General features: G+C 69.1%; 190 protein-coding genes, 2 tRNA genes and 1 pseudogene (2 of these 193 only partly in view). 136 read left to right on the forward strand and 57 right to left on the reverse strand.

The features are described 5' to 3' along the window. The 5 genes in view from FU260_RS09375 to FU260_RS09395 are tightly spaced (at most 32 nt apart) and all read left to right on the forward strand, a layout consistent with a single transcriptional unit that may run on beyond the window. Positions 1–454, forward strand: partial view of an SUMF1/EgtB/PvdO family nonheme iron enzyme gene (locus FU260_RS09375; protein ID WP_147916814.1) — the final stretch only. The gene continues 1580 nt to the left of window position 1, outside the view; 454 of the gene's 2034 nt are visible here — the last part of the coding sequence; its start codon lies beyond the left edge, outside the window; it ends in the stop codon at positions 452–454. Next, positions 451–1638, forward strand: coding sequence for a CaiB/BaiF CoA transferase family protein (locus FU260_RS09380; protein ID WP_147916815.1), 1188 nt, complete (start codon positions 451–453; stop codon positions 1636–1638). The genes FU260_RS09375 and FU260_RS09380 overlap by 4 nt, the downstream gene beginning before the upstream one ends. Beyond that, positions 1632–2465 carry an HpcH/HpaI aldolase/citrate lyase family protein gene (locus FU260_RS09385; RefSeq protein WP_147916816.1) on the forward strand — a complete coding sequence of 278 codons (834 nt, stop codon included), beginning with the start codon at positions 1632–1634 and terminating at the stop codon, positions 2463–2465. The genes FU260_RS09380 and FU260_RS09385 overlap by 7 nt, the downstream gene beginning before the upstream one ends. Positions 2466–2497: 32 nt before the next feature. Then, on the forward strand, positions 2498–2767 hold the full coding sequence (locus FU260_RS09390; protein ID WP_147916817.1) for a type II toxin-antitoxin system Phd/YefM family antitoxin: 270 nt from the start codon (positions 2498–2500) through the stop codon (positions 2765–2767). After that, positions 2757–3179 (forward strand): type II toxin-antitoxin system VapC family toxin, encoded by a 423-nt coding sequence (locus FU260_RS09395; protein ID WP_147916818.1) that lies wholly within the window; start codon positions 2757–2759, stop codon positions 3177–3179. The genes FU260_RS09390 and FU260_RS09395 overlap by 11 nt, the downstream gene beginning before the upstream one ends. Before the next feature lie 44 nt (positions 3180–3223). On the opposite strand, the gene FU260_RS09400 is transcribed toward FU260_RS09395, so the two are convergent. Together FU260_RS09400 and FU260_RS09405 are read right to left on the reverse strand one after the other, a co-directional pair. Further along, a complete protein-coding gene (locus tag FU260_RS09400; protein WP_147916819.1) occupies positions 3224–3484 on the reverse strand; it encodes a hypothetical protein in 261 nt (86 codons plus the stop codon). A gap of 27 nt (positions 3485–3511) precedes the next feature. Beyond that, positions 3512–4705: a glycosyltransferase gene (locus FU260_RS09405; protein WP_168211715.1), complete on the reverse strand. Its 1194-nt coding sequence runs from the start codon at positions 4703–4705 to the stop codon at positions 3512–3514. A gap of 93 nt (positions 4706–4798) precedes the next feature. Here FU260_RS09405 and FU260_RS09410 point away from each other — a divergent pair, with 93 nt between their 5' ends. The 23 genes from FU260_RS09410 to FU260_RS09520 all read left to right on the forward strand — a co-directional run bounded on the left by FU260_RS09410 (position 4799) and on the right by FU260_RS09520 (position 34766). Next, positions 4799–5518: a FadR/GntR family transcriptional regulator gene (locus tag FU260_RS09410; RefSeq protein ID WP_147916821.1), complete on the forward strand. Its 720-nt coding sequence runs from the start codon at positions 4799–4801 to the stop codon at positions 5516–5518. Further along, a complete protein-coding gene (locus FU260_RS09415; protein WP_147916822.1) occupies positions 5515–6408 on the forward strand; it encodes a dihydrodipicolinate synthase family protein in 894 nt (297 codons plus the stop codon). Before FU260_RS09410 ends, FU260_RS09415 begins: the two co-directional genes overlap by 4 nt. Further along, positions 6405–7808, forward strand: a complete 1404-nt coding sequence (locus tag FU260_RS09420) for a hypothetical protein (protein WP_147916823.1) — start codon at positions 6405–6407, stop codon at positions 7806–7808. Before FU260_RS09415 ends, FU260_RS09420 begins: the two co-directional genes overlap by 4 nt. 9 nt (positions 7809–7817) lie before the next feature. Next, positions 7818–8741: a carbohydrate ABC transporter permease gene (locus tag FU260_RS09425; RefSeq protein ID WP_147916824.1), complete on the forward strand. Its 924-nt coding sequence runs from the start codon at positions 7818–7820 to the stop codon at positions 8739–8741. Positions 8742–8743: 2 nt separating this feature from the next. Further along, positions 8744–9643 carry a carbohydrate ABC transporter permease gene (locus FU260_RS09430; protein ID WP_147916825.1) on the forward strand — a complete coding sequence of 300 codons (900 nt, stop codon included), beginning with the start codon at positions 8744–8746 and terminating at the stop codon, positions 9641–9643. A gap of 56 nt (positions 9644–9699) precedes the next feature. After that, positions 9700–11043 carry an ABC transporter substrate-binding protein gene (locus tag FU260_RS09435; RefSeq protein ID WP_147916826.1) on the forward strand — a complete coding sequence of 448 codons (1344 nt, stop codon included), beginning with the start codon at positions 9700–9702 and terminating at the stop codon, positions 11041–11043. A 29-nt stretch (positions 11044–11072) separates the two neighbouring features. Then, positions 11073–13298, forward strand: coding sequence for a sialidase family protein (locus FU260_RS09440; protein ID WP_210418233.1), 2226 nt, complete (start codon positions 11073–11075; stop codon positions 13296–13298). A gap of 230 nt (positions 13299–13528) precedes the next feature. Further along, positions 13529–14485, forward strand: coding sequence for an NAD-dependent epimerase/dehydratase family protein (locus tag FU260_RS09445; RefSeq protein WP_147916828.1), 957 nt, complete (start codon positions 13529–13531; stop codon positions 14483–14485). Next, on the forward strand, positions 14478–15251 hold the full coding sequence (locus FU260_RS09450) for an MBL fold metallo-hydrolase (protein ID WP_147916829.1): 774 nt from the start codon (positions 14478–14480) through the stop codon (positions 15249–15251). The genes FU260_RS09445 and FU260_RS09450 overlap by 8 nt, the downstream gene beginning before the upstream one ends. Continuing rightward, a complete protein-coding gene (locus tag FU260_RS09455) occupies positions 15248–16507 on the forward strand; it encodes a F390 synthetase-related protein (RefSeq protein WP_147916830.1) in 1260 nt (419 codons plus the stop codon). Before FU260_RS09450 ends, FU260_RS09455 begins: the two co-directional genes overlap by 4 nt. Continuing rightward, positions 16494–17438 carry a 3-oxoacyl-[acyl-carrier-protein] synthase III C-terminal domain-containing protein gene (locus FU260_RS09460; RefSeq protein WP_147916831.1) on the forward strand — a complete coding sequence of 315 codons (945 nt, stop codon included), beginning with the start codon at positions 16494–16496 and terminating at the stop codon, positions 17436–17438. The genes FU260_RS09455 and FU260_RS09460 overlap by 14 nt, the downstream gene beginning before the upstream one ends. Before the next feature lie 287 nt (positions 17439–17725). After that, on the forward strand, positions 17726–21601 hold the full coding sequence (locus tag FU260_RS09465) for a PQQ-dependent sugar dehydrogenase (RefSeq protein ID WP_210418234.1): 3876 nt from the start codon (positions 17726–17728) through the stop codon (positions 21599–21601). An 87-nt stretch (positions 21602–21688) separates the two neighbouring features. Beyond that, positions 21689–22882 (forward strand): MFS transporter, encoded by a 1194-nt coding sequence (locus FU260_RS09470; RefSeq protein WP_147916832.1) that lies wholly within the window; start codon positions 21689–21691, stop codon positions 22880–22882. 71 nt (positions 22883–22953) lie between these two features. Beyond that, positions 22954–23595 (forward strand): DUF6318 family protein, encoded by a 642-nt coding sequence (locus tag FU260_RS09475; RefSeq protein WP_147916833.1) that lies wholly within the window; start codon positions 22954–22956, stop codon positions 23593–23595. 47 nt (positions 23596–23642) lie between these two features. Beyond that, positions 23643–24446, forward strand: a complete 804-nt coding sequence (locus FU260_RS09480) for a hypothetical protein (protein ID WP_147916834.1) — start codon at positions 23643–23645, stop codon at positions 24444–24446. A gap of 41 nt (positions 24447–24487) precedes the next feature. Then, on the forward strand, positions 24488–26221 hold the full coding sequence (locus FU260_RS09485) for a LuxR family transcriptional regulator (RefSeq protein WP_147916835.1): 1734 nt from the start codon (positions 24488–24490) through the stop codon (positions 26219–26221). A gap of 105 nt (positions 26222–26326) precedes the next feature. Then, on the forward strand, positions 26327–27175 hold the full coding sequence (locus tag FU260_RS09490; RefSeq protein ID WP_147916836.1) for a class I SAM-dependent methyltransferase: 849 nt from the start codon (positions 26327–26329) through the stop codon (positions 27173–27175). A gap of 242 nt (positions 27176–27417) precedes the next feature. After that, positions 27418–28464 carry an iron-siderophore ABC transporter substrate-binding protein gene (locus FU260_RS09495; RefSeq protein WP_147916837.1) on the forward strand — a complete coding sequence of 349 codons (1047 nt, stop codon included), beginning with the start codon at positions 27418–27420 and terminating at the stop codon, positions 28462–28464. An 82-nt stretch (positions 28465–28546) separates the two neighbouring features. Then, positions 28547–29530 (forward strand): FecCD family ABC transporter permease, encoded by a 984-nt coding sequence (locus FU260_RS09500; RefSeq protein WP_328592989.1) that lies wholly within the window; start codon positions 28547–28549, stop codon positions 29528–29530. Continuing rightward, entirely contained in the window at positions 29527–30606 is a 1080-nt protein-coding gene (locus tag FU260_RS09505) for a FecCD family ABC transporter permease (protein WP_210418235.1), read from the forward strand. Before FU260_RS09500 ends, FU260_RS09505 begins: the two co-directional genes overlap by 4 nt. Then, positions 30603–31418 (forward strand): ABC transporter ATP-binding protein, encoded by an 816-nt coding sequence (locus tag FU260_RS09510; protein WP_147916839.1) that lies wholly within the window; start codon positions 30603–30605, stop codon positions 31416–31418. Before FU260_RS09505 ends, FU260_RS09510 begins: the two co-directional genes overlap by 4 nt. A 145-nt stretch (positions 31419–31563) precedes the next feature. Beyond that, complete coding sequence (locus FU260_RS09515; RefSeq protein ID WP_147916840.1) at positions 31564–33390, forward strand: glycoside hydrolase family 15 protein; 1827 nt, start codon at positions 31564–31566, stop codon at positions 33388–33390. Next, complete coding sequence (locus FU260_RS09520; protein ID WP_147916841.1) at positions 33387–34766, forward strand: glucose-6-phosphate dehydrogenase; 1380 nt, start codon at positions 33387–33389, stop codon at positions 34764–34766. The genes FU260_RS09515 and FU260_RS09520 overlap by 4 nt, the downstream gene beginning before the upstream one ends. Before the next feature lie 6 nt (positions 34767–34772). Here the strand turns inward: FU260_RS09520 and FU260_RS09525 are convergent, their stop codons facing one another. Beyond that, positions 34773–35387 carry a DUF2249 domain-containing protein gene (locus tag FU260_RS09525; protein WP_147916842.1) on the reverse strand — a complete coding sequence of 205 codons (615 nt, stop codon included), beginning with the start codon at positions 35385–35387 and terminating at the stop codon, positions 34773–34775. Positions 35388–35468: 81 nt separating this feature from the next. On the opposite strand from FU260_RS09525, the gene fdxA reads away from it, so the two are divergent. From fdxA to FU260_RS09575, 10 genes are all read left to right on the forward strand, one after another. Further along, positions 35469–35822: a ferredoxin gene (fdxA, locus tag FU260_RS09530; RefSeq protein ID WP_147916843.1), complete on the forward strand. Its 354-nt coding sequence runs from the start codon at positions 35469–35471 to the stop codon at positions 35820–35822. A gap of 82 nt (positions 35823–35904) precedes the next feature. Continuing rightward, complete coding sequence (locus FU260_RS09535; RefSeq protein WP_147916844.1) at positions 35905–36714, forward strand: helix-turn-helix transcriptional regulator; 810 nt, start codon at positions 35905–35907, stop codon at positions 36712–36714. Next, complete coding sequence (locus tag FU260_RS09540) at positions 36711–37046, forward strand: cupin domain-containing protein (RefSeq protein WP_328592990.1); 336 nt, start codon at positions 36711–36713, stop codon at positions 37044–37046. The genes FU260_RS09535 and FU260_RS09540 overlap by 4 nt, the downstream gene beginning before the upstream one ends. Beyond that, complete coding sequence (locus FU260_RS09545) at positions 37043–37555, forward strand: hypothetical protein (protein ID WP_210418236.1); 513 nt, start codon at positions 37043–37045, stop codon at positions 37553–37555. The genes FU260_RS09540 and FU260_RS09545 overlap by 4 nt, the downstream gene beginning before the upstream one ends. A 135-nt stretch (positions 37556–37690) precedes the next feature. After that, positions 37691–39331, forward strand: a complete 1641-nt coding sequence (locus FU260_RS09550) for an acyl CoA:acetate/3-ketoacid CoA transferase (protein WP_147916845.1) — start codon at positions 37691–37693, stop codon at positions 39329–39331. Positions 39332–39343: 12 nt separating this feature from the next. Then, positions 39344–40144: an enoyl-CoA hydratase/isomerase family protein gene (locus FU260_RS09555; protein WP_147916846.1), complete on the forward strand. Its 801-nt coding sequence runs from the start codon at positions 39344–39346 to the stop codon at positions 40142–40144. Between the two features lie 88 nt (positions 40145–40232). Continuing rightward, the gene (locus FU260_RS09560) at positions 40233–41006 is read left to right on the forward strand and encodes an IclR family transcriptional regulator (RefSeq protein ID WP_147916847.1); all 774 of its coding nucleotides are present in this window, start codon (positions 40233–40235) and stop codon (positions 41004–41006) included. A 113-nt stretch (positions 41007–41119) separates the two neighbouring features. After that, complete coding sequence (locus tag FU260_RS09565) at positions 41120–42127, forward strand: thiamine pyrophosphate-dependent dehydrogenase E1 component subunit alpha (RefSeq protein WP_147916848.1); 1008 nt, start codon at positions 41120–41122, stop codon at positions 42125–42127. Further along, positions 42124–43170, forward strand: a complete 1047-nt coding sequence (locus tag FU260_RS09570) for an alpha-ketoacid dehydrogenase subunit beta (RefSeq protein WP_147916849.1) — start codon at positions 42124–42126, stop codon at positions 43168–43170. The genes FU260_RS09565 and FU260_RS09570 overlap by 4 nt, the downstream gene beginning before the upstream one ends. Further along, positions 43170–43400, forward strand: coding sequence for a biotin/lipoyl-containing protein (locus FU260_RS09575; RefSeq protein ID WP_147916850.1), 231 nt, complete (start codon positions 43170–43172; stop codon positions 43398–43400). Before FU260_RS09570 ends, FU260_RS09575 begins: the two co-directional genes overlap by 1 nt. A 12-nt stretch (positions 43401–43412) precedes the next feature. On the opposite strand, the gene FU260_RS09580 is transcribed toward FU260_RS09575, so the two are convergent. Both FU260_RS09580 and FU260_RS09585 read right to left on the reverse strand, forming a co-directional pair. Next, positions 43413–44651: a CynX/NimT family MFS transporter gene (locus FU260_RS09580; RefSeq protein WP_147916851.1), complete on the reverse strand. Its 1239-nt coding sequence runs from the start codon at positions 44649–44651 to the stop codon at positions 43413–43415. An 8-nt stretch (positions 44652–44659) separates the two neighbouring features. Then, positions 44660–45172 (reverse strand): nucleoside deaminase, encoded by a 513-nt coding sequence (locus FU260_RS09585; RefSeq protein WP_147916852.1) that lies wholly within the window; start codon positions 45170–45172, stop codon positions 44660–44662. Between the two features lie 23 nt (positions 45173–45195). Between FU260_RS09585 and FU260_RS09590 the strand changes: the two genes are divergently transcribed. From FU260_RS09590 to FU260_RS09600, 3 genes are read left to right on the forward strand one after another with little or no spacing between them, the layout of a single operon-like run. Next, a complete protein-coding gene (locus FU260_RS09590; protein WP_147916853.1) occupies positions 45196–46425 on the forward strand; it encodes an MFS transporter in 1230 nt (409 codons plus the stop codon). Between the two features lie 10 nt (positions 46426–46435). Continuing rightward, entirely contained in the window at positions 46436–46780 is a 345-nt protein-coding gene (locus FU260_RS09595; RefSeq protein ID WP_147916854.1) for a DUF488 domain-containing protein, read from the forward strand. A gap of 7 nt (positions 46781–46787) precedes the next feature. Beyond that, positions 46788–47906, forward strand: coding sequence for a pirin family protein (locus tag FU260_RS09600; protein ID WP_147916855.1), 1119 nt, complete (start codon positions 46788–46790; stop codon positions 47904–47906). Positions 47907–47934: 28 nt separating this feature from the next. On the opposite strand, the gene FU260_RS09605 is transcribed toward FU260_RS09600, so the two are convergent. Further along, entirely contained in the window at positions 47935–48534 is a 600-nt protein-coding gene (locus tag FU260_RS09605) for a YbjQ family protein (protein ID WP_147916856.1), read from the reverse strand. 207 nt (positions 48535–48741) lie between these two features. Here FU260_RS09605 and FU260_RS09610 point away from each other — a divergent pair, with 207 nt between their 5' ends. Continuing rightward, the gene (locus FU260_RS09610) at positions 48742–49854 is read left to right on the forward strand and encodes a Gfo/Idh/MocA family protein (RefSeq protein ID WP_235912179.1); all 1113 of its coding nucleotides are present in this window, start codon (positions 48742–48744) and stop codon (positions 49852–49854) included. Here the strand turns inward: FU260_RS09610 and FU260_RS09615 are convergent. Genes FU260_RS09615 through FU260_RS09645 form a run of 7 tightly spaced genes read right to left on the reverse strand, consistent with a single transcriptional unit; the run spans position 49815 to position 58061 of the window. Continuing rightward, complete coding sequence (locus FU260_RS09615) at positions 49815–50942, reverse strand: Gfo/Idh/MocA family protein (protein WP_168211717.1); 1128 nt, start codon at positions 50940–50942, stop codon at positions 49815–49817. The genes FU260_RS09610 and FU260_RS09615 overlap by 40 nt on opposite strands. Next, entirely contained in the window at positions 50936–51895 is a 960-nt protein-coding gene (locus FU260_RS09620) for an aldo/keto reductase (protein WP_147916859.1), read from the reverse strand. The genes FU260_RS09615 and FU260_RS09620 overlap by 7 nt, the downstream gene beginning before the upstream one ends. A 28-nt stretch (positions 51896–51923) precedes the next feature. Then, a complete protein-coding gene (locus tag FU260_RS09625) occupies positions 51924–53114 on the reverse strand; it encodes a mandelate racemase/muconate lactonizing enzyme family protein (RefSeq protein ID WP_147916860.1) in 1191 nt (396 codons plus the stop codon). 7 nt (positions 53115–53121) lie between these two features. After that, positions 53122–55089, reverse strand: a complete 1968-nt coding sequence (locus FU260_RS09630) for a glycoside hydrolase 5 family protein (RefSeq protein ID WP_147916861.1) — start codon at positions 55087–55089, stop codon at positions 53122–53124. 48 nt (positions 55090–55137) lie between these two features. Next, positions 55138–55998 carry a carbohydrate ABC transporter permease gene (locus tag FU260_RS09635; protein ID WP_147916862.1) on the reverse strand — a complete coding sequence of 287 codons (861 nt, stop codon included), beginning with the start codon at positions 55996–55998 and terminating at the stop codon, positions 55138–55140. Next, positions 55998–56846, reverse strand: a complete 849-nt coding sequence (locus FU260_RS09640; RefSeq protein ID WP_147916863.1) for a carbohydrate ABC transporter permease — start codon at positions 56844–56846, stop codon at positions 55998–56000. Before FU260_RS09640 ends, FU260_RS09635 begins: the two co-directional genes overlap by 1 nt. 3 nt (positions 56847–56849) lie before the next feature. Beyond that, positions 56850–58061, reverse strand: a complete 1212-nt coding sequence (locus FU260_RS09645; RefSeq protein WP_168211718.1) for an ABC transporter substrate-binding protein — start codon at positions 58059–58061, stop codon at positions 56850–56852. Positions 58062–58250: 189 nt separating this feature from the next. Between FU260_RS09645 and FU260_RS09650 the strand changes: the two genes are divergently transcribed. Then, the gene (locus FU260_RS09650) at positions 58251–59150 is read left to right on the forward strand and encodes a Gfo/Idh/MocA family protein (RefSeq protein WP_168211719.1); all 900 of its coding nucleotides are present in this window, start codon (positions 58251–58253) and stop codon (positions 59148–59150) included. 33 nt (positions 59151–59183) lie between these two features. Here FU260_RS09650 and FU260_RS09655 read toward each other — a convergent pair whose 3' ends face one another. Further along, positions 59184–60245, reverse strand: coding sequence for a LacI family DNA-binding transcriptional regulator (locus FU260_RS09655; protein WP_168211720.1), 1062 nt, complete (start codon positions 60243–60245; stop codon positions 59184–59186). 265 nt (positions 60246–60510) lie between these two features. On the opposite strand from FU260_RS09655, the gene FU260_RS09660 reads away from it, so the two are divergent. From FU260_RS09660 to FU260_RS09670, 3 genes are read left to right on the forward strand one after another with little or no spacing between them, the layout of a single operon-like run. Further along, entirely contained in the window at positions 60511–61122 is a 612-nt protein-coding gene (locus tag FU260_RS09660; RefSeq protein WP_147916867.1) for a PadR family transcriptional regulator, read from the forward strand. Further along, positions 61119–61877 carry an ABC transporter ATP-binding protein gene (locus FU260_RS09665; RefSeq protein ID WP_147916868.1) on the forward strand — a complete coding sequence of 253 codons (759 nt, stop codon included), beginning with the start codon at positions 61119–61121 and terminating at the stop codon, positions 61875–61877. The genes FU260_RS09660 and FU260_RS09665 overlap by 4 nt, the downstream gene beginning before the upstream one ends. Continuing rightward, positions 61874–64597 (forward strand): ABC transporter permease, encoded by a 2724-nt coding sequence (locus FU260_RS09670; RefSeq protein ID WP_147916869.1) that lies wholly within the window; start codon positions 61874–61876, stop codon positions 64595–64597. The genes FU260_RS09665 and FU260_RS09670 overlap by 4 nt, the downstream gene beginning before the upstream one ends. Before the next feature lie 104 nt (positions 64598–64701). Here FU260_RS09670 and FU260_RS09675 read toward each other — a convergent pair whose 3' ends face one another. After that, complete coding sequence (locus FU260_RS09675; RefSeq protein ID WP_328592991.1) at positions 64702–64830, reverse strand: hypothetical protein; 129 nt, start codon at positions 64828–64830, stop codon at positions 64702–64704. A 12-nt stretch (positions 64831–64842) separates the two neighbouring features. Between FU260_RS09675 and FU260_RS09680 the strand changes: the two genes are divergently transcribed. The 3 genes from FU260_RS09680 to FU260_RS09690 all read left to right on the forward strand — a co-directional run bounded on the left by FU260_RS09680 (position 64843) and on the right by FU260_RS09690 (position 67065). After that, complete coding sequence (locus tag FU260_RS09680; RefSeq protein ID WP_268957769.1) at positions 64843–65139, forward strand: TetR-like C-terminal domain-containing protein; 297 nt, start codon at positions 64843–64845, stop codon at positions 65137–65139. A 22-nt stretch (positions 65140–65161) separates the two neighbouring features. Continuing rightward, on the forward strand, positions 65162–66547 hold the full coding sequence (locus tag FU260_RS09685; protein ID WP_147916871.1) for a dihydrolipoyl dehydrogenase family protein: 1386 nt from the start codon (positions 65162–65164) through the stop codon (positions 66545–66547). Positions 66548–66657: 110 nt separating this feature from the next. Further along, a complete protein-coding gene (locus tag FU260_RS09690) occupies positions 66658–67065 on the forward strand; it encodes a QcrA and Rieske domain-containing protein (RefSeq protein ID WP_147916872.1) in 408 nt (135 codons plus the stop codon). A gap of 73 nt (positions 67066–67138) precedes the next feature. Here the strand turns inward: FU260_RS09690 and FU260_RS09695 are convergent, their stop codons facing one another. Then, on the reverse strand, positions 67139–68593 hold the full coding sequence (locus tag FU260_RS09695; RefSeq protein WP_147916873.1) for a helix-turn-helix domain-containing protein: 1455 nt from the start codon (positions 68591–68593) through the stop codon (positions 67139–67141). Positions 68594–68942: 349 nt separating this feature from the next. Between FU260_RS09695 and FU260_RS09700 the strand changes: the two genes are divergently transcribed. Next, complete coding sequence (locus FU260_RS09700) at positions 68943–70736, forward strand: phosphoenolpyruvate carboxykinase (GTP) (protein WP_147919417.1); 1794 nt, start codon at positions 68943–68945, stop codon at positions 70734–70736. Positions 70737–70801: 65 nt separating this feature from the next. On the opposite strand, the gene FU260_RS09705 is transcribed toward FU260_RS09700, so the two are convergent. Next, on the reverse strand, positions 70802–71461 hold the full coding sequence (locus FU260_RS09705) for a DsbA family oxidoreductase (RefSeq protein WP_147916874.1): 660 nt from the start codon (positions 71459–71461) through the stop codon (positions 70802–70804). A gap of 133 nt (positions 71462–71594) precedes the next feature. Then, positions 71595–73739 (reverse strand): DUF222 domain-containing protein, encoded by a 2145-nt coding sequence (locus FU260_RS09710; protein ID WP_147916875.1) that lies wholly within the window; start codon positions 73737–73739, stop codon positions 71595–71597. 657 nt (positions 73740–74396) lie between these two features. On the opposite strand from FU260_RS09710, the gene FU260_RS09715 reads away from it, so the two are divergent. Beyond that, positions 74397–74861, forward strand: a complete 465-nt coding sequence (locus tag FU260_RS09715) for a hypothetical protein (RefSeq protein WP_147916876.1) — start codon at positions 74397–74399, stop codon at positions 74859–74861. Positions 74862–75073: 212 nt separating this feature from the next. Here the strand turns inward: FU260_RS09715 and FU260_RS09720 are convergent, their stop codons facing one another. Then, the gene (locus tag FU260_RS09720; protein ID WP_147916877.1) at positions 75074–75913 is read right to left on the reverse strand and encodes a LysR substrate-binding domain-containing protein; all 840 of its coding nucleotides are present in this window, start codon (positions 75911–75913) and stop codon (positions 75074–75076) included. 720 nt (positions 75914–76633) lie between these two features. On the opposite strand from FU260_RS09720, the gene FU260_RS09725 reads away from it, so the two are divergent. Continuing rightward, on the forward strand, positions 76634–77875 hold the full coding sequence (locus tag FU260_RS09725; protein WP_235912181.1) for an MFS transporter: 1242 nt from the start codon (positions 76634–76636) through the stop codon (positions 77873–77875). On the opposite strand, the gene FU260_RS09730 is transcribed toward FU260_RS09725, so the two are convergent. Further along, positions 77844–80408, reverse strand: coding sequence for an ATP-dependent DNA ligase (locus FU260_RS09730; protein WP_147916879.1), 2565 nt, complete (start codon positions 80406–80408; stop codon positions 77844–77846). The genes FU260_RS09725 and FU260_RS09730 overlap by 32 nt on opposite strands. A gap of 115 nt (positions 80409–80523) precedes the next feature. Here FU260_RS09730 and ku point away from each other — a divergent pair, with 115 nt between their 5' ends. The 8 genes from ku (at position 80524) to FU260_RS09770 (ending at position 91347) form a co-directional block, all read left to right on the forward strand. Beyond that, positions 80524–81432 carry a non-homologous end joining protein Ku gene (gene ku / locus FU260_RS09735; RefSeq protein WP_147916880.1) on the forward strand — a complete coding sequence of 303 codons (909 nt, stop codon included), beginning with the start codon at positions 80524–80526 and terminating at the stop codon, positions 81430–81432. Between the two features lie 184 nt (positions 81433–81616). Next, positions 81617–83467: an ABC transporter ATP-binding protein gene (locus tag FU260_RS09740; protein ID WP_147916881.1), complete on the forward strand. Its 1851-nt coding sequence runs from the start codon at positions 81617–81619 to the stop codon at positions 83465–83467. After that, a complete protein-coding gene (locus FU260_RS09745; protein ID WP_147916882.1) occupies positions 83464–85281 on the forward strand; it encodes an ABC transporter ATP-binding protein in 1818 nt (605 codons plus the stop codon). Before FU260_RS09740 ends, FU260_RS09745 begins: the two co-directional genes overlap by 4 nt. A gap of 23 nt (positions 85282–85304) precedes the next feature. Beyond that, positions 85305–86078: a collagen-like triple helix repeat-containing protein gene (locus tag FU260_RS09750; protein ID WP_147916883.1), complete on the forward strand. Its 774-nt coding sequence runs from the start codon at positions 85305–85307 to the stop codon at positions 86076–86078. 101 nt (positions 86079–86179) lie between these two features. After that, positions 86180–87814 (forward strand): hypothetical protein, encoded by a 1635-nt coding sequence (locus FU260_RS09755; RefSeq protein ID WP_147916884.1) that lies wholly within the window; start codon positions 86180–86182, stop codon positions 87812–87814. Next, complete coding sequence (locus tag FU260_RS09760; RefSeq protein WP_147916885.1) at positions 87811–89901, forward strand: metallophosphoesterase family protein; 2091 nt, start codon at positions 87811–87813, stop codon at positions 89899–89901. Before FU260_RS09755 ends, FU260_RS09760 begins: the two co-directional genes overlap by 4 nt. A gap of 40 nt (positions 89902–89941) precedes the next feature. Then, complete coding sequence (locus tag FU260_RS09765; RefSeq protein WP_168211721.1) at positions 89942–90625, forward strand: vitamin K epoxide reductase family protein; 684 nt, start codon at positions 89942–89944, stop codon at positions 90623–90625. Next, the gene (locus FU260_RS09770; RefSeq protein ID WP_147916887.1) at positions 90625–91347 is read left to right on the forward strand and encodes a metal-dependent transcriptional regulator; all 723 of its coding nucleotides are present in this window, start codon (positions 90625–90627) and stop codon (positions 91345–91347) included. The genes FU260_RS09765 and FU260_RS09770 overlap by 1 nt, the downstream gene beginning before the upstream one ends. Before the next feature lie 27 nt (positions 91348–91374). Here FU260_RS09770 and FU260_RS09775 read toward each other — a convergent pair whose 3' ends face one another. The 7 genes from FU260_RS09775 to FU260_RS09805 all read right to left on the reverse strand — a co-directional run bounded on the left by FU260_RS09775 (position 91375) and on the right by FU260_RS09805 (position 99131). Beyond that, on the reverse strand, positions 91375–92448 hold the full coding sequence (locus FU260_RS09775) for a hemolysin family protein (RefSeq protein WP_147916888.1): 1074 nt from the start codon (positions 92446–92448) through the stop codon (positions 91375–91377). Then, positions 92445–93821: a hemolysin family protein gene (locus tag FU260_RS09780; protein ID WP_147916889.1), complete on the reverse strand. Its 1377-nt coding sequence runs from the start codon at positions 93819–93821 to the stop codon at positions 92445–92447. Before FU260_RS09780 ends, FU260_RS09775 begins: the two co-directional genes overlap by 4 nt. A gap of 259 nt (positions 93822–94080) precedes the next feature. After that, a complete protein-coding gene (larB, locus tag FU260_RS09785) occupies positions 94081–94785 on the reverse strand; it encodes a nickel pincer cofactor biosynthesis protein LarB (RefSeq protein ID WP_210418237.1) in 705 nt (234 codons plus the stop codon). Positions 94786–94801: 16 nt separating this feature from the next. Continuing rightward, positions 94802–95719, reverse strand: a complete 918-nt coding sequence (larE, locus tag FU260_RS09790; RefSeq protein ID WP_235912182.1) for an ATP-dependent sacrificial sulfur transferase LarE — start codon at positions 95717–95719, stop codon at positions 94802–94804. A gap of 3 nt (positions 95720–95722) precedes the next feature. Continuing rightward, positions 95723–97168, reverse strand: a complete 1446-nt coding sequence (gndA, locus tag FU260_RS09795; protein WP_147916890.1) for an NADP-dependent phosphogluconate dehydrogenase — start codon at positions 97166–97168, stop codon at positions 95723–95725. A 101-nt stretch (positions 97169–97269) separates the two neighbouring features. After that, on the reverse strand, positions 97270–98310 hold the full coding sequence (locus FU260_RS09800) for a Gfo/Idh/MocA family protein (protein ID WP_147916891.1): 1041 nt from the start codon (positions 98308–98310) through the stop codon (positions 97270–97272). Then, a complete protein-coding gene (locus FU260_RS09805) occupies positions 98307–99131 on the reverse strand; it encodes a sugar phosphate isomerase/epimerase family protein (RefSeq protein ID WP_147916892.1) in 825 nt (274 codons plus the stop codon). The genes FU260_RS09800 and FU260_RS09805 overlap by 4 nt, the downstream gene beginning before the upstream one ends. 97 nt (positions 99132–99228) lie before the next feature. Here FU260_RS09805 and FU260_RS09810 point away from each other — a divergent pair, with 97 nt between their 5' ends. The 7 genes from FU260_RS09810 to FU260_RS09840 all read left to right on the forward strand — a co-directional run bounded on the left by FU260_RS09810 (position 99229) and on the right by FU260_RS09840 (position 106780). After that, positions 99229–100245 carry a LacI family DNA-binding transcriptional regulator gene (locus FU260_RS09810; protein WP_147916893.1) on the forward strand — a complete coding sequence of 339 codons (1017 nt, stop codon included), beginning with the start codon at positions 99229–99231 and terminating at the stop codon, positions 100243–100245. Positions 100246–100472: 227 nt separating this feature from the next. Then, positions 100473–101894 (forward strand): glucuronate isomerase, encoded by a 1422-nt coding sequence (gene uxaC / locus FU260_RS09815; RefSeq protein ID WP_147916894.1) that lies wholly within the window; start codon positions 100473–100475, stop codon positions 101892–101894. 13 nt (positions 101895–101907) lie between these two features. After that, positions 101908–103287, forward strand: a complete 1380-nt coding sequence (locus FU260_RS09820; protein ID WP_235912183.1) for a mannitol dehydrogenase family protein — start codon at positions 101908–101910, stop codon at positions 103285–103287. Positions 103288–103416: 129 nt separating this feature from the next. Then, positions 103417–104457, forward strand: coding sequence for a hypothetical protein (locus tag FU260_RS09825; RefSeq protein ID WP_147916896.1), 1041 nt, complete (start codon positions 103417–103419; stop codon positions 104455–104457). 117 nt (positions 104458–104574) lie between these two features. Next, complete coding sequence (locus FU260_RS09830) at positions 104575–105708, forward strand: LLM class flavin-dependent oxidoreductase (RefSeq protein WP_147919420.1); 1134 nt, start codon at positions 104575–104577, stop codon at positions 105706–105708. A gap of 36 nt (positions 105709–105744) precedes the next feature. Next, positions 105745–106200, forward strand: coding sequence for a MarR family winged helix-turn-helix transcriptional regulator (locus FU260_RS09835; RefSeq protein WP_147916897.1), 456 nt, complete (start codon positions 105745–105747; stop codon positions 106198–106200). Further along, positions 106193–106780 (forward strand): CE1759 family FMN reductase, encoded by a 588-nt coding sequence (locus FU260_RS09840; protein ID WP_147916898.1) that lies wholly within the window; start codon positions 106193–106195, stop codon positions 106778–106780. The genes FU260_RS09835 and FU260_RS09840 overlap by 8 nt, the downstream gene beginning before the upstream one ends. Positions 106781–106783: 3 nt before the next feature. Here FU260_RS09840 and FU260_RS09845 read toward each other — a convergent pair whose 3' ends face one another. Further along, positions 106784–107710 (reverse strand): AraC family transcriptional regulator, encoded by a 927-nt coding sequence (locus tag FU260_RS09845; protein ID WP_147916899.1) that lies wholly within the window; start codon positions 107708–107710, stop codon positions 106784–106786. A gap of 68 nt (positions 107711–107778) precedes the next feature. On the opposite strand from FU260_RS09845, the gene FU260_RS09850 reads away from it, so the two are divergent. Beyond that, entirely contained in the window at positions 107779–108654 is an 876-nt protein-coding gene (locus FU260_RS09850) for an NmrA family NAD(P)-binding protein (RefSeq protein WP_147916900.1), read from the forward strand. Between the two features lie 5 nt (positions 108655–108659). On the opposite strand, the gene FU260_RS09855 is transcribed toward FU260_RS09850, so the two are convergent. After that, positions 108660–109103 (reverse strand): Dps family protein, encoded by a 444-nt coding sequence (locus FU260_RS09855; protein ID WP_147916901.1) that lies wholly within the window; start codon positions 109101–109103, stop codon positions 108660–108662. A gap of 394 nt (positions 109104–109497) precedes the next feature. Between FU260_RS09855 and leuS the strand changes: the two genes are divergently transcribed. The 6 genes from leuS to holA all read left to right on the forward strand — a co-directional run bounded on the left by leuS (position 109498) and on the right by holA (position 117434). After that, positions 109498–112416, forward strand: coding sequence for a leucine--tRNA ligase (gene leuS / locus FU260_RS09860; RefSeq protein ID WP_147916902.1), 2919 nt, complete (start codon positions 109498–109500; stop codon positions 112414–112416). A 3-nt stretch (positions 112417–112419) separates the two neighbouring features. Further along, entirely contained in the window at positions 112420–113025 is a 606-nt protein-coding gene (locus tag FU260_RS09865) for a hypothetical protein (protein WP_147916903.1), read from the forward strand. Between the two features lie 131 nt (positions 113026–113156). Beyond that, positions 113157–113654 (forward strand): pyridoxamine 5'-phosphate oxidase family protein, encoded by a 498-nt coding sequence (locus FU260_RS09870; RefSeq protein ID WP_147916904.1) that lies wholly within the window; start codon positions 113157–113159, stop codon positions 113652–113654. Positions 113655–113797: 143 nt separating this feature from the next. Next, on the forward strand, positions 113798–114625 hold the full coding sequence (locus FU260_RS09875; protein WP_147916905.1) for a ComEA family DNA-binding protein: 828 nt from the start codon (positions 113798–113800) through the stop codon (positions 114623–114625). Next, complete coding sequence (locus tag FU260_RS09880; RefSeq protein ID WP_147916906.1) at positions 114622–115998, forward strand: ComEC/Rec2 family competence protein; 1377 nt, start codon at positions 114622–114624, stop codon at positions 115996–115998. The genes FU260_RS09875 and FU260_RS09880 overlap by 4 nt, the downstream gene beginning before the upstream one ends. 383 nt (positions 115999–116381) lie before the next feature. Further along, positions 116382–117434, forward strand: a complete 1053-nt coding sequence (holA, locus tag FU260_RS09885) for a DNA polymerase III subunit delta (protein WP_147916907.1) — start codon at positions 116382–116384, stop codon at positions 117432–117434. A 202-nt stretch (positions 117435–117636) separates the two neighbouring features. On the opposite strand, the gene rpsT is transcribed toward holA, so the two are convergent. The 3 genes from rpsT to FU260_RS09900 form a co-directional block, all read right to left on the reverse strand. Beyond that, complete coding sequence (gene rpsT, locus FU260_RS09890; RefSeq protein WP_147916908.1) at positions 117637–117897, reverse strand: 30S ribosomal protein S20; 261 nt, start codon at positions 117895–117897, stop codon at positions 117637–117639. A 195-nt stretch (positions 117898–118092) separates the two neighbouring features. Beyond that, a complete protein-coding gene (locus tag FU260_RS09895; protein WP_147916909.1) occupies positions 118093–118632 on the reverse strand; it encodes a type II toxin-antitoxin system PemK/MazF family toxin in 540 nt (179 codons plus the stop codon). Positions 118633–118676: 44 nt separating this feature from the next. Continuing rightward, on the reverse strand, positions 118677–119882 hold the full coding sequence (locus tag FU260_RS09900; RefSeq protein WP_147916910.1) for an acetyl-CoA C-acyltransferase: 1206 nt from the start codon (positions 119880–119882) through the stop codon (positions 118677–118679). Between the two features lie 224 nt (positions 119883–120106). Between FU260_RS09900 and FU260_RS09905 the strand changes: the two genes are divergently transcribed. Together FU260_RS09905 and FU260_RS09910 are read left to right on the forward strand one after the other, a co-directional pair. Then, positions 120107–120886 (forward strand): CoA transferase subunit A, encoded by a 780-nt coding sequence (locus FU260_RS09905; RefSeq protein WP_147916911.1) that lies wholly within the window; start codon positions 120107–120109, stop codon positions 120884–120886. Between the two features lie 3 nt (positions 120887–120889). Next, complete coding sequence (locus FU260_RS09910; RefSeq protein ID WP_280527390.1) at positions 120890–121522, forward strand: CoA transferase subunit B; 633 nt, start codon at positions 120890–120892, stop codon at positions 121520–121522. A gap of 88 nt (positions 121523–121610) precedes the next feature. Here the strand turns inward: FU260_RS09910 and FU260_RS09915 are convergent, their stop codons facing one another. Next, on the reverse strand, positions 121611–122261 hold the full coding sequence (locus FU260_RS09915; RefSeq protein ID WP_147916912.1) for a hypothetical protein: 651 nt from the start codon (positions 122259–122261) through the stop codon (positions 121611–121613). A 166-nt stretch (positions 122262–122427) separates the two neighbouring features. Here FU260_RS09915 and lepA point away from each other — a divergent pair, with 166 nt between their 5' ends. The 4 genes from lepA (at position 122428) to FU260_RS09935 (ending at position 127813) form a co-directional block, all read left to right on the forward strand. After that, positions 122428–124293 (forward strand): translation elongation factor 4, encoded by a 1866-nt coding sequence (lepA, locus tag FU260_RS09920; RefSeq protein WP_147916913.1) that lies wholly within the window; start codon positions 122428–122430, stop codon positions 124291–124293. 19 nt (positions 124294–124312) lie between these two features. Continuing rightward, positions 124313–125527 carry a radical SAM family heme chaperone HemW gene (gene hemW / locus FU260_RS09925; protein WP_147919422.1) on the forward strand — a complete coding sequence of 405 codons (1215 nt, stop codon included), beginning with the start codon at positions 124313–124315 and terminating at the stop codon, positions 125525–125527. 569 nt (positions 125528–126096) lie between these two features. Beyond that, the gene (locus tag FU260_RS23565) at positions 126097–126765 is read left to right on the forward strand and encodes a hypothetical protein (RefSeq protein WP_168211581.1); all 669 of its coding nucleotides are present in this window, start codon (positions 126097–126099) and stop codon (positions 126763–126765) included. 70 nt (positions 126766–126835) lie between these two features. Next, positions 126836–127813, forward strand: coding sequence for a hypothetical protein (locus FU260_RS09935; RefSeq protein ID WP_147916915.1), 978 nt, complete (start codon positions 126836–126838; stop codon positions 127811–127813). Here FU260_RS09935 and FU260_RS09940 read toward each other — a convergent pair. Continuing rightward, positions 127794–128654 (reverse strand): DUF3097 domain-containing protein, encoded by an 861-nt coding sequence (locus tag FU260_RS09940; RefSeq protein WP_147916916.1) that lies wholly within the window; start codon positions 128652–128654, stop codon positions 127794–127796. The two genes, FU260_RS09935 and FU260_RS09940, sit on opposite strands and share 20 nt — an antisense overlap. Before the next feature lie 242 nt (positions 128655–128896). Between FU260_RS09940 and hrcA the strand changes: the two genes are divergently transcribed. The 16 genes from hrcA to FU260_RS10020 all read left to right on the forward strand — a co-directional run bounded on the left by hrcA (position 128897) and on the right by FU260_RS10020 (position 153882). Next, positions 128897–129922, forward strand: a complete 1026-nt coding sequence (hrcA, locus tag FU260_RS09945) for a heat-inducible transcriptional repressor HrcA (RefSeq protein ID WP_147916917.1) — start codon at positions 128897–128899, stop codon at positions 129920–129922. Between the two features lie 83 nt (positions 129923–130005). Then, a complete protein-coding gene (gene dnaJ / locus FU260_RS09950; RefSeq protein WP_147916918.1) occupies positions 130006–131127 on the forward strand; it encodes a molecular chaperone DnaJ in 1122 nt (373 codons plus the stop codon). Further along, positions 131124–131885, forward strand: a complete 762-nt coding sequence (locus tag FU260_RS09955; protein WP_147916919.1) for a 16S rRNA (uracil(1498)-N(3))-methyltransferase — start codon at positions 131124–131126, stop codon at positions 131883–131885. Before dnaJ ends, FU260_RS09955 begins: the two co-directional genes overlap by 4 nt. Positions 131886–132002: 117 nt before the next feature. After that, complete coding sequence (locus FU260_RS09960) at positions 132003–133064, forward strand: PhoH family protein (RefSeq protein WP_147916920.1); 1062 nt, start codon at positions 132003–132005, stop codon at positions 133062–133064. Between the two features lie 34 nt (positions 133065–133098). Then, on the forward strand, positions 133099–133551 hold the full coding sequence (ybeY, locus tag FU260_RS09965) for an rRNA maturation RNase YbeY (RefSeq protein ID WP_147916921.1): 453 nt from the start codon (positions 133099–133101) through the stop codon (positions 133549–133551). 4 nt (positions 133552–133555) lie between these two features. Beyond that, a complete protein-coding gene (locus FU260_RS09970) occupies positions 133556–134911 on the forward strand; it encodes a hemolysin family protein (protein WP_147916922.1) in 1356 nt (451 codons plus the stop codon). Then, positions 134908–135849, forward strand: coding sequence for a GTPase Era (era, locus tag FU260_RS09975; protein WP_147916923.1), 942 nt, complete (start codon positions 134908–134910; stop codon positions 135847–135849). Before FU260_RS09970 ends, era begins: the two co-directional genes overlap by 4 nt. Positions 135850–135867: 18 nt before the next feature. Further along, entirely contained in the window at positions 135868–137355 is a 1488-nt protein-coding gene (locus FU260_RS09980) for an alpha/beta hydrolase family protein (protein ID WP_147916924.1), read from the forward strand. 70 nt (positions 137356–137425) lie between these two features. Further along, a complete protein-coding gene (locus FU260_RS09985; protein ID WP_168211722.1) occupies positions 137426–138268 on the forward strand; it encodes a PP2C family protein-serine/threonine phosphatase in 843 nt (280 codons plus the stop codon). Further along, a complete protein-coding gene (locus tag FU260_RS09990) occupies positions 138265–140733 on the forward strand; it encodes an FHA domain-containing protein (protein ID WP_147916926.1) in 2469 nt (822 codons plus the stop codon). Before FU260_RS09985 ends, FU260_RS09990 begins: the two co-directional genes overlap by 4 nt. Beyond that, a complete protein-coding gene (locus FU260_RS09995; protein ID WP_147916927.1) occupies positions 140730–142259 on the forward strand; it encodes a serine/threonine-protein kinase in 1530 nt (509 codons plus the stop codon). The genes FU260_RS09990 and FU260_RS09995 overlap by 4 nt, the downstream gene beginning before the upstream one ends. A 21-nt stretch (positions 142260–142280) precedes the next feature. Next, a complete protein-coding gene (locus tag FU260_RS10000) occupies positions 142281–142991 on the forward strand; it encodes a hypothetical protein (protein WP_147916928.1) in 711 nt (236 codons plus the stop codon). 157 nt (positions 142992–143148) lie between these two features. Beyond that, positions 143149–149163 carry an Ig-like domain-containing protein gene (locus FU260_RS10005; protein WP_147916929.1) on the forward strand — a complete coding sequence of 2005 codons (6015 nt, stop codon included), beginning with the start codon at positions 143149–143151 and terminating at the stop codon, positions 149161–149163. 58 nt (positions 149164–149221) lie between these two features. Then, positions 149222–150229, forward strand: coding sequence for an AAA family ATPase (locus tag FU260_RS10010; RefSeq protein WP_147916930.1), 1008 nt, complete (start codon positions 149222–149224; stop codon positions 150227–150229). Positions 150230–150254: 25 nt separating this feature from the next. Then, positions 150255–151511, forward strand: coding sequence for a DUF58 domain-containing protein (locus tag FU260_RS10015; protein ID WP_147916931.1), 1257 nt, complete (start codon positions 150255–150257; stop codon positions 151509–151511). Between the two features lie 85 nt (positions 151512–151596). After that, positions 151597–153882 (forward strand): transglutaminase TgpA family protein, encoded by a 2286-nt coding sequence (locus tag FU260_RS10020; RefSeq protein ID WP_147916932.1) that lies wholly within the window; start codon positions 151597–151599, stop codon positions 153880–153882. 99 nt (positions 153883–153981) lie between these two features. Here FU260_RS10020 and eccCa read toward each other — a convergent pair whose 3' ends face one another. Next, entirely contained in the window at positions 153982–157947 is a 3966-nt protein-coding gene (gene eccCa / locus FU260_RS10025) for a type VII secretion protein EccCa (RefSeq protein ID WP_147916933.1), read from the reverse strand. A 105-nt stretch (positions 157948–158052) separates the two neighbouring features. On the opposite strand from eccCa, the gene FU260_RS10030 reads away from it, so the two are divergent. Together FU260_RS10030 and FU260_RS10035 are read left to right on the forward strand one after the other, a co-directional pair. Next, positions 158053–159396 carry a hypothetical protein gene (locus FU260_RS10030; RefSeq protein WP_147916934.1) on the forward strand — a complete coding sequence of 448 codons (1344 nt, stop codon included), beginning with the start codon at positions 158053–158055 and terminating at the stop codon, positions 159394–159396. Then, positions 159393–160760: an RDD family protein gene (locus tag FU260_RS10035; RefSeq protein WP_168211723.1), complete on the forward strand. Its 1368-nt coding sequence runs from the start codon at positions 159393–159395 to the stop codon at positions 160758–160760. The genes FU260_RS10030 and FU260_RS10035 overlap by 4 nt, the downstream gene beginning before the upstream one ends. A 478-nt stretch (positions 160761–161238) precedes the next feature. On the opposite strand, the gene FU260_RS10040 is transcribed toward FU260_RS10035, so the two are convergent. After that, positions 161239–161520: a WXG100 family type VII secretion target gene (locus tag FU260_RS10040; RefSeq protein ID WP_147916936.1), complete on the reverse strand. Its 282-nt coding sequence runs from the start codon at positions 161518–161520 to the stop codon at positions 161239–161241. Positions 161521–161546: 26 nt separating this feature from the next. Then, entirely contained in the window at positions 161547–161870 is a 324-nt protein-coding gene (locus FU260_RS10045) for a WXG100 family type VII secretion target (RefSeq protein WP_235912186.1), read from the reverse strand. 231 nt (positions 161871–162101) lie between these two features. Here FU260_RS10045 and eccD point away from each other — a divergent pair, with 231 nt between their 5' ends. The 9 genes from eccD (at position 162102) to leuA (ending at position 174118) form a co-directional block, all read left to right on the forward strand. After that, entirely contained in the window at positions 162102–163457 is a 1356-nt protein-coding gene (gene eccD / locus FU260_RS10050; RefSeq protein WP_147916937.1) for a type VII secretion integral membrane protein EccD, read from the forward strand. Between the two features lie 3 nt (positions 163458–163460). Beyond that, positions 163461–164771 (forward strand): type VII secretion protein EccB, encoded by a 1311-nt coding sequence (gene eccB / locus FU260_RS10055; RefSeq protein ID WP_147916938.1) that lies wholly within the window; start codon positions 163461–163463, stop codon positions 164769–164771. After that, positions 164768–166021: a S8 family serine peptidase gene (locus tag FU260_RS10060; protein ID WP_147916939.1), complete on the forward strand. Its 1254-nt coding sequence runs from the start codon at positions 164768–164770 to the stop codon at positions 166019–166021. Before eccB ends, FU260_RS10060 begins: the two co-directional genes overlap by 4 nt. Before the next feature lie 48 nt (positions 166022–166069). After that, positions 166070–166825 carry a YbaB/EbfC family nucleoid-associated protein gene (locus tag FU260_RS10065; protein WP_147916940.1) on the forward strand — a complete coding sequence of 252 codons (756 nt, stop codon included), beginning with the start codon at positions 166070–166072 and terminating at the stop codon, positions 166823–166825. 19 nt (positions 166826–166844) lie between these two features. Continuing rightward, positions 166845–168491 (forward strand): putative sodium/potassium/calcium exchanger, encoded by a 1647-nt coding sequence (locus tag FU260_RS24375; protein WP_147916941.1) that lies wholly within the window; start codon positions 166845–166847, stop codon positions 168489–168491. Between the two features lie 13 nt (positions 168492–168504). Next, the gene (locus FU260_RS10075; RefSeq protein WP_147916942.1) at positions 168505–169593 is read left to right on the forward strand and encodes a hypothetical protein; all 1089 of its coding nucleotides are present in this window, start codon (positions 168505–168507) and stop codon (positions 169591–169593) included. 100 nt (positions 169594–169693) lie between these two features. Beyond that, positions 169694–171010: a nickel-dependent putative hexonate epimerase gene (locus FU260_RS10080; RefSeq protein WP_147916943.1), complete on the forward strand. Its 1317-nt coding sequence runs from the start codon at positions 169694–169696 to the stop codon at positions 171008–171010. A gap of 13 nt (positions 171011–171023) precedes the next feature. Beyond that, positions 171024–172223, forward strand: coding sequence for an FHA domain-containing protein (locus FU260_RS10085; protein ID WP_147916944.1), 1200 nt, complete (start codon positions 171024–171026; stop codon positions 172221–172223). A gap of 143 nt (positions 172224–172366) precedes the next feature. Then, a complete protein-coding gene (gene leuA / locus FU260_RS10090) occupies positions 172367–174118 on the forward strand; it encodes a 2-isopropylmalate synthase (RefSeq protein WP_210418238.1) in 1752 nt (583 codons plus the stop codon). Positions 174119–174304: 186 nt separating this feature from the next. On the opposite strand, the gene FU260_RS10095 is transcribed toward leuA, so the two are convergent. Next, a complete protein-coding gene (locus FU260_RS10095) occupies positions 174305–175669 on the reverse strand; it encodes an MFS transporter (RefSeq protein WP_147916945.1) in 1365 nt (454 codons plus the stop codon). A gap of 65 nt (positions 175670–175734) precedes the next feature. On the opposite strand from FU260_RS10095, the gene recO reads away from it, so the two are divergent. The 3 genes from recO (at position 175735) to FU260_RS10110 (ending at position 178580) form a co-directional block, all read left to right on the forward strand. Next, positions 175735–176466, forward strand: coding sequence for a DNA repair protein RecO (gene recO, locus FU260_RS10100; protein ID WP_147916946.1), 732 nt, complete (start codon positions 175735–175737; stop codon positions 176464–176466). 34 nt (positions 176467–176500) lie between these two features. Next, positions 176501–177301, forward strand: a complete 801-nt coding sequence (locus tag FU260_RS10105) for an isoprenyl transferase (RefSeq protein ID WP_147916947.1) — start codon at positions 176501–176503, stop codon at positions 177299–177301. Between the two features lie 172 nt (positions 177302–177473). Next, positions 177474–178580, forward strand: a complete 1107-nt coding sequence (locus FU260_RS10110) for a hypothetical protein (RefSeq protein WP_147916948.1) — start codon at positions 177474–177476, stop codon at positions 178578–178580. Positions 178581–178584: 4 nt separating this feature from the next. Here the strand turns inward: FU260_RS10110 and FU260_RS10115 are convergent, their stop codons facing one another. The 5 genes from FU260_RS10115 to FU260_RS10135 all read right to left on the reverse strand — a co-directional run bounded on the left by FU260_RS10115 (position 178585) and on the right by FU260_RS10135 (position 182459). Further along, positions 178585–179118: a DedA family protein gene (locus FU260_RS10115; protein WP_147916949.1), complete on the reverse strand. Its 534-nt coding sequence runs from the start codon at positions 179116–179118 to the stop codon at positions 178585–178587. A 95-nt stretch (positions 179119–179213) separates the two neighbouring features. Continuing rightward, positions 179214–179594: a Fur family transcriptional regulator gene (locus tag FU260_RS10120; protein ID WP_147916950.1), complete on the reverse strand. Its 381-nt coding sequence runs from the start codon at positions 179592–179594 to the stop codon at positions 179214–179216. A 20-nt stretch (positions 179595–179614) separates the two neighbouring features. Beyond that, positions 179615–180529 (reverse strand): metal ABC transporter permease, encoded by a 915-nt coding sequence (locus FU260_RS10125; protein ID WP_235912187.1) that lies wholly within the window; start codon positions 180527–180529, stop codon positions 179615–179617. Further along, positions 180526–181374: a metal ABC transporter ATP-binding protein gene (locus tag FU260_RS10130; RefSeq protein WP_147916951.1), complete on the reverse strand. Its 849-nt coding sequence runs from the start codon at positions 181372–181374 to the stop codon at positions 180526–180528. Before FU260_RS10130 ends, FU260_RS10125 begins: the two co-directional genes overlap by 4 nt. After that, positions 181371–182459 (reverse strand): metal ABC transporter substrate-binding protein, encoded by a 1089-nt coding sequence (locus tag FU260_RS10135; RefSeq protein ID WP_147916952.1) that lies wholly within the window; start codon positions 182457–182459, stop codon positions 181371–181373. The genes FU260_RS10130 and FU260_RS10135 overlap by 4 nt, the downstream gene beginning before the upstream one ends. Before the next feature lie 381 nt (positions 182460–182840). Between FU260_RS10135 and FU260_RS10140 the strand changes: the two genes are divergently transcribed. The 3 genes from FU260_RS10140 (at position 182841) to FU260_RS10150 (ending at position 186742) form a co-directional block, all read left to right on the forward strand. Continuing rightward, positions 182841–184229, forward strand: coding sequence for a glycine--tRNA ligase (locus FU260_RS10140; protein ID WP_147916953.1), 1389 nt, complete (start codon positions 182841–182843; stop codon positions 184227–184229). Between the two features lie 4 nt (positions 184230–184233). Further along, positions 184234–185457: a YibE/F family protein gene (locus tag FU260_RS10145; RefSeq protein ID WP_147916954.1), complete on the forward strand. Its 1224-nt coding sequence runs from the start codon at positions 184234–184236 to the stop codon at positions 185455–185457. Positions 185458–185560: 103 nt separating this feature from the next. After that, positions 185561–186742, forward strand: a complete 1182-nt coding sequence (locus FU260_RS10150; protein ID WP_147916955.1) for a glycosyltransferase — start codon at positions 185561–185563, stop codon at positions 186740–186742. Between the two features lie 22 nt (positions 186743–186764). On the opposite strand, the gene FU260_RS10155 is transcribed toward FU260_RS10150, so the two are convergent. After that, positions 186765–187370: a TetR/AcrR family transcriptional regulator gene (locus FU260_RS10155; protein WP_147916956.1), complete on the reverse strand. Its 606-nt coding sequence runs from the start codon at positions 187368–187370 to the stop codon at positions 186765–186767. A gap of 155 nt (positions 187371–187525) precedes the next feature. Between FU260_RS10155 and FU260_RS10160 the strand changes: the two genes are divergently transcribed. The 7 genes from FU260_RS10160 to FU260_RS10190 all read left to right on the forward strand — a co-directional run bounded on the left by FU260_RS10160 (position 187526) and on the right by FU260_RS10190 (position 195981). After that, complete coding sequence (locus FU260_RS10160; RefSeq protein ID WP_147916957.1) at positions 187526–188965, forward strand: ABC transporter substrate-binding protein; 1440 nt, start codon at positions 187526–187528, stop codon at positions 188963–188965. A 75-nt stretch (positions 188966–189040) separates the two neighbouring features. Then, on the forward strand, positions 189041–190345 hold the full coding sequence (locus FU260_RS10165) for a sulfatase family protein (protein WP_168211724.1): 1305 nt from the start codon (positions 189041–189043) through the stop codon (positions 190343–190345). Next, the gene (locus tag FU260_RS10170) at positions 190342–191268 is read left to right on the forward strand and encodes a carbohydrate ABC transporter permease (protein ID WP_147916959.1); all 927 of its coding nucleotides are present in this window, start codon (positions 190342–190344) and stop codon (positions 191266–191268) included. The genes FU260_RS10165 and FU260_RS10170 overlap by 4 nt, the downstream gene beginning before the upstream one ends. Beyond that, positions 191265–192188: a carbohydrate ABC transporter permease gene (locus FU260_RS10175; protein WP_147916960.1), complete on the forward strand. Its 924-nt coding sequence runs from the start codon at positions 191265–191267 to the stop codon at positions 192186–192188. The genes FU260_RS10170 and FU260_RS10175 overlap by 4 nt, the downstream gene beginning before the upstream one ends. Before the next feature lie 91 nt (positions 192189–192279). Further along, positions 192280–193893, forward strand: a complete 1614-nt coding sequence (locus FU260_RS10180) for a DUF4185 domain-containing protein (protein ID WP_147916961.1) — start codon at positions 192280–192282, stop codon at positions 193891–193893. A gap of 109 nt (positions 193894–194002) precedes the next feature. Continuing rightward, positions 194003–195196 (forward strand): tRNA dihydrouridine synthase DusB, encoded by a 1194-nt coding sequence (dusB, locus tag FU260_RS10185; protein WP_147916962.1) that lies wholly within the window; start codon positions 194003–194005, stop codon positions 195194–195196. Between the two features lie 128 nt (positions 195197–195324). After that, positions 195325–195981, forward strand: a complete 657-nt coding sequence (locus tag FU260_RS10190) for a hypothetical protein (protein ID WP_147916963.1) — start codon at positions 195325–195327, stop codon at positions 195979–195981. A gap of 117 nt (positions 195982–196098) precedes the next feature. Here FU260_RS10190 and FU260_RS10195 read toward each other — a convergent pair whose 3' ends face one another. Further along, positions 196099–197871 (reverse strand): glycoside hydrolase family 13 protein, encoded by a 1773-nt coding sequence (locus FU260_RS10195; RefSeq protein ID WP_235912188.1) that lies wholly within the window; start codon positions 197869–197871, stop codon positions 196099–196101. Positions 197872–198049: 178 nt separating this feature from the next. On the opposite strand from FU260_RS10195, the gene FU260_RS10200 reads away from it, so the two are divergent. The 3 genes from FU260_RS10200 to FU260_RS23575 all read left to right on the forward strand — a co-directional run bounded on the left by FU260_RS10200 (position 198050) and on the right by FU260_RS23575 (position 202669). Beyond that, complete coding sequence (locus tag FU260_RS10200) at positions 198050–199336, forward strand: deoxyguanosinetriphosphate triphosphohydrolase (RefSeq protein WP_235912189.1); 1287 nt, start codon at positions 198050–198052, stop codon at positions 199334–199336. 53 nt (positions 199337–199389) lie between these two features. After that, positions 199390–201405: a DNA primase gene (dnaG, locus tag FU260_RS10205; RefSeq protein ID WP_147916965.1), complete on the forward strand. Its 2016-nt coding sequence runs from the start codon at positions 199390–199392 to the stop codon at positions 201403–201405. Between the two features lie 76 nt (positions 201406–201481). Continuing rightward, complete coding sequence (locus tag FU260_RS23575; protein WP_168211725.1) at positions 201482–202669, forward strand: DUF4352 domain-containing protein; 1188 nt, start codon at positions 201482–201484, stop codon at positions 202667–202669. A 206-nt stretch (positions 202670–202875) separates the two neighbouring features. Here FU260_RS23575 and FU260_RS10215 read toward each other — a convergent pair. Then, positions 202876–202949: transfer RNA gene (locus FU260_RS10215), tRNA-Ile, on the reverse strand. Positions 202950–203035: 86 nt separating this feature from the next. Here FU260_RS10215 and FU260_RS10220 point away from each other — a divergent pair. Both FU260_RS10220 and FU260_RS10225 read left to right on the forward strand, forming a co-directional pair. Further along, positions 203036–203539 (forward strand): hypothetical protein, encoded by a 504-nt coding sequence (locus FU260_RS10220; protein WP_147916967.1) that lies wholly within the window; start codon positions 203036–203038, stop codon positions 203537–203539. A 55-nt stretch (positions 203540–203594) separates the two neighbouring features. After that, positions 203595–203667: transfer RNA gene (locus tag FU260_RS10225), tRNA-Asn, on the forward strand. Between the two features lie 1043 nt (positions 203668–204710). On the opposite strand, the gene FU260_RS10230 is transcribed toward FU260_RS10225, so the two are convergent. From FU260_RS10230 to FU260_RS10245, 4 genes are read right to left on the reverse strand one after another with little or no spacing between them, the layout of a single operon-like run. Beyond that, positions 204711–205490: an ABC transporter permease gene (locus FU260_RS10230; protein ID WP_147916968.1), complete on the reverse strand. Its 780-nt coding sequence runs from the start codon at positions 205488–205490 to the stop codon at positions 204711–204713. Beyond that, positions 205487–206305, reverse strand: a complete 819-nt coding sequence (locus FU260_RS10235; protein ID WP_147916969.1) for an ABC transporter ATP-binding protein — start codon at positions 206303–206305, stop codon at positions 205487–205489. The genes FU260_RS10230 and FU260_RS10235 overlap by 4 nt, the downstream gene beginning before the upstream one ends. After that, positions 206302–207282, reverse strand: a complete 981-nt coding sequence (locus FU260_RS10240) for an ABC transporter substrate-binding protein (protein WP_147916970.1) — start codon at positions 207280–207282, stop codon at positions 206302–206304. Before FU260_RS10240 ends, FU260_RS10235 begins: the two co-directional genes overlap by 4 nt. Before the next feature lie 48 nt (positions 207283–207330). Next, complete coding sequence (locus FU260_RS10245) at positions 207331–208065, reverse strand: GntR family transcriptional regulator (RefSeq protein WP_147916971.1); 735 nt, start codon at positions 208063–208065, stop codon at positions 207331–207333. Here FU260_RS10245 and FU260_RS10250 point away from each other — a divergent pair. From FU260_RS10250 to FU260_RS10275, 6 genes are all read left to right on the forward strand, one after another. After that, entirely contained in the window at positions 208056–209603 is a 1548-nt protein-coding gene (locus tag FU260_RS10250) for a sulfatase-like hydrolase/transferase (protein WP_168211726.1), read from the forward strand. The two genes, FU260_RS10245 and FU260_RS10250, sit on opposite strands and share 10 nt — an antisense overlap. Before the next feature lie 931 nt (positions 209604–210534). Then, the gene (locus tag FU260_RS10255) at positions 210535–211338 is read left to right on the forward strand and encodes an IclR family transcriptional regulator (RefSeq protein WP_235912190.1); all 804 of its coding nucleotides are present in this window, start codon (positions 210535–210537) and stop codon (positions 211336–211338) included. Between the two features lie 152 nt (positions 211339–211490). Next, positions 211491–212153 (forward strand): HD domain-containing protein, encoded by a 663-nt coding sequence (locus FU260_RS10260; protein WP_168211727.1) that lies wholly within the window; start codon positions 211491–211493, stop codon positions 212151–212153. 84 nt (positions 212154–212237) lie between these two features. Continuing rightward, positions 212238–213236, forward strand: a complete 999-nt coding sequence (locus FU260_RS10265) for a TRAP transporter substrate-binding protein (RefSeq protein ID WP_168211728.1) — start codon at positions 212238–212240, stop codon at positions 213234–213236. 64 nt (positions 213237–213300) lie between these two features. Next, positions 213301–213822 carry a TRAP transporter small permease gene (locus FU260_RS10270; protein WP_147916975.1) on the forward strand — a complete coding sequence of 174 codons (522 nt, stop codon included), beginning with the start codon at positions 213301–213303 and terminating at the stop codon, positions 213820–213822. Positions 213823–213862: 40 nt separating this feature from the next. Continuing rightward, positions 213863–215152 carry a TRAP transporter large permease gene (locus FU260_RS10275; RefSeq protein ID WP_168211729.1) on the forward strand — a complete coding sequence of 430 codons (1290 nt, stop codon included), beginning with the start codon at positions 213863–213865 and terminating at the stop codon, positions 215150–215152. A gap of 342 nt (positions 215153–215494) precedes the next feature. On the opposite strand, the gene FU260_RS10280 is transcribed toward FU260_RS10275, so the two are convergent. Beyond that, a complete protein-coding gene (locus FU260_RS10280; protein ID WP_147916977.1) occupies positions 215495–217231 on the reverse strand; it encodes an N-acetylmuramoyl-L-alanine amidase in 1737 nt (578 codons plus the stop codon). Positions 217232–217378: 147 nt separating this feature from the next. On the opposite strand from FU260_RS10280, the gene FU260_RS10285 reads away from it, so the two are divergent. Then, positions 217379–220816: a methylmalonyl-CoA mutase family protein gene (locus FU260_RS10285; protein WP_210418239.1), complete on the forward strand. Its 3438-nt coding sequence runs from the start codon at positions 217379–217381 to the stop codon at positions 220814–220816. A 22-nt stretch (positions 220817–220838) separates the two neighbouring features. Here the strand turns inward: FU260_RS10285 and FU260_RS10290 are convergent, their stop codons facing one another. Then, a complete protein-coding gene (locus FU260_RS10290) occupies positions 220839–221183 on the reverse strand; it encodes a DUF6199 family natural product biosynthesis protein (protein WP_147916978.1) in 345 nt (114 codons plus the stop codon). 187 nt (positions 221184–221370) lie between these two features. Here FU260_RS10290 and FU260_RS10295 point away from each other — a divergent pair, with 187 nt between their 5' ends. The 4 genes from FU260_RS10295 (at position 221371) to FU260_RS10315 (ending at position 226355) form a co-directional block, all read left to right on the forward strand. Next, entirely contained in the window at positions 221371–222924 is a 1554-nt protein-coding gene (locus FU260_RS10295) for an alpha-N-arabinofuranosidase (RefSeq protein ID WP_147916979.1), read from the forward strand. Between the two features lie 188 nt (positions 222925–223112). Continuing rightward, positions 223113–225206 (forward strand): hypothetical protein, encoded by a 2094-nt coding sequence (locus FU260_RS10305; RefSeq protein WP_168211730.1) that lies wholly within the window; start codon positions 223113–223115, stop codon positions 225204–225206. A gap of 29 nt (positions 225207–225235) precedes the next feature. Next, complete coding sequence (def, locus tag FU260_RS10310) at positions 225236–225721, forward strand: peptide deformylase (RefSeq protein WP_147916981.1); 486 nt, start codon at positions 225236–225238, stop codon at positions 225719–225721. A gap of 133 nt (positions 225722–225854) precedes the next feature. Then, positions 225855–226355: a DUF3145 domain-containing protein gene (locus FU260_RS10315; RefSeq protein WP_147916982.1), complete on the forward strand. Its 501-nt coding sequence runs from the start codon at positions 225855–225857 to the stop codon at positions 226353–226355. Between the two features lie 168 nt (positions 226356–226523). Here the strand turns inward: FU260_RS10315 and FU260_RS10320 are convergent. The 5 genes and pseudogenes from FU260_RS10320 to FU260_RS10340 form a co-directional block, all read right to left on the reverse strand. After that, positions 226524–227770: pseudogene (locus tag FU260_RS10320) on the reverse strand (beta-ketoacyl-[acyl-carrier-protein] synthase family protein). Between the two features lie 142 nt (positions 227771–227912). Next, positions 227913–228161, reverse strand: coding sequence for an acyl carrier protein (locus FU260_RS10325; protein ID WP_147916983.1), 249 nt, complete (start codon positions 228159–228161; stop codon positions 227913–227915). A 137-nt stretch (positions 228162–228298) separates the two neighbouring features. Next, a complete protein-coding gene (locus tag FU260_RS10330; protein WP_147916984.1) occupies positions 228299–229354 on the reverse strand; it encodes a beta-ketoacyl-ACP synthase 3 in 1056 nt (351 codons plus the stop codon). Further along, positions 229354–230289: an ACP S-malonyltransferase gene (locus tag FU260_RS10335; protein ID WP_147916985.1), complete on the reverse strand. Its 936-nt coding sequence runs from the start codon at positions 230287–230289 to the stop codon at positions 229354–229356. The genes FU260_RS10330 and FU260_RS10335 overlap by 1 nt, the downstream gene beginning before the upstream one ends. A 79-nt stretch (positions 230290–230368) precedes the next feature. Further along, on the reverse strand, positions 230369–230686 hold the 3' end of the coding sequence (locus FU260_RS10340) for a PucR family transcriptional regulator (RefSeq protein WP_147916986.1). 861 nt of this gene lie beyond the right edge of the window; 318 of the gene's 1179 nt are visible here — the last part of the coding sequence; the start codon falls outside the window, past its right edge; the stop codon is at positions 230369–230371.

The following is a 230686-nucleotide window of genomic DNA, read 5'->3' on the forward strand; positions in this document are numbered from 1 at the left end:
CGCGGCCGACTACGCACGGTTCCTGGCCGACCTGGGCGAGACCGGCGATGGTGACGGTTCGAACGGTAGCGAGGTTGCGCCGTCGACGGCCTCGGACACCGCACCGGCCACCGGGGTGACGTTCGCCCGGGCGCGGCAGTTCGCCGCCTGGGCCAGCGGCCGGCTACCGACCGAGGACGAGTGGCAGCTCGCCGCCGCGCAGGACGGCTTCGAGCGCCGCACGCCCGCGGTGTGGAACTGGACCGAGTCGGAGTTTTCTGACGGCCGGACCCGGTTCGTGATGCTCAAGGGCGGCGCCGAGCACCGCAGCGAGGGTTCGGACTGGTACGTCGACGGGGGAGTGCAGGAACCGGAGTTCGCGCTGAAGTTCCTGCTCCCCGGGCTTGGCGTGGACGCGTCGCCCTCGATCGGGTTCCGCGTCTGCTGGGATCTCGCGGAGGAGGACGCGCAGTGACCGCGCCGCTGGAGGACCTGTTCGTGGTGGACGCCTCCACCTTGTTCGCCGGACCGATGGCCGCGATGCACCTGGGCGATATGGGCGCCCGGGTGGTGAAGGTGGAGCACCCACGCCGTCCGGATCCCTCCCGGGGGCACGGGCCGGCGAAGGACGGCGAGAACCTGTGGTGGAAGACCCTCGGGCGGAACAAGCAGACCGTGACGCTCGACCTGCACACCGAGAGTGGACAGGACGCGTTCTGCCGGCTCGCCGAGCGGGCCGATGTGGTGATCGAGAACTTCCGGCCGGGCACCCTGGAACGCTGGGGACTTGGCTACGACCGGCTCGCCGCAGTGAACCCGCAGCTGGTGCTGGCTCGGGTGACCGGCTTCGGGCAGAAGGGCCCGTACCGGTCCCGGCCCGGCTTCGGCACCCTGGCCGAGGCGATGAGCGGGTTCGCCGCGATGACCGGAGAAGCCGGCGGGCCGCCGACGCTGCCGCCGTTCGGCCTGGCGGACGGGATCGCGTCCCTGACCACCGCGTACGCGGTGATGACGGCGCTGCATGCGCGCTGGCGAACCGGTCGCGGCCGGGAGCTGGACGTGGCGATCATCGAGCCGATCCTGGCGATGCTCGGTCCGCAGATCACCCGCTGGGACCAGCTCGGCGCCGTGCAGCCGCGGACCGGGAACCGCTCGGCGAACAATGCACCGCGGAACGCGTACCTGACCGCGGACGCGAAGTGGGTAGCGGTGAGTACGTCCGCGCAGTCGATCGCCGAGCGGGTGATGGAGCTGGTCGGCCGGCCGGAGTTCGTGGCCGAGGACTGGTTCTCTTCGGGGGCCGGGCGCGCCCAGCATGCCGATGAGCTGGACGACGCCGTGGGTGGGTGGATCGCGCAGCGCTCCCGGGATGAGGTGGTGGCCGAGTTCGAGCGCGTGCACGCCGCGGTGGCGCCGATCTACGACGCCGGGGACATCGTGGCCGACCCGCAGTTCCAGGCACTGGGGACGGTGCACCGGATCGAGGACCCGGTGCTGGGGGAGATGGCCATGCAGGGGCCACTGTTCCGGATGTCCGAGGGCGAGCCGCGGATCGAGTGGACCGGGCGGGCTCCCGGAGCGGACACCGACGCGGTGCTGGCCGAGCTGGGCTTCTCGGCCGCGGAGATCGCTGCGATGCGGGAGACGGGCGCATGCTGAGCTCGTTGTACGTGCCCGGCGACCGGCCGGACCGGGTGGCCAAGGCGCTCGCTTCCGGCGCGGACTGTGTGATCGTCGACCTGGAGGACGCGGTGGCCGCGTCGCAGAAGGAGGCGGCGCGGGACTCCTTGGCTGAGGCGCTCGGCGACGCTGCCGATGCTGGCGGTGTTCACGGAAGCGGCCCAGCGGTGCAGGTGCGGGTGAACGCGCGCGGTTCGGCGTGGCACGAGGCGGACCTCGCCGCAGTGGCTCTTCTGGATGAGGCGGTCGGCGTACGGGTGCCGAAGGTTTCCGGTGCGGACGATGTGGCGGCGGTCCAGGCGGCGTTGCCCGGCCGCGAGGTGCACGCCTTGATCGAGACGGCGCTGGGCGTGGAGCACGCCTTCGAGATCGCGTCCGCCGGGGTCGCCTCCGTGGCGCTCGGCGAGGCCGACCTGCGGGCGGACCTGGGCCTGGCGGCGGGGGAGGAGGGTGAGCCGGGCCTGGCCTGGGTGCGCTCACGCCTGGTGGTGGCGGCTGCGGCCGCGAGCCTACCGGCGCCCCAGATGAGCGTCTACGCGGATGTGCGCGACCTCGAGGGGCTCGCGCACAGCTGCCAGCGCGGGCGCGCACTGGGGTTGGTGGGCCGTACTGCGATCCACCCGGCCCAGCTGCCGGTGATCCGGGACGCGTTCGCGCCCACTGACGCCGAGATCAGACGCGCCCGCGAGATCATCGACCGGGTCGGCGCCGCGGAGGCGGACGGCTCCGGGACCGTGGTCCTCGAGGACGGCACGTTCCTGGATGTGGCGATGGTGCGGGCCGCGCGGCGGATGCTGAGCATATAGCACGCCGTGCTACCGAGTGCTATTCTGAGTGAATGAGCACCGGTCCTGAGATCAGCCAACGTGACCTCCGGATGCGGTCGAAGGAGATCATGGACGCCGTGGAGCGTGGCCAGACGTACACGGTCACTCGGGACGGGCGTGGCATTGGTGAGTTGATCCCCATCCGTGAACCTCGGCGATTCGTCTCCCGGGAGGCGTTCGCTCGCAGTTCGAGCCGTGCGCCAAAGGTAGACCTCGAGGCGTTCCGCCGGGACCTCGACGCCGCTGCCGACCCGATGTTTGACGATCCATATGCGCGCTGACGAGACCAGGGGTTTGCTCGACACCAACATCCTGATCCTCTGGCGGTTGGTCGATCCGGAAGCGCTACCGGCGGAGATGGCGATCAGCGCGGTGACACTCGCCGAGCTGTCCGCGGGTGTCCACCTGGTCAGCGGTGCCGCCGTTGCCGAACGGGCGAAGCGGCTCGAGGTCCTTCAGCGAGTGGAGCACGAGTTCGATCCGATCCCGTTCGGGGCGGAGGCCGCGCGCGCGTTCGGGGGCTTGACCGCGGCCGTCCAGGAGATCGGTCGCACACCGCGTCGACGCACCGCCGATCTGATGATTGCGGCTGTCGCGGCAGCCGAGGGACTGCCGCTCTACACCGCAAATCCACAAGATTTTCGCGGCCTGGGAGAGTTCGTCGACGTCATCGAAGTCCCAAGGCCAGTGTGAGCGCCGAACTAGGCTCGGCTGGCGACTCGGTCACGCACATGACCTCACGCGTGTGCTCCCGCGGCATCGCCGATGAGCACCCACCCTGGTGAGTACTCGGCCACCTCATAGGTGTCGTTGCGCTCAGCCAGGGCGTGCGGGCCGTAGATGGCCGAGCCGTCGGCGAGGTAGAGCCCGGGAGTGATCGCCCACAGCGCCGCGACTGCCGGGTGCGGTGCCTCTGCCAACTGTCCAACGTGCTCGGCTAGCTCGGCAGTGGCCTCCTGGTCTGGGAGGACCCTGTTGCCCTCGTTCGGTTCGCTCACCACTGCACCGGGGGTAGCGGTCGCCCCCTACCGGACACTGGCGTACACCTGGACCGTTGGCCCCACGTGCACGGCCGCCGAGTCCCGCGCCGCCAGCATCGCCTTGCTCGCCAGGGCGACCAACTCCGGCTCGCGCTGCAGTCGCCCCAGTACAGCCGCGAGGCCCGCCGCATCGGGTGACAGCGCTGCGAAGCCGCCGCCGGTAGGCACCGCCTCGGCCAGGTCCGGGTCCGCATAGAGCACCGGCAGCCCGGAGGCGATCGCCTCGAGGAACACCATCGGTTGGTTGTCGAAGTCCACCGAGGAGCTCACCAGCACATGGCTGTGCTGCATCTCGGCCAGTACCTCCTCCTGCGGCACCGAACCGCCCAACCGTACCGGCGCACCCTCTGCCGCCCGCGCAGTCGCCCGCCGGGCCATGCCATCGCCGAATATCGTCCCCTGCACCGCGCCGCCCACCTGGCGCACAGCGTTGACGAAGACCTCGGGCTGCTTCTCCGGCGACAACCGGCCCACCCACAACGCGCGCAGTGGTGCACCTGGCACCAACTCCCGCACCGAAGGCTCACCGACCACCTCCAGCACGGTCGGCTCTACCCCGTTGGAGATCACAGTCGTTGGCGTTGTCACCCCCACCTCGGCCAGTTTCTGCGCGAAGTGCGCCGACGGCACCACCACATGGTCACTAGCCTGAGCCTGCGCCACCATCAGTCGCCACATCCGCCGCGCCACCCGCGTCGCGGTGTACGGCGACTCCGCGTCCACGTGCACCCCCGAGTGCGGTACCTGCCGGTGGTGCAACCAAGCCAGCAGGGGAGTGGTCAGGGCAGGCAGCGGGAGCACCGAAGCGGTGAACACATCGATCCGGCCATGCATGGTGTGCACCACGGGCAGGCCCACCTCGCGCGACACCCGAATCCCGGAGAGCGCCGCGAACATCTCCGAATGGGTGTGCACCACCTCCACCCCACGGGCTGCGAACTCCGCACGCAGAATCTCCCGCACGCGCCGCGGCGGCCAGGCGAACGGATACCCATCGGGCCGGAACCCAGCAGAGATCGGTAGCGTCACGACGGCCGGGTCCGCACTCGGCTCGTCCGCCGGGCAGAAGACGGTCACCTCGTGCCCGGCCAGTTCCAGCCCCGCCCGCAGCGCCTTCACCGCGGTCTGCACCCCGCCCAGCGTCGGCAGGTAGTAGTCGGTCACCAGGGCGATGTGCACCCGCCGATCGTAAGGGACCAGATCGCACAGGACGCGTTGCGGTACCGATGCGATCTGTTGACAGATATCTGATATCTGGTATTTACTCTGGGCATGACACACGAGGAGGTGAGCCTGGGCAGGCTTCCGCTTTCACATCAGGCTCAACGTCGAATCAGGCAGTACATCGTCGATCGAGAGTTGCGTCCCGGCGACGTGTTGCCCAATGAGGGTGAGTTCTGCCAGATGCTCGACATGAGCAAGTCGTCGGTGCGGGAGGGGATCCGGCGACTCGAGATGCTCGGCATCGTGGACGTGCGCAGGGGTCGCGGCCTCTACGTCGGTGCCTTCAACTTGAAGCCCGTTATTGACGCGTTGCCCTACCAGCTCACCGTGGACGAAACACCGCTCCACGAGATTCTGCAGGTCCGCGCTGCGATCGAAGAGGGGCTGATCATTCAGGCGAGCAGGCAGCTCAGCGAGCGTCACCTGGCCGACCTTGACGATCTCGTGGCACAGATGCGTGAGCAGTCCCAGGCAGGTGAGGTGCCACCGGAGGTTGACCACGCCTTCCATCTTGCTCTCTTCGCGCCGTTGGAGAACCAGATGCTGAACAAGCTCATCGAGACGTTCTGGGAGGTCTACGCACGTTTCGCGGCCACTGCCACAGCACCGATCAACCATCACGCCGTCGAGGACCATCACGAGATCGTCAGTGCGATCCGCAGCGGTGACGATCAGCGGATGACTCGGGCGGTGGCAGTGCACTTCGCGCCGATCCAGAGCACCGTCGAGTCCGTTCCCACCCCTTCTCCCGAGGAGCGGCGAGCATGAATCTGGCCGGAATTCACCCAGCGTTGATCGCCACGTACGATGATAAGGGTGCCCTCAGCATGGAGCGGCAAGCGGCGCTGATCGACCACGTGCTCGGCCAGGGTGTCGACGGGGTATTTGTATCCGGCTCGACAGGCGAGGCATACCTGCAGAGCGTGAGTGAGCGGCAGGAGACGATCTCGGCTGCGATCGAGCAGGTAGCGGGGCGCGGTCCGGTGATCGCCCACACCGGCAGCCTCGATACCCGCACCACGCTCGCCCTGACCGAGTACGCCGTTGCGGCGGGTGCCGATGCGGTCAGTGCGGTCACACCGGTCTACTACCACTATGAAGAGGCACAGTTCGAGGCCTACTTTCGGGAGGTATCCGCGGCCGCAGGCCAGACACCTCTGATCGCGTATCACATTCCTGGACGAAGCCACGTTCAGCTCTCACCCGACTTCTTCCTCCGGTTAGCCGATGACGGCGTACTGCAAGGTTTGAAGTACACGGCAACGGATCTGTATCCGCTCGCCGAGGTGGTGCGGCGTGCCCCGCAGGACTTTCTCGTCTACAACGGTTCCGACGAGGTGCTCCTCGGTGGCCTGGCGCTCGGTGCGCATGGCGGCATCGGCTCCACCTACAACGCGATCGGCCGCGTCTACCGGCGCATCTTCGACCTAGCCGCAGCTGAGGATCTCACCGCCGCCCGTCACCACCAGACGATCGCGAACCGATTTATCAGCGAGATGAACAACTACGACTTCCTCGTCTTTCTCCGGCAGGTACTGCGCCACGACGGTGTGGAAACTGGCCACGGACGAGCCCCGCTCCCGACAGTCACTGATGCTCAGCAGCGCGTGATCGATGACGTGCTGTCCACGTTTTCCGCCAAGGAGTCCCACCGGTGAGTTCTACCCACGATGCCGCCCAGCCGTTCCAGGTCTCGGGCGTCGTTCCTTCCCTTGCCCAGATCGGTGATTTCGGGCCGCCGCGCACAGAGATCGGCGTTGGTGCGCTGATGCCGTGGAACGGCGTGCTGTACGTGCAGAACTACAACTCGCACAAGGCCCGTAGTGGCTCTGGCGTCAGTCTGCGGCGGATCAGCGCAGACATGACGATGGAGGTGGTGCCAGAGACCCTCGGGGTGGATGGCACCTATACCAACCGCTTCGTGCACTACCCGACGGGCCGGCTGGTGATTGGTCCGCAGGTGATCGAAGAGGACCACACCATCCACGTGGTGCCCGAGTTGCAGGAGCACCGTCTCTGCGGCACCACCCACCACCTCCAGCACCCGGACACCCACGTCTATGTGCTGACGATGGAGGGATTGGTCTTCGAGCTCAACATGCTCACGCTGGAGACCGCGCAGGTCTGGGACCTGAACGAGGAGCTGAACACCGAGGGGGAGTGGAAGGTCCACTACAAGGACTGCTACACCGCCTACGGCCGATTCATCGTCTGCTCCAACGAGTACGGAGAGGCGGAGTGGGCCGGGGAGCGCAGTCGCGGCCGGCTGGCCGAGTTCGACGGCGAGACCTGGCGGATCCTGGCACGCAAGCCCTACACCGCCATCGCCGGACGTGGTGAGTTTGCCGGTACGATCTTCGCCTCGGGCTGGGACCGGGCCTCCGCGATCCTTGAGGTCTACACCGAGGCTGATGACAAGTGGACCCGCTACCGCCTCCCCAAGGCCTCACACACCTTCGACCACAAGTGGCAGACCGAGTGGCCGCGGATCCGCGAGGTCGAGCACGAGCGGCTGCTGCTGGACCACCACGGGATGTACTACGAGCTGTCTCCGTGGGCGTACGGCGGCCGGATCTGGGGCGTGCGCCCCATCTCCACCCACCTCTGGGTGCTCGGTGACTTCTGCTCCTGGCGCGGCATGCTCGTGATGGGCGCGGACAACGCCTCACCAAGCACCGGGCACAACGCCACTACTGCCGAGCCCCAGTCCGGTCTGTGGTTCGGCAAGACCGACGACCTGTGGTCCTACGGCAAGGCCGCGGGCTGGGGTGGTCCATGGTGGGAGGACGAAGTCGCCGCGGACGCTCCTTCCGATCCCTACCTGATGACCGGGTTCGACCAGAAGGTGCTCCACCTGCAGAACCACGGCAGCACCGAGGCCTGCGTCACCGTGGAGGTCGACCCCCGCGGTGACGGCAGCTTCGGCGTCCACCACGTCCTCACCGTCGCGCCGGGAGAGTTGAGCTCCTACGTCTTCCCGGCAGGGTTCTCCGCCCACTGGCTACGGCTGGTCAGCGATCGGGACGCCGTCCTGACCGCCCAGCTCTTCTACACGTGAGCCGGCCTGATGACCGGACTGGCCGCAAGCACTAGCACCCCCACCGTGCGGCGCCGCCGCGCCGTCAGTGACCGGCGGGCCTTCGCTGGGTGGTGGTTCCTCACCCCGTTCCTCATCGTCTTCCTGATCAGTTTCGTCGCGCCCATCCTCTACGCGGTCTACCTCAGCGTGTTCCGTAGCCAGCTGATCGGCGGAAACGCCTTCGTCGGCCTGGAGAACTATGCGCGCGCCCTTCAGGATCCACAGTTCTGGTCGGGGGTCGGGAGGGTCTCTCTGCTCCTGGTGCTGCAAGTACCGCTGCTGCTGATCATTGCGCTGGCAGCGGCACTGGCATTGGACAGTGGCAAGTTGCGCGGGATGGCATTCTTCCGGATCTCGATCTTCTTGCCCTATGCGGTTCCTGCCGTGGTGGCGACCCTCATCTGGGGGTTCATGTACGGTACGAACTTCGGCCTGGTGGGCAACCTCAACGATATCTTCAGTACCAGCCTGCCGAATCCGCTCGCACCGAGCAATGTTCTTGGTGCGATTGCGAACATCCTGATCTGGGGAAACGTCGGCTACAACATGCTGATCTTCTACGCTGCGCTTCGTGTGATCCCGACCGAACTCTATGAGGCTGCTGCGATTGACGGTGCCGGTCAGTTCCGAATTATCACCGCGATCAAGCTTCCGGCGATCCGGGGAGCTCTCGTGATTGCCGCCATCTTCTCGATCATCGGTAGTTTCCAGCTGTTCAACGAGCCGCAGATCTTGCAGCCCATGGCGCCCAACGCGATCCCGACGTACTTCAGCCCCAACCTCTACTCCTACAACCTGGCATTCAGTGGCGGGCAACAGAACTACTCGGCGACCGTGGCCATCATCATGGGCGTGGCGACGATGGTCGTCGCTTATGCCGTGCAGCTTCGTGGCATGCGGAAGGGGAACTGACCATGGCCGTTGTCACGTCGACGGCCCGGCGCCGCCGCAGCCGAGCGAGGCAGACCGCTGGGGCCAAGCGCAGCTGGGGACTGACCCTGGGGACCGGAATCGTCCTCATCTACAGCGTGCTTCCGCTGATCTGGCTCATCGTCAACGCCACCAAGACGCAGCAGGACCTGCGCAGTTCCTTCGGTCTGTGGTTCGCCCAGGACTTCGCGCTCTTCGACAACATCGCGCGAGCGCTCACCTACGACGACAGCGTGTTCATCCGCTGGTTCCTCAACACGCTGCTCTACGTGGTTGCCGGCGCCGGCGGGGCGACCCTCATCTCGACCATCGGTGGGTACGGCCTGGCCAAGTTCGACTTCGCCGGCAAGAAGGCGATCTTTGCGGTGATCATTGGCGCCGTGGCCGTGCCTGGTACCGCTCTGGCAGTACCGACGTTCCTGTTGTTCAGCTCGGTCCAGCTCACCAACAACCCCCTGTCGGTCATCATCCCCTCGCTTGTTGCACCGTTCGGTCTTTACCTCATGTGGGTCTACAGTACGGACGCTATCCCGGTCGACCTTCTCGACGCCGCTCGGATCGACGGCGCCGGTGAGTTCAAGATCTTCCGCAGGATCGGCCTGCCTCTCCTGGGCCCGGGCATCGTGACCGTGCTGCTGTTTACCACAGTGGCGAACTGGAACAATTATTTTCTTCCATTGATCATGATCCGGAACCCCGATTGGTACCCGTTGACCGTGGGAATCAACTCGTGGAACACGCAGGCATCCACCGCCGGTGGCGAGGCGATATTCGACCTGGTCATCACCGGGTCCCTGTTGATGATTATCCCGATCATCGTGATCTTCCTCTATCTCCAACGCTATTGGCAGTCGGGCCTAGCCGCAGGAGGCGTGAAGCAGTAGTCCCGATATCTCGCTCGTCATCGACGAGCGCACAACGAAGTGAAAGGAAATGTGCTGTGAAACTCAAGAAATCACGACGCACCACGATCGCTGTTGCCGGCGTTGCCGCATCCGCGCTTCTGCTCGCCGCCTGTAGCTCTGGCACCGATGGCGGTGGCGGCGATAGCGGCGGTGCCGAACCCATCGATGCTGAACAGGTCGCCGAGGAGGGCGGCGACTTGCTCATCTGGGGATGGGGCAACGCGATGGAACCCATGGTCGAGGGCTTCATGGAGGCCTACCCGAACGTCAATGCCGAGCTGGTCAACGTTGGTACCGGAACCGACCACTACACCGCCGTGGAGAATGCCATCCAGGCGGGATCGGGGATCCCGGATGTCATCGTCATGGAGTACCAGGCGGTTTCTCAGTTCGCGCTGAACGGTACGCTCGCCGACCTGTCCGGCTACGGGGCGGACCAGTACACGGATACGTTCACACCGGGCACCTGGGACGCCGTGCAGTTCGACGACGGCATCTACACGCTGCCGATGAGCTCGGGTCCGATGGCGCTCTTCTACAACCAGTCGGTCTTCGATGAGCACAACATCGACGTCCCCGAGACCTGGGAGGAGTTCCTCGAGGCAGGGCGGGCCTTGAAGGAGGCCGACCCGAACGCCTATATCGCCAACGACACCGGCTCGGCGAACCTGCTCCAGGGACTGATGTGGCAGCAGGGCTACCAGCCCTACCAGGTTGACGGCGAGAATGTCACGATCAGCTTCGACAGTCCCGAGGTGGAGAACTACACCGCGTTGTGGCAGCAGCTGATCGACGAGGACCTCGTGGCCCCGATCAGCGACTGGAGCGACGAGTGGTACCAGGGTCTGGCCGATGGCACGATCGCCACGCTGGTCTCAGGTGCCTGGATGCCCGCGAACTTCGAATCCGGTGTGCAAGGTGCGGCTGGAGACTGGCGGGTGGCGCCGATGCCTCAGTGGGAGTCGGGAGCGCAGAGCTCTGCCGAGAACGGCGGATCCGGCCTGGGCGTCGTCGACGCCTCGGAGAACCAGGAGCTCGCGTACGCGTTCGTCGAGTGGGCGACCACCGGTGACGGCGTCCAGACCCGGCTGAACGACACGTTCCCCGCGACCACTGCTGATCTGGAGTCTGAGGAGTTCCTCAGCCTGGAGTCGGACTACTTCGGTGGTCAGCGCATCAACGAGATCTTCGCCGAATCGGCTGCGAATGTGCCTGAGGGTTGGTCGTTCCTGCCCTACCAGGTGTATGCGAACTCGATCCTCAATGACAACATCGGCACTGCCTACACCGGTGATACCCCGCTCGCTGAGGGCCTGCAGAGCTGGCAGGACGCCCTCGTGGCCTATGGCCAGGACCAGGGCTTCACGGTGAACGGATGAGGCCGGCGATGACGCGGAAGGGACCACAGATGGTGCACCGCAGACATGGTGCACGAGCGAGGGTCGGCCTTCGGTCGGCGATCGCCGCACTCGCCCTCGGCGCGCTCGGAGTGACGATGGCCGTGACGCCGGCCACCGGCGCACCGGTGGAGCCGACCGATCCAGGCGATGCCGCGGAGGAGGTCGAGTTCGCCGAGGACGTGATCTTCGAGCGCGGAGAGGACGGCTACTTCTGCTTCCGGATCCCCGCAGTAGTCGAGACCAACGACGGCACTCTGCTGGCGTTCGCCGAGGGTCGGCGCAGCAGCGGCTGCGACGACTCCGGCGACATCGATACGGTCCTTCGTCGCTCTCAGGACGGTGGCGATACCTGGGGACCGATCGAGGTCGTCTTCGATGCCGGCGTCGACACCGCGGGTAACCCGACGCCGGTGGTGGACTCCGACAGTGGCCGTATCGCTCTTATTACCACCCACAACCCGGCGCTGAATCACAACCTGCGCACGCCCTACCTGCAGTACTCGGAAGACGATGGCGCCACCTGGAGTGAGCCTGAGGACATCGGTGACGACATCACCGACCCGGACTGGGAGAAGTGGCTGGCGACTGGTCCGGGTGCCGGAATCCAGCTCGATCACGGCCCGCACGCGGGCCGGATGGTCATCGGGATGAATCACGAGGGCTACATCTTTGGTTCGGAGTCCCACCAGACCGGGGCCAGCCTGGCCTACAGCGATGACGGCGGACTGACCTGGCAGCACGGCGCTGAGGCCGACCTCGACCCTGCCGAACTCAAGCCGCAGGAACTGACCCTGGCTGAGCTTCCCGACGGCCAGATCCTGGTCTCGGGCAGGGACCAGCACGGGGCGGCCGAGGGCACCCGGGCGTTCACCACCAGCTCCGACGGTGGGGAGTCCTTCGACGGTGCCTTCGAGAACGACCCTGACCTGCAGACGCCCGTCTCGCAAGGGTCGATGACGAGTTTCGTGGACGCCGACGGCACCGAGCGAGTGCTGTTCTCCGGAGGTTCACATCCCCGCTCCCGCGTCGTCCTCTCGGTGCGGTCCTCCTTCGACGGCGGCGCCACCTGGCAGACCTGGGACGAGGGGCGCGTAGTCAACTGGGGCAACGCGGGCTACTCGGACCTCCTCGCCGTGTCGGACGGCACCCTGGCTCTCGCCTACGAGACGGGCGAGGAGGACGCCTACCGGGAGATTCGGGTCGCACGTTTCAACAGCGCCTACCTGGACTCTGCGAACGAGGAGGCGCCCGGCGTGATCGAGCACCCGCCCGGGCCGACCACTCCGGATGTCTCTCCGCGTGAGAACACCGCCTACGTGCGCGGCGAGCCGCACATCGTCGACGGTGTCCACGAGAGCGCCTTCGAGTTCGACCTGGCCGCCGGCGACGGCGACTTCGACGACCGGGTGGACGTGCCCTACGGGCCTGATGTCGATCTGGACGACTCGGACTTCACCATCTCGACCTGGTTCCGGTACGGCGAGGAGAGCCATGACCAGACCCTGGTCTGGGCATACCACATGGGCAGCGGGCTTCCCGGCCTGTGGATCCGCGCCGAGCCTGGCTCCGACCGGGTCCGGGCCATGCTCGGCACCGAGACCGGTGATCTGACCCTGACCACCGAGGGTGCCTACAACGACCAGGAGTGGCACCACCTCGCCATGACCCGCACGGCAGACACGGTCCAGCTGTGGGTCGACGGCGAAGTCGCCGCCGAAGGCTCGGCACCGCAGGGGTCGATCACCAGAGGTGGCGAGTTACTCGGCATTGACGGCTTCTTCTTCGGCCAGCGTCTCGACGGCGTCAACCGGCTCGCCGGTGCCATGGACGATGTCCGCATCTACGACGTCGCTCTCGGCACCCAGCAGATCGGTGCACTGGCCGACGGCGAGACTGGGCTCGATGCTGAGGAAGACCTGCGCCTGCATCTCCCCTTCGATGAGGTCACCGATGGCGATGAGCCCTCGGATCCGACCGAACGGCTCACCCGTCTCGCGGACGCCGTGACGGAGTACGTGGCTGCCGGTGATATCGAAGGCCCGGTGGTGAACCGTCTGACACGCGCCGTGGAGCAGGCGCAGCGGCATTGGGAGAATGATCGGTCCAGGCCTGGGATCAGAGCGCTGGAGCGTTTTGTCCGCGGCCTGGAGAACCCGAACAACTCCGACGCCGTGACCGAGGCAGCCAGCATCGACCTGCGGGACCAGGCCACTGCCGTCATCGACAACTGGTAGCCGCGGGCCATCGCGACCGAGTGGGGCCGACGTGGGTGGGACTCACCCTCGTCGGCCCCACTCCCAGGGGTTGATGACCTGGAGGCCACAGCCGTCGAAGGCCGCATGTTATTTCGGCGCTCGACGCGTGTGTGCGGACAGGTTCCGGACCGTCAACGTGGCAATGGTCCCGCCAAGGATGCATGCGATGCCAGCAATGCGCGCACCGGAACCTTTCATAAGATGCTCGGATGACGACAACTGCACTGGTCACCGGGGCGAGCGGGTTCCTCGGCGGCTACGTCGTCAGCGAGCTGCGCGAACATGGCTACCGAGTGATCGCCACCGGCCGCAACTCCGCCGCCCTGCCCACCGGCGGGCCCACGATCGCCGGGGACCTGGATGCCCTTGCCACCACCACAGCCCCCGCCGACCTGGTGATCCACTGCGCCGCCCTCTCCACCCCCTGGGGCCGCTGGGCCGAGTTCGAACATGCCAACGTCACCGGCACCGACCGGGTGCTCACCTACGCCCGCCGCAACGGCGTGCGCCGGATCGTGCACGTCTCCTCGCCGAGCATCTACGCCGCTGCCCGGCACGCCACGAACATCTCTGAGCACCAGGTGGACCCCGGCAACCGGTTGAACGGCTACATCCGCTCCAAGATCGCCGCCGAAGCCCTGCTCCAGCGCAGCCGCCAGCACTCCGGCAGCCCCGAGATCGTCATCCTCCGCCCCCGCGGGATCATCGGCGCCGGCGACCCCAGCCTGGTACCCCGCCTCCTCGAGGTACACGAGAAGATCGGCACCCCACTCTTCGACGGCGGCCGCGCCCTGATCGACCTCACCTCCGTGCAGAACGTCGCCACTGCGCTCCGCCAGGCCGCTGAGACCCCCGGCATCGACGGCGAAGCCTTCAACCTCACCAACGGCGACCCCCGACCGTTCCGCGACCTCCTCGACCAGCTCTTCACCGTGCTCGGCCGGACCCCGCGCTACCGCAGCCTGCCTACGCGGCCCCTCTACGCCGTCGCCGGCCTGCTGGAGAAGATCTACGGACACCTGCCCGGCTACCCCGAACCCCCGCTGACCCGCTACACCCTCAGCACCATCGCCTACGCCCAGACCCTGGACATCACCAAGGCCCGCACCCTGCTCGGCTACGCGCCCCACGTGAGTCTGGACGAGAGCCTGGCCGCGTATGTCTGAGCTGCGCGCCTACACCTGCGGTCGCACCCAGCACGACGTCGCTCAGCTGATCGCCGGCCACCCTCGCGAACGACGCACATTTGCGTCCACGGTGTTCTGCTACACGTCCGGGGACCGCCGCGTCCTGTTCGACACCGGCTACGCGCCGCAGCCCTGGCGCACCGGTCTGGCCGGACGCCTCTACCAACGGCTCCTACCGCCGGACCTGCCACCGGAGCAAGAGATCGCCGCCCAGCTCGACCCGGCCAGCATCACCCATGTGGTGCTCTCCCACCTGCACCCGGACCACATCGGCGGCCTGCGCCACTTTCCCCACGCCGCCCTCGTCCTACACCGCGGTCTCCTCGCCACGCTCGCGAACCCCCGGCTGCGCGAGGGCCTGCTCCCCGGCCTGCTCCCGGACTGGTTCGCCGACGCCACCCGCGATCCCGGCACCGTGATCGTCGACCAGTTCACCCCAGGCCCGTTCGGCCTGGACACCTGTGACCTGTTCGGCGACGGCAGCTACCAGCTGGTGGACCTACCCGGGCACGCCCGCGGCCACCTCGGCGCCCTGATCGAGGGCCGTGTGCTGCTCGCCGGGGACGCCGCCTGGGGCCGGGACCTGCTCGGTGAGGTGGAACAGATGCGCGCGGTGCCGCGCTGGATCACGCACGACGGCGCAGCTCACCTGGCCACGTCCGGTCGCCTCCTCGAGGCCGAACGCGGGGGAGCGCGGCTGCTCTTCTCCCACGACGACCACCCCAGCGGGGTGAACCTGCTGTGAGCAAGCTGCGCACCGCCGTCGTGCTGGCGAAGACCCGATGGGGCCCGCGCCCGCGCACCCGCGCGGCCCTGGAGCGCTACCAGCAGCGCCGGATCCGCAAGCACCTGCGCTTCCTGCGCGCCCGCTCTCCGTTCTACGCGCACGTGTACGCCCTCACCGACGCGCCGGTGATGGACAAGGCCATGATGATGGCGCACTTCGACCGGCTGAACACAGTCGGCGTGCGCCGCACCGACGCCGAGGCCCTGGCCCTGGCAGCCGAGCGCAGCCGCGACTTCGCGCCGATGCTGGACACGATCGCCGTCGGGCTGTCCTCCGGCACCTCCGGGCACCGCGGCCTGTTCCTGGTCAGCCCCGCCGACCGGGACGCCTGGGCCGGCACTGTCCTCGCCCAGACCTTGCCGCCGGGGCTGACCGGGCACCGGATCGCCCTGTTCCTGCGTGCGAACAACGCCCTGTACGAGACGGTCCGCTCGAAGCTGGTGGACTTTCGCTACTACGACCTGACCGTGCCGATCACCCAGCACCTGGCGGACCTGGCCGCGTACGCCCCGACCATCCTGGTGGCGCCACCCTCGGTGCTGCGGCTGCTCGCCGACGCCGGCCACGAGCTGGGCGACCTGCAGCGGGTGTACTCGGTGGCCGAAGTGCTCGATCCCGGCGAAGCCGAGACCTTCGCCACAGCGTTCGGCCAGGAGCGCCTGCACCAGCTGTACCAGTGCACCGAAGGCTTCCTCGCCCACACCTGCGCCCGTGGGGTGCTGCACCTGAACGAGCAACAGGTGCTGATCGAGCCGGAGTGGCTGGACGAGGACCGGTTCGTGCCGGTGGTGACCGACTTCTCCCGCCGTACCCAGCCGATCGTGCGCTACCGGCTGAACGATGTGCTGGTCGCTCGCCGGGGCCGGTGCGCCTGCGGCAGTGTGCTGCGCGCGATCGAGCGGATCGAGGGCCGCGCGGACGACACGCTGCTCCTCGGCGGCGCCGTGGTGTTTGCCGACCTGGTCTCCCGCGCGGTGATCGCCGCCGACGGGTTCACCGAGTACCGGGTGGTGCAGACCGGGCCGGCGAACCTTGAGGTGCACCTGGACGACCTGTCGGCCGCTCCCGCGGTGCGCGCCGAGCTCGATGCGCTCTGGCAGCGGCTCGGAATCGTGGCGCCGAGCACCGAGTTTCTGCCGTATGCTGCCGATCCGGCGGTGAAACGGCGCCGAGTACGGAGGGACTGGCAGGGGGCTGAGGATGCGGCAGTGTGAGATCGCAGGGTGGGGGACCGACCTGGCCGAGCGGGTGGTCACCTTCGGCGATCAGACCCGCTACCGGATCGCCGACGGCGTCACCCAGCTGGACATGCTCGCCGCCGCGGCAGGGCGCGCGCTGGACAAGGCCGGGCTGGCGCCCGAGGACATCGACTGCGTGATCGGTGCGGTCGCCGGGGACCTGCAGCCGATCCCGTGCACTGCTGCGCTGGTCTGGGAGCGGATCGCGCCGCGCGCTTCGGTGGCCGCCTTCGACGTGAACTCCACGTGCACCAGCTTCGTCACGGCCGTGGATGTGGCCTCGCGCTACCTGGCCGACGGCGAGTACCAGCGGATCCTGATCATCTCCGGGGACGTGGCCTCACGCTTCCTCAACCCGGACCAGCCGGAGAGCAACGAGCTCTTCTCCGACGCTGCCGCTGCCGTGGTGCTCACCCGCGGCCAGGACCCCGAACGCGGGGTGCTGACCAGCCTGCAGCGGACCTGGGCCGAGCACGCCCACGACACCGAGATCCGGGGCGGCGGCAGCCTGCTCCCGCCACACGACTACGCCCGGCACGACCGGGCCGACTACCAGTTCGACATGGACGGGCGCCGCGCGCTGCGGAACATGGTGCGGGTGCTGCCGGAGTTCTTCGACACCTTCTTCGCTCGGCTCGACGCGCAGGCAGGCCTGGGGTTGGCGGACGTGGATCTGGTGGTGCCGCACCAGGCCAGCCGGGCACTGGGCCTGGCGATGCACAGGATCGGCGTCCCGGCCGAGCAGTACGTGGACTGGGTGAGCGAGGCCGGCAACATGGTCTCCGCCTCGGTGCCGTTCGTGCTGGCCCGCTGCCTGGATTCCGGGCGGGTGCAGCGCGGGGACGTAGTGGTGCTCTGCGGCACCGCCGCCGGGCTGACCGCGAACGCGCTCGCGCTGCGGCTCTAGCGGGGCAGGACTATCGCGCGCGGCGACCTTGCCTGGCAGCGGGCGGACGGAAGCTGGGTGTCGGTGGAGATGGACGGCTATCACGTGCACTCCAGGTTGTGAACCCGTGACATCGCGACCACAGGCGCACCCTCGCGGCGGCATGCCCGATCTCTCACCCGATCTCTTACCCAGCCCGCTGGATAGCACAGTGCGCGAATCTTGGCAACGACTAGCGCAACGGACAGGAAAGCGCATACCATCGTCGCCACAGTGTTGTGAATGCGCTTTCCACGGGGAGGACAAAGATGTCAGCACAACGATGGCAGCAGGCGATGAGGTCTCTGCTGACCGCAGGACTGGCCGCAGCGGTCGGAGTTGGTGCGCTTGCCGCGCCGGCTGCCGCGGACAACCCGGCCCCCGCGCAGGAGAACAGCTTTACCGAGCTGCTCGACTTCGAGGGCTACACCCGCGACGGCCTGGACGGACAGGACGGGTGGTCGGCATCTCCGGCCGCCCAGGTGATCGCGGACCCGTTGAACGGGAACAACCAGGTGCTGGAGATGGTCGGCGGGTCGAACTCGGCGCACCGCGCCATCCCGGAGATCGCGGACGGGCAGACCGGCACCGTGTTCTTCCGGTTCCTGCGTACCGAGACCGTCGACACTTCCTTCGGCATCACCGACGTCGATGCGCCGTCGACCTTCAGCGACAGCCGCGCCTACGTGAACAACCAGAACGACGACACCATGCTGGTGCGTGACGGTGGCGTTTTCGAGCCGGTGGGCAACTGGGCGCAGGACGCCTGGCAGTGCGTGTGGATCGTGGCCGACAACGCCGCCGACGAGGTGGCGGTGTACAGCCAGGGCGGGTCCTACGAGGAGATCACCCGCCTCCCTGAGGGCGCCGAGGAGCAGTTCTCCTTCCGGGAGGGCGTCTCCGGGGCACTGGACCGGTTCTTCTGGATCAACGGCGCCAGCAGCGACGGCCAGCTCACCCTGGACGACGTCGCGATCGACACCGCCGGTGAGAACCTCACCAACCCGACCGGCGACCCGGGCAAGTGCGCCTACACCGGGGAACAGGAGCAGCCGCTGCTGAACCCGCTGCCCGACCCCGGCCTGTCCACCCTCGGCATCGAGGTCACCGAGCTCGCCCAGCTCCCGGAGTCGCACACCACCCCGGAGACCCAGGACCAGCGGCTGATCCGGCACAACCGGATCACGCACCTGGACGAGGTGCCGGACGGCTCCGGACGCCTGATGGTGCCGGACATGAACGAAGTGCTCTACCTCGTGGACAAGGATTCCGGGGAGTACGTGCCGTACCTGAATGTGCGGGATGAGTTCATCGACAACTTCCACAACCACGCCGGGCTGGGCACTGGTTTCGGGTTCGCGGAGTTCCATCCGGACTTTGCCGAGAACGGAATCTTCTACACGGTGCACACCGAGGGCGGCAGTGCCCTGACCGAGGACGAACCGGACTTCCCGGGCTATGGCAACACCGCCTTCCACAGCGTGATCACCGAGTGGACCGCCACCGATCCAGCCGCGGAGACGTTCGAGGGCACCAGCCGCGAGCTGCTGCGCTTCCCGTTCGCCGGCCGAGTGCACACCGTGCAGCAGATCGCCTTCAACCCCACGGTCGAACCCGGTGACGCCGACTACGGCAACCTGTACATCCTCGCCGGCGACGGCGGGAACGGTGTCGGCAACGGCAACCCCCAGGACCTGAGCACCCCCCAGGGCACGATCATGCGGATCGACCCGCTCGGCGAGGGCAGCGCGAACGGCCAGTACGGCATTCCGGAGGACAACCCGTTCCTGGACGAGCCGGGCGCACTCCCGGAGATCTACGCCGTCGGGATGCGTGACCCGCACCGGATCAGCTGGGACCTTGGCGGGGACCACGCGATGTACCTGGGCCACATTGGCGAGTGGCAGGTCGAGTCGATCTACGAGGTGCAAGCCGGAGACAACTTCGGCTGGTCCGACCGGGAGGGCTCGTTCCGGGCCGAAAACCGGCAGATCTTCCCGCTGCCCGAGAATGACGCCGAGCTCGGCTACACCTATCCGGTCGCGGCCTACGACCACAACCGGGACCCGGGCCAGACCGGTGACGCCGGTGTCGCGGTGAACGGCGGCTTCGTCTACCGGGGTGACATCCCCGAGCTGCAGGGACAGTACCTGTTCACCGACCTGGTGCGCGGCTGGGTGCTCTCCGCTGACTCCGAGGAGATGGTCCGTAACGACGGCGACATTGCCGACCTGGCCACGATCGAGGAACTGCGGGTCTTCGCTGACGGCGAGGAGACGACGTTCCAGGAGCTGGTCGGCGACAGCCGCGTGGACCTGCGCTTCGGCTCTGATGCCGAGGGTGAGCTCTATCTGATCGCCAAGGCGAACGGGACGATCTGGAAGGTCACCGGGGCACACACGGTCGGCGCACAGTCGCCGATCGTGCTCCCGGAGCTTACCGAGAACGTGGTGGCGCACTACGACTTCGACCACCCGGTCGAGGGTGCGTCGACGTTCGAGGCGGACCAGGGCACCTCGGGCACGCAGATCGAGCTGGTCAACGGCGGTGTCGAGATGCGCGTCGCCGATGCGGCCTATCCAGGTGCCGGTGAGGCGCTGCAGACCCAGCAGATGAGTCCCACTGAAGCCTCCAACGATGACTGGAAGGCGGGGGTGCACAATCCCGGCGGCGTGGAGTCACTCTCCGGGTTGGCCGGGGTGGACGAGACGTCGGTGATGGGCTGGTTCAAACCGACCGGCCTGCACCCGGCGCTGAACAGCAACTCCGACGATCCGGACGATCACTACAACGCGATCGGGCTGGCGGGTGTGCTCACCGGCGACTCTGACGGGCACGCGGTGCGTGCGCTGCTGGAGGTGATCGAGGTGGACGGCGAGCTGCGCCTGGTCGGCCTGGCCCGCCGGGTCGACGGCGAATCCTCCTGGACCTATGCGGCGAACCTGCCGTGGGAGGAGATCCTGGCGCGCGGGGAGTGGGTGCACCTTGCCGCCACGTTCGACTTCGCCGCCGGGGAGATGCAGCTGTACATGAACGGTGAGCCGCTCGAGGGCGACTACACCCGTCCGGACAACCCGTGGGGCGAAGGATCCACGTCACCCAGCAACCCGGCCGGTATCAAGATCGGCGGGAGCTTCCCGCAGAACAACCGGGAGGCGAACCCGTTCAACGGCCGGATGGACGATCTGATGTTCCTGGATACGGCACTCACCCCAGAGCAGGTGGCCGGCCAGTACGCGATGTTCGACGTCCAGCCGGTGGACCCGCCGACGATGCCCAGCTGTTCCTTCGGCACCGAGCTCACCGATCTGATGGCGGGGGAGAACTGGCAGCCTCGGACCCCGGAGCTGTGGGAGTTCCCCGGTGAGGAGATCATCCTGGCCGAGGCAGGCAGCAACCCGGGCGACGGGATCCGGCGTCCGTTCGAGTACGCCCTGCTGGACTCCGAGCCGTTCGGCTCGGTGCAGCTCGAGGCGGACGTACGCCTGGACGAACCGGCGTCGGTGAACAACCGGGACATCATCCTGGTCTTCGGCTACCAGTCGGACACCGAGTACTACTACGCGCACCTGTCCCAGGACAACACGATCTACGCCCACAACGGCATCTACAAGGTCGACAACGCCGACCGGGAGCGGATCGACGATCAATGGGACGGCAGCGTGGGTGCACCACCGGCGGTCACGGACGAGGAATGGCATGGCGTACGCCTGGTGCACTGCGCCGAGACCGGTGAGATCGCCGTCTGGATGGACGGACTGGACCGGCCGCTGCTGACCGCCACCGATGACACCTTCGACTCCGGCCTGGTCGGCTTCGGCTCGTTCGACAACATCGGGCGGATGCGGGACCTGACCGTCTCCGTGCCGGCGGATGGCGCCAGCCTGCAGGTGGAATCGGAGCAGGTGCAGGTGGGCGAGTCGGTGACGGTGACCGGGAGCGGGTACGAGCCCGGTGAGGTGGTGCTGCTGCGCATCGACGGCCGCGGCGGCGTGCTCGGCAGCGCGGTCACGGACGCCGACGGAGGGTTCGAGACGGAGGCGCAGATCCGTCGGAATGTTCGCCCCGGTGAGTATGAGCTGGTGGGCACCAGCCGGCCCACGGGCACGGTGGCATCGACCCCGTTGGAGGTGCTGCCGCGCTGACCAGTTCACGAGGGTGGCCTGGATGTCGAGGTCTCGCGAGAACTCGACATTTAGGTCACCCTCGCTGCCGACCTAGACTCAGCAGGTGTGACCCGCCCCGCCATTCCCGCTGAGATCAAAGTGCTCGTGGCGGCGGCCTTCGTGATCGCCGTCGGCTTCGGCCTGGTCTCCCCGGTGCTACCGGCCTACGCCCGGTCCTTCGATGTCGGCGTGGCCGCCGCCTCCGTGGTGGTCTCCGCATTCGCGTTCTTCCGGCTGGTCTTCGCCCCCGCCGGTGGCGCGCTGGTGGACAAGCTCGGGGAGCGGCCGGTGTACGTCACCGGGCTGATCATCGTCGCCCTGAGCTCCTTGGCGACGGCGTTCGCCCAGTCCTATGTGCAGCTCCTGCTGGTCCGGGGGCTGGGTGGGATCGGCTCGACGATGTTCACCGTCTCGGCGATGTCCCTGGTGGTGCGGCTCGCGCCGCCGTCGATCCGGGGGCGGTGCACCTCCGCGTATGCGACGGCGTTCCTGCTCGGTGGCATGCTCGGCCCGGTGTTGGGCGGGCTGCTGGCCGAGTTCGGGCTGCGAGTGCCGTTCATCGTCTACGCCGTGGCCCTGTTCGTTGCTGCGCTGGTAGTGGCCGTGCGGCTGAAGGGGGCGAGCCTTCGCCCGGAGCAGCAGCGGGTGGAGCAGCCGCCGATGCGGGTGCGGCAGGCGTGGGGCAACTCGGCGTTCCGGGCGGCGATGGTCTCTGGGTTTGCGAACGGTTGGTGCAACTTCGGTGTGCGAGTGGCGGTGCTGCCCCAGCTCGCGGTCGCGGTGCACGATGAGCCCTGGGTGGCAGGTGCGGCCCTTGCCTGTGCGGCAGTGGGTACGGCTGGCACTCTGCAGTTCTCCGGGCGTTGGGCGGACAGCGCCGGCCGGCGGCCGCTGGTGCTCACGGGGCTATTGGTCACCGCGATCGGCCTCGGGCTGATGGGTCTGGCCGATGGACTGGTGCTGCTGATGGCACTCTCGGTGTTCTCCGGGATCGGCGGGGGCCTGCTCAATCCGGCGCAGCAGGCAACGTTGGCGGACATCGTCGGCAACGACCGGTCGGGGAGCAAAGTGCTCGCCACGTTCCAGATGGCGCAGGACACCGGTGCGATCCTTGGTCCGATTTTGGTGGGGTTGGTGGCGGACCAGTTCGGCTTCGGGTGGGCGTTCGTGGTGACCGGCGCGGTGGCGCTGGCGGCGATGCTGCCCTGGTTCTCAGCGGAGGAGACCGCGCCGGTAGAGGTGGACTCACCGCGGCAGTGATCGTGGGTGGAGGCGGAAAGTTATCCACAAGCGGCTGACGCGGGCTAGCCGGGTGTGGCAGGGTTTTCGCCATGGTGAGCCGACGGGGGCGAATGCTGTGGGCACTAGCGGGGTTGCTGGTGCTCACTGGGTGCACGCCGGCTGAGGGGGAGGAGACGACGACCCCGACGGTGTCGGAGAGCCCATCGGAGTCCACCGAGCCGGCGACCGACGATCCGACCGGTGACGATGATGCCTCGGGTGGGGACGATCCGAGCGAGGATCCGTCCGAGCCGCCGGAGGTCGAGGCGCCCGAGCGCCCGGCGGAGATGGACGAGGAGACCGTCGACGGCGCGATCGCCGCGGCGAAGTACTTCGTCAATCTCTACCCATACGTTTACGCGTCGGGTGACCTTGCTGAATGGGACGCGCTCAGTGACGAGGGCTGTGGCTTCTGCACGAACGTGCGGGACCGGGCCTCAGAACTGCATGACGAGGGGGGCTTCAGCGTTGGTGGGGACGTTGATATTTCGTCCTCCGATGGGGGCGGTCCATTTGAGGAAGACGTGTACACAGTTGAACTCGCCGTAACGATTGGTGCGTCAGAGTTCGTATATCCAGACGGCACGCGCACACCCTATTCCGCCGTCGAGGATCCGGAGTTTCTCCTTTCAATGCGCTGGGAATCCGAGGGCTGGTTGGTGCTCGGAGTGGTCGCAGGAGACGACTCGTGACAGCAATAGCAAGTTGCGTGCTTGCTCTCGGACTGGTCTTGACCGCAATGGCTCCCTCTGAGGCGGCTTCCGACGCGACGGTGGACTGGTTGGATGAGGACGCTGACGATTCTGGTGTTCGGGCCGAAGCGATCCGTTCGTGGGAGGACACGAAGGGTCTCCAGGCGGCGGGTGGCGCAGACAACTCAGGCACACCCGCCCCGCAGGTGGGCGTATGGATTCCGCCGGTGAGTGGGTCGGCGCCCGAGGAGGAACAGTCCGGCCCGCTGGTGTGCATGGTCATGGACGACCGGCCACAAGTGTCGTACATCCCTTCATGTGACGAGGTCATCGAAGAACCAGAAGAGGACGAGGACGCCGAGGAGGACGAGGACGCCCCCGAGCAGGAGGAGTCCGAGCCGATCATCATTACCGTCACCCGCTCCGACTTCGCCGAACTTCCGCTCCAGCTCCCCACCGTCCATCTGCAGCCCGAACGAGACTGGTTCCTGGTGAACCTGGACACGCTGGTGTACACCGACGGCGCACCGCAGATGCTCGAGACCACGGTGCTCGACGTCCCCGTGCGAGTGCGGGCGACTCCGGTGGAGTTCAGCTGGGACTTCGGCGACGGGTCCGCCCCGCTCGTCACCACGAACGCCGGTGCGCCGTGGCCGGCGGACGACATCTCCCACGCCTATCAGCGTGAGGCCGAGAACGTGGCGATCACTCTGACCACCACATGGTCGGGGGAGTTCCAGGTGGCCGGCCAGGGGCCGTGGATCCCGATCGCGGGCACGACGAGTACCCAGAGCCAATCCGCGCCCTTCCGCATCGATGCCGTCGAGACCCATCTCGTCGCCGAAGGCTGAGAGCCCCGGCTCACCCGCCTCCGCGGGAGTATCGTGGCGGGATGGGCGTGGGCCTGGTCCACGAAGCCCGGCGCGCGTGCGAACACCACGCCTGGCTGGATGCCTGCGTGCTGTTCACCCAGGCCGACGGCGAAACGGCACTGCTCGCGGCGGACCTGGATGCCTGGGCGGTGGCCGCGCATCTCACCGGGGACCACCAGACGGCGGAACTCGCCTGGGGCCGGGCGCACCACGGTTGGGTCGACCAGTCAGACCCCAGCCACGCCGTCCGTAGCGCCTTCTGGCTCGGCCTGACCCTCGTTCTCGCCGGTGAGAACGCCCGCGCTGGAGCCTGGTTCGCCCGGGCCGGGCGCCTGCTCGAAGACACTCCGGACACCGGTGCCGCCGACTATCTTCGTCTGCCGCTCGCGCTCCAAGCCCTGCACGGCGGCCACCCGCGCGATGCGCTCAGCACCTTCACCCTCATCGCCGGGAGGGCCGGGAGGGCCGGGAGGGCCGGGAGTGCCGAGGGCGTCGGGACCGCCGCGACCGCCGCGACCGCCGCGACCGCCGAGCCCCCTGGCGGCGCGGCGGACCGCGACCTGGCCACGCTCGCTCGTCTGGGACAGGGCCAGTCCCGGATCGCACTCGGGGACGCTGCCGCAGGGCTGGCCATCCTGGACGAGGCGATGCTCGCCGTCACCGACGACGATGTCACCCCGCTGGTCGCGGGCTTCGTCTACTGTGCGGTGATCCTCGCCTGCCGGGACGTGTTCGACGTGCGTCGGGCGCAGCAGTGGACCACGGCGCTGACCGACTGGTGCGCCCGGCAGCAGGGCATCCAGCCCTACCAGGGCCAGTGCCTGGTCCACCGGTCCGAACTCTTCCAGCTGCGCGGCACGTGGGTGCAGGCCCTTGCGGCGGCCGACGACGCCTGTGCCCACCTGGCCGGCCGGCCGGGGGACCCGGCCCAGGGGATGGCGCACTATCAGCTGGCTGAGCTGTTGCGGCTGCGTGGCGAGTTCAGCAGGGCCGCGGACGAATACCGGGTGGCGGGCACCTGGGGCCACCCGGTGCAGCCCGGGATGGCGTTGTTGCGCTTGGCCGAAGGGCGTATCGACGACGCACTGGCGGCTACCGGTTCGCTCCTCACCGAAGCGCAGGAGCCGGCGGCCACGATCCGCGCCCTGGCCGCCTGCGTCGAGGTGGCGTTGGCGGCAGGCAAGGTGGAACTGGCGCGCCGGCACCTGGAGGAACTGGTCGCCGGGGCGGAACCGGTCACCACCGAGTTCCTGCGGGCAACGTGTGAGTTCGCTCGTGGCCAGGTGCTGCTGGCCGAGGGAGAGCCGGAGGCAGCGGCGGTAGCCTTGCGCGCCAGCACCGCGGCCTGGCGGGATCTGCAGGCGCCGTACGAGGCAGCACGCGCCACGATGTACCTCGGCCTCGCCTGCCACACCCTCGGTGACCGCGATTCTGCCGACCTCGCCTGGGCCGGCGCCCGGGAGCAGTTCACCGCGATCGGTGCGGTCACCGATCTGGCCCGGCTGGCCTCGCTGAGCACCGGTCAGGCGGGCTCGGACCGGCGAGCTCCGCCGTCGGCGTTGACCGGGCGAGAAGGGGAGATCCTGGTGCACGTCGCGGCCGGGGAGACGAACCGGCAGATCGCCACCGCGCTCGCGATCAGCGAGCACACGGTGCGCCGCCACCTGCAGAACGTCTTCGCGAAGCTCGACCTGCCGTCCCGGGCCGCCGCCACCGCGTGGGCCTACCGCCATGACCTGCTGCCCCGGGACTGAGTGGTACGAACAAACCACGCCCGCGGAGCTGGGGTGGTACGAGCGGGCGATGACCCGGTGCGGCTCACCGCCTAGCGTCGAAGCTCCAAGGCAAAGGAGCCGATCATGACCAGCACCGACCCGACCAGCACCGACCCGACCAGCGACCAGATCCGCCACGCGTGGGACGCGATCGCCGTCAGATTCGACCAGTTCGTCACCCCGACCGCCACCGACAACGCCGAGCTCACCCTCACCCACGCGCCGCTCGGCACCGGCACCCGTCTGCTCGACGTCGCCTGTGGCAGCGGCGCGCTGGCGATCCCGGCCGCCCGCGCCGGCGCAACGGTGACCGCGGTGGACATCTCACCGCAGATGATCGAGCTGCTGAGCACCCGGGCACGGGCCGCCGGCCTCACCGTGGACGCTCGCGTGCTGGATGCGCACGCGTTGGACCTTCCCGATGACGCCTTCGACGTCAGCGTCTCCCAGAACGGCGTCACGATGTCCGCCCGGCTCGGCCGCTGCCTGACCGAGATGGCACGGGTGACGCGCCCCGGCGGCACCGTCCTGGTGGCCGCGTTCGGTCCACTACCTGCGGTGGAGTTCCTCAGCATGTTCTTCGCCGGCGTGCGGACGGCGGTCCCCGAGTTCGTCGGTCTTCCCACCGATCCGCCCCCGCCACCCTTCCGGGTGGCCGCACCGCAGGCGCTGGCGGAGAACCTGATCGAGGCCGGAGTGCGGGACGTGGCGGTGCACCAGGTGAGCTGGGATACTCCGGTCGCCTCGGCCGATGCGCTGTGGGACGAGGTCACCGCGTCCAACCCGCTCGGCGGACAAGTCGTCGCTGGCCTGGACGAGGGTCACCGGACCGAGGCGCTGGCCGTGCTGGACGGCATGCTCCGCGAGCGATTCGGTGGGTCACCCGGGGGAGTGCTCCGGGCGGCGGTGAACGTCGCCGTGGGCACGGCGTGACTGGGCGCTCACCGGGGCAGCCGGAGGGACACGCCGAAACGGCCGGGGAAACGAGGCGTCCAGCGGCTGAAGAGCCCATGCCACAATTAGATGCGGCGGAGGTTGCGTAATAGGCGCTCCCTTCTATAAGTTTGGCAAGGCAAACCTCACTTCCCACGCTCGGGTGACTCCCGCCGTCCGAAGTGAGAGCGGCCTCAGCCACGCGCGCCGACGTGCGCCCACTCCGTCCCGGAAGGACCCCAGTGTTCCGTTCCACTCGCCGCGCCGTCATCGCCGCGGCCGCACTCGTCGCCGTCGGTCTGACCGCCTGTTCTGGCGGCACCGAGGCTGCCGACGAGCCCGACTCCACCGACGGCTCCGCCGCCACGGAATGGAGCCCCGTCACCATCGAGCACGCCCTCGGCACCACCACGATCGAGGAGCGGCCGGAACGTGTCGCCGCCATCGGCTGGGCGAACCACGAGGTCGCCCTCGCTCTGGGCATCGTGCCGGTCGGTATGCCGACCACCCCCTGGGGCGACGACGACGGCGACGGCGTGCACCCCTGGGTGGAGGACACGCTCACCGAGCTCGGTGCCGAGACCCCGGCGCTGTTCGACGAGACTGACGGCATCGACTTCGAGGCCGTCGCGAACACAGAGCCGGACGTGATCCTCGCCGCATACTCCGGCCTCAGCCAGGAGGACTACGACACCCTGTCCCAGATCGCTCCCGTGGCGGCCTACCCCGAGACCGCCTGGGGCACCCCGTGGCGGGAGATCGTGGAGGTGAACGCGACCGCCCTGGGTATGGCCGAGGAGGGCGCAGCGCTCGTCACCGAGATCGAGGACAAGATCGCCGCCGCGGTGGCCGAGCACCCCGAGCTTGAGGGTGCCACCGCGATGATGGTCACCCACGTGGACCCGACCGATCTGAGCGAGATCAACTTCTACAACGCCTACGACACCCGCTCCCAGTTCTTCGAGGACCTGGGCATGACGATCCCGCAGAGCTTGATCGACGTCTCGACCGATCCGACTGTGTGGAACGGCAGCGTCAGCACCGAGCAGGCAGACGTGTTCTCCGACGTGGACGTCTTCGTCACCTATGGCGGCCAGGAGCTGATCGACGCTCTCGAGGGTGACCCGCTGCTGTCCCAGCTACCCGCAGTAGCCAACGACGCCGTGGTGAGCCTGCCTGGCGACGGTCCCCTCGGTACCGCCGCCAACCCCACGCCGCTTCAGGTGCTGAACTCCGATCTGGTGGAACAGTACGTGGCGCTGCTGGCTGACGCGGCCGATAACGCCTAGGAGCACTCCGATCGTCACCGTCACGTCCGCGCCACCCGCCGCCGACCGTCCCGCAGCCCGCTCGCTGCGCCGGTCGCGGCGGGTGCGTGTGCTCGCACTGCTGGCGCTGACGGCGCTGGTGGCGGTGCTCATCGGGGTCTCCGTGTCGTACGGATCACGGGCCGTCGGCCTGGACGATATCCTCGCTGCGCTCGGTGGCGCGTCCGATGGCTTCGACCAGGGCGCCGTCGCGCGGCGGATCCCGCGTACCTGGCTGGCGGTGATCGCCGGGGCCGGGTTGGCGGTCTCCGGCGCGGTGATGCAGGGCGTGACTCGCAACCCGCTCGCCGACCCCGGCATCCTCGGCGTGACCACCGGGGCCTCGCTCGCGGTGGTGATCGGGATGGCCTGGTTCGGGATCGCCACGGTCACCGCCTACATTACCTTCGCCATCGTCGGCGCGGGCGCGACCGCAGCCCTCGTCTACCTGATCGGCTCCCTCGGCCGAGACGGCGCGACCCCGCTGAAGCTGACTCTGGCGGGCGCTGCCACCACGGCCGCCCTCGCCTCGTTCGTCACCGCGGTGGTGCTGCCTCGGCAGGATATCGCCGAGGGGGCGACGTCCTGGCAGATCGGCGGCGTCGGTGGCGCGACGGCTGCGTCGATCGGCACAGTGGCGCCATTCCTCGCGGCCGGCCTGGTCCTCTGCTTGCTGATGGCTCGGGGTCTGAACACGCTCGCTCTCGGTGACGATGTGGCCACCGGGCTCGGGGAGCGGGTCGGCTGGACGAGGGCAGTGGCCGCCCTGGGTGCGGTGGTGCTCGCCGGAGCAGTGACCGCCGTCACCGGCCCGATCGCCTTCGTCGGTCTCGTGGTGCCGCATGTCTGCCGCCTGATCGCCGGGCCCGACCATCGGTGGTTGCTGCCGCTGAGCGCGCTCGGTGGTGCCGCTCTGCTCACCGCGGCCGATGTCCTCGGGCGAGTGGTCGCCCGCCCGGAAGAGGTGGACGTCGGGATCCTGGTGGCGATTGTGGGAGCACCGGTCTTCATCGCGATCGTGCGCCGACACCGGGTGCGTGAACTGTGACCGCCGTCCAGACCCGGGAGGCTGCGCACGCCCCGCAGGGTTCGCACGCGGAGGCAGTGACGCGGGTGAGCGCCGGCCGCCTGGGCCGGTCCCGGCGCCGCCGCACGGTGATCACCGTTCTCCTGCTCGTGACCGCAGGGGCGTACGCGGCGAGCCTGATGGTCGGGCACACCTTCTACTCGCCCGGGGAGGTGATCGGCGTCATCCTCGGCCAGGAGGTGCCGGGGGCCTCCTTCACCGTCGGCACCCTCCGGCTGCCACGCGCGTGCCTGGCGCTGCTCGTCGGGCTGTGCTTCGGCCTGGGCGGGGTCACCTTCCAGACCATGTTGCGCAATCCACTGGCGAGCCCGGACATTATCGGTATCTCCTCCGGGGCCAGCGCGGCAGCCGTGTTCTCCATCGTGGTGCTCGGGTTCACCGGTGCCGCGGTCTCAGCAGTCGCCATCGTCGCTGGGCTCGCAGTCGCGCTCGCGGTCTACCTGCTCTCCTACCGCCGCGGAGTCGCGGGGACCCGGTTGGTATTGATCGGGATCGGTGTCGGCGCGATGTTCAACTCCGTGGTCTCCTGGGTGCTGGAACGCGCGCCCCAGTACGAGCTGCAGGAGGCCATGCGTTGGCTCACCGGCAGCCTGAACGGCGCCCGGTGGAGCGATGTCGTCCCGGTGCTGGGCGCCGTCGCCGTCCTGGCACCGGTGCTGCTGGCCCAGGCGCGCAATCTTGGCGGGCTCCAGCTCGGCGACGACTGCGCCATCGCGCTCGGCATCCGGGTCGAGCGCACCCGGATCGTAGCCATCATCGCCGCGGTGGGGTTGATCGCTTTCGCGACGGCGGCGGCCGGCCCGATCGCGTTCGTCGCCTTCCTCTCCGGTCCGATTGCTGCCCGCATCGTCGGTCCACGCGGTTCCCTGCTGGTGCCGGCGGCGCTGGTGGGGGCCGTGCTGGTGCTGGTGGCCGATCTGGTGGCCCAGTTCGCGCTGGGCACCCGCTTCCCGGTCGGTGTGGTCACCGGTGTGCTCGGTGCCCCCTACCTGCTCTACCTGATCGTGCGCATCAACCGGGCCGGAGGTTCGCTATGACCCATCACCGCACGCTGGAGGTCGATCACCTGACGGTCGGGTACCCCGACCGGACGGTGCTCTCCGAGCTGGACCTGACCGTCCCGCCGGGCGCGATTACCGCAGTGGTCGGGGCGAACGCCTGCGGGAAGTCGACGCTGCTGAAGTCGATGTCCCGGCTGCTCGCCCCCCGTGGCGGGCAGGTGCTCCTGGACGGCAAAGCGGTGCACCGGATGCCCGCCAAGGAGTTGGCCCGCACCCTCGGACTGCTGCCGCAGTCACCGATCGCCCCGGAGGGGATCACCGTGGCGGACCTGGTCGGGCGCGGGCGGCACCCGCACCAGAAGCTGCTCGCCCGGTGGTCCGCCGCCGACGATGAAGCGGTCGCCCAGGCATTGGAGGCCACCGGCACCGTCCAGCTTGCCGACCGCCCGGTGGACGAGCTCTCCGGCGGGCAGCGCCAGCGGGTCTGGGTGGCGATGGCGCTGGCGCAGCGCACCGACCTGCTGCTGTTGGACGAGCCGACCACCTTCCTGGACGTGAGCCATCAGATCGAGGTCCTCGACCTGCTCACCGACCTGAACGCGAGCCGCGGGACGACGATCGTGATGGTGCTGCACGACCTGAACATGGCCGCCCGGTACGCCGATCACCTGATCGCGATCGCCGACGGGGGAGTGCACACCGCCGGCAGCCCCGGAGAGGTGCTCACCGTGGAGATGGTCGCCGAGGTGTTCGGGCTGGACAGCGAGATCATCACCGACCCGATCTCCGGGAAGCCGCTGATGCTGCCCCGCGGCCGCCATCACGACCGGGTGACGGCGCAGGCGTAGCGGTCGTGAGCCGGCTCGGTCGGCACCGGGTGCACCGGTTCGTGCCCGCGGAGCACGAGTCCGCGCCGGAAGTATCGAACGGGTGGGGTCGCGCCGAGCAGGTGTCGACCTGTGAGCGGGGCGGTGTTGTGCCAACCTGGACCGTGTGAGCACTCCGATCGGCGACTACGCCCTGCTGGCCGACCTGCACACCGGGCCGCTGGTCTCGCGCCACGGCAGCATCGACTGGCTCTGCCTGCCCCGGTTCGACTCCGCTGCTGTGTTCGCCGCGATCCTGGGCACCGAGGAACACGGCCGCTGGCTGATGGCCGCGGCTGAGGGGACCGTGACGGACCAGCACTACGAGCCCGGAACCTTCGTGCTCCGCACGCTCTGGCGCACCGCCACCGGGGAAGCGGAGGTGATCGAGTTCATGCCGATCGCCGACGACCGCGCCGACCTGGTCCGCCAGGTCCGCTGCCTGTCCGGGCACGTGCGCATCGAACACGATCTGCGGCTGCGCCCGGAGTACGCCAGTGCCCTGCCGTGGGTGCACCGGATGGACGGCGAGGACCCGTTCCTGCGGGCGATCGCCGGTCCGGACGCGTACGTGCTTCGCGGCCCCTCGCTGGAAGCGGGGGACAACTGCCACACCGGGTCCTTCGATCTGACCGAGGGACAGACCCATGAGTGGGTGCTCACCTGGGTGCCCTCGCACGCCGAGGATCCGGAGCCGCTGGACGTCACCGAGGCGCTCACCCGCACCCGCAGCTACTGGCAGGACTGGAGCAAGCAGATCAGCGTGGCCGGCCGCTGGTCCGAGGCGGAGCACCGATCGCTGCTGGTGCTGCGTGCGCTCACCCACGCCGAGACCGGCGGCATCGTGGCGGCACCGACCACCTCGCTGCCGGAGGACCCGGGCGGGGTACGCAACTGGGACTACCGGTACTGCTGGTTGCGCGACTCGGCGCTCACCCTGGAGGCACTGCTGCTGCACGGGCGCACCGAGACCGCGCTGCACTGGCGCAACTGGCTGCTGCGGGCGGTGGCGGGCGACCCTGAGGACCTGCAGATCATGTACGGCGTGGGCGGAGAGCGCTGGTTGGACGAACGCACGCTGGACCATCTGCCCGGCCACCTGGACTCCCGGCCGGTACGCATCGGCAACGGGGCTGTCACCCAGTTCCAGGCCGACGTGGTGGGCGAGGTGCTGATCGCCCTGGCCAAGATCCGAGACGCCGGACTGGAGGAGGATGACTTCTCCTGGCCGCTGCAGCGCAGCATGCTCCGCTACGTCACCCGGCACGCAGACAGCAAGGACCAGGGCCTGTGGGAGATGCGCGGCGACCCGCACTACTTCACCCACTCGCGGGTGATGATGTGGGCGGCTCTGGACCGGGGCGTGCGCGCGGTCACCGACACCGGCCTGGACGGACCGGCAGAGCAGTGGGCCCAGCTACGCGACCGGCTGCGTGCGGAGATCCTCAGCGAAGGCGTGAACGCCGAGACCGGCGGCTTCACCCAGACGTACGACAACACCGAGGTGGACGCCTCGCTGCTGCAGATTCCGCAGACCGGGTTCATCGACTACGACGACCCCCGCATGCTCGCGACCGTGGCGCAGATCGAGCGCGAGCTGAAGCAGGACGGGCTGCTGTTGCGCTACCGGACCACCACCGGCACCGACGGGCTGTCCGGGCACGAGTACCCGTTCCTGGTCTGCTCGTTCTGGCTGGTGGAGCAGTACGCCCACACCGGGCGGATCGATGACGCCACGGCGCTGATGGACCGTCTGGTCGGCCTGACCAACCATGTCGGGCTGCTCGCCGAGGAGTACGACCCCGCCGGAGACCGGCAGATGGGCAACTTCCCGCAGGCGTTCAGCCACCTCGGCCTGGTCCGCGCAGCCGACGCGCTCCAGGCAGCGATCCAGAACCACGAGCCGAGCGAGCACGACCTGCACCCCGCCGTCGACCCGGAGGAGTCTCGATGACCGACACCACGCTGCTCATCCTCGGCGCCTCCGGGGACCTGACTCGGCGCCTGCTGCTGCCCGGGATCGGTTCGCTCCTGGAACGAGAGCCGCACCGCCCGGTGCGGATCGTCGGTGCGGACCGCGCCGAGCTCAGCACGCAGGAGTTCGCCGACCGGATGGGGACAGCACTCGCCGAGGGTGGCTGTGTCGCGGATGTGGTGGACCGGGTCCGTGCGCAGACCTCCTACTACCCGATCGACGTCACCGACCCCGAGGCGCTCGGTGCGGTGATCGCGGAGCTCTCCGGCAGCGAGCGGCTGGTGGCCTACTTCGCGCTGCCGCCGTCGGTGACCGAGCGCGCCTGCCGGGCGATGCTCAACCTGGACCTGCCGGAGTGTCTGCACCTGGCGATGGAGAAACCGTTCGGCCACGATCAGGCCAGTGCCCGGGAGCTGAACAAGATCGTTGCCCGGCTCGTCCCGGACGAGCGCGTGCACCGAGTGGATCACTTCCTCGGCAAGTCGTCCGTGGTGGACATCATGGCCCTGCGGTTCGCGAACCGGATGCTGCAGGCGGTGTGGAGCGCGGAGCACATCGAGAGCATCGAGATCGCCTACGACGAACAGCTGGCACTGGAGAACCGCGCCGGCTACTACGACCACGCCGGCGCCCTGGTGGACATGATCCAGTCCCACCTGCTGCAGGTGATGGCGGTGGTGACGATGGAACCGCCCGCCGAGATCAGCGACCGGGAGGTACGGGATGCGAAGTCGGCAGTGCTGCGCGCCACCCGCCTGTGGGGCGACGACCCGGCTGCTGCCAGCCACCGCGGCCGCTACACCGCCGGCACAATCTCCGGCCGGTCGGTGCCGGACTATCTGGACGAGGACGGCGTCGATGCGAATCGGGACACCGAGACGATGGCCCAGGTCACCGTGGAGGTGGCGAACCAGCGCTGGGCCGGGGTACCGATCACGCTCCGCTCCGGCAAGGCCCTCGGCGAGACCCGCAAGCATGTGGTGATCACCTTTGCCGACGTGCGCCACCTGCCCGCCGGGTTCGCCGGCGCCGATCCCAAGGACCGGCTGATCATCAGCCTCAGCCCGGACGTGATGGAACTGCACCTGACCACGAACACCGCGGCCGACCCGCTCGCCCTGGAACAGAGCGTGCTGCGCACCGACCTCCGGCATGCCGAGCTGGAGGCCTACGGCGAAGTGCTCGCCGCGATCCTGGACGGTGAAGTGATGCTCTCCGTGCGTGGCGACGCGGCCGAGGAGTGCTGGCGGATCACCGACGAGGTACTCGCGGCCTGGCGCTCCAAAGCGGTGCCGATGACCGACTACCCGGCCGGCTCACCGGTGCCGACCGACTGGCATCCGGCGTTGGGCTGACCCCGCCTACTGCGCCCCCGGCGGCCGGGAGGTGTGCAGCACCAACGGCTCCCGTTTGCGGTGCACGGTGAGGTAGCGCAGTCCCTCGGATCCGGCCTGGAACGCCCGCCGGGAGCGTTTCGGCAGCCAGAGCAGGCCACCGGCGGCAAGGTCGATCGCCCCGGTCTCGGTCTCCAGCCGGCCGGAACCCGCGATCACGTGGATGAGCACGTCCACATCCGGTCCCCAGTGCTCGGCGATCGCCCCTCCCGGCGCCAGCGCGATCACGTTCGAGTCCAGGTCGCGCTCGCGCATCCGCAACGAGAACACCGCCCCGCCGGTCTCCGGCGCGTCGTCGGCGATCCCGCCGGTATCGGCCAACTGCCGTGGCAGCGGCGTCGAGGCGAGCTTGGTGATCCGGATCCGCCAGTCGCGCAGCTCCCGGCTGAGGTACTCCCAGCCGTAGCCCGGACCGTAGTCCCGGTCGAACTCCTCGTGCAGATGCTTCGGGTCATGGTCGTTGACGAGCACGAACGACTCGGCCACGGCCAGGACGTCGTAGGCGGCGAAGATCGTCGGATGCTTGTCCGGTTTGCGCATCCCGCGCACGTCCAGCACGCCGTCGGTGAGTTCGGACGCCATCGTTCCTCCGGGTCGGTCGGGTTCAGTGCGGCAGAGAAGCCCTCTAGTTTGCACAAGGTGGGATTGTGTAAACTCTAGGTCATGACGTACGTGATCGGCCAACCCTGCGTCGATGTGCTCGACAGGTCCTGTATCGACGAGTGCCCCGTGGACTGCATCTACGAGGGCCAGCGGATGCTGTACATCCACCCGGACGAGTGCGTGGACTGTGGCGCCTGCGAACCGGTCTGCCCGGTCGAGGCGATCTACTACGAGGACGACCTGCCCGGGGAGCTGGAGCCCTACCTCGCCGATAACGACGCGTTCTTCTCCACGATCCTGCCCGGCCGCTCCGAGCCGTTGAACTCACCCGGCGGCGCCGCCAAGCTCGGCGCGCTCGGTGTGGACACCCCGCTGGTGGCCTCAGTGCCGCCGCAAGGTGAGGTTGCTGGATGAGCGCGAGGAGCCCGCGCGGAGGTAGCGCGAGGAACGAGGGCTGGCGGAGCCGGGCATCGCAGTGCTCAGACCGGAGACCCCGGTGAGAGCCCCCACCCCGGATGCGACGACTCCTCCGGTCGCTTCGCGCCGGCAGGGTGTGCTGCGCGTGCTCACCGAGGCGCACCGGCCGCTGACCAGTGCGGAGATCGCTGAGCAGCTCGGGGTGCACAAGAACACCGTGCGGTTCCACCTGGAGTCGCTGATCGCCGCCGGACAGGTGGAGCGCGCCGAACTGGCCAGCTCCGGGCCCGGCCGCCCGGCGCAGGCGTTCCGGGCGGTGCGCGGGATGGATCCCGGCGGGCCCCGCCACTACCAGCTCCTTGCCGGCATCCTCACCGAGGCGCTGCGCAGTGAGCCGGACGGCACGGCACGGGCCATCGAGGCCGGCCGGGCCTGGGGTCGGCGAACAGCCGCCACGGCGGCTGACCCGATCGCCGGAGTGGAGGAGGCGGTCGAGCAGCTCGTGCACCTGTTGGACACCTTCGGTTTCGCTCCGGAGCACGACGGCGGACCGCACCGCGAGCACGCGCAGGCGCCTACCGCTGTGGCCGCCTCGGGTAGCCACGGCCGGCCGCCGGCCCTCGCGCCGCTGGCGGTGCGGCACTGCCCGTTCCTGGAGCTGGCCGCCGGCCACCAGGAGATCGTCTGCCCGGTGCACCTGGGTCTGATGCGCGGTGCCCTCGAAGCCTGGGGCGCCCCGGTGCACGCCGAGGCGCTGGAGCCGTTCGTCGAGCCCGATCGCTGCCTGGTGCACTTGAGCGCCAGCGCCAGCGCCAGCACCAGCACCGCCGCCAGCACCAGCACCAGCACCGCCGCCAGCACCAGCACCAGCACCCAGGAGAAGTCATGATGCAGGCCGAGAACCTCACCGAGGTCGCCGCAACCCAGGTAGCCACAGCACGGGCCGCCGGCAGCGGCCGGAGCACGCAGACGGTGGTCGGCGGCCAGGGTCGGATGCTCCGGCAGGCGGTGATGGCCCTCGCCGCTGGGCACGGGCTCGGCGAGCACGAGAGCCCCCGCGAGGCCACGTTGCAGGTACTGGTCGGCCGGGTGCGACTGACCGCGGGGGAGCAGACCTGGGAGGGTTCGGCCGGGGACCACCTGATCATCCCGGACGTCCGGCACGATCTGGTCGCCCTGGAGGACGCGGCAGTGCTGCTGACCGTACTCACCGGTCGATGACCAGCCCGACCACCTCCTCCGGTGAACGCACCGGTGCCCGGAGAGCAGCGCCGTCGTGGGCCTCGATCCTGATCGGCTACTCCTGCATCGTGGCCGGCGGGCTGGTTGCGGCCGTGACCGGGCCGCTCGGGCTGGAACGCGGCAGCTGGGTGGCCGCCTATCTGGTGCTGGTCGGGGGAGTGGCGCAGCTCGCCCTCGGCTGGGTTCCCGGCGAACTCGGCCGGGCAGTACCGGTGCGCAGCGCGTGGGTGCAGGTGGCGGCGTGGAACGTGGGCAATGCCCTGGTGATCGTCGGCACGCTCACCGGTGTGCTGATCGGAGTGGACGCGGGCAGTGTGCTGCTCGTCCTCGCTCTGCTGCTCGCCATCCTCGGCACCGTGGGGCCCCTCGGCGCACCCGCCCCTCGTCCCGGGCGGTGGCGCCGGCTGCTCGGCCGGGCCTACCTGGGCTTGTTGGTGCTGCTTGCGGTGAGCATCCCGGTGGGCATCGTGCTCGCACACCTGCGCTGAGCTCCCGGCTCCATAGATCGATCTCGCAGCCAGCGTGCGACCGGGTGGAAACTTCCGGCAACTGAACGGTAGATCGATCTAACCTTTGTTACGGTGGAGGGATTATCCAGGTCGGCGAAGACGGAGGCCCCCGCCATGCAGAAAGTGAAGTTCCTCAGCCCGCGCGAGGCGGCCGACCTGATCGCCGACGGCGACGTCATCACGGTCAGCTCCTCCTCCGGCCTGAACTGCCCGGACGCGACGCTGGCCGGGATCGGCCAGCGGTTCGCCGAGACGTCCTCTCCGCGCGACCTGACCACTGTGCACCCGATCGCTGCCGGGGACATGTACGGCATGCCCGGGATCGACCACCTCGCCCGGCCCGGACTGCTGCGCCGGGTGGTCGCCGGGTCCTACCCGTCCGGTCCGTCCTCGGTGGAGCCGCCGAAGATCTGGCAGATGATCGTCGACGAGCAGGTGCACGCCTACAACTTCCCCTCCGGGGTCCTGTTCCAGCTGCACCGCGCGGCGGCCGCACACCAGCCCGGCATCCTCACCGACGTCGGCACCGGCACGTTCATCGACCCTCGCCAGCAGGGCGGCCGGATGAACGAGACCACCCCGGCGGACTTCGTCAGCGTGAGCGAGGCCGGTGGCAAGGAGTGGCTGTACTTCTCCTGCCTGGTGCCGAACGTGGCGATCGTGCGTGCCACCACAGCGGACGAGTACGGCAACCTGACCTTCGAGGAGGAGGGCTCGCCGCTGGGCGCCCTCGACCTGGCCTATGCTGCGCACAACAACGGCGGGCTGGTGATCGCGCAGGTGAAGCGGGTGGCCTCCGGCGGCAGCCTGGACCCGCAGAAGGTGCGCATCCCCGGAATCCTGGTGGACGCCGTCGTGGTGGACGAGAACCAGATGCAGGCGACCGCCACCGCATACGACCCGACGATCTCCGGCCAGCTCCGGCGCCCGGCCGGCGAGCTGGACCCGATCGAGTTCTCCCTGGAGAAGATCATCGCCCGCCGCGCCGCCACGGAGCTGCATGACGGCGACACGGTCAACCTGGGTTTCGGCGTCTCCGCCCTGGTGCCGCACGTGCTGAACGAGGAAGGGCACGGCTCCGAGGTCTCCTGGGTGCTGGAGCAGGGCGCTGTCGGTGGGATCCCGCTGCTGGACTTCGCCTTCGGCTGCTCGCAGAACCCGGACGCGATCATGCAAAGTGCTGACCAGTTCACCCTGCTGCAGGGCGGCGGCTTCGACCGCACCTTGCTGTCCTTCCTGCAGATCGACGCCACCGGCAACGTCAACGTGCACTACCTGCCGGGCCGCCGGCACGTGACCGCCGGCGTGGGTGGCTTCGCCGACATCACCGCGCACGCCCCGGAGATCGTCTTCGTGGGTTCGTTCACCGCCGGCCGGCGAGAGATCGAGCTGACCGGGTCCGGAGTGGACATCCGTTCCGACGGCGCGCACACCAAGCTGGTGAACGAGGTCACCCAGATCACCTTCAATGGCCAGCAGGCGCTGGCGCGCGGGCAGAAGGTGAAGTACGTGACCGAACGCTGTGTGCTGGAGCTGCGGCCGGAGGGCCTCACCGTCACCGAGGTCGCGCCCGGCGTGGACCTGCAGCGGGACGTGCTCGACCGCAGTGATTTCGAGCTCCTCGTGGACCCGGATGTGCAGGTGATGGACGCGAACCTGTTCGCCCTCGGCCCGATCACCCTCGACCTGACCCCGCGCGGACGACACCCCCGGCTGCAGGCCGCCAGCACCGCCGAGCCTGTTGCCGCCCGCTGAGAAGGAGCCGAGATGACCAGCCAGAACACCCCGCCGGAGGGCCGCACCACGTGGTCCATGGACGAGACCGGACAGGTCGCCACCATCCTGGTGGACCGGGCCGCGAAGCTGAACGCCTTCACCCCGACGATGCTCACCGATCTGGAGCGTGCGGTCGCCGAGGTCGAGGCTTCCGAGGCCCGGGTGGCGCTGGTGCGCACCGCGGGGGAGAAAGTGTTCTGCGTCGGTGCGGACATCACCTTGTTCTCCCAGCTGACCTCGGTGCAGATGTGGCGGGACTGGATCGGGGTCGGGCACCGGGTGTTCAACGCGCTGGAAGCGTTACGCTGCCCCACGATCGCGGTGATCGATGGTCTCGCCTTCGGCGGCGGGCTCGAGCTGGCGCTCGCCTGTGACTTGCGGATCATTGCCGACGGCGCCCGGCTCGCTCTCCCCGAGACCGGCCTGGGTACCGTCCCCGGCTGGGGCGGGGCCGGCCGGCTACCGAAGCTGATCGGGGCGGCCCGGGCGAAGGAGATGATCTTCGCCAGGCACGAGATCGAGGCGGCCCGGGCGCTCGACTGGGGTCTGGTGAATGCCGTCGCTCCCGCTGAGCAGCTGGAGGAGACGGTGCAGCAGTGGGTGACCGACGTGCGCGCCAGTGCACCGGTGGCCAACGCGCTGGCCAAGCAGCTGATCACTGCCTCCCTCGAGGGCGCCTCCCCGCATCTGATCGAAGGCCTCGCCGGTGGGCTGAGTCTGGCCACTGAGGACCTGCGCGAAGGAGTGAGCGCATTCACCGACAAGCGCGACCCGGAGTTCACCGGCCGCTGACCGTGGGGCGGGCCCGAACCCGCGATCCGCGCTGAGATCTCGGGCGCAGACCGGGCCCGGCGGTTATCCTGACTCGCAGGAGTCACCGATGACCGAAACCCACATTCACCACGGCGATCAGACGCTCATCGCCTCAGTCCAGCGAGCGCTGCGCGTGGTGGATCTGGTGGCCGAGGCGTCCCGCCCGCTGCCGGTCAAAGTGATCGCTCGCTGCACCGGTCTGAGCCTGGGCACCGCCTACAACATCGTCCGCACCCTGGTGCACGAGGGCTACCTGGTGCACGAGGTCGACGGGGTGGTGCTCGGCGACCGGTTCCCGGGGCTGCGTCTCGGCGATGACGAGGGCCTGTTCCTCGCCCGCGTCCGCGGCACCCTGCGGGCGGTGGCCACCGAGCTGGGCTGGACCGCCTACCTGTCCCGTTACGACGACGGGGAGGTCAACCTGGTGGACATCGTCGACTCGCCGGCCAACCCGCGCCTCGACCTGTGGGTAGGCCTGCAGGACAGCGCGCACGCGACAGCGCTCGGCAAGCAGATCCTCGCCGAGCTGAGCGAGGTGGACCGGATCGACTACGTGCACCGGCACCGGCTGGACGAGCTCACCCCGCACACCATCAGCGACCGGCGCACGCTGCTCTCCCAGCTGGAACGGATCCGGGGCACGGCGCTGGACCGGCAGGAGTACGCGATCGGATTCACCTGCCTGGCGGTCCCGGTGATCACGCCGGAGGTCACCGGTGCACTGGCGATCTCGGTACCGGCGCACACCTCCGAGGCGGAGATCTCTGCGCTCGGTGCGCGGCTGAGCTCGTACGGTTCACGGCTCTCGCTGCACCTCGGCGCCGACCAGTTCACCATGTGAAAAGTAGGGGCTCGTGGCGCGGGGTGAGCCCGACCTACTGTGACGGCAACGCCACCGGACGGTGATCCGGTACCCGCACAGTGCCCTGGCACACCGCCCCACGGAGGTCCGCAATGACGCCGCATCCTTCTCTACCCGCAGAGGTTCGCCTGGACCTGTACCGCACGATGGTGCTGATCCGGACCTACGAAGAAGCCATCCTGGGCGAGTATCACGCGGACAAGTCTCCGGGGTTCGACATCGGTGCGGGGCTGATCCCGGGGGAGATGCACCTGTCCGCCGGGCAGGAGCCGGTTGCCGCCGGGATCTGCGCTCACCTCAGCGCTGATGATGCGGTGACCGCTGCGCACCGCCCGCACCATCTGGCGATCGCGCACGGGGTGGATCTGCGCCCGATGACCGCAGAGATCTTCGGCCGCACCACCGGACTGGGCAGAGGCCGGGGTGGGCATATGCATCTGTTCGACCCGGCCACCCACTTCTCCTGCTCCGGGATCGTGGCCGAGGGGCTACCGCCGGCGCTCGGCCAGGGCTTCGCGTTCCAGCAGCGCGGCAGCGACCGGGTGGCGGTCGCGGTGGCCGGTGAGGGGGCCGCGAACCAGGGGGCGTTCCACGAGGCGCTCAACCTCGCTGCACTGTGGAAGCTGCCGGTGGTGTTCGTGATCGAGGACAACGACTGGGGCATCTCGGTACCCCGGGATGCGTCCACGTCGGTGCCCTCCAATGCCGAACGTGCGGCCGCCTACGGGATGCCCGGCGCCCGGGTGGAGGGCAACGCCGTCGAGGAGGTCTGGGAGGCGGCGGGCCTTGCGGTCGAACGCGCCCGGGAAGGAGGAGGACCAACGTTGCTGGAGGTGCACACGCTGCGTCTGTGGGGTCACTTCGAGGGAGACGCCCAGGCCTATCGGCCCGGTCTGGACGTGGTGGCCGATCAGGACCCGATCCCGGTCTACCGGGACGAGCTCCTGGCAGCGGAGGTGCTCACTCCCGCCGACGATGCCCGGATCAGGGAGGCGGCCGGCGGCCGGGTGGCCGATGCCATCGCTTATGCGAAGGAGTCCCCGGTGCCGGCCGCCGCAGATGCACTCGACTACGTCTTTGTGGAAGGAGCACGGTCATGACCACCCTGGATGAGGCAGGGATCGCAGCCGAACCCGATCCCGGTACCCGCAAGCTCTCCACCGCCAAGGCGATCCAGGAGGCGATCGCGGGGGAGATGCGCACCAGCGACGACGTGTTCGTGATGGGGGAGGACGTCGGCTCCTACGGCGGCATCTTCTCCTCCACCACCGGGCTGATCGACGAGTTCGGCCCCGGGCGCATCCGGGACACGCCGATCTCGGAGACTGCCTTCATCGGGATGGGCATCGGGGCAGCAGTGGAGGGGATGCGCCCGATCATCGAGCTGATGTTCGTGGACTTCTTCGGTGTCTGCATGGACCAGATCTACAACCACATGGCGAAGATCCATTTCTTCTCCGGTGGCAATGTGCGGGTACCGATGGTGCTGATGACCGCGACCGGCGGCGGATACTCCGACGGTGGCCAGCACTCTCAGTCGCTGTGGGGCACGTTCGCGCACCTGCCGGGAATGAAAGTGGTGGTGCCCTCCACTCCCTATGACGCCAAGGGTCTGATGACGGCCGCGATCCGCTCTGACGACCCGGTGGTGTACATGTTCCACAAGGGGGTGATGGGGCTGCCGTGGATGAAGAAGAATCCTCGTTCGATCGGACCGGTGCCACAGCAGAGGTACGAGGTCCCGATCGGCAAGGCTCGGGTGGCCCGGGAGGGCAAGGACGTCACGATCGTCACCCTCTCCCTGTCCGTGCACCACGCCCTGGATGTGGCGGAGAACCTGGCTGGCGAAGGTATCGACGTCGAGGTGATCGACCTGCGCAGTGTGGTCCCGTTGGACCGGGAGACGATCCAGGCGTCGGTGGCCAAGACCAGGCGGCTGATCGTGGTGGACGAGGACTATGAGTCCTTCGGGCTCTCCGGTGAGGTGATCGCCTCGATGACCATCGCCGATCCGACGCTGTGCTCCTACGCCGCCCGGGTGTGCGTACCGGACGTCCCGCTGCCGTACGCCCGCGACTTGGAGTATGCGGTGCTGCCCACCCCGGCGCGAATCGAGCTCGCCGTGCGCGAGGCGGTGTCCTGATGGCCGAGGTGCGGTTCCCGCAGATGTCCGACGGGGACGAAGGCACCGGGGTGGTGGCCACCTGGTACGTGGCCTCCGGGGACGAGGTGACCACGTCAACCCTGATCGCCGAGGTGGCGGTGGACAAGGTCGACGCCGAGGTCTACCCGCCGCAGAGTGGGGTGATCACCTTGCAGGTGGCAGAAGGGGTGGAGGTGGCCCAGGGCAGCCTGATCGCCACGATCGAGTAGCCGCGCGCCTGCTCAGAGCACCCCGGGCCGCGCGGCCCCGTAGGCGGAGACCAGCTGCACCACCTGCAGGCAGAGCAGCACCACCAGTGGGCCGGTCCAGCTGCCGGTGGCGTCGTGGAGCGCGCCGAGCAGGAACGGGCCGAGCGCTGCGAGCAGGTAGCCGAAGGACTGCGCCATTCCGGACAGCGAGGCTGCATGCCGATGGTTGCGGGTACGCAGACTGAACGAAGCCAGGCAGAACACGATCCACGAGCCGAGTGCCATCCCGAGCAGCATCGACCAGAGCAGGGCCCAGGACGGTAGCAGCAGCATCCCCACGAGCCCGGTCACGTTCAGCGGCACCAGGACGGCGATCAGACCGCGCTGGTCGCGCTGCCAGCGCTGGAGCACCGCAGCGGTGGTCAGGTTGCCGATGATGCCGCACAGCTGCAGCACGCTCACGTGGATGCCGGCAGCGCTCGCGCTGATGCCCTGCGCCTGCTCGATCTCCGGCCACCAGGTGATCACCACGTAGTAGAGCGTCGATTGCGTGCCCATCGCCACCGTGATCAGCCAGGCGGTGGGCGAGCGCCAGGGCGAGAAGTTCTCGACCGGTTGTGGTGCCGGGGCGGCGTCCGTACCGGGCCCGGCCGGGCCCGTGGCCAGGGCCTTCACCGAGACGCCCCCGCGCAGCCGCGGACTGAACACGGCGAACGCGATCAGTGCCAGCCCGGCCCAGACCCCCAGCGCCAGCCGCCAGGTCGAGTCGGTCAGCCCGGCCAGCGGCACAGCCACGCCGGCGCCGAGCGCGGCGAACACCGACTGCACGGCAGAGTAGGCACCGGTGTACCGCCCCGCGTCCAGTGGGAAGTCCCGCTTCAGCAGTGAGGGCAGCAGCACGTTCGCCAGTGCGATCGCCAGCCCGAGCAGCACCGTGCCCAGCCACAGCGCCGGCAGCCAGGGCACCGACCGAGTCACGATCCCGGCGGCCAGGATCAGCAGCGCAGCCCCCAGGGTGCGCTCCAGGCCGAACCGCACGGCTATCCGCGGCGCGACCGGCGAGAACGCCGCGAAACACAGCAGCGGCAGCCCGACCAGCGCCGAGGCGACCATCGAGGTCATCGAAAGATCCGCCCGGATGTCCCCGATCAACGGGCCGACCGCCGTCAACGACGCCCGCAGGTTCGCCCCGATCAGCAGGATCCCCACCAGAGCCAGCCCGATACCCACCTGACGCTGCGCGGGCGAACGGGAGCCAGGAACGCGCGACACGGAACCTCTCAGTGCTGGGGGCCCTCGCTCGCGTCGATGCCGTGACGGCGCGCGTGCAGCAGGCGGACCTCGTCCGCCAGCTGCTCGTCCGGCCCGGCCACGTCTGCAGAAGGCGCGACGGTGGTGATCGGCAATCCTCGCACGGGCGGCGCCGCCACGCCCCAGCTGTCCAACCACTGGCCCAGCTGCGCCGAGCTTGCGGCGTAGACGATCCTGCCCAGCCCGGCCCAGGCGTGCGCCGCTGCACACATCGGGCAGTGCTCACCGGAGGTGTAGACGGTGGCCCGCGCCCGGACCTGCGGGCTCAGGTGGGCGATCGCCCACTGGGCCAGGGCCAGCTCGGGATGCGCCGTGGGGTCGCCACTGGCGATGCGGTTCCGGTCCGCCCGTACGACGGCGCCGCTTCCGTCCACGAGCACCGAACCAAACGGTTCGTCCCCAGCGTCGAGAGCCTGCTGCGCCAGTGCCACGCAGTGACGCAGGTGGCCTCGGTCCTGCTCGGACAAAGTCGAGTTCTCCATCTCGCTGATGGTAGACCGGTTCTGTGACAAGCGGATCGGTCTGGCGTCTGCCCGGGATGGGTGCTGTCGCGGCGATGAGTGCGGTGAGCTTCGCCGGCTTCGGGATGCTGTTCGCGACCGTGCCGATGTGGGCCGTGCGGGCCGGGGCGGACGCGGCCGGGGCCGGTGCGATCAACGGTGTGCTGATGCTGGCCACGGTGCTCACCCAGACGATGATCCCGTGGTCGTTGCGGCGGCTGGGCTGGGCCGCGACCCTGACCATCGGCCTGCTGGCCCTGGGCCTGCCGTCGTTCCTGTTTCTGCTCAGCGCCGATCTGTGGTGGCTGATGCTGCTCTCCGCCGTCCGCGGCCTGGGCTTCGGCGTGCTGACCGTGTGCGGCTCCGCGGCGATCGCCGAGCTCGCCCCGCCGCTGATGCGAGGTCGCGCCGTGGGGGCTTACGGGTTCGCGATCTCCGCACCGCAGATCCTCACCATGACCGGTGCCCCCTGGCTTGCCGAGCAGGCCGGGTTCGCCGTGGTGTTCGTGCTCGGCGCTCTGCCGGTGCTCGGTGTGCCCGGTGCCCTGCTGCTGGCTCGCACCCTGAACAGCCAGGATGCCCGCAGGGGCGCTGCGGGGGGTTCGGCTGATCCGGCGAGCACAGCCGGTGCCCCGCACAGCAGCCGTCCGTCGATGGCTCTGGTGCTGGTGCTGGTACCGCCGGTGGTCATTCTGCTGCTGGCCACCAGTTCCGGTGGCGCCCTGCTCACCTTCCTCCCGCAGATGCTCACCAACGCCACCCTCGCTCTGGCGGGCCTGTTCGTGTTGCTCACCGTGGCCACGGTGAGCCGCTGGTGGATCGGCTCGCTGGTGGACTCTCGCGGCTCCGGCGGTCTCACCTGGCCGCTGCTCTCGGCTGCTGCCGCCGGGCTGGTGCTGATCGGCACCGCCCTGCCGGGCCTCGGGGTGGGCGCGATCGCGAGGATCCTCCTCGGTGCGGCACTGGTGGGGCTCGCCTACGGCGGACTGCAGAGCCTGACCCTGGTGCACGCGTTCGAACGTGCCGGGCCGGCCAACTCCCGCCTGGCTAGTACCGCGTGGAACATCGGTTTCGACTCCGGTACCGGGCTGGGCTCGGCAGTGGTGGGCGCCCTGGCTACCGGGTTCTCCTACCTGGTCGCTCTGCTGGTGGTCGCCGGAGCGTGTCTGGTCGCCGCGGTGCTGCTCGCTGTGCGCCGAGAACCGCGCGGAGGCGGCCAGATCGCTCCTGGGTGATGATGGGCAGATGCGGAGTGGACGTGTCTATGACGAGGTAAGCGACGACGACGGCACCCGGGTCCTGGTGGACCGGGTCTGGCCCCGGGGCATCCGCAAGGAGGACCCACGGGTAGGTCACTGGCTCAAAGACGTGGCACCCAGTGACGAGCTGCGGAAGTGGTACGGCCACGACCCGGACAAGAACAAGGAGTTCGCCACGCGGTACCGCGCCGAGCTGAAGGAGGACCCGGCCGCCGGGGCGCTGGACGAGCTGCGCGATCTCGCCCGCCAGGGTGAGGTCACCCTGGTCACCGCCACCAAGGACGTCTCGCTCAGCCAAGTGCCGGTGCTGCAGCAGGTCGCAGGGGTGTGAGGCGTCGGTGAGCAACGTCGAGACGAAACCGGCGGAGATGGTTTGTGCTGCCGACGACGGCGCACCCGCCTCGGCCTCGGACGTCACCGTTCGTATCCTCACCCCGCGCGAGGTGCCGCTGGGTGGACCGCGGGCGATGACCGTGCGGCGCACCCTGCCGCAGCGGGCGCTGTCCCTGATCGGCGCCTGGTGCTTCTTGGACCATTTCGGTCCGGACGAGGTGGCCAGCACCGGGGGGATGGATGTGCCGCCCCACCCGCACACCGGGCTGGCCACGGTCAGCTGGTTGTTCTCCGGGTCGATCACGCACGCCGACAGCGCCGACCACCTGGCCCGGGTGGCGCCCGGCCAGCTGTCCCTGATGACGGCCGGGGCCGGCATCTCCCACTCGGAGCGGTCCACCGCTGATACCGATGTGCTGCACGGGGTGCAGCTGTGGTTCGCCCTGCCGGAGCGGGCCAGGTTCGGGCCTCGCCGGTTCGACCACTACGCCCCGCCGGTGCTGACCGGCCGGGGCTGGTCGGCGCAGGTGTTCCTCGGCAGCACTCTGGGAGACAGCTCGCCGATCGCCACCGCCACCCCGATGCTGGGCGCCGAGGTGCGGCTGGAACCGGGCTGCTCCCTGACGGTGCCGGTGGACAACGGCTTCGAGCACGGTGTGCTGGTGGACACCGGCGAGGTGAGCGTGGACCAGACGCCGGTGCCAGCCGGACACCTCGGGTACCGGCCGGCGGGGCAGGACCAGCTCCGGCTCACTGCCGGTGACCAAGCGGCACGGGTGCTCCTCTTCGGCGGCGAACCGTTCGAGGAGAAGATCGTGATGTGGTGGAACTTCGTCGGCCGCAGCCACGAGGAGATCGTGGCGTTCCGCGCTGCCTGGCAGGACCAGATCGGCCGCCCGGAGCAGCCCGACGAGACCGCGCAGCCCGACGAGACCGCGCAGCCCGGCGAGACCGCGCAGCCCGGCGAGGTCGCCCCCGAGCAGTCCAACGAGGCCGGCGGCGCGAACGCGCCGGTAGCTCCGCCGTCGTACGGGTTACCTCAGGACGACCCGGGCGAACCATTGCCGGCCCCCGTGCTGCCGAACGTGCGGATCCGCCCGCGCGAGCAGCCCAGGCAGGCCTGAAGCGCTCGAGGCGACGAGCGCGGCGCGACTACTGCGGGTACCCGCCCTGCGGGGGCTGACCGTATCCCGGCGGTGGCGGGGGCTGCTGCCCGTACCCAGGCTGACCCTGCGGAGGCTGCTGCCCGTACCCGGGCTGCCCCTGCGGGGGCGGCGGGGGCTGCTGGCCTTGCGGCGGCTGGGGCACCTGTGCGTCGTAGCCAGCGGCCGGCGGGGGAGTGGCCGGCTGGGAGATCGCCGGGCCCTGCGACGCGGTGCTGCCGCCTTGGGCGAACTGCGCGGACTGCGGAGTGTGGCCCTCTTCGTCCTCACCGAGCGGCACCACGTGCACCGCGGTGCCGTAGGCACAGACCTCGGAGAACGCCTGCGCGATGTCGCCGGTGTCGAAGCGCATCCCGATCACGGCGTTCGCACCGCGGCGCTGCGCCTCGGTGGTCATTCGGTTCATCACTTCCTGGCGGCTCTCGTAGACGAGCTTGGTGTACTCGGTCACTTCACCACCGCCGAAAGCGCGGAAGCTCGCGGTGAAGTTCTGCCCGAAGTTCGCCGAGCGGACTGTCATGCCCATGACTTCGCCCATCACAGCCTCGATGCGGTAGCCCGGGATCTCGTTCGTGGTCACTACGATCATGTGCCCATCCTTGCATCCACTCCGCGGTGGGTGGTGGATATCACCGCGAATCGGATTCCGTCGCCGAGGCCAGGGTCGGCAACTTCCGGCAACCAGGGGGCAGGCCGAGGGCGGCCCTCTACGCTCGGGGGATCTCATCGTCAGGAGGGACGCGCAGTGCCAGATGCGGTCAGGTTGGGAATCGTGGGCTACGGAGCCCAGGGTTCGGTGTATGCACGGATGATTGCCGACGGGGAGATCCCGGGGATGACGCTCGGCGCGATCGCCGACCGGAACTCCGACCGGCGCGCGGTGATCGCGCAGGAGTACTCCGGCACCCCGGTGTACTCCGGTCACGAGGAGCTGATCGCCGGCGGTGAGGTGGATGCGGTGGTCACCACGCTGCCGCACTACGACCACCCGGCCGTGGCGATCGCGGCCCTCGACGCCGGGCTGCACGTGCTGGTGGAGAAGCCGGCGGCGGTGTTCACCCGGCAGGTCCGGGAGCTGATCGAGGCGGCCGAGGCGAAGCCGGAACTGACCTTCGCGATCATGTTCAACCAGCGCACCAACCCGCTGTACCGCCGGATCAAGGAGATCGTCGACGCCGGTGAGATCGGTGCGATCCGGCGCAGCAGCTGGACCATCACCACCTGGTGGCGGCCGCAGGGCTACTACGAGCAGTCCGGCTGGCGGGCCACCTGGGGTGGTGAGGGCGGTGGTGTCCTGGTGAACCAGGCGCCGCACCAGCTCGACCTGTGGCAGTGGATCTGTGGCGTGCCGAAGTCGGTGTTCGCCAAGGCCGCGTTCGGGTTCCGCCGGGATATCGCGGTGGAGGACGAGGTGACCGCCGTGGTGGACTACGGCGACGGCGTGACCGGGGTGTTCATCACCGCCACCCACGACCTGATCGGCACCGACCGGTTCGAGATCCTCGGTGACAAGGGCAAGATCGTCGTCGATGGTTCCAAGGTCGCCACGGTGACCCGGCTGTCCAAGGACGAGCGGGAAATCTCCGCGAGCATCACGCCGGAGGACGTGCGCAAGATGTTCCGCGGTGAGATGCACCTGGAGCAGTACCAGCAGAGCGAGGAAGTCTCCTTCGACTCCGCCTGGGGCTCTCAGCACGGGGAGGTGCTGCGCAACTTCGCCGCGCACATTCTCGACGGCGAACCTCTCCTCGCGCCCGGAGCGGACGGTATCGCTGGGGTCCGGTTGGCGAACGCCATCCACCTCTCCGCCTGGCTCGGCAAGGAGGTCCCGATCGACTTCGACGAGGACCTCTACCTGGCTGAGCTCAATCAGCGCATCCGGGACGAGGGGCAGTTCCCCGAGCGCTGAGCGACGCTGGTCTCGGACTGCCAGGGTCGAGGCTGCGCCCGGACGCTCGATCCGGTCCGGGCCGCCTCGTGCAGGAGCAGTGCCAGGTAGGCGTCTTCGCACGCATCCGCCAACGGGTAGAACGCCGATCCTCCGCGCACGTGCTCCACGGTGCGCAGCAGGCACTCGCCGAGCGCAATCTCGTCATCGGAGAGACGAGCCGGAGCAAACCGGTTCTCCGCGAGCAGGTCCGGGCCGAGCCGGATGTGCCGGAGATGGGCGCCTTCCAGGTCACCATCACGACCAGTCTCGTCCCGATCCAGGATGGTCCGCGCGACCTGGCCGGGGGCCACATAGTGGGAAACGACGTCATCGACGATCTCGCCATCGGTGCCACGTACCCACATGTGCCGGGTGCGCAGCGGTGACACGTACTGCTCGGAGCCGAACGCATAGTGACCGGTGCGTTCGGACCAGCTGAGCCGACCACTGAGAACCTCCTGTTCGATCAGGACCGGCTCGTCCCGCCAGCTGTCTCGGGTGCGTACCGACCGGACGTTGTCCCTCTCGGTGCGGGCCTCGATCGTGACGTCTTCGAAGCCGACGCTGAGGAGGAGCCTCAGCATCGAGACCGCGTGGTAGTCGTGAGCGACGGACACTGAAGCAGAACCGACCTTCCCGAGCAGGCCAGAGTGTGCGATGGCGAGCCGTGCCGCGTGCTGGGGTTGAAACTGGTACTGCTCGGACACCTGCACCTGGTGGCCGCGCAGCTCGCCGTAGATCCGGAACAAGGCATCGCGGTCCGCTGCCGGCGGAGTCTCCAGGAGCATCGGTGTGCCGGCGTCGCGGATCTGAATGGCGAGCCCTGCGACCGCCTCCCGCGGCACACAGACGAATGCTGCCTCCGGATCCCCGGTTCCGAGCGCCTCGGTCAGGTCGGTACGCACCGGCACCCCCCACTGGGCGCGGACCCGTTCAGCCGACTCGGCGGAGCGTGCGTAGACGCAGGTGATCTGCACCAGGTCCGGGCGGGCGTGAGCGACCCGGAGTGCGTAACTTGCCCGCCAGCCGGCACCGATGACGGCGATGCGAGCCGGTGCGTTCACCACAGCCAGGTGTCTTCGGGTGCGGCCAGGTCTGCGATCTGCGACCAGAACTCCTCGGGGATGTCCTGGGTGCTCAGGGCCACGGAGCTGTCGATCCGCTCCGGCCGCGACACTCCGAGCACGGTCGAGGTGATCCGCGGGTCCCGAACCGAGAACTGGATAGCGGCTGCGGGCAGCGGTACCTCGAACTCGGCAGCAAGTCGCTCGATCGCCTCGATCGCCGCCACGACCCGAGGCTCCGCGTCCCGGTAGCCATAACGCGCACCGGCACTACTCATCCCGCGAGCGAGCACTCCGCCGCCGAACACGGCCGCATTCAGGACTGCAACGCCGTGCTGGACCGCGCTGTCGATGAGCTCGTCGGCGGACCGGTCGACCAGGGTCCAACGGTTATGGGTGAGCACGACGTCGAAAGCACCGGTCTCCACGAACTGACGCAGCATCCCCACCGGTCCGCCGGCGACTCCGATATGCGCAGCGACGCCCCGCTCCTTCAGTTCGAGCAGCGCGTCGACTGGTCCGCCGGGTGCCATCGCGGCCTCGAAGCCGATGTGTTCCGGGTCGTGCAGGTGGAGCAGGTCGAACCGGTCCAGGCCTAGCCGTTCCTGACTCTCCTTCGCCGACCGGTACATCCGTTCGGCGCTGAAGTCCCCGGACTCCAGGTCTCGGTCCAGTTTGGTGGCGAGCGCGAAGTCTTCGGGCAGACCGCCGCGTTCAGCGATCGCGACACCGATCCGGCGTTCGCTCTCACCTGCCGAGTAGCTGTTCGAGGTGTCGAGGAAATTGACCGGTCCGTCCATGGCGGCGCGAGCCGTTGCTACGCCACGTTCTGCCGGCGTCTCGTAGCCGAAGTTTCCAGGCATCGAACCGATCGGCCCGCCACCGATGCATAGCGAGGTCACACTCAGCCCGGTACGCCCGAGCGGTCGGCGGTCGAGGACGTTGTGGTGCGCCATGGGGTGTTTCTCCTTCGGGTCGGTGATGTCAGGCGAAGAAGCCCGCGTCCTCGGGACGCAGGCGGGCGGTGAGTGCGTCGCGGTCCAGTTCGAGGCCGAGCCCGGGGCGGTCGCCGACCTCGATGAAGCCGTCGGTGACGATCGGCGTGGGAAGGCCGTCGACGACGTCGTACCACCATGGTTCTGAGGCGACGGGATACTCGAAGGCGATGAAGTTGTCCGGGAGCGTAGCGCTGACCTGAATGAGCGCTGCCAGGCCGAGAACGCCGTCGAGCACACCGTGCGGAGCGATCGCTACGCCGTGCAGGTCGGCGTACTCGGCGACCCACTTCAGCTCCGCGAGGCCGCCCACGTCGCACGGGTCGGGACCGATGACCCGGACCGACTGGGTGGAGATCAGGTCGATGAAGTTCTGCCGCAGGTAGATCTGTTCACCGGTGTGGGTGGGGGTGGACGTCGCACTGGTCACCTCGCGATATTGCTGCGAGTGGACCCAGGGGACGTAGTCACCGGTGATCAGATCTTCCACCCAGGCCAGGTCATAGGGCTCGACCGCTTGGCAGAACCGGATCGCATCGGCTGGCAGGAATCCGGGCCCGGCGTCCAGGGCCAGACCGATGTGCGGCGGCAGCGCTTCACGCATCGCTGCCACGCACTCCACGAGGTGAGTCATTCCCCGGGAGCTGACCACGCCACGGTTCGGGTGGCGCGGCCCCAGCCGTTGTTCGCCATAGTGGAAGCCTGGGACGTGCTGCGTCATGAACCCGTGAAACGCGACTCCTTCCTTCACCAGGGTGAAACCCTCGTCGGCTGCCGCCATCTGCCGCATCTGCTCGGCGTAGTCCTCAGGGTCGAAGCCGGTGGGTTCGCTGCGCACACCGCCGTTGTAGACCCGGACGCGATCGCGGACCTTGCCGCCGAGCAGCCGGTGCACCGGGAGCCCGGCTGCCTTCCCAGCGATGTCCCACAGGGCGATCTCGATCGCGCTGACCATGGCCCCCCAAGGCTTGTGCGCGCCGAACCGGCGGATCTTCGCCACACATCGCTCGACCAGTGTGGGATCGCAACCGGTCAGGAACTCACGATAGGTCGCGACCATTGGGGCGACGAAAGGCTTGGACGACTCCACCGGGCCGAACCCGTCGATCTGCTCATCTGTCACCACGCGGACGAGCGGCACACCGCCGATCACCGCACATCGGATATCCGTGATCCGCATCTGTTTCCTACTCTCTGGTCCCGTGCAGCCGGAACACTCGAACGCCGAACGGTTCTAGGGCGACCGCCTCGGCGGCATCCTCGCCGATCGTCGTCTCCTGCGGAACCTCGGCTCCGGTGTTCGTCGCGATCTCCGCGCCGAGCGACGCTCCGTTCGGAAGGGAGATCTGGACGTCCACGGGCTCCGGCGACTGAGAGGTGAGCCAGAGCAGCTGGTCTGTTCCCGCCGCCATCTGGCGGGCGTGCACCCGGGGGTCGTGGGCGCGCGCACGGTTGCTGAGACCGGCTTCGGTAGCGAGTGCGTCGTAGAGCTGCCAGGTGTGCTCCGGGTTCACTCCGGATAGCCGGGAGGCCATGTGCTCCATCGGGTAGGTGCCCAGGATGAACTGACCGGCACCGACTGCGTTCCGGAGCAGTACCGGGCGGCCGTGGTCGTCTTCCCACAGCACCTCCGCGTCGGTGGGTCGCACCGGGAGGTAGGACCGGGAGTGCTCAGTGCCAGCGGACCGAAAGGACAGCGTGCGGCCCGCTGGGATCTCGCCGAACGGACGAACGGTACGGACGGTCACGGCGTCGTCCTCGATCGGTTCGGCCAGGCCGTAGCGCAGCTGGTGTTCGATACCGAACATCTCGTTCATCTCATACCACCACGGGCCGCGCTGCCAGCCGCCTTCGCCGGCGCAGTAGGAGACGTACACGGTCGCACCTGCCTCCGCGAGCTCGCGCAGTCGCTGCCAGGTGGTAGTGAGCAGATGCTTGACCGATGGCACGAGGTACAGGTCGTGCTCGCCGGACAGGCCGTCTGCGGCACGTTCGATCGTCAGCGGGAGGTCGGCCTCCCAGGCGGCGATCCACGCCTGACGGAGTGCGTCGAAGATCACCGCACCATCGCCGGCCGGAGTCATCGGGTAGTGGTGCTCGAGGAACGTCGGCACCACGAGTGCTGCCCCGGACCTGGCCGGGGCCAGCGCGGCAGTGTCGACCTGATCGAGCACGGCCGAGAAGGCAGCGAGTTCCCGGAGGGTGCTCTTCGGGCGGCCGCGGGAGTCGGTGACCCCGAAGTAGAGCTCGAACGCGTGGTGACGGTAGGGGTCCTGGTCCCAGAGATCGCCATAGTCGGTGTTGTTCCAGGCGAGCCATCCTCGGGTGCCGGTGATGAGCGTCGAGTGCAGCACTTGTCGGTAATACTGGGCCGCTTGCTCCGCCGAGACATAGGCGGAGGTGACGCCGAACTCCTCGAGCACCACGGGTTTCCCGGTGAACGCGAGCAGCTGGCCGATGAATGCCGCAGTGAGCAGCTCCCGCGACTGGTCGTTCTCCATCCGGTACACGTGCGGACCGACGAAGTCGCCCATCGGTGCCAGGTCGCGCACCCGGAACCCGTTGTCCCGTCCGGTCACCTCGATGCCCCAGGCACCGTCTCCGGTGGAGACCGGCTGGTGGCCACCTCCGGCGCGGACGGCCTGGGTCATGATCTCGGCCCATGCGCTGACCACGTCGCGGTCCGCGGCACTGCCGCGCCCCTCCGGATCTCCGAAGATGGGCATCTCGTTGGAAAGTAGCCAGCCGGTGATCGCTGTGTGGTCCTGGAGCCGGCGGGTCGACTCGCGGATGTACCAAGCCTGCCTTCCCAGTAGCCAGGGATCGCGGTAGAGGCTCCGATCGCCCCGCCAGGACGGGCTGAAGTTCTCTCCGGACATATGCCCCACCAAGAAGGTAGGGATCGTCTGGAGGCCGACCTCCTCGTGCAGGTCGAGGAAGTCCCGGTAGCGGCGGTAGAGCTCCTCATCCAGCGCATCTGGCGCCGGCATGAAGTCCGGCCAGAAGAGGAAGGTTCGCGTGGTGTCCAGCCCGTGCCGACGCAAGGTGAGGAGTTCCTCCCGCACGATCGCATCGTCGTACTGCGTCCACATCCGTGGACCGCCTGCCCGCGACCAGAAGTTCACTCCCAGCCACGGCCTGCTTGGTGTCGTCATTCCTCGTCCATCTCTATCGGTTCCGTCCTGTCGTGATCCGCATGAGCGCTACCCCTTCACCGCACCTCCGGTGAGCCCGTTCACGAGGTAGCGCTGCAAAGCGACGAAGGCAATCACCAGTGGGACGGTGAGCACGACGGAGGCGGCCATCGTCGCGCCCCAGTCGACGTCGAACTCCGAGGAGAACTCGGTCAGCGCGATCGGTGCGGTGCGGGACTGGCCGCTCCGTGTCAGCACCGAGGCGAGCACGAACTCGTGCCAGGACTGCAGGAAGGCGAACATCCCTGCGGCGGCCAAGCCAGGTCCGGCTACTGGCAGCACCGCGTAGAGGACCGCGTCCATGCGGGAGCAGCCATCGATCATCGCCGCCTCTTCGAGCTCGTAGGGGATGGCGACGATCTGGTTCCGGATCATCCAGGTGACCAGCGGAAGGGTGATCACCAGGTGGGCGAACGCGACGCCGAGCACCGTGTCGTGGAAGCCGATCGCCGTGATCATCTGGAACAGCGCGAGCAGCAGCACCGTCAGTGGGATCATCTGCCCGAGCAGGATGAACAGCGAGATCGATCGGGCGCCGCGGAACCGCAGCCGGGCCAGAGCGTATCCGGCGCTGGTGCCCAGGGTGAGGGTGAGCAGGGCAACGATGAGACCGACCACGATGCTGTTCCGCAGCGCCTCCGGCATCGAGGAGGCGGTGAACACGGTCACATAGTTGTCGAGGGTCCACTCGTCCGGCAGCAGGGTCGGCGGAATGGTGAAGATCTCCGTGGCCGGTTTGAACGAGGTGAACACCATGGTGGTGATCGGTGCCAACGTCCAGAGCAGGATGACGGCCAACCCGAGCCAGACGACGATGCGTGTCCCTGGCTGGCGCAGCTTTCGTCGCCGTGGAGCGGTCACTGCGGTCATCACTCGTCACCCGCCTTGATCGATCGGACGTAGATCAGCGCGAACACCGCGCTGATCAGCAACTGGACGCAGGCGATCACTGCCACCGTGGTGTCATCGCCATTTTGGAAGGCGCGGTAGAGCTCGACCGGAAGGATCGTTGACGCACCGACCGGGCCGCCGGCGGTGGACACCCAGATGATGGTGAACGCGTTCAAAGCGAACGTGACCAGCATCAACGTGGCGATCGCCGCTGTGGCATTCACCGCCGGAAGCGTGATGTGCCGGAACAACCCCACGGCATGAGCGCCGTCCAGGCGTGCCGCCTCGTATCGTTCGCCGGGGATGGAGGTCAGTGCTGCGCCGAGCAGCAACATGACGAACGGTGCGGTCGACCAGACCTGTACCGCAGCGAGTGCGTACAGGACGATCTCCGGATTGCTGAGCCATTGCACCGGCTGGTCGATCAGCCCGAGGGAGACCAGGGCGTGATTCAGAAGCCCATAGGTGGAGCTGTAGCCCCACTTCCAGATCGTGGCCCCGACGACCCCGGGGATGATCCAGGGCACCATGAGGATGCCTCGCCACAGCCCGGGCCAGCGGACATGTCCGCTTTGCAGGATCAGCGCCGCAGCGAAACCGATCACCATCGCGCCGACCACAGAGACCACTGTCCAGATCCCGGTGCGGCCCAAGATCTGGTGGAATTGCGAGGATCCCAGCAGGCTTCCGGCGATGGCACGGCCCTCGGCGCTCGCGGCCCGGCTGATGACGACGACGATCGGCACCACGGTCAGGAGTGCCATCGCCACCAGCGTCGGGCCGGTCAGCGCGTAGGCGCGCCGTTCGACGACGAACGTTCGGGCCATCGCTCAGTCGCCGCCCAGGACGGAGTCCGCCTGCTCCTGGAGCGCGGCCGCTGCTGCTGCGGAGTCCTGCTGGTCCAGCGCCACCGACTGGAGTGCGGAGTAGACGTCCGGGATGAGTTCGCCCCAGGCGGCATCGCTCGGAGCGGGCACGCTGTCAGTCGTCAGCTGCTCCAGGTGAGCCGCAGCGTCTGGACCGGTGAACCGCTCATCGTCAGCGGCGCTGACCCGTGCTGGGAAGCTCTCGGTGAGGGCAGCCATGTTTTCGGGGCTGGTGAGGAACTCGACGAAGTCGCGAGCACCTTCTGCGTTCGGCGCCTCGGCCGGGATCATGTAGGCCCAACCGTCAGCAATCTGCGGACCGGGGCTGACGGCAGTTTGTACCGGCACACCCACATCCTGGATCGGCGCGACATCGAAGAGACCGCCCAGGTACATCGCGATCTGTTCGTTCTCGAACAGCTGCCGTACCCCAGTGTTGTCCACTTCGAGAGAGCTCGGGCTGGCCCAACCGTCGCGCTGAGTGCCGCCAATGATCTCGATTGCCCGCTCGGACGAGTCCTGGGTGATCGACAGGCTGCCGTCACTGATTTCGGAGCCGCCGTCGACGGCGAGCCCGAGGTAGCGCAGCGCGGCGTTACCGTCCTGACCCAGCGGCCAGGCGATACCTGCGTGTTCGTCCGTGGTGAGCTGCTCGGCGGCGGCGACGTACTCGTCCCAGGTGGTCGGTACCTCCACACCGGCCTCGTCGAGCATGTCCGGGTTGTAGACCAGTGCGATGCAGTCCCACCGGTAGGGGATGGCGTACACCGAACCGTCTTGGCTCACTTCCTCGAGGGACCCGTCGATGAAGTCTTCCTCCGGCATGTTCGTGCCGAACATGTCGCTCAGGTCGGTGACCGTACCGTCGGCGGCATACCGGTTCACCCGGGACGCCAGTTCGATGATCACGTCCGGGGTGGTCCCCGAGTCGAGTGCCGTGCCGACCTGCGTGGGCAGTGAATCGTTCGTGGTCTGAACGATCTCTATCGAGACGTCCGGATTCTCCTCTTCGTACGCCCTGGCCAGCTGGGTGGCTACCTCTTCGTCCCAGTTCGGGACCCACCATTCGATCGCGTCGTCCGACCCGCTCGATCGTGAGGTAAACCAAACGGCTCCCACGACCACCAGCACGACCGCGACGACTGCCGCACCGAGGATCTTCGTCCGTGACTGCATGCCCGCTCCCTTGCGTTGTGTCTCCTGAACAAAACCGGTTTCGTAACCGTAGCAGATGTTCTGAAGATTGCGGAGACGCTTGACGAAGTCGGTCATAGGTGCATCGGTTTTGCTTGTATTGCTTGTGTCATACTGAGCGAACTCGCCTCCTCAGACCGTGAGGATCGTCAAGATGTCAGGGAGGACATAGTGCTTCGCGTTGGTATCATCGGTACCGGTTTCTGGGCTGTGCATACACATGGCCCCGTGCTTGCCGCACACCCGGACGCCGAACTGGTAGGCGTGTGGGGGCGGCGCAGCGAAGCGGTCGCAGCCGCCGCCGAGGAGCTGCACACTCGTGCCTTCGACGATCTGCACGAGATGCTGGCTGTCGTCGACGCCGTCGTCCTCACCGTGCCGCCGACGGCGCAGGTGGATCTGGCGCTCACCTGTGCAGCAGCTGGTAAGCATTTGCTGCTGGAGAAGCCGTTGGCCCTTGACCCAGATGATGCGCGCCGCATCGTCGACGCGGTTCGAAGGGCGGACCTCGCGGCGCTGGTCTTCTTTACCTCGCGCCACCGTCCCGAGCAGGCGGCCTGGATCGCCAGTGCCGCGCAGCGTCAGTGGTCTACCGCGCGTGCGACCTGGACTGCGAGTCTGTTCGAGCCCGACTTCGAACCGGATCCGGACAACTGGCGGCACACTGCTGGTGCGCTGTGGGACGTTGGGCCACATGCGCTCTCGGTGGCGCTGGGTGTCCTCGGCGAGGCGGTCGAGGTGTCCGCCGGACCTGGTCCGGGGGACATGGTTCACCTGATCGTGCGGCACCGTTCTGGTGCCTCGAGTACGGCGACGCTCAGCCTGACCACACCGCCGGCAGCTAGCGAGAGTCTGTTCGCTGCCTATGGTGAGTCCGGGATACTCACCATGCCCGTGCCGTTGTCCACGCCGCAGGAGGCTGCTGCGTGCGCGATCGGAGATCTCGCGGAGATGGTGCGGTCCGGTGAGCGTGATCACCCTGCGGGCATCGACCTCGGGTATCAGGTCACCCGCACATTGTCCGCGGCAGGTGAAGCCCTGTCCCGCGGCTCCCGCGTCCTGCTCGACTGAGGAGTCAATCGGAGGTGGGGGCGGGGCGGCCCGTCAGGCATGCTGTGCCGGGCCGGTACTCCCACGCACGACCAACTGTGGGTCGGGCATACCCTGCCATCCGTGGTCGGGGGTGGTGACCGTCACGCCGAGGGAGCTGAGCAGGCGTCGTGCGCAGAGTTCGCCGAGCCGGATGACGTCTTGGCGCACGGTGGTCAGTGCCGGCGTCAGCCACTGACTCATGGAGATATCGTCATGGCCGATCACCGACAAGTCACGAGGGGTGCTGAACCCGAGCGTGCTTGCCGCCTGTGAGCCCGCTACCGCCATCATGTCGTTGTCGTAGATGATCGCGCTGGGGCGCTCCGGCTGATCGAGAAGCCGGACGGTTGCCTCCGCGCCGCGGCCCGGCGAGAAGTCGGTGCGAGGCATGCCGACCACGGCGAGCCCGTGCTCTGCGACGGCGGCAAGGAATGCCTCCGTGCGGTACAGCACATGGGATCGGTCCTGCGGACCGGTGACATAGGCAATTTTGCGGTGCCCGAGTTCGGCGAGGTGACGAACAGCGTCGCCGATCCCGCCGCCGGGCTGACCGCTGCCGACCCATGGCAGGTCGGTGTCTGCCCACGGCCTCGAGACAATCACCGCCGGCAGGCGGAGGGAGCGGACCGTATCCAAGCGAGGGTCGCCGATCCGTGTCTCGGTCAGGAACACGCCATCGACCCGCTGGGAGGCTGCCAGGTCGGCATAGGCGGCGCGTTCGCTCGCCTCGGTGGGATGGTGCCCGATCTTCAGCAGCAGCCAGTACCCGTGCTCCGTCAGTTCTCGCTCGATCCCGGAGAGCAGGTCGACGAAGTATGGATCGGCGCTCAGCAGATCCGGTGAGCGGTTGATCAGGAAGCCGATCGCACCCGAGCCGCCTCGGGTCAGTGCGACGGCGCGGGCACTTGGCTGCCACCCCAGCCGGGTCGCCACGGAGAGTACGCGGGCGCGGGTCGATTCCGATACACCCTCTTGACCGTTGATCGCCTTGGAGACCGAGGCCTTTGATACTCCGGCCAGCGCGGCGATGTCGGCAATGGTCGGGCGACGGCCCTCGCTGGTGTCTCTGCTCACGTCGCTCCCCACGAAACTGTTTCTTGGTCCGACGGGTTTAATGCCAGTCAAATGGTATCGGGAAACTATACCGGTTTCGTGCGTCTCAGCTGCTGATGCCGCCGCCGTCCGCCCCTGCCGCCCGAACATCCCGCCCCTTGCACTCCGGTGGGCGAGCACCAGGTCCGTCAAGCGAGGCCGGCTGGTTGCTGAGCAGCCGCGTGTCGCTCTTGCCTTGGTTACCGAGTAAGTCGTAGGTTACTCGGTAACCATTCGAGGAGGACCCGTGTCCGTGAAACAAGGCCTGTTGGCGTTGCTGAGCGAAGAACCGATGGGCGTGGCGCGGCTGCGCAAGCAGTTCGAAGCCCGCACCGGTGGCACCTGGCCGCTGAACATCGGCCAGGTCTACACCACGGTGCGGCGCCTGGAGCGGGACGGGCTGGTCGCCTACGCATCGGACGAAACAGCCGAGACGGACGTTGACCGCTACCTGCTCACCGACGAGGGCCGGGCGGAGGCCGACGGCTGGTGGCAGACCCCGGTGCGGCGCGGCGCGCCGGAACGGGATGAGCTCGTGATCAAAGTGGCACTGGCCGCCACCGCGCCCGGAGTGAGCGTGCGGGATGTCGTCCAGCGTCAGCGCACCGAGACGATGCGCGCATTGCGGGACCTGACCAAGCTTGCTGCGCGGATCGATCCGGCGAGCCCGGCCGACCTGTCCTGGTCGCTGGTACTGGACAACCACATCTTCACCGCCGAGGCAGAGCTGCGCTGGTTGGACCACATCGAGTCGCGCGCCGAACGTGCGGCGCACGCAGCCACGGATCCCTCGACCGCTTCCGCGGAAGCGCCGAAGGCCGCCCGAACCGGTCGGGCGAAGAGTCGGAGCCGGCGATGAACGCGCAGGCCGCTCCGGTGCTCCTCACCCTGGAGCGCGTGACCCGGATCCACGGTGCGGGCGCGCAGGAGGTGCGGGCGCTGGACGCGGTGGACCTGACCGTGCGGATGGGCGAGCTGGTGGCGGTGATGGGCCCTTCCGGATCGGGGAAGTCCACGTTGCTCAATCTCGCGGGTGGACTCGATACGCCCACTGACGGCACCGTGCAGTTGGCCAAGGACACCCTCTCGGATCTGAACGCCAAAGGCCGGGCCGCGTTACGCCGTCGCCGGATCGGATACGTGTTCCAGGACTTCAACCTCATCCCGGCACTGACCGCCGCGGAGAACGTGGCGTTGCCGCGCGAGTTGGACGGGCTGCGTTCCCGGCGTGCTCGCCGGGAGGCGCTCGCGGCACTGGCGGACGTGGAGCTGGAGGACCTGGCCGACAGATTCCCGGACGAGCTCTCCGGCGGCCAGCAGCAGCGGGTGGCGATCGCCCGCGCACTGGTCGGCCCGCGCCGCCTGCTGCTCGCCGACGAACCCACCGGTGCGCTCGACTCGATCACCGGGGAGGCGGTGATGCGGGTGCTGCGCGCCCGGGTGGACGCGGGTGCGGCCGGGTTGCTGGTCACCCACGAACCCCGGTTCGCCGCCTGGGCCGACCGCACCGTGTTCCTCCGTGACGGCATCGTGGTGGACGCCACCGAGCCGGACGAACCCGAGTACCTGCTCAGCGCTGCCGGCTCCGGTCCGCGGCATCGGGACGGCCGATGAGGCGCTGGCTTGCCCGCTGGCGCGCGGCGCTGCGGATCGCCCGGCGGGACGCCTGGCGCAGCAAGGGGCGCACCGTGCTGGTCGTGCTGCTGATGATGCTGCCGGTTGCGGCCGGCACCTTTGTGGTCGGCGTTCTGAGGTCAAGCACGCCGACCACTGCGACGACGATCTCCTGGGAGATGGGCGACACGGCGCAGGCGCGGCTGGCGCTGCCCTGCGCGGCCGAGGTACGCACCCCCACGAAGCAGGACGCCTCCGGTATGGGGGCGTGCGGAGCGGGTGGTGCGGATCTGGGTGAGCTGACCGAATCGGAGTTGGCTGCTGCGGTGCCTTCGGGCGATGGTGTGTCACCTGCCGCCGAGGCATACCTGGACCTGCGCACCGATCAGGCGCTGATCGACGGCGCGCAGGTCCTGGAGACCGACACTTCCGCGGTGCCCGGGCTGCTCGGCGAGGTGACCGGGCATGCGGTTCCGGCCGCAGGTCAGGTGGTGCTGCGCAGCGGTGTCGCCGAACGGCTCCAGGTCGGCGTCGGGGACTCGGTCGAGCTGATGCTCGGCGAGGAGCCGGAGGCGGTCCAGGTGGTGGGTATCGGCACGAGCACCTCCCGCACGGCCGCGTTGCTCGGCCCGGGCACCCTGCCCGACGGCGGAGCCCAGCCGGTCTGGTTCGTCACCGGGGACGCGCCGGTCACCTGGGCGGACGTGGTGCAGTTGAACGCGATCGGTCTGGTGGTGATCAGTCGGGCGGTGCTGAACGACCCACCTCCGCCCGCGGAGGTCTATGGCGGGATGTTCGGCGGCATAGCCGGTGACGGCGGCCGGCTGGCGGGCACCCTGCTGGCTGTGGGCGGGCTGGTCCTGCTGGAGATCATCCTGCTGATCGGGCCGGCGTTCGCCGTGGGGGCCAAACGCAGCGCCCGGTCCCTCGCGCTGGTGGCGAGCGCCGGCGGGGAACCAGCGGATCTGCGCCGGATCGTGCTCGCCGGCGGTGTGGTGGCCGGACTGGTCGCGGCCGTGCTCGGCATGCTGGTAGGCACGGCAGCGAGCCTGATCGTGTACGCGGTCCTGGTCGATTCGCAGACCCCGGCGGCGAACTTGGTGATCCCGCTCTGGGAACCGGTGGCTATCGGGGCGATTGCACTGGTGTTGGGCGTGGCCGCTGCGTGGTTCCCGGCCCGTAGTGCGTCCCGCGCGGACGTGGTGACAGTGCTCGCCGGACGTCGCGGTGAGCAGCCCGCACGGCACCGGGTGGCCTGGATCGGCCTCGGGCTAGGAGCCCTGGGCGTGGTGCTGAGCATCGTCGCGGCGGTCACCTCCCAGCCGGTGCTGCTGGCCGGTGGGGTGATCGTGCTCGAGCTCGGCCTGGTGATGGCCGCAGGCGCACTGGTGGCCCTGGCCGGACGGCTCGCCCCGCGGTTCGGGGTGGCCGGCCGGTTCGCGCTCCGGGATGCCCACCGGCACCGAAGCCGGACCGCACCGGCAGTGGCGGCAGTGCTCGCCGCGGTGGCTGCAGCCACGGCGGGCATGATCTGGATCACCAGCCATGCACAAGTCCAGGAGCAGGTATGGAAGCCGGTGGCCGCCGACGGCACCGGTCTGCTCAGCCTGGATGAGTGGGGTGCTTCGGCCGAGGCTCTCGATGAGCAGTACCAGCAGGCCACTGAGGTGATTTCTGCGGCGTATCCGGAGGCGGTGATCGCGCCGGTGCAGAACCTGACCAGGACCGATGAGACCGCCGGCCCCAACCCGGTTGCGATGCCGGACCCGGAGACCGAGTGCCCGGACCCCGCGTTGATGGGTCCGGACGCCGCGGATGAACGGTGCCGGGTCATCCCTACGATCAGCAGTGGCTACAATTGGGCGTACAGCCTCGTCGATGACGGCACGCTGGTGGGCAGCCTTGGACTGGCCGGTGCGGACGAGGCCGCCCGTGCCCTCGCGGACGGGCAGGTGCTGACCAATGATCCGGACTCGATCTGGCCGGACGGTAACGTGCACGTGGCGTTTCGCGGCAATGGCCCGGAGCCTGTGACCGAGGAGATCGTTGTTCCGGCTCACTTGGTGGACTGGAGTTCGTTCCAGTTCAACTTGGTGTTGTCGCTGGCGGCGGCCGAGGAAGTCGTTGCCGCGAACGAGGAGTGGATCGCCACCCAGCCCGACATCGATGCCGTCGAGGCCCGTTTACACGTGGCGCCGATCGGTGCGGCGATCACCGGGGTCGATCTGACCCAGGCCGATGTGGACGAGTTGAACCGGCATCTCAGTGACGTGGAGCCGAACGTGCGGATCGCCGTCGAAGGGCAGATGAACCAGCAGAATTCCGGCACCACCATTCTCATCGTGATGGGCCTCGCGCTGTTCGTCGCGCTCGCCGCGACCGGGCTGAGCGTCGGTCTCGCGGTCGCGGACTCCCGGGCGGACCTGGCCACGCTTGCGGCCGTCGGTGCGAGCCCGCGGATGCGCCGGCGGGTCACTGCCGCGCAGGCGGGGGTGATCGCCGGGATCGGCACCGTCACCGGCGTGGTCACCGGCCTGCTGCTGGGCTACGTCCTCGGGCTCTGGCAGGGCACCGATGCGAACTTCGGGTCGATGTGGCAGACCGTGGTGCCCTGGCTGCCGATCGCCGTGCTGTTCATCGCCCTGCCCCTACTCGCCAGCGGTGCCGGGTGGTTATTCACCCGCTCCCGCCTGCCGGTCCGGCGGCGGATGGCCTCATGACGGCCGCGGTCGCACTGGGAAGGAGGGTCCTGGTGCGACCGCGGCGAACTCAGGCAAGGCGGCCTGCGCGGTGGGCACGTCGGCCCGCCGGGACGGCCAGGTGGTCAGCCGGTCGGCCCGTACAGCCGAGCGATATCGGGGGAGTCCAGCCACCTCGAGTAGGCCGCATCCTGCGGCCACCCGTCGGGTACGTCCTGCCACTCCTCCTGTCGGCCATAGGGAAGCAGGTCCACCAGGGGGAAGGTGTGGCTGAGCTGTACGTCCCGCCTCCGTTCGCGTTGCTGACGCAGGCCCTGGACCAGATGGCCGCTACCGGTCTGCTCAGTGCATCCGCGCGCCAGGAGGCCGAATGGCCCTGCTGGGCGGCGGTGCACGGCTTCGCCCACCTGGTCAGCGACGGGCCGCTGCGCAGCGCCCCGGATGTGCACCGGCGCCGCCTGGCGGAGGCCACCGTGGACGCGATCATCGATGGGGTGTGCGCGGCCCCACCAGCCCGGCTCAGGTGGCCGACACCGCTCGCACACGTGAGGATCGAACGGTGAGCACCGAGGAGAGGGCAGATCGATGACCGAGCGAGCAGACGTCGTCGTGATCGGGATGGGCCCCGGCGGAGAGCACGTGGCCGGTGAGCTGGCCGCCGACGGCCTGGACGTGATCGGCATCGAGGCGAACCTGGTGGGCGGAGAGTGCCCGTATTACGGCTGCATCCCGTCGAAGATGATGATCCGGGCCGCCGATGCGCTGGCCGAGGCGCGGCGGGTGAACGAGGTAGCCGGGCGGGCGGAGGTGCAGCCGGACCTGGCTCCGGCGGCGAAGCGGATCCGCGACGAGGCCACCACGGACTGGGACGATCAGATCGCGGCCGATCGGTTCACCGAGAAGGGCGGACGGCTGATCCGGGGCCGCGCCCGCCTCGTCGCGCCGCGCACGGTGGAAGTAGGTGACGAACAGATCCAGGCACGCCGCGCCGTCGTCCTCAATACTGGAACCTCCCCGGCGATCCCGCCGATCGACGGCCTGGACCAGGTGCCCTACTGGACCAACCGGGACGCGGTCCGCACCACCCGTGCGCCGGAGTCGATGATCGTGCTCGGCGGCGGCCCGATCGGCCTGGAGTTCGCGCAGGTGTTCGCACGCTTCGGGACCCGGGTGAGCGTGGTGGAGGCCGCCGACCGGCTGCTGCCCGGCGAGGAGCCAGCCGCGAGTGAGGTCATCGCGCAGGCGTTTCGCGCCGAGGGGATCGAGGTGCTCACCGGCGACGGCGTAGCCTCCGTGCGTAGCGACAGCCAGGGGATCAGGGTGCAGGTCGGGGCGCGGGAACTGGTGGCGGAGCGGCTGCTGGTGGCCGCTGGCCGGGACACCGGGTTGGGCCGGCTCGGTCTGGACGCCTACGGGCTGGATACCTCGGCTCGGACCCTGGACGTGGATCGTTTCTGCCGGGTGCTCGGCGTCGACGGGGGGCCGGTGGAAGGGCTGTACGCGATCGGTGACGTCACCGGCAAAGGCCCGTTCACGCACATGTCGATGTACCAGGCGGAGATCGCGCTGGCGCACCTGCGCGGGGACGAGAGCCTCGACGCCGAGTATCACGCCGTGCCCCGGGTGACGTTCACCGATCCGGAGGTCGGCGTCGTCGGGATGTCCGAAGCCCAGGCGCGCAAGCAGGCAGTGCCGGTGCGCAGCACGAGCGTCCAGGTGCCCACCTCGGCGCGGGGGTGGATCCACGGAGTGAGCAACGACGGCGTGATCACGTTGGTCGCACACGCCGAGTCCGGGATGCTGCTCGGCGCGACCTCGGTGGGCCCGCGCGGGGGAGAGGTGCTCGGTCTGCTCACCCTCGCGGTCCAACAGCGACTCCCGGTGCACGCGCTGACCCGGATGATCTACGCCTACCCGACCTTCCACCGGGCCGTGCTGGATGCGGCCAAGCAGTGGCTGGCGGAGGGCTGAGCGCGAGCGAATCAGAGGGCAGGGCGGCACTCGTCTCGCCGGGAGCGCTGCCGGTTCTCGCGGTACATCAGGACCGGTTCCGAGAGCCGGGCGGCACGTAGACTGCCCCCATGTCCGGCTGCCTTGCTCGTCGTCAGGTCCTGCTTGCCACCGGTGCCGGTGCGGGGGTGTTCGCGCTCGCCGCGTGCACTGAGGACACCTCGTCGGCCGAAGAGCCCCAATCCGGTGTGGTACTGCTGAGCCTGAACGAGCTGGAAGTCGGGCAGGCGCAGGTGGCCACGACGGACGACGGCGTCGCGGTCGCCGTGGTTCGCACCGGTGAGGAGGAGGTCCGGGCATTCTCCGCGATCTGCACCCACCAGGGCTGCGAGGTGCGGGCCGAGGAGGAGGACCTGTACTGCCCGTGCCACGGGTCGCGGTTCGCGCTGGCCGATGGTGCGGTGACCGCGGGTCCCGCCGAGGACCCGCTGCCCGAGGTCGCGGTGGAGATTCAGCAGGGCAACGTCGTCACCCGCTGATCACGAGCGCACCCCACAAGGTCGCGAAATGTCGGGCACCGGTGACCGAGTCTGCGCGACCTTAAGGCGGTGGTCACGTTGGCTCGCTGGGCGCGTTCGCCTCGAGGAAGCGGTACACCTCGGTGTCGTCGACGCCGGGGAAGCGCCCGGACGGCAGCGGTCCAAGAATCTGCGCATGGGAGACGGCGCTCGGCCAGGACGCCTGCTGCCACCGCTCGCTGAGGGCCTCGTCCGGACGGCGGCAGCAGCCCTCCTCCGGGCAGGTGGAGGTCGCGCGGCGCTTGGTCTCCCGGCCGCGGAACCACTTGGCATGGGCGAACGGCACCCCGACGGTGATGGTGAACTCCCCGGAGGAGGTGCTGCCCGTCTGGGTGGAGCACCAGAACGTGCCGTCCGGGGTGTCGGTGTACTGGTGGAACTCCGTGGTGCGGGTCCGGCGGGCGAACGCCGCCCGGGCTGCCCACTGCCGGCAGACCAGCTGCCCCTCGATGGCGCCGGTGACATCGGTAGGTAGCGCGACGCCGTCGTTCTCGTAGCCCTTGTAGAGGGCGCCGTCCTCGCCCACCCGCAGGTAGTGCACCGGCATGTCCAGGTGCGAGGTGGCCAGGTTGGTCAGCCGCAGCGCGGCGAAGTCATGAGTGACCCCGAACGCATCACGGAAGTCCTCGATGGCCAGATCCTTGGCGCGCTGGCGGGGGAGGAGGAAGTCCAACGCGGCGCTGCGTGGGATCAGGCAGGTGGCGGCGAAGTAGGCGATCTCCACCCGCTGATAGAGGAAGTCGGCGTAGCTGGCCGGTTGGGTGTGCCCGAGCAGCCGGTGCCCGATGGCCTGCAGGGCAAGTGAGCGCAGACCGTGCCCGCCGGGGATCGATGCCGGCGGGAGGTAGATGCGCCCGTTCTCCAGGTCGGTGACCGTGCGGGTGGAGTGCGGCAGGTCGGGGACGTGGATGATCTCGAAGCCCAGGGAGCGGGCCAACGTGGACACGGTGGAGTGGGTGAGTGCGCCGGAGGTGTACCCGGCCTTGCGGATGACCTCTTCGCCGAGTTCTTCGATCTCCGGCAGGTAGTTGCCTCGCGCCCGCATGTCCAGACGCATCTGGGTGTTCGCTCGGCGTGCCTCCTCCGGAGTGGCGATCGCTTCCGCCGCGCGGCGGCCGAGTTCACGGTGCAGTGCGACCAGAGACTCCAGTACCGGAAGCGGAAGCGTTCTGGACGGGCGGACCGCCGGCGCGCCGAGAGAGGCGAACAGGGGGGAGGACTGGGAGCGGTGCAGCTCGATCTCCAACGCTGCGCGCCGGTCCGGGGGAGGAGCCGGCTCCAGCAGCTCGGACGCACTGGTGCCGAGGGTGCTGGCGATCGCCTGGAGCAGGGACAGCCGCGGCTCGCGCCGGCCGTTCTCGATGTGGGAGAGCTGGCTGGCGGTGGTGCCGGTCGTCTCGGCCAGCTGGGCCAAGGTGAGCCGCCCGCGGGAGCGGAAGTGCCGGATGCGCTTGCCGAGGGTGACGGGGTCGGTGTGCTCATCAGCCATGAGGTGACGATACGGCAACTTCAGCCAATATTGCCGGCATTTCGTGCTTCAAGAGTGTGGGGAACTGCAGGAAAGTTGACGTACGCCGTCGGTAGCGCTCACCCGCAGCACCACTGGTCCGCCGCCGCCGGCAAGTCCCACTGGCAGCACCCACCGGCAGAACGAAGGGCACATGATGAGCACCACGCTGGATCTGCAGTACAGCACTCGCACCCGCACCCGCCGTGACGTGGCCACGAACGGCCAGGACCGCACCCCCGCCCGCCGTGACGTGACCACGCACGGTCCGGACAGCACCCAGTCCCTGCCCACTCCGCGACGTGACGAGGGATATGCACTGCCCCGCGGGATGGCGGCAGCCCGCGACTTCGTGGCCGCTGTAGCAGAGTTGACCGGGCCGGACGCCGTCGTCTGGTGTGATGGCAGTGAAGCCGAGCGTGACCGGCTCACCGAGGAGCTGTGCCAGGCGGGCACGCTGATCCGGCTCGATCCGGAGCTGAGGCCGAACTCTTTCCTCGCCCGGTCGGACCCGAAGGATGTGGCCCGCGTGGAGTCGGCGACGTTCATCTGCTCAGCGGAGGAGTCGGACGCTGGGCCGACGAACAACTGGCGGGATCCGGCCGAGATGCGGGCGGAACTCCTGCGCGTGTTCGCCGGCAGTATGCGTGGGCGCACGATGTACGTGGTGCCGTTCTCGATGGGTCCGGTCGGTGGGCCGGCGTCCAAGGTGGGTATCGAGATCACCGACTCCCCGTATGTGGTGGTCAGTATGCGGCTGATGACCCGGATGGGGGAGGCCGCCATGGATCAGATCGACGGCGGAGCCGAGTGGGTCCCGGCGGTGCACTCGGTCGGGATGCCGTTGGTGACCGACGGCGCAGCTGTGCTGCCCGATGTGCCGTGGCCGTGCAACGAGACGAAGTACATCACCCACTTCCCGGACGATCGGGAGATCTGGTCCTTCGGCTCCGGCTACGGCGGGAACGCCCTGCTCGGGAAGAAGTGTTACGCCTTGCGGATCGCCTCAGTGCTGGCCCGGGACGAGGGATGGCTGGCTGAGCACATGCTGCTGATTCGGCTCCGCCACGCCGACGGGCGGCAGTTCCATGTCGCCGCGGCGTTCCCCTCGGCCTGTGGGAAGACCAATCTGGCGATGCTGCGCTCGGTTCTGCCGGAGTGGACTGTGACCACACTCGGCGATGACATCGTCTGGCTGCGGCCTGGTGAGGACGGCCGGTTGTGGGCGATCAATCCCGAGGCTGGGTTCTTCGGGGTGGCACCCGGGACCGGAGCGGGCACCAACCCGACTGCGGTGGACACTCTCACCCATGACGTGATCTTCACGAACGTGGCGCTCACCGACGACGGTGATGTGTGGTGGGAGGGACTCACGCCCGAGGCGCCGGAGCATCTGATCGACTGGGTCGGCCAGGACTGGACTCCGGAGGTCGGCGCGGAGACCGGCCGGCCGGCGGCGCACCCGAACTCGCGGTTCACGGTCTCGGCGGCGCAGTGCCCGATGATCGATCCGGACTGGGATGCCGGCGAGGGCGTTCCGGTGGACCTGATCCTGTTCGGTGGGCGCCGGGCGAGCAACGTGCCCCTGGTGACGGCGGCCGAGGACTGGGAGCACGGGGTGTTCTTCGGGGCGACGATCTCCTCGGAGCGCACTGCTGCTGCGGAGGGGGCGGTGGGTGAGCTGCGCCGGGACCCGTTCGCGATGCTGCCGTTCTGCGGGTACCACATGGGCGACTACTTCGGGCACTGGCTGTCGGTCGGGGAGCGACTCGGCGACCGTGCTCCGCGGATCGCGGCGGTGAACTGGTTCCGCAAGGGGGCCGATGGTTCCTTCCTCTGGCCCGGGTTCTCCGAGAACGCCCGCGTGCTGGACTGGTTGCTCCGGTTGGTCGACGGTGAGGTGACCGGGCGGCAGACACCGCTCGGAGTGGCGCCCGCTGACGGCGAGCTGCAGCTGGACGGGCTCGACCTGCCGGCGGCTGACCTGGACGAGCTGCATCGGGTGGACCCGGCCGCCTGGAGCGAGGAGGCGGACCGGTGCGCGGGGTACTTCGCGCAGTTCGGCGACCGCTTGCCTGTGGCGATGAGCCGGCAACTAGCCGCGCTGCGGGAACGGATGAGCTGATCGCTGGGGCCGCTGGGAGGGTGGCCTCCCGGGCGGGCACGTCGGCGGACGCCTACCCTGAATACTCAGGCGCGGGTGCCAACCTCTGCGGCCACATGTGCGAGCACCTCGGTGAACGTCTCCACGCTCTGTGCTCCGGACACGCCGTATTGGCCCTCGAACACGAAGAACGGGACGCCTCGAACACCCATCTGCTGAGCGTGGTTGAGGTCGCGCTGCACGTCGGTGGCGTAGCGCTCGGCGGCTAGGTCAGCCAGCAGCCGCTCGCTGTTGAGGCCGACCTCGGCGGCGAGCTCCGCGAGATCCGCGTCGCGCCCGATGTGCCGCCCCTCGCTGAAGTAGGCCCGGAACAGCCGCTCCAACAGTTCCGTCTGCCGACCATGCTGCGCGGCATGATGCAGGGCTTGGTGGGCGCGGAGGGTGTTGGTGTGCTGGACGGTGTCGAAGTGGAATGTTGCGCCTGCGGCAGCGCCAGTAGAGGTCACCTGGTCGAGCATCTGCTGGACCTGCTCGGGTGGGAGGCCCTTGTGCTTTACCAGGAAGTCCACTTCGGAACCCTCGTAGTCCACCGGGGTGTCCGGTGCGAGCTCGTAGGAGTGATAGCGGACGGTCACCTCCCCGTCGTACTGCTCGATGGCCTGCTTCAGGGTGCGGTTCCCGATGAAGCACCAGGGGCACGCGATGTCGGACCAGACGTCCACGGTGATGGGAGGTTCAGCAGTCATATTTCGTTCAACGGCGGAGATGGTGAGGACATTCCACGGCGAGCGTCGGTGTAGACCCGCAACTGGCCTCTGCCGGTGGCGCTGCGCTCCGACAGCGTGACTGGCCATCGATGATCGTGTCCATCGTCGAGGCTCAGAACGGCGGATCAGTGTCGTCGCGCGGCCAAGGAGAAGTCTTACCCGCTGCGGAGCGCATCTCAGCCGCGGCTGAGGTGAGCGTGTCATCCTCACAGCTGGCCCGGAGCTCTTGCCGCAACTGGCGGGTGACGCCGGTGTAGTCGGCGTGTTCCGGGCTGCGGGTGTAGATGTGCCCGGTCGGGGCGTACCAGGTAGTGACTCCGGTGCGGGCGTCTCGCTCCACCCGGAATACTCCGGCGGTCTTGGCCTGGTGATGATGGGTGCACAGTGCCTGCAGATTCGTCTCGACAGTCTGAGCCCAGGCCGGGATGCTTCCGTCGAAAGCGGAAATGTGATCGAGCTGGCACCGCCACGCGGGAACCTGGCAGGTCGGAAACCGGCAGGTCTGGTCGCGTTCGATGATCCGGGCGCGCAGCCGCCGAGAAGGCGCATAGGAGCCGGCACAAATCAGGCCAAGCTGGTCCTCGACGGATGAGCACAGCCCAGCCTCGTCCGAGTGGTGGCGCTGTGCCCAGGCGATCAATTCGTTCGCATCTGTACCGTCTGGGAGCTCAGTTGGACGCGGCGGTGGAAGTAGGTTCCACATCGGATCGCGACCTGGCTCACCCTTGGTCCCTGGCTCGCCCTTGGTCCCTGGCTCGCCCTTAGTCCCTGGCTGACCCTTGGGCTGCCGCTCATCGCTGCCCTTTGGCTGGGCCGACGATTCCGCTACGTGCTGGAGGCGATCAAGCCGAGGGCGATCAAGTAGCGCCCGCCAGATCGCTAGATCCTCGTCTCGAACCCGCTGGTCGGGCCACGGCCAGGCTGGGCCGAAAATCACATCGCGCTCCTCGGCGGTGGCGCCGTGATCGAGCCGGTTGGCCAGGGCGCAGCGCTCCGCCCACGTCGGCTCGGGGTTCGGGGCCAGATTTCTATCGGCTCCGGCCAAGCAGGGAGAGCCGCTGGTGCTCGACCGCCCGGCATCAACACCGGTGTCCGTGGTGGGACCGGTGGTCGACGTTCCGAAGAGTGCGGGACTCGCGAGGCCTCCGGAGTCAGCACCGGCCCGGTGGGCCAGCTGACGGGCAGTCCCCGCGCAGATCGGTCCGTATCCGTGCAGCAGTGCGGGTGTCTGGTCGTCACCGGCCAGCACGGGTGCGGTGATCGAGAATCGGATGTGTGGCGACTGTCCATGCTGAGTGGGCAGTGTGGTTCCGTCCGGCAGGCGCCCGCCAGCCATGATCGACTCGAAGAGGGTGGTCAGGGCGTCGACGCGCCGGGCGTCGATTCCTCGCTCGTCCTCAGCGGAGGTGGCGGCCGCCTGGGCGTTCAGGCAGGTGAAGATGTTCAGTCCGTCCTCGGCCGGAAGGTAGACGCCCAACCAGGACATCCCGTGTGCGGCCGGTTCGAAGGTCAGGTGCCGCTCACGCACTTCCCGCTGGTGCCGCTGCTCGGCCCGGGTGGGGTCGGCAGCAATGATCGCGACCGCCAGCGCCTTCTTCAGTTGCGGCGGTGTGTGCGTGGGCGCCAGCTCGCAGCCATAGTTCTCAAGCACGGCCCGCTCGCCCGGGTCAAGATCCGACACAGCAGCGGCAATCACATCGAGCTTCCGCGCCGATACTTCGCCGGAAGCCAGTCCCTTCCGCAGTCGCGGCGAATCTTCCAGCGCACCGGCGCGGGTGATGATGGTGCCCGCAGCGTAGGAGGTCGTCGCCAACCGGCAAGAGATCTCGTCATGGACGGCCGTCAGGGTCCTCGACGAGGCCCCTCGCTCATCCAAAAGTTCCTGTGCGAACTTCGCCTGAAGTCCGGCCAACTGAGCCATCTGCCGCTCACAGGCCGCGATCAACTCAACCCTCGTTGCCTGGTCTCGATCGGCCGGGGCCCGCTCGGCTGCCGCCTCGAGTACTCCCGCCAACGAAGCTCCCGGTGCGGCCGCGCCGATCACGTCCGATCGCTGCGACAGACTCACCCCCGACCGCCAGGCAGCCTGAGCCTGGTCGACCTCCTGGGCTGCTGCGACGACCTCGGTCAAGCCGACGTCCGGACCCACCGGCAACGTCACAAATGGCTCGGGGCGCTCTTCCTCGGAACTCGACGCGCTCGATTCATCGCCGGAGGAGTGGTCCTCCGGGTCGATGTTCTCGTCGTCGAAATCCATAGAACAAACGTATCATTTCGGAGAGTCGAAGTCAAGGGCTTGCTGTTCGTATATCGCCGGATGGATGCCAACTCCCAGCAGAATCCTCGGCATCCATCCGACCGGTCCGAGCCTGCCATCGACCACTGACGTTGATGATGTAAGGGCCTCGGCGGGGGTCTGGCCCAGCCACTGACTGACACTGTTGATGGTTGGACGCCCCGGGGTCGTGACTCTGCCACTGACTGGCCCTGTTGATGCTTCGACGCCCCCGGAGTCGTGACTCTGCCACTCACCGTCGGCCTGTTGGCCTGGCCATCGGTTGGACCGTCTGGGCCCGGGCAACCGCGCGCCGGCCGGGCGGACATGACCTCATCAGAGCCTGGCGAAGCCTCATCCAGGGTGGTGCTGGTCGTTGGACACGGTCCACGTCTGGCAGGTGTGCCAAGCGTGGGGCGTGCCGTTGGCGCTGATGGCTCATGGGGAGTTGTCCCCGGTGGTGGTGGAACTGGCGCTCAGGATCGGGCCATAGGGTTCTGGTTGCATCACTTTCAGAGGAAGGCGCATCTCGATGAGTCAGTACCAGGCCCCACAGGGGGACGCCCAGGGCTACGGTCAGCAGCCGGGGTATGGCCAGCAGCCACAGCAATCGGCGCGGGGGGCTATGGCCAGGCGTCGGTGCCCCAGGGTTACGGCCAGGCGTCGGTGCCGCAGACCCCGCACGCTCCGCAAGGCGGATACGGCCAGGCGTCGGCTCCGCAGAACCCGCAGGGTGGTTACGCGCAGGCGCCGCAGCAGCAGCCCGGCGGGTATGCCCAGGCCGGTGGTTTCGCCTCCGGTGGGCAGTACCCCACGTCCGGCAACCCGGGCTTGTTCGACACCAGCTTCGCGGTCTCCAGTACCCAGCGCACGGCTAAGTTGGCCTATGTGGCGATCATCGTGGTGGCGGGGGCGCTCGCGCTGGCCGGCCTGTTCAGGGCCGTCGCGCAGTTCGCCAACGTGAGCTTCGGCGGCGCGAGTGTGGTGCTCGGCGGACTGGCTAGTCTGCTGATCTACGGCGCGATCGGGTTCGCGGTCCTGGCGGTCGGCCGTCTGGTGGTGGACTTCTTCGTGCAGGAGGACAAGAAGCGCGAAGCCAGCTGACGCTGTGGGGCGGGGCCATCTCGGCGAGGTGGGGGCGACTTCGGCGAGGCGCGCGGCCCCTTTGGCGAGGTGAGCTGACGCTGCGGCGCGCGGCCGCCTCGGCCGCCTCGGCCGCCTCGGCGGGCGAGGGGGCGACCTCGGCGGGCGAGGGGGCGACCTCGGCGGGCGACGCCGCATCGATGCGCAGCGGAGGCTCTGATCGCTCGCGCGCCTCAGTGACGGCCCAGGATGGCGGCCGTGAGTGCCTCGACCGGCTCGCGCGGTGCGTTCGGGTTGTCCACCAGCACCATGTCGACGTCGCCCAGCGCGGGCAGACCGCTCGAGGCCGGCATCACGACGAGGTCCGTTGGCACCAGGCTCTGTGCGAGCACGGTGATCCCGAGTCCAGCCCGGACGGCCGCCAGCATGCCGTTGATCTCCCGGGTGGTACACGTGACGCGCCAGGTGCGTCCGGCCTGTTCGAGCGCGCGGGTTGCCATGTCCCGAGACATGCTGGGATTCGGATAGGTGATCAGCGGAACCACGCCCGCGTCGGCGAGGGGCGCTTGCGGTAGGCCTACCCAGGTGAGCCGGTCGCGCCGCACCAGGGCACCGGTACCCTCCCCGGCGTTCTGCTTGATGAACACCAGGTCCAGATGCCCGGCGAGCAACCGTCGGTGCAGCACGTGGGACTGCGCGATGGTGAGCTCGACGGTCACCTGCGGGTGCAGCTGACGGAATTCGCGCAGGATCCGGGGGAGCTGGGTCAGTGCGAGGTCGTCCGCGGCGCCGAAGCGCAACCGGCCGCCCATCGCCGAACCGGTGAAGTAGGCCGCCGCCTGATCGTGTGCCGCCAGGATCGACCGGGCGAAGCCGGCCATCGCCTGCCCGTTGTCCGTGAGTGCGACCTCGTGGGTGTCCCGCTGCACCAGGCGGCGGTTCGCCGCCCGTTCCAGTCGCGCCACGTGCTGGCTCACCGTGGGCTGGCTGATCCCCAGTCGCGCGGCCGCGGCCGTGAAGTTCAGCGTTTCACTGATCGTGAGGAAAGTTCGAAGCTGCACCGGGTCGAACAAAGGGACCGTCTCCTCGTCGTATCGATTCGACCATCGTATCCCCGGCCATTACGAAGCGCAATGGCACTTATAGGAACTATAGGTTGGATAAATGATGCGGTGACGCCTAACGTGGCAGGTGCACCATCATCCAGATACTCCCGACTTCACTTTTCGGCAGGGATTCTCGTGCACTCGGCCAGCTCGGCTCCGACCTGTCCGCCCACCGCCACCGCCACCGACACCACACCTGATACCGCTACCTCTGACGTGACTGCAACCGAACTCCACACCACCAGCCCCACCGACACCGATACCGACACCGCAGTCGCCCGAAACGAGGCCCCGGCGCCCACCGCGCCCGAGCCGCGCTCCGCACCCTCCGCCCGCGAGGCCCGAGCCCAGCGGATTCGCTCCCGCCGCGGCAACCGGCCGGCCAAGGTCCGCCCCTCCCGACGGCACCGGCACCTGGGCGTCTCTTCCGTTCGTCCAACCGAACCGGCGACTCCTGCAGCACCGGCGACCGCGGCAGATTCGTCAACTCCGGCAGAACCGTCGACCCCGGCAGAACCGTCGACCCCGGCGACACCTGGCAGCCGCACGAACGCCGCCCTTCGCACAGCCGCTCGCGGCACCGCCTCCGCGATCGGCCCCGCTCTGGCGACCCTCTCGCCCCGGCGAGCGATCCCGCGTACCAAGGCTGCGCCGTCGTCGGGCGTAGGACTGATCGACGCACTCAAGGTGGGAAACTACCGCCGTTACGCGATCGCCCAGCTGTGCACCAGCACGTTCGGGTGGGCCGCGCGGGTAGCGCAGGACTGGCTGATGCTCGAGCTGACCGGCTCCGCCGCACTGGTCGGGCTCACCGTAGCGATGCAGTTCACCCCGATGCTGCTGTTCGGCCTGTTCGGCGGAGTGCTCGCCGACCGCTACGACCGGCGCACCATCCTCACCATCACCCAGTCGCTGTTTGGACTGTTCACCCTCGCCCTCGGCGTGCTCGCCCTGGCCGGTGTGGTGCAGCCCTGGCACGTGCTGGCCTCCGCGTTCCTCGGCGGGATGGCGATCGTGGTGGACAACCCGGCACGGCAGGCGTTCGTGCACGAGATCGCCGGCCCCAAGCTGCTCCGCCGCGCGATCAGCATGAACACCTCGATCTTCCAGCTCGGCGCCCTGATCGGCCCGGCTGTGGCCGCGGGGCTGATCGCCGTGGTCGGCAGCGGATGGGCGTTCGTGGTGAACGCACTCGCCTGTGCCTTCGCGGCGTCGCTGATCCACTCGATGCGCCGGGAGGAGATGTTCCCCACTGCCGTGGTGCGCCGTACCAAGGGTCAGCTCCGCGCCGGCCTCAAGCACGTCAGCGAACACCCGGAGATCCTCTGGGCGTGTGTGCTGGTCGGCTTCGTGGCGGTCACCGGCGTGAACATGGCCACAGTGCTCACCGCCTACGCCGCGGACGTGATCGACCTCGGCGCGAGCGGCTACGGCATGCTCACCTCCACGTTGGCCCTGGGTGCGATCACCGGGGCCCTGTTCGCCGGGCGTGCCCGCCGGCTCCGGCTGCGCACGCTGGTGGCGGGAGCCGCCACGCTCGGCGTGCTGCAGATCGTCGCCGCGCTCATCTCCAGCACGGCGCTGTTCCTCGTGGTGCTCTACGCGATCGGTGCCACCAGCCTGCTCTACCTGACGCGCAGCAACACCCTGGTGCAGACCAGCGCCGACCCGGCGATGCGCGGGCGGGTGCTCTCCCTGTACGTGCTGATCAACATGGGTGCTCAGGCCGCCTCCGGGCTGATCATCGGCTGGGTCTGCGAGTGGGGCGGCCCGCATGCCGGCTTCGCTGCCTGCGCGGCGGGACCACTGCTCGGTGCGCTGGTGGTCGGGACGATCCTCGCCCGCCGGGGTCAGCTGCGGCCCGTGCTGCGGGTGCGCCGGCGCCCGGGCCGCGGGTTCATCTATCTGGTCCGCCGGCCGGTGGGCTGATCTCCGCAGGCGTCAGGTCGTCTCGCCAGCCGCGCCAGCGCGGGTGCCGGAGCCGACCGGTCGGCGTCCACTCGCCGAATACCACCTCGGCCACCCGAACCGGGTGCAACCAGCGCGCGTCCCGGGCATCGGCGGCCGGAACGTCCACCACGGCCGGTGCATCGATCTCCTCCGGGGCGAACATCTGCGGCCACTGGCGCGTCTGCGCCGAGGAGAAGCCGGTGCCCACCCGGCCCACGTAGCGCAGCTCGCCGGTCTCGGTGGGAACGGCCAGCAGCAGGGAGCCGACCTGACCGGTGCGTTCGCCTCGCCCGGGCCGCCAGCCGCAGACCACCACGTCTACCGCCTCGGTGTGCTTGATCTTGATCCAGGAGGAGGACCGACGGCCGGGCAGGTACCGGCTGCCCGGATACTTGGCCAGCACCCCCTCCAGACCGTAGGCGTGGCTCGCGGCCAGCGCTGCGGCCAGGTCACCGTCGAAGGCCTCCGGTACCTGCACATGTTCGCTGGGTTCGACCAGGCGGGCGAGCAGGTCGCGCCGGTCTGTGTAGGTCTGCCGGGTCAGGTCCTGTCCGTTCACCTCGAGCACGTCGAACACCAGGTAGTGCACCTGCTGCCGGCGCGCCGCGCGGGCAACCTCGGCATCGGAGGCCTGCATCCGCGGTTGCAGCAGTGCGAACGACGGGCGTCCCTCATCGTCCAGGGCCACCACCTCACCGTCCAGCAGTGCGGAGTCGGCATGGACGTCGATTGCGGCGAGCTCGGGGTAGGTCGCGGTGATCTCCCGCCCGCTGCGCGCCCACAGCCGGACCTGACCATCCTCGAAGCGGGCGAGCACGCGCTGACCGTCCCACTTCATCTCGATCGCCCAGTCCTGGGCCACGTCCGAGGGTGTGCCCGGGGTGGCGAGCATCGGGCGCACGACGGCGGGACTTGCCGGGGGTGGGGCTGGTTCGGCTGGAGCGGGGGGTTCGTTGGCGGAGGCGGCGACGGCGGTGCTCGCCTGGGCTGGGGCAGGTTCGGGCTGGTCCGGGGCCGGCTCAGGCTGCCCGGGTGGCGCGTCGGGAGAATGGGCCACGGCGGGACTCGCCGGCCGTGGCGTGCCTGGCTGCGTGCTCGTCCTGCGGGTGGAGGTGCTGCGCGTGGCCCGCTGCGCCGCACCCCCGCGTTTCATCGCATGCACCAGCCACTGCCGCTCGGCAGGATCGGTGCAGATCAACGCGTACTTGGCCGGAGCATGCTCGGCGAGCGGCCCGCTCTCGCTACCGTGCAGCGTGACGATGATCTCCTTGCCGAGCCACCACTTGTGCACCTCGAACGTGCCGGTGTCCCACACGTACATCTCGCCGGCGCCGTACTCACCTGCCGGGATGGTGCCGGAGAAGGTGAGGTAGTCCAGTGGGTGGTCCTCGGTCTGCACCGCGAGGTGCTGGGTGGCCGGGTCGGCGGTCAGTCCCTTCGGCACGGCGAAGCTGGTCAGAATCCCGCAGTAGGACATCCGCAGGTCCCAGTGCAGCCGCCGGGCGTGGTGTTCGTGCACCACGAACACCTGCTCTCCGCTGATCCGCACCGCATCGGGCACCGGCTCCGGTGTCCGCTCCGCCCGCCGCTTGCCCCGGTAGCGCTCCAGCGCGTCCGGTCCGGCCACGCCGGCCAGACCGGGTGCCATCAGGTCACCCTGGCTGGCCAGCCGCTCGATCACCTCCGCCGGTCTCAGCTGGCGCAGACCGGGGTCGGTCAGCTCGTCCCAGGTACGCGGCGCGGCCGCGAACGGCTCGAGCGTGCCCCGCAGCGAGTACGGCGCGATCGTGGTCTTGTTCGGATGGTTCTGGCTCCAGTCGATGAACACCTTCCCGGCACGCTCGGCGCGCTTCATCCGAGAGATCACCCGATCCGGATGGTCCGCCTCCAGACTCCGGGCGAGCTCTTGAGCCACGGCACGGACCTGATCAGCGGAAGGACCGCCGTCGAGCGCGGCATACACATGGATGCCCTTGGACCCGGAGGTGACCGGCACGCTGGCCCACCCCATCCCGGTGAGGATGTCCCGCACCCAGACGGCCACCTCGGCCACCTCCGGAAGGCTCACCCCCGACCCCGGGTCCAGATCGAAGACGATCCGGTCCGGCCCGAGCACCTGCCCCGCAGAGTCGAACCGCCACTGCGGCACATGCAGCTCCAACGCTGCCATCTGCGCCATCCAGGCCAGGCTCGCGCGGTCGTTCACCAGGGGATAAGTGCTGCGATGGTCGGAGTGCTGCAGGTCCGCGCGCACCACCCAGTCCGGAGTGCCGGAGTCCAGGTTCTTGGTGAAGAACGCCGCACCCGGCTCCGCCGCCGTGCCCACACCGTCCACCCAGCGTTTCCGGGTGACCGGGCGGCCGGCAGAGTGCGGCAACATCGCGCCCGCCACCTGGAGGTAGTAGTCGATCACCTCGGCCTTCGTGGTGCCGGTGGCCGGATAGAGCACCTTGTCCAAGCTGGTGAGCTGCAGCAGCCGACCGTCGAGCTCGGTCCGGGTGGGACTGGCCATCGCCCCATCGTGGCGTGTTGGCGTTCAGCGCGCATCACGTGTTCACTAGGAGAGCACAGCGTGAGCATCTGCCCGCGGGCACCTGCGGCGCAGCAGTGGGGCGAGAGGAGCAGCGATGCGCGCGATCTGGAAAGGTGCGGTGACCTTCGGGCTGGTGAACGTGCCGGTCTCGGTCTACAGCGCCACGGAGAGCCACGATGTGCGCCTGCACCAGGTGCACGACGCCGACGGCGGCCGGATCCGGTACCAGCGCAAGTGTGAGAAGTGCGGTGAGGTCGTGCCGTTCGAGCACATCGACAAGGCGTTCACCGACGGTGACGCCTCCGTGGTGCTCACCGAGGACGATCTGGCGACGTTGCCGGCGGAGCGCAGCAAGGAGATCGACGTGCTCGAGTTCGTCCCGAACGATCAGGTGGACCCGATCATGTTCGGCTCCGCCTACTACCTCGCGCCCAGCTCCACCTCGAGCAAGCCGTACGTGCTGCTGCGGCGCACCCTGGAGGAGACCGACCGCACGGCGATCGTCTCGTTCACGCTGCGGCAGAAGACCCGGCTCGCGGCGCTGCGGGTGCGGGGGGACGCGCTGCTGCTGCAGACCCTGCTGTGGGCGGACGAGATCCGCGAACCCGACTTCGAGGGCCTGGACGAGGCGAAGATCAGCGCCAAGGAGCTGGACATGTCCGCCAAGCTGGTGCGCAGCTACGAGGCGGACTTCGACCCGGCCGCGCACACCGACGAGTACCAGGTCCAGCTGCGCGCGCTGCTGGAGGAGAAGCTGGCCTCCGGTGAAGTCGTGCAAGCCTCGACCCCGGAGGACGAGGACTCCGGCGGTGAGGTGCTCGACCTGATGGAGGCGTTGCGCCGCAGCGTGGAGGCCAGCAGGTCTGCCCGCGGTGGTACGAGCAAGAGTTCGAAAGGCACCGGCAGCAAGACGGGCGCCGGGAAGAAGAGCAAGGCCACGAACACGGGGAAGACGGCGGCCAAGCGCAAGACTGCGGACGCGAGCGAGGACAAGACCGCCTGAGAGCGCTTACCTGGACTCGGCGTGGGCACTGCCCTTTGTCGCCGGGCTGGAGTAGGCTCGACGATTGCCCGGCGCAGGGGGTCCGTCCACACCCTCGGCATTCGACGCTGCACGATGCTGGGTAGACCCAGGAGGTCATCGACTCACTATGCCCGCTGGCCATACCACGGCTGACCGGAACTCTATGGCGTCGCTGCCGCCCAGTACTGCAGTGGTGGCGACGCTCGCTCGACTGTATCCCTTCCTGCGCCCGGCGTTGCCCTGGCTGATCGCAGGCATGCTGTCCGCGCTCGGGGCAAGTCTGTGCGCGCTGGCGATCCCGCAGGTGCTGGAGTGGGCCGTGAACGGCCCTCTGCTCGGTTCTGCTGCCGACGGCGATCGCAGCGGTGTCTGGTCCGCCGTGCTGTTGGTGCTCGGGCTGGGTGTGCTCGAGGCAGGCCTGGTCGCCGCGCGGCGGGCGTTCATCCTTGTCCCGGGTACCCGGGTGGAGGCCTCGATGCGGATGGCGCTGTTCCGCCACCTGCAGGATCTGCCCATCGCGTTCCACGACCAGTGGCCCGGTGGGCAGCTGCTGTCCCGCTCGATGGCCGACCTCGGCCAGCTGCGCCGATGGATGTCCTTCGGGCTGATCATGCTGGTGGTGAACACCACCACGATCGGCGTCGGTGTCGGCTTGATGGTGGACATGGGCGGCATCCTCGGCATCGCCTACCTGTGCGGCGCACTGCCGGTGGTGTACTTCTCCTACCGGTTCTCCACGCGGTTCCGGCGGATCTCCCGGCTCAGCCAGGACCAGACCGGGGACCTGGCCACCACCGTGGAAGAGTCGGTGCACGGCATCCGGGTGCTGAAGGCGTTCGGCCGCGGGCGGGAGGCCTACCAGAGCTTCTCGGTGCAGGCCGACGAGCTGCGCAGCACCGAGCTGTCCAAGGCACGCACCCTCGGCGGGTTCACGTTCGCGATCACCACCATCTCCGAAGCAGTGCTCGGTGCATGCCTGCTCAGCGGGGTGTGGCTGGTGGTCGACGGGCAGCTCAGCGTCGGCGCACTGCTGGCGTTCTTCGCTACCGCCGCCGTGGTGAACGGACCGGTGGAGCAGCTCGGACACCTGGTGTCGATGACGCTCTACGCCAAGACCGCCGTCGACCGGTACTTCGAGGTGCTGGACACCGCCAACGAGCTGCCGGACCCGAAGGATCCGATCCGACCCGAGGAGCCGGTCGGCGATCTCGTCTTCGACGACGTGCACTTCCAGTACCCCGACGAGCCCACCCCGGACCAGGCCTGGCGGGATCCGGCCCGGCCCAGTGAGGCACCGCGGACCGAAGTGATCGCCGGTGTGGACCTGCACGTGCGACCCGGGGAGACGATGGCCCTGGTGGGACTGACCGGGTCCGGGAAGACGACGATGATCTCCCTGGTGCCGCGGCTGTTCGATGTCACCAGCGGCACGGTGACTGTGGACGGTGTGGACGTGCGCCAGATGAGCCGGCGCGACCTGCGCGAGCTCGTCTCCATCGCGTTCGAGGACGCCACCCTGTTCTCCTCCACCGTGCGGGAGAACGTGCTCCTCGGCGCCCCGGAGGGCTACCGCGCCGAGGCTGACCTGGACCGGGCCCTGACCGTGGCACAGGCGGACTTCGTCCGTGACCTGCCCGCCGGTCTGGACACCACGATCGGGGAGGAAGGGCTGAGTCTGTCCGGCGGTCAACGCCAGCGGTTGGCACTGGCGAGGGCGGTGGCCGCGCGGCCGAAGATCCTGGTCCTGGACGACCCGCTGTCCGCGCTCGACGTGGCCACCGAGGAGGCGGTCACCGCACACCTGCGCGAGGAGCTGGCTGATACCACCACACTCGTCGTGGCTCACCGGCCCTCCACAGTGGCGTTGGCCGACCGGGTCGCCGTGCTGGCCGGCGGGCGCATCACAGCGGTAGGAACGCACCGCGAGCTGCTCGCCGGTCATCCGCACTACCGGTTCGTGATCTCCAGTCTCGCTGAGGACAACGATGCCGAATCGGAGGTGGCGACCCGATGAGTGCTGCAGCATCCACTCCACGCGGAGTGGCCGATGAGGAGAACAGCTACCTGGATCGCGCCCGGTCCAAGGAGGTCCGCCAGCGCTCGCTGCGCCTGCTCGGCAGCCTGCTCCGGCCGGTGCGTGGACTGTTCGGTGTGACCGTGGTGCTGGTGGTGATCGCGCAGGCGGCGAAGGTGGCCGGCCCGGCGCTGATCGCCGGTGCGGTGGACCGCGGGCTGCCCGCCGCCATGGACGGGGAGTGGGGGCCGGCGATCGGCTTCGGTATCGCCTACGTCGGCTGTGCCGTGGTGGCCGGTGGCGGCACTGCCGGGTACATCCGGTTTGCCGCCAACGTGAGCCAGGCGATCTTGTTGAACCTGCGCCAGCGGGTGTTCCGGCAGACGCAGCGTCTCTCCCTGGAGTTCCACGAGAGTTACACCTCCGGCCGGATCATCTCCCGGCAGACCGCCGACCTGGAGGCGCTGCGCGAGCTGCTGGACAACGGCATCACCTCGTTGGCCTCCGGTCTGCTGTTCATGGTCTTCACCGGTGTCTCCCTGTTCCTGATGGACTGGCAGTCCGGCCTGGTGCTGCTGGTGGCGGTGCTGCCGGTGTGGTTGGTGACCCGGTGGTTCCAGAAGCGGTCCCAGGTGCTCTACCGCATCTCCCGGGTGGCCTCAGCGCGGTTGATCGTGAACTTCGTGGAGACGATGACCGGGATGCGGGCCGTGCAGGCGTTCCGCCGGGAGAAGGCGAACAACGGCGTGTACGGCGAGCTCACCGAGGACTACCGGCAGAACAACGCCCGCACGATGGGACTGAACGGGATCTACGATCCGGCCCTGCAGCTGATCGGCAACGTGACGGTCGCCGTGGCTCTGGCGATCGGCTCGTTCCGGCTGCTGGATGGCGGAATCGAGGTGGGCACGCTGCTGGCCACGCTGCTCTACACCAAGCGCTTCTTCCAGCCGGTGCAGCAGATGGGCATGTTCTACAACTCCTTCCAGTCCGCCTCCGCGGCGCTGGAGAAGATCTCCGGTCTGCTCGAGGAGGTCCCCTCGGTGCGGGCGGCCGAGCACCCGGTGGCACTGCCGAAGGCCTCCGGACACCTGCGGTTCGACGGTGTGCGGTTCGGGTATGGCGAAGAGACCGTGCTGCCGAAGCTGGACCTGGACATCCCGTCCGGGCAGATCATCGCACTGGTCGGCCAGACCGGAGCCGGGAAGTCGACAGTGGCCAAGCTGGTGGCCCGGTTCTACGACGTGAATGGCGGGCGGATCACCCTGGACGGGGTAGACCTGCGCGAGGTGGCACCGCGCGACCTGCGCCGCGCGGTGGTGATGGTCACCCAGGAGGCGTACCTGTTCTCCGGCACTGTGCGGGACAACATCGCCCTCGCCCGCCCAGATGCTGCCGATGAGGAGATCGAGGCCGCTGCTCGCGCTGTGGGAGCGCATGACTTCATCACCGCACTGCCGGAGGGGTACGACACGGATGTGAACAAGCGGGGCGGCAGGGTCAGCGCCGGGCAACGGCAGCTCATCTCCTTCGCCCGGGCGTTCTTGGCCGACCCGGCGGTGCTGATCCTGGACGAGGCCACCAGTTCCCTGGATATCCCCGGGGAACGACTGGTCCAGCGTGGATTGCAGACGCTGCTGGCCGACCGCACGGCGCTGATCATCGCCCACCGACTGTCCACGGTGGCGATCGCCGACAGGGTGCTGGTGATGAGCCAGGGGGAAGTGGTCGAAGACGGGTCCCCGGAGGAGCTGATCGGCAGGGCGGGGAGATTTGCTGCGCTGCACCAGGCGTGGCAAGACTCGCTGGTGTGAGGTGCTAGTGCCAGGATGAGGCCATGAGTACCGCCGATCCGCACCAGCCGGAGACCCCCGGGGAGTCTGGCGCTACCGGTAGTTCGGTCCGGCCGGGAACGCCGGCCGCGCCGGGAGCTCGGGGCACGTCGGGCACGCCCGCCGCTTCGGGTCAGCCGGGCACGCCGAGTGCGTCAGGGGTGCCGGGCACGCCGGGCCAGGCGCCGGAGCAGCCGTCACCGTCCCGCTGGAAGTTCGGCGACGGCGTTCCACCAGTGTGGCTGCGCCGGGTCACCATCGGCGCGGGGGTCGTGATCGTCCTGGTGCTGCTCGGCGTGCTCGGCAGCATTGTCCTGCCCGGGTGGTGGGCCGGGGTCGTCACCGGGCTGGTGCAAGGGGTCTCCAGTGCGGGCATCCTCGTCGGGCTGGTCTGCGGGCTGGTGTTCACCGTGATCCCGGCCAGCGTGATCTGGCTCGCAGTGCGCTCCACCTGGACCTGGCGTACCCGGCTGATCGTGGCAGCCTCTGCTGCAGTCGTGGCGCTGCCGAACGTGCTCACCCTGGTGATCGATGTCGGCACCACATCCTCGGCGGTGGACGCCCGGTTGGACATGGTGATCGGTTCGCCCTCGTTCACCGGCTCCACGCTCGTGGGAGTGATCATCGGCCTGATCGCCGTGGTCGGCGGAGTGCTTGGCTGGCGCTGGCTGCGCCGTTCCCGGGCAGAGCTGCGCAAGGTTCGCGGAGCGCAGGGGAAGAAGTCCCGGGGCCGCTCCCGCGCCTCGCGCAGTGAGACGGACACCACCGCCTCCGGCTAGCAGTGATCCCAGGTCCGAGGCGTACAGTGAAGAAGCCGCGGGGGGCGCGGACCTGACCTTTCCCTACGTGATCTGGGGGACTCGTGCGAATCCGATCTGCGATGCCCTGGGCGAGCGTAGGCGCGGTGCTGCTCCTGCTCAGCGGCTGCACCGGAACCACGACGGTGGACCCCGATCCCACCTCACCGCCACCAGAGCCGCAGCCCGCGGCCGTGGCCCAGCTCCCGGAGACGGAGAGTTCGCTGGTGGCCCAGACCGATCCAGCAGCGCTCGCTCTGGACAGCAGCGCCGAGTTCTTCGCCTCGGCGCGTGCGGTGGTGCTCGCACCCGCCGAGGACCAGGCCGCGGCGTTGCGGGCTGCCTCGATCGGTATCGCCCTCGGCGCGCCAGTGCTGCTCACCGGATCGCAGGACGCTGCCATCGAGGCGGAGATCGTGCGCCTCGGTGCCGAGACGCTGATCCCGGTCGGGTCTGTGGACCTGGACGCGGTCGACGTGACCAGCATGAACGTCCAGCCCGCCCCCGAGGACACCGACGGCCTGGCCGAGCTGTTCGGTACGGCGGTCGACGGGTCGTTCGGTGACGCCTCGGCTCCGGAGGCCGAGGCGGTGGCCCAGTCGATCGCCGCACTCGAGCCGGGGCAGGTCTACCCGGGCGATTCCTCTGCCGCCGTGCCCAGCCGGAGCGGCCATATGCCACCCCTGCTGCACGGTGAGGGAATCGAGGGCCTGCACGTGCTCGCGGACGGTCAGGACTATCAAGCGGTGGCGGTAGCCAACGCCCGGGCCGCCGGCGGGCAGGTGGCGATCGTGTCCGGAGATCCACGTGCCTCGGTGGGTGCGGTGAGCGCATTGGGTGCCCCGGAGGCCGTGGTCGGTTACGGCACCAGCTTCGGCGACCAGGACACGTTCGCCTGGCAGGCCGCCACTGCGGCGACCGGAACCGAGCTACCCGGCGGCGGACAGCTGGTCTTCGACAGCACCCGGTACGTCGCGCTCTACGGGCACCCCGGCACCCCGAGCCTGGGCGTGCTCGGCGAGCAGAATACCGACGAGACCATCGACCTGGCTGCCGAGCGGGCGGCCGACTATGCCGACCTCACCGAGGACACGGTGGTGCCCACGTTGGAGGTGATCGTGACCGTGGCGGCCGGTTCGGCCGGTGCGGACGGCAACTACTCCACCGAGTTCCCGGCGGAGAACTTCGTGGAGCTGATCGAGGCCGCTGCCGACGCCGGGCAGTACGTGGTGCTGGACTTCCAGCCCGGGCGGGCGAACTTCCTCGACCAGGTGCGCGAGTACGAGGAACTGCTGGAGTACCCGAACGTGGGTATCGCACTCGACCCGGAGTGGCGCCTTGCCGAGGACGAACGGCCGCTGCAGCAGATCGGCTCGGTCCGGGCGCGCGAGGTGAACCAGGTGGTGAACTACCTGGCCGACTTCGTCCAGGAGCATGCGCTGCCGCAGAAGATGGTGGTGCTGCACCAGTTCCAGCAACAGATGATCCGGGGCCGAGACAACCTCGACCTGAGCCGGGAAGAGGTCGCGCTGCTGATCCACGCCGACGGTCACGGCACCCCGGAGGCGAAGCGAGAGACCTGGCGAGACGTGCGCAGCGGCGCGCCGGACGGTATGCACTGGGGTTGGAAGAACTTTATCGACGAAGATAGCCCCATGCTCACCCCTGCCCGGACCTACCGCATCCAGCCGCAACCGGACTATGTGAGCTACCAGTGAACTCTGCGGACAAGTCCCCGGAGGAGCACCCGGAAACCACCCCGACGCCGGAGGAGCACGCCGAGGCGGAGGAGCACGCCGAGCCGGAAGAGCATCCGGAAACCACCCCGGCGCCGGAGGAGCACCCGGAAACCACCCCGGCGCTGCGCCATCGGGTGGAGTGGTGGCACCAGCTGCGACCGATGACCCGGCGGAGCATCCGGGCCGGCATCGTAGTGCTGGTGACCGGGTTCGTGGCGCTCGTCGTCGGGCTGCTCAGCGCCCAGTACACCGGCTCCCTCGGTCCGCACGAGGCGGACTACTCGGTCCGGCTGAACGACGAGATTCGGGTGGATATGGGCCCCCTCGGTGCGTTGATCGTCGACTCCCCGCTGCCGCTGCGGGTGGGCGTGAACGTGCAGGTGAAGGAGATCCCGGTCGGCCTGGCCGCACCCGGTGCGAATCCGATCGCCGGGCTCACCTCCGACCTGCAGGGCTACACCCAGTTCTTCGCCAACCCCGAGCCGGCCATCCGCGAGGCTGCCGGCGGGCTGATCACCGATGCGCTTGGCCGGTTCACCCTGCTCTGGTCGATCCAGCTGCTGATCGTCGCCAGCGCGCGGCTCGCCGGGCACGGGCTGCTCCGGGAGACGATGAAGAACGCGATGCGCCAGCCCGGGGTGGCTCCGCTGACCATGGCAGTGGTGGTGGCGGTGACGCTGGTGCCGCTCGTGGACGCCACGCGCAGCTCGGGCAACGTCGGCCGTACGTCGGCGGTGCTGGACGGCACCCCGCTCGAGGATGCGCGGATCACCGGTCGGCTCGCCCCGATCGTGGACTACTACGGCGGCTACGTGGTGGATGCGATCGATAAGAACAGCGAGTTCTACGTCGCCGCCCAGGCGAATCTCGTCTCGGTGTTCGAGGCGGAGCGAGCGGCCGCAGCACAGGCGAGCGCTGACGAGGAAGGCGCGGAGACCGGTGCCGAGAACACCGATACCGATACCGACCCTGGCACCGACTCCGACACCGACACCGACTCCGATACCGACGCCGACGCTGATGCGGACGGGCACGGCCTCGCCTCCGCCGACGCTGCGGACGGCCAGGAAACCGACACCAACACCGACACCGACACCAACACCGGCGCCGACAGTGACGCCCTAGGGGGCGGGGAGAACCCGACCAGTGCGGAGAGTGCCTCCGCCGACCAGACCCAGAACGACGAGCCGACCACGGCGGGTGAGCCGACGGCAGCAGGCGAGGAGACGCCGTCGGGCGATGAGGGCTCGGCCGGTGCCGAGACCGCCGCAGCCGAGGAGGAGCCGGAACTGATCACCGGAGTGATGGTCACCGACCTGCACTGCAACATCGGTATGGCCGAGGTGATCGGAACGGCGGCAGCCGAGTTCGGCGCCGACCTGATCATCAACGCCGGAGACACGGTGATGGCGGGTACCTCCGTGGAGTCCTACTGCGTGTCGGCGTTCGCGGACGGCTTCGGCGATCTCCCGGTGGTGTTCGCCGACGGCAACCACGACTCCCGTACCACCACCGAGCAGGAGGTCGAGGCCGGCTGGATCCCGCTGGAGGGCGAACCGGTGGAGGTCGCCGGCCTGCGGTTCTTCGGTGACAACGACCCGACGATCAGTTCCCTCGGTCAGCCCACCCGACCCACCCGGGAAGAGACCGTGCTGGAGATGGGCGACCGGCTCGCCGCCCGCGGCTGCGAGCTGGCCGAAGAGGGTGAACAGGTGGACGTGCTGCTGGTGCACAGTCCGTACGCCGGCCGGCAGATCATCGAGGCTGGCTGTGCACCGGTGAGCCTGTCCGGGCACATGCACAATCAGACCGGCCCGCGTCAGCTCGGACTGGGCACCCAGTACATCGGCGCCAGCACCGCCGGCGCCGCCGAAGGGTCCCCGACGATCGGTCCGCTGACCCAACCCGCGACGATCACCGCGATCCGGTGGGACCCGGACACCCACCTCCCGGTCGACTACCGGATCGTCACCGTGGGCACGGACACCTCCGTGGTGCTCTCGGACTGGACACCGTGGCCAGCGCAACCGACCGAGTTCGTCAGCGGGCAGCAGACCGAGGAGTGAGCATGCCGCATACTGGGGACACCCCGCAGCGAGGAGCATCGTGAGCACGGAACGTCAGCCTGCCGACGTGGTGGACCAGAACGCCGAGGACGATCTGGAGGAGCCGACCGGCACCGACGCCGGCGCGTCGGTAGCCGTGAGCCCTGGACGGGCCCGGCGCAGTTACGCCATTCTCGCGCTGATCACCGGTGTACTCGGTGCGTTCTCCGCACTGGAGCTGATGCTCGACCACATCCGCATCCTCACCGACCCGAACTTCGTCCCGGCCTGCGATATCAACCCGCTGATCGGCTGCGGCATCTTCCTGGAGAGCTGGCAGGCGAAGGTCTTCGGGCTGCCGAACCCGGTGATCGGTCTGCTCGCGTTCCCCGTGGTGCTGGTCACCGGCGCCCTGCTCGCCGGTAGGGTGCGGCTGCCGCGCTGGTACTGGCGTGGCCTGCTCGCGGGCGCGACGTTCGGCATCGGCTTCGTCACCTGGCTGCAGTACCAGGCGATCACCCAGATCGGCGCGCTCTGCCCGTACTGCCTGGTGGTGTGGGCCGTGATGATCCCGTTCTTCGTGCACACCGTGGCGGCGACCCTGGAGAACGGGGCGCTGCCAGGGCGCCCGGGCCTGCGCCGGTTCGTGACCGGCAACGCCTGGCTGATCACCGCGCTCTGGTACCTGGTAGTGGTGGCCGCGGCGATCATCGGGCTGGGTGACGCCTGGCTCACGGTGTTCTGATGCCCGCTGCGCCCCCGCGCTCCTGCCACGGGCTGGCGCTGACAGCTGGCGCGCGGTGCAGCCACCGGGAGGTGGGGGCCGCTGAAGCGGTCTCCCTGGAGCAAGTGCAGCTCCCGGAGTCGACGGTGACTCAGGACTATCTGAAAGCGATCTACACGCTGGGGGAGTGGGGCGAGCCCGGGGCCAGCGCTTCGGAGCTGGCGGCCCGCCTCGAGGTCGGCGCCTCGACCGTCACCGAGAACGTGCAGCGGCTGGCGGCTGCCTCTCTGGTGCACTACCAGCCGTACCGGCGGATCACCCTCACCGACGCCGGGCAGCTGGCCGCGTTGGCGATGGTGCGCCGGCACCGGCTGGTCGAGACCTATCTCGCCCTGGCCCTGGACTACCGGTGGGACGAGGTGCACGAGGATGCGGAACGGCTCGAGCACTCCGTCTCCGCACTGCTGATGCGGCGCATGGACGCCCACCTCGACACGCCACTGCGGGATCCGCACGGGGACCCGATCCCGCAGCTGGACGGCCGGGTGGTCACCCCACCGGCGCACCGGTTGGACGAGGTGTATCCAGGCACCCGGGCACGGATCGCCCGGATCAGCGATGCGGAGCCGGAGCTGCTCCGGGAGATCACCGAGGCGGGCCTGGGCCTGGACGACGAGCTGGTCTCCGATGCCAGCGGGCTCAGCCCAGCGGCCACGGCGGCGATCTGGGTGATCGCCGCCTGAACTGCCGGCCGCCGGCAGGTCGGGCGGCTAGTGGCTGCCCGCTGCCCGCGGTGAGTGCTGGTGCCGGGGCAGACGCCGGGAATCGTCCCGGATCACGCCGACCAGCTCCTCCAGCACGTCCTCGAGGGTGACCACACCCACTGCCTGGCCCTCGGCGCGGACCTCGGCCAGATGGGCACCGGCGGACTGCATGGTCACCAGCGCGGTGCGCAGCGTGTCCGCGGCGTCGATCACCGGCAGCGGTCGGACCGCATCGTCGGTGATCGGGCGCTGGCGCAGCTGGGCATCGGTGGAGAGCAGGTCCTTGATGTGCACGTACCCGGCGAGCGAGCCGTCCTCGCGCTGCACCGGGAAGCGGGAGAAGCCTTCGGCCGCGACCGCCTCCGCCCCCGCCGGGGTGACATGCTCGGGCAACGTCCGCACCGTGGGCAGGGTGAGCAGCACCTTCTCCACCCCACGATCGGCGAACTGCAGGGCGCCCATCAGCAGCCGTTCGTCGTTCAGCTCCAGCAGCCCGCCAGTACGAGACTCGGCAACCAGACCGGCCACCTCGTCCCGGGTGAAGGTCGAGGCCACCTCGTTGCGGGGCTGCACCCGCATCAGCCGCAGCCCGAGGTTCGCGATCTGGTTCAGCAACCACAGCACCGGGTGCCCGATCCGCACCAGCAGGACCAGCGGCGGGCCGAGGGCCAGCGCCGAACGGTCCGGCCCGGCCAGTGCGATGTTCTTCGGCACCATCTCACCGAGCACCACGTGCAGGGTGGTGATCAGTGCGAACGCGATCACGAACGCGATCGGATGCACCAGCGAGGCGCTCACCCCGAGCGCTGCGAGCGGACTCTCCAGGGCGTGTGCGATCACCGGTTCGCTGACCGAGAGCAGCAGCAGCGAGCAGATGGTGATGCCCAGCTGCGCGCCGGCCATCATCAGGGAGACGTGCTCCATCGCGTACAGGGTGATCTTCGCCATCCGGTGCCCGGCTTTGGCCCGGGGCTCGATCGTGGTGCGCCGGGCCGCGATCAGGGCGAACTCCGCGCCCACGAAGAACGCGTTCAAGGCCAGCAACGCCGCAGTCAGGGCGAGGGTCCAGGCGGTGCTCACTCCGCCACCTCCTTGGCCGCGGCTGGTTCGGCGTGCAGCCGCACCTCATCCACCCGGTGCCGGTCCATCGCGGTCACCTGCACGGTCACATCCAGCTCGTCGGCGCTGTCGTCGCTGTCGGCGACGGCGGCGCGCACGGTGATCACATCGCCCACCTCGGGCAGCCGGTCGAGCTGATCGGCGAGCAGACCGGCCACTGTGTCGTAGGCCTCGCCCACGGGGAGGTCGATCTCGGTGAGATCGGCGACCTCATCGATGCGGAGCAGACCGGGCAACGTCCAGTCACCGTCCGGCTCGACCCGAGCCTCCAGCTCGTCCTCGTCGTGTTCGTCCCGGACCTCGCCGACGATCTCCTCGACCAGGTCCTCCAGAGTGATCAGGCCGGCCAGTGAGCCGAACTCGTCGATCACCAGCGCCATCTGCAGGCCGCCGGCGCGCAGATCGTCGAGCAGTGTGTCCAGCTCCAGCGAGTCCGGCACCATCGTGGCCGGGGTGAGGGCCTCGGCCACTGTGCGTTCGTCGCGCTCCTCGAACGGCACCGCCAGCGCAGCCCGGATGTGCACCAGACCGCGGACCTCGGTGCTGGTGTGCCCGTCGGCCTGGATCAGCTCGATCACCGGGAACCGGGAGTGCCCGGTCGCCTTCGCGGTGCTGACCAGCGTGCTCAGCGAGTCCTCGGGGCGCAGGCTGTCCAGCTGGGACCGCGGGGTCATCGCGTCCCGGGCGCGCCGGTCGGAGAAGACGAGTGAGCGTTCCACCAGCTCCGCGGTGTCCGAGGCCAGCGTGCCCTCGTTCGCCGAGTGCCGCACCAGAGCGGCGAGCTCTTCGGCAGAGCGTGCCGAGGCGAGCTCCTCCTGCGGCTGGATGCCGAACATCCGCAGGATCGCGTTCGCCGCGCCGTTGAACAGCCGGATCGGCCAGGTGTTGATCCAGGTGAAGGCGCGCTGGAAGTTCACCACCGCCCGGGCTACCCGCATCGGATCGGCGATGGCGAGGTTCTTCGGAATCAGCTCGCCGAGGATCATCGTGACCGCCGTGGCGATCACCATCGCCAGGGTGAGGGAGAGGGAGCGGGCCGCGGTCTCGCTCAGTCCCATCCCCAGCAGGGTGGGCTGGATCAGGCGGGACAGTGACGGCTCGGCCAGATACCCGATGGTCAGGTTGGTCACGGTGATGCCCAGCTGAGCACCGGAGAGCTGGGTGGACAGCGTCCGCAGGGCGGCGAGCACCCGCTGTGCCTTGCGGTCACCGCCGGCCGCAGCCGCCTCCACCGCGGACCGGTTGATGGTGACAAAGGCGAACTCGGCGGCCACGAAGCCGCCGCAGGCGAGGACCAGCAGCAGGGCGATGGCCAGCAGCACGATCTCGATCATCGGATCGGCTCGCGGTGGCCCCGGTGGGTCTCGCTCGGTCGATCAGGCCCGGTCGTCCCGGGCCAGGGTCTGTGACCCTCCATGGAGTCCGAGTCTGCGTCCCCGGCTGCGCTGTCGGGGTGAGATCGGTGGCCGTCGGTACTGTCAGAGTCGCCGGTGGCGCTCATGGTCTCCATCCTGTGAGTACGTCCCCACGGTGGGGATGAGCGATATCTTACGCATAGCAAACGGTGGTTCTGTGCTGGTGTGATGAAGTGAACTATCCGGCGTGCGGGGCACGGGCGATCTGCGCGGCCAGGTGTCCGGCGCCGTAGCCGTTGTCGATGTTCACCACCGCGACCCCGGGGGCACAGGCGTTCAGCATGGTCAGCAGCGGGGCGATTCCGCCGAACGCGGCGCCGTAGCCGATCGACGTGGGCAGGGCGACCACCGGTACCTCGACCAGTCCTGCCACGACGGAGGGCAGTGCCCCGTCCATCCCGGCGGCGACCACGATCGCGTCCGCACGGCGCAGGTCTGGCACCCGGGCGAGCAGCCGGTGCAGCCCGGCCACGCCGACGTCGGCGATCAGCTCGCTGCGCCGGCCCAGGTAGCGGGCGGTCAGCTGGGCCTCCAGGGCGACCGGGAGATCGGAGGTGCCGGCGGTGAGGGTGAGCACCAGGCCACCGGTCGGCGGCGGGGGAGCGGGTGGCCAGGCCAGCAGGTGTGCTTCCGGGTGGTGCGCCGCCTCCGGCAGCACCGCGAGCACGGCCGCGGCCTGCTCGGCGTCGGCGCGGGTGAACAGCGCGCTCCCACCGCCGTTGTGCTCGCGTAACCGGCTGGCGATGACTCTCAGCTGCGCGGAAGTCTTGCCCGCGCAGTACACCGCTTCCGGGTAGCCGCGGCGGCGGAACCGGTCGGTATCGAGGTTGGCGATCAGCTCCGGGTCCAACCCGCCCGGGTGATCGGCGCAGTGCTCGGTCACAGCAGGTGAGCCTCGCTCACGGGACCGGTCGGGGCACGGCGGTGCCCGGTGGGCCGGTCCGTCCGGCGTTCAGGATGGACAGGGTGAACGCCCCGGACTGGATCCCGCGCAGGTCCACGGTGGCGAAGCCGAACCCGGCGTCGGTGGCGAGCCGATGGATCGCGGTGCGCAGCTGCGGACCCGCTGCCCGTTCGATCTCGCCGGGGGGCAGCTCGATCCGGGCGATCTCGCCGTGGTGGCGTACCCGGGAGTCGCTGAAGCCGAGCCGGCGCAGACCCGCCTCGACCTGTTCCACCTGCTGCAGCTTGGCCGGGGTGACCTCCTGATGGTGCGGAATCCGCGAGGCCAGGCAGGGGGCGGCCGGCTTGTCCGCACACGGCAGCGCCATCGCCCGAGCGATCTCGCGGACCAGCTCCTTGGTGGCGCCGGCGTCGGCCAGCGGGCGCAGGACTCGGTGGTTGGTGGCCGCCTGGGCGCCAGGACGGTCCGGGCGAGCAGCGTCGTCGGCGTTCTCCCCATAGGCCACGGAGACGAGCCCGTGCGCGGTGACCACCTCGTCGGAGATGCGGGTGAAGAGCTCGTCCTTGCAGAAGAAGCACCGGTCCACATCGTTCGCGCGGTACCCGGCGCTCTCCTCCTCATGGGTGGCCACCTCCACCACCCGGGCGCCGATGAACGCCGCCACCTCGTGGGCGGCGGCCCGTTCGTCGGCGGCCAGGCTCGGGGAGATGCCGAGGATCGCCAGCACATCCTGATCGCCGAGCTCGGCCACGGCCAGCGCGAGCAGCACCGCCGAGTCCACACCACCGGAGAAGGCCACCCCGAGCCGCCCGGCTCCTGCCATCGTCTCCCGGGCGCGGGCAGCGACGGCAGCCGCTTCGGGACCGAGGCCGGTGAGGGCCTCGGCAAGCGTGCTGCTCCCAGTGGCGACCACTGCTCAGTCCAGCCGGGTCTCGCTGCGGTCGCCCGACCACTCGGTGTGGAAGGTTCCCTCGGTGTCCACCCGCTGGTAGGTGTGCGCGCCGAAGAAGTCCCGCTGACCCTGGATCAGCGCGGCCGGCAGTCGGTCGGCCCGGACCTGGTCCAGGTAGGCCAGGGCGGCCGCGAAACCGGGGACGGGCACACCGGCCTGCTGGGCGGCGCCGATCAGCCGGCGGGCGCCCTCGTTCGTCTCCTCGATCCCGGCGACGATGCTTGGTGCGGCGAGCAGCGTGGGCAGGTTGTCCGCGGCGTACTCGGCGCGGATGCGCTCCAGCAGCCGGGCACGGATGATGCAGCCGGCCCGCCAGATCGTGGCCACGGAGGCCACATCGACGTTCCAGTCGTTCTGCAGGCTGGCGGTGCGGATCAGATCCAGGCCCTGGGCGTAGGCCACCACCTTGGCGGTCCACAGCGCCTGCCGGACGCCCTCGATCAGCTGGGCGCGGTCCCCGCCCGCCAGGCTCCGAGCCGGACCGGGCACGTGCTCCCGGCCGGCGGCGCGCAGGTCGGCGTGCCCGGAGATTCCGCGAGCGAAGACGGACTCGGCGATGGTGTTCACCGGTACGCCGAGCTCCAGGGCGATCTGCACGGTCCACCGGCCGGTGCCTTTCTGCCCCGCGGCGTCGGAGATCACGTCCACCAGCGCCTTGCCGGTCGTCGCATCGGTCTGGTCGAGCACCTCGGAGGTGATCTCGATCAGGTAGGAGTCCAGGTCACCGGTATTCCACTCCCGGAACGTCTCGGAGATCTCCGGCACGCTCAGCCCGGCCGCGCGCAGCACGTCGTAGGCCTCCGCGATGAACTCCATGTCGGCGTACTCGATGCCGTTGTGCACCATCTTCACGAAGTGCCCCGCACCGTCCGGGCCGATGTGTGCGCAGCAAGGAGTGCCGTCGTACTTGGCGGAGATGTCCTCGAGCAGCGGGCCGATCGCCTTGTACCCCTCGGCCGGCCCACCCGGCATGATCGACGGCCCGTTCAGCGCGCCTTCTTCACCACCGGAGACGCCCACGCCGAAGAAGTGCAGCCCCTTCGCCCGCAGGGCGGCCTCCCGGCGCTGGGTGTCCTCGTAGTGGGCGTTACCGCCGTCCACCACGATGTCGCCCTCCTCGAGCAGCTCGACCAGGGAGTCGATGGTCGCGTCGGTGCCCTTGCCGGCCTGCACCATGATGATGATCCGGCGCGGCCGCTCCAGGCTGGCCACGAAGTCCGCGAGCTCGGCAGACGGCACGAAACTGCCCTCCTCGCCGTGCGCGGCCATCATCTCGTCCGTGCGGGCGGTGGTGCGGTTGTACACCGCCACCGTGTAGCCGTGGTTGGCGAAGTTGCGGGCCAGGTTGCGGCCCATCACCGCAAGTCCGACGACGCCGACCTGGGCGGTGGCTTCAGCAGTGGAGGTCATTCAAGGGGTCCTTCCGGATCGGTCTCAGCGTGAACAGACGGTATGCCCCGATGGTGCCAGGTGTGGCCGCCTCGGCGCCGCTGCGTCTCATCAGCGCATGGCTAGCCCGTGGTGGCCGGGACAGGGCGCCCGGCAAGGTTCGGGGACGCATCGTAGACCGCGGCGATCGTGCTGACCGGCGCCAGCCCAGCGGCCGCACCGATCCAGAACGGTTCGCTGTCGCCGGTCCGGGAGTAGAAGTCATCGATCAGCAGGCGGTGCGAGTCGCCCCAGTACGAGCGGCCCACGCTGCCCGGTACGGCGGCCTCGACCGTCTCGGTACGGCCGTCGTGCCAGGTCACGGTGAGGTCCCCGGAGACGACGGCGGTCGCGTGCTCCGCATGCACGGTCACCGTGACCGGGGAGTTCAGCGGGTAGGTGTTGGTGGCGAACAGCGTGGAGCGCGCACCGCCGGAGTGCCTGATCACGAACTCGGCGGTGTCCTCGACCTCGATCGCCTCGGCCAGCGCGTAGGTGGCGGCGTGCCCGCGAACCTCCACAGCCGGACCGAGCAGCCAGAGCAACAGGTCCAGGGTGTGGATCGCCTGGTTCATCATCACGCCGCCACCGGCACCGGCCCAGGTGCCCCGCCACGGGCGGGCCCGGTAGTAGTCGGCGGTGCGGTGCCAGTTCACGTCCGCCTTGGCCCCCTGCACCTGGCCCAGGGCGCCGGTGGAGATCAGCTCGTGCAGCCGGCGGTTCGGCGGGTTGTACCGGTTCTGCAGCACCACCCCGGTGCGCACGCCGCGGGCCGCGGCAGCCTCGGCGGCCGCCACCAGCTGTTCGCCCTGGGCGACCGTAGCGGCCAGCGGCTTCTCCACGAGCAGGTGATGTCCGCCGTCGAGCACATCGAGAGCCACCGGCAGGTGCTCGGCATGCGGTGTGCACACGTGCACCACCTCAGGTGAGGTGCGGCGGAGCAGCTCGGTGTGATCGGTGAACGCCGGCACTCCCAGAGCGGTCCCGACCTGCTCGGCGCGTTCGGCCACGGTGTCGCACACGCCGACGATCGGGATGTCCAACCGGGTGAGGGCGTCGATATGAATCGTGGAGATGTCCCCGCAGCCGACGATGGCCGCGGACTGGTGGTGCGAACCGCTCATGAGTAGGCGATCTTCTCCTCGTCCAGGATGGTGGTGAATGCTCGGTGCGCCTCACCGAACAGGTTCGGCCCGGAGAAGCCGCCGAACGTGCCGACGGCGCTCAGGTGCGGCTCCAGGGAGAAGAAGCCGTCGAAGCCATCCGAGGCTAGCGCGCGCATCGTCTCGGCGACCTCGCCGTCACCGGCGCCGGCCGGTACCACTGTGCCATCGCGCAGCAGGGCGTCCTTGATCTGGATGTACTCCAGGTGCGGGCGGAGCAGCTGGTAGCCCTCGGTGAATGGCCGCACCCCCACCTGGACGAAGTTCGCGGCATCCCAGGCCAGGCGCAGATGCGGGGTGTCCACACTGGTGACCAGATCGGCGCAGCGCGCGGGCACGTCGCCGTAGATCGCCTTCTCGTTCTCGTGCAACAGCACCAGGTCCGCCTCCGCGGCGATGGCGGCGAGGGCATCCATCCGGCGGAGCACCTCGTCCCGCACGCGCGCCGGGTCGTTCGCGCCGGTGAAGAAGGAGAAGATCCGGAGATAGCGGGTGTCCAAGGCCTGGGCCACGTCCACCGCCCGGCGCATCCGGTCGGTGTGCGGGGCGAAGTCCTCATCGATACCGATCTTGCCGATCGGCGAACCGACCGCGGAGACCTGCAGCCCGGCGGCGGCCAGCGTGCTGCTGACCTCGGCCACCTGGGCATCGGTCAGGTCCAGCACATTGGTGTCCCAGGCGCTGCGGAACTCCAGGTAGTTCAGCCCCAGCTGGGTCATGGTGGCGACCTGGAGGTCGAGGTCAGGGTCGATTTCGTCGGCGAATCCGGACAGTGTCCACATGGGGCACAGCCAACGCCGGTGCGCCCGGGGCGGGCAAGGGGTTGCCGCTTGTTGCAGCCCAGGACGGTCTGGACCGGCGGCCAGTAGGCTCGCTGGTATGCCGGAGTCGGACGAGTCAGCTGCGGGTGCCCCGCCTGCGGTGACGATCTACGACGTGGCCCGGGAAGCAGGGGTGGCCCCGTCCACTGTGTCCCGCGCGTTCTCCCGGCCGGGTCGGGTCAACGCCGAGACAGGGGAGCGGATCCGACAGATCGCCGAGCGGCTCGGCTACCGGGTGAAGGAGCAGGCCCGGGCACAGTCGGCCAGCCGCACCGGGATGCTCGCCGTGGTGCTCGCCGATCTGGGCAACCCGGTGTTCTACGAGCTGGTCCGCGGCGCCGGGTCGGCCTGCGAGGCGGCCGGATACACGATGCTGCTCGCGGAGACCGCAGAGTCGGCCGTGCGCGAGCGCGCCACGCTGGAGCGGGCGCTCGGCTCGGTGGACGGCCTGGTGCTGACCGCCTCACGGATCTCCGACTCGGCGATCCGCCAGGTGGCGAAGGTGAAGCCGGTGGTGGTGGTGAACCGGGTGGTGCCCGGGGTGCCGTCCGTGGTGATCGACGTGGAGCGCGGCACGTTCAAGAGCGTGGAGCACCTGGTGGAGCTCGGGCACGAGAAGGTCACCTACCTCTCCGGCCCGGAGGCTTCCTGGGCGGACGGCATGCGCTGGCGGGGGCTGCGCCGCGCGGCTGAGGAGCTCGGGGTGCGGATCCGGCGCACCGGACCGTTCGCGCCGACGGTGAACGGCGGGGTGGAGGCGGCCGCCACCTGGGCGCAGCACCGCACCAGCGCGGTGGTGGCCTATAACGACATGGTGGCGATCGGGTTCATCCGTGGTGCCGGGAGGCTCGGTGCACGGGTGCCCGAGGACGTCTCCGTGGTGGGGTTCGACAACAGTGCGATGGCCGAGCTCGTCAGTCCGGAGCTGACCACGGTGGCGGCCCCGCTGCAGGCACTCGGTCAGACCGCGGCGAAGAACGTGCTGGCGATGATCGGCGGCGCCCGCTCGCACGCCGAGGAGCCGATGCAGCTGCCGACCCGGCTGGTGGTCCGCGAGTCCACCGCCCGCCCCTGATCGTTGAATCCATTCACTCGTTACCGCCTGCGGGCGGTCGTGCTCCCGGGTATCGCCTGGGCGGGGCGACTGCCGAACGGGCTTGGCGCTGGCATCGCGCGGGCGGGCTGGGCAGGGGGGTGGTGCGGCGGCAGCACGGTGTCCATGGGCTGAGACCTGGGACACACTCCAGGGCAACACCCGGCAACGAGTTGCCACCGGGGCCGGTAACCGGTTGCCTGGGTCAGGTGTCGAAGCCAACTCCGCCCTTGGAACTGCATCCTGACCGGCTCCTGCCGGCCGACCCTGCCCGCCGCGGTGTGGCGCGCGCGCTGTACGAGTCGGTCAAGGACCTGCCGATCATCTCCCCGCACGGGCACGTGCCGCCGGCCTGGATCGCTGACGACACCCCGTTCCGGGACCCCACCTCGCTGCTGATCACCCCGGATCACTACATCACCCGGATGCTGCACGCCCACGGGATCTCGCTCAGTGACCTCGGCGTGGGCCGTGGCCCGCTGGACGAGGCGGATGCGCGGGCCGCGTTCAGGGCCCTGTGCAGTCACTGGTCCGCCTACCGCGGCACGCCGGTGCGCTACTGGCTGGAGGAGGAGCTCGGCGGCATCTTCGGTGTGGACGTGCGCCCGAGTGCGGACACGGCGGATCAGATCTACGACACCATCGCGGCCCGCATCGCCCAGCCGGACTTCACGGCGCGGGCACTGATGAAGAGCTTCAACATCGACGTGCTGGCCACGACCGATGACCCGTGCGCCGATCTGTCCGAGCATGCGCGGCTCGCTGGTGATGCGACCTTCGGTCACCGGGTGGTGCCGACCTTCCGCCCGGACAAGTACCTGGACCCCGGCCTGCCGGACTGGAACGCGGACGCCGACCGGCTCGGCCAGGTCTCCGGCGAGGACACCTCCACCTACGCGGGGTTCATCGCCGCACTGGAGAGCCGCCGCCGGTACTTCGTGCAGCACGGAGCGGTCTCCGCCGACCATGGCGTGATCGACGCCGTCACGGTGATCCTGGACGAGGGCGAGGCGAGCCGGATCTATGCGGCCGCCCGCGCCGGCAGGGTGACTGAGGAGGAGAGCACCGCGCTGCGCCGGCACCTGCTCACCGAGATGGCCCGGATGTCCTGCGAGGACGGGCTGGTGATGACCATCCACCCGGGGGTGCGGCGCAACCACCACACGGCCACGTTTGAGTCCTACGGCCCGGACGTCGGCTGCGATATCCCGATCGCGGTGGAGTACACCGACTCGCTGCGCCCGCTGCTGGACGCCTACGGCACCCACCCGAACCTGCACCTGGTGCTGTTCACCATCGACGAGACCGTCTACTCCCGGGAGCTGGCGCCGCTGGCCGGGTTCTACCCGTCGGTGTACGTCGGTGTGCCGTGGTGGTTCATCGATGCCCCGGAGGCGATCCGCCGGTTCCGTTCCGCGGTCACCGAGACTGCCGGCTTCTCCCGTACCTCGGGGTTCATCGACGACACCCGCGCCTTCTGCTCGATCCCCGCACGCCACGACATGAGCCGACGCCTGGACGCCGGCTACCTGGCCGACCTGGTCCTCGAGCACCGGCTGCCCGAGGATGAAGCCCACGAGGCGATCCACGATCTGGTGGTCACCAACCCGACGAACGTCTTCAAGCTCTGAGGAGAGTGTTCCCGTGACTCAGCGACTGCGCCGCGGCCTGCCCGGTACACCCGCGACCTCCGCCCCGGTGCGGATCGTCCACCTGGGCGTGGGGAACTTCCACCGCGCCCACCAGGCCTGGTACACCCACCACGCACCTGACGCCGAGGACTGGGGGATCGCGGCCTTCACCGGCCGACGCCCGGATCAGGCCGAGGCCCTCGCCCCGCAGGACGGCCTGTACTCCCTGATCACCAAGGGGGCCGGCGGGGACGAGGTGGAGGTGATCTCCTCGATCGTGGCCGTTCACCCGGCGAGCGAGCACGAGACCTACCTGGCCTACCTCGCTGAGGTGAGCACCGCCGTCGTGAGCATGACGGTGACCGAGCACGGCTACCGGCGCGGCGCCGACGGGCACCTGGATCTGGCCGCAGACGATGTGGCCGCGGATGTGGCCGCGCTGCGGTCGGACCCGCGCGCGGTAGTGACCTCGATGCCGATGCGGCTGCTGGCCGGACTGCTCGCGCGCCGTGAAGCCCGTGGCGGCAAGCTGACGATCCTGCCGTGTGACAACCTGCCCGACAACGGTGACGTCACCCGGACCCTGGTCATCGATGCCGCCCGGGCGGTGGACGAGACGCTGCTGGACTGGATCAGCGAACACGTGGACTTCGCCACCTCGATGGTGGACCGGATCACCCCGGCCACCACCGACACCGACCGCGAGCTGGTGGTGGAGCGCACCGGCTACTCCGACGCATCTCCGGTGCCCACCGAACCGTTCGCCGAATGGGTGATCAGCGGTGAGTTCCCGGCCGGCCGGCCCGCCTGGGACGCGGCTGGCGTGCAGTTCGTCGCCGATGTCGCCCCGCACGAGCGGCGCAAGCTCTGGCTGCTGAACGGCTCCCACTCCCAGCTGGCGTATGTGGGTAGCGTGCGCGGTCACGAGACCATCGACGCCGCGATCGCCGACCCGGCCTGCCGCGGCTGGGTGGAGCAGTTCTGGGACGAGGCGCAGCGTGGCCTCGGACTGCCGGAGGCGGAGGTGGAGGCCTACCGCACCGCACTGCTGGACCGGTACGCCAACCCGCGGGTGCGCCATCTGCTCGCCCAGATCGCGATGGATGGTTCGCAGAAGCTGCCGGTGCGCACCCTGCCTGCGGTCAGCGCCGAGCGCGCCGCGGGCCGGGTGCCGGTCGGGGGCGCCACCACTCTGGCCGGCTGGGTGCTGCACCTGCGTGGGGCCGGTGCCCCGGTCAAGGACGCTGGCGCCGGTCCCGCCCAGGAAGCCGCGAACGCCGGTGATCTCGCCGAGGTGGTGCCCGCGGTGCTGGAGACCCTGCAGCCGGGTCTGGGCCGCGATGCCGAGCTGGTGAGTGCTGTGGTCGCGCAGGCGCAAGCGATCACCGCCTAGCAGCCCCGGTCCCCGCCGAGGTCGTGCAAAGCCGGGCACCGGTGCCCGGTTCTACACTCCGTTGACGGCGGAGCCTGGGCTGTCCACAGGGCCTCACCGTGAGCGGCGCGTGAGTACCAGGCTGGTGGTGTGGGAACCCTGGTCGGTCACAGCGCCGCGAGCCTGCACGCCCGCAGGACCTGGCGCCGCCGGGTGGCCCGTGAGCTGGCCGCGGAGTTCGGTGGCGTGGTGCATCGGCGAGAACTGCGTGCCGTGGGGATCTCCAGGGACGAGGTCCGCAGCGAAGTACGTGGCGGCCGGTGGATCGCGCTGGGAAAGCACACGGTCTGCATCGATGCCGCCGGAGCGCGCCACGTGGCCGAGCCCCGGCCCGGCGCGGAGCGGTCGGCGGTCGCCGGGCAGCGCCGGCTGTGGCGGCCGACGTCCCCACGCGCCTTCGCGGCGTGGGTGGTGTGGGAGACCGGGTCCGGCACGGTGCTCGACGGCGTGTCTGCACTGCTCGCCGGTGGTCTCGAGGGCTACACGGAGGAGCGTGTCTTTGTGACCGTGCCACGGGGTCGCCGCGCGGTGGCGCTCGCTGGCGTGGTCCGGCACACCCACCGGGTGGTGGTGCGTGCGCCGGGTGCGGGCCTGCCACGGGTCCGAACCGAGGCGGCGGTGGTGCATGCGGTGGAGTGGGCCGCGAGCGAGCGGCAGGCGGCACTGATCGTTATCCTCGCGGTGCAGCAACGGCTCACCACCGCGGAGCGGCTCGTCGAAGAGGTGAGCTCCCGGCGCCGGGTCCGGCGGCGGGAGTTTCTGCGGCGGCTGTTGCGGGAGGTGAGCGGCGGCGTGCAGGCACTGGGGGAGCTCGACTTCGCCCGACTCTGCCGGGAACACGGCCTGCCGGTGCCGAGCCGGCAGCGAGTGTGCCAGGGGCCGCGCGGGCGGATCTACCTCGATGTCTGGTGGGAGGAGTTTCGTGTGGGCGTGGAGATCGATGGTGTGCAGCACTACCAGGGGCTGCGTCCGGTGGACGATGCGCTGCGCGACAACGCGGTGCGGCTCCGCCGGGGACCGGTGCTGCGGATCCCCTCACTGGGACTGCTCACCGACCCGGACGCGTTCATGGCCCAGGTGAAGGAAGTGCTCGCCCGCGCGGCAAGGTCGAGCGATAGCGGGCACCGGTGACCGACTTCGCACGACCGTGGGAGAGTGGCGCCAATCACACCGGGAATACCTTCCACTGCCATGCGTTGCACCGAGCAGAACTTCATGCAAACGCATACACTTTGAAAGGTGAACACGATGCAGTTCGGAATCTTCACGATCGGTGATGTCACGCCCGACCCCACCAACGGTCGGCTGCCCACCGAGCATGAGCGGATCAAGGCGATGGTGGCGATCGCGAAGAAGGCCGAGGACGTGGGCTTGGACGTGTTCGCCTCCGGTGAGCACCACAACCCACCGTTCGTGCCCAGCTCGCCGACCACGATGCTCGGGTATGTCGCCGCGCAGACCGAAGAGCTGATCCTGTCCACGGCCACGACGCTGATCACCACGAACGACCCGGTGAAGATCGCCGAGGACTACGCGATGCTGCAGCACCTGTCCGACGGCCGCGTGGATCTGATGCTCGGCCGGGGCAACACCGGCCCGGTCTACCCGTGGTTCGGTAAGGACATCCGCCAGGGCCTGCCGCTGACCGTGGAGAACTATCAGCTGCTGCGTCAGCTCTGGGACGAGGAGGTGGTGGACTGGGAGGGCCGGTTCCGCACCCCGCTGAACGGCTTCACCGCCACGCCCAGGCCGCTGGACGGGGTTGCCCCGTTCGTGTGGCACGGCTCTATCCGCACCCCGCAGATCGCCGAGCTGGCCGCCCGCTACGGGGACGGCTTCTTCGCGAACAACATCTTCTGGCCGAAGGAGCACTTCCAGGCGCTGATCGGCCTGTACCGGGAGCGGTACGAGTACTACGGCCACGGCAGTGCCGACCAGGCGATCGTGGGTCTCGGCGGACAGATCTTCATGCGGAAGAACTCCCAGGACGCGGTCAAGGAGTTCCGGCCGTACTTCGACAACGCCCCGGTGTACGGGCACGGTCCCAGCCTGGAGGAGTTCACCGACGCCACCCCGCTGACCGTGGGCAGCCCGCAAGAGGTCATCGACAAGACGCTGACCTTCGCGGACTCCTTCGGGCACTACCAGCGCCAGCTGTTCCTGATGGACCACGCCGGGCTGCCGCTGAAGACGGTGCTCGAGCAGCTCGACCTGCTCGGTGAGATCCTGCCCACCTTGCGTGCCGAGTTCGACAAGGATCGCCCCGCCCACATCCCGGACGGCCCCACGCACGCGGCGCGGGTCGAGGCTGCCGGCGGTGCGGTGGACCTGACCCCGCGGATGGAGATCGACCCGCTGTCGGGCAGTGCGGTGCGCCGATGAGGCCAGTCCGAGCCAGCGGCACGGAAGGGAGCAGAGATGAGTGCGCGTAGTGCCGCCGTCGCCTGGGAGTCGCTGCTGCGGGCTCAGGTGCACCTGATGCGCCAGTTCGAGGCAGCCAAGGACTTCCGGCCGTTGAGTTCGCGCGAGTACGACGTGCTGTTCACCCTGTCCGGATCCGGGCGGCCGATGCGGCTGCGGGACCTGAACACGCATGTGCTGCTCACGCAGCCGAGTCTGTCCAGGATGGTTGACCGGCTCGCCGCCGCAGGCTGGGTGCAGCGCACTGTGGCCGACGACGACGGTCGGGGGGTGGTCATCAGCCTCACCCCGGCCGGGGCTCGGCTGCAGCAGGCGATCGGGCGCCGGCACGTGCGCAGCATCGCTGCCCGCATCGATCCTGTGCTCACCGAGGACGAGCAGACCACGCTGGCCGAGCTGACCAGCCGACTGAAGAGCGCCGCGCCGGCGCCGGAGAGGAAGAGCGATGACTGATCTGCCGAGTGCAGCGAACGCGATCACCGTGGTAGCCGTCAGCGGGGGAGTGGGCTTCCCGTCCAGCACCCGCCGGCTCACCGACGCTCTGCTGCAGGCCGTCGAACAGGCCGCAGGGGACGTCACCGTCCTCACCCGGACCATCGAGGTGCGTGATCTGGCAGTGGACGTGGCGCACGCCACGGTGGCGGGTCTGCCCTCACCCGAGCTGGACGACGCGCTGCGCGCGATCGAGCAGGCGGACCTGGTGGTCACCGCGAGTCCGGTGTTCCGAGGCAGCTACGCCGGAATCTTCAAGTCGTTGTGGGATCTCGTGGATCCGGTGGCGATGCGCGGTAAGCCAGTGCTGCTCGGCGCGACCGGTGGAAGCATGCGGCACCAGCTGGTGATCGACCAGGTGCTCCGGCCGCTGTTCGCCTACTTCGGCTCGTTGATCGTGCCCACGGGCGTCTACGCCGCCACGGAGGACGTCGACCTCGGTCCCCGCCGCGCACCGGAACTGGCTCGGCGGATCGAACAGGCCGGCGCCGACGCACTGCGCCTGGTGCCGGCCCGCTCGACGAGCAGCCTCAGCAACTAACGCTCAGCCGGCGGCGGCGCTGGCGTTCGGGCGGCGATACTCGCTCGGGCTGGTCCCGCGGGTGCGCTTGAACGCCGCGCTGAAGCCGAACGGGTCGGCGTAGCCAACGCGGCGGGCGACGTCCGCTACGGACGCGCCCGGTTCGCTCAGCAGATCTGCTGCCAGCGTCATCCGCCACCCAGTGAGGTAGGTGAGCGGAGGCTCACCGACCAGCTCGGTGAACCGCTTGGCGAGCGTGGCACGGGAGACGTGTGCAGTGCTGGCCAGGGCGGCTACTGTCCACGGCCGGGCGTGATCACCGTGCATCGCTCGCAGGGCGGGCCCGACCACCGGGTCCGACATCGCCGGATACCACGCGGGGGCGATCACCTGCGGGGAGTCGAACCAGGCCCGCAGGCTGCACACCAACACCCATTCCAGCAGCCGCTCCAGCACTACCTGCTGGCCCGGCTGGTCAGCAGCGATCTCCGCCGCGATGTAGTCGAGAGTTGTCCCGCACGACGGATCGGCGGGTACCACCAGCACCGGGGGTAGTTCCTCGAGCAGGCGGCGACCGACAGCACCGTCGATCGGGAACTCTGCGACCAGCAACGCGGCCGATCCCTCCGGTGCCTCCGCCTGGTCCTCGATGACGACTGCCTGGCCCCCGGCGGATGGCAGATCCGTGCAGGTTCGCTCGATGGCGGAGTCCACGTCGTCGATGAAGGAGAAGTCCACCGGTCCACGGACCAGCACTGTGTCCCCGGGCCGGAGCAGGATCGGCTCCGGCTGTCCAGGGATCACCAGCCAGCCCTGCCGACACATCGGCGTACACAGGCTGATCGAGGCGGCGCTGTGCACCCGCAGCGCCCAAGGTGGCGAAGCGGTGGGTCGACTGAGCACGACCCCGTCCGCGCGTACGCCGCGGAGCAGGCTGGAAAGGGCGTCCATGCGACGCAGTGTAGACGGCTACCTATGTCAACGAGACGTAGGCCCATGGATCGTCTGATCCGGCCACGATGTGCTGGTCGCATGACAGAAACCACGCAGGAACCCCACGCCCGTCGACCAGCACCGACCCGATTCTCGTTCTCAGCGGCACCGGCAAGACCGGGAGCCGGATCGTCGACCGGCTCCGGGGCGCCGGCCACGAGGTCCGACCGGCCTCCCGGCGGAGCACGCCCCGGTTCGACTGGGACGACCGGAGGACCTGGCCCGGCGTGCTCGAGGGGGTATCCACCGTCTATCTGGCGCTACCGCTCACCGCCACCCCGGTCGCAGAGTTCGTCGACCGCGCAGTGGCCAGCGGGGTCCGGCGGCTGGTGGCCCTCTCCGGCCGGGGCGCCGATCATTGGAAGAACGGATTCGGCCGGGAGATGCTCGACCTGGAGCATGCGGTGCGGACGTCCGGGGTGCAGTGGTCGATCGTGCGTGCCAGCAACTTCGCGCAGAATTTCGACGAAGACGTGTTCTATGACCTGCTGGTGGCGGGGGAGCTGGCCCTCCCCGTCGGGGGCGTTCCCGAACCGTTCATCGACGTCGAGGACGTCGCGGACGTGGCGGTCACGATGCTGACCAGCAACGACTGGGTGGATCGGGTCGTCGAGGTGACCGGTCCCGAGGCACTGACCTGGGATGAAGCGGTCGCGACCATCGCCCGGGCGGCCGGTCGTGAGGTCCGGTTCACCGACATTCCACCGGAGGAGTACCCCGCCGTGCTGCGGTCCCAGGGGGTACCCGCGGCGGACGTGCACGCCCTGGAGACCATGTTCGCCGAGCTCCGCCGGGGCTTGCTGACCGAACCGACCGACGGCGTACACCAGGTGCTCAGCAGGCGGCCGGGGACGTTCGCTGACTACGCCGTCCGGACGGCTGCCGCAGGCGCCTGGTCCTGACCCGCTCAGCCGGCCGCGGCGCGGAACATCCAGGCGTGCTTGTCCAGCCCGGTGGAGACCTCGATCAGGATGTCCTGGCTGAGCAGATCGGCCTCCAGGTCCGCCAGCGTGGCCTTGATCCGGTCGCTGGCGGCCTGCAGCCGGTCCTCGAACTGGCGGAGCACCTTGTCGGTGGCGAGCACACCACCATCGAGGCGATCCACCTCCGAGCTGTTCGCGACGACGTCAGCGCGCCCGTCCGGCGGGCTGCCGATGGCAGCCATCCGCTCGGCGACGTCGTCGGACCAGGTGCGCAGGTCGGCGATCACCTCGTCGAGCTGCAGATGGAGCGACCGGAAGTGTGGTCCGGAGATGTTCCAGTGCGCCTGCTTGCCCTGCAGGGAAAGGTCGATCAGGTCGACGAGCGTCGCCTGCAGGTGAGTGGGAACGGTGGATGTCGCATCAGTCACAGCGATCTCCTTCTGCTCGAAAGGCACGTGGGCGGGAACCTCACCCGCCCCTGCAGACGAGCCTAGGCCGATCGGTGGAGCCTTGCCCGGTGAGTGCACCCGGGTGGTGGGTGTGCAGCCGATGAGTGTCGGGGCGAGCGCGGTCGTGCGCACGGGGCGGTGCGCACGGGGCGAAGGGCGGTGAGTGTCGGGCGAGCGCGGTCGTGCGCACCGGCGAAGGGTGGTGCGCCGGGGCGACCGCCCCGGTGCGCAGGGGCCGGGACTGGGCTGCGCTAGTCTGGAATCTGCTCGCAGGAGCGGTGTGGCCGCGCACCGGCACCGGATCGGTATGCCGCCGCGCCGCACCGCGCTTACTTCCGGCTGACGCCGCCCACCCTTGCCGAGGAAGCTGTTGATGACTGAACCCACTGCTGCCACCGCGCCCGCCACCGGCGACAACCCGCCGCACCGGTACACCGCGGAGCTCGCCGGGCGGATCGAGCAGTCCTGGCAGGACCGCTGGGCGGCCGAGGGCACGTTCCACGCCCCGAACCCGGTGGGCGACCTGGCCGAGGACTCGGTGCGGCCGGAGAAGTTCTACCTGCTGGACATGTTCCCCTACCCCTCCGGTAAGGGCCTGCACGTGGGGCACCCGCTCGGTTACATCGCGACCGACGTGGTCGGCCGGTTCAAGCGGATGACCGGTGCGAACGTGCTGCACGCCCTCGGCTTCGACGCTTTCGGCCTGCCGGCCGAGCAGTACGCGGTGCAGACCGGGCAGCATCCTCGGATCACCACGGAGGAGAACATCGCCACGATGCGCCGGCAGCTGCGCCGGATGGGGCTGGCGCACGATGACCGGCGCACCTTCGCCACCACCGATCCCGAGTTCGTCCGCTGGACGCAGTGGATCTTCCAGCAGATCTTCAACTCCTGGTTCGACACCGACGCCCCGCGCCGGGACGGGCGCGGGACCGGGGCCGCCCGCCCGATCGCCGAGCTGGTGGACCAGTTCACCGCCGGCACCCGGGCCACCCCGACCGGGCAGGACTGGGCCGAGCTCACCCCGGCCGAGCAGGAAGAGATCCTCGGCACCTACCGGCTCGCCTACGTCGCGCACGTGCCGGTGAACTGGTGCCCGGGCCTGGGCACCGTGCTGGCGAACGAGGAAGTCACTGCCGAAGGCCGCAGCGAACGCGGCAACTACCCGGTGTTCCAGCGCAACCTGCGGCAGTGGATGATGCGGATCACCGCCTACGGTGACCGGCTGGTCGACGATCTGGACCTGCTGGACTGGCCGGAGAAGGTCAAGACCATGCAGCGCAACTGGATCGGCCGCTCCGAGGGCGCCCAGGTGCGTTTCGCCCTGGGTGAGCCGGACGCGGAGCCGAGCTCCGCCGTCGACGTGTTCACCACCCGGCCGGACACGCTGTTCGGTGCCACCTTCATGGTGCTCGCACCGGAGAACGACGTGCTCGACGCCCTGGTGCCGGCTGCGTGGCCGGCCGGCACCCGCGAGGCCTGGACGGGCGGGCACGCCACCCCGGCCGAGGCGCTGGCCGCCTACCGCCAGGCGGCAGCGGCGAAGACCGACCTGGAGCGCCAAGCCGAGGGCCGGGAGAAGACCGGGGTGTTCACCGGGGTGTATGCCACCAACCCGGTGAACCAGGCCGCGTTGCCGGTGTTCCTCGCCGACTACGTGCTCAGCGGATACGGCACCGGCGCGATCATGGCCGTTCCGGCCGAGGACGAGCGCGACTACGCCTTCGCTACTCGCTACGAGCTGCCCGTGGTGCGCACTGTCCAGCCGCCGGCTGACTTCGAGGGCGGCGCCTACACCGGCGACGGACCCACGATCAACTCCGCGAACGAGCAGATCAGCCTGAACGGTCTGGAGCGGGAGGAGGCCAAGGCCCTGGTCACCGACTGGCTCAGCCAGCGCGGCACCGGCACGCCCACCGTCACCTACCGGCTGCGGGACTGGCTGTTCTCCCGGCAGCGGTACTGGGGTGAGCCGTTCCCGGTGGTCTACGACACCGATGACCGGCCGATCGCGATCCCGGACGAGCTGCTCCCGGTGGAGCTGCCGGAGGTGCCGGACTTCTCCCCGCGCACCTACGCCGAGGAGGACGCGAACTCCACCCCCGAACCGCCGCTGGCGCGCGCCGAGGAGTGGGTGAACGTCACCCTCGACCTGGGTGAGGGGACGAAGACCTATCGGCGGGACACCAACACGATGCCGAACTGGGCCGGCTCCTGCTGGTACGAGCTGCGCTACCTGGACCCCGCCAACACGGCCACCTTCGTGGACCCGGAGAACGAGAAGTACTGGATGGGGCCGCAGCTCGACGAGGACGGGCAGCCGACCACCGGTGGGGCCGACCTGTACGTGGGCGGGGTGGAGCACGCCGTGCTGCACCTGCTCTACGCCCGGTTCTGGCACAAGGTGCTCTACGACCTGGGCCACACCTCCAGCCTGGAGCCGTTCCACAAGCTGTTCAACCAGGGCTACATCCAGGCCTACGCCTACACCGACTCCCGTGGGGTGTACGTACCCGCCGATGAGGTCCTCGAGCACCCCTCCGACGACGGCGAGTCCACCTTCACCTATCAGGGTGAGTCGGTCCGGCGTGAGTACGGCAAGATGGGCAAGTCCCTGAAGAACATGGTCACCCCGGACGAGATGTACGCCGCCTACGGCGCCGACACGTTCCGGGTGTATGAGATGAGCATGGGCCCGCTGGACGACTCCCGGCCGTGGGACACCCGCGCCGTCGTCGGAGCACAGCGGTTCCTGCAGCGGCTCTGGCGCAACGTGGTGGACGAGGAGACCGGTGCGGTCACCGTCACCGACGACCCGGCCGGCCGGGAGACCGCGCAGCTGGTGGCCCGCACCATCGCCGAGGTGCGCACAGAGATGGCAGCGATGCGACCGAACACGGCGATCGCGCGGCTGATCGTGCTGAACAACCACCTCACCGGCCTGGGCCAGGTGCCGCGGGATGCGATCGAACCGCTGGTGCTGATGACCGCACCGGTGGCGCCACACATCGCCGAGGAGCTGTGGTCCCGGCTCGGGCACCAGAGCTCGCTGACCTATCAGCCGTTCCCGGAGGCCGACGAGGAGCTCCTGGTCGCTGAGACGGTCACCTGCGTGGTGCAGGTCAAGGGCAAGGTGCGGGACCGGCTGGAGGTCGCACCGTCGATCTCCGAGGAGGAGCTGCAGGCCTTGGCCCTGGCCGCTCCCGGAGTGCAGCGGGCCCTCGACGGCGCACCCGTGCGCAAGGTGATCGTGCGGGCGCCCAAGCTCGTGAACATCGTCCCAGGGGGCTGAGGCGTGGCCATCGGCCCGATCGGGCCTCCTCCGCAGGTCCCGCTCGCCGAGATCGGCCGAAGTGTGCGGCTGCTGTCCGCCTGGGGTGCCGGCGTCGGCGGTGGACTGCTGGTTCTGCTGGCGTTCGTGGGCATCTCCAGCTATGCCGTGTTCGGCACCGGCGACCAGCGCAGCGACCCCTCCGACGGGTCGATGTTCGCAGGCGGTGAGGAGTTCTTCGCCTGGTTGATCGGGAACCTCGCTGCAGGGTTCGGCATCTTCGTGCTCGGGGTGACCGCGCTCGTGCTCGATATCACCGTCCTGGCCAAGCTCAGCCGGCTACGCCGCTATGGCGTCCGCACGGAGATGACCCGCCCGCTGACCGTGGCGCTCGTACTCGGCATGGGTCTGGTGTCCACCCCGGCGGGTCTGCTGCTGCTGCTCATTCCGAGCATGGTGTTCGGGCCGGGGCAGGCCACCGATACCGCACTGATCGTGATCGTCCTGCTGATGCTGGCAGTCCCGGTGACCGGGCGGATCGCGCAGGTGAACTGTGCCCGGCGGCTGGTCGGGTTGCTTTCTGGACAGCATGCCGGCTGGACGCCCGCGGCCCGGCCCGGGTCCTGGTGAGTCGCTCTACCGGGCGGCGCTGAGCCGAACGTCTCTCGGTGCCCGGCACCGATGTCGAGAACTCGCCGGCGGTTCCGTCCCAGGGGTGCGCGGCCAGATCGGCCACGCCGGCCTCGACGAAGGAGCACCCGATGGAACCGCACGAGATCGCAGCCATCCTGGACCGGCCCGCCAGCCAGGAGTTGCTGGCCCGGGACGTCCTGCGGATGGCGTACGTCGCCAAGGACGGCACACCCCGGAACGTGCCCGTCTCCTTCACCTGGAACGGGGCACAGATCGTGGTCTGTACCTCCACGAACGCACCGAAGCTGCGCTCCCTGCGGCATCATCCGGCGGTGGCGCTGACCATCGATACCGAGGTGCATCCGCCGATGATCCTGCTCCTGCGGGGGTATGCGGAGCTGGATGTGGTCCGCGGTATCCCGCAGGAGTATCTGGAGATGAACGGCAGTTACCAGATGACGCCCGAGCAGCGGGTGGACTGGGAGGCTGAAGTGCGTTCCCTGTACGAGTCCATGGTCCGGATCGTCATCACCCCCACCTGGGTGAAGCTGATCGACTTCGAGACCACCCTGCCCAGCGCCGTCGAGGAACTGGTGCAGCAGCGCGCGGAGCGGCAGCGGGTCTGACGGCGGCAGCGGGTCTGACGGCCAGGGCAGGTCTGCGGCGGCGGGTCTGACGGCCAGGGCGGCCGGACCGGCTGTTGCCCGGTTATCCCCAACCCGCTCCCGGCCCGGCACACGACTGCGCCCAGGGTTTCTACTGTGCGGGGGTGACTGCCCAGCGCCCCCGTGACCGGCTCCGCCGGCTGCAGCTGGCCGCGTACGAGCCCGCCCGGGAGGCGGGCGGTGCACAGGAGGCCGATGACGGCGCACGTCACCGTGCCGAGCGGTCGGAGGGCGTCCGGCAGCGCACCTCCTGGGCGCTGCGCCCCGGCACACTCGCCCGGGTGGCGCTCGCCGTGGTGCTGCTCGGCGTCCTGCTGGCCGTGGCCGCGGTGGCCAGCGGTGTGCTCCGGTTGGGGGCACCAGGCAGCCCCGAGGTCACGCCCACGCAGCCGACGCTGCCCACGCCGAGCGCAGCGCCGCCGGCCTCCGCCGCTCCCTCCGCCGACGGCGCAGACTCGCCTGGCGTGGGCGAGGTCGCCTCGGCGGAAGCTGCGCTGTATGTGCACGTCGCCGGGGCGGTGAGCGACCCAGGTCTGGTGCAGCTCGCTCCGGGGGAGCGGGTCGCTGACGCGATCGCGGCAGCCGGGGGCGCAGCCGAGACGGCCGACCTGGATCGAGTGAACCTGGCGGCGCCGGTCACGGACGGTGAGCAGGTCTATGTGCCGGCCGAGGGCGAGACGCCACCCGCCCTGCCTGAGGCGGCAACCGGATCGGGTGCGTCGGACGCGGAGGTGAGCGCCGCCGTCGTGAACGTGAACACGGCGGGAGCCGAGGAACTGGAGACCCTGCCCGGGATCGGGCCCGCGCGAGCGGCAGACATCATCGCCCACCGGGAGGAGGACGGCCCGTTCGAGAGCGTCGAGGACCTGCTGGCCGTTCCCGGGATCGGACCGGCCACCCTGGACCGGCTACGAGAACGAGTGCGGCTGTGAGCCCGCTGTACCCCGGCGCAGGACTGGACCTGCGGTTGGTGCCAGCCGCAGCACTGGTGTGGCTGGTCTGCGGCTGGGGTGTGGGCGTGGGGGAGAACGCCGGCTGGGCGGTGGTGCTCGGGCTGCTGGTGGCTGCCGCGGCCGGGCTGCGCCGGTTGCGCGGGCGCGTGCTCGCCCGGCACCGGCGGTCGGGGAACGAGCTGCTGGCCGCCGGTGTGCTCGCACTGCTGGTTGCCGCCCTGGTGCTCGGCACAGTGGCGGTGCGCGGGAGCGCCCGGGCCGAGCTGGTGGCCGAGCTGGACGGGGCCAGCCCTGCGGTCACCGTGCAGCTGCAGCGCGAGGCCCGACCGCACGAGGACGGCGCGATCGCCGACGCACTGCTGCTGGAGGTGGAGGGGCGTGCCGGCGAGCTGCGGGCACCGGTGGTGCTGCTCGGCGGCCCGGGCTGGCTGGACCTGCCGTTCGGGGCGCAGGTGCGCACCTCAGCCCAGCTGGTGGCTACGGCGGCAGGAGATGACCGGGTGCTGCTGGTGATCGCCGACTCGATCGGGTCGGTCCGCGCGCCGGACGGGTGGCGGGCGCAGGTGGCCAGCATCCGGGCCGGTCTGGCCGAGTTGTGCGCCGACCTGCCTCCAGCCGGCCGGGGCCTGGTGCCCGGGATCGCGCTCGGGGACACCCGGGCGCTGCCGGCCGCGCTCGCCGAGGACATGCGCACGGTGAGCCTGACCCACCTGACCGCGATCTCCGGGGCACACGTGGCGCTGCTGCTGGCCGTGCTGATGGTGCTGCTGCTCTGGGCACCGCGCTGGCTGCGGGCCGGGCTGGGAGTAGTGGCGCTGGTGGCGTTCGTGGCGCTGGTGCGGCCGGAGGGGAGCGTGCTTCGGGCGGCAGTGATGGGCGGCGTGCTGCTGCTCGGTCTGGTGCTGCGCCGACCCCGCTCGGGGTTGCCCGCGCTCGCAGTGGCGGTGGTGGTGCTGATCGCCGCCGACCCCTGGATCACCCGGTCCTACGGGTTCGCGCTCTCCGTGCTGGCCACCGGCGGACTGCTCCTGCTCGCACCGCCGCTGGCCACCTGGCTGTCCCGCTGGCTACCCACCCCGTTGGCGGCCGCGATCGCGATCCCGGTGGCGGCGCAGCTGACCTGCCTGCCGGTGCTCCTGCTGCTGCAGCCGAGCCTGCCGGTCTACGGCGTCCTGGCGAACGTGCTCGCCGCACCGGTGGTCGCACCGGCCACAGTGCTCGGCGTGAGCGCGGCGCTGCTCGGGCCGGTCGCACCGACTGCTGCGGCTGCGTGCGTGCAGGGGGCGTCCTGGTGCGCGGAGTGGATCGCCGTCGTGGCGCGCGCGTGCGCAGCCATACCCGGGGCGGGGTAGCAGCTGCCACCAGGCGGGAACCGGGCGGCTCTCCGGAGGTGCTGGGTGTGGGTCATGGAGGTGGTGATTGAGCGGGTCCGCGGGTCAGCGCTCATCGTGGTGGTGCCGTGCACTATCCGATGCGAGGACTTCCCACTGGGGTCGTTCCGGAGAGCTGATGGGTGTGCGCGTGCTGATGCCGCTGTGATCGCGACGTTCCTCGACTGTGGTGTTGTCTTGACGTACCGGGCACGTCGCCGGCACACCGCAATGGCCTTTTCGGCGGGTCCCGGGATCGCGAGTTGCCTCTTCCAGCCTCGGCACCCACGGGCCCTGCACACCACACACTTGTCGCACGCCCGGCGGCGCTCGACGCCGGTGCTGTCCCTGGTTCGTGGCAGGCTATGCCTGTGCCTCCCTCACGCCGCCGACCCGCAGCCTCCGGACCCAGCTGGCGGGATGTTCCGCTGGCGCCGGTGGTGCTGCTGCGCGGCAGCGAAGGACTGCTCGTCGATCGGGCCAGCGAACGCCTGACCGCTCTCGCGCGCCAGCACGCCGCCGCTGCCCAGGGGCTGCCGGAGGATGCCGCACCACAGGTCGATATCGAGACCCCGCAGATCGAGGCGGCCACCTACACCCGCGGCAACTTGGACGTGATCGCCAGCCCGTCGCTGTTCGGCGAGCACCGGCACGCTGTGGTCGTCGGAGCCGAGGCCGCCTCCGACGCGTTCATCGAGGACGCACTGGCCTACGTGGCCGCCGCTGGGCACGAGATCGGCGACTTCACCCTGGTGATCCGGCATGAGAAGGGCACCCGCGGGAAGAAGCTGCTCGATGCCATCGCCAAGGCCGGCTACCCGGTGGTCACCTGCGAACCGATCAAGCGCGACGGGGACAAGGTTGAGTTCGCCGGCGGCGAGTTCACCGACGCCGGCCGCCGCGCCACCCGGGCCGCTGTGCAGGCACTGGTCGAAGCTCTCGGCTCCGATCTGCGCGAGCTGGCCTCGGGCTGCGCCCAGCTGATCGCTGACAGCACGGGCACGATCACCCCGGACGTGGTGCAGAAGTACTACGGCGGCCGGGTGGAGGCCACCGGGTTCAGGGTGGCCGATGCGGCCGTGGCCGGTCAGACCACCGAGGCGGTCACTTTGCTCCGGCACGCACTGGAGACCGGAGTGGACCCGGTGCCGCTGGTGGCGGTGCTGGCGATGAAGCTGCGGGCCCTGGCCAAGGTGTCCACGGTCCGCGGTCGCGGCAACCCCGGGGACCTGGGTATGGCGCCCTGGCAGGTCGACCGGGCCCGGCGCGAGCTGCGTGGCTGGACCCCGGAGGGCCTGGCCACGGCGATCACCGCGGTCGCCGATGCCGACGCCCAGGTCAAGGGTGAGTATCGCGATGCGCGCTTCGCCGTCGAGCGCGCGGTGTTGCGGGTGTGCGCCGCCCGCGACGGTGGCTGACCCGGGGGATCCCGACCGGCGTCCGGCGGACCCTCACCGGCTGTCTGCCGGGCGGGGGTGCGGGTACGGGCGTCTGCCGGGCGCGGGCGCGCGCCGGATCCTCGCTTGATCACCCGAGACAGACGAACGGCGCCCCACCCCGGGCAGGGGAGCGGCGCCGTCGTGGGTGCTCACTCGTGGTGAGCGACGATCATCCGAAGGCTCAGAGAGCGGCGACCTGCTTGGCCAGCGCGGACTTGCGGTTCGCGGCCTGGTTCTTGTGGATGACGCCCTTGCTCACGGCCTTGTCCAGCTTCTTGGTGGCGTCCCGCAGAGTGCTCTCGGCGGACTCCTTGTCGCCGGAGGCGATGGCCTCGCGCACGTGGCGGACGTGCGTCTTCAGCTCGGACTTGTAGGCCTTGTTCCGCAGCCGCGCCTTCTCGTTGGTGCGGTTGCGCTTGATCTGGGACTTGATGTTTGCCACGTGTTGACTCTCTCGTGTGGTCGCTTCCGCGACGGGGCTCTTTTGACGTCGAAGAGGGCGGCCCATGATCTCAGGACTAGGCGTGGGGTGCCCGGTGGCGGATCGATGGGTGGCCCAGCGGCGACGAAGCACGCCGTCGCAGGTCCAGCCGTTGATTCTAGCAGCAGCCGGGCACCACTGCGGTCGTGTCCTCGGTCACCCTCGGTGGCGGCGGACGGCGGCGACCGCATCGGTGAACCGGTCCCGGTCCAGGGCCGCCCCTTCCCGGCGCACTGCACTCAGCGGCAGCCACAGCACCCGGTCCACCCGTGCCTCCGACTCCCGCCGCTGAGAGTCCCAGGCGCCGCTGCCCACATCTACCCAGTAGCGGCCCCAGCGCGCCTCCTGCTCGGCGTCGGTGTCGTGGTCCTTGGAGGTCAGCTGCAGGCCGAGCAGCCCGTCGTCGTGCTCGGCGAGGATCAGCACCGGCCGGTCCTTACCGCGGGAGTCGTCCTCCTCGTAGGGCACCCAGGCCCAGACCACCTCACCGGGATCCGGAGCGCCGTCGCTGACCGGGGCGTACTCCGGCGGCGGCAACGGACCCAAGTAGGTGTGCGCCCGCTGCCCGGCGGAGGGCCCCTGCGGCCGGGATCGCTGCCGCCGGGTACTGGCGCGGCGGGCTTCCCGGCGAGAGGAGCGCACCGCTTCTCGGGCGACGAGCCGCGCGGCGCGGGCGAAGCTGCTCAACAAGCTCATGGCGCACCAGCGTAACGAGTACGACGGCGCCGCTCGCTTCGCGCTCAGCCCTCCAGCAGGAGCGCCTCACCTTGGCCACCACCACCGCACAGGCCCGCGGCGCCACGTTGCCCGGGTTGCAGGGTGTGGGCGAGGTGCACCGCCAGCCGGGCACCGGAAGCGCCGATCGGGTGGCCCAGCGCGATCGCCCCACCGTGCGGGTTCACCCGGTCTGCGGCGATCCCCAGTGCGGCGATCGAGGCGAGCACCACGGCCGCGAACGCCTCGTTGACCTCCACGTGGGCCAGTTCGCTGGGCATCCAGCCGGCTCGATCCAAGGCCTGGGCGATCGCATTCGCCGGCTGGGTGTGCAGGCTGTTGTCCGGACCGGCCACTTGACCGCAGGCGCGCACGGCGACCAGCACCGGTGCTCCGGCGGCCTCGGCCCGGGCCCGGGTGGTCAGCACCAGTGCGGCGGCGCCGTCGGTGAGCTGGGAAGCGTTCCCCGCGGTGATCGCCCCGCCGGTGGCGAACGCCGGCCGGAGCCCGGCGAGGCTCTCGGTGGTGGTGCCGGGCCGGATGCCTTCATCGCTGGAGACCTCCGTCTCGGCCTTGCGGGTGCGCACCTTCACCGGAGCGATCTCGGCCGCGAACGTGCCGGCCGCAGTGGCCGCGGCTGCGCGCTGGTGCGAGGTCGCCGCCCACGCGTCCTGCGCAGTACGGGACAGGTCGGTGCCGGGGAAACCGGCGCTGCCGCGCTCGGTCAGCTCGCCCATGCTGATCTGCTCGACGGCGTCGGTGAGACCGTCGTAGGCCAGGTGGTCCACCGCCGTGCGGTCTCCGTAGGTCCAGCCGCCCCGCACTCCGGGGAGCAGGTGCGGCGCCTGACTCATCGATTCCATCCCGCCGGCCACCACCACCTGGGCCTCGCCGGAGCGGATCAGCCGTGCGGCATCGATCACCGCGGACAGGCCGGACAGGCACACCTTGTTGATCGCCGAGGCGTGTGCCCGCGGGCCCACCCCGCCGCCGAGGGCAGCTTGGCGGGCCGGGTTCTGCCCGGTACCGGCCTGCAGGACCTGGCCGAGAAACACGGCATCCACCTCGTCTCCGGGCAGCTGTGCCTGCGCCAGGGCGGCGGTGATCGCGTGCGCGCCCAGTGCGGTGGCCGGGAGGGAGGCGAGTGCGCCGTTCAGGCGGGCGAACGGGGTGCGCGCTGCGCCGATGACGACGACGTCTGCTGGGTCGGAGACGGCGGCTGGGTCGCTCATGTCAGCTCCTTCGCTGTGGCGCACCACGTTCGTCCAGGGTGTCGACCTGTGGTGGCCATCGGGTTGGTCGGTGGTGCCATTCTCCCGCGAACAACGCCCTCCGTGCGGGCGATCTCCAGGCGTGCGCGCACTCGTGGATGCGGCGAACCGCTGCACTCCGGCTGTCCACATTGCAAGATGGTGGAGAGAGTCTGCGTGAGGACCAGGTACGGGAGGCAGTCACGATGAGCACGACGTTGAGCTCAGGAATCGACAAGGTGGTCCGCGATCCGGCGGAGGCGGTGGCCGATATCGGCGACGGCGCCTCGATCGCCGTCGGGGGCTTCGGACTCTGCGGCAACCCGATGGTGCTGATCGAGGCACTGCTCGCCCAGGGAGCGTCCGGACTGTCGGTGGTGAGCAACAACTGCGGGGTGGACGACTGGGGGCTGGGCCTGCTGCTGCGTGCCGAACGGCTGGCGAAGATGACCTCCTCCTACGTGGGGGAGAACAAGGAGTTCGAGCGGCAGTTCCTCACCGGTGAGCTGGAGGTGGAGCTCACCCCGCAGGGCACCCTCGCGGAGAAGCTGCGCGCCGGCGGTGCGGGGATCGCCGCGTTCTTCACCCGTACCGGCGTCGGTACCCAGCTGGCCGAGGGTGGCCTGCCGCGGCGGTATCACCCCGACGGCAGCGTGGCGCAGGCCTCACCGGCGAAGGAGACTCGCACCTTCGGCGAGCACCAGTACGTGCTCGAGGAGGCGATCAGCACCGACTTCGCTCTGGTGCATGCCGCGCGCGGGGACCGGGCCGGCAACCTCGTGTTCAATGCCACCGCCCGGAACTTCAACCCGCTCGCCGCGATGGCGGGGCGCATCTGCATCGCCCAGGTGGAGGAGCTCGCCGATATCGGCGGGATCGACCCGAACGAGGTGCACATCCCGGGCGTGTTCGTGCACCGGGTGGTGCCAGTGGGCACCGACATCGAGAAGCGGATCGAACGCCGCACCGTGGCCGAGGAGGGCTGAACGTTGGCACTGACCCGAGAGGAGATGGCCGCCCGCGCGGCCCAGGAGCTGCCTGACGGAGCGTATGTGAACCTCGGTATCGGGCTGCCCACTCTGGTGCCGAACTATGTACCGGCAGGACGGACCGTGGTGCTGCAGTCGGAGAACGGCATCCTCGGCGTGGGTCCGTATCCGCATCCGGCGCAGGTGCACCCGGATCTGATCAACGCCGGTAAGGAGACCGTCACGGTGCTGCCGGGATCGTCCTTCTTCGACTCTGCCACCAGCTTCGCGATGATCCGGGCGGGCAAGATCGATGCCGCGATCCTCGGCGGGATGCAGGTCTCCGGTCGTGGGGACCTCGCGAACTGGATGATCCCCGGGAAGATGGTCAAAGGTCCCGGCGGCGGGATGGACCTGGTGCAGGGCGCGAAACGCGTGATCGTGCTGATGATGCACACCGCCAAGGACGCTCGTCCCAAGATCGTGCACGAGTGCAGCCTTCCGCTGACCGGACGCGCTGTAGTGAACCGGATCATCACCGACTTGGCGGTGATCGACGTGACCGAGGCGGGCCTGGTGCTGCGCGAGCTCGCCCCCGGAGTGAACGCCGAGGACGTGCAGGCGGCCACCGAACCTGAGCTGATCATCCCCTGAGCCGCCAACCGGCCCGCCTCCCCGCGTTGCCGTGTGCTGTCGCCTCGCCTCGCCTCGCCTCGCCTTGCCGGCGGGTGCGGCTCCGTGCTCAGCCGGCGAGCAGCACCAGTGCCAGGATGATCGCCAGCAGCCCCGCCAACGGGATCGCCACCAGCGTGCCCAGCAGTGCCAGCGCGCTCAGCCGCAGGTCATCCTTGAGGTAGGGCGCCGACACCGGGCCACCGGCGGCCACCAGCAGCCCCCGTTGTGCCTGCTCCAAGCGGGTGAGCGCATGCCCGAGGACACCGAGCCGCCCGGATCCCAGCCACCGGGTCATCCGCGCCCGCGGTCCGGTCCCCATCCCAGCCGGCATCCGGCCCTCGGTGATCGCGTCCAGCACGATCCGGGCGTCCTCACCGCCGGGCGTACTGCCCATCTGGTCCGAGACCCGGTCCGCCAGCTCGTCTGGACCCACCATCTCCGTGGAGACCACAGCGGGAGTGGACGTCTCCACCTTGTGCAACCACCGCCGTCGCCGGATCGCGAACAGCGCCACCGGCAGCGCGAACAGCGCCGCGAGCGCGAGCACCACCCAGTGCCCGGCGGTGACCACCTCCGCCGTGGTGAGGTTCACCACGGCGAGGATCAGAGCCAGGCCGGCCGCCGCCGTCGCGAGCACCAGCACGGCGGCACTGGGCAGGCGGAACAGCACGCTGAGCACACGAGCGAGCTGTCCGATCGACTCCGGTAACGAGCTCATGTACCGATGATGCCCGATCTTCCTGGTCACGCGAACGATCCACCGCACAGCGAAATGCGACATCCCACCGCACCATCCGAGGTTCGCGGTGGGGGAGGACGATCAAGCCATGGGACGATAGGGGATAGACCTGCTCTGCCCGCCGACCCCCGAGGTAATCAAGCCCGTGCCCATCGTGACGCCGTCTGACAGCGCCGCCATCGCCCCCAGCGCCACCGCCGCCGAGCTGCTGCGCAACTTCTGCATCATCGCGCACATCGACCACGGCAAGTCCACGCTGGCCGACCGGATGCTGCAGCTCACCGGTGTGGTCGAGGACCGGGTGATGCGCGCGCAGTACCTGGACCGGATGGACATCGAGCGCGAGCGGGGCATCACGATCAAGTCCCAGGCGGTGCGGATGCCCTGGCAGGTCGGGGAGCAGCCGTACGCACTGAACATGATCGACACCCCCGGCCACGTCGACTTCTCCTACGAGGTGTCCCGTTCGCTCGCCGCCTGTGAAGGGGCACTGCTGCTGGTGGACGCCGCCCAGGGGATCGAGGCGCAGACGCTCGCGAACCTGTACCTGGCGCTGGAGAACGACCTGGCGATCATCCCGGTGCTGAACAAGATCGACCTGCCGGCGGCGCAGCCGGATCGGTTCGCCGAGGAGCTCGCCTCCCTGATCGGCGGCGACCCGGAAGACTGCCTGCGGGTCTCCGGGAAGACCGGTGCGGGGGTGCCGGAGCTGATGGACCGGATCGTGCAGGAGATCCCCGCACCCACCGGCACTGCCGAGGCACCGCCGCGTGCACTGATCTTCGACTCGGTCTATGACATCTACCGCGGAGTGGTCACCTATGTGCGGGTGGTGGACGGGCAGCTCAGCCACCGCGACAAGGTGAAGATGATGAGCACCGGTGAGGTGCACGAACTACAGGAGATCGGCGTCTCCAGCCCCGAACCGCACACGGTGCCCGGTCTGGGGGTGGGCGAGGTCGGCTACCTGATCACCGGCGCGAAGAACGTGCGCCAGTCCCGGGTCGGGGACACCGTCACCTCCGCCGTCACGCCTGCCACGGACGCTCTCGGCGGCTACCAGGACCCGCAGCCGATGGTGTTCTCCGGTCTCTATCCGATCGACGGTTCGGACTACCCGGTGCTCCGGGACGCCCTGGACAAGCTCAAGCTGAACGACGCTGCGCTCAACTACGAACCAGAGACCTCGGTGGCGCTCGGCTTCGGCTTCCGGGTGGGCTACCTGGGTCTGCTGCACGTGGAGATCGTCCGCGAGCGGCTGGAGCGGGAGTTCAACCTGGACCTGATCTCCACCGCTCCGAACGTGATCTACGACGTGACCATGGAGGACGGCGCCGAGCACGTGGTGACCAACCCCAGCGAGTTCCCGGCCGGGAAGATCTCCTCGGTGCGCGAGCCGATGGTGAAGGCCACGATCCTCACCCCGAGTGAGTTCGTCGGTGCGGTGATGGAGCTCTCCCAAGCGCGCCGCGGGTCGATGCAGGGGATGGACTACCTGTCCGAGTCCCGGGTGGAGCTTCGGTACGAGCTGCCGCTGGCGGAGATCATCTTCGACTTCTTCGACCAGCTGAAGTCCCGCACCCGCGGTTACGCCTCCTTCGACTACGAGGTCACCGGTGTGCAGGACGCGAGCCTGGTGAAGGTGGACATCCTGCTGCAGGGGGAACAGGTGGACGCGTTCTCCGCGATCGTGCACCGGGACAAGGCCTACTCCTACGGCGTGATGATGACCGGCAAGCTCAAGGAGCTGATCCCGCGCCAGCAGTACGAGGTGCCGATCCAGGCGGCCGTCGGCTCGCGGATCATCGCCCGGGAGACGGTGCGCGCGATCCGCAAGGACGTGCTCGCCAAGTGCTACGGCGGCGACATCTCCCGCAAGCGCAAGCTGCTGGAGAAGCAGAAGGAGGGGAAGAAGCGGATGAAGAACATCGGCCGGGTGGAAGTTCCGCAGGAAGCGTTCATCGCCGCACTCTCCTCCGACGTCCCCACCGGCAAGGAAGCGAAGAAGTGAACAGGTGCGTACCGCACCGATGCCGATGACGACGGCGCAGCGCGGCCGCCCGCCGCAGGCTCTCCTTGGCGAGAACGTAGGTCAGGGGGCGGGCGAGCGGGAGTTCTCCGTGTACCTGCACGTGCCGTTCTGCTCGGTCCGGTGCGGGTACTGCGACTTCAACACCTACACCGCCACCGAGCTGGGCGAGGGCGCGAACCGCTCCGACTACGCCGATAGTGCGGTCACCGAGATCACCCTGGCCGCCGAGTCGATGGCCGCGGCCGGTCTGCCGGAACGTGCCGTGAGCACAGTGTTCGTCGGCGGGGGCACCCCCACGCTGCTTCCTCCGCGCGACCTGGTGGCCATGCTGACCGCGATCGAGAGCACCTGGGGCCTGACCCCCGGCGTGGAGGTCACCACCGAGGCGAACCCGGACTCGGTCACCGCTGCCGATCTGCGCGAGCTGGCCGCGGCCGGGTTCACCCGGGTGTCCTTCGGGATGCAGTCGGCGGTGCCGGACGTGCTCGCCACGCTGGAACGCACCCACGACCCGCACCGGGTGCCGCAGGTGGTGGACTGGGCCCGGCAGGCGGGGCTGCAGGTTTCGCTGGACCTGATCTATGGCACCCCGGGGGAGACGCTGGCGGACTGGGAGACCAGTCTGCAGGCGGCGATCGCGATGGCACCGGACCACATCTCCGCCTACGCGCTGGTGGTGGAGCCGGGTACGAAGATGGGTGCGCAGGTGCGCCGCGGGCTGCTGCCGATGCCGGCCGATGACGATGAGGCGGACAAGTACGAGCTCGCCGCCGCTCTGCTCGCCGACGCCGGCTACGGCTGGTACGAGATCTCCAACTTCGCCCGGGACGAAGCGAGCCGCTGCCGGCACAACATCGCCTACTGGCGCTCGCAGGACTGGTGGGGGGTGGGCCCCGGGGCACACAGCCATATCGGCGGGCAGCGGTGGTGGAACGTGAAGCACCCTCGGCCGTACGCGCAGCTGGTGGCCGACGGGCTGCTTCCTGTGGATGGGGTGGAGGTGCTCGACGACGCGCAGCGCGCGGACGAGGAGATCCTCCTCGGCGTGCGGCTCATCGAGGGGCTCCAGGTGGCGCCGGGCAAGCGGGACCGGCTGCCGGCGCTGGTGACGGGCGGGCTGCTCGAGGCCGAGGCGGCTGCCGACGGTGTAGCGCAGCTGACCCTGCGTGGCCGGCTGCTTGCGGACACCGTCGTGCGCGAACTCGTGGACTGACCGCGCCCCGGCGCGAAAGCCCGGAATTCTGCGCCTCACCGGTGTTGTGCGTGGCGCCGACCGGGTGCACACCGATAGCGTGTGCGCAGCGTCGCGTATTTCGCGACCCATTGTCTCGCAACAGAAAGTGGAGCCGAATGAGTCAGCAGCCTCCCGAGAACGGGCCCCAGGGTCCCGAGGGACAGCCTCAGAACCCGGGCGGCGCGCCGCCGCCCCCGCCTCCGCCGCCTCCAGGGCAGGGGCCGGGTCAGGCGCCCCCTCCTCCTCCGCCGGGACAGGGGCCGGGTCAGGCACCGCCTCCGCCCCCGCCCCCGCCTCCGCCGGGACAGGGTCCTGGTCAGGCTCCTCCGCCTCCTCCTGGGCCCGGACAGCCGCCGAACTACGGGGCTGCTCCGGAGCCGCCGAGCGCGTACCCGAACCCACAGCAGGGTGGCTTCCAGTCCCCGCCGCCCCCCGGGCCGGACTCCTACGGTCAGTACGGCCAGCCCGGTCCCGGTTACGGCGGCCCGCCGCAGGCGCCGCAGTTCAACGCGAACCCGTATGCACAGGCGTACCCACAGCAGTTCTCCGTGGGTGCGGCGATCAGTTACGGCTGGAACGCCGTCTTCAAGGCAGCCGGCTTCTGGATCGTGCTGATGCTCCTCGCCTGGCTGATCGTCGGGGCGGTGACCTTCCTGCTCAACCCGGCCGTCTCGGCGTCGTTCAGCGGTATGGGCACCGATTACTCCCGCGCGGCGGTGACCGGGTTCAGCGTCATGGCTCTGGTGGCCAACCTCATCACCGGCATCGTCTCCGGCATCATCGGTGGCGCGTTCGCCAACGGTGGTCTGAAGCAGTCCGCCGGCCACAAGCCGACGCTCGGTGAGGCGTTCAAGATCCCGAACATGCAGAACGTGCTCATCTGGGCCGTGGTCTGGGCGGTGGTCTCCGGACTGCTCTCCGCGGTCGCCCCCGGACTGGCCATCATCACGGTGATCGTCGGCTTCCTGACGATCTTCGCCTACCCGTTCATCATCGACCGGAACCATTCCTGGATCGATGGTCTGAAGGGGTCGGTGCAGATGGTTACCCAGAACCTGGGGTCCACCCTCCTGCTCGCCCTCGCGCTGTTGGGTATCAACATCGTCGGTGCCCTGCTCTGCGGGCTGGGTCTGTTGATCACGGTTCCGATGAGCGTGGCGGCGTCGGTGTTTGCCTACCGCAGCTTCAGCCAGCAGCCGATCGCACCTCCGGTCTGACGGCGGCGACCTGCACGCAGCGGCCGGGCACTCTCCCCACGGAGAGTGCCCGGCCGCTAGCGTATGCACTATGAGCGAGAACCCTCCCGACGGTGAGCGGCCCGCCGAACAGTCCGGATCCGCACCACCCCCGACGCCTGAGTCCGGTGGTGTGCCGGACGGTGCTGCTAGCCAGCCTCCGGGTGCTGCTGGCCCGCCACCGCCTGGGCCGCCGCCGGGGGCTGCTGGGCCGCCACCGCCTGGCCCGCCGCCGGGACAGTACGGACCGCCGGGCGATCCGTACGGGCACCCGCAAGGCGCCCCGAGCGGCTACCCAGGCTCGCCGCAGGGTGCACCGGGTTACGGCCCGGCCGGCTACCCTCCACTGCCGCCAGAACCTCAGGCCACCGACGGCTTCGGGTACGCCTGGAGGGCATTCACGGCAAACGCCGGCACACTGATCCTCGGCCAGCTTGCCTGGGCGCTGATCGTGGCCGTGATCACCGTGCTGTGGCTCCTGCTGCTCAGCGGTACCGGGCTGATCGCCCTCAACGCAGACTCGGACGCGGCCATCGCTGGCGGAGTGGTTGCCTTTGCTGCCAGCGCCGGCATCGTGCTCGTCGTGACGGTGTTCGTGAGCATCGTCGCCGCAGCTGGGATGAGTAACGCCACGCTGAAGCTGGTCCGTGGTGAGGCGATCACCGTCGCGGACTTCTTCAAGATCCCGAACCTGGGTGCCGTGATCCTGGTGGCGCTGCTGCTCGGCCTCGCCTCCGGAATCCTGAGCTTCACCTTCGTCGGCCCGATCCTGCTCAGTTTCTTCGCGGCCTACATCGTCGTGTTCGCGATCGACCAGCGCCAGGGAGTGTTCGAGTCGATCGGCTCAGGGGTGAAGATGGCCGTCGCCTTCCCGGGCCAGACCATCCTGCTGCTGCTGCTCGCCTACGTGGCGAACATCGTCGGGGCCCTGCTCTGCGGTATCGGAGTGCTGGTCTCGATGCCGCTGACCGCGATCGCCATCGCCTGGCAGTACCGCAGTCAGCTGCCGCTCATGGCTGCTCGGCAGTAACGAAGTCCACCAGCTCTTCCACCCGACCGAGCAGACTCGGCTCCAGGTCGCGGAAGTCCCGCACCTGACTCAGGATTCGCTTCCACCCCCGGGCGATATCCGCCTGGTCGGTGGCCGGCCAGCCGAGAGCACGCAGCGAACCCACTTTGATATCCGTGCCGCGCGGGATGTGCGGCCAGGCCTCCAGGCCCACGCGAGCCGGCTTCACCGCCTGCCACACGTCCACGTACGGATGCCCCACCACCAGCACGTGCTCAGCGCCGAACTTCGCCGTGGCGGCCGCGGCGATCCTGCTCTCCTTGCTGCCTCGGACCAGGTGGTCGGCGAGCACACCGACGCGCCGGCCCGGTCCCGGCCGGAACTGCGCCAAGTGGTCGGCGAGGTTGTCGATGCCCTCCAGCAGCTCGACCACCACACCTTCGATGCGCAGATCGTCGCCCCAGACCTTCTCCACCAGCTCGGCGTCGTGCCGGCCCTCCACCCAGATCCGAGACCCACGGGCGACCCGGGCCTTGGCACCGGCCACAGCCACCGACCCGGATGCCGTCCGGCTCCGCGCCGGCGTCTGCTGAGCGGGTCGATGGGGCACCAACCGGACCGGCTTGCCGTCCACCCAGAACCCGGCTCCCAGGGGGAAGGTGCGCGTCTTGCCGTGGCGGTCCTCCAGCACCACTACGTGCACGCCTCCACTCTTCTCCACCCTCACGATGGCGCCGACCCAGCCGGTCTGCACATCCTCGACCACCAGCCCCGGCTCCGCCGGCGTGTCGGTAGTCTGCGGGCGCCGGGGCGGATGCGGGTCCTCGGCGAGCACGTTGCTGCCATAACGATCGAAACTCACCCGGGCAACGCTAGGCGCAGGCCCGGGGGACCCACGGGAGGCGCGCCACGCTAACCCCCGTACCGGCCACCACCTACCGCGGGGGTGTGGTTGTGGTCGCGAAACGGCCGGATCGCAAGCACAAGCGCACCCCCGCGGGATGGGGGCGCCAGCCGTGCGTGTTCTGGCCCACAGTCAAGTTGGTCTCAGACGCGTAATATTGGCACTCTAGAGGTTCGAGTGCTGATCGGGAGGTGAGGCGAGTGGCGAACGAGCGGCGACGGCAGGTGCTGGGGGCGATCGTGCAGGACTACGTCCGCAGCCGCGAACCGGTCGGTTCCCGCAACCTCGTGGACCGGCACAACCTGGGTGTCTCGCCAGCCACCATCCGTAACGATATGGCCGCCTTGGAGGACGAGGGCTACATCGCCCAACCGCACACCTCGGCGGGCCGGATCCCCACGGACAAGGGCTACCGGATGTTCGTGGACGAGGTCTCGGTGGTCCGGCCGTTGTCCTTGCCTGAACGCCGTGCGATCACCGAGCTGCTCGGTGGCGCGGTGGACCTGGACGAGCTCCTGGAACGCACCGTGCGCCTGCTGGCCCAGCTGACCCAGCAGGTGGCCGTGGTGCAGTACCCCTCGCTGCGCCGTTCGGCGCTGCAGCACGTGGAGCTGGTGCCGACCACCCCGCGGCGCCTGATGGTGGTGATCATCACCGCCAACGGGCGCGTGGCCCAGCGGATGCTGGAGTCCATCGAGGACCTGGACGAACTGCTCCTCGCCGAGCTGCGGGCCCGCATCAACGCCGAGGTGGCTGGGTTGGGCGCCGCCAAGGCACGCGAGCACCTGGCCACCGTGGCCGAGGCGTTCCCACCGGTCGACCGTCCGCTGATCACCGCGATCGTGCAGGCCATCAACGAGACGCTCTCCGAGGACGTCGAGGAACGGATCGTGCTGGCCGGCACGGCGAACCTTGCCCGCTCCGACCTGGACTTCCCCCGCACGATCGGCCCGGTCCTGGAGGCACTCGAAGAACAGATGGTGCTGTTGCGGCTGCTCACCGAGATGGTCGAGGACAGCGCCGACCGACCGTTGGCTGTGCGGATCGGACGCGAGACCCACCATGAGAACCTCGCCGAGACGGCAGTGATCGCCAGCGGTTACGGTGAGGGTGGTGACGCCGTCGGCCAGCTCGGCGTGCTCGGACCCACCCGGATGGACTATCCGACCACGATGGCCTCCGTCCGCGCCGTCGCCCGGTACCTCTCCCGCTTCATGACCGGATGACCGCCTCCGAGCGGCCCCCTCGCACTGCGTCAGCCACGCGGTGCCACCCGCCCCGCGACCTGAGAACCTAGAGAAAGTCACCTGTGAGCGATTACTACGCCGTCCTCGGCGTCTCCCGCGACGCCAGCACCGAGGAGATCAAGCGGGCTTACCGCAAGCTCGCCCGCCAGCACCACCCAGACGTCGCCGGTGCGGACAGTGCCGAGAAGTTCAAAGACATCGCCGCCGCGAACGATGTGCTCTCCAACCCGGAGAAGCGGCGCGCCTATGACATGGGCGGTATGCCCGGGATGGCCGGAGGGGGAGCCGGTGCCGGGTTCGGCTTCTCGGACATCTTCGAGTCGTTCTTCGCCGCGGCGGCTGGTGGCGGCGGGCAACGCGGTCCGGTGTCCCGGGCACGCCGCGGCCAGGACGCGCTGCTGCGGATCGACCTGGAGCTGTCCGACGCCGCGTTCGGTGTGGCCAAGGACATCGAGGTGGACACCGCAGTGATGTGTACCACCTGCCAGGGCTCCTGCTGCCAGCCCGGGACCAGCCCCACCACCTGCGACGTCTGCGGTGGCCGTGGCTCGGTGCAGCGGATGGCGCGTTCGTTCCTCGGCCAGGTGATGACCACCACCGCCTGCGCCGCGTGCTCCGGTTTCGGCACGGTCATCACCAGCCCCTGCCACGAGTGCAACGGCGAGGGCCGGGTGCGGACCCGCCGCTCGGTGCGGGTGAACGTGCCCGCAGGGGTGGACGACGGCACCCGGATCAAGCTCACCGGTCAGGGCGAGGTGGGCCCGGCCGGCGGGCCACCGGGAGACCTGTACGTGGAGGTGCGCGAACGCCGGCACCCGGTGTTCGCCCGCCGCGGTGACGATCTGCACTGCACCGCCGAGGTCCCGATGACCGCTGCCGCCCTGGGCACCGTGCTGGATCTGGAGACTCTCGACGGCGAGCAGGAGGTGGACATCCGGCCCGGCACCCAGCCGGAAGAGGTGGTCACCCTGCGTGGCCTCGGCGTCGGGCACCTGAACGGCAACGGCCGGGGTGACCTGCACGTGCACGTGAACGTCGCAGTGCCGACCAAGCTGGACGAGGAGCAGGAACGGTTGCTCCGCGAGCTCGCCACGTTGCGCAGTGAGGAACGGCCCGAGGCCCGCCTGGCCCCGGCGCACCCGGGGATGTTCTCCCGGCTCCGGGAGAAGCTGCAGGGCAAGTGAGCCTGCCGGTCTTCGTCACCACCCCCGGGGACCTGGACGGCGTCGGTGTCGGTGACGGGTACTCGCTCACCGGTCCGGAGGCCCGGCACGCCGCTGCCGTGATGCGGCTGCGCGCCGGCGAGCAGGTCCAGGTGGTCGATGGTGCCGGTGTGCGCCTGACCGGGGTGGTCTCTACCGTCGACGGCGCAGCTCGCCTGGACCTGGACGTCACCGCCGTAGACCGGGAGCAGGCTCCCGGGTGCCGGATGGTCCTGGTGCAGGCGCTGGCCAAGGGTGGCCGGGACGAGCTCGCGATCGAAGCTGGTACCGAGGTCGGGATGGATCGGGCGATCCCGTGGCAGGCGGCCCGGTCGGTGTCCCGCTGGCGGGGCCCCAAAGCAGCCAAGGGGGTGCAGCGGTGGCGTCAGGTGGTGCTCGCCGCCACCAAGCAGTCCCGGCGTGCGTTCCTGCCCGAGGTGGGCGATCTGCTGGACGGCGAGGAGCTGCTCGCCACCGCTGGTTCCGCCGTCGAGCAGGGGAGTGCTGTGCTGGTCGCGCACGAGAGTGCGGACACTCCGATCGGTAGCTGCGAGATTGGCGCCGACTGCCCCGAGGTGCTCGTGGTGGTCGGCCCCGAAGGCGGCCTGGCCGAAACAGAGGTGGCGGGCCTGCGCGGCGCCGGGGCCCAGGTGGTCCGGCTCGGACCGCATGTGCTGCGCACCTCCACCGCCGGCCCGATTGCGCTCGCCCTGCTCGCTCAGCGGCTGGGCCGCGGGTGAGACCGGACCGTTAACCCTTCTGCCACCTGTGGCCGCGCTCGGTAAGATCGAGAGACGTCCGGAACTCGGATGCCAGCACCACGAACGAGGAGTCACCCAGGGCCACCGGCCCAGCCCATGACCGAGACCAACCCCACCACCGACGACGACCAGCTGCCGGCTGGCGAGGTGCGCCACCAGCTGACCGTCCCCGACCACGTGCCTATGGTGGCTCTGCTCGGACAGCGGGACGAGGTGCTCAAAGCCATCGAGACGGGCTTCCCGCAGGTGGATGTGCACGTGCGCGGCAACCTGATCACCATGACCGGCAATGCCGGGGACGTGGCCCTGACCGAACGGCTCGTCGACGAGCTCACCCAGATCGCCTCCTCCGCCCAGCCGCTCACCGCCGATGCCGTGGAGCGGGCGATCACCATCCTCACCAGCGCCACCACGGACCGGCCGGCGCAGGTGCTGACGATGAACATCCTGTCCAACCGGGGCAAGACGATCCGGCCGAAGACGGTGGGCCAGAAGGACTACGTGGAGTCCATCGATGCGAACACGGTGGTGTTCGGGATCGGCCCGGCGGGTACCGGGAAGACGTACCTGGCGATGGCCAAGGCCGTCCAGGCGCTGCAGGCCAAGCAGGTGAACCGGATCGTGCTTACCCGGCCGGCGGTGGAGGCAGGGGAGCGGCTCGGCTTCCTGCCCGGCACCTTGAACGACAAGATCGACCCGTACCTGCGCCCGCTCTACGATGCCCTGCACGACATGCTCGACCCGGAGTCCATCCCCCGGCTGATGGCCGCCGGCACGATCGAGGTGGCGCCGCTGGCATATATGCGCGGTAGAACTCTTAATGATGCGTTCATCATCCTCGACGAGGCGCAGAACACCTCCGCCGAGCAGATGAAGATGTTCCTCACCCGGCTCGGCTTCGGCTCCAGGATCGTGGTCACCGGGGACGTCACCCAGGTGGACCTGCCCGGTGGCGAGGTCTCCGGGCTGAAGGTGGTGCAGGAGATCCTCGACGGCCTGGACGACGTGGCGTTCTGCGAGCTGACCAGTGCCGACGTGGTCCGCCACCGACTGGTCGCGGACATCATCGACGCCTACTCCCACTACGAGACCCGGCACCGGCAGGCCAGCCCCGACCGGGCGCACCGGCGGCCGGACCGACAGGAACGCCGTCGATGAACACCGCACCGCACCGGCCAGGGCAGGGGAGCCGATGAGCATCGAGGTGACCAACGAGTCCGGCTCCCGGCTGGACGAGGCCGAGTTCGCGCGCCTGGCCCGGCACGTGTTCGACGCGATGGGCGTCCATCCGCAGGCGGAGCTGGAGATCCGGTTCGTGGAGACCGAGGTGATGTCCGAGCTGCATGTGCAGTGGATGGACGAAGAGGGACCGACCGATGTCCTGTCGTTCCCGATGGATGAGCTCCGACCGGGCATCGACGGCGGATTCAGCGACGAGGGCATCCTCGGCTCGATCGTCGTCTGCCCGGTGGTCGCGGCCGACCAGGCACTCACCGCCGGCCACTCCGCCGAGGAGGAGATGCTGCTGCTGACCACGCACGGGATCCTGCACCTGCTCGGCTACGACCACGCCGAACCGGAAGAGGAGAAGGAGATGTTCGACCTGCAGCGCCGGCTCCTGCTCACCTTCCTCGCCAGCCGGTAGCGCCATGCTGGACGCGACAACTGGAGTGGTCTCGGCGGCAGCAGGCGGAATCGGCCTGATGATCGTGCTCGCCTTCTTGGCCACTGTCGTTGCTGCGGTGCTCGCCGCCGCCGAAGAAGCGATCGCCAGGCTGACCCGCGCGGCCGCGCAGGAGTACGCCGCCGAGCACGCGCGCGGAGCGGTGGTGCTGCAGCTCTCCGAGGACCCCAGCCCGGGGATCCGGGCCGCCGGGTACGGCCGTACCCTCGCCGGGATCGTCGCAGCGGTGTGCGTGACGCTGCTGGTCGGAGCGGTGATGCCCCGCTGGTGGCAGATGCTGCTGGTGGCCGCGGCTGTGCTCATCGTGGCCGCCACTGTGCTGGTCGAGGTGCTGCCCCGGACCTTCGGCCGCCGGCACCCGGCACGGACCGTCGCGATGGTCGGTCCCGCGGTCCTGGCCGTGCAGCGCGCGCTCACACCGTTGGCCGGGGCCGTTCGAAGGCTCGGCAGACGTTCCGGGCGCACCCCGGCCGAGGAGCTGCAGGAAGAGAGCGAGAACCTGCGGGACATGGTCGACCGGGTCAGCGAGAGCGACCAGATCGACGAGGACGAGCGGGAGATGCTGCAGTCCGTGTTCGAGCTGGGCACCACCCGGGTGCGGGAGGTGATGGTCCCGCGCACCGATATGGTCACCATCGGCACCGAGGTACCGATCCGCAAGGCGCTCAACCTGTTCGTCCGGTCCGGCTACTCCAGGGTCCCGGTGATCGGCGAATCCGTCGACGACCTGCGTGGGGTGCTCTACCTCAAGGACGCCCTGGCCCGTTCGGTGCTCGACCCCGACGATGGCGCGGTCGCCGTCGACGAGGTGCTCCGGCCGGCGCTGTTCGTCCCGGAGACCAAAGTGGTCGACGACCTGCTGGACGAGATGCGTGATCACTCCGTGCACATCGCCATCGTGGTGGACGAGTACGGCGGGGTGGCCGGGCTGGTGACCGTGGAGGACATCCTCGAGGAGCTCGTCGGTGAGCTCACCGACGAGCACGACCCCTCCGAGGAGGAGGTCCAGACCGAGGAGGACGGCACGTTCGTCGTCCCGGCTCGGCTGGGGCTGGACGAGCTCGGCGACCTGTTCGATACCGAGGTCAACGACGACGAGGTCACCACCGCAGCGGGTCTGCTCACCAAGGCACTCGGCCGGGTCCCGATCCAGGGAGCGAAGGCGGAGACCCACGGCATCTGGCTCGAGGCCTTAGGGTTTCAGGGTCGGCGCCGCCGGCTGCACACGTTGCGGGTGTGGCGCGTCGAGGAGTCGCCCACGGAGTCCGCCAGCGCACCTTCACCCGTCTCGGCGGACAGTCCGGAAGGGACATCACGGTGACCGACCAGAGCAGTACCAGCCCCGCCGAGGATCACGGTGGGGAGTTCCGTGCCGGGTTCGTCTGCGTCGTCGGGCGTCCGAACGCCGGCAAGTCCACCCTCACCAACGCCCTGGTCGGGCAGAAGGTGGCGATCACCTCCGGGCGGCCGCAGACCACGCGGCACGCGATCCGCGGCATCGTGCACCGCCCGGATGCTCAGCTGATCCTGGTGGACACCCCTGGCGTGCACCGGCCGCGTACGCTGCTCGGCGAGCGGCTGAACGAGCTCGTCGTGGGCACGCTCGCCGAGGTGGACGCCGTGGCGCTATGCCTGCCCGCCGACCAGAAGATCGGACCGGGAGACCGGTTCATCGCCCAGAAGGTGGCCGAGGCGCGCACCCCGGTGGTCGCCGTGGCCACCAAGGCCGACACGGTCAGCAAGGGCCGCCTGACCGAACACCTGCTACAGATCGACCAGCTCGGCGAGTGGGCGGACATCGTGCCGGTGTCCGCGGTCTCCGGGTACCAGCTCGATGAGCTCATCGGCGTGTTCCGCTCGCACATGCCGATCTCCCCACCCCTGTACCCGGACGGCGAGCTCACCGACGAACCCGAGCACGTGATGGTCGCCGAGCTGGTGCGTGAGGCCGCCCTGGAAGGCGTCCGCGAAGAGCTGCCGCACTCGCTCGCAGTTGTCGTGGACGAGATCGTCGAACGCGAGCGGCCCGCCAAGGACGGCCGGGCGATGCTGGACGTCCGGGTGAACCTGTTTGTGGAACGCGACTCGCAGAAGGGGATCGTGATCGGCACCAAGGGCGCCCGGCTGCGCGAGGTGGGCACCACCGCCCGGCGCGGGATCGAAGCCCTGCTCGGCGCCGCCGTCTACCTGGATCTGCACGTGAAGGTGGCCAAGGACTGGCAACGCGACCCCAAGCACCTGCAACGCCTTGGCTTCTGAGCCGGATACTCTGACCCGGTGAGATACCGGAAGCTCGCGATGGTGCTGGCCATCGTCATCGGCTTCGGTGTGATCGGGTCGTTGGCCGGGCCGCGCTGGACGCCCCAGCCGCTCGAGTCCACCATCGTCCCGGAGACCCGGGATGTAGCGATTGGGTCCGATGCCGTCACCGACCCGGTCGGCAGCTATGCGGTGGAGCAGGAGACGTTCGACGTCCAGCTCGACGGTGCCACCGTGGCGGCCACCCTCACCTACCCGGTGGATGCCCCCGGCGAGCGGCCGGCGATGTTGTTCATGCACGGTGCCGGTACGGCCGGCAACCTCAACTTCGCCGACCAGGCCCAGGCACTGGCCAGTGCCGGGGTGTACGTGCTGGTCCCGGCCAAGCGGATGGACACCTACACCGCCACCAGCCGCAGCTATCCGGCGATGGCGGAGGACTACCTGGTCTCCTGGCGGATCTTGCGGGACTGGCCGGGGGTGGACCCCACCCAGGTGGGCATCTACGGGGAGAGCGAGGGCGCCTGGATCGCACCGATCGCGGCGGTCAAGGAGCCTGGGGTGGGGTACCTGATCCTGGTGTCGGCGCCGGTGGTGCCGCCCCGGGAGCAGTTCGCGTTCGCCGCCGACTCCTACCTGCGCAACGTCGGGGTGCCGGACGCACTGTTGCGGGCCATCCCACGCGGACTGGGCGCCGATATGCCGGGCGGGGGGTTCGACTATGCGGACTTCGACGCGACACCGTGGCAGCGCCAAGTGAGGCAACCAGTGTTGATGGTCTACGGCACCGATGACACCTCGATGCCCACGATCCAGGGGCCGCTGACGCTGATCGAAGACATCTCCCACGCCGGGAACGAGTCCTACACCGTGCGCTACTTCGACGGTGCGAACCACGGCATCCGGGTCGACGATGAGCTCGCGCCGGGCTTCGTCGGAGTCCTGGCGCGCTGGACCCAGGGCCTGCCGGAGACCGCGATGGCCTCGCCGCGGATCGCCGGGGCGCAACCGGAGCAGGCTTTCCGGGCCGCCCCGGTGGATCATCCCCGCTGGTACGCGAGCGGCGACATGCTGGTGTACACGTTGCTGGCGGCGTTCGTCCTCGTCCTGATCGGGCCACTGGTCTGGGGGACGAGCCGGCTGGTGCGGCGGCCGACTCGAAAGATGCCACCCCCGCTTGCCCGGTACAGTGCTGCGACGGTGATGGCCACGGTGGCGGTGCTGGTGATCTTCGTCGCCTACATCGCGTATGTGGCCAGCCTGGCGCTGAACTACCGGACCGACGATCTGGTGGTGCACGGCGGCTGGCTGCTGCTGCACGTGCTCGGCATCCTGGCCGCCGCCGTGGGGGTGCGTTCGGTCGCCTCGGCCTGGAATGCGTGGCGCACGCTGGGCATGCGGGCGATGAGCGCGGGCGCGCTGGTGATCTGGGGGAGTACCCACGTGGGGGCCGCAGGACTGCTGCTGATCGCGGCCTACTGGGGAGTTTTCCCCACGGTGTTCTAGCGGCACCGGCCGTGCATCGGTCTAGGATCATCGAGGACCACTGGCGGACAGGACGGAAGGACGGCGACGCGTGCAGGTTGCTTGGGGTGCGGCCACCGATGCCGGCGGCCGCCGATCGGCGAACGAGGACGCGGTGCTGGCACAGCCGCCGGTGTTCCTCGTGGCCGACGGGATGGGCGGTCACGTCCACGGCGCGATGGCCTCGGCCACCGTGGTGCGCACGTTCGCGGAGTTCTCCGACGGCTGGCACCCGGACGTGGAGGTGCACGGTGAGGACGTGCTCGCCGCCATCCACACCGCCCAGGCCCGCATCCGCACCGAGCTGTCCGAACGCGGAGGCGGCACGATCACGGCCGGCAGCACAGTCGCCGGAGCGGTGCTGACCGGGCACGAGGGCGCGCCGTACTGGCTGGTGTTCAACGTCGGCGACTCCCGGGTGTACCGGTTCTCCGACCGGGCCCTGGTGCAGGTGAGCGTGGACCACTCGGTGATGCAGGAGATGCTCGACGCCGGGTCCCTGCAGCCGGACCAGGTGGCAGTGTTCACGCACAAGCACGTGATCACCCGCGCGGTGGACTCCGGTAGCGACACCACAGCGGATTTCTGGCTGCTCTCCGCGGGCACCCGGGAACGGCTCGTGCTGTGCACTGATGGTCTGCTCGATGAGATCAGTGAAGAACAGATCGCCGAGGTCCTGGCCGAACAGCCGCTGGCCTCGGCGGCCGCGGATACGCTGCTGGCGGCGGCGATCCAGGGCGGCGCACGCGATAACGTGTCAGTGGTGGTGGTGGACCTCGCCGGCGCCGGTGAACTCGCCCACACGGCGCCGAGGGTGGACGGTGGATCCTCGTCCGAGGCGCTGGGTACTACATTGCCGCGAGAACAAGTGATGCCCACGGAAGGATCGGCATGACAGTGAACCTGACAGCGCGCTACGTCCACGGAGAGTGGACGGCGTTGGTGACCGGGCACGGTACGGCGCTGCTGGATCCGCGCATTGCCACCGAGCAAGTGGAGCAGGTCTGGGCTGCCCTCAGCGAGGGTCGGGGGGTGAGCGGCTGCCTCGAGGTGCTGGCCGCCGACGGGTTTGCGAACCTGCCCGCGTTCGCCCTGGTGCAGCACGGCGAGGACGAACTGCGCGTCCTGGTACGCGGTGAGGTTGAGGTGACCGCAGGGGAATCGACCGTGGGGGCGGCAGGGATCGCCACCTGGCGGGAGGCGCTGCTGCCGGGGCAGCACTATCGGGTGGAGGTCACCGGCGACGGCGCAACTCACCCGGAGTGGCCTCTCTCGGGTGGCGTTGTGCTCGCCTCCCGGGTGGAGTGGCTCGGATCGGCTGGCGGTGCGTCCGGGGCTGCTGGTGCCGCGGCAGTCGCTGAGGACGGCGACGGGTCCGGGGACGAGGCAGGTGATGACGGCGATGGCGACCCTGAGCCGGCCGCCGAGCAGGAGCCAGCCGCCGGCGCAGAGCCGGTAGCCGACGAGGCGGAGTCGGCACCTGGCGACGCCGGCGAGACCGGCGGCGATGACGAGAGCGGCGAGACCGGCGGCGACGACGAGAGCGATGGCGATGAGGTCCGTGACGGCGCTTCAGCGGAAGCGGCACTGGGCATCGGCGCGGCTGTGCCGGTGGCGGCTGCCGTCGTCGGCGGGGCGGTAACCGGCAGCGAGGCGGAGGACGATCACCCGACGGAGGACGGTAGGCCCGAGGACGGTCTGCCGACGGAGGGCAACCCCGACGAGGACGCCGATGGCGAATCCGTTGACGACGTGTTCGGCGACCATCAGTCTGTCGATGACGAATCCGTTGACGATGAGCCGGGTGACGATGAGCCGGGTGACGATGAAGTAGCCACCGATGATGGCGCCGAACCCGCCGAACCCGATGAACCGGCCGATGATTTCGGCGACGATACCGCCGAACCCGCCGACGACGAGGCGGGCGAGCCCGCTGCGTTCGAGGAGCCCGCTGCGCTCGATGAGCCCGCCGGCGGCGAAACGCGGTCCGACGAGGTCGAGTCGGACGCTTCAGCGGAAGCGGACGGACTGGGGGACGACCCGGAAGAAGCCGGTTCTGGCGGTACTCCCGACGACCCGAGCGACGAGGCACCGGCCGAGCTGGACGCTTCCGCGGAAGCGCCGGACGCGCCGAGTGAGGACCACGGCGACGAGGCCGAACATGACCGCGATGGCGTGCAGGGGTCTGGGGCCGATGCCCCGATGGAGGTGTCCGCGCACACCGCCGAGGAAGAGTCAGCACCGTCGCCGGCAGAGTTCCCGGGCGCGGCTGAGGATGGCGCGGCTGAGGAGGGCGCGGCTGAGGACAACTACGCGACCGATGCGCCCACGCTCACCTCGAGCGGGAGCGACATCATCGACTCCCTGCCCTGGGCGGTGTCCGCTTCCGACCGCGAACAGGCACGAGCAGCCCAGGAGCAGGCCGCTGCGGAGCCTCCGGCGACCCCGGCCTTCGACGAACCTGAGGACCAGCCGGCGCAGCTGTCCGAAGCCGGGCAGCCCGCTGCCGGCGCGGACGACGAGCTACCCGAGCAGACCGTGCTCTCCCGCGCAGGTGCGGAGGCCCCGGATATCCCCGCTGCGCCCGCGCCAGCACCGGAGCCCGCGGCTGCCAGTGCAGACAGCGATGTGATTTCCTTCGATTCCCTGATGGCCCAGCAGGTGCCGCAGGCCCCCTCCCCGGGGTACGCTCACCAGGCCGGTGCGGAGTACGGGGCACCACCGCCTGCGGAGCAGGTGGACCAGCCCTATCCGGCCGCTGCTCCGCCGTACGGGCCGGGCGCGGCCTTCGGCGCTCCCGGGGTGCAGCAGGCTGCCCCACCGCCGTGGGCCCCGCCCGCGGACATGTCCCAGCCGGCGCCCACGGCGCAGGGCCAGGGTGATGTCGACATCGAGGGTGATCATGACGGGGAGACGATCATGGTCTCCCAGCTGCCCAGTGGGAACGGCGCCGCACCCGGCACCGGCGAGAGCGACCTGTACGACGAACCACACGCAGCGGCCCAGCCGAGCATCCACCTGGCCATGTCCACCGGCGCGCACGTGCCGCTGGACCGCCCGGTGCTGATCGGCAGGGCACCGGAGTCCGCCCGATTCAACGCGGGTGTGCAGCCGCGGCTGGTGACCGTGGCCAGCCCGGAGCAGGACATCTCCCGTACGCACGTGGAGATTCGAGCCGAAGGAGGGCACGCCGTCGTGACGGACCTGAACTCCACCAACGGGACTGTGGTGGTCCAGCCCGGCTCCCCGCCCCGGCGTTTGCACCCGGGTGAGGGCGCGTCGGTACCGGCTGGCACTGTGGTGGATCTCGGTGACGGCGTCACCCTGACGGTGCAGACTACGTCCCAGGGGGCCGGGTGAGTCGACGGCGCCCCTCTCGGCCGCCGGAGATTCCCGGATTCCAGCACGAACGGCTGCTGGGCAGCGGCGGCTTCGCGGATGTGTTCCTGTACGAGCAGGAGCTCCCGCGGCGCAAGGTGGCCGTGAAGGCCCTGCTCGCCGACGCCGTCACCCCGGACGGGCTCACCCAGTTCGTCGGCGAGGCGAACCTGATGGCTCAGCTGTCCACCCACCCCTCGATCGTGACCATCTACCAGGCGGCCACCACTGAGGACGGGCGCCCGTACCTGGTGATGGAGTACTGCCCCCGCCCGAACCTGTCCGTGCGCTACCGCAACGAGCGGATCGGAGTGGCCGAGGCGCTGCGGATCGCCGCCCGACTCGCTGGCGCGGTGGAGACCGCGCACCGGGCCGGCATCCTGCACCGGGACATCAAGCCTGCGAACGTGCTCACCACGGACTACGGCTGGCCGGCACTGACCGACTTCGGTATCTCCGTGGCCACGGCTGCGGCCGACGACTCCGACCAGGCGGGCATGTCGATTCCGTGGGCGGCGCCGGAGTTCTTCGCCGATGACGCCCCGCGTGGGGTGGGTGCCGACGTCTACGCGCTCACCGCCACCATCTACACGTTGCTCGCCAGGCGGTCACCGTTCGAGGCGGCCGGCGGGTCGAACTCCGCGCTGGACCTGATCACTCGGATCGAACGCGAGCCGGTGCCGCCGACCGGCCGCGACGACGTCCCCGAGTCGCTGGAGGAGGTGTTCCGCCGCGGGATGGCGAAGGATCCCGCTCAGCGGTTCCCGTCGGCGGCTGCGTTCGCACGGGCGATCCAGCGGGTGGAGACCGAGCTCCACCTGACCCCCACGCCGCTGGACGTCCCGGACACCTCGTGGGCACACGGCACGGGGGGCGGTGAGTCCGGTGAGGACCAGCGCACCCGGGTGCGGTCGGTGTCCACGATCGACGTCAATCCGGACGGGACCCGGCACCGGCCCGCCATCATCGACCCGGCGGCAGCACGGTCGCCGCGCAATCAGCCGGGCGGACGGGAGACCGCCGTGCGGCCCGAGATCGGCGCAGCAGCCGGTGTCGAAGAGACCGCGAAGCCGCCGCCCCCGCGCCGCCGCACCACCCTGATCGCCGCCGGTGCCGCGCTGGTGGTGGTCGCAGCGGTGACCGCGATGGCGATCGGGGCCCTGAACCAACCCGATGGTGGCGAGGGGGAGACCACAACCGCGCCGGTCACCATTCCTCCCGACGACCCGAGCACCGAGGTCGAGCTCCCGCCGGCGCCGCAGAACGCCACTGCCGAACGCGACGGTGACACGGTCGAAGTCTCGTGGGATGCCCCGGAGTTCGACAACGAACTAGAGTTCTACTATGTCGCCACCTCCGGTGGCGAACGGTGGGAAGAGAACGTTGGTTCGCGTACGTCGGACACCCTGGAGGCCCGGCCTGAGCAGGTTTGCGTGCAGATCTGGAGCATTGACGCGACCAATCGGAACCTCTCCAGTAATAATGAGAGTCCTACGGTGTGTGCCTGACCCAAGGGGGCGAAGCGTTCGATGAGTATCCAAGTCGAGTTCTGCGGTGAGTGGTTCGACGTCAACAACGACGAGTCCTTCCTCATCGGCAGGGAGGGAGACCTGGAGATCGACGACAATCCCTACCTGCACCGCCGGTTCCTGACGATCGCCTACCACGACGAGCTCTGGTGGCTGGAGAACGTCGGCAGCAGGCTGTCCGCCACTGTGGCCGACTCCGACGGGAACATGCAGGCCTGGTTGGCGCCCGGCGCCCGGCTGCCGTTGGTGTTCTCGCACACCTCCGTGCTGTTCACCGCAGGCCCCACCACCTACGAGATCGGCATCGTGGGCGACTCCCCGCACTTCGAGGCCTCTGCCCCGGAACGCACCCAGGTGGGGGAGACCACGATCGGTCCGGTGACGTTGACCGAGACCCAGAAGCTGCTGATTATCGCCCTCGCCGAGCCGGTGCTGCGCGGACGCGGCTCGACCGCCTCGATCCCCACCTCCGCCCAGGCCGCGGCGCGCCTGGGCTGGGCGATCACCCGGTTCAACCGCAAGCTCGACAACGTGTGCGACAAGCTCTCCCGGTTCGGGGTGCGCGGGCTGCGTGGTGGACCGCGCCAGCTGGCCGTCAACCGCCGGGCCCGCCTGGTGGAGCATGCCGTCGCTTCACGTCTGGTGGTGCCGGCGGACCTGGAGCTGCTGGAGGAGAACGCCAAGGCTGCCGCGGAGTCCGCTGCGGAGTAGCGCGGGCACCGGGACGTGATGGGGACAACTTCCCGTTGGAAAGACTGGCAGGTGGCCGTAGACTGCTCCGCGGACCACACACCGGCAGCCAGGGGGATGGGTGACCATTCGATCAGGACTGCGGCAGCACAAGCGCGCTGTCGCAAGCGTCACGACGATGTCCCTCGTGGTGGGCACCGTGGTGGCCCTGAGCCTGAGCTATGACGGCGTCGCCACTGCTGACGTCGACCTCAACGACGGCGGAGTCTGGGTCTCGAACAACCAGTCCATCCTGGTCGGGCGGCTGAACTACCCGATCGGGGAGATCGACGCGAGCTTTGCCGCGCAGTCCCAGGACGTCGACCTGCTGCAGCGCGAGGACGTGGTGTTCGTCCACGACCGCGCCGCAGGCGGGCTGCAGCGGGTGGACCCGGCGTCGGTGACCGTGCAGGGCGGGATGGTGCCGCTCCCGGGCGAGGCCGACGTGCAGCTCGGCGACCAGACCATCGGCGTGCTGGTGCCGGGCACCGGTGAGTGGCGCGTGCTCGGTCTGGACGAGCTGGACGTGCTCGCCGAGGCGAGCGAGGACCCGCAGGCGATCCTGGACGAGGGCGCCGCGCAGGCGATCGCCGACGACGGCACCGCCTATGGTCTGGACCCCCAGGGCGGCCAGCTGCTCACCTTCGCGCCGGGCCAGCGCACCGAACCTGAGGTGACCGAGTGGGCGGTGCCCGAGGGGGAGACCCAGCTGACCGTCGTCGGGAACGAGGTGGTCTCGCTCACCTATGACCCGGCGGACGAGAGCCTGACCCTGCAGCAGGCCGACTCCGAACCGGTGGATCTGACCGGTCTGGGCGTGGACGGTGCCACCGCCCGGCTGCAGACGCCCTCGGTGGGCGGAGAAGTGGTCGCCCTGGCCACCTCGGATGCCCTGGTCACCGTTCCGCTGGACGACGGCGAACCCCGGGTGGAGCAGCCGGCCTCGCCGGGCGAACCGGCTCAGCCGGTCCAGGTGGCCGGTTGTGTGCACGGCGCGTGGGCTTCGGGGGCGTCGGACTATCTGCGGGTGTGCGGCGACGACGCCGCGCAGCAGCTGCCGGTGCCCGAGTCCACCGGTGGTGAGCTGAAGTTCCGGGTGAACCGCTCGCACGTGGTGCTGAACGAGCTGAGCACCGGTAACGCGTGGATGATCGAGGACGCTCTCATCCTGGTGAACAACTGGGAGGACATCACTCCGCCCACCGAGGAGGAGGAAGAGGAGGAAGAGGACTCCCAGGACCTCGAGGAGCGTGAGATCGAGCTGGACCGGGAGGCGGAGAACCGAGATCCGGTGGCCCAGGCGGACACGTTCGGCGTGCGCCCCGGGCGCACGGTGGTGCTCCCGGTGCTGGACAACGACTCCGATGCCGACGGCGACCTGCTCACCGTCTCCGGGTTCGAGAACCTGAGCGAGTCGGTCGGTGTGGTCGAGCCGATCCTCGGTGGCCGTGCGTTGCAGATCCGGGTGGCCGGAGGTGCGAGCGGATCGCTGAGCTTCGAGTACACCGTGGACGATGGCCGGGACGGCTCGGACACCGCGACTGTCGAGCTGCAGGTGCGTGCCGAGAGCGAGAACTCCGCACCGGAGCAGGTGCGCGAGATCGAGGCCTCGGTCACCGCCGGTGCCACCACCAAGGTGAACCTGCTCGACGACGTGCACGATCCGGACGGTGATGCGCTCTACGTCACCCGGACCCTCGATGCGGCCGGTCTGAACGTGGTCGCGAACCCGAACGGGCTGATCACCATCACCGATCCCGGGGTGCAGCCGGGGATCCACCAGGTGCGGGTGGAGGTCAGCGACGGTAGCGACACCTCCGAGGTCGTGGTGGACGTGGAGGTGCTGCCGGATGCACCACAGCCGCCGACCGCCGTCTTCGACTTCGAGACCGCGTTCGCGGGGCAGACGGTGCAGATCAACCCGGTCGCGAACGACCAGGACCCGAACGACAAGCCTCTCCGGCTCGCTAACGTCGGCGCCGCGGAAGGCGCGACGGTCTCGCAGAACACCGACGGCACCACGTTCAGCTTCACCGCTGAGGCGGCCGGCGACTACTACATGACCTACGTGGTGGCCGATGACGACGGTCTGTCCGCCACCGGTCTGGTCCGGGTGAGCGTGCGCGCACCGCAGGACAACGAACCGGTGGCGGTCGGAGACACGGCGCTGCTGCCCCCGGGTGGGACCGTGCTGGTGGACGTGCTGGAGAACGACTACGACCCGGCCGGCGGGGTGCTGGCCATCCAGCAGATCGATGTCCCTTCCGGCTACGGCCTGCGGGTGGCGATCCTGGACCACCGCATCCTGCGGATCAGCTCCGAGCGGGCGCTGCCAGGACCAGTGAGCATTCCGTACACCGTGTCCAACGGCACGGCCAGCTCCGACGGTGAAGTGCTGGTACTGCCGATGGAAGGTACCGCGGAGTCGCAGGCACCGGTGGCCGTCGCAGACACCGCCCGGGTCCGGGCCGGGGACCAGGTGACCATCCCGGTGCTGGCGAACGACTCGCACCCGAACGGGCTGGAGTTCAGCCTGGACGAAGAGCTCGCCGAGACCCCGGACGACGGTCTGATGTTCACCGCCGGGGAGGTGGTGCGGTTCCGCGCCCCGGAGGAGGCCGGCACGGTCACCGCGGTGTACTCCATCACCGACGAGAACGGCCGACCGTCCTCGAACCGGATCACCATCACCGTGCAGGCGCGTGCGGACGATGCGAATACTCCACCGGAACCCCAGAACGTGGAGACCCGTGCGTTCGCGGGTGAGCGGATCCGCATCCCGATCCTCACCTACGGCATCGACCCCGACGGTGACTCCGTGCAGCTGCTCGGCATCGACACGGCGCCCTCGCTCGGCCGGATCGTGGAGGTCGGCGCCACCTATATCGACTATCAGGCGTTTACCGACTCTGCGGGTACCGACGAGTTCACCTTCGCTGTGCGGGACCGGCTCGGTTCGATCGCCACGGCCGATATCACCGTGGGTGTGATCCCACCGCCGATGACCAACCGTGACCCGGTGGTGGTCAACGACGAGGTCACCGTGCGCCCGGAGCGCGAGGTGGTGGTGGACGTGCTCGGCAACGACACCGACCCGGACGGCGACCAGCTGGCCCTGGACGACCCGGCCTTCGGTGCGACCGACGGGCTGGAACCGGAGATCCAGGACGGGAACGTCGCGATCACCACACCTTCGGAACCGGGTACCTACTTGGTGGAGTACAACGCGACCGACCTGCACGGCGGGACTGCCTCCGGACTGCTGACCGTGGAGGTCGACCCGGACTCCACCCCGCAGGCCCCCGTCGCCGTCGACGACGTCGTGCCACCGAACGCCATCCTGGACCGTACCGAGGTGGGGGTCGAGGTGCTGCCGAACGACTACGACCCGGACGGCAGCCCGGAGGGTCTGACCGTCTCGGTGCCGGACGGGCAGGACGGGGTGCGCGCCGTCGACGACATGGTGGAGATCCAGCTACGCGACACACGCCAGGTGGTGACCTACCAGATCACCGATGAGGACGGCCTGACCTCGTATGCCTTCATCGACGTTCCCGGGCTGACCGATACCGGCCCGGTGCTGCGCCCGGACGCGCCGCCGATCGAGGTGGAAGCCGGGGTCGCGCAGACCCTGGAGCTGGAGGACTACGTCGTTTCCCTCAGCGGCGCCCCGGTGCAGCTGGCGGACACCACCTCGGTCCGGGCCACGAACTCCGACGGGTCCAACCCGGTGGTGGACGCGAACACCCTCCAGTTCACCTCCGACCCGAACTACGTCGGCGCGGCGACGCTCACCTTCGAGGTGACCGACGCCGAGGACCTCAATGCCGACGGCATCCTCACCTCGGTGCTTACCTTGGACATCCGGGTGTACTCGGACGAGAACCGCCCGCCGCGGATGCGAAACGGTGCGGTTTCTGCGGAGGTGGGCGGTGAGTCGGTCAGCCTGGACCTCGCCCGGCTGGCAGAGGACCCGGACGGCCAGTCCACCGACCTGGACTTCGAGATCGCCGAGCAGACGCCCGGCTTCGAGTCCTCGCTGGACGGCTACATCCTGACCGTGACCGCGAACGACGACACGCTCGCCGGCACGGTCGAGGAGCTGCCGATCCAGGTGACCGACGGCGATTCCGAGCCGGTCGCCGCCGAGATCGAGCTCACCGCTACCGCGAGCAACCGTCCGCTGATCCAGACCAACTCCGACGACGTCGGAGAGGTGAATCAGGGCGAGGCGCAGACCGTGGACGTGCTCGCGAACGACTCCAACCCGTTCCCGGACGACGAACGGCAGATCACCGGGGTGGAGATCACCCAGGGGCAGGGCACTGCGCAGGTGGATGGTGACCAGGTCACCTTCACCCCGGACGAGAACTTCGTCGGGCGGATGACCCTGGTGTACACCGTGGTGGACGTGACCGGCGACCCGGACCGTGAGGTGCAGGGGCAGGTCACCGCTGCTGTGCTCGGCGCACCGGAACCGCCGACCATCCCGCTGGTGCAGTCGGTGGGTAACGGCCAGGTGGCGCTGAGCTGGACCGCTCCGGAGGACAACGGCTCTCCGATCACCGGGTACACGGTGCAGTACAACGGCGGATCGCAGGAGTGCAGCACCACCACGTGCACCATCAACGGGCTGACCAACGGCACGACGTACACCTTCACCGCGATCGCGAACAACGACGTCGGCCCGTCGGAGGAGAGCGCGGCCTCCGCTGAGGCCACTCCGGACATGCGCCCGGAAGCGCCTGGCCCGCCGACGGTGGAGTACGGCGACGGTGAGCTCACGCTGAACTGGAACGAGCCGGTGAACGAGGGCACCCCGATCACGTCCTATGACGTGCGGATCAGCCCGAGCGAGGGCACCAGCCAGCAGTCGGTGAACGGCACGTCGATGACATGGACGGGGCTGACGAACGGGCGGAACTACACGTTCCAGGTGCGGGCGATCAACGATGCCCCGGAGCCCGGGCTGTGGAGCTCCTGGTCGGCGGCGGAGCACCCCTCCGGTCCACCGGCACAGCCGGCCGCACCGGAGACCACCCGTATCGATGACGCCGACGGTGGCCGGCTGATGGTGCAGTGGGCCCAGCCCGACAACAACGGCGACCCGATCTCCTCCTATGAGTTGCGGATGTATCGGGATGGCGATCGGGTGCAGACCTTCACTCCCGGGGGCGCTGCGCTCGCCCGCGAGGTGGAGGTGGAGAACGCGCACGACTACTCCTTCACCCTGGTCGCGATCAACCGCTCCGGGGAGTCGGAGATGTCGGCGCGCTCGGCCGAGGTGCGGTCCTTCGGTAAACCCGGCCGGGTGGGGAACGTGAGCGCGAGTCCCACCGGTGCGGACAACACGGCGACGGTGAGCCACAACGAGCCGTCGAGCAACGGTCAGGCGATCAGCAGGTACGAGTACCGGCTGAACGGTGGCAGCGTGCAGTCGCTGCCCAGCGGCGGCACCATCAAGGTCCCGAATGACGGGGAAAACTACACGGTCCAGGTGCGCGCGTGTAACACGTACTGCGGTGCCTGGAGCCAGTCCTCGGATTCGTTCCGCACGTATGGCCCACCGGGTGAGCCAAGTATCACCTCTTCGGCCGATGGTCAGCAGGTGACTTTCCGCTGGAGCGCTCCCGGTGGGAACGGTGCGACGATCGAGCGCAGTCAGTACCGCGTCCGGGTGAACAACGGCAGCTGGAGCTCGTGGCAGAACGCCAGCCCGTCCGACTCGGTGAACCGGAACGCGGGCTGGGAGGACAATCACCACATCCAGGTCCGCGTCGAGAACAACCACGGCCAGACCGGCCCAACGAACTCGCGATCGGAGCAAGCCGAGGCGGACCCGACGCCGCCGGAGCCTGAGGTGACCCTGGGTGTCAACCGTGGTGCTCACGAGACGTGCGACGGCGGCGGCGATTGCTACCACGTGATCCTCACCTACGAGAACCTTCCAAGTGTCTCCGGTGGCTACACCGTCAGTTTTGACGCTGGCAGCTACGCGGGTTGCTCGCACAATGACTCGAGCAGCGGCGTGAACATCTCCGACAACGGCACCTATGACACGAACTCCTGGTACGGCAGCGGCTGCTATGGCGAACCCATCAGGTGGACGGTGACAGGTGGCGGTGAGACGTACAGAGCCACAGTGGACTGGTAGGCAGGGTAAGACGGATACAGCAGAATCTCTCCACGGGACAAGGACGGCAGCACAGCAGATGACAGCAGCAGTTACCGGGCAGCAGGCCCCGGTCACCCCCGACCAGGCCAGCTGGTTCGCTGAGACGTTCGAGCGGCTGGTTGGCAACATCTCCGCCGCCGTGCTCGGCAAGGACCACGTGGTGCGGCTGACGCTGACCTGCCTGCTCTCCAGCGGACACCTGCTGCTCGAGGACTTCCCGGGGACGGGAAAGACCTCGCTGGCCCGCGCCGTCGCCGCTACGGTCCAGGCCAGCCACTCCCGGATCCAGTTCACACCGGACCTGCTGCCCTCGGACGTGACCGGGGTGACCATCTACGACCAGAAGTCGCAGAAGTTCGAGTTCCACCCGGGCCCGATCTTCGCCTCGGTGATGCTGGCCGACGAGATCAACCGTGCCTCGCCGAAGACCCAGTCCGCACTCCTTGAGGTGATGGAGGAAGGCCGGGTGACCATCGACGGCCACCCGCACGAGGTGCCGAAGCCGTTCATCGTGCTCGCCACCCAGAACCCGGTGGAGCAGGCCGGTACCTACCGGCTGCCGGAGGCGCAGCTGGACCGGTTCCTGATGTGCACCACCCTCGGCTACCCCGACGAAGCCGCCACCGTGGAGATCCTCAGCGGTTCCGCAGTGCGCGACCGCACCGCTGCCCTGACTCCGGTGATCACCGCCGCCGCAGTGGTGGACATGGCCAACCTCGCCTCCGGGGTGCACGTGGACCCGGCCGTGCTCACCTATATCACCAAGCTGGTGGAGAGTACCCGCACCGCACCTGAGATCGCGCTCGGCGCCTCGGTGCGTGGGGCGCTCGCTCTGGTTCGCTGCGCGAAGACGTGGGCCGCGGCCAACGGGCGGCACTATGTGATTCCGGACGACGTCAAGGCGCTCGTCCAGCCCGTGCTGGCGCACCGGCTGGTGCTCGACGCTGAGGCCGAGTTCGAGGGCGCCGACGCGAACAAGGTCCTCACCCGGCTCGTTTCCGAGATCGCTCCGCCATCTCAGCGCGGTACCGCCCAGGCCCGGTGAGGGCGCCGCTGCGCGCCGATACCTGATGAGCACCCCTACCGAGACCCGGCGAAGCCACACCACGGCGTCGGCCACCAGTTCGATCACGCGTGCGGTGGCCGGGCTGCGCGACCCGTTGCGGCGGACCACCTCGGTGCTCAGCTGGATCACCCGCGCAGCCTGGATCATGCTGGTGTTCGGGGTGGCAGCCTGGATCGCCGGGGTGCAGCTGGGCTGGCTGGAGCTGGTGGTGCTCGGTGTCGGCATGATCGCCGTGCTGGTGGCGAGCGCATTCTTCGCCATCGGACGCCACCCGTACGCGATCACGCTGCGGCTGCGCGAGGGTCGCGTGGTGGTGGGCGACCGCGCCATGGGCGGTATCGATGTGCGCAACACCGGTTCCGTGCCCGTGCTGCCCGCCCGGCTGGAGCTCCCGGTGGGTCCGGTGACTGCGAGGTTCGCACTGCCGGCGCTCGCCCCAGGCGGCGAGCACGACGAGCTCTTCGCAATCCCCACCGACCGGCGGGGCGTGCTGGTGGTCGGCCCGGTGCGATCGGTACGTGGCGACCCGTTCGGGCTGATCCGGCGTGCCGTGCAGTGGACCGAACCCGAGGACCTGTACGTGCACCCGCGCACCACTCGCCTGGGCTCGGCCTCGGCCGGGTTCCTGCACGACCTAGAGGGACGCGTCTCCCGGGAGATCACCAACGCTGACCTGTCCTTCCACGCCCTGCGCGAGTACGTGCCCGGTGACGACCGCCGGTATGTGCACTGGCGGTCCTCCGCGCGGGTGGGTGAGCTGATGGTGCGGCAGTTCGAGGAGACCCGGCGCACCCACCTGGTCACCGCACTGTCCGTGAACGAGCGCGACTACGCCGAGGAGGACGAGTTCGAGCTCGCGATCAGCGCCGTCGGCTCGCTCGGCCTGCACACCCTCGGCACCGAGGCGGAGCTGAGCGCGCTGACCCAGCAGCGGGCGATCAACGTGCGCAGCCCGCGGGCGCTGCTCGATGACCTCACCCGGCTGGACAGCAAGCGCATGCCGGCCGGTGTGGTGGACCTGGCCCGGACTGTGACCAAGGATGCGATGCGCGCCACGATCGCGATCGTGGTGTGTGGCTCGGCCGTCTCCGCGCACCAGATCCGGGCGGCGGGTGCGGTGTTGCCCAGCGGTGTCCGGGCGCTGGCGATCCAGTGCCGGATGGGTGCGGAGATGCGGGCTCACCGGCTCGGTGCGGTGACCGTGCTCGAGCTCGGCCGGCTGGAGGACCTGCCGCGCGGCTTCCGAAGGCTGAAAGCATGAGCGCGAGGAGCCCCCGCGTAGTCGTCGCGAGGGACGAGTGGCGGCGGAGTGAGGCACCGCAGGGCTTGTGCACGAGGAGCACAGCATGAGCGCGGGCACTCCCGCTGCCGCCGCACGCCGCCGCGACCAGCGGGTAGAGAGCGCGCGTGCGAAGCTACTTGACCCACTACGCACCTGGGCGACCCGACGCCACGTGATCAACGCCGTCGTGCCGTTGCTCCTTCTCGGCATGGCCACCGCACCCCTGCAGGCGGTCTACCTGGACGCTGGCCTCTACGTGACGGTGATCGGTGGCCTGCTCCTCGGCGGGGCGATCGCCGTGGCCGGCGCCGCCTACCGGCTCAGCGTGCTCACCATCATCGCCGCCAGTGTGGTGGGCTTCTTCGTCTTCGGCGCCCTGGCCGCCCCGTCGACGGCGTTGCTCGGGGTGATCCCCACACCGCGCACCTGGCAGGTGATGGGGCTGGGCATGGTGACCGTGTGGAAGCACGTGCTGACTGTCACCCCACCGCTGGGCGCCGGGGGAGTAGTGCTGCTCCTGCCGTACGTGCTCACCTTCGTGGGCGCCGTGCTCGCCGTGACCATCTCCCTGCGCGCCCGGCGGCGCTACAGCCTCAGCCTGCTCGTCCCCGCAGTGGTGCTCGCCGTTGCCATCCTGTTCGCCACCCACCTGCCCGTGCTCGCCGGGGTGCTCGGTGTGCTGGCCGTGCTGATCACCATCACCTGGGTGGCCTGGCGTGCCGGCCGGCTGGAGCTCAACCGTGTGCTGGCTGTGGCGATCGTGCTGGGTGTGGCCGCACTCGGTGGCACCGCCGCCTCGGTGTTCGCGGTACCGGAGGCACCACGGGTGGTGCTGCGCGACTACGTCGAACCACCGCCGGACCCACAGGACCTGCCCAGCCCGCTCGCGGGATACCGGGAGTACGCCGACGACCTGGCCGAGACCGACCTGTTCACCGTGGAGGGGCTTCCCGAGGGCGAGACCCGGCTCCGGCTGGCCGCCTTGGACACCTACAACGGCATGGTCTGGAGCGTGACCGGCGAGTCCACGCCCGGGACCGGAGTGTTCCGGCGGATCGGGGAACGGATCGAGGTGGAGGTCCCGGAGAACGCCTACACGCTGGACGTGTCCGTCTCCGGCTACCAGGACCGTTGGGTGCTCAACTCCGGCGGCAGCGTGGACGTCAACTTCCTCACCGGGCAGACCCAGGAGCTCACCGATAGCTTCTACTACAACAGCGCCACCGACACCGGTCTGGTGATGGCCGGGCTCTCCGAAGGGGACGACTTCGAGGTGGTGGCGGACCCGAGCGCCCAGGTGGACGCCGAGGACGTCACCGAGCTGGCCGTGGCGGATGTGACCGTGCCGGAGCCGCAGAACGTGCCGGACGCGATCGGCACCATGGCGAGTGGGTTCTCTGAGGACGCGAACACCCCGTACGCCAAGATCGAGGCGATTGCGGCAGCACTGAGCACGCAGGGGTTCTTCTCCCATGGGCTCGAAGGCGAGGTGCCGTCCCGGCCCGGGCACGGTGAGGCGCGGCTGCAGGAGATGCTCGAGGGTGAGCAGATGGTCGGTGACGCCGAGCAGTACGCCGCCGCGATGGCCCTGATGGTGCGGGCGCTGGGGTATCCCGCGCGGGTGGTGCTCGGCTTCAATGTGCCGGACGCGGGGACGGTGACGCTCACCGGGAACGATGTGACCGCCTGGGTGGAGGTGCCGTTCGAGGGGGTCGGCTGGGTGCCGTTCTTCCCCACCCCGGACGAGGACCAGATCCCGCAGGCGGAGGATCCCGATCCGGCCGACCACCCGCAGCCGCAGGTGCTGCAGCCGCCGCCTCCGCCGGAAGAACCGCCGGACGTGCCGCCGCAGGACCGGGACGACACCCAGGTGGACAACCAGAACTACAGCAAGGAGGGCGACCCCGTCCTCTGGCCAATTATCACCGCCGCCGTGGGGGTGCCGCTCCTGCTGCTCCTCAGCCCGTTCCTGGTGATCCTGCTCGCCAAGGCGCTCAGGCGCCGCCGGCGCCGGACCCGGGGGAGCACCGTGGAGCGGATCAGTGGCGGCTGGGACGAGTTGCGGGACGTGCTGGTGGACCTGCGCCTGCCGGTGGCAGCGGGGAAGACCCGGCGGGAAGCCGCGGTCGATGTGCACGGCCGGGCCCCCGGTGCCGGGGTGCTGACCCTGGCCACCCGGGCGGATGCCGCGGTGTTCGCTCCGGAGGACCCGGACGAGGAGCAGGCCGGCCAGTACTGGCAGGACGTCCAGCGCGCCGGGCCCAGCATCGCCGCCACCATGCCCCGGCGGCACCGGCTGCGAGCCCGGCTGTCCGGGCGGTCGCTGCGGCGCAAGCGGCGCCAGAAGTAGCGGTGGCGGCACGGTCGCCGCGGCCGTGAGGGCAGCGCCGACTGGCCAAAATCCGTTGCCCGGTTCGCTACCGGGCAACGAGTTTTGACCAGTCGCGCCTCAGGTGGTGGACGGTGCGTGCACCAGCTGCACCACCTGGTTGCCATGGCTGCGGGTGACGTACTGCGCCCGGCCCGGCACCATGGCGCGCGGCTTCACCTTGCCGATCAGCGCGCCCTCCTCCGGGTTCCCGGACAGGACCAGACCGGGGGCGGACAGATCGCGCAGCGTCTGCAGCACCGGCTCGAACATCGACCGGGAGGCACCACCGGAGCGGCGGGTGAGGATCAGGTGCAGGCCGACGTCACTGGCCTGCGCGAGCAGCGGCTGCAGGGCCGCGATCGGGTTGCCGGTCGTGGTGGCGACCAGGTCGTAGTCGTCCACCAGTACGTAGACCTCGGCACCACTCCACCAGGACCTGGCGCGGAGCTGCTGCGGGGTCACATCCGGTCCCGGCAGGCGGGTGCGCAGGTAGCTGGCAATGTCCTGGAGCTCGCCGGAGGCCTGGTCGGCGGTGGTGTAGTACCCGGCTAGGTAGTCCTCCGGGATCTCGGCCAGCAGCGCCCGCCGGTAGTCCACCACGAAGATCTGCGCCTCCTTCGGCGTCGCCAAGCGCTGCACCTCGCGGGCAATGCCACGCAGCAGCGATGACTTGCCCGAGGCGGAGTCGCCGTAGGCATACAGGTGGCTCTCCTTCGCCGGGTCCAGGCCGATCGGGGCCAATGCGGCCTCGTTGACGCCGAGCAGGATTCGCCGGGACATCCGGCCGGTGGCCTGCTCGCGGACCTGCTCCAGAGTGATCTCCTCGGGCAGCAGCCGCAGCTTCGGACCGGCAGGGCCCTTCCAGGCGGCATTGACCCGTTCGATCAGGTTCTCCACGCCGACGCCCAGGTTGTCCGGGTTGCCGTCGGAGTCCACCCGGGGGAGCGCGGTGAGCATATGGTGCCCGGACATCGTCAAACCGCGGCCGGGCTTGTCGCTGGGCACGTTCTTGGCGACATGCCGGTTGGTCTCGGAGTCCATCGGGTCGCCGAGGCGGAGCTCCAACTTGGTACCGAAGATGTCCCGGACCGCGGTGCGGAAGTCCATCCACCGGCTGGTGGCAGCGATCAGGTGCAGCCCGAAGGTCAGCCCGCGGCCGACCAGCGCCTGGAGCTCCATCTCCATGTCGTCGAACTCGGCGCGGAGCGTCGGCCAGCCGTCGATGACCAGGAAGATGTCCCCGTAGCCGTCGTCGGCACGTCCCTCCCGGCGCCACCGCCGGTAGGTCTCGATCGAGTCGATGTTGTTGTCTTTGAAGTACTGTTCCCGGGCATTGACCAGGCCCAGCACCTCCGAGTACATCCGGCGGAGCACATCCGGCTCGTTCCGGGACGCGACACCGGCCACGTGCGCCATACCGGACAGCGGCGTGAACGTCCCGCCGCCGAAGTCCATCACGTAGAACTGCACTTCGGCCGGGGTGTGCGTGAGGGCGAGCCCGGTCACCACCGAGCGGGCCACGGTGCTCTTCCCGGACCGACCGGTGCCGACGATCGCCATGTGCCCACCGGCGCCGCCCAGGTCGATCCGCAGGGTTTCCCGGCGCTGCTCCAGCGGCCGGTCCACGATCGCGAGCGGAAAGCTGAGGGTGCCGGCCTCCCGCCACCGGGGCGAGATCAGCCCGAGCTGCGGGTCCTCGGTGAGGTCCCCGAACAGCTGGTCGAACGTGGGTGGCACATCCAGCGGCGGCAGCCAGACCTGGTGTGCGGGCAGGCCGTGCCCGTCCATCCGCTCGACGGCGATGTCGAAGGTGACCCGCTTCTCCTCGGGTTCGTTCGACACCGTCGGCTCCGGCTCGGCGACTGTGGGCGTCGCGGAGATCACCGGGGCTGCGGTGAAGGACTCCACCTTGATCTCGCTGACCTCGGTGGTGCTGCGGCGGGTACGCCTGCGCGCCTTCGGCGGAGCGGACACGTACGCGGCGCGGAACTGGGTGAGGGTCTCGGCGTCCGCCTTGAGGATGCCGTGACCACCGCCGCCGGGAAGGTTGAAGGCATCGGGCACGCCGAGGACGGCGCGGGAGTCGGCGGCGGAGAAGGCCTTCAGACCGATCCGGTAGGACAGGTGGGACTCCAGCCCACGCAGCTTGCTCTCCTCGAGCCGCTGGGTGGCCAGCAGCAGGTGCATCTGTAGCGACCGGCCCAGCCGACCGATGGCGACGAACAGCTCGGTGAACTCCGGCTTGGCAGTGAGCAGCTCGGTGAACTCGTCCGCCACGATCAGCAGTGCAGGTAGGGGAGTGAGGTCCCCGCGGCCGCCCTTGCGTGCCTTCTCGTAGTCACCGACGTTGGCGAAGTTGCCGGCGTCGCGCAGCATCTCCTGGCGGCGCACCATCTCACCGGTGATCGCGTCTTGCATGCGGTCGACGAGCGTGAGGTCGTCACCCAGGTTGGTGATCACTGCGGAGACATGCGGCATCTCCGCCATACCGGCGAAGGTTGCACCACCCTTGAAGTCCACCAGCACGAAGTTCAGGTCCTCGCTGGAGTGGGTCATCCCCAGTGCCAGGACCAGGGTGCGCAGCACCTCGGACTTACCGGAGCCGGTGGCACCGATCATCAGCCCGTGCGGGCCCATTCCCTGCTGGGCGGACTCCTTGATGTCCAGGATCATCGGCTGGCCGTGCGAGGTCAGGCCGATCGGTACCCGGAGGCGGTCACGGGGCAACCGTGGCCGCCAGGCCACCTCGGGGTCGAAGTCGCGCACGTCCGGCAGACCGAGCAGGTCGGTCAGCTCAGCGGAGATCGCCTTCGCCGGCCCGCTCTCGCTGCTTTCGCCCTCATCCAACAGCGGCGTCAGCCGCCGGGCAGTGGCCTCCGCTTCGGTCACGCTCATCGAGTCCGGTGTGGCCGGGTGCGCCGCATAGCCGAACCGCAGGATGCTCATCGTCGACTTGCCCTTGCCGTCCCGCTCCAGCAGCAGCCGTACCGCGTTCCGGTTGGTGAGCTCGTCCCAGCGTTGCGGCAGGTGCAGGACCGTGACGCCGTGGATTCCGTCATGGCTCATCGCCGGGTGCCCGGCCGGGATCTGGCCGCCATCCACCACCAGCAGCACGTGCGGACGGGGTGGGTCAGCCTTCGTGCCGAACCGCGGCCGGTCCGCCAGTCCTGAGGCCACCAGGCCCTCGATGTCCGCCCAGGTCTCGCCGATCATCCGTGCCGAACCGACGGCGTCCCGCTCCCGGGACGAATGGGCGTGCGGCAACCACTTCACCCATTCCCAGGCCGGCAATGCCTCCGGGGCGGCGATCACGGCGATCTGCAGCTGGTCCACCGGGGCGAACGTCGCCACGTGGCACACCATCGCCCGGGCCAGGGCACGGGCGCGCAACTCCGGCCCGGCGACCTCCACACAGGCAGTGCTGCGCAGGTCCAGGCCATGCGGCAGGTTCGGCTGCCGCTCATGCGCGCGGACGAAGCGATGTGCGGCGGATGCACTCACCGGGTCCACCTGCGCCAGCGGTGAGACCGGTGCCTCCTCGAGATCGAGCGCCAGAGGTTGGGTGGAGGTGCCGATCCGGGTCAGCATGAGGTCCCTGCGGTCCTGCGTGCGCTCCCACACCCGGCTGCCGTCCTCGGCGAGGAACGGAAGGGCACCGGGCTCGGGCAGCAACCACTCGGCGTACCGGCGTTGCCGTCGCGCTGCTACCCGGACCGAGTCCCGAGTCTCGGCGAGGTAGGCGAGGTACTCCCGACGAGTGTTGGTGACCTCGGTGGCGTGGCTGGAGCGTTGCCGCCAGATGTTCATCCCGACCATGGATAACGCCATGAACAAGAACATGCCGCCCATCAGGTACTTCTGCGGGCCGCTGCCCTGGGAGAGCGAGATGAAGGCGATCGAGCCCATCGAGCCCAGCATCGGCACGGCCATCATCAGGCTGTTCGAGGCGCCCTCGGGCTTGGGCAGGTCCGGTGGCGGCTGCAGGACCACCTGTCCTGACGGCGCCGGTGTCGGCGCCTTCTGTCCTATCGACTGTGCTGTCATCCGAGGAGTAACCCCCACCTGTGCTCGGGCATGGCTGCCTGTCATACTATGACGGCGACGGAGCCGCTGGTAGCGGTGTGGACGACGGCCGGTTGGGGGTGAGGTATGGCGGGGCCGACCGTGCACCTGGTGCTGGCCAGCACCTCGGGCCGAGAATCCCTCAGTGTCCCGGCGGACTCCACCGTGCGGGAGCTGCTCGGTGCCACCGGAATCGACGCCGGCCGGGTGGGGGTGGCCACCCTCGGCGGGGAACCACTCGACCTGGACAGCGCGATCGGCGTGGACACACCGTCCGGCACGTTGCTGTGGGTGCACGACCTGGACTTTGACTCGGTGGAGCGGGAGGCGGAACGGCGACTTCGGGCGCGTCGGGTCCGGACCGCGCCGGCGAGTCGGCAGGTGCTGGCCGCAGTCGCCGTCGGCGCCCTGGCGGTGGCAGGAGTGATCGCCACTGTGGCCGGAGTCGTTGCCCACAACCTGGTGGCTGCGCTGGTGCTGGTCGCGGCCACCGTCGTGCTGCTCGTCCACCCCCGCACGCAGCGCGCCGTGCCCACGTTGATCCTCGCGCCGGTCCTCGGCGCCGCCGGTGGTTTTCTCGCCGTCGGGATGACCTCCATGGGGGTCCGAGCGCCGCTGGCGGTCGCGATGCTCACCGGCGCCGCCGTGGCCTGCATCCAGCACGGTCTCGCCGCGAGGCTGCGCCTTCCAACTCGCACCCTGACGCCGGTGGTCGCGGTGTTCTGGTCAGTGGCAGCGCTGCTGGTAGCGGGTGGATTCCTGCTGGGCATGGCCCCGTTGACCGCGGCGTGCCTCATCCTCGCCACCGTGCCGCTGGTGCTGCGCGGCCTGGCCGCCTGGTCCTTGAGCGTTCCGGAAGAAGACCTGCTGGACATCCCGTACCTGATCCGTGAGGCGGAGTCGGTGCGCGCGATCACGCCACGCGCCCCACGCACTGTGGAGTGGGACGAGGTCATGACCAAGGTGCACACCGCTCGCCGCCGCAGCGATATCGGCGTGCTGCTGGCCTGCGCGGCGACACTGCTCACCACACCGGCCGTGCTCAGCATGTCCGTGCCGCGCACGCTGGCCGGCTGGTGCGCCTTCGGCGCGGTGTGCGCGGTCACTGTGTTCCTCGGCCTGTACGCCCGGGCGGTGTGGCGACCGATGGTGAAGATCGCCACCCGAGTCACGGCGGCGCTGATGCTGCCGTTCCTGGCGTGGTACGCCCTGCAGGTGCTACAGCTGGGTGCCGTACTGCTGGCCATTGCCCTGTTGCTGCTCGGTGGGCTGTGCGTGGTGCTGGTGGTGCCGTTGGCGAAGGGCTGGCGGTCGGTGGCATGGTCCCGGGCGGGCGATATCCTCGGCGGCTTCTGCGTACTGGTGGTGCCAACGGCTTGCCTGCTGGCCTCCGGACTGATCGACGAGCTGGGACGGATGATGTCGCGATGACCGAGAACCCCCGGTACGCCGGAGCACTGGTACCCCGACGGCTGGCTGCCTACGGCATCGACCTGGCGACCGTGTTGGTCGTAGCGGCCGGCGGCTTTCTCCTCTCCGGTGAGTACATCCTGCCGGCCGTGCTCGCCGCTGAGGTGCTGATCGTGCAGGTGGCCTGGGAGGGACGCACCGGGTGCACCCTGGGGCAGCGGCTCCTCGGCCTGCGCACCGTGCAGCTCGGCGGAGTCCGGGCACCAGGCCTGCGCCGCGCACTGCTGCGCGGTCTGGTCCTGCTCGCCGGGCATCTGGTGCTCGTCGGGCAATTGGCGATGCTCGCCAGCTCCGCGTGGGACCACAGCGGACACCGCCAGGGGTGGCACGACAAGGCGACCGGGGTGCGGGTGATCGACCTGAACCGCACGGGGGGTGCTTCCACCCGCAGCAAGTTCGCACCCTCCACCCAGCACCGCCCGGCAGAGCCTGCACTGGTCGGTGCCGGCGCACCGGCCGGAGCGGCGGCCGGTGCGGAATGGAGTGTGCCCCCGATGCCGGCAGGGTACGGACCGGAGGGTGCTGGCGTACCGGCTGCCCAGTACGCACCGGCTGCCCAGTACGCGCCGTCCGCCCAATATGCGCCGCAGCAGTACGCCCCGCAGGCGGGCCCACCCCAGGGCTACGCAGCTCAGCCTGGGATGGCCGGCCCACCGACCGCCGTCGGGCCGGGTGCCGTGCCGCACCCGGCGGTGCAGCACGCCCCGGTGCCACCGCCCCCGCCCATTCCACCGCCGCCCGAGGAACTGCCGGAGGCCACCTCCGGTGGCACCGCCGCACTGGACTTCACCTACGCCGAACCGCCGGAGGGCTTCGCCGAGGCGGTGCGCACGGCCCGTGCGGAGCGCGAAGCCGAGGAAGAGGGCTCTGAGGTAGAGGCAGGCGCCGCTGAGGGTCTTCCGGCCGAAGACCCGAGTCATCGGGCGCCGAGTGCGGGCTCACCGGTCGATGACACCGTGGTGGACGAGACTCAGGTGCCCGCGTTGCGTGCGTTGCTGCTGGAGACCGGTGAGGCGATCGACGTGCTCGGCGGCGGCTACATCGGCCGCGCGCCACGCAGTCCGGACGACGACGGGGAAGCCCAGCTGGTTGCGGTGCCGGACCCCGAGCGGTCCCTGTCCCGCACCCACGCGCGGTTCGGGCTGGTCGGCGGCGACCTCTGGCTCGAGGACCTGGGCTCGGCCAATGGCACTACGGTGCAACTGGCCGACGGACGCCAGGCGCACCTCACCGCGCATCAGCGGGTGGCACTGCCGGTGGGCACCGTGGTGTTGCTCGGCACTCGGCGGGTGACCGTGACCGAAGGCAACCACCACACCGGCTGAGGTGACTTCGCCCGGGTCGGGCTACAGCGCGGAGCATCCGGTCGCGGCGAAGGGATTCGGGTCGCGACCCGCAACGTTGCACCGTTGGCCGGTGGGCCGCCCGCAGCCGGCACCCTCCGCTCGCCGTTGGCCGGTGGGCCGCCCGCAGCCGGCACCCTCCGCTCGCCGTTGGCCCCCCGCCCGCAGCCGGCACCCTCCGCTCGCCGTCGGCCCCCCCTCTGCCGCCGCTCTCCGCTCACCCTCCGCCGCTTGAGTACGAGTGTGCAGGCGGAGTACCGGAAAGTTGGTGCTCCACCTGCAAATCCGTCTGCAGACGGTCGTCTGTACGGGTACGGGTGCGGGTGCGGGCACGGGTGCGGGCACGGCGCCCCCGGGTACGGCGCGGCTCAGGACACAGCACCGTCCGGACACAGAGCGAGGCCCCGAGGAGATTCGCCTCGGGGCCTCGGCAACCTACGTGCGCTGCTGAATCAGCCGATCAGCTGAAGCGCTGCGCGTTGCGGGTGTCAGCGCCCTGGAACTCTTCGCCGTCCCGACCGACCTGCGAACCGATCTCGGTCAGCAGCTGCTTCATCTCGGTGATGGCCTGGGTCCACTTGGCCTTCGCCTGCTGGTAGGACTCAGCTGCTGCACCGGTCCAGTCGGCGCGGAGCGGGGCGAGTCGGCTGTCCATGTCGTTCAGCTGAGACTCGATCTTGTTGGCGCCGCCGATGATGTCAGCGCTCGCGGTCGCGATGCCGCCGAAGTTAGCCTTGAACATATTCTCTAGTTCTCCCTATTCCTCGGTCAGCCCAGCCGGCCCTGAAGCCGGTTCATCGACGACGTCGACGCGTCATCAGTGGCCGTGTAGGTCTGCTGCGAGCTCGTCAGGTTCGCTTCGAACTCGTCCAGGCTCTGGGTGATCTTGCGAGCCTGCGCACGCCAGTTCTCCATGAGGGACGCGAACGCGGTGGCGGAAGCACCCTGCCACTGCGAACCGATTCCGGCGAGCTTGCCCTCCAGCGTCTGAATTTCGCTGTTGAGTGTCTGCTTCGACTCCGCGACGATCTGTGCGCCGCGTGCGATAGCACCATCCGCGGCTGAGACTTCGTTTGCCACGGTCACCTCCATGATGTCGTGGGTGCCGTACAGGCCACCCTGCGTCGGGCCACAAATCGGGACCCCCTTCACCGGCGGGTTCCGGTGACAATTGATCACTCTAGGTGCACCCAGCGCTGAGGTCGATGGGGACTACTCCCCGTAGGGTCGACTGTCGTCACCCGTAGGGGAGGATCGCTACGCTGCGGTGGTGGTGATTCCTATACTGAGCCAGCCGCATGTTGCCCGACCAGGGGGAGTGAGATGACCGAGCCGAACGCCGGCACGGCTGTAGCCGGTCAGCTGTTACGGATCTCGGTGCAGTCCGGGGAACGCAGCAACGACCTCGGGGTTCCCGGTGTGGTCCCCGTGGTGGAGGTGCTGCCCTCGCTCGCTCGCCGGCTGAATTTGTTCCAGCCGGAGACGGCGCACTCCGGGTTCCGGATGGTGCGCGCCGATGGGCACGTGCTCGACCTGGACCGCTCCCTGGTCGCCCAGGGTGTCGTCGACGGCGATGTCCTCTCCCTGGAGGTCGGCGGTCAGGACGCCCACCACGACGTCTACGACGACCTCGTCGAAGCGGTCGCCGATGTGGTCGAGCGGGAGTCCAACCCGTGGTCGGCCCAGGACACCGCCACTACCACCACTGTTGCCGCTGCGGTGCTGCTGGCGGCCGCGTGCGGTCTGCTGCTCGCCGCCGGACTGACCGGCGCCACTCTGGTACCGACGATCGTCGCAGGCCTGGGCGGTGTGGTGCTGCTGGCCTGTGCGGTCGTGCTGGACCGCACCAAGGCACCGGTGCAGGCCGCCGTGGCCCTGGTGCTCGTCGCCGCCCTCTACACCGGGGTGGCAGGATTCGTCGCCGCCCCGGACGCGCCGGGCTGGGGAAAGCCGCTCGTTTTCGGCGGGGCCGCCATGGCAGTGACCGGGGTAGCGGGCTTCCTGCTCGGTAAGCGACGGCGGGAGTACGCCTTCATTCCGGCTGTGGTCGGTCTGGTGCTGGGCGGTGGAGGTGCAGCGATTGCCTACGCGGGCGCCTCGGTCAGCACGGTGCTGGTGGTCGCCATGGCGGTGACCGGGGTGTCCGGGCTGGGGATTCCGTGGCTTGCCCTGGCGTCCACACCGCTGCGCGTGGTCAGCGCCCGGGACGACTCGGAGATCTACACTGAGGTCGAACCGATCGAGCACGCCGCAGTGCGCGAGAGGTACCAACGGGGTCTGCGGTTCCAGGTGGCGCTGCGGATCGCGAGCGGAGTGGTTGCCCTGGTGGCGACCCCGGTAGTGATCGGGACCGGCTGGTACGGATTCGCGATGGCGGTGCTCTGCTATCTCGGCATGCTCCTCGGGGCGCGCGTGGTGTACTCGCGTGCTGACATCATCACCGTCGCGACTACCGCCATGCTGGGCGCGGTGCTGACGGTGTATTTCGGCGTACTGACCTTCCCTGGAGCCGCGACGGCCCTGGTGATCGCGGTGGCCCTCGTCGCTGCGCTCATCGTCGGCATGGGACTGCTGGTCCCTGCCCGGCGGTTGTGGTTGAGCAGGCTGGGCGATCCCGCTGAACTGATCACGATCGCATTCCTGCTGCCGTTGGCCGTGCTCGCCGCAGGCCTGGTGTGAGCGATGGCGTCCAAACAGGAACTGATCCAGGCGCAGAAGTTCTCCCGGCGGCGCCTGCTCACCGCCTTCGTCAGTGGTGCGCCCGGCGGCCGTGAGCTTGCTCCGACCAAGCCGCTGCGGGGTGTGGTGCTCGGCAGCGTCCTGGCCGTCCTGGTGCTGCTCGGCACTCTCATCGCCGGTGTGTTCACCGGTGGTCTGGACGAGGGCTGGGAGAACTCCTCGATCGTGACGGTCAAGGACGAAGGCACTCGCTACGTGGCGATCAACGGCACGCTGTACCCGGTGCTCAACCTGTCCAGCGCCCGGCTGATCACCAGCACCACCGAGGTAGTCGAGGCCGATGCCGAAGACCTCGACGGGATGGAACGTGCCGCGGCGCCGCGGGGGATCCAGGGAGCGCCCGACGCGCTGCCGGGCGGCGATCGGCTGCTCGGTGGCGTGTGGACGGCCTGCGCCGCCCCGGAGGGGGAGATCGCCACCGGGGTGGGGCCCAGTGCCGCACTACCGGCTGAGGACGTGGCGGTGCTGGTCAGCAACGAGGACCGCTACTTCTACGTCACCGGGGGCTACCGGTACGAGGTGAGTTTCGCGAGCCTGTCCGCGCTGCAGCTCACCCTCGGGCTGGACTCGACGGAGGTGCCCGAGGTCTCGGCCGGATGGCTCAACCTCTACGAGCAAGGCACCCCGTTGGCACCGGTGGTGTTCGGGCAGGAGGGTCAACCTGCTGGTGGAGCTGCCGGTGACCTGGAGCTGCGGGTGGGCCAGCTGATCGAGGTGGTCGACTCCACGCAGGACCGGATCGGGATGTACGTGGTCTCCGAGGACTCCACCCTGGCACCGATCAGCGATTTCGCCCTGGAGATCTACGCCCTCGGTGTGCAGGACGAGAGCCTGATGGAACCACGCCAGCTCACCGCCGGCGATGTCGAGGCGATCGAGCGGGACGACGCAGGACTGTTTCCCGCGGACTGGCCGGAGCAGCGCCCCGATCCGGTCACCGGTATCCCGTGCGCTCGGTTGGACACCGGGGTGGAAGAGCCGGCGGCCACGTTGACGCAGAACCCGGATCCGGTCACCGCCGGAGTTGCCGTCGAGCCCGGACATGCCGTGCTGGTCGCGGCCGCAGACTCCGGCGACGGCAATACCTGGGGCTTCATCGACGAACGCGGCACCTACTTTCCCGTCGCTACGGCTGAGGATGTGGAGCGACTGGGCTACACCACGGACAACGCCACCACGGTGCCGGCGGCCTGGGTGCGGTTGTTCCCGCAGGGACCCGAGCTGAGCCAGAGTGCCGCTATGGGTGCCACATGAGGGCGAGGCGCCCCCGCCCTGCCCGGCAGGTGGCCGCGGGGTTGAGCCTGGCCCTGGCGGCCGGACTCGCGGCGCTCGCGGGTGCACCCCCGGCCCAGGCCACGCCGCCGGTCGTCGACGTCCGGGCGGAGAACGGGCAGGAGACCTGCAGCCCGGACCAGACGTTGTGGGTGAATCACGAGCCTGCGGCCTTCGCCCGGATGGGCGTGGCCGACGCCCAACGGCTGAGCACCGGAGAAGGAGTGGTGGTGGCGGTGCTCGACTCCGGGGTCGCCGCTGGCAACGCTCATCTGGACGGTGTCCTGGTCGGTGGCACGAACCTGGCCAGCGGCGGCGGGGGTGCGGATGAGGATGTCCATGGCCACGGCACAGCGATCGCCGGACAGATCGCGGCCCGACCGGTGGACGGGTCCGGTGTGGTCGGGGTGGCTCCCGAGGCGCGAATCATGCCCGTTCGACTGTTCGTGACCGATCAGGAGCCGCCCACGCCGGCACGGATCGCCGAAGGGATCGAATGGGCCGCCACACACGGCGCCGACATCATCAATGTCTCGTTGTCCACGGCGTCCGACGACCCGGCACTCGCACGTGCGGTACGGGTGGCCGAGAACGAGGGAGCCCTGGTAGTGGCGAGCACCGGTAACCGGGAGACCACCGAGAACCAGGACAGCATCGTGCGCTACCCGGCCGCCTTCGACGGTGTCCTCGGGGTGGCCGCGGTCGACCTGGCCGGCGGGTACGCCGCCGATGCCTCCTTCGCCAGCGAGTTCGTCGACATCGCCGCCCCCGGTTCGCAAGTCGACACCACATACCTCGATGTGGGCGACTGCACACTGGACGACGGACACCCTTCGTCCAGCTACGCCACCGGTTACGTCTCGGGAGTGGCCGCACTCATTGCCAGCGCCTACCCGGACGAGAGCCCCCAGCAGTGGGCCTACCGGATCAAGGTGACCGCCCTGCGGGCCGACCCGTCGGCGCGCACTGACGAGACCGGCTGGGGAGAGGTGCGCCCGTACGAGGCACTGTCCTTCATCGACGACGGCACCGCCCCCGGCCCCGACTCACCGACCCACGAACGACCGGAGCAGACGGTGGAGGAGCCCGAGCCGTTGACCATCGCCGATATCCAGGATCCGTGGGCGGCCGACCGGCAGCTGGTGACCTGGGTGATGCTCGGAGCTCTCGCCGTCAGCCTGATCGCCTTGGTGCTCGGGCGGATGGGGAGTGCTCCCCGTCGACGGAAGTGACGCCGTCCGCCTAGGCTCTCTGCATACTCAGGAGGAATGGGAGGGCCGGTGGCTGCACAATCGATGGGCGATGAGCGGGCTCAGCTGACGCGGAACCTGGACGAGATTGCCGGCAGGCTCGCTGTACTCCGCCAAGCGGTGCGGCCGGCGTCCGATGCGATCCGCCGCACGATCAACGGTGAGGACGGCGAAGGTGCCGTGGAGGTGGTGCTCGCACCGGACGGGACGGTGGAGAGCTTGCACCTGGACGAGGACTGGCGCGAGCTCGTCGGGGAGGAGGGTCTGGAAGCAGCGATGCTGGAGGCCTACCGTGCCGCCGAGGTCTCCCGGATGTCGGACTGGACCGATGCGGTGGCCGAGGGCGAGCGGGAGGCCACCGGCGAGTCGCACGAACGGCAGACGCCGCCGCAGAAGGAACCCGGTGATCCCAGCACCCCAGAGGCCGGTGCGCAGGCGCGGCTGATGTTCGACGTACTGCGCGGAGCGCGGTCGGAGTTGGCCTCCTTCCGGGCTCAGTTGCAGCGACAGGTCGAGCGGCAGACCGAAACCCAGACCCCTGACCGCGCCGTCCGTGTGCGCCGAGACGGGCAGATGGTGGTAGGTATCGACCTCGACGACCGGTGGCTGGCGAACAGCCGCGACTCGATGATCGAGCGCACGGTGGTGCAGGCCTTGCGCACCTCGGCGGACGAGGGCCGGCTCCAGCCGGAGGAAGCACTGGCGAACTACCCCAGCCTGTCAGCGATGCAGGCGATGGGATCCGATCCGGACGAGCTGTTGCGCCGCCTCGGCGTGACGCGTTGAGCTGAAGGGGAACTGACTCATGGGTGGTGGCGAGGTCACCGTTGACACCGAGATGGTGCGTGCGGATGCAGGGGTGTGGGACCAGGTGGGGCAGAGCTATTCGCAGGCTGCCAGCCAGGCTGATGGCCTGTCCCTGGCGTCCGCAGACTTCAGCTTCCTCGGCGGGGGAGCACATTCGGCGTATGTGAACTTCCAGAGCACGGTCAGTGCGCTGCTGCGCGACGGCGGTACGCAGTCCACCGCTATGGCGGACGCTCTGCGCAGCACCGCGGCCGAGTACGACCAGGCTGACGAGAAGGCTGAGCAGGAGAAGAGGAAGAAGGAAGGCGAGATCGGCTGCCACCGCGGAGATGGCACTGACACCGGCGGCGGCACTGGTACCGATACTGGCGGCGGCACTGGTACCGATACTGGCGGCGGCACGGGTGGCGGTACTGGCGGTGGCACTGGTGGCGGTTCTGGCGGTGGCACGGGTGGCGGTACTGGCGGTGGCACTGGCGGCGGCACGGGCGGTGGCGGCGGCACCCCGGAGCTTGAGGACTCGGAGACCAGCATCGACGGCGAGGTCGAGGGGGGAGTCGTCGGGGGCGGCAGCGGCGGTGGTACCGGTGGCGGCACCGAGGGCGAGGACACTCGCACACCGGCTGAGCTGGAGCAGGACGCGGACAAGAGCGACGAGCAAGCCGATACTGCCGAGTCTGAAGCGGACCGGATGGACCAGCAGGCCAAGGAGCTGGACGCGCAGGCCGAGGACCTTGAGGCAGAGGCTGAAGACCTGGAGAAGCAGGCCGACGAGGCTGATGAAGCCGCAGCAGCGGCCGACCGGAAAGCGTCCCAGCTTGCGGCCGAGGGTGATCATGACGGCGCCAGTGCGGCACGGTCGCAGGCTGCAGCGGAGCGCACGGAAGCCGCCGATCTGCGCGCCGACGCCCAAGCGCTGCGCCAAGAGGCAGATGAGGTGCGCGCGCAGGCTGCCACCTCGCGCTCCGATGCTGCCGATGCACGTTCCGAAGCTGCGGACCACCGGTCCGAGGCTGCCGACCTACGGGCCACAGCTGCGGACAAGGTAGAGGAGCAGGCGCACTCCGGGCTCGAGGAGGACCAGTCCGGGCAGGAGCCGCCGACCGATCAGGAGCCCGGTGGAGCGACTGCGGGAGAGGACGTCGGAGGCGAGGAGCCGCCGTCGAGCCAAGAACCGCGTGGCTCCAGTGATGGTCAGGACATCGGTGCCGGTGACGATTCCGGTGAGGTGGCCGATGGTGACGGCGGCGTACAGGAGTCGCCGTCGAGCCAGGAACCGGGCGGCTCCAGTGATGGTCAGGACATCGGTGCCGGTGATGGTGGTGCCGGTGACGATTCCGGTGAGGTCGCCGATGGTGACGGCGGCGTGCAGGAGTCGCCGTCCAGCCAGGACCCCGAGGGTGCAGTCGCTGACGCAGGGTCGGGCGAGCCGATCCCTGAGGGCGGCAAGGCCGGCGGCGCCGTGGAGGCGGACGTGCAGCCGTCGGAACCAGTGGACCAAGGAGAGGCAAGCACCGTCGAGGTGGAGTCGGAGGATGGGACCGTCGAGGTCGAGTCCGAAGGCACCACAGCCGATGCGACTGCCGACGGGAAGGGCAGCTCGCGCCTGTCCGAGTCCGTGCTGAACCGACTGAACGCGAACTGAGGGAGCGGACACCATGGGACTGGATGACATCGCAGGGGCGGTCACCGACACGGTCACGGATGTGGCCGGGGCCGGGAAGGACGCCGTCGAGAATGTGGCCGGGGCCGGGAAAGACGCCGTCGAGAATGTAGTGGATACCGCCACGGACGTTGCCGGCTTCGGCATCGATACGGCGAAGGACGTCGCCGGCTTCGGGATCGACACCGCGAAGGATGCCGCCGGAACTGCATTCGACGTGGCCACGGCACCCGCCCGCGCCGTCGCCGATGCCGTCACGGGCCTCTTCGGTGGTGAAAGCGCTGAGGCGATGGCGAACCCGAACACGGGCACCGCTCCTCCCGGCGGCCCCGCACCCTGCAGCACCGACTACGGCCCGGACGTGCACGAGGTGATCAACGAGGTCATCGACTTCCTCCAGGAGTGCAACGACACGGTGATGTCGATCTTCGACACCGTCTCCCGGGTGCTCAACGCGGTTCCGGGCTGGATGGACATCGGCAACATCATCTCCACGGTGAACAGCCTGCTGCAGAAGCTGAACAGCGTGGCCAGCGACATCGTGGACACGATCCAGCCCTACCTGGAGTACGTGGGCAGCCCGAACAAGCTTCGCGAGGTCGGCTGTGCCTGGGTGGAGAGCATCGGCGCCACCGCCAGCGCACAGGCCTCGCTGGTGCAGCCGGCAGCCCTGCCCACCTCCGGCGCGTGGACCGGGCAGGCCTACACGGCCTACTCGAGTAAAGCGGAGCTGCAGCAGGCAGCGGGCCAGGAGATCTACAACCGCGCGTCGCTGATCGACACTGAGCTGGGCAAGATGGCCTCGGCGATCACCCAGTTCTGGGTCTCGATCGGAATCGCCCTGGGTGCGCTGGTGATCGGCCTGGCCGCGGCAGTGGCCGAAGCCTGCGGTGTGGTGACGATCCCCGCCGCTATCGCCACCGCGATCGGTGTGATCGGCGTCTACGTCACCTTCGTCGGGAGTGCTGTTCAAGCGCTCTCGACGATGAACGACTCCGTGACCGGCATGATCGAGCAGGTCCGGCAGTCGTTGGCCAACTCTTCGGCGTTCCCGGGTGGCTCCTGGCCGGTGGCCGCCATCTGAGGGAGTCGGTGGGGCACCAGGCCCGCTGAGAGCACGCACCGTCGCGACAACCGGCGAGATCACCCGCCGCGGGTGGGCCGGATACGTCTAGGGTGAGCCCATGGTGTGGTTTCAGGACGAAGGGCGCTGGATCGAGCGCCCGGCGATCGAGCAGGCGTGCGACCGGTTGCTCACCGAGGCGAAGGACCGGCTCGGCATCAGCAGCTACCGCAGGGTGCTGCTGCTGCCGCCGGACATCACCCGCGCGCACGCCGGCGTCGGCTGGATCACGGAGTACCTCTACCACCGGCTGGACGAGGCCGGCGCGCAGGTGCACGTCATCCCCACGCTGGGCCAGCACGTCCCGCACACCCCCGAGGACAACCGGTGGATGTTCGGCACCATCCCCGAGGAGCAGATCCACGCTCACGACTGGAAGGACGGGGTCACCCACGTCGGCACCGTTCCGGCGGAGTTCGTGCGCGAGCGCACCGGTGGCGCGGTCGACTGGGAGATGCCGATCGACCTGAACACGATGCTGATGACGCAGGACTGGGACCTGATCATCAACGTCGGCCACATCGTCCCGCACGAGGTGCTCGGCTTCGCCAACCACAACAAGAACTACTTCATCGGGCTGGGCGGTAAGCGCACGCTCGGTGCCTCCCACCTGGCCTCGGCGGTCTACGGCATCGAGAACAACCTCGGCAACCTGCTCACCCCGGTGCGCGCCTGCTTCAACTACGCCGAGGAGCACTTCCTCGGCGGGCTGCCGGACGTCTACCTGCAGGTGGTGATGGACTACGCCGACGACGGCACCCTGGCCCACACCGGTGTGTACGTGGGTGATGACCTGGATACCTACTACGCCGCCGCCCGCGCCTCGATGGCGCAGAACATCACTGCGTTCGACGAGCCGGTGGACAAGATCGTCGCGGTGATGCAGGCCGACGAGTTCCGGGCCACCTGGGTGGCGAACAAAGCCGTCTACCGCACCCGGATGGCGATGGCCGACGGCGGTGAGCTGGTGATCATCGCTCCCGGGGTGGAGCGGTTCGGGGAGCAGCCGGAGGTCGATGCGCTGATCCGCAAGTACGGCTACCTGAGCAAGGAGGAAGTGCTCGCCAAGTACGCCACCGAGGCGGACATGCAGGAGATCCCGCACGCGACCGCCCACCTGGTGCACGGCAGCTCGGAGGGCCGGTTCACGATCACCTACGCCCCAGGGGCCCTCACCCGCGAGGACATCGAATCCGTGGGCTATCAGTACCTGGATCTGGCCGAGGCGTTGCGCCGGTACGATCCCGACGTGCTCGAGGACGGCTGGAACACCCTGCCCGACGGCGAGCGGATCTACTTCATCTCCACCCCCTCGGCCGGTCTGTGGTCCACCCGGGATCGGCTCGCCTCCCGCGCCGGCCACGAGCAGCACCGGTGAGCAGGAGACGCCCATGCTCGACTTGATCGGCGACGACGCGAGCGGCTACCTGTCCGCGCCGGCCGAACGTTCCCGGTGGCAGGACACCTGGACCATGCAGCGCACCCGCCGGGAGGCGATGGCCCTGCTCGCCCGCACCTACGGCTCCTGGACTCGCACGCTGTGTGGCGCCCTGGCCACCGCTGTGCTGCTCGGCGGTGCCTATCTCCTCGGCCAGGGGGTGGCAGGTCTGGTCGACGACGGCGGACTGGTCGCCGTGGCACTGATGGTGGCCGCGGTGCTGCTGTTGCTGGCCGGCCTGGCCGGAGCGGGGTATGTGCTCTTCACCGGCACCCGGGTGGTCGGCGCGCTGCGCGCGTGGAGCTCAGCTCGATCGCGCGACGGCGGTCCAGGCCTGCGGTTGTTGTTCACCCCCGCCGTCGTGGTCCGGCTGGTGCTCGCGGTGGTTCTGCTCGCTGCCTGCGTCACGCTGGTACTGGTCCGCACCGGCGTGCTGCTGGCCGAGACAGAGGAGACGGCAGGCGGGGCCCTGTGGCAGTGGTTCGCCGCGGCCGTGGCCGCCGGGAGCGCTCTCGCCGCTCTCAGCGGGGCGGTGCGTACGGGACTGGCGCTGCGCCGTCGGCCGGGACAGACCGCCACCGGCGGCTGGCAACAGACGCCGGCACAACCGGCCCACGGAGGTCCGACCGGGTACGCCCCGACCGGCCAGTGGGCCCCGCAGCCGGTCCACGATGCCCCGGACCCCGGCGTGGCGGGCGCAGAGCCCGGTGCCTTCCCAGACGCTGCTGCCGGGCAGGGCGGTGGTTCCGCGGTAGTAGCGCCCGAGGAGGCCGAGGAAGAGTGGGCGGCGACCCGGATGGTCAGCGATCTGCAGCCCGCGCCGGTGCCGTTGCGGGTCCGGCTGTCCGACGGGCAGGACGTGGCTGCCGACGGCCTCACCCTGATCGGCCGGTCCCCGGCCGGGCGGAACGGCGAGCAGGTGAGCGCACTGCTGGCGGTCACCGATAGCGCTGTGTCCAAGACGCATCTGGCGGTGCGGATGGCCGAGGGCAGGGCCTGGGTCACCGACCGTGCCTCGACCAACGGCACGTTGCTGGTCCGCGACGGCGCTCAGCAGTCCCTCACGCCGTGGCAGGAGGCCTCGCTCGCTCCCGGCGACCGGCTGCTCCTGGGTGGGATGACGCTGCAGGTCGAACCGGTCGACGTGCAGTGATCCTGACGGTGGTACGGTGACAACTATGCGCATGTGCGTCAGCCTCCTCCTTCGCTGCCGCGACGAGGCCTAGCAGGCCGGATCCTCGTCGCGGAGTGGTGGTGCCCGGCCGCAGCCGACCCCCGCAGAACGAAGGAATCCCGATGACGAAGCGCACCCCGTACGGCATGCCGGTCTCCAAGTACGTCTCCTTCCATGAGGCGATGCCTACCGACATCTCCACGTTGATGACCGACCGCACCTGGCCGAGCAAGCAGATCACCCAAGCGCCACGGTGGCTGTCCACCGACCTGCGTGACGGCAACCAGTCACTGATCGAGCCGATGGACCCGGCGCGCAAGCGCACCATGTTCGACCTCCTGGTTCGGATGGGCTACAAGGAGATCGAGGTCGGGTTCCCGTCGGCATCCCAGGCCGACTTCGACTTCGTCCGCTCGATCATCGAAGAAGACGCGATCCCCGAGGACGTGACCATCTCGGTCCTCACCCAGGCCCGGGAGGAGCTGATCGAACGCAGCATCCGCTCCGTCGTCGGCGCCCACCACGCCACCGTGCACCTGTACAACGCGACGGCACCAGTGTTCCGGGACATCGTCTTCCGCAATGACAAGGAAGCCACCAAGGAACTGGCCACCTCCGGGACGCAGCACGTGATGGACCACGCGGAGAAGATCCTCGACGACGACACCGTGTTCGGCTACGAGTACTCCCCGGAGATCTTCATCGACACCGAGCTGGACTACGCGCTGGAGATCTGTGAGGCGGTGATGGACGTGTGGGGCCCGACGGAGGGCCGGGAGATCATCCTCAACCTGCCCGCCACCGTCGAGCGCGCCACCCCGAACGTGTATGCCGACCAGATCGAGTGGATGAGTCGCAATCTCAGCCGCCGGGAGCACGTGGCGGTCTCGGTGCACCCGCACAACGACCGAGGCACCGGAGTGGCCGCCGCGGAGCTGGCCGTGATGGCCGGTGCCGACCGGATCGAGGGCTGCCTGTTCGGCCAGGGGGAGCGCACCGGGAACGTGGACCTGGTGACGCTGGGGATGAATCTGTACACCCAGGGCGTGGACCCGAAGATCGACTTCAGCGACATCGACGAGGTCCGCCGCATCGTGGAGCACTGCACCCAGATGGATGTGCACCCGCGCCACCCCTATGGCGGAGACCTGGTCTACACCGCTTTCTCCGGGTCGCACCAGGATGCGATCAAGAAGGGTTTCGCCGTCCGGGAGCAGCAGGTGGCAGAGTCCGGTGGGGACGAGGCGGATGTGGTCTGGAACGTGCCGTATCTGCCGGTGGACCCCCGTGACGTGGGCCGCAACTATGAGGCAGTGATCCGGGTGAACTCCCAGTCCGGTAAGGGTGGGGTCGCCTATCTGTTGGCCTCCACCCGGAACCTGGACCTGCCGCGCCGGCTGCAGATCGAGTTCTCCCGTACCGTGCAGCGGCACACCGACGCCTACGGCGGCGAGATGAGCGCCGAGCGGCTGTGGGAGATCTTCGCCGACGAGTACCTGCCGGCCACCACGGACAACGGCCTCACCCCGTGGGGCCGGTTCCAGCTGCACGCCACCCAGGTGGCCTCGGCCGGGGACGGCAGCGACGACGTGCTCACCGCGACGATTTCCGACGGCGGCGCCGAGCACACGGTGCAGGCCCGGGGGAACGGACCGGTGGCAGCATTCTCGGCGGCGCTGGAGCAGTTGGGCGTGGAGGTCTCCGTGCTCGACTACGCCGAGCACGCCCTGTCCGAGGGCGGCGACGCCACTGCGGCGGCCTATGTGGAGTGCGAGGTGCGCGACCAGGTGATCTGGGGCGTCGGAATGGACTCCTCGATCACCACCGCGTCCTTCAAGGCGATCGTCTCCGCAGTGAACCGCGCGGTGCGCTGACGGCGCGGCAGCGCCGACCCACCGTTTGCCTCGGGTGACAGGCCCTCGCTCGGCCGACCACCAGCCTCGCCGGGCGAGATCGATGAGCGGCGGCGACGGCCGCGATCCGGCCCATCCGCCACCATCGAGCAAGGGTGCCGTCTGGAGACACCAGCCTCCGGCGGCGCCCCTGTTGTGCCCCGGAACTCAGCCCCCAGCTGAAGTGAGCCGCCGCCAGGCCCGGTCCCAGATGCGCTCGGTGGCCGGCACCAGCACCGGCAGGTCGGCGGCCATCCGCTCCAGCACCCGGGCACGGACCCCGAGCAGCGTGAGCACCATGGCGGTGGTGGTCACCATCCCGGCCAGGGCCATCGAGGCCAGCGCCCAGCGGTAGTCGGTCAGCGTGGCGGAGGAACCGCCGGCGCTGAGGTCGAGCACCACCCCCACAACGATCGCGACCACCATCGACGCCAGGAAACCACCCGAGTTCACCACACCGGTCGCCGTCGACATGCTCCGGGGGGTGTTGTAGTCCCGGGCGAGGTGGAAGCCGATCTGGGAGCCGGGTACTCCGGTGGCGAGCAGGGCGAACACAGCCGCGATCACCACTACCGGTGGTCGCCCGCCCGGCCAGAGCACCAGGGTGGCGATGCCTGCGATGCAGGTCAGGGCGACACCGAGGCCGAGCGCGGTGCGCCACTGCGGCTTACGCCCCGCCAGCGGACCGATCACCAGGCTCGCCACCAGGTTGCCCAGTACGTACACGGAGAGCAGGCTCGCGGCCGCGGCGTCGTCATAGCCGAGCCCTTCGGTGAGGTAGGGGTAGCCCCAGATCAGCGAGACCACCGTGCCCGCGGTCATCGTGCTCTGATGCAGGAAGAACCCCAGCCGGTTCTCCCGCCGGGACCAGGCCGACCCCAGCGTTCCGCGGGCCTCTGGCTCGGCCGCTGCGGCGGTGATCGGGCCCGGATCGGTGCGGAAGGGAGCGGCCACGGCCGGGCGGAGCAGCAGGAGTGCGTACGCCACCGAGATACCGCCGGTGATCAGGAACGTCCGGGTCCAGCCCAGCGTGCCCAGCGCAAGCACCAGCGGCACCGTCGCCGCGAAGTTGCCGAGCATCCCGACCAGCCCGGTGGCCATCGTCAGCAGCGCGTACCGGCGCCTCGGGAACCAGCCGGCCACCAGGCGGAGCACGGCGATGAACACGGCAGCATCGCCCACACCGAGCAGGGCACGGGCGAGCAGCGCCACCGGGTAGGCGGTGGCGAAGGCGAACAGCAGCTGAGCGGTACCCATCGTCACGGTCGCGACCAGCAGCACGCGGCGCGGTCCGAACCGGTCGATGGCCACGCCCGCAGGTACCTGCATCGCGGCATAGACGCCGAGCTGGACCATGATGAAACTGCCCAGCTCGGTGGCGGAGATGTCCCACCGGGCCACTGCGTCCGGACCGGCCACCCCGAGGGAGGCGCGGTGCACCATTCCGAAGAAGTACACGCCGACGGCGAGCAGCCAGACCGACCACGCGGAGCGGCGGACCGCATCGTCGATGCGGGAGAAGTGGCTGGTCACGGTGCTCCATCCTCCCACCGCGTGCCTGCCTGGGCGCTGTCGGTCCAATAGGTGACAATGGAACGGTGAAGCTCTACCGGGACGAGGCGATCGTGCTGCGCACCCACAAGCTGGGTGAGGCGGACCGGATCGTGACTCTGCTGACCCGCCGGTACGGGCAGGTGCGGGCAGTGGCCAAGGGGGTGCGTCGCACCAGCTCCAAGTTCGGCGCTCGGCTGGAACCGTTCAGCGTGATCGACGTGCAGCTGTACGCTGGCCGCAACCTGGACGTGATCACCCAGGTGGAGACACTCGCCCCGCACGGACGGCCGCTGGGTGGCGACTACTCCCGATACACCACGGCGACGGCGATGGTGGAGACCGCTGGCCGGCTGACCGAGATCCCCGGCGAGCCGGCCACCCAGCAGTACCTGCTGCTCTCCGGGGCGCTGGCTGCCCTGGCCGAGCAGCGCCACCCGGGCACGCTCATCCTGGACTCCTACCTGTTGCGCGCGCTGGCGATCGGCGGCTGGGCGCCGTCGTTCTCCGAGTGTGCCCGGTGCAGCGCCCCGGGGCCGCACCGGGCGTTCTCACCGCCGCTGGGCGGCGCAGTCTGTGGCGACTGCCGCCCGCCGGGCTCTGCCGCACCCGCCCCGGAGACGTTCATCCTCCTCGGTGCCCTGCTAGCCGGGGACTGGGCGGTGGCCGAGGACAGCGAGCCCCGGCACCGCAGCGAGGCCTCCGGGCTGGTGGCGGTGTTCACCCAGTGGCACCTGGAGCGCCAGCTCCGGTCGCTGCGGCTGGTGGAACGGGCATGAGAATCCCTCGGTCACCCTCAGGCTGCGGGCAGCGGTGAGCGCGGCACACCCGCGCAGCGAGCCGATTCCACCGCCAGCGCATCCCTCCGGTGCCCGGCCACCGGACATTCCGCGGGAGCTGGTGCCCCGGCACGTGGCGATCGTGATGGACGGCAATGGCCGGTGGGCGAATGCCCGGGGCCTGACCCGCAACCAGGGGCACGCCGCCGGGGAGGCGGTGCTGCTGGACGTGGTGGCGGGCGCGATCGAGCTGGGCATCAGCCACATCAGTGCGTATGCGTTCTCCACCGAGAACTGGAAGCGCTCACCGGCAGAGGTGCGCTTCCTGATGGGCTTCAACCGGGATGTCCTGCGCCGCCGGCGGGACGAGATGAACGACTGGGGGGTACGGGTCCGGTGGGCGGGCCGCCGCCCGAAGCTGTGGCGCTCGGTGATCAACGAGCTGGAGGAGGCCGAGCGGCTCACTGCGGCCAACTCCACCTGCACCCTGACCATGTGCGTCAACTACGGCGGACGTGCCGAGATCACCGACGCGGTCCGGGCGATCGGGCGCGAGGTGGCCGCCGGGCGGCTGAACCCGGAGAAGATCACCGAGCGCACCATCGCCCAGCACCTGGACGAACCGGATATGCCGGATGTGGATCTGTTCCTGCGCACCTCCGGCGAGCAGCGCACGTCGAACTTCCTCATCTGGCAGTCCGCCTACGCCGAGATGGTGTTCCTGGACAAGCACTGGCCGGACTGCGACCGCCGCGACCTCTGGGCGGCCGCGCAGACGTACGCCCGTCGGGACCGCCGGTACGGCGGAGCACAGGACCGGCCCACTGCGGGCTAACCGGGTGCGCTGGCCGGACCGGCTGCCGGCCCGCTGACCGGAGACCTGCCGGCCCGCTGACTGGAGACCTGCTGGCCGCGATGGGCTGCGCTCCCCATCGACCTGTGCCGACTGCACCTCAGCCTGCCGGTAGGCTCCGCGGCATAGACAACACTGGCCGAGGGGCGGGGAGATGGTGCGGAGTCGGTCGGGACTGCTGGTCGCGCTGGGGATCGGCGTCGGACTGGCAGGATGCGCTGGTCAGGCGGACGTGGAGCAGCCGAGCACCGATGCCAGCATCGACCTGGCAGAGGCGGTCGAGCTGATCGCGGAGAGCGCCGGCAGCGATCAGATCCAGAGCCTGCGCATGTCGACCAGCAACAACGACGTCGTCGCACGGATGGTGGTGGCCGGCCAACTGTCCACCTGGTCGTGGGACGGCGATGGCGAACCCACCCCTGTCGACATCAACCCCAGGGACTACCAGCGTTGGCCACAGAGCCCGACCGACCCGACCGCGATCGTGCAGGCCGTCCTGACGCTGCCGGAGTGCCCCGAGGGAACGATGGAGGCCACGGCGCTTCCGGGCGACGTGGTGCAGGTCCAGGTGGACTGTCGCTCCGGGGGAGCTGAGGACCGCCAGCAACGCACCTACCTGGGCGGTGAGGAAGTCACGGCAGAGAGTCTGCACCTGACCGATCCCGACCAGCTCACTGCCGCCGTCGCTCAGGCGCTGGCCATGCTCGAGGACCCGCCGGTCGCCGAGGTCGCAGTCACCCTCGGGCGGGAGCCCGAACTCCTCGTCCGCCCGGCCGAGCCGACGCCCACTCTCGCCGGTGAGAATGGCAGCTGCTTGCCCTATCTCGAACTGCGCGCCGATTCCAACGGTCTCCCGGAACAGTGGTACGGCTGCACCCAGGAGCTCGAGGTCACCGAGCTAGCGGAACCGTTCCACGCCGAGCTGGCACTTGAGGTCTCCGAACGTATCGAGGGTGCGGAACGCGTCTCCCTCCGACAGGAGTCGGACCTGCCGGTGTATCACGTCGACGCGGCGGCAGGTTCGTACCCGTTCGACGTCGCTGGCACGCCATTGTTCCGGGGAGGGACGATCGAGACTCCCTACGAGCCCGGCACCTACACCCCAGTGGCGGAGGTGGCCGAGGGCTGCCGCTGGGCGATCATGTCCGAGGACGGCGTCCGGGTCGATTCGGGGGAGGCGGACAGTGGGCGGCCCCAGGTAGCGCTCGAGGCCGGGCAGGACTTCTCCGTCATGGGCTGCGGCTTCTGGCAACTGACCTGAGCGGTCAGTGCACCTGGACGTCGGCAGGCAGTTGCCCGGCTGCGCGCACCGCGCGCTTGCGCCGCAGCACCAGCCCGCCGGCCACTGCCGCGAGCACCAGCACCGCGATCACGGCGATGCCGACAGGGCTACCGGCCGCCGCTGCCAGCGCCGCCTCCCACACCGCGAAGCCGACGGTCGCGTAGATCGCTCCCCACGCGATCGCTCCGGGGATCTGCGCCAGCGCATACTTCCACCAGGTGATCCGCAGGACGCCGGCACCGGCCTGCACCATCGACTGGAAGCCCACCGTCAGGTAGCACACGGGCACCACCAGCAAACCCCAGCGGCGGATCGCCTCGATACCGGCGTCGGCGCCGCCACCGGCGAGCCAGTCGTGCACCCGGCGCATTCGGCCCGAGGTGGGGTTGGTGCGCCGCAGTGCCTGGTCGGTGGGGATGCGGCCGAGCCAGTACATCATCTGGCCTCGCAGCCAGCCGCCGATGCTGAGCGCAGTCAACGCCACGGTGAAGGGGAGGCTGCTGAGGAAGTCCGGCATGCCGCCTCCTGTCGCTACCTCGTGGTCTGGGGAAGCGCAGCGCCGCAACCCGCCCTCATGTTATCGCAACACGAGCGTTGCTGAAGTGGGCGGAGTCACTCTTTTCCAGCGCAGTCCGCGCAGGTGCCGAACAGCTCGACCGTGTGCTCCATATCCGTGAAACCGTGTTCGGCTCCCCGCTGTGCCGCCCACTGCTCCACCGTCGCCGCATCCAGCTCGACGGTGGCCCCACAACGCCGGCACACCAGGTGGTGGTGGTGCTGCCGGGTGAGGCACTTGCGATAGAGCGACTCGCCGTCGGTCGCCCGCAGCACGTCCACCTCACCCCGATCGGCAAGCACCTGCATCGTCCGGTACACGGTGGCCAGACCGACCTCCTCACCGCGGTCGCGCAGCATCTCGTGCAGCTGCTGTGCGCTGCGGAAGTCGTCGGTGCCGTCCAACAGCTCGGCGACGGCGGTGCGCTGCCGGGTCATCCGTTGCACTGGCCTACCTCCTACTCCGAAAGCCTGACGTCGTCCGGAACGTCCGGGTGCGGGTCGCCGCGGCGGCGCCGCCGCGGACGGACGATCGTGCGGACGATTGCCACTCCAGCGTAGACCGTCACCGCGAGCACCACGATGGTTGCGCCGGGGGAGAGCTGCTGGGTGAAGGTGATCAGCAGACCGCCCACGCACAGCAACGCGCCCAGGCCCATCGCCAAGCCCATCGTGCGCCGGAACGAGCTGGTCAGCTGCTGCGCGATCGCCACCGGCACGATCATCAGCGCGCTCACCAGCAGCAGCCCGACCACTCGCATGGCGACCGTCACGGTCAGCGCCGCCACCACGGCGATCGCCAGGTTGAGCACTCGCACCGGCAGCCCGGTGGACCGGGCGAACTCCTCGTCCTGGCTGACCGCGAACAGGGCGGTGCGCGCGCCCAGGCCCACCACCAGGATGACGGCGGAGAGCACCACGGTGGTGAGCAGCTCGCTGGGGGAGACGGTCGCCAGGGAGCCGAACAGGTAGCTCATCAGGTTCGCGTTGGTGCCGCCGGCCACCCCGATCAGCACCACACCGCCGGCGATACCGCCGTAGAACAACAGGGCCAGGGCCACGTCACCACTGGTACGTCCCCGGGCGCTCACCACGTCGATCAGGATCGCCCCGATCACCGCGGCGACGACGGCGCCCAGCACTGCGTAGGCGTCGTTCGGCTCCGCATGGGTCCAGGCGCCAACGAGCCAGCCCATCGCCACCCCGGTCAGGGCGACATGGCCGACCCCGTCGCCAAGCAGGGACAGCCGACGCTGGACCAGGTAGGTGCCTACCACCGGCGCGGTGAAACCGACGATCAGTGCCGCCAGCAGCGAGCGCTGCAGCAAGGGCGAGGACAGCGCCGTGGACATCATCTCCCACCAGGTACTCATGGCAGGCTCCGTTGCAGCACCGACTCGTCCCCGTAGCTCTCGTCCTCACCGTGATCGTCGTGCAGGTGCTGGTGACCGACGACCGCGTGAGCGCCGACGGCCAGGGGAGGATCGCCGTCGTGCACGATCCGGCCGTGCCGGAGCACTACGGCACGCTGCAGGATCGAGGACATCCCGGCCACCTCGTGCAGCACGACCACGATGGTCATCCCCTCGCCGTGCAGCCGTTGCAGCAGCCGCATCAGGGTGTCCTGGGTGGGGGTGTCCACCCCGGCCATCGGTTCGTCCAGCAGCAGCAGGTCCGGCCGGCGCGCCAGCGCTCGGGCGATCGCCACCCGCTGCTGCTGACCGCCGGAGAGGTGCTGCACGGCGGTGTGCGCGCGATCGGCAAGATCCACGGTCTCGAGTGCGGCCAGGGCGCTGGCTCGGGCTCCACGGTGCAGGCGAAGGGTGCGCCGGTTCAGCAACCCGGTGAGCACGACTTCGATCGCCGTGGCTGGTAGACCCGAGGGGGCGGCAGCGCGTTGGGGCACGTACCCGACCCGCTCCCACGGCACGGCACGGCGAGCGGACAGCGAGGTACCGAACAGCCGCACCTGCCCCGTGCTCGCCGCAGTGATGCCGAGCAGGGCGCGCATCAAGGTGGACTTGCCCGACCCGTTGGCGCCGAGCAGCGCGAGTGCTTCACCGGCGCCGACCCGGAGGCTGACGTTCTGCAGCACGCGTGCGGAGTCGTAGGCCACGCTCAGCCCGGTCGCGTCGATCACCGGGCTGCCCGGAGCGGGGTGACCGGTAGCGCCCAGCGCACCGGGTGCCGGGTGGTCGGGTGGCTGTGATGCGGTCATGGGCACTCCAGGGCAGCGGTCAGGGCGGTCAGGTTGGTGCGCATCACGCTGAGGTAGTCGGCGTCAGGGTCGGTGAGGGTCTCCAGCGGGTCCAGTCGCTGTACGGTGATCCCGAGCTCGTGAGCCAATGCTTCGGCCACATGGGGGTTGACCAGGGACTCGGTGAAGATCGTGCTCACGTTCTCGGTACGGATCACCTGGGCGATCTCCTGCAGCCGGGCCGGCGAGGGCTCGTTCTCCGGATCCAGACCGGCGATGCCGACCTGGTCGAAGCCGTACCGGGCGGCCAGGTAGCCGTACGCCTCGTGGCTGACCACGATCACGTGCTGGGAGCAGGAGTCCAGGGCGGTCGCGAAGTCCTCGTCCAGACCGGTCAGCTCGCCGACCAGCTCTGCGGCATTGGCGGCATAGGTCTCGGCATTCTCCGGGTCGATCGCGCTGAGCGCCGCGGCGACCTGATCGGCCACGCCGGCCAGCCGGGTGGGGTCGAGCCAGAAGTGCGGGTCGGTGCCGGTGTGGCCGTGGCCGTCGTCATGGGCGTGGGTGTGGCCGTGCTCGTCTTCGTCGTGGCTGTGGCCTTGCTCGTCTTCGTCGTGGCTGTGGCCTTCGTGTTCCTCGGCGCTGTGGGCGTCCTCTTCGTGGCTCGCACCGTCGTGGCTCGCCTCGTCGTGGCTCGCACCGTCGTGCTCGTGATCTTCGTCGTCTTCATCGAGATGGCCGTCCTCGCCGAGCTGGTCGTCCTCGGCGGCGACCGTGTCGACCACCTGCGGCCCGTCGATCTCGGCGAGGGCGTCGTCCAGCGCAGGTTGAAACCCGGACAGGGTGAGCACCAGCTCCGCGCTCTCCAGGGTGAGGACGTCGCGGGTAGTCAGCTCCAGATCGTGCGGTTCCGCGCCGGCGGGGGTGAGGGACTGGACCTCCACGTCGGGCCCACCGACCTGCTCAGCGACGAACTGCAGCGGGTAGAAGGAGGCGACCACGCTGACCTGCCCGGTAGTGGCATGGCCCGGGGCGCAGCCGCTGAGTGCGAGGGCGGCGACGGCGGCAGCAGCGAGCGTCCCCGCACACTTTCCGCCAACACTCATGGGAACGATTCTCACTCCAGGGAGGGGGCGTGTCAAAGTGAGCGTGCTCACGCACCCGCGGATTCGCGCGCCCACCCGAAGGCCCGCACCTGCCACCCGTCGCCCGCGCAACTGAGTACCGAATGCGTTCCCCGCGCAACTGAGTACCGAATGGACATCGGAGGACCGAAAATTCGGTACTCCAGTGTCCAGATGGTCCTCAGACAGATGTGCAGGAGGTAGTGCCGCCCGTCGGATGGGGCGCGGTGGTCGGGGTGCGGGGAAGTGCGTGGAGGCGGTGCTCGGCGGGGCGTGGAGGCGGTGCTCGGTGGACCGGTAGCCTGGTGCGCACGAATCGCCCGGACCAGCCAGGTCGGGCTCGCCTATCCAGGAGTGTATGAAGTGGCCAAGGAGCCGTCGCGTCTCGATGCCGTCGTCAATCTCGCCAAGCGCCGGGGTTTCGTCTTCCCCTCGGGGGAGATCTACGGCGGTACCCGCTCCGCGTGGGACTACGGCCCATTGGGGGTGGAGCTGAAGGAGAACATCAAGCGGCAGTGGTGGCAGCACATGGTCCGCGGCCGCGACGACGTGGTGGGGCTCGACTCATCGGTGATCCTGCCGAAGCAGGTGTGGGTGGCCTCCGGGCACGTGGGCGTGTTCACCGACCCGCTGACCGAGTGCCTCTCCTGCCACAAGCGGTTCCGCGAGGACCAGATGATCGAGGAGTTCGAAGAGAAGAAGGGTCGTTCCCCGGAAGGCGGCCTCGCCGAGATCGCCTGCCCGAACTGTGGGACCCGTGGCCAGTGGACCGAGCCCCGTGACTTCAACATGATGCTGAAGACCCACCTCGGTGTGCTCGAGGACGAGTCCGGGTTGCACTACCTGCGCCCGGAGACCGCACAGGGCATCTTCGTCAACTTCGCCTCGGTGATGAGTGCCGCGCGGAAGAAGCCACCGTTCGGCATCGGCCAGATCGGTAAGTCGTTCCGGAACGAGATCACCCCAGGCAACTTCATCTTCCGCACCCGTGAGTTCGAGCAGATGGAGATGGAGTTCTTCGTCCAGCCGGGCAGCGACGAGGAGTGGCACCAGTACTGGATCGACAACCGCACCGACTGGTACACCGATCTGGGCATCGACCGCGAGAACCTGCGCCACTTCGAACACCCGACCGAGAAGCTCTCCCATTACTCCAAGCGCACCGTGGACATCGAGTACCGGTTCGGATTCTCCGGCAGCGAGTGGGGTGAGCTGGAAGGTATCGCCAACCGCACCGACTTCGACCTGTCGACGCACACCGAGCACTCCGGTCAGGACCTGTCCGTCTTCGACCAGGCCACCGGCCAGCGGTGGGTGCCGTACGTGATCGAGCCTGCGGCCGGCCTGACCCGCTCGTTGATGGCCTTCCTGGTGGAGGCCTATGCCGAGGACGAGGCTCCGAACGCCAAGGGTGGGGTGGACAAGCGCACCGTGCTGCGCCTGGACCACCGGCTCGCCCCAGTGAAGGCGGCGGTCTTGCCGCTCTCCCGGAACGAGGCGCTGTCCCCGGTGGCCCGAGACCTGGCCGCTGAGCTGCGGAAGAACTGGAACGTGGACTTCGACGACGCCGGCGCCATCGGGCGCCGCTACCGCCGTCAGGACGAGATCGGCACTCCGTACTGCGTCACCGTGGACTTCGACTCCCTGGAGGACCAAGCGGTCACCATCCGGGAGCGGGACAGCATGACCCAGGAACGTGTCGGCCTCGATCAGGTGCAGGCCTACCTCGGCGCCCGTCTGGTCGGAGCCTGACCGAGTGGGCCACAAGCACGCCGGGCACAGCTCAGTAGAGCTGGCCGCCGGACCCGCACGCCGGGTCCGGCGCGTGCTGGCCGGGATCACCATCCCGCTGCTGCTCGCCACGCTGATCGGCCTCGCCGTGCTCTGGCCGCGTGGCGACACCCCGGTCGGTTCGCAGCCGAGCCCGTTCGAGGGGTCACAGTTCGTGCTGGCCGAGGTGGTGGAGGTCACCGGGGAGACCGGCAAGGAGATCCGCGCCGAGCTGGAGGACGGCTCCGGGGACGTGGTCCCGGTGCAGGTGCCGCCGGAGATCATGGCCGGCGGGGTGGATGCGGGCGACCAGATCCGGGTGTTCTTCACCGCCAGTGCGATGGGATCAGGCAGCCCGTACGTGTTCGTGGACTTCGTTCGCGACCTTCCGTTGCTGCTGCTCGCCGGCGTGTATCTGCTCGTGGTGCTCGCCGTGGCGCGGGTGCGCGGGCTGATGGCGATCGTCGGCCTGCTCGCCTCGATGGGTGTCGTCGTGGTGTTCCTCCTGCCTGCGCTGATGGCCGGGGGACCGCCGTTACCGATCACCTTGGTAGGGGCGAGCGCGATGATGTTCATCGCCGTCTATCTGGCCCATGGCGTCTCGATTCGGACCACCACCGCGCTGCTCGGTACCTTCGTCGGTCTGGCGATCACCACGCTGCTGGCTGCCTGGTCTACCAGCGCCGCCGAGCTGTCCGGCGGTAGCTCGGACGCGTCGATCATGATGAACGCCATGCTGCCCGGGGTCGGGGTGCGCGAGCTACTGCTCTGCGGGATCGTGATAGCCGGCCTCGGTGCTCTCAATGACGTGACCATCACGCAGGCCTCGGCCGTCTGGGAGCTGCACTCCGAGTCCCCGCATGCGCCGCGGCGGAGGCTGTTCTCCCGGGCGATGCGGATCGGCCGGGACCACATCGCCTCCACGGTGTACACGCTCGCGTTCGCCTACGTCGGAGCTGCGCTGCCAACTCTGATGCTGGTGATGCTGTACGACCGCACGCTGGGCTCGACGCTGACTGCCGGGGAGATCGCCGAGGAGCTCGTGCGCACCCTGGTCTCCTCGATCGGACTGGTGCTAGCCATCCCGGCGACCACCGCGCTCGCGGCCCTGCTGGTGCGCACCCGCGGCGCAGCGTCGGGCGCGAGTAGCACGACAGCGGGCGACGGGGACGCGGAACTGACCGGCGGAGCGGCTGGCAGCGACCGCTGACGTGCGAAGGTCCTCAGGCACTGACCCGCGGTACCCGCGCAGGTGCCGGGCCCGCTAGGTGGACGGAGCCACGCGCTGACGAGGCCGTTCGTAGACTGACGTGGTGTCCCTGCGCGTCGCGATGATCAGCGTGCACACCTCCCCGGGTGCTGCACCGGGGGCCGGTGATGTGGGCGGGATGAACGTCGTCATCCGCCAGCTGAGCCGCGAGCTCGCCCGCCTAGGTTCCGCCGTCGAGATCCTTACCCGCCGCACCGACCCCGAGGCGCCCGCCAGCATCGAGCTCGACCCGGGTGTGCGGCTGCGGCACCTGGACGCCGGACCAGCTGAAGTGCTGCCGAAGAGCGCGCACGAAGCGCTGGTGCCCGAGTTCGCCAAGGCCCTCGGCGCGCTACCGGCGTACGACCTGGTGCACGCCCATCACTGGTACTCCGGCGTGGCGGCGCAAGCGGCTGCCGCCGCCTGGGGCGCGCCGCTGGTGCAGTCCCTGCACAGCATCGCGGCTGCCCCGCACACCCCGCTCAGTGCGGGCGAGCGGCCGGAGTCGCCGGGACGGCTCGCCGCCGAGGAGGCGCTGGCGAGCCAGGCCGATGCGCTGCACGCGGTCAGCGCCGCTGAACGGGACATCATTGTCGACCGTCTGGGTGCCAGCCGCGGCCGGGTCACCGTGATCCCGCCAGGGGTGGACACCCGTCAGTTCCACCCAGGGCGTGCCGCCAGGCCCGGGGCGGACTACCTGCTCATGGCCGCCCGGCTGGAGCCGCTCAAGGGCGCCGATCTGGCGATCGAGACGTTGGCCCGGATCGACCCGGCGCTGGTGGGCGAGCTGATCATCTCCGGTGGCGCGACCAGCGGGTTCGACGACTACGTCGCTGGCCTGCACCAGTTGGTGGCCGACCGCGGTGTGGCGGAGCGGGTCCGCTTCGTCGGCGCACGCGACCGGGATGAGCTGGCCCGGTTGATGGCCGGAGCGCGGCTCTTCCTCAATCCGTCACACTCGGAGACCTACGGCCTCACCGTGCTGGAAGCCTCGGCAAGTGGTGTGCCGGTGGTCGCTGCCGCCGCCGGTGGGCTGGTGGAAGCGGTCCGGCACGGCGAGACCGGCCTCGTGTTGCACCACCGCGACCCACAACTCTGGGCCGATGCGGTGACCGGTCTGCTCCGGGACCCGGCCGAAGCCCGCCGGGTTGCCGAGGGAGGCCTCGTCCATGCTCGGCGACATACCTGGGCGCTGATGGCGGAGCGGACGCTCGCCGCCTACCGAGGACTCCTTCAGCGATCCTGACTCGGCTGGCCGCGGTGACACCTCATTCCGGCGGTGAGCCGGTGCGAAGCCAGAAGACCGTGTCGGCGAGGACCTGGGCGTGGTCCAGCTCGGGGTGCCCCAGGAGGCGCTGCAGCCGGAGCCCGTCGGCAATAGCCACGACCAGCCGGGCCGCGGTCACAGGATCCGCGGACGAGGCCCAGCGCCCAGCAGACTGCTCGAGCGTGATCCCGGCCGCGATCCGGGCGACAAGGCGGTCGTACCGGTCCGTAAACCACTGGTTGGTCGGATGATCCGGGCTGGTGCTCTCGGCTGACAGTACGGTCATCAGCTCGACTAGGTGCGGGGTCTTGGCGTTGTGGCGCACGCCGTCGACGAATCCGTCGACCTCGTCTTCGTGCGCAGCGGCGGCCTGGACGTGAGCGGCGGTCTCTTCCTCGCGCACCTCGACGACGGCCTGCAGCAGGTCGGCCTTGGAACGGAAGTAGTGCAGCAGTCCCTGTTGGGTGAGCCCGCACGCCTCGGCGATTCGCTGCAGGGAGCCGGATCTGTACCCGTCTCGGGCGAAGATCCGGGTGGCCTCGGCGACGATCCGGTCCCGTGTCTGCTGTCCCTTAGCGGTCTTTCCTCGGGCAGAACGCGACTCCATGTATGGACCCTATCGGTCGGTGAGCGGCCGTTCGGGGCCGTTCGATGGGCATGGACGTCTCGGTGCTCGCGGCCGGCAACGGGTACCCGCTTGCTAAATCGTGCCGAGTCCCCATAACCTACCGAGTACTCGGTAGGTAAACAAGGGAGACAAAGATGCCTTCGCGATCCATCGTGACTAGACGTTCGCTGCTCGCGGCCAGTGCCGGCTTGTTCGCCCTGGCCGGGTGCTCGCAGTCCGAGCCGACTGGCGGAGCGGACAAGATCACCTGGCGGGACCACCTGATGGCGCCGCGGCCGCTGAGCATGGAGATGTTCGAGGCGTTCACCTCCAGTGCAGGGATGCAGGTCGAGTACTCCGACTACGACGCTCCAGGCCTGGGGCAGGCACTGCAGCTGGCCAAGCAGAGCGGACAGATGCCGGACGTGTTCGCCCTCGGCGGTCTGGAACTGCCTGCAGCCACCCTGTTCGAACAAGGGTGGTTCGCGGCGCTGCCGTTGTCCGACGCGTCTGTGGACCTCCTGCCCGAGGAGGCCAAGCTGCCAGGCATCACGGCCTTCGACGGCGCGCAGTACAGCCTGCCCATCTTCTCGGCACGCGATGGCAACGCCTACACCTGGTACCTGTCCTCCACCGTGGAGGAGGCAGGCCTGGACCCAGACTCCCCACCCGAGACCTACGACGAGTTCCGGCAGGCGTGCCGGGCCGTGGTGCAGAGCAGCGGGGGCAGCGTCCAGGGCTGGATGGCCAAGCTCGGTGCGATCGACCACATGGGCAGCAACATCAATAATCTCGTGCAGGCCGCCGGTTTTCAGGGCGCCAACGGCCTCGACTACCGGACCGGTGAGTTCTCGTTCGCGTCCGATCCGTACCTCACCGTGCTCGAGTTCCTGCTGTCGCTGAAGCAAGACCAGCTGATGCTGCCGGGCTCGGTCCAGCTCAAGGACTCGCCCGCGATCACCCGCTGGGCTGCCGGTGAGGCGGCGTTCCATATCAACGACTCGCACGTGGCGGGTGTGGTGAAGAACCAGGCCGAGGAGGTGGCGGGGGAGCTTCGCGTGGGCAACGTGCTCGTCCCCGACAAGGGGACGCCCCCGCAGATGTACTGCAACGCCACGGGTGGGATGTTCTGGCTCAGCCAGGAGTCGGAGAACCAGGATGCCGTCGGTCAGCTGCTCGACACCTTCTGCACCGAGGACTACTTCGTGCGCCTCGCAGCCATGATGGGCAGGCCACCCTTGCTGCTCGACGCGGTGAAGTCAGCCGAGGTGCTGCCCGCGTATGCGCAGGCGCAGGACTGGAACGCCCAGCAGGTCCACCTCGGCCCGATCCCCTCGGTCCGCAACCCCGCGGTCGTCACCGTCTCCAGCCAGACCCGCCCGGTTCAGCCGGACTTCGGGGACATCGTGGAGGGCTTGTTCTCGGGACAGATCACCGATGCCAGGCGGGCGCTGACCGAGCTCGACTCCGCACTGTCGACCGAGCGGGACCGCGCAATCGAGGCAGCAGCCCAGAAGGGGGCCGTGGCCAGCGTCGAGGACTGGAGCTTCATCGACTGGCAGCCCGGCGCCGACTACACCACCCAGACCGGCTAGTTCGCCCCTGCTCCTTTGACTGGCCGAGACGAGCACCGCAGACGAAAGGCACAGATGTCCCATCGCGCAGCCACCATGACCGAGACCGCACCCACGGCGGGCCGCCGTCCTCACATCGTGCTGATCGTCGCCGACGACCTCGGCTACGGCGACCTCAGCTGCACCGGATCCTCGCTCGTACGCACCCCCCGCATCGACAGCTTGGCCCGTGATGGCGCGCTCTTCAGCAACATGTATGCGCCGGCGCCGACCTGCACGCCCTCGAGAGCCGGGCTGATGACCGGCCGCTACGCGCAACGGGTCGGGCTGCCGCGGGTCATCTTTCCCGAGGAACCGCTGGGACTCTCGGGCGAGGAGACGACGGTCGCGGAGATGCTCGCGCACGCGGGCTACCGCTGCGGGATCTTCGGCAAGTGGCACCTGGGGGCGCGTGCGGACCATCATCCACGCCGACACGGGTTCGACCGGTTCGTCGGGCTTCCCTACAGCAACGACATGCACCCGCTCCGGCTCTGGGTCGACGACCAGGAGCTGCCCGAGCCCGTCGACCAGACGATGCTCACCCGGCGTTATACCGATGAGGCGATCGACTTCATCGACGCCGCGGGGGACCAGCCGTTCTTCGTCTACCTCCCGCACACGATGCCGCACATCCCGCTGCATGTGGAAGAGAGCTTCCGTGGCACGTCCGATGCCGGCACCTATGGCGACACGGTTGAGTGCATCGATCACCACGTCGGCCGGCTGCTGGACCATCTCGAGCAGCGAGGCCTAGCCGAGGACACCGTGGTGATCTTCACCAGCGACAATGGGCCGTGGTTCGAGGGCGGCACCGGTGGGCTGCGAGGCCGCAAGATCGACACCTACGAGGGTGGCATCAAGATGCCGTTCGTCGCCCGCTGGCCGGGCGTCATCGAGGAGGGGCGGCGCGTCGAGGGGCTGGGCTGCTTTATCGACCTGCTTCCGACGTTCGCCGCGCTCGCGGGCACCACCCCGCCCGCCGACATCGACGGGATCGACATCAGCGCCCTGCTCACCGGCGGTACGGCCGGGCAGGACCGCTCGCTGTTCTTCCTCAGCAACTGGTCGCTCAACGCGGTGCGCCGGGGGCGGTGGAAGCTCCATCTGGACCGGTTCCCCACCAAGGACCGCCGCGAGCTGCCGCAGTTGTTCGACCTGGAGCGTGATCCGCAGGAGTGCTACAACCTGCGTTCGCTGTTCCCGGACGAGTTCGACGCACTGCTCGAGAGGGCCACTGCCTTCGCCGAGGAGATCGCGGCACAACGCCCGCAGGCCGAGGCCCGGGCGGGTATGGCGCCGGAGCAGATCTACGATCCCGCCACCTTCGGCACCGACGCGCCACCGCGGGAGTCTGCGTGAGCGTCCCCGCTCTCTCCGCGCGCCATCGGCGCGTCCGGCGTACCGAGCTGTGGGCGTACGCGTTCCTGCTGCCGACGATCGTGCTGTATGGCGTGTTCACCGTGTACCCGATCGTGGGCAGCTACTGGTACTCGTTCGTCGACTGGAACGGCTTCGATGCGATCAAGACCTTCGTCGGGCTGGACAACTATCGGGAAGCGCTGAGCGACCCGCTGTTCTGGAACGCCTTCAAGGTGACGATCCTGTTCACCGTGGTGGCCGTGCCGGTCAAGGTGTTCTCCGGTTTCCTGCTCGCGCTGGTACTGAACTCGCCGCGCATGCCGTGGAAGGGGTTCTTCCGCACCGGCTTCTTCCTCCCGGTGGTGACGACGACGGCCATCGTCGGTGTCGTGATGCAGTTCATCTTCGATCCGACGTCCGGCCCCGTGAACGGTGCTCTGCTCGAACTTGGTCTGACGGACGAGGGCGTGAACTTCCTCGGCGACGCGCGCACCGCGCTCTGGACCGTGGTGGCCGTCTTCGTCTGGAAGTGGTTCGGCCAGACCTTGATCTACTGGCTGGCGGCGCTGCAGACGATCCCGACGGAGCTGTACGAGGCCGCCAGCATTGACGGGGCCTCTTCGCCTCGCAGGATGTGGTCGATCACCCTGCCGCTGCTCAAGCCCTTCACGATCATCATCACGCTGCTCACCCTCGAAAGCACCCTGCACGTCTTCGACCTGATGCTGACGATGACTGGCGGTGGTCCGTTCTTCGCGACCCAGGTGGTGGAGATCTTCATCTACGAGCAGGCGTTCGCCTCGAGCGTGCCCCGGCTCGGCTATGCCTCGGCGGTTGCCGTGCTGTTCGGGCTGTTCGTGTTCGTGGTCGGCCTGTTCCAGCTTGTCGGGGTCCGTGCGGTGCAGAGAGCGAGGCAGGCATGACGACGACGCCACCGACCGTGCTCGCGGCGCGCGAGCGTTCCCGGTCACGAGTCAGCGCCAGCCCACCGACTCCGAACGGCAGACGTCGGTTCACCTGGCGAACCCTGTCCGTCTGGTTCGGTACCGCGGTGCTGCTCTGCATCCTGGCTGCCTGGATCTACCCGTTCCTGTGGATGGTCTCTGCGGCGCTGAAGTCACCGTTGGAGGTCTTCGACGCCGGTCTGGGGCTGATCCCGGAGGACCCGCAGTGGTCCAACTTCACGCGGGCCTGGGTGGATGCTCAGTTCGGCAGATATCTACGCAATACGGTGATCGTCACGGTCGCCACGGTCGTGATCGTCGTCGTGCGGTGCGCGATGGCCGGGTACGTGCTGGCTCGCCGTCGCTTCTACGGCCGCCGCCTCATTCTGGTGCTGCTCGTCGCGACCTTGTTCGTGCCCACGGGATACACGATCATTCCCGTGGTCGACCTGGCGACGAACCTCCACCTGCTCAACTCGCTGTGGGGCATGATCATCGCGATGTCGGGAGGGGCACATGTTGCCTCGATCCTGCTGTACGTCGGCTACTTCCACCAGCTCCCCAGGGAGCTCGAGGAGGCCGCGATCGTCGACGGCGCGGGCTTCCTGCGGACCTTCTTGCGGGTGATGCTCCCGATGGCAGGTCCGGTGACTGCGACGGTGACGCTGATGACCTTCATGGCGACCTGGAACGCCTTCTTCTTGCCCCTGGTGTTCACGTTCTCCCGGCCAGACCTGCGCACGCTCTCGGTCGGGATGCTCGCCTTCGTCGGTGAGAACTCCACCGACTGGTCGGGCATGGCCGCCGCCGCGGTGATCTCGCTGCTGCCGATGGTGATCCTGTTCGTCGTGCTGCAACGCTACTTCGTGGAGGGCATTGCTGGAGCGATCAAGGCCTGAACGCTGTCACGACGGCGGTCGCGGAGGTCGCCGGAGGCATCCGTACCCGTCACCGCTGTCAACCGAAGTCTGCAAGAAGAGGAGCAGAGCAATGGATCGCCGTACCCTGATCACCTCGGTGCCGCTCGGAGCCGGCCTGGCCGCGATCGGTATCCCCTTCGCAGGATCGGCCACGACGACCGAGCAACCGACTGCTGTGCCGAGCACCGTCTTCGCCACGATGGAGGTCGAGGAGCGGGCGTCCGTCGTGGTGCCGAGCGTGGGCGACCTGTGGCCGTCGTGCTGGGCCGAGGACGACCATCTGTACGCCGCTAACGGTGACGGCCGGGGCTTCGGCCCGGCACCCGGGCCGGACATCGCTATCAACCGGATCTCGGGGACGCCCGAGGAGGGCGACCTGACGGGAACCAGGCTCGCGGTGGCCGGCGAGGTGGCGCCGGTCTGGAGCGGCCCAGACTTCAATCGCAAACCGACAGGCATCGCGTGTGTCGACGGCGTGCTGTACGTCGCGGTGCAGGACCTCGCCAAGCACACCTTCGACAGCGCGCCGGCCGCGACCATCTCTCGCTCGACCGATCACGGCCGCACCTGGACCTGGGACCCCAGCGGCCCGATGTTCTCCGGCGGCGTGTTCACCACGATCATGTTCCTTGACTACGGCAAGGACTATGCCGACGCCCCGGACGAGTACGTGTACCTGTACGGCATCGATCACAACTGGCGTCAGGCGCAAGACGTCTTCCTCGCCCGGGTCTCGCGGCGGCACGTGCAGGACCGGACGGAATGGCAGTTCTTTACCGGGCGCCAGCCGTCCGGCGACGCCACGTGGTCGCATCACATCGATGCACGGCGTCCGGTACTGCACGACGAGACGCGCAGCTATCAGGAGATCTTCTCCGAGCAGGGCGCGCACAACCTGCTGCCGCTGGCGCAGGGGTCCGTCGTCTACAACCGGCCCCTGCAGCGGTACTTCCTGACGGGCTGGAACGCCTACCAGTGGATGATCTACGACGCGCCCACACCGTGGGGCCCGTGGGGCAAGTCGGTCAAGGACTTCGGGGGCGCCTGGACCCCGGACAAGCACGGCGGCTACACACCGACGATTCCAACAAAGTTCATCTCGGCCGACGGCCGGCAGATGTGGGTGCAGTCGAACGTCTGCGGCCCCTGCGGGGCCGAACCGAAGGGCCGGTACAACTTCAACCTTCGACGGCTCTCGGTCACTCCGGCCGACCCGGTCCCGGAGCGCAATGAGCGTGATGGGAGAAATCTCGCGTTGCTGCCGGGCGCGGTGGCGGTGCAGCGATGCCTGCACGTCGGTGACGCAAGCGTGCTCTCTGACGAGTCGACGGAACGTAGTGAGGACGACTGGAACAACGAGCGCAAAGACGCGAGCTGGTGGGGATACACGTGGCCGCGACCGGTGCGGGTCAACGAGCTCGTCTATAGCACCGGCGACCTCTTCGACAACGGCGGCTGGTTCGCGAGCGACCTGCGGGTGCAGATGCGACGCCGAGGAGTGTGGCGTGATGTGCCCAGGCAGCAGGTCTCGCCCGCATACCCCTACTCGCGCGCGGCCGGATCGCGCGCACGGTACACGTTCCAGTTTCGGACCGCGATCACCGACGGCATCCGCATCATCGGCCGGCCGGGCGGGGAACGGACGTTCACTTCGATCAGCGAGCTGAGCGCGCACTTCCGTTAGGCGGCAGGGCCCTGGTGCTGGTGTTCGACCACCGGTGCGGAGCCCCATCGCCTCCACGCTGTGGTGCTGACCTGCCCGTGCACCCGGAACGGCCTGAGAGAATGGCACCGTGAGTGGACTGCAGATCGGAACTATCGCCGTCGGCACCCCCGTGGTGCTCGCGCCGATGGCTGGCGTGACCAACGCGCCGTTTCGGCGACTGTGCCGGGAGGCCGGTGCCGCCGGGCTGCCTGAGGACCGCACCGCTGACCTGTCGGCGAGCCCGGCGCCCGCTGGTCTGTATGTCGCCGAGATGGTCACCTCGCGGGCCCTGGTGGAGCGTACGCCGGAGTCCATGCGGATCATCTCCCACGACTCCGGCGAGGCGGTGCGCAGCGTGCAGCTCTACGGTGTGGATCCGGCCACCGTCCGTGCCGCGGTGCGCATGCTGGTCACCGAGGATCGCGCCGACCATATCGACCTGAACTTCGGCTGCCCCGTGCCCAAGGTCACCCGCAAGGGTGGGGGAGCGGTGCTGCCCTGGAAGAGCGACCTGTTCGGCGCGATCGTGACCGCCGCCGCTGAGGAGACCCGCGGCAGCGACGTGCCGCTGACGATCAAGATGCGGATGGGTATCGACGCCGATCACCTCACCTATCTCGATGCCGCCCGCCGTGCCCAGGATGCCGGCGTCGCGGCGGTCGCCCTGCACGCCCGCACGGCCGCCGACTACTACTCCGGTACAGCCCACTGGGACGCGATCGCCACCTTGAAGCAGGAGATCACCGAAGTTCCCGTGCTCGGCAACGGCGATATCTGGTCTGCTGAGGATGCGTTGGCGATGGTGTCGTACACCGGATGCGACGGCGTGGTGGTGGGCCGCGGTTGCCAGGGCCGGCCGTGGCTGTTCACCGATCTGGTGGCAGGCTTCGCCGGATCGGATCTGCGGGTGCGCCCCGGGTTGGCCGAAGTGGCCGAGGTGATCCGGCGACACGCGGTGCTGATGGTCGAGCACTTCGGGACCGAGCTGAAGGCGCTGCGTGAGCTGCGCAAGCACCTGTCCTGGTACATGAAGGGCTACGTGGTCGGGGGTGAGGCCCGGCGTCAGCTCGGCCTGGTCAGCTCGCTGGCCGAGCTGGACGAACGCCTCGACGCCCTCGACCTCTCTCAGCCCTACCCGGGAGAGGGTGCGGAGGGCCCGCGCGGGCGCGCCGGCACCCCGAAGACGCCGCATGTGCCGGAGGGCTGGCTCGAGTCGCGCGCGATGGACGAGGCGTGGTTGCAGCTGCTCGCGGAGGCGGAGTCCTCGGTCTCCGGCGGCTGACTCGGCCGTGCGGGTCTCCTCAGGCGCCCAGGAAACATTGAGAGAGCGGCGCTCTTGTATTTGGGTCTGTGGTGGATCTACTCTGGCATTCAGAGAGCAGAGCTCACTAATATGACTGGAGATCTCTCATGGGTGATCGGACCCCACGCCACCTGCTCGCCCCGACAGTGGGTGCCGGGGTGTTCATGGCCCTCTACCTGCTACTTCGGCCGTACGGTGACGCCGGCTCGACGGCCGAGGCAGCGCAGGCCTTCGGCTCGACCCGGTGGGTCGTCGCGCACCTGTGCGGAGCGCTGGCTATCGCCTCGATCGGGCGCCTAGGTCTACGGCTGGCCGACCTGTACCAGTCCCGACCTGCGCGGCTGGCGCGGTGGACCGGACTTGCCGGTGCGGTTCTTGCGCTGCCCTACTACGGCGCGGAGGCATTCGGCCTGCACGCCATCGGTAGCCGTGCACTGATCGAGCCGGCCGCGTTCGATCTCGTCGACCAGGTGCGCAACCAGCCGATCGCGCTGACGATGTTCGCTCTCGGCCTGGTGTTCCTGGCCGTCGCCGGAGTCTCCTGTGCGCTCGCGTTCTCGCGGGCCCAGCCCGGCGGACGTGGTCGCGCTGTGTGGCCGTTGGGCGTGCTGATCGCGCTCCTGGCACCGCAGTTCTATCTGCCGCCGGTGGGCCGGGTCGCCTACGGGGCGCTGTTCCTGATCGCGGCTGCGGTGTTGGTGGTCGAGCTGGCGCGCGCCGAGCGGTCAGCCACAACTCGCGTACCCGCCCGGGTGGCCGGCTGAGCGAGGGCCACAGCGATCGGCATCGGCGCGGAGGCCCCGCGGGTAGAACCTCCGCGCCGAGAAAGTGCCTCCGGGGGCGCTGCCGGGGGCGGTGCGGTAGCGCCGGGGGCGGTGCGGTTACGCCTGGGTGACCTGCACCCACACTGCGACGTCCGGCTCCAGGAGCGCTGCGCCGTCGTCGGCGTGAGGAAGGTTCGCACTGGCCAGCAGCACGGGCAGGTCCTCCGGGATCGGCACCGTGTGTGTGCCCAGATTCACCAGCGCGAGCACCTCACCGTTCTGCGCGGCCAGCACTGACTCCGCGCCGCCGAGCAGACCGTCCACCCACGCCAGCGAGCCCGCGCCGAGCTCGAAGTCACGGCGCAGCCGCAGTGCCGTGCGGTAGAGCTCCAGCGTGGAGCCCGGCACACCCTCCTGAGCATCGCGCGCAAACGGGGCCCACTGCGCCGGCTGCGGTAGCCAGGTGGCACCGGTGGCGGAGAAGCCGAACCCAGGAGCGTCGGCCTCCCATGGCAGCGGAACCCGGCAGCCGTCGCGGCCCTTCTCCTCACCGCCGGTGCGGTGAAAGGTGGGGTCCTCGCGCACATCGTCCGGGAGCGTGGTGTGCTCGGGCAGCCCGAGCTCCTCACCCTGGTACAGGTAGGCCGACCCAGGCAGGGCCAGCATCAGCAGTGCCGCTGCACGAGCTCGGCGCAGGCCGAGGTCGGCATCGGGCTGCGCATCCTCGGCACCGATTCCGTTCGGTCCCTTCCCGGTCTCGGCCAGGCCGAGGCGGGAGCTGGCGCGGACGACGTCGTGGTTGGACATCACCCAGGTGGTCGGCGCGCCGACAGCATCGCTGCTGTTCAGCCCCCCGGTGATCGAGGCCCGGAGCCGGGCAGCGTCCCACGGGGTGCAGAGGAAATCGAAGTTGAAGGCCTGGTGCATCTCGTCGGGCCGCACGTACCGGGCCAGCGACTCCAGACTCTCCACCCAGGCCTCTGCCACCAGGGCGCGCTCACCCTCGTAGCCGGTCAGCACCTGGCGCCAGCGGCGATAGACCTCGTGTACCCCGGGCTGGTCCCACATCGGCGCCTGGGCGTGGTCCTCCGCAGCGTCCTCGGCAGTGTCTTCCTGGCCACTGACCATCTCGGTGCGGATACCCCAGTCCGGGAACTCCTGGTCCTTGATCAGTCCGTTCGCCACATCCACGCGGAACCCGTCCACACCGCGGTCCAGCCAGAACCGGAGCACGTCGTCGAACTCCGCACGGACCTCCTCGTTCTCCCAGTTCAGGTCCGGCTGATGGGTATCGAACATGTGCAGGTACCACTGTCCCGGTGTGCCATCCGGGTTCGTGATCCGGCTCCAGGCGCGCCCGCCAAAGGTGCTGACCCAGTTGGTCGGCGGTTCGTTGCCGTCGGTGCCTCGCCCGTCGCGGAAGATGTACCGGTTGCGCTCGGCCGAGCCGGGAGCGGAGGCCAGCGCCGCCTGGAACCAGACGTGCTCGTCGGAAGTGTGGTTCGGCACCAGGTCAACGATCACGCGCAGGCCGAGCTGGTGCGCACGGGCGATCAGCGCGTCAGCGTCGGCGAGCGTGCCGAACCGGGGATCTACCTCCCGGTAGTCGGCCACGTCGTACCCGGCGTCGTGCTGGGGCGAGGTGTAGAAGGGGGACAGCCAGATGGCGTCCACGCCCAGACTGGCCAGGTGGGGCAGCCGCGCGGTGATACCGGGCAGATCGCCCATCCCGTCCCCGTCGGAATCAGCGAACGAGCGCGGGTAGATCTGATAGATGACCGCCGTGCGCCACCACTGCGCGTCCGGCCCGGCCGGCCGGTGGATCAGGGTGCTGGTGGTCTGGTCGAGGGTGCCGAGGGGCATAGATTGAGAAGCTGTCACGGCCTCCATTGTGTGTGACCCGGTCCGAGCGTGGCAAAAGCCGCGGGGGCGCCGGGACTTGCGGCGCTCCGGTGGGCGTCAGCCCCCGGCCCCCGCCGCTGTGCGGCCCGCACCCGCCGCGGCGGCGCCCAGCACCCGCCGCGGCACCAGCACGGAGCCGGCAAGCCCAGCGTCTAAGGTGGACCGCGTGGCAAGAGACGAGGTGCCGGTCAGCGGCTACGGGGCGCTGGACACCGAGCGGTGGTACGCAGAACCACCCAAGTCCGCCCACCGCACCCCGTTCGAACGCGACCGGGCACGCATCGTGCACTCCTCAGCGCTGCGCCGCCTCGGGGCCAAGACTCAGGTGCTCGGCCCCGGGACCGACGACTTCGCCCGCACTCGCCTCACCCACTCCCTCGAGGTGGCCCAGGTAGGCCGTGAGCTGGGCAAATCCCTCGGCTGCGACCCCGATGTGGTGGACACCGCCTGCCTCGCCCATGACCTGGGGCACCCACCGTTCGGGCACAACGGGGAGACCGCACTGCACCAGGTGGCCGCGGGAATCGGGGGATTCGAAGGGAATGCGCAGACCCTGCGGCTGCTCACCCGGCTGGAACCGAAGACGTTCACCCCGGAAGGGCTCGGCGTCGGCCTCAACCTCACCCGTGCCAGCCTGGACGCCGCCACCAAGTACCCGTGGTTCGCCGGCCGCGGGCCGATCCGCGCGGACGGCAGCACCACGCACAAGTTCGGCGTGTACACCGACGACGAACCGGTGTTCCGCTGGCTGCGGCAGGGGGCGCCGGAACTGAAGCGGTGCATCGAGGCGCAGGTGATGGACCTGGCTGACGACATCTCCTACTCGGTGCACGACGTGGAGGACGCAGTGTTCTCCCGCCGGGTGGACCTGAGCACCATCACCGGCGAGATGCAGCGGGACGAGGTGATCACGCTGGTGCGCCGGTGGTATGACCCACCGGTCGGAGACGACGTCCTGGACGCCGCGATCGAGGAGCTCACCTCGCTCGACTTCTGGGTGCACCGCTATGACGGCACCCGCCGCGGGCAAGCACGGCTCAAGGACATGACCAGCCAGCTGATCGGCCGGTTCTGCAGCGCGGCCGCCGAGGCCACCCGGACCCAGTTCGGTGACGGTCGGCTGGTGCGCTACGACGCCGATGTGGTGGTCCCGGACTCGGTGCTCGCCGAGATCACCGTCCTGAAGGGCATCGCCGCCACCTATGTGATGGCCCCGCGTGAGGACGAACCGCTCTACCAGCGCCAACGCCTTATTCTCACCGACCTGGTTGCCGTGCTGTACGACCGGGCCGAGATCGCGCTCGCCGAGATGTTCGCTGAGGACTTCGGACACGCCAGTGATGATGACATCCGGCTGCGCGTGGTGGTGGACCAGGTGGCGTCCCTGACCGATCTCTCGGCGCTGGAGTGGCACGCCCGGATGTGCGGCCCGGACGTCGGCACCGCGCTGTAGCCGGTCGGTGGACGAGCGCCAGTCCGCCGGCCCATCCGGCCTACACTCGTGCCATGGCTGGGCTCATTCGTCGCGAGGACATCACCGCGGTCCGCGAACGGGCCAAGATCGAGGAGATCGTCGGCCAGCACGTGACGCTGCGCAGCGCAGGCGTGGGCTCGATGAAGGGTCTGTGCCCGTTCCACGATGAGCGCAGCCCGTCCTTCCACGTCCGCCCGCACCTGGGGCTGTGGCACTGCTTCGGCTGCGGTGAGGGTGGTGACGTGATCTCGTTCGTGCAGAAGATCGATCACCTCACCTTCACCGAGGCCGTGGAGACCCTCGCTGCGAAGGCGGGGATGCAGCTGCGCTACGAGGACGACGGTGGGCCGCGCCGCAGCCCGCACGAGGCCGGCCGCCGGCAGCGGCTGCTGGACGCCCACCGAGTGGCAGCGGAGTACTACGTGGCGCAGCTGGCCAGCCCGGAGGCGCAGACTGGCCGGGACTTCCTCACCGCCCGAGGGTTCGACCGCAGTGCGGCCGAGCAGTTCGGCATCGGCTACGCACCCAAGGGCTGGGACAACCTCGGCCGGCACCTGCGGACAAAGAACTTCACGCAGGAGGAGCTGACCGCCTCCGGGCTGCTGTCCCAGGGCCAGCGCGGCAGCTACGACAGGTTCCGCGGACGGCTGGTGTGGCCGATACGCGACCCGGCGGGCGCCGTCGTCGGCTTCGGGGCGCGCAAGCTCTACGACGACGACCCCGGACCGAAGTACCTGAACACCCCCGAGACCCAGATCTACAAGAAGTCCCAGGTGCTCTACGGCATCGACCTGGCCAAACGGGAGATCGCGAAGAACCGCCGCGTGGTGGTGGTCGAGGGTTACACCGACGTGATGGCGATGCACCTGGCTGGCGTCGGTACTGCGGTGGCCACCTGCGGCACCGCCTTCGGGACCGATCACATCAAGATCGTGCGCCGGCTGCTCGGGGACTCCGCCAGCTCGGCGGCAGGGGTGATGCTCTCCTCCGGTAGTGCCGTGGGCGGTGAGGTGATCTTCACCTTCGACGGCGACGCAGCGGGGCAGAAGGCCGCACTGCGGGCGTTCGAGCAGGACCAACGGTTCGCGTCCCAGACGTTTGTGGCCGTGGAGCCGTCCGGGATGGACCCGTGCGACCTGCGGCAGGCAGGCGGTGATGAGGCAGTGCGCTCGTTGGTGGCCGAGCGTGAGCCGCTGTTCCGGTTCGCGATCCGGTCCGTGCTGGCGCAGGTGGACCTGAACACTGCCGAAGGGCGGGTGTCCGGACTGCGGGTGGCCGCGCCGGTGGTGGCCCGGATCCGCGACCACGCCCTGCGCGGGGAGTACGCCCGGGAGCTGGCGGGGTGGCTGGGCATGGAGGAGTCGTCGGTGCGGCAGGCGGTCAGCCGGGCAGCACGGGCGCCTCGAGCAGCCGGCGACGGCGGAGGTCACCAGGGCGGTCGTCCTGGCCCAGGTCCGGGGCCAGGTGGGGACGGCCCCTCCGGGCGTGGCGGGGAGCAGAACGGTGGCGCGCGGGCCGCGGCCCTCCGGTATGCCGATGATCCGGTGGCGCGGCTGGAACGGCAGGTGCTGGAGGTGGTGCTGCAGCTACCGCAGCACGCCCTGGAGGCCGGTTTCGACGATCTGGGCGCGGACACCTTCGTGGTGCCGGCGCACCGGGCGGTGCACGATGTGATCCGCGCGGCTGGCGGAGTGCAGGGGTTCGGTCAGATCGCCGAGCAGCTGGCCGCGAGCGGAGCGGGAACGAACGCGACCGAACGGGCGGCAGCCTCCTGGGCGGAGCAGGTGCGCGGGTTGGCCGAGGGGCCGGTGGGAGTGCTGGTCACCGAGCTGGCCGTGGCGCCGTTGCCGCAGGACCGCGCGGAGGAGCTCGGCGGCTACGCACGCGGCGTGCTGACCGCACTGTTGCGGATGGGAATGACCCGTCAGGTGGCCGACGTGAAGGGCAGACTGCAGCGGATGGATCCGAACGATCCGGCCTACGCGGAGGCGTTCGCGGACCTCGTCCAGCTCGAGGAACGGCGCCGTCAGCTGAACGACTCGGCGTAGCCAGCTGGCGAAAGTGTGGGGAGAACTACCCGGCGCGGTTCGTGCGTCATCGTCGGTGTTCCTCTAGCCTGCGGGTATGAGTGAACCGCAGGGACCACACGAGCAGCAGCCGTACGGGGGAGCAGGAAACACGCCGCCGCCCGGTCCGCAGGGAGCCCCAGGCGGGCAGGATCAAGGCTTTGGTGCCCCATCCGGCGACCAGCCGACTCAGGCCTTTGGCGCCGCTTCTGGGGGCCAGCAGCCGGGCTACGGCGCCCCGGGCGAGCAGCCCACCCAGGCATTCGGTGCCGCCTCGGGCGGGCAGCCGGGGTACGGCGCTCCGGGTGAGCAGCCGGGGTACGGCGCTCCGGGCCAGCAGCCCGGTGCGCAGCCGCCGGCGGGTGGCCAGCCGGGGTATGGCGCCCCAGGGCAGCAGCCCGGGTACGGCGCTCCCGGTCAGCAGCCGGGCCAGCAGCCGGGCCAGCAGCCGGGTTACGGTGCACCTGGTCAGCAGCCGGGCCAGCAGCCAGGCTACGGCGCGCCAGGTGGCGGGTTCGGCCAGCAGCCAGGCTATGGAGCGCCGGGCGGCCCCGGCGGCTATCCGCCCGGTGGCCCGGGTGGGCCCGGTGGGCCGGGCGGATCGACCCCGTGGTACTCCCGGTGGTACGTCTGGGTTGCCGCGGTACTGGTGATCGCGCTCGTGGTGTTCGGCATCGTGAGGCTCACCGGAGGCGGCGACGAGCCGCCACCGACCACCGACCCCACCACGACGGAGCCGACGGACGAGCCCACGGATGAGCCGACCGACGAGCCGACCGATGAGCCCACGGACGAGCCGACCGACGAGCCCACCGACCAGAACACCGGTGGATCGCCGCAGGAGTTGGCTCTCGGTGAGACCGCGACCGTCGATGACACCTGGGACGTCACCGTTCAGGACCCGAACATGGACGCCAACCAGGCGGTGATCGACGAGGGCAACCCCGAGGCGCCGGACGGGATGGTCTACGTGACGGTCTACGTCACCGCCACCAACACCGGCGAAGAGGCAGCGTCGGTCTACGACGGCATCGCGATGGCGTACGTGGACGAGAACGGTGAGCAGTTCGGTGGTTCGAGCGCAGTGGCGCCGGACGATGCGTACAGCCTCCCGGAGGTTGCTCCGGGTGAGAACGCCACGGGCAGCTACGTCTTCGAGGTCCCGGAGGGCAGCCAGGGAGGTTACTGGCTGCTCCAGTCCAGGACGACCGACACTGCTGAGATCGTCGCCTACGCCAACAACTGATGGCCTAGCGCGATCCGGACGAAAGCGCCGGTCCCACCCCGCCAGGGGAGGGCCGGCGCTTTCGCATCCACGTGAACGGTGGTGACCAGCGCCCCGCGGGCCCGCGACTCCGCCCGCCCGCCCTCCACCTGCCGCGAGTGGCCAGTAGTGGTGGGTGTTTGGCGGCTGAGACCCACCACTACCGGCAACTCGCGGACGCCACACGGTGCCCCAGGTGGGGCTTGAACCCACGACCGACGGATTATGAGTCCGCTGCTCTGACCGGCTGAGCTACTGGGGCAGGACACAGGTGCGTCCGGCGCCGGCACGCGATCGCCCCGGCGCCACAATCGTAATGGGTGCCCGGGAGGGGTTACCGTCGTGTCCATGCGTCGATCAGTGCGTCAGCTGCCCGAACCCGTCCGTGACCGGATCCCGCCCAAGGCGCGGGTGCTGGTCGTGCGCAAGCTCGGTGATGGCTCGTGGGCGGTGGTGACCACGGAGCGTCTCCTGGTGATGGGTGAGGAGCAGACGGTGCTCGACCGCCCCTGGGCCGAGGTGGACCGGGCCACGATGGACTCCGACACGGAGGAGCTCGCCGTCACCTGGGTGGACGGCAGCCCGCCGGACGTGCTGGCCGTGGGGGAGGACCCGGGCGTCTCCGACTTCACTTTCGCGGTCAAGGAGCGAGTGGACCACTCACTGGTGCACCTCGAGCTGGAGCAGCTGCCCAGCGGTGGAGTGCTCCGGGGCGCGATCCGGCGCAACCCGGACGGCAGCCTGTTCTCCCAGGTCACCATCTCTGGCGCACGCCGCGCGCCCGCCGACCTGGAGGCCCGTGCCACCGAGCTGGAGGCGCGGGTCAGAAGTGTTGTCGGTCTCACTCCCTGAGGCCCGGGACGGCGGTCCGGAGCGCCGAGGATCGCTGGTAATGTTGTCGTCGCGATCCCCCGTAGCTCAATTGGCAGAGCATCCGACTGTTAATCGGACGGTTACTGGTTCGAGTCCAGTCGGGGGAGCCGAAACTGTTGATGTTCCGCCAATCTGGAGAAAGTAGAACTGGACCATCGTGGTCCACGTTCACTTTTACTCCACGTTCTGAGCTGAGACGGTACGGCTGGGGTCAGGTCCAGCGGGTGTAGCGGTGGCTGGCTGACAGTCTCAGGCGACACGTAGGCGCTCTGACTGGTCCTGACGTTCCGATGCCCTAGTTTGGTTGGCATTCTCCGGTCCGATGCCCCGTCCAGGTGCATCAGAGTGGCCATCGACTTGCGGAAGATGTGCGAGCCGCGAACGTCCTCCAGTCGGGCGCTGTCCAGCAGGTCGCGGAAGTGCTTGTTCGTGTTCGAGGGATCGCGTAGGCCACGCTCTCCCTGCCCGTCAGCGCGCCGACCGGGGGCCGGAAGATTAAGCCGCGCTGGTTCGCCAGCAGGTGCTTTTGACGGTTCCGCAGACGATCCAACATCCACGGCGGGAGTACCAACGGTCGCGCGCCGTGCTTGGTGGAGGCGTTTCGGACTCTCGTCAGCCCTTCTCCTTTGATCCGGGTCACGGTCCAGCCGCCGATAGTGACCATGCCGTCCTGCCAGTTCACGTCTGACCAGCGCACAGCCGCCGCTTCCCCGACACGGACCCCGATACAGGCCATGAATGCCACCAGGTCGCCCATGTCGCGGGAGCGCGCGCGTCCCCCGGCCCCTTCGTTGTCCTAGTGCGGATGGGGTGGTTGTTATCGACGGCCTTCAGGAACGTCACGGAGGTGTTCACGCTGCCGCCGCGCTCGATCCCCGAGGAACCGACGTTGGCTAGTGCCGCTGGTCGACCTTGACCCGACTGCCCGGGCAGCGGCCGCGCAAGTTCTTGTCCACCATCTCCATGGATCCGGGGAGTGGACGGTCATCTCACTGGCGCGGGCGTTGGTCGACCTCGACCCGACGACCACAGCTGTGGCGATGCGAGCGCTCATGAACCACCTCTCAGATGCGCCGGTCTGGGCGAGAAGTGACAGCTGGGATGCGCTCGTGGCGTTGGTCGATCTCGCCACCATTGAGACGGGTCGGGTTCAGTAGTCGCCGGAGCCGCGTAGGTAGCGCTGGAGGACGGTGGAGCCGACCAGTTTCCAGATTCGGTCGGCGAGGAAGCCGAGGATCCCGAAGCAGAGGACTCCGACGAAGATGTGGTCGGTTCGGAAGTAGGTGCGGGCGTTCCAGACGAGGAATCCGATGCCTGAGCGGGCGGCGAGTGCTTCGGCGGCGACCACTACGAGGAAGGCGTTGGCCAGGGCCAGGCGCATGCCGGTGAAGATGCTGGGCATTGCGGATGGGATCACGACTTGTGCGAGTACTTGGGCGCGGTTTGCGCCGAAGCAGCGGGCTGCGTCGATCTTGTCTGTGGGTACCGATGCGCCTCCGGCCGCTGTGCTGACCACGACGACGAAGGCGCATGCCCAGGCGATCAGGTTGACTTTGGATTCTTCGCCGATGCCGAACCACAGCATGAACAGCGAGGTGAGTGCGATGGCGGGTACGAACCGGAAGAAGTGGATGAACGGGTCGATGGCGGCCCGTACATACTTGGAGGCGCCCGCGAGGATGCCCACGGGGATGGCGATCGCGCAGCCCAGCAGCCAGCCGAGGAGGACGCGCTGGACGCTGATGCCGATGTTCTCCACGAGGCTGCCGTCGAGCAGCAGTTGCCAGGCCGACTGTATGACCGTGATGGGGCCTGGTAGGACGCTGGGATCCATCCCGGAGGCTGCGAGCTCCCAGCCTCCGAGGACTGCGATGACGGCGACGATGGAGAGTGCGTATAGCCGGACGTTCTGGCCCTTCCGAGTCCTCATACGGCACCTCGGTCCCACAGCACCTTCACCTCGGACGAGATGTTTTCGTCCACCTCACGCATGATGCGCACGAAGTCAGTATCGAATTCGTCGCGGGGGTAGGGCAGGTCGACGTTGAAGATGTTCTTGATTCCGGATTCGGGTGGCGCTGTCATCACGGCTATGCGTTGCCCTAGGAGCACCGCTTCTCGGACGTCGTGGGTGATGTAGAGGACGGTCTTACGTTCTTGTTGCCACAGTCGCACGAGTTCTTGTTGGAGGAATCGGCGGCTCTGGGCGTCCAGGGCCGCGAAGGGTTCGTCCATGAGGATCATCTCGGGCTGCACTGCGAGCACGCGAGCGATCTGTACGCGCTGTTTCATGCCGCCGGAGAGTTGGTCCGGGTAGCGGTCTGCCGCATCGGCCAGGCCCACCTTGTCCAAGTACTCCAACGCCAGGGCGCGGGCTTGACGGCGTCCGCGCCCGGACATACGCAGGGCAAACTCGACATTGCCACGCGCGGTGCGCCAGTCCATCAATGGTGAATCTACGGACTGGAAGACCACTGCGCGGTCCGGACCGGGGCCGCGCACTGCCTCGCCGCCGGCGCGTACGGTGCCTGCGGTCGGCATATGGGTACCGGCCACAAGCTTCAGCAACGTTGACTTCCCGCAACCACTGGGGCCTACTAGGACGAAGAATTCCCCTTCCTTGATCGTCAGATCGAGATCTCTGAGGACCCACGTATGGTTGTCGAAGGAGATCCCGACTTGCTCCAGATCGATCGACTGGCTTGTCGGTAGAAGTGTCTCGCTCGGCTCAGGTCTGGTGCTCATTCGACCTCAGCTCCGTCGATTCCCTCGAGGATGGAGAGGTCGATGCTCCCCTCGATGTCCGTCTCGGCGGGGATCTCTCCATTGTCGATCAGGAACTCTTGAATGTTCAGCAGATTCTCGCGATGTTCTTCGGTGAAGCGCAGCCCGGGATTGCTGATCTCGAGCGAGGGCTGCAGTACCGCAGCCTCGCCACCGGTTGCGGCCGCGGTGATCTCGGCGGCACCGGCCATGTCCTCGCTGATGTAGCCGTTGGCCGCCCCCAGGGCGGTCAACATCTGCTCGACCGTGTCAGGGTTCGCCTCGACGTAGTCCCGTGTGCTGAGCAAGTACATGCCCTGAAGCGCCAGCACCTCACTGTCATCACCTACCTGCGTGATGGTCTCGATGCCCTCCGCTTCGGGGATACCCACTCCGAAGATGAAGCCACCCTGGATCTCGCCTCCACGAAGGGCCCCCACCAACTCGTAGACTCCCGGGAACTCCACCTGCTCGACCGAGTCCTCAACGCCATAGGCTTCCAACCATCGCTGACTGGAGTATGCCTGCGCGGTACCCGGCAGGACCCCGATCGCTTGTCCCGCCAGATCTTCAGGACTGCTCAGGCTGCTGTCCATGTAGAACTGGTGGAACCCTGGTTCCGGGCTTGAGGTCGCGCCCAAGACCACCAAGCGCTCCGAGACTGAACTCACGGCCGCGAAGTCCATCCCAAACGCAAAGTCCGCTTGACCTGTCGTCAAGGCCTGGATGCCCTCGACGCCGGTCTGGAAGATCGCAGGTTCGACCGCGAGACCCTGTTCCTGGAAGTAGCCTTGGTCCTCAGCCACGAACACAGGCGCGCCGATCGTGAACGAGTCCACGGCGATGGTCACCGACGCGCCATCGCCGCCAGACGGCGACGCGTCGCCGGTGCAGGCGGACAAAGCGAGGATGCTGGCGCAGGCAGCAGCGGCCAGAGCGCTCGCGCGAACTAGTCTCATAGGTCACTCCAAGAGGTCAGGGTGGGGTTTGTGGAAGTGGGGGAGTGGTCAAAAACGCGGCGTGCGGACGATGTGCAGCGCCATGCCGTCGGTTCGGTAGTACAACTCGCTGTAGATCACTACATCGCCGGCATCGGTCAGGCTCACCTGCTTGGTGAGCAAGGTATGTGCTCCCGGGGCGAGGTTCAGATGATGAGCAACCGCAACTGGCGCACCCACAGCGGTGAGCTCGGCTTCCATCCGGACGACTCGCGTGCGTGCGTTTTGGTGCAGGAGAGTGAGCATGTGTTCGTCGATGTCTCGCAGCGGAGTGGGGTCGAACGCGTGACCGTTGATCACCGGAGGCAGCCATTCGATGAACGTGACCAAGGGCTCGCCGTCGGCGGTGAAGGTGCGCTCCACCCGCCAGACCTCATCCTCCGGTTGAAGTTCCAGCGGGGTAGCCACGTGAGCAGGGCACGGCACGACCTCGATCGAGACCGCAGCGAGCCCGGCGGTCTTGCCAGCGGTTTCGATGGCTTCGCGCATGGGCGCGAAGTCAGTGAGGTTCTGCGCCAACGGGGTCGTTCGCTCTCGCACGAACGTGCCTACTCCCCATCGGCGGACGAGCAACCCCTCGTTCCACAGTTGCAGTAGCGCCTCGCGCAGGGTGTTTCGGCTGACGTCGAGGCTCGCCGCGAGATCCTTCTCCCCGGGCAAGCGCGCACCCGGGAGCAAGTCCTGGGTGATCATCTGCCGCAACTCTGCCGCTACGTCGTGCGGTAGGCGCCGTCGTGGTCGCATACAACGGTCTCCTCATTGAAGTCCAGAGGTCCAACCTCTATGCTTGTAATGTACTCGCAGACCGCCGGATCGTGTCAAGCACCGGCCTGTCGCCCCTGCCAACTCCCAGCACACGGAGGTGCTCCTTGCCCACCAACTTCGTCGTCATCTTCCTCGACGATCACGCCCAATGGGCGCTGAGCACCTACGGCAACAGCGAAGTTCGGACACCGAACCTGGACTATCTCGCCAACACCGGTACCCGAATGGACAACGCGTTCACGCCGACACCGGTGTGCTCGCCCAGCCGCGCCTGCTTCCTCAGTGGCAAGACAGCGTCACAGCACGGTGTGCATGACTATCTGGATGTCTGGGCGACCGGTGCGAATGAGCGCAACTGGATGGAGCGAGAGCGCACGCTGCCTGAGATCCTGCATGAGGCCGGCTACACGACCGGCTTGTCCGGCAAGTGGCACCTCGGTCGCAACTTCGAACCAGCAGCCGGCTTCGACTACTGGCACGAGCTCGGCGACGTGAACTCCGATCCCACACTGATCAGCCCCTGGCCGACTGCTGCTGCCGCGCCGCAAGCGCAGAATCCGCACAACGTGACCGACCGGGCAGTGGAGTTCCTCCGGGCTCGTGACTCCGCATCACCATTCTTCCTTTTCGTTGGCTACTACGGCACCCACTCGCCTTGGAGAGGACGCCCCGAACGGCTGGTCTCCGGCTACCGCCAGTGCTCCTTCGCCGACGTGCCCGTCGAACCAACCCACCCCTTCGGCCGACTCTCCTCCGAGTCGCTCATGCCAGAGACTCGCGACCGGCGCGAAGCACTCTCGCAGTACTACGCCTCAGTGACTGCGACGGACGAGCAGGTAGGACGTCTGGTGGACGAACTGGACGCCCAGGGCGTGCGCGAGGACACCATGATCATCTACACCTCGGATCACGGACTCAACCTGGGCCACCACGGAATCTGGGGCAAAGGCAACGGCACGAAGCCGTACAACATGGTGGATGAGTCAATACGCATCCCGCTCATCATCAACCAGCCAGGAACCGTACTGCCCAGCCAGGTTCGCGGCGAGTACGTCACCCACTGTGACCTGTTCTCCACAGTGCTCGAGCACGCCGAAGTCGAAGCACCCGAGGAGCAGGAACGCAGTCCCCGCCCAAGCCGCAGCTACCTGCCTCTCCTACGCGGCGGAAAAGCGCCGGACATGGAACAGATCGTGTTCGGCGAATACGGCGACCTGCGAATGGCACGCACCCCGGACCGCAAACTGCTCCTACGTCCAGACACCGGACGACACGAACTATTCGACCTGGACCGCGACCCACGCGAGACCCGAAACTTCTACAACACGCCAGGCTACGAGCAAGATGTTCAACAACTCACCACCCGGATCGAAGAGCACTTTGCCCGGCACAGCGACCCAGACACCGACGGCCTCACGGTGCGCCAACAGCCCTCCTTCAACCCCGAGGAGTACTGGAACCACCCCGACTACGACAACCTATGGTGGGAACGCAACGCCCAGCCGGCACGAGCCTGACCACCAGCACGGTCCGAGACCTAGCCGAAGATCGGTGTCCACGGTCGGCTCCCGCAGGATCTCTGCGGCTGTGATTTGTCGATGGGGTTCGGGCGGATACGCACGTGGGTACCAATCGCGGACTCGTTGCCGCTGTATGCCGAGAGTGGCATGCCCGAGGACGCCTTCTCTGACTAGGCTCGTTTACCTGAGCGGAAACCGTCCCGTTCACTGGTTGACGCGTCTGCCCGACAATGCTGCGGGGAACTTCGCCGGCTACCGTGCCGACTGCGGTCTGTTAAATCGCGCGATTCCTCGTAGGCACATTCGACCAGTGTCGCGGCGTCTGGCAGGCACGACTCTGGCTTTCACATCCTGAGGCCGAGGTCGCGACCCGCCACGAGGTCGCGACGATGACGGCCGCGATTCCAGAGACTCTGCGGATCGCGGTGCCGTTGGCTGCCTGGTGTGCGATGTAGCCCGGTGAAGCGGTCGGGCTGGAGGGCCGCGACATGGAGTATCTGGTTGATCCGACACGGGCGACATTGCGCGTGCGCCGCCAATGGAACACCAAGCCGCATGCGATTACCAACGGCCATTCGGGAGGCGAGCGTGCTTGGGCGACCAGCTAGGCAAGCGAGCCCAAGATGATGTGGACCGCCCGCCGGCCGGACTTGTGCAACCTTCGCCACCACCGCCACACCGCAGCCAGCACTTCGATGAGCCCTTGGAACGACGCGAATCTCAGGTCGGCGAGGTAACGCAGGACCGCTCGTCTTCAGTCGACGGGCGATGGCTGCCCTCAGCGACTGACTGTGTACGACTCGACATCACGCGACGTTGTGGCCTCGTCCACTCCCTGAGGCACGCGTAGGCGCCAGGGCGCGTTTCGATGTACGCGACACCGTCGATGCGGCCCATATTTGGAACAGCGTTCAGTAGAGTGGTGCGCGTGGCTCATCAGCATCAGGAAAACAGCCTTGCGCCTGCCGTAGCTCGCGCCGTCCAGATCTTGACGATTCTCGCCGAGGCCCAGGGTTCGCCACAGAGCCTTGCTGAGCTCGCTCGTGCACTCGGAGCAGCGAAGTCCTCGGTGTCGAATGTGTGCACCGAGCTAGAGGAGGCGCGTCTGGTGCACCGTACGGAGCGTGGGTACAGCCTGGGGCGCCGCACGGTCGAGCTCGGGGGCTCTTACCTAGCCACGTTTGATCAAGTTCGTGAGTTCTACAGGGTTGTGGCTGACTCAGAGGTTCTGCGCAACGAACTTGTCCAGATCGCGGTGCTCGACGGTGTGGAGGCCCTGTACCTCGCGCGTCATGAGGGGCGCGCCCCGCTACGACTAACGGCGAGTATCGGAGAGAAGCTTCCCGCATCGCTGTCGGCGGTGGGCGTGGCACTGCTTGCGCAGATGGATCTACGAGAGGTGGACGCCCTCTATGAGGGGGTGGAGATGCCCCGGTTGACCGAGCGCTCGGCAAGTTCTCTAGACGCTCTGCACCGCAAGCTCGAGATTACTCGAGAGCGAGGCTACTCCCTCGACAGGGGCGAGGTGTTCCCGAATGCGATCGGCGTCGCCGTCGCGGGCCCGACCCTCTGCCTTGGCGACGTGCCGTTCGCTCTCTGCGTTTCCACGTTCGACCGGTCCGGAGCGCCTGATCTCTCACCTGAGGCGCTGGAGCGGATCGTGGCAGCGCTCCACGAAACGGCGCGGCTGCTGTCCAATCCGATGACGGGGCGGGCATTGGCGGCCAGGTGACTCGCCGGCGCTCCTGATCGACCTTCTTTGAGCGAGATTCCAGCTCCCGTCAGACCTCTTGCGTCAGCATACTGAATGGCGTACAGTCCCTGGAACGGTCGAAGTTGCAGGGATGCGACTGGACCAGTACCGCGGTCGTTATGTGGCGACGCATGCGGACGAAGCGACTGATCGGCGTAGAGAGTGGGTATTCGAACGTGTCGGAGTTCGTGAAACATGACCTGGACCTCCCGGACGATGTCCGAAGGGGAGTGGTGGTATCGCTGCCGCTGATTGCAGAGATCGAAGACGCAGCGCTACGCAACAAGGTGATCGACGCCTGGGCACTCGCGCTTTGCGAGAATGGCTACGGCGCGGTAGAGGAATTGCCAGGCTCGGGGATGCCTGGGGCGCCAGAGGTGGGTGACCAGACCCACCACCTTCTTGGGGTTACCCGTATCGCTCTGGGAATCAAGGACTCGCTCGAGAAGACCTTGGACGAGCCGCTCGGCGTATCCCGAGATGTGGTCCTTGCGGCCGCGCTGTGTCACGACCTCGGCAAGCCGTTCGAGTATGCGCCCGAGAACCGCCGGAGGTGGGATACGAATCCTGGAGCGTACGGTAGGCCATCGCTTCGGCACCCCACCTACGGCGCACACATTGCGATGGTGGTGGACATGCCCGAGGAGGTCGTCAACACCTGCGGTTACCACTCGCCAGAAGGGCGCTTTATCGACCGAAGCCTAGCGGCAACGATCGTCCACTATGCGGACGATGCGTACTGGTTCACTCTCGAGGTTGCCAAGAACTGGGAAACAAAGGTCCCGCGTCTCTGAAGGAGCCTTCAGAGACTCATTCGTACGGTGCTGTACAGAAGGGAATTGCTGAAAATGGTTCAAAGAAGTTCCGTCATGCCAAGGATGGCAGCTGCACTGATGGTCGGCAGTGTGGTCGCGGTGTTGAGCGCCTGCGGTGGTGACTCGTCCGGTAACGGCGAGGTCGAGTTGGTGATCGCTGGCACGCTGCCCGCTAATACGGCAATGATCCAGGGCGCTGACCGCGTCGCCGAGCAAGTAGCGCAAGACTCCGACGGTTCCCTGACAGTCGAGGTCTACCCAGACGGTCAGCTAGGCGGCGAACCGGAGATGCTTGAAGCACTGAGCACCGGCACTGTCGATGTCGCCATGGTCGGCGCTCCGCTGATCGCAACGCACTGCCCGAGTCTGGGCATGACCTCGCTCCCATACGTGGTCCAGGGCGACACACCGGAGGAGCAATACGCAAACCTGCAGCGCATCGTTGAAACGGAGCAGCACGCCGACGCCATCGAGGAGTGTGCCGCGGCCGCGGGGTTTCGAGTGATCGACGACAGCTGGTGGTACGGGAACCGAGAGCTTACATCGAACATCGCTATTCGCACTCCCGAGGACCTGGCTGGACTTCGGGTCCGCACTCCTGAAGGCGCCCTGCACTCCGAACCGTTTGCCGCGCTCGGCGCAGAGCCGGTCCCGATGGCCCAGTCGGAGGTGTACACCGCGCTGGAAACCGGCGTGATCGATGCCCAAGAGAATCCGTTTGCGACGACGTTCAAGCACGCGTTCTACGAGGTGCAGAGCTACCTCAGCCTCACGGGGCTCATGACTCACAATCAGGTGATCGTCATGTCCGAGGAGCGGTTCTCATCGCTGTCCGCGGAACAGCAGGAGGCCCTGTCCACCGCAGTCAGCGATGCGGGAGCTTGGCAGTCGGAGCAGCAGATGGCAGAGAACGCTGAACTGCGCGACACACTCGAGTCTGAGGGCATGGAGGTAATCGAGCCCGATCTTGATGCCTTCCGTGCGGCGACTGAGGAGTTCGTGCAGGCCTACTTTGATGAGCACGGTCTGGACCTAGACGCGCTCCGATCGGTGCAACAGTGACCTGGCCGGCCCGGCATCCCGTCCCGATCCGAAATGAGGATCGGACACCGACGAGGGAGCCGGTGTGAGCGCTGCGTTGGAAGCGGGTGACAAGATCCTCAACTCGGCGCTTCGCGTTGCTGCGGTGGTCTTGGTGCTGGGGATGCTCACCGTGGTCTGTGGCTCGGTCGCTTTGCGAGCCTTGGGCACCGTGGTATTCGGAGCAGACGAACTCACCCGACTCCTGCTGACGTGGACGGTGGCAGTCGGCGTGGTGCTCGGCGCCCGGGAGGGAGGTCACCTAGCCATCGAGGCTGTGACCGATCGGCTAACCGGGTGGACTAGGCGTTCAGTTCTTGGACTGGGAGCGATCGTTTCGATCGGCTTCCTCCTCATCCTCACCTGGACAGGCTTGCAGTACGCGATCGCTGGATTCACCCGGGGCGCCCCGACTCCGTCTCTGGGCATCTCGACCGGCTGGGCCGCATTGTCTTGGCCAGTCTGCGGCTTCTTGACAATGCTGTACGTGCTACGCGACCTGGTCGCCGGCGTCACCGTTGGCCCGCCGGACCCACCGGACGATGCAGAGGTATCCGGACTGGTATGAGAAACGAAAACTTCTGGATGGTTGTCGTCGGGTGGTCCCGATGACTGAAGTGGTTGTGTACCTAGTTGCGACCTTCGTGATCCTTCTAGCGGTCGGCGTGCCTATCGGTTATGTCCTGGGCATCGCAGGAGTGGGATACTTCCTACTGTTCCAGGACTTCGGGCCAGCAATGCAGACTGTGCCCCAGGTCATGCTCTCGTCGACTAGCTCCTTCTCGCTGGCCGCGATCCCGTTCTTCATCTTCGTCGGCCAGCTGATGTCTGAGACCGGCGTATCGGACCGGATTGTCATCTTCGCACGTGCTGTGATCGGCCACGTCCGAGGTGGCCTTGCGATGGTGGCCCTGTTCTCCAGCCTGCTGGTAGCAGCCTTCTCCGGCTCGTCCGTGGCAAATGCCGTGGGCACCGGGTCGGTGACGATTCCGGCGATGATCAGAGCGAAGTACCCTCGCCCGTTCGCGGCCGCTGTCGAGGCGACCTCAAGCTCGATGGGCACAGTCGTGCCACCGAGCGTTGCAATGATCGTCTATGCGTCGATCACCGGAGTCAGCGTCAAGGCGCTGTTCATCGCCGGCTATCTACCCGCGGCGCTCTACACCATCGGCGTCCTCATTGTGATCGGCGTGGTGGCGCGACGAGCTGGCTTCGGTGTCGACGAGAAGTCCTCCTTCCGAACGCGGCTGCGCACTTTCCGTGGTGCCATCGGTCCTATCCTCATCCCAGTTGTCGTCATGGGCGGCATCCTCGCCGGAGTGATGACTGCGACCGAGGCCGGTGCCGTTGCTGGCCTGTACACCCTCGTCTTGGCAGGTGTTGCCTACCGGTCGCTGAGCTGGAAGAAGTTGGTTCGCGTGTTGGTCGCCACGGCACGGACGACCGGAGTCGTGATGCTCATCGTCGCCGCCGCCGGGATCGTAGGATGGATCCTGGCGCGTGAGCGCGTACCTGCGAGCGTCGCCGAACTCGCGTTGGGAACCTTCGAGAGTCAACTCGGGATCCTGCTCATGCTGATCGTGATGCTGGTTCTTCTGGGGACCTTCATGGAAACCTTGTCAGCGCTGGCGATTACCGCTCCAATCATCGTCGGGATCGGCACCACGGCCGGGATCGATCCCCTGCTTCTCGGTCTCGTCACCGTGCTATCGCTGTCGATCGGGATGATCACGCCCCCAGTGGGTGTCGTGCTGTTCGTCACCACGAAGATCGCCGAGACACGGATTGAGGCCTCATCCAGGGCACTGATCCCGTTTCTGGCAGTGCTCATCATCGGAACAGCGCTGATCGCAATCTTCCCAGACGCGGCACTCTGGCTCCCACGCCAATTCGAGTAGCCGTCGAAACTCCCTGGGGAAGGGAGAGTGCTGATCGGGTTGGGGCTCGATGCAGCACAAGGAACCGTGCCTCGCCAGCGAACTGGCGAGGCACGGTTCCACTATCCGAAGAACTAGTAGGCCCCCGGCGCCGGGCCACTCCATGCACCAGAGACGCTGCGGGCGCCAGAGTTCACCTTCTCCACGGTGCGCAACGACCTCCGTGTGGAGTGCCAGGCCAGAGGGCATAAGTCGCGACATCCTTAGTCATGGACCGAAGCGAGCACGACTGGTTTGAGTCCAGTCGGGGAGCGAGCAGGTCCGGAATCTGGGGAGATTTCGGACCTTGTGCTTTGCCCGCGTTCACCACACGTCGAGCGTGTACAGGTACGAGGTGCGGCGAGGTACGTCGCTGGGGGAGTCCACCCCACGAGAGAGCAGTCGGTAGCGAGTCCGCCGCGAGGGACTGACCGTCGTGGTCGCCTTGCCACGGCTGACCTGGATGTCCCGCACCGTGCGCCAGTTCCCGTTCGTGAGCTGGCGCTGCAGCCGCACCTCGCCGGTCACCCCACCCTTCGGGCTGATCCAGCCGATGTAGAGCGTGGTGTTCTTACCCGCTGGACCTTCCTTCGGCCCGCTGAGGTCCAGGATGGTGCGCCCGTTCGAGCCCACGCAGCGCAGCCGGTGCCAGTTGCTGGTCCCGTTTGGGTGGGTCACGTCGATCTGCTGGCTCCGCGCCCGGATCGCCCGCACCCGCCAGTAGGCGGTGTCCCGCGGCCCGACCACGGTCGAACCCTTCCCGCTGGTGACCGTGATGTCGCGGATGTTCTGCCAACTGCCGTTCGCCCGCCGGCGCTGCAGCCGCACCGTGCCGTTCACCGGGACGCCGTTGTACTCCCAAAGCACGTGCAGCCGGGTACCGGTCGAGGCCACCGCACCACCGGGCCCCGCCAGCCGCAGCTTCACCCGGTTCTTCAGCCGGTTCTGGGTGCCGCTGCGGATCGTGCTGAGCCGGGCATAGAGGTAACGGCCCGGGCAGGCGGTGGACTTGGTGTCCCGGTGCCCGGAGATCACCGGCAGCCGGCGGGCACCGTCGTTCGTGTAGTTCGCCGTGTTGTAGGCGTAGTGCACGCCGTGCACGTCGAACTTCCAGGCGAACAGGTCCGCGTACGAGGTCAGCACTCGGCTCGGGATGTTGCGCTCGTGGAAGTTGCCGATCGCCGCCACCCCGAAGGACTGCGAGTTGTAGGACTTCGTGTGCGCGGCGATCACCGGTCGGTGCACACCGCCGTAGGCGCCTTCCCAGATCCGGCCGAACCGGTCGATGAGGAAGTTGTACCCGATGTCGTAGAAGTCCCGGCTGAGCACGTGGTAGCGGTAGATCGACCGGATGATGCCGCGCACCTCACCGGAGGAGTAGGAGTTCGCTGTGGCGGTGTGGTGCACGAACCCGCCGCGGATGTCCCCATAGGCGACCCCGTCCTGGTTCTGCCGCAGTGACTCGTCGGCGCCCCAGTTCGCTCGCGAGGCCATCGTCGGCTTGTCGATGATCCAGCGCCCGGGCACCCCGGCAGTCGTGGCCGTCTCCGGTTCCGCGGCGCTGAGCGCCGAACGCGGCATCGGTTCCGGGTGGATCAGGGTCAGGGACAGATCCTCGGGCACGTCCCCGGAGACCGAGACCTCCACCGCATCGGCGCCCCGGGTCCACAGCGGTTCCGTGCCGGCCACGTCCGCCCGACCAGCGGTGTGCTCGTCCGGAGGAAGCGCAGACCATGGTGACCACACGCCGTCGGTGCGCAGGCGCACGTACGGCTCCGGGACGCCGTCACCGGTCCAGGTGAGCGCCACCAGCTCGAACGTGGCCGTCTCCCACGCCGCGGTACGTCCACCTCCGACGTCGCCGACCGGGATCCTGCTCACGCCCTGGTCGTCCGGACCCTCCGGTGTGTTCAGCGGGGCCGGATCGGCATCATCGGAGGGCGCCGCCCACGCACCGATCGCCGGTCCCAGCGCCAGCCCGGTCCCGGCCATCGCCACCAGTGCTGACCTCCGGCTCAGACCGGTGCGTTCGCCCGTTGTGCTGATGTCGTCATTGCGCATGTCTGCCATCATCGTCTCCCGTGACCTGATCGTGACCACACCGTAGTGCCTGCCGATGCTGCGCGCCGGGAGCAGCCACCCGCGTGCCCGGTGCCCGGTTACGATCGAGGTGGGCCGCGCGTCGATGCGCGGGAGAAGGAGGGCTTCGTGACCACCACCATCGGCCACACCCCCGCCGGCGAACCAGAGCCGGCTACTACCGTCCCGCTGCGGTTCGTGACCGCGGCCAGCCTGTTCGACGGGCACGACGCCGCGATCACCGTGATGCGCCGGATCATCCAGGCTCAGGGCGCTGAGGTGATCCACCTGGGCCACGACCGCTCGGTCCGGGAGGTGGTCCGCGCCGCACTGCAGGAAGACGCCGACGGCGTGGCGATCTCCTCCTACCAGGGCGGCCACCTGGAGTACTTCCGCTACCTGGTGGACTCCCTCGCGGAGGCCGGGGCCGGCCACATCCGGGTGTTCGGCGGCGGTGGCGGCACGATCACCCACGAGGAGATCGCGGAGCTGACAGAGGCCGGGGTCGAGCGCCTCTACCACCCGGACGACGGCCTCAAGCTCGGTCTGACCGGCATGATCGAGGACCTCGTCACCCGCACTCAGGCACCGCGCCGGCCGGCCGCTACACCCGGGAGGCTCCCGGACCGGGAGGACGATGCCGGTGTGGGCCGGCTGCTCAGCGCCATCGAGGATGGTCTTCTCACCGACGACGGCGCAGCCCGGCTGGGCCTGTCGGCTCACCCAGGCGCCACTCGCCCGGGCGGAGCCGCCCCGGTGGTCGGGATCACCGGCACCGGCGGGTCCGGCAAGTCCTCGGTGATCGACGAGCTGGTGCTGCGGTTCCTCACCGCCTTTCCCGAGCTGCGGATCGGCGTGCTCGCCGTGGACCCGACCCGCCGGCGCACCGGGGGTGCACTGCTCGGCGACCGGATCCGGATGAACGCACTTCGCTCGGACCGGGTGTACTTCAGGTCGATGGCCACCCGGCGCCAGGACGTGAGCGTGAGCGAGGTGCTCGCCGAGTCGATTCGCGCGCTACAGGGCTGCGGGTTCGACCTGGTGATCGTGGAGACCGCCGGGATCGGCCAGTCGGACTCGGCGGTGGTGGAGCTGGTGGACGTGCCGGTCTACGTGATGACCAGTGAGTACGGCGCCGCCAGCCAGCTGGAGAAGATCGACATGATCGACTTCGCCGAGCTGGTGATCCTGAACAAGTTCGACCGCCGCGGCGGCGAGGACGCGCTGCGGGACGTGCGCAAGCAGTGGCGCCGCAACCGGTTGGCGTTCGACACCCCGGACGAGGAGGTGCCGGTCTATCCCACCGTCGCCAGCCACTTCCATGACGACGGCCTGACCCGCGCGTTCGAGGCCCTGCTGGCCCGGCTCGGCGACGGCTGGCAGCCCGAGCAGCCGCTCACCGGGGGAGCAGGAGCCGGTGGCAGCCTCATCCCCGGGTGCAGAGTGCGCTACCTGGCCGAGATCGCCGAACAGGGCCAGGACCTCACCCGCAGGGTCGAGACCGAAGCCGACGCCGCCGAGGCGGCACAGCGGTACTGGACCAGCCTGCGTGACCTGGCCGACCCGGCGCTCCCGGAACCGCTCGAGCCCTACCCGACCTCCGCCGTCGAGAGCGAGGAGACGCTGGTCCGGCTACGCACGCTGTACGCCGACGCACTGGCCCGCCTGAGCGAGGACTCTCTGGAGCTCTTGCGCGCCTGGCCGCAGCGCCGCGCCGCGCTCACCGCCACCCGCGGCACGTACCAGGTGCGCGGCCGGGAGATCAGCGTGGAGAACTACAGCACCTCGCTGTCCGGCACGGCACTGCCACGGGTGGCGCCACCGCAGTTCCGATCCTGGGGTGACCTGCTGCGGTTCCTGCACCAGGAGAACACCCCCGGGGCCTTCCCCTACACCGCCGGCGTGTATCCGTATCGTCGACAGACCGAGGACCCGACCCGGATGTTCGCCGGCGAGGGACCGCCGGAGCGCACCAACCGCCGGTTCCACTACCTCGCCGCCGGGCAGGGCGTGGCTCGGCTGTCCACCGCGTTCGACTCGGTCACCCTGTACGGCCAGGACCCCGCCACCCGCCCGGACGTGTACGGAAAGGTCGGCAACTCCGGCGTGAGCGTGCCGACGCTGGACGATATGAAGCGGCTGTACTCCGGATTCGACCTGTGCGCACCGGCGACCTCGGTGTCGATGACCATCAACGGGCCGGCGCCGATCATCCTGGCGATGTTCTTCCACACCGCGATCGACCAGCAGGTGGAGAAGCACCTGCGCGCCGACCCGCAGCGGTGGCAGGCGGCTCAGCAGAAGATCGGCGAGATACTCGGTGGCCGGCAGCAGCCGGTCTACCGCGGTGAGCTGCCCGACGGCAACGACGGGCTGGGCCTCGGCCTGCTCGGGGTGACCGGGGCCGAGGTGACCGACCCGCAGACCTACGCCCGGATCGCCGCCGAGACCCTGGCCGCAGTGCGCGGCACGGTGCAGGCGGACATCCTCAAGGAAGACCAGGCGCAGAACACCTGCATCTTCGGCACCGAGTTCGCGCTGCGGATGATGGGGGACATCCAGCAGTACTTCATCGACGCCCGCGTGCGGAACTTCTACTCGGTGTCCATCTCCGGCTACCACATCGCCGAGGCCGGAGCGAACCCGATCACCCAGCTCGCCTTCACCCTGGCCAACGGGTTCACGATCGTGGAGTACTACCTGGCCCGCGGGATGGCCATCGACGACGTCGCCCCGCACCTGTCCTTCTTCTTCTCCAACGGGATGGACCCGGAGTACGCGGTGATCGGTCGGGTGGCCCGGCGGATATGGGCTCGGGCGATGCGCGACCGGTATGGCGCGAGCCCGCGGGGGCAGATGCTGAAGTATCACATCCAGACCTCCGGGCGGTCGCTACACGCTCAGGAGATCGAGTTCAACGACATCCGTACGACGTTGCAGGCGCTGTATGCGAGCTTCGACGCCTGCAACAGCCTGCACACCAACGCCTATGACGAGGCGGTCACCACCCCCACTGAGGAGTCCGTGCGCCGAGCGGTGGCGATCCAGATGATCGTGGCCCGCGAGTTCGGCCTCAGCGGCTGCGAGAACCCGTGGCAGGGCAGCTACATCATCGGCGAGCTCACCGACCTGGTGGAGCAGGCGGTCTACGCCGAGTTCGAAGCGCTGAGCAGGCGGGGCGGGGTCCTCGGTGCGATGGAGTCGATGTACCAGCGCGGCAAGATCCAGGACGAGTCGATGGTCTACGAGCAGCGCAAGCACGACGGGTCGCTCCCGATCGTGGGCGTGAACACGTTCCTGCCCACCGAGCACAGTGGCGAGATCGAGGTATCGATCGACCTGGTGCGCTCCAGTGCCGCGGAGAAGGATGCCCAGGTAGCCTCGGTGAGTGACTGGCAGGAGGCGAGGAACGCCGTCGACTCGGGTGCGCTGAGCAGGCTTCAGGAGGTGGCGCGCAGGGGCGAGAACACCTTCGCCGCGCTGATGGAGGCGGTGCGCAGCCACAGCCTCGGCCAGATCACCCAGGCGCTGTACCAGGTGGGCGGTCAGTACCGGCGGTCGATGTGACCGGCCTGCCCGGTGGCGGGGCTCAGGACTCCTCGGGCTCCGGTGAGAGGTCCTCGCACCAGTCCTCGGGGGAGAGGAGGCCTTCGTCGTCGTCGTTCTCGTCCAAGCACTCCTCGTAGGCCTCCTCCTCCTGCTGCTCGTCGACCTGTGAGGTGAGGCTGCTGAGCAGGGGGAAGGCGATGGCGATGCAGATCAGCGCGACCACGCAGCCGACCCGGGTGGCGACGTTCTGTGAGCTGCTCGGGCGGTGCGCTTCCGGGTCGGCGTAGCGCCAGGCCACGGTTCCGCGCCACATGCCCATCGGGCTGATCGCACCCCAGAGGCACAGGGCCGCCGTGATCACCAGCATGATGTAGACGAAGATCATTGGAGGGACGGTAGCGCATAGCTACGATCTGCTCGGCTGCCGGTGCGCAGACGGTGTAAGAGCGGTGAAAGGTAATCGTTGAAGACGACGGCGGAACCTAGGTAAGGTTGTGAGCGCTCACATCGCTGGTGGTGCCGTGTCGTACCCCGGTGAGCTGCCTCAGTACACCCTGACATCGGAGTCTTGCATGCCTGCACCGGGCAGTCCGTCCGCACCGATCACCGCGATCATCAACCTCGACGTGCCCGGGCCGGTGATCAGCAGGCACATATATGGGCACTTCGCCGAGCACCTGGGCCGGTGCATCTACGGCGGCTTCTATGTGGGCGAGGACTCCGACCTGCCGAACGAGGGCGGGATACGGCTGGACGTGGTGGAGGCGCTGCGCGGGCTGCGCATCCCGAACCTGCGCTGGCCGGGCGGCTGCTTTGCCGACGAGTACCACTGGCGCGACGGTGTCGGCCCGCGCCAGGAACGGCCCCGGATGGTGAACAGCCACTGGGGTGACGTGGTGGAGGACAACTCCTTCGGCACCCATGAGTTCATGGCGCTGTGCGAGCTGCTCGGTGCTGAGCCCTATGTGAACGGCAACGTCGGCTCCGGGACCGTGCGCGAGATGAGTGACTGGGTGGAGTACCTCACCCGCGGTGACGACTCCCCGATGGCGGCCCTGCGCCGCGAGCACGGGCGGGACGAGCCGTGGCAGGTGAAGTTCTGGGGACTGGGCAACGAGCCGTGGGGCTGTGGCGGGAACATGACCGCTTCGCACTACGCCGAGGAGGCTCGACGGTACGCCACCTACTGCCGGGACCATGGCGAGAACCGGCTCTACCGGATCGCGGCCGGGGCGAACTCCGACGACTACGCCTGGACCGAGACGTTGATGAAGGCCCTGAACCCGCTCGGCGGCTGCGGCCGGGATCCACGCGGGCTGTACCAGGCGGTCTCGGTGCACTACTACACGATTCCGGGCACCTGGCAGGACAAGGGCAGCGCAACCGAGTTCACCGAACAGGACTACTACCGCACCCTGGTCAAGGCCGCGTATACCGATGAGCTGCTGCGTGGGCACTCGAACGTGATGGACTGCTACGACCCGGAGAAGAAGGTCGGCCTGGTGCTGGACGAGTGGGGTACCTGGTGGAATGTGGAGGAAGGCACGAACCCCGGGTTCCTGTACCAGCAGAACACCCTCCGCGATGCGCTGGTGGCCAGTACGCACTTCGACATCTTCCACGCCCATGCCGACCGACTGGTGATGGCCAATATCGCCCAGACGGTGAACGTGCTGCAGGCGATGATCCTCACGGACATCAACACTGACTCCCGTGAGCTCGTGCTGACCCCGACCTACCACGTGTTCGAGATGAATGCTGGGCACCAGGATGCCGCCAGCCTGCGCGTGGATTTCCCCGGTGGACTGCCGGTGCGCGCGGTGGACGGCGAGGAGCTGACCACGGTGTCCGCCTCGGCCAGCAGCAAGGACGGCCGGGTGCTGATCTCGCTGTCCAACCTGGACGCGGGCGAGCCGACAACGGTCGACCTCGACCTGCGTGGAGGAACGGTGAGCGATGTGCGTACCCGGATCCTCACCGCTGGTGAGCTGGACGCACACAACGCTCCAGGTCGCGGCGCGCAGGTGCAGCCGGTGGTGCACGAGCAGGTGACAGCGACCGAGCGGGGCCTGCGGGTGGAACTGCCGGCGCACTCGTTCGTGACCGTCAGCGCGGCTGTGGCGTGACTGTGAGCGCGGTCTGAGGGGTTGGCCGTTGCCGTGACGCTGGCCGGGCGCGTGGTCGGCCCGCGCGCCGGCAGGGGAGAACGGCCCATACAGTCGGCTATCTGAGGTGAGGCCGGGGGCCTAAGATGGGCGCGGTCCCACATGCGTTTCGAGCGTGACGTGCGTTGCGCTCTCCCAGGGGAGGAACTTTGGCGTACCGCTTCAACCCACCACCCGGCTGGCCGCAACCGCCAGAGGGCTGGCGACCGCCGGAAGGCTGGCAGCCGGACCCGTCGTGGCCGGCAGCACCGCAGGGCTGGGAGTACTGGGTGGCCGACGGGTCGGCGCCGAGCACTCCTGGTGGCGATGCGGCGGCGCCGGCGGAGGCTCCTGCGCCGGGTGCGCCGGGTGCGCCGGGTGCGCCGGGTGCGCCGGGTGCGCCGGATGCTGAGGCAACGGCTACCCCGGATGGTCCGACGCCGGAAGTTGGGGCAGCGGCTACTCCGGATGCGCCTACTCCGGGTGCTGGGGCAGCACCTGCGCCGCAGGCACCCGCGGCACCGAGCGCCGACGCGCCGGCGGGGACCGAACCAGGGGTGTCCCACGGGGCAGTTCCGAGCCAGAGCCCGGAGCCTGAGGCGTCGACCGCTGCGACGGCGCGCGCGGCCGAGAACGCAGAGATCGACGACGCGCCGACCATCTTCGTCCGGAAAGCACCCCCGCCGCTGGCTGCTCCGACGCCTGCGCCGGAGTCCGCACCTGCTCCGACGCCTGCGGCTGCGGATGCGGATGCGGCGGCGCCAGAGTCGACATCCGCACCGGAAGCTGCGGACTCGGGCCGGCACCGCGCCCCCGATGTGGCCTCGGACGAACCGACTCCAGAGGGCCCAGGACGGCGTGCGGGGGTGGACGGCCCGTCGGACAGCGGAATCGACACGGCCGCCGACCCGAATCCGTCAGGTGACGTGCCGACTCCTGATGCCTCCGCGGCCCCCGCGGCCCCCGCGGCTCCCGCGGATCCTGAGGACCCCGCGGCCGCTGAGGCCCACGAGGCTCCGGACGAGGCCGGCACTACGCAACTGCCGGCCCCCGCGGCCGCAGAAGAGTCCGCACTGCCGCCCACCATGGACGACCCCACCCAGCAGTTCCCGGCGAGCACGCCGACGCGTCAGATGCCGCAGTGGGGCGGCGTCCCGCAGCAGCCCGCACCCGGTCAGCAGCCCGCACCCGGTCAGCAGCCCCCGCCGCCGGCTGGTGGCCCGCAGGCTCCGCAGCAACCCGCGCCTGCCGGTCCGGCGAGTTCGCAGGCTCCGCCACCGCAACAGCCGCAGTGGGGGACCGGTCCGGCCAGCAGCCAGTCCTTCCAGCAGGCCGGCCCGTTCGGCGCGGTACCGGCAGCGCCCTACGCCGGTGGCTACCAGCAACAGAGTCCACAACCCCCTCCGCCCGGGACCGCGCCGTCGGGTCCTCAGGCGAGCATGCCGCAGCAGCCCGGCGGCGCCTACTCCGCTGCACCGCCGCCCGGATCGGGCCCGCAGTTCGGCGGCCCGGCCGGCAGCCAGCCCTTCCAGCAGGCCGGCCCGTTCGGCCCCGGGGATGTGCCGGCAACGAAGAACCGCACACCGCAGATCGTGGTGGGAATCGCGATCGCGATCATGGTCGCACTCCTGCTCTTTCTCGGCTTCCGGCTCGTGGGAGGCGACGACGAGTCGACCGGATCAGCGTCCACCCCCACCGCCACGGCTCCCAGTACCGATCCGGCTGACGATCCCACCACGCCCGCGCAGACCGACGATCCCACTGACGACCCGACCGACCAGCAGACCGACGGCTCCGGCGGGAGCGGCAATCTGGCCGCGCTCGGCCCCGGTGAACCGGCAGTGGTGGCCGGCGTCAGCGGTGAGCCGGAGGTCGAGGTCGCCCTGGTGAGCGTCGAGCGGGGCTGGCAGCCGCAAGGATCACAGACGGCGATGTGCCCCGACCCCGCCGGGGAGTACCTCGCGCTGGAGTTCGAGTTCACTACCCTGCCTGCGCTGGCCGACGGTACCGGCAGCTACAGCTTCGCCGGCTTCGAGGTCGGACTAGCGAACGACAATGGCACCGCACTCGATACCAATGGGGTCTCCGGTCTGTTCTGCCTGAACGCCGACCAGCGCGCGCCCTCCGAGGTGGGTCCAGGTGAGAGCTTCACCGGCTGGGCCGTGGTCGACGCACCCGCCGAAGCCAGTCAGGTGCTCTGGGAGCCCTTCCTCGACTTCACCGGCACGCAGGCAACCTACGCCTGGTCGATCGCCGATTTCTGACCCTTGCACCCGGAACGCTGAACTGAGCCATGGCACTACGTGATATCCGCATCGTCGGCGACCCCGTCCTGCGCACCCCGTGCGCAGAGATCACCACGATCGACGAGCGGGTCCGGGCGCTGGTCACCGACCTGCTGGAGACTGTCGACGCGGATGGCCGAGCGGGGCTGGCGGCCAACCAGATCGGAGTGAGCCTGCGGGCCTTCTCCTGGAACATCGACGGCGAGGTCGGCTACGTCCTCAACCCGCACCTCGCGCAGGTGTCCGACGAGGTGCAGAACGGCGACGAGGGGTGTCTGTCCGTACCTGGACTGTGGTACCCGACCACTCGCGGCGCCTACGCACGGGTGACCGGCACAGATCTGGCCGGCAACGCCGTCACCGTGGCGGGAGAGGGCCTGATGGCGCGCTGCCTGCAGCACGAGTACGACCACCTGGACGGCAAGCTCTACCTGTCCCGACTGGCCGGGCAGGTGCGCAAGGATGCGCTGCGCACAGTGCGGGAGCGCTTCTGAAACCTGGTGAAGGGAAGACAGAACCGGAGAACTAAGGCACAATGGGCCACGGACGCCGCGAGCGGTTTCTGGAAGTGAACGTCGCGAGATCGTTGGGGAAGACGCATCTCGACCGGTCACAGAAGGGAACAGCATGTCAGGTCAGAGCACCCGCGGTGTTGTTTTCGTGCACTCATCGCCCCGCGCTTTGTGCCCGCACGTGGAGTGGGCCGCTGGGTCCGTGCTGAACGCGCACGTCGCGTTCGACTGGACTGCGCAGCCCGCGGCCCCCGAGATGTTTCGGGCTGAACTGTCCTGGGCCGGCCCTGCCGGAACCGGGGCGCGGCTCGCGTCGGCGCTCCGCGGCTGGAATCACCTCCGTTACGAGGTGACCGAGGAAGCCAGCCGCGGCGTCGACGGCGGTCGCTGGAGCCATACTCCCGAGCTGGGCATCTTCCACGCCCAGATCGACGTTCATGGCAACGTCGTCATCCCCGAGGACCGGGTGCGAGCGGCGATGGAGCACGCCGGCGAGCCGGCCCGGATGCGGCACGAGCTCGAGCTGGCGCTCGGCCAGGCCTGGGACGACGAGCTCGAGCCGTTCCGGTACGCGGGTGCCGGCGCTCCGGTGCGCTGGCTGCACCGGGTGGGCTGAGGCAGAGTCTTCTCAGCGGCGCGGCAGGAGGGGCCGCGCCGCTGAGTTGTGCCTACCCATCCGCCGGAGACCTGTCGAGGTACTTTGCGATGATGGAGGTAGCAAAATCGCACCTCTGTGCGCGAAAAGTACCTCCGCGGCGGGCACGGACTGGACAGGCGGTCGAGCTCAGTCGTTGGTGATCACGACGGCGACGTTGTGCCCGCCGAAGCCGAACGCGTTGTTCACCGCAGCGATCGAACCGGCCGGCAGCTCACGGGGAACGTCCCGGACCAGGTCGATGCTCAGGTCTGGCTCCGGGTCGGTGACATTGATCGTGGGCGGCGCCGTGCGCTCGTGCACGGCGAGAATGGTCAGCAACGTCTCCAGCGCGCCGGCACCACCGAGCAGATGACCGGTCATCGACTTCGTCGCCGAGACCGCCACATGCTCGGCCGCGGAGCCGAGAGTGCGCACGATCGCTTCAGCCTCGATCCCATCTCCCACCGGGGTGGAGGTGGCGTGGGCATTCACGTGCACCAGGTCGGCGGCCGTCACTCCTGCGTTCTCCAGGGCCAGCCGCAGCGCACGCTCCTGACCGGCGCGCCGGTGGGGTCCGGGGGAGCGATCGCATAGGCGTCCGCGGTCATCCCCACACCGGCGACGCGCGCGTAGATCTTCGCCCCACGGGCTTTCGCGTGCTCTTCGCTCTCCAGCACCACGATGGCTGCGCCCTCGCCGAGCACGAACCCGTCCCGGTTCACGTCGTAGGGGCGGGAGGCGGCAGCGGGGTCGTCGTTGCGGGTGGACAGGGCCTGCATCTTCGCGAACGACGCGATCGGCAGCGGGTGCGTGGCAGCTTCGGTGCCGCCGGCCACCACCACGTCTGCACGGCCGGTGCGGATCATCTCCAGCCCGTAGCCGATCGCCTCCGCCCCGGAGGCGCACGCGGAGACGGGGGTGTGCGATCCGGCTTTCGCACCGACTTCGATGGACACGTAGGCCGCGGGGGAGTTCGGCATCAGCATCGGCACGGTCAGCGGCATGATCCGGCGCACCCCCTTCTCCTTGATGGTGTCCCAGGCATCCACCAGCGTGGTGACCCCGCCGATACCGGAGGCCACCACCGAACCCAGCCGTTCGCCGTCGACCTCTGGTGCGCCGGCATCCGCCCACGCCTCGCGTGCGGCGATGATCGCGAACTGAGCGCTCGGGTCCATCCGGCGCATTTCCTGCCGGGTGAGCATCTGATCGGCCGGTACCGCCAGCTGTCCGGCGAAGGTGACCGGCAGGTCGTACTTCGCCACCCAGTCCTGCTCCAACGTGCGGACCCCGGACCGTCCTGCCAGGGCGCCTTCCCAGGTCGTGGCCAGTTCGCCGCCGAGTGGGTTCGTGGTACCGAGGCCGGTGACGACGACGTTCGTCTGGTCCGTCATGAGGGTCTCCAAGGGGATGTGTCAGCTGGTAGACGTCGGGCGCGTACTCACGCAGAGCACGCGCCCGACGGCGCCGAGGTGGTGCCGGCGCCGGATGTGGTCCCCGACCGGGCGGCGCGTGCGCACCGAGGTCGGGGGAGGGTCAGGACTGTGCCTGCGCGATGTACTTGACGGCGTCGCCGACGGTGGCGAGGTTCTTCACCTCTTCGTCGGGGATGCGCACATCGAACTTCTCCTCGGCCAGGGTGACGATGGTCATCATGGAGAGAGAGTCGATGTCGAGGTCGTCGGTGAAGGACTTGTCCGACTGGACGGCGTCCGTCTCCAACCCGGTCTCCTCGTTCACGATCTCTGCGAGGCCGGCCAGGATGTCCTCTTCACTGTGCGCCATAACTGCTCCGTTTCTCGTTGTCAGGCTTGTGGTTAGGTGCGAGCGGGTCTAGTGTCCCCGACTCGCGGGTGCTACGGCCACCGCGGCGCGCGGCAGACCTGGTGTTAGTGACGTGGTGTGGACCACGTGCCGGCTCCTCACGGCAGCACCACGACCTGCGCGGCGTAGACCAGTCCGGCGCCGAACCCGATCTGCAGGGCGATGTCGCCGCTGTGGGCCTGTCCTTCGCGCAGCAGCCGCTCAGCGGCCAGCGGGATGGAGGCCGCCGAGGTGTTGCCGGTGTCGGCGATATCGCGGCCGACCACGATGTCCCCACGGAACTTGATCAGCTTCAACAGCTGGTCGGTGATCCGCATGTTCGCCTGGTGCGGGATGAACACATCGATGTCGGTGATCTCCAGACCGGCCGCGGCCACGGCACGGCGCGCGACGTCCGGCATCGAGGAGATCACCCACTTGAAGACCGTCGGGCCCTGCTGGCGCAGCGTCGGCGTGGTCATCGCACTGACCTCCTCGGCCAGCTCGGGGGTCTCCGGCTCCGGCTCGCCCATCTCCAGGCGGCGGTAGTCCAACCAGGAGCGGGTCTGGTAGATCGCGTCGGCCTTGCTGCCGTTGCTGCCCCAGACGGTCGGGGCGATCCCGGGTGTGTCGCTCGGTCCGACGATGGCCGCGCCAGCGCCGTCACCGAGCAGGAACGAGATGGTCCGGTCGGAGGGGTCGATGAAGTCGCTCATCTTCTCCACACCGATCACCAGCACGTGCTCGATGCCGCCCGAGCGCACCAGGGCATCGGCCTGGGCGATGCCGTAGGCGTAGCCCGCGCACGCAGCGGAGATGTCATAGGCCGGAGCCGGTGTGGCACCGATCTCATCGGCAACGAGCGCGGCCAGCGATGGCGTCTGCTCGAAGTGGGTGACGGTGGAGATCAGCACGGCGCCAAGGTCTGCGCCGGTCAGACCCGCCTTGGCCAGTGCATCGCGGGCGGCGCCGACGGCCAGGTCCTTGACGGTGAACTCAGCATGGGCGCGAGCGCGGGTGCGGATGCCGGTGCGCTGCTGGATCCACTCGTCCGAGGAGTTGATCGGGCCGACGATGTCATCGTTGGGCACCAGGTTCTGCCCCCGCATCCCACCGATCGCGAGGATCCTGCTGCCGGCCACCGGAGGGGCGAGCGCGAGCGTCGGCTTGGTCATCAGTTCTCCTCGGTGGCGGATGTGATCAGGGCAACGGCAGCGTCCAGGTCGTCCGGGCCCTTCAGGGCTACAGTCTCCACCCCGCGCATGCTGCGGCGGGCCAGACCCGCCAGCACCCCTCCGGGAGCCAGCTCGATCGCGCGAGTCACGCCTGCCTCGAGCATCGTCTGCTGGCACAGGTCCCAGCGGACCGGGGAGGAGATCTGGGCGACCAGGCGCGCCAGCGCCTGCTCACCCGAGGTGAGGGCTGCACCGTCGAAGTTGCTGAGCAGCTGCAGCTGGGGGTCGGCGGCGTCCACCTCTGCCGCAGCCGTCTGCACGGTCTGCACCGCGGCGGCCATGTACTCGGTGTGGAAGGCACCGGCCACGGCGAGTGGGATCACCCGGGCGCGAGCCGGGGGCTCGGCCGCCAGTGCGTCCAGATCGGTGAGCAGACCGGCGGCCACCACCTGGCCGCCGCCGTTGACGTTCGCGCCCACCAGGTCATGGGCGGCCAGGGCCGCGTCGACCTCTTCCGGGTTGCCACCGACCACGGCGCTCATCCCAGTGGGGGCCTGATCGGCCGCCTCGGCCATCGCTCGACCCCGGACGCCGACCAGGCCGAGCGCGTCGGCGGGCGAGAGCGCACCGGCGGCGGCAGCGGCGGCGAACTCGCCGACGGAGTGTCCGGCGGCCAGCTGTGCCCAGACGATGCGGCTGCCGGCGCGCGCCTCCAGGGCGTGCAGGCTGACCAGCGAGGTTGCCACGATCAGCGGCTGGGCCACTTGGGTGTCCTTGATGGTGTCCGCATCGGCCGTGGTCCCGAGTGCGTGCAGGTCCACCTGCGCTGCCTCGCTCAGTTCGGCGAGCAGGTCGGCCGTGCCGTCCAGCTCGAGCCACGGCGCGAGCATGCCTGGACTCTGGGCGCCCTGACCAGGGCTGAGTAGTGCGATCACCGTTCTCACCTTTCCGCGTGCGACCTGCGATCGGGCACGACGGATCGCACCAGGTTGCCGAAGGCCGTTTGTCTGAATCCTACAAAGCCACCCCACCGGCGAGCTGCCCGACGGCGATCGCGATCTGCAGCACGAACCCCTCCCGCGCATCGACCGGGTCCCAGCCGGTCACGGTGGCAATGCGGCGAAGCCGGTAGCGCACCGTGTTCGGGTGCACGTACAGCAGCCGGGCAGTGGCCTCGAGCGAGCGGCCCTCGTTCAGATAGGTGCTCAGCGTGGTCAGCAGCGGTCCGCCGACTTTTTGCAGCGGCTGGTACACCTCGGTGAGGAGCGTGCGCCGGGCGTCATTGTCCCCGGTGAGCACCCGCTCGGGGAGCAGCTCGTCGGCGAGGACCGG

The organism is Ruania zhangjianzhongii (assembly GCF_008000995.1).
GTDB classification, from domain to species: domain Bacteria; phylum Actinomycetota; class Actinomycetes; order Actinomycetales; family Beutenbergiaceae; genus Ruania; species Ruania zhangjianzhongii.

What these genes read in the sequence shown, in the direction of transcription:
- FU260_RS09695 (WP_147916873.1), bottom strand. Translation starts at nt 68,593, where the DNA reads ATGGCTGATGAGCACACCGACCCCGTCACCCTCGGCAAGCGCATCCGG.
- FU260_RS10245 (WP_147916971.1), bottom strand. Translation starts at nt 208,065, where the DNA reads ATGCGACCACGACGGCGCCTACCGCACGACGTAGCGGCAGAGTTGCGG.
- FU260_RS09845 (WP_147916899.1), bottom strand. Translation starts at nt 107,710, where the DNA reads ATGGACGCCCTTTCCAGCCTGCTCCGCGGCGTACGCGCGGACGGGGTC.
- FU260_RS09510 (WP_147916839.1), top strand. Translation starts at nt 30,603, where the DNA reads ATGACCCATCACCGCACGCTGGAGGTCGATCACCTGACGGTCGGGTAC.
- FU260_RS09550 (WP_147916845.1), top strand. Translation starts at nt 37,691, where the DNA reads ATGCAGAAAGTGAAGTTCCTCAGCCCGCGCGAGGCGGCCGACCTGATC.
- FU260_RS09485 (WP_147916835.1), top strand. Translation starts at nt 24,488, where the DNA reads ATGGGCGTGGGCCTGGTCCACGAAGCCCGGCGCGCGTGCGAACACCAC.
- FU260_RS09690 (WP_147916872.1), top strand. Translation starts at nt 66,658, where the DNA reads ATGTCCGGCTGCCTTGCTCGTCGTCAGGTCCTGCTTGCCACCGGTGCC.
- FU260_RS10280 (WP_147916977.1), bottom strand. Translation starts at nt 217,231, where the DNA reads ATGCGCAATGACGACATCAGCACAACGGGCGAACGCACCGGTCTGAGC.
- FU260_RS10030 (WP_147916934.1), top strand. Translation starts at nt 158,053, where the DNA reads ATGGCGGGGCCGACCGTGCACCTGGTGCTGGCCAGCACCTCGGGCCGA.
- gndA (WP_147916890.1), bottom strand. Translation starts at nt 97,168, where the DNA reads ATGACCTCCACTGCTGAAGCCACCGCCCAGGTCGGCGTCGTCGGACTT.
- FU260_RS10040 (WP_147916936.1), bottom strand. Translation starts at nt 161,520, where the DNA reads ATGTTCAAGGCTAACTTCGGCGGCATCGCGACCGCGAGCGCTGACATC.
- FU260_RS09480 (WP_147916834.1), top strand. Translation starts at nt 23,643, where the DNA reads ATGGCTCCCTCTGAGGCGGCTTCCGACGCGACGGTGGACTGGTTGGAT.
- FU260_RS10220 (WP_147916967.1), top strand. Translation starts at nt 203,036, where the DNA reads ATGCGTCGATCAGTGCGTCAGCTGCCCGAACCCGTCCGTGACCGGATC.
- eccB (WP_147916938.1), top strand. Translation starts at nt 163,461, where the DNA reads ATGGCGTCCAAACAGGAACTGATCCAGGCGCAGAAGTTCTCCCGGCGG.
- FU260_RS24375 (WP_147916941.1), top strand. Translation starts at nt 166,845, where the DNA reads ATGGGTGGTGGCGAGGTCACCGTTGACACCGAGATGGTGCGTGCGGAT.
- FU260_RS09390 (WP_147916817.1), top strand. Translation starts at nt 2,498, where the DNA reads ATGAGCACCGGTCCTGAGATCAGCCAACGTGACCTCCGGATGCGGTCG.
- FU260_RS09900 (WP_147916910.1), bottom strand. Translation starts at nt 119,882, where the DNA reads ATGAGCGACCCAGCCGCCGTCTCCGACCCAGCAGACGTCGTCGTCATC.
- FU260_RS09565 (WP_147916848.1), top strand. Translation starts at nt 41,120, where the DNA reads ATGACGCCGCATCCTTCTCTACCCGCAGAGGTTCGCCTGGACCTGTAC.
- FU260_RS09805 (WP_147916892.1), bottom strand. Translation starts at nt 99,131, where the DNA reads ATGTGGACACTGTCCGGATTCGCCGACGAAATCGACCCTGACCTCGAC.
- FU260_RS10045 (WP_235912186.1), bottom strand. Translation starts at nt 161,870, where the DNA reads ATGGAGGTGACCGTGGCAAACGAAGTCTCAGCCGCGGATGGTGCTATC.
- FU260_RS09490 (WP_147916836.1), top strand. Translation starts at nt 26,327, where the DNA reads ATGACCAGCACCGACCCGACCAGCACCGACCCGACCAGCGACCAGATC.
- FU260_RS10120 (WP_147916950.1), bottom strand. Translation starts at nt 179,594, where the DNA reads ATGACCCGGCAGCGCACCGCCGTCGCCGAGCTGTTGGACGGCACCGAC.
- FU260_RS09710 (WP_147916875.1), bottom strand. Translation starts at nt 73,739, where the DNA reads ATGGATTTCGACGACGAGAACATCGACCCGGAGGACCACTCCTCCGGC.
- FU260_RS09525 (WP_147916842.1), bottom strand. Translation starts at nt 35,387, where the DNA reads ATGGCGTCCGAACTCACCGACGGCGTGCTGGACGTGCGCGGGATGCGC.
- FU260_RS09770 (WP_147916887.1), top strand. Translation starts at nt 90,625, where the DNA reads ATGCCCGCTGCGCCCCCGCGCTCCTGCCACGGGCTGGCGCTGACAGCT.
- FU260_RS10180 (WP_147916961.1), top strand. Translation starts at nt 192,280, where the DNA reads ATGGATCGCCGTACCCTGATCACCTCGGTGCCGCTCGGAGCCGGCCTG.
- FU260_RS09605 (WP_147916856.1), bottom strand. Translation starts at nt 48,534, where the DNA reads ATGATCGTAGTGACCACGAACGAGATCCCGGGCTACCGCATCGAGGCT.
- eccD (WP_147916937.1), top strand. Translation starts at nt 162,102, where the DNA reads ATGACCGAGCCGAACGCCGGCACGGCTGTAGCCGGTCAGCTGTTACGG.
- FU260_RS09810 (WP_147916893.1), top strand. Translation starts at nt 99,229, where the DNA reads ATGCCGGAGTCGGACGAGTCAGCTGCGGGTGCCCCGCCTGCGGTGACG.
- FU260_RS09640 (WP_147916863.1), bottom strand. Translation starts at nt 56,846, where the DNA reads ATGGCCCGAACGTTCGTCGTCGAACGGCGCGCCTACGCGCTGACCGGC.
- FU260_RS09850 (WP_147916900.1), top strand. Translation starts at nt 107,779, where the DNA reads ATGTGCTGGTCGCATGACAGAAACCACGCAGGAACCCCACGCCCGTCG.
- FU260_RS09415 (WP_147916822.1), top strand. Translation starts at nt 5,515, where the DNA reads ATGAATCTGGCCGGAATTCACCCAGCGTTGATCGCCACGTACGATGAT.
- FU260_RS10005 (WP_147916929.1), top strand. Translation starts at nt 143,149, where the DNA reads ATGTCCCTCGTGGTGGGCACCGTGGTGGCCCTGAGCCTGAGCTATGAC.
- FU260_RS09560 (WP_147916847.1), top strand. Translation starts at nt 40,233, where the DNA reads ATGACCGAAACCCACATTCACCACGGCGATCAGACGCTCATCGCCTCA.
- ybeY (WP_147916921.1), top strand. Translation starts at nt 133,099, where the DNA reads ATGAGCATCGAGGTGACCAACGAGTCCGGCTCCCGGCTGGACGAGGCC.
- FU260_RS09800 (WP_147916891.1), bottom strand. Translation starts at nt 98,310, where the DNA reads ATGAGCGGTTCGCACCACCAGTCCGCGGCCATCGTCGGCTGCGGGGAC.
- FU260_RS09745 (WP_147916882.1), top strand. Translation starts at nt 83,464, where the DNA reads ATGAGTGCTGCAGCATCCACTCCACGCGGAGTGGCCGATGAGGAGAAC.
- FU260_RS10175 (WP_147916960.1), top strand. Translation starts at nt 191,265, where the DNA reads ATGACGACGACGCCACCGACCGTGCTCGCGGCGCGCGAGCGTTCCCGG.
- FU260_RS10020 (WP_147916932.1), top strand. Translation starts at nt 151,597, where the DNA reads ATGAGCGCGGGCACTCCCGCTGCCGCCGCACGCCGCCGCGACCAGCGG.
- FU260_RS10325 (WP_147916983.1), bottom strand. Translation starts at nt 228,161, where the DNA reads ATGGCGCACAGTGAAGAGGACATCCTGGCCGGCCTCGCAGAGATCGTG.
- FU260_RS09705 (WP_147916874.1), bottom strand. Translation starts at nt 71,461, where the DNA reads ATGACTGCTGAACCTCCCATCACCGTGGACGTCTGGTCCGACATCGCG.
- eccCa (WP_147916933.1), bottom strand. Translation starts at nt 157,947, where the DNA reads ATGACAGCACAGTCGATAGGACAGAAGGCGCCGACACCGGCGCCGTCA.
- FU260_RS10010 (WP_147916930.1), top strand. Translation starts at nt 149,222, where the DNA reads ATGACAGCAGCAGTTACCGGGCAGCAGGCCCCGGTCACCCCCGACCAG.
- FU260_RS10015 (WP_147916931.1), top strand. Translation starts at nt 150,255, where the DNA reads ATGAGCACCCCTACCGAGACCCGGCGAAGCCACACCACGGCGTCGGCC.
- fdxA (WP_147916843.1), top strand. Translation starts at nt 35,469, where the DNA reads ATGACGTACGTGATCGGCCAACCCTGCGTCGATGTGCTCGACAGGTCC.
- FU260_RS09620 (WP_147916859.1), bottom strand. Translation starts at nt 51,895, where the DNA reads ATGGCGCACCACAACGTCCTCGACCGCCGACCGCTCGGGCGTACCGGG.
- FU260_RS09685 (WP_147916871.1), top strand. Translation starts at nt 65,162, where the DNA reads ATGACCGAGCGAGCAGACGTCGTCGTGATCGGGATGGGCCCCGGCGGA.
- FU260_RS10135 (WP_147916952.1), bottom strand. Translation starts at nt 182,459, where the DNA reads ATGAGTGTTGGCGGAAAGTGTGCGGGGACGCTCGCTGCTGCCGCCGTC.
- FU260_RS10060 (WP_147916939.1), top strand. Translation starts at nt 164,768, where the DNA reads ATGAGGGCGAGGCGCCCCCGCCCTGCCCGGCAGGTGGCCGCGGGGTTG.
- FU260_RS09780 (WP_147916889.1), bottom strand. Translation starts at nt 93,821, where the DNA reads ATGATCGAGATCGTGCTGCTGGCCATCGCCCTGCTGCTGGTCCTCGCC.
- FU260_RS09970 (WP_147916922.1), top strand. Translation starts at nt 133,556, where the DNA reads ATGCTGGACGCGACAACTGGAGTGGTCTCGGCGGCAGCAGGCGGAATC.
- FU260_RS09645 (WP_168211718.1), bottom strand. Translation starts at nt 58,061, where the DNA reads ATGCAGTCACGGACGAAGATCCTCGGTGCGGCAGTCGTCGCGGTCGTG.
- def (WP_147916981.1), top strand. Translation starts at nt 225,236, where the DNA reads ATGGCACTACGTGATATCCGCATCGTCGGCGACCCCGTCCTGCGCACC.
- FU260_RS10190 (WP_147916963.1), top strand. Translation starts at nt 195,325, where the DNA reads ATGGGTGATCGGACCCCACGCCACCTGCTCGCCCCGACAGTGGGTGCC.
- FU260_RS09440 (WP_210418233.1), top strand. Translation starts at nt 11,073, where the DNA reads ATGGTGCACCGCAGACATGGTGCACGAGCGAGGGTCGGCCTTCGGTCG.
- FU260_RS09595 (WP_147916854.1), top strand. Translation starts at nt 46,436, where the DNA reads ATGCGGAGTGGACGTGTCTATGACGAGGTAAGCGACGACGACGGCACC.
- FU260_RS09460 (WP_147916831.1), top strand. Translation starts at nt 16,494, where the DNA reads ATGCGGCAGTGTGAGATCGCAGGGTGGGGGACCGACCTGGCCGAGCGG.
- FU260_RS09385 (WP_147916816.1), top strand. Translation starts at nt 1,632, where the DNA reads ATGCTGAGCTCGTTGTACGTGCCCGGCGACCGGCCGGACCGGGTGGCC.
- FU260_RS09935 (WP_147916915.1), top strand. Translation starts at nt 126,836, where the DNA reads ATGAGCGAGAACCCTCCCGACGGTGAGCGGCCCGCCGAACAGTCCGGA.
- FU260_RS10240 (WP_147916970.1), bottom strand. Translation starts at nt 207,282, where the DNA reads ATGAGACTAGTTCGCGCGAGCGCTCTGGCCGCTGCTGCCTGCGCCAGC.
- FU260_RS09835 (WP_147916897.1), top strand. Translation starts at nt 105,745, where the DNA reads ATGAGTGCGCGTAGTGCCGCCGTCGCCTGGGAGTCGCTGCTGCGGGCT.
- FU260_RS10315 (WP_147916982.1), top strand. Translation starts at nt 225,855, where the DNA reads ATGTCAGGTCAGAGCACCCGCGGTGTTGTTTTCGTGCACTCATCGCCC.
- FU260_RS10130 (WP_147916951.1), bottom strand. Translation starts at nt 181,374, where the DNA reads ATGACCGCATCACAGCCACCCGACCACCCGGCACCCGGTGCGCTGGGC.
- FU260_RS09410 (WP_147916821.1), top strand. Translation starts at nt 4,799, where the DNA reads ATGACACACGAGGAGGTGAGCCTGGGCAGGCTTCCGCTTTCACATCAG.
- FU260_RS09540 (WP_328592990.1), top strand. Translation starts at nt 36,711, where the DNA reads ATGATGCAGGCCGAGAACCTCACCGAGGTCGCCGCAACCCAGGTAGCC.
- FU260_RS09450 (WP_147916829.1), top strand. Translation starts at nt 14,478, where the DNA reads ATGTCTGAGCTGCGCGCCTACACCTGCGGTCGCACCCAGCACGACGTC.
- FU260_RS09750 (WP_147916883.1), top strand. Translation starts at nt 85,305, where the DNA reads ATGAGTACCGCCGATCCGCACCAGCCGGAGACCCCCGGGGAGTCTGGC.
- FU260_RS10085 (WP_147916944.1), top strand. Translation starts at nt 171,024, where the DNA reads ATGCTCGACTTGATCGGCGACGACGCGAGCGGCTACCTGTCCGCGCCG.
- FU260_RS09430 (WP_147916825.1), top strand. Translation starts at nt 8,744, where the DNA reads ATGGCCGTTGTCACGTCGACGGCCCGGCGCCGCCGCAGCCGAGCGAGG.
- FU260_RS09870 (WP_147916904.1), top strand. Translation starts at nt 113,157, where the DNA reads ATGGAACCGCACGAGATCGCAGCCATCCTGGACCGGCCCGCCAGCCAG.
- FU260_RS10260 (WP_168211727.1), top strand. Translation starts at nt 211,491, where the DNA reads ATGCGGACGAAGCGACTGATCGGCGTAGAGAGTGGGTATTCGAACGTG.
- FU260_RS09700 (WP_147919417.1), top strand. Translation starts at nt 68,943, where the DNA reads ATGGCGGCAGCCCGCGACTTCGTGGCCGCTGTAGCAGAGTTGACCGGG.
- FU260_RS09755 (WP_147916884.1), top strand. Translation starts at nt 86,180, where the DNA reads ATGCCCTGGGCGAGCGTAGGCGCGGTGCTGCTCCTGCTCAGCGGCTGC.
- FU260_RS09915 (WP_147916912.1), bottom strand. Translation starts at nt 122,261, where the DNA reads ATGAGCTCGTTACCGGAGTCGATCGGACAGCTCGCTCGTGTGCTCAGC.
- FU260_RS10160 (WP_147916957.1), top strand. Translation starts at nt 187,526, where the DNA reads ATGCCTTCGCGATCCATCGTGACTAGACGTTCGCTGCTCGCGGCCAGT.
- FU260_RS09670 (WP_147916869.1), top strand. Translation starts at nt 61,874, where the DNA reads ATGAGGCGCTGGCTTGCCCGCTGGCGCGCGGCGCTGCGGATCGCCCGG.
- FU260_RS10290 (WP_147916978.1), bottom strand. Translation starts at nt 221,183, where the DNA reads ATGATCTTCGTCTACATCATGCTGGTGATCACGGCGGCCCTGTGCCTC.
- FU260_RS09545 (WP_210418236.1), top strand. Translation starts at nt 37,043, where the DNA reads ATGACCAGCCCGACCACCTCCTCCGGTGAACGCACCGGTGCCCGGAGA.
- FU260_RS09520 (WP_147916841.1), top strand. Translation starts at nt 33,387, where the DNA reads ATGACCGACACCACGCTGCTCATCCTCGGCGCCTCCGGGGACCTGACT.
- FU260_RS09425 (WP_147916824.1), top strand. Translation starts at nt 7,818, where the DNA reads ATGACCGGACTGGCCGCAAGCACTAGCACCCCCACCGTGCGGCGCCGC.
- FU260_RS09475 (WP_147916833.1), top strand. Translation starts at nt 22,954, where the DNA reads ATGGTGAGCCGACGGGGGCGAATGCTGTGGGCACTAGCGGGGTTGCTG.
- FU260_RS10235 (WP_147916969.1), bottom strand. Translation starts at nt 206,305, where the DNA reads ATGAGCACCAGACCTGAGCCGAGCGAGACACTTCTACCGACAAGCCAG.
- FU260_RS09585 (WP_147916852.1), bottom strand. Translation starts at nt 45,172, where the DNA reads ATGGAGAACTCGACTTTGTCCGAGCAGGACCGAGGCCACCTGCGTCAC.
- hemW (WP_147919422.1), top strand. Translation starts at nt 124,313, where the DNA reads ATGCCGATGACGACGGCGCAGCGCGGCCGCCCGCCGCAGGCTCTCCTT.
- FU260_RS09830 (WP_147919420.1), top strand. Translation starts at nt 104,575, where the DNA reads ATGCAGTTCGGAATCTTCACGATCGGTGATGTCACGCCCGACCCCACC.
- FU260_RS10080 (WP_147916943.1), top strand. Translation starts at nt 169,694, where the DNA reads ATGGTGTGGTTTCAGGACGAAGGGCGCTGGATCGAGCGCCCGGCGATC.
- FU260_RS09990 (WP_147916926.1), top strand. Translation starts at nt 138,265, where the DNA reads ATGACAGTGAACCTGACAGCGCGCTACGTCCACGGAGAGTGGACGGCG.
- FU260_RS10295 (WP_147916979.1), top strand. Translation starts at nt 221,371, where the DNA reads ATGCCTGCACCGGGCAGTCCGTCCGCACCGATCACCGCGATCATCAAC.
- FU260_RS23575 (WP_168211725.1), top strand. Translation starts at nt 201,482, where the DNA reads ATGAGTGAACCGCAGGGACCACACGAGCAGCAGCCGTACGGGGGAGCA.
- FU260_RS09895 (WP_147916909.1), bottom strand. Translation starts at nt 118,632, where the DNA reads ATGAGCTTGTTGAGCAGCTTCGCCCGCGCCGCGCGGCTCGTCGCCCGA.
- FU260_RS10230 (WP_147916968.1), bottom strand. Translation starts at nt 205,490, where the DNA reads ATGAGGACTCGGAAGGGCCAGAACGTCCGGCTATACGCACTCTCCATC.
- FU260_RS09905 (WP_147916911.1), top strand. Translation starts at nt 120,107, where the DNA reads ATGAGCACGACGTTGAGCTCAGGAATCGACAAGGTGGTCCGCGATCCG.
- FU260_RS09630 (WP_147916861.1), bottom strand. Translation starts at nt 55,089, where the DNA reads ATGACGACACCAAGCAGGCCGTGGCTGGGAGTGAACTTCTGGTCGCGG.
- leuA (WP_210418238.1), top strand. Translation starts at nt 172,367, where the DNA reads ATGACGAAGCGCACCCCGTACGGCATGCCGGTCTCCAAGTACGTCTCC.
- FU260_RS09625 (WP_147916860.1), bottom strand. Translation starts at nt 53,114, where the DNA reads ATGCGGATCACGGATATCCGATGTGCGGTGATCGGCGGTGTGCCGCTC.
- FU260_RS09635 (WP_147916862.1), bottom strand. Translation starts at nt 55,998, where the DNA reads ATGACCGCAGTGACCGCTCCACGGCGACGAAAGCTGCGCCAGCCAGGG.
- FU260_RS09665 (WP_147916868.1), top strand. Translation starts at nt 61,119, where the DNA reads ATGAACGCGCAGGCCGCTCCGGTGCTCCTCACCCTGGAGCGCGTGACC.
- FU260_RS10155 (WP_147916956.1), bottom strand. Translation starts at nt 187,370, where the DNA reads ATGGAGTCGCGTTCTGCCCGAGGAAAGACCGCTAAGGGACAGCAGACA.
- FU260_RS09840 (WP_147916898.1), top strand. Translation starts at nt 106,193, where the DNA reads ATGACTGATCTGCCGAGTGCAGCGAACGCGATCACCGTGGTAGCCGTC.
- FU260_RS10125 (WP_235912187.1), bottom strand. Translation starts at nt 180,529, where the DNA reads ATGAGTACCTGGTGGGAGATGATGTCCACGGCGCTGTCCTCGCCCTTG.
- FU260_RS09960 (WP_147916920.1), top strand. Translation starts at nt 132,003, where the DNA reads ATGACCGAGACCAACCCCACCACCGACGACGACCAGCTGCCGGCTGGC.
- FU260_RS10110 (WP_147916948.1), top strand. Translation starts at nt 177,474, where the DNA reads ATGGTGCGGAGTCGGTCGGGACTGCTGGTCGCGCTGGGGATCGGCGTC.
- FU260_RS10035 (WP_168211723.1), top strand. Translation starts at nt 159,393, where the DNA reads ATGACCGAGAACCCCCGGTACGCCGGAGCACTGGTACCCCGACGGCTG.
- FU260_RS09740 (WP_147916881.1), top strand. Translation starts at nt 81,617, where the DNA reads ATGGCGTCGCTGCCGCCCAGTACTGCAGTGGTGGCGACGCTCGCTCGA.
- FU260_RS09570 (WP_147916849.1), top strand. Translation starts at nt 42,124, where the DNA reads ATGACCACCCTGGATGAGGCAGGGATCGCAGCCGAACCCGATCCCGGT.
- FU260_RS09465 (WP_210418234.1), top strand. Translation starts at nt 17,726, where the DNA reads ATGTCAGCACAACGATGGCAGCAGGCGATGAGGTCTCTGCTGACCGCA.
- FU260_RS09555 (WP_147916846.1), top strand. Translation starts at nt 39,344, where the DNA reads ATGACCAGCCAGAACACCCCGCCGGAGGGCCGCACCACGTGGTCCATG.
- dnaG (WP_147916965.1), top strand. Translation starts at nt 199,390, where the DNA reads ATGGCTGGGCTCATTCGTCGCGAGGACATCACCGCGGTCCGCGAACGG.
- FU260_RS10115 (WP_147916949.1), bottom strand. Translation starts at nt 179,118, where the DNA reads ATGCCGGACTTCCTCAGCAGCCTCCCCTTCACCGTGGCGTTGACTGCG.
- FU260_RS09730 (WP_147916879.1), bottom strand. Translation starts at nt 80,408, where the DNA reads ATGGCCAGTCCCACCCGGACCGAGCTCGACGGTCGGCTGCTGCAGCTC.
- FU260_RS10165 (WP_168211724.1), top strand. Translation starts at nt 189,041, where the DNA reads ATGACCGAGACCGCACCCACGGCGGGCCGCCGTCCTCACATCGTGCTG.
- FU260_RS09445 (WP_147916828.1), top strand. Translation starts at nt 13,529, where the DNA reads ATGACGACAACTGCACTGGTCACCGGGGCGAGCGGGTTCCTCGGCGGC.
- FU260_RS10075 (WP_147916942.1), top strand. Translation starts at nt 168,505, where the DNA reads ATGGGACTGGATGACATCGCAGGGGCGGTCACCGACACGGTCACGGAT.
- leuS (WP_147916902.1), top strand. Translation starts at nt 109,498, where the DNA reads ATGACTGAACCCACTGCTGCCACCGCGCCCGCCACCGGCGACAACCCG.
- ku (WP_147916880.1), top strand. Translation starts at nt 80,524, where the DNA reads ATGCGCGCGATCTGGAAAGGTGCGGTGACCTTCGGGCTGGTGAACGTG.
- FU260_RS10275 (WP_168211729.1), top strand. Translation starts at nt 213,863, where the DNA reads ATGACTGAAGTGGTTGTGTACCTAGTTGCGACCTTCGTGATCCTTCTA.
- holA (WP_147916907.1), top strand. Translation starts at nt 116,382, where the DNA reads ATGCCTGTGCCTCCCTCACGCCGCCGACCCGCAGCCTCCGGACCCAGC.
- FU260_RS09395 (WP_147916818.1), top strand. Translation starts at nt 2,757, where the DNA reads ATGCGCGCTGACGAGACCAGGGGTTTGCTCGACACCAACATCCTGATC.
- FU260_RS10265 (WP_168211728.1), top strand. Translation starts at nt 212,238, where the DNA reads ATGGCAGCTGCACTGATGGTCGGCAGTGTGGTCGCGGTGTTGAGCGCC.
- FU260_RS10330 (WP_147916984.1), bottom strand. Translation starts at nt 229,354, where the DNA reads ATGACCAAGCCGACGCTCGCGCTCGCCCCTCCGGTGGCCGGCAGCAGG.
- FU260_RS10195 (WP_235912188.1), bottom strand. Translation starts at nt 197,871, where the DNA reads ATGGAGGCCGTGACAGCTTCTCAATCTATGCCCCTCGGCACCCTCGAC.
- FU260_RS09575 (WP_147916850.1), top strand. Translation starts at nt 43,170, where the DNA reads ATGGCCGAGGTGCGGTTCCCGCAGATGTCCGACGGGGACGAAGGCACC.
- FU260_RS10000 (WP_147916928.1), top strand. Translation starts at nt 142,281, where the DNA reads ATGAGTATCCAAGTCGAGTTCTGCGGTGAGTGGTTCGACGTCAACAAC.